The sequence below is a fragment of the Aliidiomarina sedimenti genome (assembly GCF_003986955.1).
GTDB classification, from domain to species: Bacteria; Pseudomonadota; Gammaproteobacteria; order Enterobacterales; family Alteromonadaceae; genus Aliidiomarina; species Aliidiomarina sedimenti.
Genome location: NZ_PIPN01000001.1, coordinates 1 through 230,686 on the forward strand (window position 1 = coordinate 1; position 230,686 = coordinate 230,686).

At 51.5% G+C, this 230,686-nt stretch carries 211 protein-coding genes, 5 tRNA genes and 2 pseudogenes (1 of these 218 cut by a window edge); 137 read left to right on the top strand and 81 right to left on the bottom strand.

Annotation, left to right across the window (positions count from 1 at the left end):
- Window positions 1-79, top strand: a 79-nt coding sequence (locus tag CWE12_RS00005) for an integrase core domain-containing protein (RefSeq protein ID WP_133306974.1), incomplete at its 5' end; no start/stop codon positions are given.
- Window positions 80-940: 861 nt separating this feature from the next.
- Here CWE12_RS00005 and CWE12_RS00010 read toward each other — a convergent pair.
- The 4 genes from CWE12_RS00010 to CWE12_RS00025 form a co-directional block, all read right to left on the bottom strand.
- Window positions 941-1,285, bottom strand: a complete 345-nt coding sequence (locus CWE12_RS00010) for a hypothetical protein (protein WP_126787535.1) — start codon at window positions 1,283-1,285, stop codon at window positions 941-943.
- A gap of 150 nt (window positions 1,286-1,435) precedes the next feature.
- Window positions 1,436-1,750, bottom strand: coding sequence for a YebG family protein (locus CWE12_RS00015; protein ID WP_126787536.1), 315 nt, complete (start codon window positions 1,748-1,750; stop codon window positions 1,436-1,438).
- A 147-nt stretch (window positions 1,751-1,897) separates the two neighbouring features.
- A complete protein-coding gene (locus tag CWE12_RS00020) occupies window positions 1,898-2,419 on the bottom strand; it encodes a DUF421 domain-containing protein (RefSeq protein WP_126787537.1) in 522 nt (173 codons plus the stop codon).
- On the bottom strand, window positions 2,419-2,685 hold the full coding sequence (locus CWE12_RS00025) for a DksA/TraR family C4-type zinc finger protein (protein ID WP_126787538.1): 267 nt from the start codon (window positions 2,683-2,685) through the stop codon (window positions 2,419-2,421). The genes CWE12_RS00020 and CWE12_RS00025 overlap by 1 nt, the downstream gene beginning before the upstream one ends.
- A 213-nt stretch (window positions 2,686-2,898) precedes the next feature.
- Between CWE12_RS00025 and CWE12_RS00030 the strand changes: the two genes are divergently transcribed.
- The 5 genes from CWE12_RS00030 to CWE12_RS00050 all read left to right on the top strand — a co-directional run bounded on the left by CWE12_RS00030 (window position 2,899) and on the right by CWE12_RS00050 (window position 8,813).
- On the top strand, window positions 2,899-4,305 hold the full coding sequence (locus CWE12_RS00030) for a histidine-type phosphatase (RefSeq protein WP_126787539.1): 1,407 nt from the start codon (window positions 2,899-2,901) through the stop codon (window positions 4,303-4,305).
- 155 nt (window positions 4,306-4,460) lie between these two features.
- Window positions 4,461-7,310 carry a TonB-dependent receptor gene (locus tag CWE12_RS00035; RefSeq protein ID WP_126787540.1) on the top strand — a complete coding sequence of 950 codons (2,850 nt, stop codon included), beginning with the start codon at window positions 4,461-4,463 and terminating at the stop codon, window positions 7,308-7,310.
- Between the two features lie 177 nt (window positions 7,311-7,487).
- Entirely contained in the window at window positions 7,488-8,006 is a 519-nt protein-coding gene (locus tag CWE12_RS00040; RefSeq protein WP_241984097.1) for a DUF1543 domain-containing protein, read from the top strand.
- Between the two features lie 157 nt (window positions 8,007-8,163).
- On the top strand, window positions 8,164-8,586 hold the full coding sequence (locus CWE12_RS00045; protein WP_126787541.1) for a hypothetical protein: 423 nt from the start codon (window positions 8,164-8,166) through the stop codon (window positions 8,584-8,586).
- Window positions 8,587-8,594: 8 nt separating this feature from the next.
- Window positions 8,595-8,813, top strand: a complete 219-nt coding sequence (locus tag CWE12_RS00050; protein WP_126787542.1) for a helix-turn-helix transcriptional regulator — start codon at window positions 8,595-8,597, stop codon at window positions 8,811-8,813.
- 37 nt (window positions 8,814-8,850) lie between these two features.
- Here the strand turns inward: CWE12_RS00050 and CWE12_RS00055 are convergent, their stop codons facing one another.
- Window positions 8,851-9,681, bottom strand: a complete 831-nt coding sequence (locus CWE12_RS00055; protein WP_126787543.1) for an NAD-dependent protein deacetylase — start codon at window positions 9,679-9,681, stop codon at window positions 8,851-8,853.
- Window positions 9,682-9,825: 144 nt separating this feature from the next.
- On the opposite strand from CWE12_RS00055, the gene CWE12_RS00060 reads away from it, so the two are divergent.
- Entirely contained in the window at window positions 9,826-11,331 is a 1,506-nt protein-coding gene (locus CWE12_RS00060) for a serine hydrolase domain-containing protein (protein WP_126787544.1), read from the top strand.
- A 100-nt stretch (window positions 11,332-11,431) separates the two neighbouring features.
- On the opposite strand, the gene CWE12_RS00065 is transcribed toward CWE12_RS00060, so the two are convergent.
- Together CWE12_RS00065 and CWE12_RS00070 are read right to left on the bottom strand one after the other, a co-directional pair.
- Complete coding sequence (locus CWE12_RS00065) at window positions 11,432-12,280, bottom strand: alpha/beta hydrolase (RefSeq protein ID WP_126787545.1); 849 nt, start codon at window positions 12,278-12,280, stop codon at window positions 11,432-11,434.
- A 42-nt stretch (window positions 12,281-12,322) separates the two neighbouring features.
- Window positions 12,323-14,137, bottom strand: coding sequence for a DUF885 domain-containing protein (locus CWE12_RS00070; RefSeq protein ID WP_126787546.1), 1,815 nt, complete (start codon window positions 14,135-14,137; stop codon window positions 12,323-12,325).
- A 157-nt stretch (window positions 14,138-14,294) separates the two neighbouring features.
- Between CWE12_RS00070 and CWE12_RS00075 the strand changes: the two genes are divergently transcribed.
- Window positions 14,295-14,732: a hemerythrin domain-containing protein gene (locus tag CWE12_RS00075; protein ID WP_126787547.1), complete on the top strand. Its 438-nt coding sequence runs from the start codon at window positions 14,295-14,297 to the stop codon at window positions 14,730-14,732.
- Window positions 14,733-14,744: 12 nt separating this feature from the next.
- Here CWE12_RS00075 and CWE12_RS00080 read toward each other — a convergent pair whose 3' ends face one another.
- Entirely contained in the window at window positions 14,745-15,245 is a 501-nt protein-coding gene (locus CWE12_RS00080) for a hypothetical protein (protein ID WP_126787548.1), read from the bottom strand.
- A 108-nt stretch (window positions 15,246-15,353) separates the two neighbouring features.
- The gene (locus tag CWE12_RS00085) at window positions 15,354-16,214 is read right to left on the bottom strand and encodes a hypothetical protein (protein ID WP_126787549.1); all 861 of its coding nucleotides are present in this window, start codon (window positions 16,212-16,214) and stop codon (window positions 15,354-15,356) included.
- Window positions 16,215-16,430: 216 nt separating this feature from the next.
- On the opposite strand from CWE12_RS00085, the gene yghU reads away from it, so the two are divergent.
- Window positions 16,431-17,276 (top strand): glutathione-dependent disulfide-bond oxidoreductase, encoded by an 846-nt coding sequence (gene yghU / locus CWE12_RS00090; RefSeq protein ID WP_126787550.1) that lies wholly within the window; start codon window positions 16,431-16,433, stop codon window positions 17,274-17,276.
- A gap of 444 nt (window positions 17,277-17,720) precedes the next feature.
- Complete coding sequence (locus CWE12_RS00095; RefSeq protein WP_126787551.1) at window positions 17,721-18,893, top strand: hypothetical protein; 1,173 nt, start codon at window positions 17,721-17,723, stop codon at window positions 18,891-18,893.
- A gap of 79 nt (window positions 18,894-18,972) precedes the next feature.
- On the opposite strand, the gene egtD is transcribed toward CWE12_RS00095, so the two are convergent.
- The 4 genes from egtD to CWE12_RS00115 all read right to left on the bottom strand — a co-directional run bounded on the left by egtD (window position 18,973) and on the right by CWE12_RS00115 (window position 25,426).
- On the bottom strand, window positions 18,973-19,929 hold the full coding sequence (egtD, locus tag CWE12_RS00100) for an L-histidine N(alpha)-methyltransferase (RefSeq protein WP_126787552.1): 957 nt from the start codon (window positions 19,927-19,929) through the stop codon (window positions 18,973-18,975).
- Window positions 19,930-21,186 carry an ergothioneine biosynthesis protein EgtB gene (gene egtB / locus CWE12_RS00105; RefSeq protein ID WP_126787553.1) on the bottom strand — a complete coding sequence of 419 codons (1,257 nt, stop codon included), beginning with the start codon at window positions 21,184-21,186 and terminating at the stop codon, window positions 19,930-19,932.
- Window positions 21,187-21,287: 101 nt separating this feature from the next.
- Window positions 21,288-24,392, bottom strand: coding sequence for an efflux RND transporter permease subunit (locus CWE12_RS00110; RefSeq protein ID WP_126787554.1), 3,105 nt, complete (start codon window positions 24,390-24,392; stop codon window positions 21,288-21,290).
- On the bottom strand, window positions 24,389-25,426 hold the full coding sequence (locus CWE12_RS00115) for an efflux RND transporter periplasmic adaptor subunit (protein ID WP_126787555.1): 1,038 nt from the start codon (window positions 25,424-25,426) through the stop codon (window positions 24,389-24,391). The genes CWE12_RS00110 and CWE12_RS00115 overlap by 4 nt, the downstream gene beginning before the upstream one ends.
- 204 nt (window positions 25,427-25,630) lie before the next feature.
- Between CWE12_RS00115 and CWE12_RS00120 the strand changes: the two genes are divergently transcribed.
- From CWE12_RS00120 to CWE12_RS00135, 4 genes are all read left to right on the top strand, one after another.
- Window positions 25,631-25,924, top strand: a complete 294-nt coding sequence (locus tag CWE12_RS00120) for a hypothetical protein (protein ID WP_126787556.1) — start codon at window positions 25,631-25,633, stop codon at window positions 25,922-25,924.
- A 40-nt stretch (window positions 25,925-25,964) separates the two neighbouring features.
- Complete coding sequence (locus CWE12_RS00125; protein ID WP_126787557.1) at window positions 25,965-26,549, top strand: CBS domain-containing protein; 585 nt, start codon at window positions 25,965-25,967, stop codon at window positions 26,547-26,549.
- Window positions 26,550-26,618: 69 nt separating this feature from the next.
- Window positions 26,619-27,917, top strand: coding sequence for an NAD(P)/FAD-dependent oxidoreductase (locus tag CWE12_RS00130; RefSeq protein ID WP_126787558.1), 1,299 nt, complete (start codon window positions 26,619-26,621; stop codon window positions 27,915-27,917).
- A gap of 82 nt (window positions 27,918-27,999) precedes the next feature.
- Entirely contained in the window at window positions 28,000-28,692 is a 693-nt protein-coding gene (locus CWE12_RS00135) for a SixA phosphatase family protein (protein ID WP_126787559.1), read from the top strand.
- On the opposite strand, the gene CWE12_RS00140 is transcribed toward CWE12_RS00135, so the two are convergent.
- Window positions 28,689-29,621, bottom strand: coding sequence for a GGDEF domain-containing protein (locus CWE12_RS00140; protein WP_157981894.1), 933 nt, complete (start codon window positions 29,619-29,621; stop codon window positions 28,689-28,691). The two genes, CWE12_RS00135 and CWE12_RS00140, sit on opposite strands and share 4 nt — an antisense overlap.
- 169 nt (window positions 29,622-29,790) lie before the next feature.
- Here CWE12_RS00140 and CWE12_RS00145 point away from each other — a divergent pair, with 169 nt between their 5' ends.
- Window positions 29,791-30,513, top strand: coding sequence for a glycosyltransferase family 25 protein (locus tag CWE12_RS00145; protein WP_126787561.1), 723 nt, complete (start codon window positions 29,791-29,793; stop codon window positions 30,511-30,513).
- Between the two features lie 67 nt (window positions 30,514-30,580).
- Here the strand turns inward: CWE12_RS00145 and tesB are convergent, their stop codons facing one another.
- Window positions 30,581-31,441: an acyl-CoA thioesterase II gene (gene tesB, locus CWE12_RS00150; RefSeq protein WP_126787562.1), complete on the bottom strand. Its 861-nt coding sequence runs from the start codon at window positions 31,439-31,441 to the stop codon at window positions 30,581-30,583.
- Between the two features lie 218 nt (window positions 31,442-31,659).
- On the opposite strand from tesB, the gene acnA reads away from it, so the two are divergent.
- From acnA to CWE12_RS00180, 6 genes are all read left to right on the top strand, one after another.
- Complete coding sequence (gene acnA, locus CWE12_RS00155; protein ID WP_126787563.1) at window positions 31,660-34,332, top strand: aconitate hydratase AcnA; 2,673 nt, start codon at window positions 31,660-31,662, stop codon at window positions 34,330-34,332.
- Window positions 34,333-34,452: 120 nt separating this feature from the next.
- On the top strand, window positions 34,453-34,932 hold the full coding sequence (locus CWE12_RS00160) for a hypothetical protein (protein ID WP_198675655.1): 480 nt from the start codon (window positions 34,453-34,455) through the stop codon (window positions 34,930-34,932).
- On the top strand, window positions 34,925-36,352 hold the full coding sequence (locus CWE12_RS00165; protein ID WP_126787565.1) for a sodium:solute symporter family protein: 1,428 nt from the start codon (window positions 34,925-34,927) through the stop codon (window positions 36,350-36,352). The genes CWE12_RS00160 and CWE12_RS00165 overlap by 8 nt, the downstream gene beginning before the upstream one ends.
- A gap of 120 nt (window positions 36,353-36,472) precedes the next feature.
- The gene (locus tag CWE12_RS00170) at window positions 36,473-37,543 is read left to right on the top strand and encodes an aspartate/ornithine carbamoyltransferase family protein (protein ID WP_126787566.1); all 1,071 of its coding nucleotides are present in this window, start codon (window positions 36,473-36,475) and stop codon (window positions 37,541-37,543) included.
- A gap of 17 nt (window positions 37,544-37,560) precedes the next feature.
- Window positions 37,561-39,576, top strand: coding sequence for an asparagine synthase (glutamine-hydrolyzing) (gene asnB / locus CWE12_RS00175; protein WP_126787567.1), 2,016 nt, complete (start codon window positions 37,561-37,563; stop codon window positions 39,574-39,576).
- Between the two features lie 236 nt (window positions 39,577-39,812).
- Window positions 39,813-41,129: a PQQ-binding-like beta-propeller repeat protein gene (locus tag CWE12_RS00180; RefSeq protein ID WP_126787568.1), complete on the top strand. Its 1,317-nt coding sequence runs from the start codon at window positions 39,813-39,815 to the stop codon at window positions 41,127-41,129.
- 71 nt (window positions 41,130-41,200) lie between these two features.
- Here CWE12_RS00180 and CWE12_RS00185 read toward each other — a convergent pair whose 3' ends face one another.
- From CWE12_RS00185 to CWE12_RS00195, 3 genes are read right to left on the bottom strand one after another with little or no spacing between them, the layout of a single operon-like run.
- The gene (locus CWE12_RS00185) at window positions 41,201-42,427 is read right to left on the bottom strand and encodes a CsiV family protein (protein ID WP_157981895.1); all 1,227 of its coding nucleotides are present in this window, start codon (window positions 42,425-42,427) and stop codon (window positions 41,201-41,203) included.
- Between the two features lie 56 nt (window positions 42,428-42,483).
- Window positions 42,484-45,957, bottom strand: coding sequence for a transcription-repair coupling factor (gene mfd / locus CWE12_RS00190; RefSeq protein WP_126787570.1), 3,474 nt, complete (start codon window positions 45,955-45,957; stop codon window positions 42,484-42,486).
- A 60-nt stretch (window positions 45,958-46,017) separates the two neighbouring features.
- Window positions 46,018-46,623 (bottom strand): PilZ domain-containing protein, encoded by a 606-nt coding sequence (locus tag CWE12_RS00195; RefSeq protein ID WP_126787571.1) that lies wholly within the window; start codon window positions 46,621-46,623, stop codon window positions 46,018-46,020.
- A gap of 92 nt (window positions 46,624-46,715) precedes the next feature.
- Here CWE12_RS00195 and CWE12_RS00200 point away from each other — a divergent pair, with 92 nt between their 5' ends.
- From CWE12_RS00200 to CWE12_RS00210, 3 genes are read left to right on the top strand one after another with little or no spacing between them, the layout of a single operon-like run.
- The gene (locus tag CWE12_RS00200) at window positions 46,716-47,951 is read left to right on the top strand and encodes a lipoprotein-releasing ABC transporter permease subunit (protein WP_126787572.1); all 1,236 of its coding nucleotides are present in this window, start codon (window positions 46,716-46,718) and stop codon (window positions 47,949-47,951) included.
- A gap of 3 nt (window positions 47,952-47,954) precedes the next feature.
- Window positions 47,955-48,641, top strand: coding sequence for a lipoprotein-releasing ABC transporter ATP-binding protein LolD (gene lolD, locus CWE12_RS00205; RefSeq protein ID WP_198675656.1), 687 nt, complete (start codon window positions 47,955-47,957; stop codon window positions 48,639-48,641).
- Window positions 48,638-49,885, top strand: a complete 1,248-nt coding sequence (locus CWE12_RS00210; protein ID WP_126787573.1) for a lipoprotein-releasing ABC transporter permease subunit — start codon at window positions 48,638-48,640, stop codon at window positions 49,883-49,885. The genes lolD and CWE12_RS00210 overlap by 4 nt, the downstream gene beginning before the upstream one ends.
- 24 nt (window positions 49,886-49,909) lie before the next feature.
- On the opposite strand, the gene CWE12_RS00215 is transcribed toward CWE12_RS00210, so the two are convergent.
- Window positions 49,910-50,452, bottom strand: coding sequence for a DUF2062 domain-containing protein (locus tag CWE12_RS00215; RefSeq protein WP_126787574.1), 543 nt, complete (start codon window positions 50,450-50,452; stop codon window positions 49,910-49,912).
- Window positions 50,453-50,482: 30 nt separating this feature from the next.
- Between CWE12_RS00215 and CWE12_RS00220 the strand changes: the two genes are divergently transcribed.
- The 5 genes from CWE12_RS00220 to kdsB all read left to right on the top strand — a co-directional run bounded on the left by CWE12_RS00220 (window position 50,483) and on the right by kdsB (window position 56,677).
- Window positions 50,483-52,876 (top strand): DNA internalization-related competence protein ComEC/Rec2, encoded by a 2,394-nt coding sequence (locus CWE12_RS00220; protein WP_126787575.1) that lies wholly within the window; start codon window positions 50,483-50,485, stop codon window positions 52,874-52,876.
- A 73-nt stretch (window positions 52,877-52,949) separates the two neighbouring features.
- Window positions 52,950-54,701 (top strand): lipid A export permease/ATP-binding protein MsbA, encoded by a 1,752-nt coding sequence (gene msbA / locus CWE12_RS00225; RefSeq protein ID WP_126787576.1) that lies wholly within the window; start codon window positions 52,950-52,952, stop codon window positions 54,699-54,701.
- On the top strand, window positions 54,698-55,729 hold the full coding sequence (lpxK, locus tag CWE12_RS00230; protein ID WP_126787577.1) for a tetraacyldisaccharide 4'-kinase: 1,032 nt from the start codon (window positions 54,698-54,700) through the stop codon (window positions 55,727-55,729). The genes msbA and lpxK overlap by 4 nt, the downstream gene beginning before the upstream one ends.
- Window positions 55,719-55,919, top strand: coding sequence for a Trm112 family protein (locus tag CWE12_RS00235; protein ID WP_126787578.1), 201 nt, complete (start codon window positions 55,719-55,721; stop codon window positions 55,917-55,919). Before lpxK ends, CWE12_RS00235 begins: the two co-directional genes overlap by 11 nt.
- Complete coding sequence (gene kdsB / locus CWE12_RS00240; protein ID WP_126787579.1) at window positions 55,916-56,677, top strand: 3-deoxy-manno-octulosonate cytidylyltransferase; 762 nt, start codon at window positions 55,916-55,918, stop codon at window positions 56,675-56,677. Before CWE12_RS00235 ends, kdsB begins: the two co-directional genes overlap by 4 nt.
- 96 nt (window positions 56,678-56,773) lie before the next feature.
- On the opposite strand, the gene CWE12_RS00245 is transcribed toward kdsB, so the two are convergent.
- The 4 genes from CWE12_RS00245 to CWE12_RS00260 form a co-directional block, all read right to left on the bottom strand.
- The gene (locus CWE12_RS00245) at window positions 56,774-58,114 is read right to left on the bottom strand and encodes a KamA family radical SAM protein (RefSeq protein WP_126787580.1); all 1,341 of its coding nucleotides are present in this window, start codon (window positions 58,112-58,114) and stop codon (window positions 56,774-56,776) included.
- Between the two features lie 89 nt (window positions 58,115-58,203).
- Window positions 58,204-61,245 (bottom strand): efflux RND transporter permease subunit, encoded by a 3,042-nt coding sequence (locus CWE12_RS00250; RefSeq protein ID WP_126787581.1) that lies wholly within the window; start codon window positions 61,243-61,245, stop codon window positions 58,204-58,206.
- Complete coding sequence (locus tag CWE12_RS00255) at window positions 61,232-64,486, bottom strand: efflux RND transporter permease subunit (protein ID WP_126787582.1); 3,255 nt, start codon at window positions 64,484-64,486, stop codon at window positions 61,232-61,234. Before CWE12_RS00255 ends, CWE12_RS00250 begins: the two co-directional genes overlap by 14 nt.
- Complete coding sequence (locus CWE12_RS00260) at window positions 64,483-65,541, bottom strand: efflux RND transporter periplasmic adaptor subunit (RefSeq protein WP_126787583.1); 1,059 nt, start codon at window positions 65,539-65,541, stop codon at window positions 64,483-64,485. Before CWE12_RS00260 ends, CWE12_RS00255 begins: the two co-directional genes overlap by 4 nt.
- A gap of 268 nt (window positions 65,542-65,809) precedes the next feature.
- On the opposite strand from CWE12_RS00260, the gene CWE12_RS00265 reads away from it, so the two are divergent.
- Window positions 65,810-67,081, top strand: a complete 1,272-nt coding sequence (locus tag CWE12_RS00265; protein ID WP_126787584.1) for an O-acetylhomoserine aminocarboxypropyltransferase/cysteine synthase family protein — start codon at window positions 65,810-65,812, stop codon at window positions 67,079-67,081.
- Here the strand turns inward: CWE12_RS00265 and CWE12_RS00270 are convergent.
- Entirely contained in the window at window positions 67,044-67,937 is an 894-nt protein-coding gene (locus CWE12_RS00270) for a homoserine O-acetyltransferase/O-succinyltransferase family protein (protein ID WP_157981896.1), read from the bottom strand. The genes CWE12_RS00265 and CWE12_RS00270 overlap by 38 nt on opposite strands.
- A gap of 86 nt (window positions 67,938-68,023) precedes the next feature.
- Here CWE12_RS00270 and CWE12_RS00275 point away from each other — a divergent pair, with 86 nt between their 5' ends.
- Window positions 68,024-69,517 (top strand): sensor domain-containing diguanylate cyclase, encoded by a 1,494-nt coding sequence (locus CWE12_RS00275; RefSeq protein ID WP_126787586.1) that lies wholly within the window; start codon window positions 68,024-68,026, stop codon window positions 69,515-69,517.
- On the opposite strand, the gene CWE12_RS00280 is transcribed toward CWE12_RS00275, so the two are convergent.
- The gene (locus tag CWE12_RS00280; RefSeq protein WP_126787587.1) at window positions 69,514-69,984 is read right to left on the bottom strand and encodes a hotdog fold domain-containing protein; all 471 of its coding nucleotides are present in this window, start codon (window positions 69,982-69,984) and stop codon (window positions 69,514-69,516) included. The genes CWE12_RS00275 and CWE12_RS00280 overlap by 4 nt on opposite strands.
- 195 nt (window positions 69,985-70,179) lie before the next feature.
- On the opposite strand from CWE12_RS00280, the gene CWE12_RS00285 reads away from it, so the two are divergent.
- Complete coding sequence (locus CWE12_RS00285; protein WP_126787588.1) at window positions 70,180-70,641, top strand: CopD family protein; 462 nt, start codon at window positions 70,180-70,182, stop codon at window positions 70,639-70,641.
- 8 nt (window positions 70,642-70,649) lie between these two features.
- Here CWE12_RS00285 and CWE12_RS00290 read toward each other — a convergent pair whose 3' ends face one another.
- Window positions 70,650-71,132 (bottom strand): DUF2231 domain-containing protein, encoded by a 483-nt coding sequence (locus tag CWE12_RS00290; RefSeq protein WP_126787589.1) that lies wholly within the window; start codon window positions 71,130-71,132, stop codon window positions 70,650-70,652.
- 71 nt (window positions 71,133-71,203) lie between these two features.
- Here CWE12_RS00290 and coxB point away from each other — a divergent pair, with 71 nt between their 5' ends.
- The 7 genes from coxB (at window position 71,204) to murI (ending at window position 77,630) form a co-directional block, all read left to right on the top strand.
- Entirely contained in the window at window positions 71,204-71,911 is a 708-nt protein-coding gene (coxB, locus tag CWE12_RS00295) for a cytochrome c oxidase subunit II (RefSeq protein WP_126787590.1), read from the top strand.
- On the top strand, window positions 71,908-74,406 hold the full coding sequence (ctaD, locus tag CWE12_RS00300) for a cytochrome c oxidase subunit I (RefSeq protein ID WP_126787591.1): 2,499 nt from the start codon (window positions 71,908-71,910) through the stop codon (window positions 74,404-74,406). Before coxB ends, ctaD begins: the two co-directional genes overlap by 4 nt.
- Window positions 74,403-74,741, top strand: a complete 339-nt coding sequence (locus CWE12_RS00305; RefSeq protein ID WP_126787592.1) for a hypothetical protein — start codon at window positions 74,403-74,405, stop codon at window positions 74,739-74,741. The genes ctaD and CWE12_RS00305 overlap by 4 nt, the downstream gene beginning before the upstream one ends.
- Window positions 74,732-75,544, top strand: coding sequence for a cytochrome c oxidase assembly protein (locus CWE12_RS00310; RefSeq protein ID WP_241984098.1), 813 nt, complete (start codon window positions 74,732-74,734; stop codon window positions 75,542-75,544). Before CWE12_RS00305 ends, CWE12_RS00310 begins: the two co-directional genes overlap by 10 nt.
- Window positions 75,545-75,698: 154 nt before the next feature.
- On the top strand, window positions 75,699-76,397 hold the full coding sequence (locus tag CWE12_RS00315; RefSeq protein ID WP_126787593.1) for an OmpW/AlkL family protein: 699 nt from the start codon (window positions 75,699-75,701) through the stop codon (window positions 76,395-76,397).
- Between the two features lie 105 nt (window positions 76,398-76,502).
- Complete coding sequence (locus CWE12_RS00320; protein WP_126787594.1) at window positions 76,503-76,802, top strand: Rho termination factor N-terminal domain-containing protein; 300 nt, start codon at window positions 76,503-76,505, stop codon at window positions 76,800-76,802.
- A 51-nt stretch (window positions 76,803-76,853) separates the two neighbouring features.
- Window positions 76,854-77,630 (top strand): glutamate racemase, encoded by a 777-nt coding sequence (gene murI / locus CWE12_RS00325; protein ID WP_126787595.1) that lies wholly within the window; start codon window positions 76,854-76,856, stop codon window positions 77,628-77,630.
- On the opposite strand, the gene CWE12_RS00330 is transcribed toward murI, so the two are convergent.
- The gene (locus tag CWE12_RS00330; protein WP_126787596.1) at window positions 77,610-78,851 is read right to left on the bottom strand and encodes a DEAD/DEAH box helicase; all 1,242 of its coding nucleotides are present in this window, start codon (window positions 78,849-78,851) and stop codon (window positions 77,610-77,612) included. The two genes, murI and CWE12_RS00330, sit on opposite strands and share 21 nt — an antisense overlap.
- 142 nt (window positions 78,852-78,993) lie before the next feature.
- Here CWE12_RS00330 and CWE12_RS00335 point away from each other — a divergent pair, with 142 nt between their 5' ends.
- The 3 genes from CWE12_RS00335 (at window position 78,994) to CWE12_RS00345 (ending at window position 80,561) form a co-directional block, all read left to right on the top strand.
- Window positions 78,994-79,392, top strand: coding sequence for a nuclear transport factor 2 family protein (locus tag CWE12_RS00335; RefSeq protein WP_126787597.1), 399 nt, complete (start codon window positions 78,994-78,996; stop codon window positions 79,390-79,392).
- Window positions 79,392-79,985, top strand: a complete 594-nt coding sequence (locus tag CWE12_RS00340; protein ID WP_126787598.1) for a uracil-DNA glycosylase family protein — start codon at window positions 79,392-79,394, stop codon at window positions 79,983-79,985. The genes CWE12_RS00335 and CWE12_RS00340 overlap by 1 nt, the downstream gene beginning before the upstream one ends.
- A gap of 105 nt (window positions 79,986-80,090) precedes the next feature.
- Entirely contained in the window at window positions 80,091-80,561 is a 471-nt protein-coding gene (locus tag CWE12_RS00345) for a hypothetical protein (RefSeq protein ID WP_126787599.1), read from the top strand.
- A gap of 136 nt (window positions 80,562-80,697) precedes the next feature.
- Here CWE12_RS00345 and CWE12_RS00350 read toward each other — a convergent pair whose 3' ends face one another.
- Window positions 80,698-81,978 (bottom strand): citrate synthase, encoded by a 1,281-nt coding sequence (locus CWE12_RS00350; RefSeq protein ID WP_126787600.1) that lies wholly within the window; start codon window positions 81,976-81,978, stop codon window positions 80,698-80,700.
- A 364-nt stretch (window positions 81,979-82,342) separates the two neighbouring features.
- Between CWE12_RS00350 and sdhC the strand changes: the two genes are divergently transcribed.
- The 9 genes from sdhC to CWE12_RS00395 all read left to right on the top strand — a co-directional run bounded on the left by sdhC (window position 82,343) and on the right by CWE12_RS00395 (window position 93,022).
- Window positions 82,343-82,717 (top strand): succinate dehydrogenase cytochrome b556 subunit, encoded by a 375-nt coding sequence (gene sdhC / locus CWE12_RS00355; protein WP_126787601.1) that lies wholly within the window; start codon window positions 82,343-82,345, stop codon window positions 82,715-82,717.
- A complete protein-coding gene (gene sdhD / locus CWE12_RS00360; RefSeq protein ID WP_126787602.1) occupies window positions 82,711-83,058 on the top strand; it encodes a succinate dehydrogenase, hydrophobic membrane anchor protein in 348 nt (115 codons plus the stop codon). The genes sdhC and sdhD overlap by 7 nt, the downstream gene beginning before the upstream one ends.
- Before the next feature lie 2 nt (window positions 83,059-83,060).
- Window positions 83,061-84,821, top strand: a complete 1,761-nt coding sequence (gene sdhA / locus CWE12_RS00365; RefSeq protein WP_420836621.1) for a succinate dehydrogenase flavoprotein subunit — start codon at window positions 83,061-83,063, stop codon at window positions 84,819-84,821.
- 15 nt (window positions 84,822-84,836) lie between these two features.
- On the top strand, window positions 84,837-85,550 hold the full coding sequence (locus tag CWE12_RS00370) for a succinate dehydrogenase iron-sulfur subunit (RefSeq protein WP_126787603.1): 714 nt from the start codon (window positions 84,837-84,839) through the stop codon (window positions 85,548-85,550).
- A 43-nt stretch (window positions 85,551-85,593) separates the two neighbouring features.
- Window positions 85,594-88,398 carry a 2-oxoglutarate dehydrogenase E1 component gene (locus tag CWE12_RS00375; RefSeq protein WP_126787604.1) on the top strand — a complete coding sequence of 935 codons (2,805 nt, stop codon included), beginning with the start codon at window positions 85,594-85,596 and terminating at the stop codon, window positions 88,396-88,398.
- Window positions 88,399-88,411: 13 nt separating this feature from the next.
- Window positions 88,412-90,010 (top strand): 2-oxoglutarate dehydrogenase complex dihydrolipoyllysine-residue succinyltransferase, encoded by a 1,599-nt coding sequence (gene odhB, locus CWE12_RS00380; protein WP_126787605.1) that lies wholly within the window; start codon window positions 88,412-88,414, stop codon window positions 90,008-90,010.
- Window positions 90,011-90,140: 130 nt separating this feature from the next.
- Window positions 90,141-91,310 (top strand): ADP-forming succinate--CoA ligase subunit beta, encoded by a 1,170-nt coding sequence (gene sucC / locus CWE12_RS00385; RefSeq protein ID WP_126787606.1) that lies wholly within the window; start codon window positions 90,141-90,143, stop codon window positions 91,308-91,310.
- The gene (sucD, locus tag CWE12_RS00390) at window positions 91,307-92,179 is read left to right on the top strand and encodes a succinate--CoA ligase subunit alpha (protein WP_126787607.1); all 873 of its coding nucleotides are present in this window, start codon (window positions 91,307-91,309) and stop codon (window positions 92,177-92,179) included. Before sucC ends, sucD begins: the two co-directional genes overlap by 4 nt.
- Window positions 92,180-92,290: 111 nt before the next feature.
- Window positions 92,291-93,022: a DUF481 domain-containing protein gene (locus CWE12_RS00395; RefSeq protein WP_157981897.1), complete on the top strand. Its 732-nt coding sequence runs from the start codon at window positions 92,291-92,293 to the stop codon at window positions 93,020-93,022.
- An 11-nt stretch (window positions 93,023-93,033) separates the two neighbouring features.
- Here CWE12_RS00395 and CWE12_RS00400 read toward each other — a convergent pair whose 3' ends face one another.
- Both CWE12_RS00400 and CWE12_RS00405 read right to left on the bottom strand, forming a co-directional pair.
- Window positions 93,034-93,963 carry a tetratricopeptide repeat protein gene (locus tag CWE12_RS00400; protein WP_126787609.1) on the bottom strand — a complete coding sequence of 310 codons (930 nt, stop codon included), beginning with the start codon at window positions 93,961-93,963 and terminating at the stop codon, window positions 93,034-93,036.
- 36 nt (window positions 93,964-93,999) lie between these two features.
- Window positions 94,000-94,923 (bottom strand): LysR family transcriptional regulator, encoded by a 924-nt coding sequence (locus CWE12_RS00405; RefSeq protein WP_126787610.1) that lies wholly within the window; start codon window positions 94,921-94,923, stop codon window positions 94,000-94,002.
- A 126-nt stretch (window positions 94,924-95,049) separates the two neighbouring features.
- Between CWE12_RS00405 and CWE12_RS00410 the strand changes: the two genes are divergently transcribed.
- The 10 genes from CWE12_RS00410 to katG all read left to right on the top strand — a co-directional run bounded on the left by CWE12_RS00410 (window position 95,050) and on the right by katG (window position 106,008).
- Window positions 95,050-96,282, top strand: a complete 1,233-nt coding sequence (locus tag CWE12_RS00410) for an acyl-CoA dehydrogenase family protein (RefSeq protein WP_126787611.1) — start codon at window positions 95,050-95,052, stop codon at window positions 96,280-96,282.
- Entirely contained in the window at window positions 96,279-97,355 is a 1,077-nt protein-coding gene (locus CWE12_RS00415; RefSeq protein ID WP_126787612.1) for a phosphotransferase family protein, read from the top strand. Before CWE12_RS00410 ends, CWE12_RS00415 begins: the two co-directional genes overlap by 4 nt.
- A 4-nt stretch (window positions 97,356-97,359) precedes the next feature.
- Window positions 97,360-98,061 (top strand): histidine phosphatase family protein, encoded by a 702-nt coding sequence (locus CWE12_RS00420; protein ID WP_126787613.1) that lies wholly within the window; start codon window positions 97,360-97,362, stop codon window positions 98,059-98,061.
- Between the two features lie 47 nt (window positions 98,062-98,108).
- Complete coding sequence (locus CWE12_RS00425) at window positions 98,109-98,855, top strand: SDR family oxidoreductase (RefSeq protein WP_126787614.1); 747 nt, start codon at window positions 98,109-98,111, stop codon at window positions 98,853-98,855.
- 79 nt (window positions 98,856-98,934) lie between these two features.
- A complete protein-coding gene (locus CWE12_RS00430; protein WP_126787615.1) occupies window positions 98,935-99,363 on the top strand; it encodes a hypothetical protein in 429 nt (142 codons plus the stop codon).
- Window positions 99,364-99,377: 14 nt separating this feature from the next.
- Complete coding sequence (locus CWE12_RS00435) at window positions 99,378-100,124, top strand: 5-oxoprolinase subunit PxpA (protein WP_126787616.1); 747 nt, start codon at window positions 99,378-99,380, stop codon at window positions 100,122-100,124.
- Between the two features lie 66 nt (window positions 100,125-100,190).
- The gene (pxpB, locus tag CWE12_RS00440; RefSeq protein ID WP_126787617.1) at window positions 100,191-100,898 is read left to right on the top strand and encodes a 5-oxoprolinase subunit PxpB; all 708 of its coding nucleotides are present in this window, start codon (window positions 100,191-100,193) and stop codon (window positions 100,896-100,898) included.
- Complete coding sequence (locus tag CWE12_RS00445) at window positions 100,895-101,833, top strand: 5-oxoprolinase subunit C family protein (RefSeq protein ID WP_126787618.1); 939 nt, start codon at window positions 100,895-100,897, stop codon at window positions 101,831-101,833. Before pxpB ends, CWE12_RS00445 begins: the two co-directional genes overlap by 4 nt.
- A gap of 67 nt (window positions 101,834-101,900) precedes the next feature.
- The gene (glnS, locus tag CWE12_RS00450) at window positions 101,901-103,580 is read left to right on the top strand and encodes a glutamine--tRNA ligase (protein ID WP_126787619.1); all 1,680 of its coding nucleotides are present in this window, start codon (window positions 101,901-101,903) and stop codon (window positions 103,578-103,580) included.
- A gap of 232 nt (window positions 103,581-103,812) precedes the next feature.
- Entirely contained in the window at window positions 103,813-106,008 is a 2,196-nt protein-coding gene (gene katG, locus CWE12_RS00455; protein WP_126787620.1) for a catalase/peroxidase HPI, read from the top strand.
- Between the two features lie 88 nt (window positions 106,009-106,096).
- Here the strand turns inward: katG and CWE12_RS00460 are convergent, their stop codons facing one another.
- The 6 genes from CWE12_RS00460 to CWE12_RS00485 all read right to left on the bottom strand — a co-directional run bounded on the left by CWE12_RS00460 (window position 106,097) and on the right by CWE12_RS00485 (window position 109,578).
- Complete coding sequence (locus CWE12_RS00460; protein WP_126787621.1) at window positions 106,097-107,128, bottom strand: saccharopine dehydrogenase family protein; 1,032 nt, start codon at window positions 107,126-107,128, stop codon at window positions 106,097-106,099.
- 2 nt (window positions 107,129-107,130) lie between these two features.
- Window positions 107,131-107,592, bottom strand: coding sequence for a ferric iron uptake transcriptional regulator (fur, locus tag CWE12_RS00465; RefSeq protein WP_126787622.1), 462 nt, complete (start codon window positions 107,590-107,592; stop codon window positions 107,131-107,133).
- Window positions 107,593-107,711: 119 nt separating this feature from the next.
- Complete coding sequence (gene fldA, locus CWE12_RS00470) at window positions 107,712-108,239, bottom strand: flavodoxin FldA (RefSeq protein ID WP_126787623.1); 528 nt, start codon at window positions 108,237-108,239, stop codon at window positions 107,712-107,714.
- A 26-nt stretch (window positions 108,240-108,265) separates the two neighbouring features.
- Window positions 108,266-108,553: a LexA regulated protein gene (ybfE, locus tag CWE12_RS00475; protein ID WP_126787624.1), complete on the bottom strand. Its 288-nt coding sequence runs from the start codon at window positions 108,551-108,553 to the stop codon at window positions 108,266-108,268.
- Between the two features lie 3 nt (window positions 108,554-108,556).
- A complete protein-coding gene (locus tag CWE12_RS00480) occupies window positions 108,557-108,775 on the bottom strand; it encodes a DUF2788 domain-containing protein (RefSeq protein ID WP_126787625.1) in 219 nt (72 codons plus the stop codon).
- 38 nt (window positions 108,776-108,813) lie between these two features.
- The gene (locus CWE12_RS00485) at window positions 108,814-109,578 is read right to left on the bottom strand and encodes an alpha/beta fold hydrolase (protein WP_126787626.1); all 765 of its coding nucleotides are present in this window, start codon (window positions 109,576-109,578) and stop codon (window positions 108,814-108,816) included.
- Between the two features lie 143 nt (window positions 109,579-109,721).
- Between CWE12_RS00485 and seqA the strand changes: the two genes are divergently transcribed.
- Together seqA and pgm are read left to right on the top strand one after the other, a co-directional pair.
- The gene (seqA, locus tag CWE12_RS00490; RefSeq protein ID WP_126787627.1) at window positions 109,722-110,237 is read left to right on the top strand and encodes a replication initiation negative regulator SeqA; all 516 of its coding nucleotides are present in this window, start codon (window positions 109,722-109,724) and stop codon (window positions 110,235-110,237) included.
- A complete protein-coding gene (pgm, locus tag CWE12_RS00495) occupies window positions 110,238-111,878 on the top strand; it encodes a phosphoglucomutase (alpha-D-glucose-1,6-bisphosphate-dependent) (protein WP_126787628.1) in 1,641 nt (546 codons plus the stop codon). It abuts the gene before it with no gap.
- 19 nt (window positions 111,879-111,897) lie between these two features.
- On the opposite strand, the gene CWE12_RS00500 is transcribed toward pgm, so the two are convergent.
- Window positions 111,898-113,220 carry an MFS transporter gene (locus CWE12_RS00500; protein WP_126787629.1) on the bottom strand — a complete coding sequence of 441 codons (1,323 nt, stop codon included), beginning with the start codon at window positions 113,218-113,220 and terminating at the stop codon, window positions 111,898-111,900.
- Between the two features lie 164 nt (window positions 113,221-113,384).
- On the opposite strand from CWE12_RS00500, the gene CWE12_RS00505 reads away from it, so the two are divergent.
- Both CWE12_RS00505 and hda read left to right on the top strand, forming a co-directional pair.
- Window positions 113,385-114,497: a DUF2066 domain-containing protein gene (locus CWE12_RS00505; RefSeq protein WP_157981898.1), complete on the top strand. Its 1,113-nt coding sequence runs from the start codon at window positions 113,385-113,387 to the stop codon at window positions 114,495-114,497.
- A complete protein-coding gene (gene hda, locus CWE12_RS00510; protein ID WP_126787631.1) occupies window positions 114,485-115,204 on the top strand; it encodes a DnaA regulatory inactivator Hda in 720 nt (239 codons plus the stop codon). Before CWE12_RS00505 ends, hda begins: the two co-directional genes overlap by 13 nt.
- Here hda and CWE12_RS00515 read toward each other — a convergent pair.
- From CWE12_RS00515 to CWE12_RS13580, 4 genes are all read right to left on the bottom strand, one after another.
- Window positions 115,196-115,609, bottom strand: coding sequence for a DUF2069 domain-containing protein (locus CWE12_RS00515; protein ID WP_126787632.1), 414 nt, complete (start codon window positions 115,607-115,609; stop codon window positions 115,196-115,198). The genes hda and CWE12_RS00515 overlap by 9 nt on opposite strands.
- A complete protein-coding gene (gene arsC / locus CWE12_RS00520; RefSeq protein ID WP_126787633.1) occupies window positions 115,610-115,960 on the bottom strand; it encodes an arsenate reductase (glutaredoxin) in 351 nt (116 codons plus the stop codon).
- 67 nt (window positions 115,961-116,027) lie between these two features.
- Window positions 116,028-117,341, bottom strand: a complete 1,314-nt coding sequence (locus CWE12_RS00525) for a beta-barrel assembly-enhancing protease (RefSeq protein WP_126787634.1) — start codon at window positions 117,339-117,341, stop codon at window positions 116,028-116,030.
- Window positions 117,342-117,355: 14 nt separating this feature from the next.
- Window positions 117,356-117,508, bottom strand: a complete 153-nt coding sequence (locus CWE12_RS13580) for a hypothetical protein (RefSeq protein WP_157981899.1) — start codon at window positions 117,506-117,508, stop codon at window positions 117,356-117,358.
- 156 nt (window positions 117,509-117,664) lie between these two features.
- Between CWE12_RS13580 and CWE12_RS00530 the strand changes: the two genes are divergently transcribed.
- Window positions 117,665-118,747 carry an AI-2E family transporter gene (locus CWE12_RS00530; RefSeq protein WP_126787635.1) on the top strand — a complete coding sequence of 361 codons (1,083 nt, stop codon included), beginning with the start codon at window positions 117,665-117,667 and terminating at the stop codon, window positions 118,745-118,747.
- Here CWE12_RS00530 and CWE12_RS00535 read toward each other — a convergent pair.
- The 3 genes from CWE12_RS00535 to CWE12_RS00545 all read right to left on the bottom strand — a co-directional run bounded on the left by CWE12_RS00535 (window position 118,744) and on the right by CWE12_RS00545 (window position 121,556).
- Window positions 118,744-119,169 carry a hypothetical protein gene (locus tag CWE12_RS00535; RefSeq protein WP_126787636.1) on the bottom strand — a complete coding sequence of 142 codons (426 nt, stop codon included), beginning with the start codon at window positions 119,167-119,169 and terminating at the stop codon, window positions 118,744-118,746. The genes CWE12_RS00530 and CWE12_RS00535 overlap by 4 nt on opposite strands.
- Window positions 119,170-119,246: 77 nt before the next feature.
- Window positions 119,247-119,939, bottom strand: coding sequence for a YoaK family protein (locus CWE12_RS00540; RefSeq protein WP_126787637.1), 693 nt, complete (start codon window positions 119,937-119,939; stop codon window positions 119,247-119,249).
- 93 nt (window positions 119,940-120,032) lie between these two features.
- Entirely contained in the window at window positions 120,033-121,556 is a 1,524-nt protein-coding gene (locus tag CWE12_RS00545; RefSeq protein ID WP_126787638.1) for a hypothetical protein, read from the bottom strand.
- A 150-nt stretch (window positions 121,557-121,706) separates the two neighbouring features.
- Between CWE12_RS00545 and CWE12_RS00550 the strand changes: the two genes are divergently transcribed.
- Together CWE12_RS00550 and CWE12_RS00555 are read left to right on the top strand one after the other, a co-directional pair.
- Window positions 121,707-122,057 carry a hypothetical protein gene (locus CWE12_RS00550; protein ID WP_126787639.1) on the top strand — a complete coding sequence of 117 codons (351 nt, stop codon included), beginning with the start codon at window positions 121,707-121,709 and terminating at the stop codon, window positions 122,055-122,057.
- Window positions 122,054-123,955, top strand: a complete 1,902-nt coding sequence (locus CWE12_RS00555; RefSeq protein ID WP_126787640.1) for a pyrroloquinoline quinone-dependent dehydrogenase — start codon at window positions 122,054-122,056, stop codon at window positions 123,953-123,955. The genes CWE12_RS00550 and CWE12_RS00555 overlap by 4 nt, the downstream gene beginning before the upstream one ends.
- Before the next feature lie 81 nt (window positions 123,956-124,036).
- Here CWE12_RS00555 and CWE12_RS00560 read toward each other — a convergent pair.
- The 3 genes from CWE12_RS00560 to CWE12_RS00570 all read right to left on the bottom strand — a co-directional run bounded on the left by CWE12_RS00560 (window position 124,037) and on the right by CWE12_RS00570 (window position 126,096).
- Window positions 124,037-124,113: transfer RNA gene (locus tag CWE12_RS00560), tRNA-Pro, on the bottom strand.
- Between the two features lie 99 nt (window positions 124,114-124,212).
- Window positions 124,213-125,859: a DUF3413 domain-containing protein gene (locus CWE12_RS00565; protein WP_126787641.1), complete on the bottom strand. Its 1,647-nt coding sequence runs from the start codon at window positions 125,857-125,859 to the stop codon at window positions 124,213-124,215.
- Between the two features lie 12 nt (window positions 125,860-125,871).
- On the bottom strand, window positions 125,872-126,096 hold the full coding sequence (locus CWE12_RS00570; protein WP_126787642.1) for a YejL family protein: 225 nt from the start codon (window positions 126,094-126,096) through the stop codon (window positions 125,872-125,874).
- Window positions 126,097-126,168: 72 nt separating this feature from the next.
- On the opposite strand from CWE12_RS00570, the gene yejK reads away from it, so the two are divergent.
- The gene (gene yejK, locus CWE12_RS00575) at window positions 126,169-127,227 is read left to right on the top strand and encodes a nucleoid-associated protein YejK (RefSeq protein ID WP_126787643.1); all 1,059 of its coding nucleotides are present in this window, start codon (window positions 126,169-126,171) and stop codon (window positions 127,225-127,227) included.
- 87 nt (window positions 127,228-127,314) lie between these two features.
- Here yejK and cspD read toward each other — a convergent pair whose 3' ends face one another.
- Window positions 127,315-127,536 (bottom strand): cold shock domain-containing protein CspD, encoded by a 222-nt coding sequence (gene cspD, locus CWE12_RS00580; protein WP_126787644.1) that lies wholly within the window; start codon window positions 127,534-127,536, stop codon window positions 127,315-127,317.
- 338 nt (window positions 127,537-127,874) lie between these two features.
- Here cspD and clpS point away from each other — a divergent pair, with 338 nt between their 5' ends.
- Together clpS and clpA are read left to right on the top strand one after the other, a co-directional pair.
- A complete protein-coding gene (clpS, locus tag CWE12_RS00585) occupies window positions 127,875-128,192 on the top strand; it encodes an ATP-dependent Clp protease adapter ClpS (protein WP_126787645.1) in 318 nt (105 codons plus the stop codon).
- Window positions 128,193-128,216: 24 nt separating this feature from the next.
- Window positions 128,217-130,496, top strand: a complete 2,280-nt coding sequence (clpA, locus tag CWE12_RS00590) for an ATP-dependent Clp protease ATP-binding subunit ClpA (RefSeq protein WP_126787646.1) — start codon at window positions 128,217-128,219, stop codon at window positions 130,494-130,496.
- Between the two features lie 111 nt (window positions 130,497-130,607).
- Here clpA and infA read toward each other — a convergent pair whose 3' ends face one another.
- From infA to ald, 4 genes are all read right to left on the bottom strand, one after another.
- Window positions 130,608-130,826, bottom strand: a complete 219-nt coding sequence (gene infA, locus CWE12_RS00595; RefSeq protein ID WP_111569627.1) for a translation initiation factor IF-1 — start codon at window positions 130,824-130,826, stop codon at window positions 130,608-130,610.
- A 77-nt stretch (window positions 130,827-130,903) separates the two neighbouring features.
- A complete protein-coding gene (aat, locus tag CWE12_RS00600; RefSeq protein WP_241984099.1) occupies window positions 130,904-131,611 on the bottom strand; it encodes a leucyl/phenylalanyl-tRNA--protein transferase in 708 nt (235 codons plus the stop codon).
- A 10-nt stretch (window positions 131,612-131,621) separates the two neighbouring features.
- A complete protein-coding gene (gene trxB, locus CWE12_RS00605) occupies window positions 131,622-132,587 on the bottom strand; it encodes a thioredoxin-disulfide reductase (protein WP_126787648.1) in 966 nt (321 codons plus the stop codon).
- Between the two features lie 157 nt (window positions 132,588-132,744).
- Window positions 132,745-133,872: an alanine dehydrogenase gene (ald, locus tag CWE12_RS00610; protein WP_126787649.1), complete on the bottom strand. Its 1,128-nt coding sequence runs from the start codon at window positions 133,870-133,872 to the stop codon at window positions 132,745-132,747.
- A gap of 150 nt (window positions 133,873-134,022) precedes the next feature.
- On the opposite strand from ald, the gene lrp reads away from it, so the two are divergent.
- From lrp to serS, 7 genes are all read left to right on the top strand, one after another.
- On the top strand, window positions 134,023-134,496 hold the full coding sequence (gene lrp / locus CWE12_RS00615) for a leucine-responsive transcriptional regulator Lrp (protein ID WP_126787650.1): 474 nt from the start codon (window positions 134,023-134,025) through the stop codon (window positions 134,494-134,496).
- A 68-nt stretch (window positions 134,497-134,564) separates the two neighbouring features.
- A complete protein-coding gene (locus CWE12_RS00620) occupies window positions 134,565-137,144 on the top strand; it encodes a DNA translocase FtsK (RefSeq protein WP_126787651.1) in 2,580 nt (859 codons plus the stop codon).
- An 11-nt stretch (window positions 137,145-137,155) separates the two neighbouring features.
- Complete coding sequence (gene lolA, locus CWE12_RS00625; RefSeq protein WP_126787652.1) at window positions 137,156-137,788, top strand: outer membrane lipoprotein periplasmic chaperone LolA; 633 nt, start codon at window positions 137,156-137,158, stop codon at window positions 137,786-137,788.
- Window positions 137,789-137,938: 150 nt separating this feature from the next.
- Window positions 137,939-139,219, top strand: coding sequence for a replication-associated recombination protein A (locus CWE12_RS00630; RefSeq protein ID WP_126788469.1), 1,281 nt, complete (start codon window positions 137,939-137,941; stop codon window positions 139,217-139,219).
- Window positions 139,212-139,607: a fluoride efflux transporter FluC gene (locus CWE12_RS00635; RefSeq protein WP_157981900.1), complete on the top strand. Its 396-nt coding sequence runs from the start codon at window positions 139,212-139,214 to the stop codon at window positions 139,605-139,607. The genes CWE12_RS00630 and CWE12_RS00635 overlap by 8 nt, the downstream gene beginning before the upstream one ends.
- A complete protein-coding gene (locus CWE12_RS00640; RefSeq protein WP_126787654.1) occupies window positions 139,604-140,029 on the top strand; it encodes a fluoride efflux transporter FluC in 426 nt (141 codons plus the stop codon). Before CWE12_RS00635 ends, CWE12_RS00640 begins: the two co-directional genes overlap by 4 nt.
- Window positions 140,030-140,084: 55 nt before the next feature.
- Window positions 140,085-141,380 carry a serine--tRNA ligase gene (gene serS / locus CWE12_RS00645; protein ID WP_126787655.1) on the top strand — a complete coding sequence of 432 codons (1,296 nt, stop codon included), beginning with the start codon at window positions 140,085-140,087 and terminating at the stop codon, window positions 141,378-141,380.
- Between the two features lie 4 nt (window positions 141,381-141,384).
- On the opposite strand, the gene CWE12_RS00650 is transcribed toward serS, so the two are convergent.
- The 6 genes from CWE12_RS00650 to CWE12_RS00675 all read right to left on the bottom strand — a co-directional run bounded on the left by CWE12_RS00650 (window position 141,385) and on the right by CWE12_RS00675 (window position 143,822).
- Entirely contained in the window at window positions 141,385-141,714 is a 330-nt protein-coding gene (locus CWE12_RS00650) for a TusE/DsrC/DsvC family sulfur relay protein (RefSeq protein ID WP_126787656.1), read from the bottom strand.
- A 4-nt stretch (window positions 141,715-141,718) separates the two neighbouring features.
- Entirely contained in the window at window positions 141,719-141,991 is a 273-nt protein-coding gene (locus CWE12_RS00655; protein WP_126787657.1) for a DsrH/TusB family sulfur metabolism protein, read from the bottom strand.
- Entirely contained in the window at window positions 141,991-142,341 is a 351-nt protein-coding gene (tusC, locus tag CWE12_RS00660) for a sulfurtransferase complex subunit TusC (RefSeq protein ID WP_126787658.1), read from the bottom strand. Before tusC ends, CWE12_RS00655 begins: the two co-directional genes overlap by 1 nt.
- A gap of 9 nt (window positions 142,342-142,350) precedes the next feature.
- Complete coding sequence (gene tusD, locus CWE12_RS00665; protein ID WP_126787659.1) at window positions 142,351-142,734, bottom strand: sulfurtransferase complex subunit TusD; 384 nt, start codon at window positions 142,732-142,734, stop codon at window positions 142,351-142,353.
- A gap of 140 nt (window positions 142,735-142,874) precedes the next feature.
- Window positions 142,875-143,537 carry a Bax inhibitor-1/YccA family protein gene (locus tag CWE12_RS00670; RefSeq protein ID WP_126787660.1) on the bottom strand — a complete coding sequence of 221 codons (663 nt, stop codon included), beginning with the start codon at window positions 143,535-143,537 and terminating at the stop codon, window positions 142,875-142,877.
- 195 nt (window positions 143,538-143,732) lie between these two features.
- A tRNA-Ser gene (locus CWE12_RS00675) sits at window positions 143,733-143,822 on the bottom strand.
- A 343-nt stretch (window positions 143,823-144,165) separates the two neighbouring features.
- Here CWE12_RS00675 and CWE12_RS00680 point away from each other — a divergent pair.
- The 16 genes from CWE12_RS00680 to CWE12_RS00755 all read left to right on the top strand — a co-directional run bounded on the left by CWE12_RS00680 (window position 144,166) and on the right by CWE12_RS00755 (window position 158,570).
- Complete coding sequence (locus CWE12_RS00680) at window positions 144,166-144,840, top strand: LuxR C-terminal-related transcriptional regulator (RefSeq protein WP_126787661.1); 675 nt, start codon at window positions 144,166-144,168, stop codon at window positions 144,838-144,840.
- A gap of 42 nt (window positions 144,841-144,882) precedes the next feature.
- Entirely contained in the window at window positions 144,883-146,721 is a 1,839-nt protein-coding gene (gene uvrC, locus CWE12_RS00685) for an excinuclease ABC subunit UvrC (RefSeq protein ID WP_126787662.1), read from the top strand.
- A 27-nt stretch (window positions 146,722-146,748) separates the two neighbouring features.
- Entirely contained in the window at window positions 146,749-147,306 is a 558-nt protein-coding gene (gene pgsA, locus CWE12_RS00690; protein ID WP_126787663.1) for a CDP-diacylglycerol--glycerol-3-phosphate 3-phosphatidyltransferase, read from the top strand.
- Window positions 147,307-147,399: 93 nt separating this feature from the next.
- Window positions 147,400-147,475, top strand: a tRNA-Gly gene (locus tag CWE12_RS00695).
- Between the two features lie 117 nt (window positions 147,476-147,592).
- On the top strand, window positions 147,593-149,539 hold the full coding sequence (locus CWE12_RS00700) for a methyl-accepting chemotaxis protein (protein ID WP_198675657.1): 1,947 nt from the start codon (window positions 147,593-147,595) through the stop codon (window positions 149,537-149,539).
- Window positions 149,536-149,868 carry a putative signal transducing protein gene (locus tag CWE12_RS00705; protein ID WP_126787664.1) on the top strand — a complete coding sequence of 111 codons (333 nt, stop codon included), beginning with the start codon at window positions 149,536-149,538 and terminating at the stop codon, window positions 149,866-149,868. Before CWE12_RS00700 ends, CWE12_RS00705 begins: the two co-directional genes overlap by 4 nt.
- A gap of 170 nt (window positions 149,869-150,038) precedes the next feature.
- Window positions 150,039-151,568, top strand: coding sequence for a DUF1538 domain-containing protein (locus tag CWE12_RS13730; RefSeq protein WP_126787665.1), 1,530 nt, complete (start codon window positions 150,039-150,041; stop codon window positions 151,566-151,568).
- Window positions 151,565-151,918 carry a transcriptional regulator gene (locus tag CWE12_RS00715; protein ID WP_126787666.1) on the top strand — a complete coding sequence of 118 codons (354 nt, stop codon included), beginning with the start codon at window positions 151,565-151,567 and terminating at the stop codon, window positions 151,916-151,918. Before CWE12_RS13730 ends, CWE12_RS00715 begins: the two co-directional genes overlap by 4 nt.
- A 60-nt stretch (window positions 151,919-151,978) precedes the next feature.
- Window positions 151,979-152,365: a CBS domain-containing protein gene (locus CWE12_RS00720; protein ID WP_126787667.1), complete on the top strand. Its 387-nt coding sequence runs from the start codon at window positions 151,979-151,981 to the stop codon at window positions 152,363-152,365.
- A gap of 212 nt (window positions 152,366-152,577) precedes the next feature.
- A tRNA-Cys gene (locus CWE12_RS00725) sits at window positions 152,578-152,651 on the top strand.
- Window positions 152,652-152,706: 55 nt separating this feature from the next.
- A tRNA-Leu gene (locus CWE12_RS00730) sits at window positions 152,707-152,793 on the top strand.
- A gap of 573 nt (window positions 152,794-153,366) precedes the next feature.
- The gene (locus tag CWE12_RS00735; RefSeq protein ID WP_126787668.1) at window positions 153,367-154,560 is read left to right on the top strand and encodes an AIPR family protein; all 1,194 of its coding nucleotides are present in this window, start codon (window positions 153,367-153,369) and stop codon (window positions 154,558-154,560) included.
- Window positions 154,561-155,425: 865 nt separating this feature from the next.
- Window positions 155,426-156,472 (top strand): hypothetical protein, encoded by a 1,047-nt coding sequence (locus CWE12_RS00740; protein ID WP_126787669.1) that lies wholly within the window; start codon window positions 155,426-155,428, stop codon window positions 156,470-156,472.
- A 134-nt stretch (window positions 156,473-156,606) separates the two neighbouring features.
- Window positions 156,607-157,476, top strand: a complete 870-nt coding sequence (locus CWE12_RS00745; RefSeq protein WP_126787670.1) for a BrxR family transcriptional regulator — start codon at window positions 156,607-156,609, stop codon at window positions 157,474-157,476.
- Between the two features lie 101 nt (window positions 157,477-157,577).
- A complete protein-coding gene (locus tag CWE12_RS00750; RefSeq protein WP_126787671.1) occupies window positions 157,578-158,009 on the top strand; it encodes a nuclear transport factor 2 family protein in 432 nt (143 codons plus the stop codon).
- Window positions 158,010-158,099: 90 nt separating this feature from the next.
- Window positions 158,100-158,570, top strand: coding sequence for an MgtC/SapB family protein (locus CWE12_RS00755; RefSeq protein ID WP_126787672.1), 471 nt, complete (start codon window positions 158,100-158,102; stop codon window positions 158,568-158,570).
- Here the strand turns inward: CWE12_RS00755 and CWE12_RS00760 are convergent.
- Window positions 158,567-159,070 (bottom strand): DUF6436 domain-containing protein, encoded by a 504-nt coding sequence (locus CWE12_RS00760; protein WP_126787673.1) that lies wholly within the window; start codon window positions 159,068-159,070, stop codon window positions 158,567-158,569. The two genes, CWE12_RS00755 and CWE12_RS00760, sit on opposite strands and share 4 nt — an antisense overlap.
- Before the next feature lie 168 nt (window positions 159,071-159,238).
- On the opposite strand from CWE12_RS00760, the gene CWE12_RS00765 reads away from it, so the two are divergent.
- Window positions 159,239-160,474 (top strand): MFS transporter, encoded by a 1,236-nt coding sequence (locus tag CWE12_RS00765; RefSeq protein ID WP_126787674.1) that lies wholly within the window; start codon window positions 159,239-159,241, stop codon window positions 160,472-160,474.
- A 113-nt stretch (window positions 160,475-160,587) separates the two neighbouring features.
- Window positions 160,588-161,646 (top strand): hypothetical protein, encoded by a 1,059-nt coding sequence (locus CWE12_RS00770; RefSeq protein ID WP_126787675.1) that lies wholly within the window; start codon window positions 160,588-160,590, stop codon window positions 161,644-161,646.
- A 76-nt stretch (window positions 161,647-161,722) separates the two neighbouring features.
- Here the strand turns inward: CWE12_RS00770 and CWE12_RS00775 are convergent, their stop codons facing one another.
- Entirely contained in the window at window positions 161,723-162,301 is a 579-nt protein-coding gene (locus CWE12_RS00775) for a porin family protein (protein ID WP_126787676.1), read from the bottom strand.
- Between the two features lie 159 nt (window positions 162,302-162,460).
- On the opposite strand from CWE12_RS00775, the gene CWE12_RS00780 reads away from it, so the two are divergent.
- Window positions 162,461-163,675 (top strand): GAF domain-containing sensor histidine kinase, encoded by a 1,215-nt coding sequence (locus CWE12_RS00780; RefSeq protein ID WP_126787677.1) that lies wholly within the window; start codon window positions 162,461-162,463, stop codon window positions 163,673-163,675.
- Window positions 163,676-163,693: 18 nt separating this feature from the next.
- On the opposite strand, the gene CWE12_RS00785 is transcribed toward CWE12_RS00780, so the two are convergent.
- Complete coding sequence (locus tag CWE12_RS00785) at window positions 163,694-164,263, bottom strand: YbhB/YbcL family Raf kinase inhibitor-like protein (RefSeq protein ID WP_241984100.1); 570 nt, start codon at window positions 164,261-164,263, stop codon at window positions 163,694-163,696.
- Window positions 164,264-164,440: 177 nt separating this feature from the next.
- Here CWE12_RS00785 and pgi point away from each other — a divergent pair, with 177 nt between their 5' ends.
- Both pgi and CWE12_RS00795 read left to right on the top strand, forming a co-directional pair.
- Window positions 164,441-165,940: a glucose-6-phosphate isomerase gene (gene pgi / locus CWE12_RS00790; RefSeq protein ID WP_126787678.1), complete on the top strand. Its 1,500-nt coding sequence runs from the start codon at window positions 164,441-164,443 to the stop codon at window positions 165,938-165,940.
- A complete protein-coding gene (locus CWE12_RS00795) occupies window positions 165,937-167,088 on the top strand; it encodes a murein transglycosylase domain-containing protein (protein WP_126787679.1) in 1,152 nt (383 codons plus the stop codon). Before pgi ends, CWE12_RS00795 begins: the two co-directional genes overlap by 4 nt.
- A 17-nt stretch (window positions 167,089-167,105) precedes the next feature.
- On the opposite strand, the gene CWE12_RS00800 is transcribed toward CWE12_RS00795, so the two are convergent.
- Window positions 167,106-167,615 (bottom strand): DUF6436 domain-containing protein, encoded by a 510-nt coding sequence (locus tag CWE12_RS00800; protein WP_126787680.1) that lies wholly within the window; start codon window positions 167,613-167,615, stop codon window positions 167,106-167,108.
- Window positions 167,616-167,619: 4 nt separating this feature from the next.
- Entirely contained in the window at window positions 167,620-169,128 is a 1,509-nt protein-coding gene (locus CWE12_RS00805) for a methyl-accepting chemotaxis protein (RefSeq protein ID WP_126787681.1), read from the bottom strand.
- A 299-nt stretch (window positions 169,129-169,427) separates the two neighbouring features.
- Between CWE12_RS00805 and CWE12_RS00810 the strand changes: the two genes are divergently transcribed.
- Both CWE12_RS00810 and CWE12_RS00815 read left to right on the top strand, forming a co-directional pair.
- The gene (locus CWE12_RS00810; RefSeq protein ID WP_126787682.1) at window positions 169,428-170,708 is read left to right on the top strand and encodes a flavohemoglobin expression-modulating QEGLA motif protein; all 1,281 of its coding nucleotides are present in this window, start codon (window positions 169,428-169,430) and stop codon (window positions 170,706-170,708) included.
- A 79-nt stretch (window positions 170,709-170,787) separates the two neighbouring features.
- Entirely contained in the window at window positions 170,788-171,918 is a 1,131-nt protein-coding gene (locus CWE12_RS00815) for an endonuclease/exonuclease/phosphatase family protein (RefSeq protein ID WP_126788472.1), read from the top strand.
- On the opposite strand, the gene CWE12_RS00820 is transcribed toward CWE12_RS00815, so the two are convergent.
- The 6 genes from CWE12_RS00820 to trxC form a co-directional block, all read right to left on the bottom strand.
- Window positions 171,910-172,827 carry a histone deacetylase family protein gene (locus tag CWE12_RS00820; protein WP_126787683.1) on the bottom strand — a complete coding sequence of 306 codons (918 nt, stop codon included), beginning with the start codon at window positions 172,825-172,827 and terminating at the stop codon, window positions 171,910-171,912. The two genes, CWE12_RS00815 and CWE12_RS00820, sit on opposite strands and share 9 nt — an antisense overlap.
- 2 nt (window positions 172,828-172,829) lie before the next feature.
- Window positions 172,830-174,719, bottom strand: a complete 1,890-nt coding sequence (locus tag CWE12_RS00825) for a GNAT family N-acetyltransferase (RefSeq protein WP_198675658.1) — start codon at window positions 174,717-174,719, stop codon at window positions 172,830-172,832.
- 108 nt (window positions 174,720-174,827) lie between these two features.
- A complete protein-coding gene (locus CWE12_RS00830) occupies window positions 174,828-176,312 on the bottom strand; it encodes a class I adenylate-forming enzyme family protein (RefSeq protein ID WP_126787684.1) in 1,485 nt (494 codons plus the stop codon).
- 38 nt (window positions 176,313-176,350) lie between these two features.
- Complete coding sequence (locus tag CWE12_RS00835) at window positions 176,351-178,075, bottom strand: isovaleryl-CoA dehydrogenase (protein ID WP_126787685.1); 1,725 nt, start codon at window positions 178,073-178,075, stop codon at window positions 176,351-176,353.
- Window positions 178,072-178,704 carry a TetR/AcrR family transcriptional regulator gene (locus tag CWE12_RS00840; protein WP_126787686.1) on the bottom strand — a complete coding sequence of 211 codons (633 nt, stop codon included), beginning with the start codon at window positions 178,702-178,704 and terminating at the stop codon, window positions 178,072-178,074. The genes CWE12_RS00835 and CWE12_RS00840 overlap by 4 nt, the downstream gene beginning before the upstream one ends.
- 73 nt (window positions 178,705-178,777) lie before the next feature.
- Window positions 178,778-179,230, bottom strand: coding sequence for a thioredoxin TrxC (trxC, locus tag CWE12_RS00845; RefSeq protein WP_126787687.1), 453 nt, complete (start codon window positions 179,228-179,230; stop codon window positions 178,778-178,780).
- A gap of 101 nt (window positions 179,231-179,331) precedes the next feature.
- On the opposite strand from trxC, the gene CWE12_RS00850 reads away from it, so the two are divergent.
- Both CWE12_RS00850 and CWE12_RS00855 read left to right on the top strand, forming a co-directional pair.
- The gene (locus tag CWE12_RS00850; protein WP_126787688.1) at window positions 179,332-181,509 is read left to right on the top strand and encodes a prolyl oligopeptidase family serine peptidase; all 2,178 of its coding nucleotides are present in this window, start codon (window positions 179,332-179,334) and stop codon (window positions 181,507-181,509) included.
- Complete coding sequence (locus CWE12_RS00855) at window positions 181,493-182,587, top strand: alpha/beta fold hydrolase (RefSeq protein ID WP_126787689.1); 1,095 nt, start codon at window positions 181,493-181,495, stop codon at window positions 182,585-182,587. Before CWE12_RS00850 ends, CWE12_RS00855 begins: the two co-directional genes overlap by 17 nt.
- A 9-nt stretch (window positions 182,588-182,596) precedes the next feature.
- On the opposite strand, the gene CWE12_RS00860 is transcribed toward CWE12_RS00855, so the two are convergent.
- A complete protein-coding gene (locus CWE12_RS00860) occupies window positions 182,597-183,478 on the bottom strand; it encodes a diacylglycerol/lipid kinase family protein (RefSeq protein ID WP_126787690.1) in 882 nt (293 codons plus the stop codon).
- Window positions 183,479-183,790: 312 nt separating this feature from the next.
- Here CWE12_RS00860 and CWE12_RS00865 point away from each other — a divergent pair, with 312 nt between their 5' ends.
- The 3 genes from CWE12_RS00865 to CWE12_RS00875 all read left to right on the top strand — a co-directional run bounded on the left by CWE12_RS00865 (window position 183,791) and on the right by CWE12_RS00875 (window position 187,090).
- Window positions 183,791-186,013, top strand: a complete 2,223-nt coding sequence (locus CWE12_RS00865) for an NADP-dependent isocitrate dehydrogenase (protein ID WP_126787691.1) — start codon at window positions 183,791-183,793, stop codon at window positions 186,011-186,013.
- Window positions 186,014-186,326: 313 nt separating this feature from the next.
- Complete coding sequence (locus CWE12_RS00870) at window positions 186,327-186,530, top strand: hypothetical protein (protein ID WP_126787692.1); 204 nt, start codon at window positions 186,327-186,329, stop codon at window positions 186,528-186,530.
- 104 nt (window positions 186,531-186,634) lie between these two features.
- Entirely contained in the window at window positions 186,635-187,090 is a 456-nt protein-coding gene (locus CWE12_RS00875) for a hypothetical protein (RefSeq protein WP_126787693.1), read from the top strand.
- Window positions 187,091-187,192: 102 nt separating this feature from the next.
- On the opposite strand, the gene CWE12_RS00880 is transcribed toward CWE12_RS00875, so the two are convergent.
- Window positions 187,193-188,242, bottom strand: coding sequence for an AI-2E family transporter (locus CWE12_RS00880; protein WP_126787694.1), 1,050 nt, complete (start codon window positions 188,240-188,242; stop codon window positions 187,193-187,195).
- A 110-nt stretch (window positions 188,243-188,352) separates the two neighbouring features.
- On the opposite strand from CWE12_RS00880, the gene CWE12_RS00885 reads away from it, so the two are divergent.
- Window positions 188,353-189,627 carry an iron-containing alcohol dehydrogenase gene (locus tag CWE12_RS00885; protein WP_126787695.1) on the top strand — a complete coding sequence of 425 codons (1,275 nt, stop codon included), beginning with the start codon at window positions 188,353-188,355 and terminating at the stop codon, window positions 189,625-189,627.
- On the opposite strand, the gene CWE12_RS00890 is transcribed toward CWE12_RS00885, so the two are convergent.
- Window positions 189,619-190,005, bottom strand: coding sequence for a YchJ family protein (locus CWE12_RS00890; RefSeq protein ID WP_126787696.1), 387 nt, complete (start codon window positions 190,003-190,005; stop codon window positions 189,619-189,621). The two genes, CWE12_RS00885 and CWE12_RS00890, sit on opposite strands and share 9 nt — an antisense overlap.
- A gap of 118 nt (window positions 190,006-190,123) precedes the next feature.
- Here CWE12_RS00890 and CWE12_RS00895 point away from each other — a divergent pair, with 118 nt between their 5' ends.
- Complete coding sequence (locus CWE12_RS00895) at window positions 190,124-190,549, top strand: DUF3010 family protein (protein ID WP_126787697.1); 426 nt, start codon at window positions 190,124-190,126, stop codon at window positions 190,547-190,549.
- Window positions 190,550-190,570: 21 nt separating this feature from the next.
- On the opposite strand, the gene CWE12_RS00900 is transcribed toward CWE12_RS00895, so the two are convergent.
- A complete protein-coding gene (locus CWE12_RS00900) occupies window positions 190,571-191,164 on the bottom strand; it encodes a DUF938 domain-containing protein (protein WP_126787698.1) in 594 nt (197 codons plus the stop codon).
- 279 nt (window positions 191,165-191,443) lie between these two features.
- Between CWE12_RS00900 and CWE12_RS00905 the strand changes: the two genes are divergently transcribed.
- The 3 genes from CWE12_RS00905 to CWE12_RS00915 all read left to right on the top strand — a co-directional run bounded on the left by CWE12_RS00905 (window position 191,444) and on the right by CWE12_RS00915 (window position 195,616).
- Entirely contained in the window at window positions 191,444-192,574 is a 1,131-nt protein-coding gene (locus CWE12_RS00905; RefSeq protein WP_126787699.1) for a hypothetical protein, read from the top strand.
- Between the two features lie 12 nt (window positions 192,575-192,586).
- The gene (locus tag CWE12_RS00910; protein WP_126787700.1) at window positions 192,587-192,988 is read left to right on the top strand and encodes a type 2 periplasmic-binding domain-containing protein; all 402 of its coding nucleotides are present in this window, start codon (window positions 192,587-192,589) and stop codon (window positions 192,986-192,988) included.
- 168 nt (window positions 192,989-193,156) lie between these two features.
- The gene (locus CWE12_RS00915) at window positions 193,157-195,616 is read left to right on the top strand and encodes a mechanosensitive ion channel domain-containing protein (RefSeq protein ID WP_126787701.1); all 2,460 of its coding nucleotides are present in this window, start codon (window positions 193,157-193,159) and stop codon (window positions 195,614-195,616) included.
- A 35-nt stretch (window positions 195,617-195,651) separates the two neighbouring features.
- Here the strand turns inward: CWE12_RS00915 and CWE12_RS00920 are convergent, their stop codons facing one another.
- Both CWE12_RS00920 and CWE12_RS00925 read right to left on the bottom strand, forming a co-directional pair.
- Window positions 195,652-196,710, bottom strand: coding sequence for a DUF3083 family protein (locus CWE12_RS00920; protein ID WP_126787702.1), 1,059 nt, complete (start codon window positions 196,708-196,710; stop codon window positions 195,652-195,654).
- 141 nt (window positions 196,711-196,851) lie between these two features.
- The gene (locus tag CWE12_RS00925) at window positions 196,852-197,271 is read right to left on the bottom strand and encodes a VOC family protein (RefSeq protein WP_126787703.1); all 420 of its coding nucleotides are present in this window, start codon (window positions 197,269-197,271) and stop codon (window positions 196,852-196,854) included.
- A 115-nt stretch (window positions 197,272-197,386) separates the two neighbouring features.
- On the opposite strand from CWE12_RS00925, the gene CWE12_RS00930 reads away from it, so the two are divergent.
- The 6 genes and pseudogenes from CWE12_RS00930 (at window position 197,387) to prpF (ending at window position 206,231) form a co-directional block, all read left to right on the top strand.
- Window positions 197,387-199,351, top strand: a complete 1,965-nt coding sequence (locus tag CWE12_RS00930) for an alkaline phosphatase family protein (RefSeq protein WP_198675659.1) — start codon at window positions 197,387-197,389, stop codon at window positions 199,349-199,351.
- A 182-nt stretch (window positions 199,352-199,533) separates the two neighbouring features.
- Window positions 199,534-200,217: a GntR family transcriptional regulator gene (locus tag CWE12_RS00935; RefSeq protein WP_126787705.1), complete on the top strand. Its 684-nt coding sequence runs from the start codon at window positions 199,534-199,536 to the stop codon at window positions 200,215-200,217.
- 13 nt (window positions 200,218-200,230) lie between these two features.
- Window positions 200,231-201,100, top strand: a complete 870-nt coding sequence (gene prpB / locus CWE12_RS00940; protein ID WP_420836626.1) for a methylisocitrate lyase — start codon at window positions 200,231-200,233, stop codon at window positions 201,098-201,100.
- A 14-nt stretch (window positions 201,101-201,114) separates the two neighbouring features.
- A pseudogene (gene prpC / locus CWE12_RS00945) lies at window positions 201,115-202,240 on the top strand (bifunctional 2-methylcitrate synthase/citrate synthase).
- Between the two features lie 101 nt (window positions 202,241-202,341).
- Window positions 202,342-204,933, top strand: coding sequence for a Fe/S-dependent 2-methylisocitrate dehydratase AcnD (gene acnD, locus CWE12_RS00950; RefSeq protein WP_126787707.1), 2,592 nt, complete (start codon window positions 202,342-202,344; stop codon window positions 204,931-204,933).
- 104 nt (window positions 204,934-205,037) lie between these two features.
- Window positions 205,038-206,231 (top strand): 2-methylaconitate cis-trans isomerase PrpF, encoded by a 1,194-nt coding sequence (gene prpF, locus CWE12_RS00955; RefSeq protein ID WP_126787708.1) that lies wholly within the window; start codon window positions 205,038-205,040, stop codon window positions 206,229-206,231.
- Window positions 206,232-206,313: 82 nt separating this feature from the next.
- Here the strand turns inward: prpF and CWE12_RS00960 are convergent, their stop codons facing one another.
- The 3 genes from CWE12_RS00960 to CWE12_RS00970 all read right to left on the bottom strand — a co-directional run bounded on the left by CWE12_RS00960 (window position 206,314) and on the right by CWE12_RS00970 (window position 208,178).
- A complete protein-coding gene (locus CWE12_RS00960) occupies window positions 206,314-206,958 on the bottom strand; it encodes an SDR family oxidoreductase (protein ID WP_126787709.1) in 645 nt (214 codons plus the stop codon).
- A 111-nt stretch (window positions 206,959-207,069) separates the two neighbouring features.
- Entirely contained in the window at window positions 207,070-207,567 is a 498-nt protein-coding gene (locus CWE12_RS00965) for a hypothetical protein (RefSeq protein WP_126787710.1), read from the bottom strand.
- A 74-nt stretch (window positions 207,568-207,641) separates the two neighbouring features.
- On the bottom strand, window positions 207,642-208,178 hold the full coding sequence (locus tag CWE12_RS00970) for a TetR/AcrR family transcriptional regulator (RefSeq protein ID WP_126787711.1): 537 nt from the start codon (window positions 208,176-208,178) through the stop codon (window positions 207,642-207,644).
- Window positions 208,179-208,326: 148 nt separating this feature from the next.
- Here CWE12_RS00970 and CWE12_RS00975 point away from each other — a divergent pair, with 148 nt between their 5' ends.
- The 5 genes from CWE12_RS00975 (at window position 208,327) to minE (ending at window position 212,292) form a co-directional block, all read left to right on the top strand.
- The gene (locus CWE12_RS00975) at window positions 208,327-209,034 is read left to right on the top strand and encodes a response regulator transcription factor (RefSeq protein ID WP_126787712.1); all 708 of its coding nucleotides are present in this window, start codon (window positions 208,327-208,329) and stop codon (window positions 209,032-209,034) included.
- Between the two features lie 509 nt (window positions 209,035-209,543).
- Window positions 209,544-210,386 carry a HAMP domain-containing sensor histidine kinase gene (locus CWE12_RS13775; RefSeq protein WP_476723721.1) on the top strand — a complete coding sequence of 281 codons (843 nt, stop codon included), beginning with the start codon at window positions 209,544-209,546 and terminating at the stop codon, window positions 210,384-210,386.
- A gap of 111 nt (window positions 210,387-210,497) precedes the next feature.
- Window positions 210,498-211,178, top strand: a complete 681-nt coding sequence (gene minC / locus CWE12_RS00985; protein WP_126787714.1) for a septum site-determining protein MinC — start codon at window positions 210,498-210,500, stop codon at window positions 211,176-211,178.
- 29 nt (window positions 211,179-211,207) lie between these two features.
- Complete coding sequence (minD, locus tag CWE12_RS00990) at window positions 211,208-212,020, top strand: septum site-determining protein MinD (protein ID WP_126787715.1); 813 nt, start codon at window positions 211,208-211,210, stop codon at window positions 212,018-212,020.
- Between the two features lie 2 nt (window positions 212,021-212,022).
- On the top strand, window positions 212,023-212,292 hold the full coding sequence (minE, locus tag CWE12_RS00995; protein WP_126787716.1) for a cell division topological specificity factor MinE: 270 nt from the start codon (window positions 212,023-212,025) through the stop codon (window positions 212,290-212,292).
- On the opposite strand, the gene CWE12_RS01000 is transcribed toward minE, so the two are convergent.
- The 3 genes from CWE12_RS01000 to dbpA all read right to left on the bottom strand — a co-directional run bounded on the left by CWE12_RS01000 (window position 212,289) and on the right by dbpA (window position 216,638).
- Entirely contained in the window at window positions 212,289-213,155 is an 867-nt protein-coding gene (locus CWE12_RS01000; RefSeq protein ID WP_126787717.1) for an alpha/beta hydrolase, read from the bottom strand. The genes minE and CWE12_RS01000 overlap by 4 nt on opposite strands.
- Window positions 213,156-213,315: 160 nt before the next feature.
- A complete protein-coding gene (locus tag CWE12_RS01005; protein ID WP_126787718.1) occupies window positions 213,316-215,046 on the bottom strand; it encodes a Na/Pi cotransporter family protein in 1,731 nt (576 codons plus the stop codon).
- A 167-nt stretch (window positions 215,047-215,213) separates the two neighbouring features.
- Window positions 215,214-216,638, bottom strand: a complete 1,425-nt coding sequence (dbpA, locus tag CWE12_RS01010) for an ATP-dependent RNA helicase DbpA (RefSeq protein WP_126787719.1) — start codon at window positions 216,636-216,638, stop codon at window positions 215,214-215,216.
- Between the two features lie 171 nt (window positions 216,639-216,809).
- On the opposite strand from dbpA, the gene CWE12_RS01015 reads away from it, so the two are divergent.
- From CWE12_RS01015 to CWE12_RS01090, 15 genes and pseudogenes are all read left to right on the top strand, one after another.
- Window positions 216,810-218,900 (top strand): TonB-dependent receptor family protein, encoded by a 2,091-nt coding sequence (locus CWE12_RS01015; RefSeq protein ID WP_126787720.1) that lies wholly within the window; start codon window positions 216,810-216,812, stop codon window positions 218,898-218,900.
- Window positions 218,901-219,268: 368 nt separating this feature from the next.
- On the top strand, window positions 219,269-220,657 hold the full coding sequence (locus CWE12_RS01020; RefSeq protein WP_126787721.1) for a M28 family metallopeptidase: 1,389 nt from the start codon (window positions 219,269-219,271) through the stop codon (window positions 220,655-220,657).
- 337 nt (window positions 220,658-220,994) lie between these two features.
- Window positions 220,995-222,005, top strand: a complete 1,011-nt coding sequence (locus CWE12_RS01025) for a Swt1 family HEPN domain-containing protein (protein WP_126787722.1) — start codon at window positions 220,995-220,997, stop codon at window positions 222,003-222,005.
- 76 nt (window positions 222,006-222,081) lie between these two features.
- Window positions 222,082-222,759, top strand: a complete 678-nt coding sequence (locus tag CWE12_RS01030) for a DUF6610 family protein (RefSeq protein WP_126787723.1) — start codon at window positions 222,082-222,084, stop codon at window positions 222,757-222,759.
- A complete protein-coding gene (locus tag CWE12_RS01035; protein WP_126787724.1) occupies window positions 222,756-223,376 on the top strand; it encodes a hypothetical protein in 621 nt (206 codons plus the stop codon). Before CWE12_RS01030 ends, CWE12_RS01035 begins: the two co-directional genes overlap by 4 nt.
- A gap of 79 nt (window positions 223,377-223,455) precedes the next feature.
- Window positions 223,456-223,977, top strand: a complete 522-nt coding sequence (locus CWE12_RS01040) for a hypothetical protein (protein ID WP_126787725.1) — start codon at window positions 223,456-223,458, stop codon at window positions 223,975-223,977.
- Window positions 223,978-224,075: 98 nt separating this feature from the next.
- On the top strand, window positions 224,076-224,522 hold the full coding sequence (locus tag CWE12_RS01045) for a hypothetical protein (RefSeq protein ID WP_126787726.1): 447 nt from the start codon (window positions 224,076-224,078) through the stop codon (window positions 224,520-224,522).
- Window positions 224,523-224,610: 88 nt separating this feature from the next.
- Window positions 224,611-225,186: a DUF2971 domain-containing protein gene (locus tag CWE12_RS01050; protein ID WP_126787727.1), complete on the top strand. Its 576-nt coding sequence runs from the start codon at window positions 224,611-224,613 to the stop codon at window positions 225,184-225,186.
- Window positions 225,187-225,269: 83 nt separating this feature from the next.
- Window positions 225,270-226,169, top strand: coding sequence for a hypothetical protein (locus CWE12_RS01055; protein WP_126787728.1), 900 nt, complete (start codon window positions 225,270-225,272; stop codon window positions 226,167-226,169).
- 108 nt (window positions 226,170-226,277) lie between these two features.
- Window positions 226,278-226,535 carry an Imm40 family immunity protein gene (gene imm40 / locus CWE12_RS01060; RefSeq protein ID WP_157981901.1) on the top strand — a complete coding sequence of 86 codons (258 nt, stop codon included), beginning with the start codon at window positions 226,278-226,280 and terminating at the stop codon, window positions 226,533-226,535.
- Window positions 226,536-226,603: 68 nt separating this feature from the next.
- Window positions 226,604-227,527: a S1 family peptidase gene (locus tag CWE12_RS01065; protein WP_126787730.1), complete on the top strand. Its 924-nt coding sequence runs from the start codon at window positions 226,604-226,606 to the stop codon at window positions 227,525-227,527.
- A gap of 99 nt (window positions 227,528-227,626) precedes the next feature.
- Window positions 227,627-229,108 (top strand): nucleoside phosphorylase-I family protein, encoded by a 1,482-nt coding sequence (locus CWE12_RS01070; RefSeq protein ID WP_126787731.1) that lies wholly within the window; start codon window positions 227,627-227,629, stop codon window positions 229,106-229,108.
- Window positions 229,109-229,733: 625 nt separating this feature from the next.
- A pseudogene (locus CWE12_RS13735) lies at window positions 229,734-230,081 on the top strand (FMN-binding negative transcriptional regulator).
- Window positions 230,082-230,159: 78 nt separating this feature from the next.
- A complete protein-coding gene (locus CWE12_RS01085; protein ID WP_126787733.1) occupies window positions 230,160-230,414 on the top strand; it encodes a type II toxin-antitoxin system ParD family antitoxin in 255 nt (84 codons plus the stop codon).
- Window positions 230,414-230,686 carry the 5' portion of a type II toxin-antitoxin system RelE/ParE family toxin gene (locus CWE12_RS01090; RefSeq protein WP_126787734.1) on the top strand. 24 nt of this gene lie beyond the right edge of the window, so 273 of the gene's 297 nt are visible here — the first part of the coding sequence; it begins with the start codon at window positions 230,414-230,416; its stop codon lies beyond the right edge, outside the window. The genes CWE12_RS01085 and CWE12_RS01090 overlap by 1 nt, the downstream gene beginning before the upstream one ends.

A 230,686-nucleotide genomic window follows, 5' to 3' on the forward strand; every position in this document is an offset into this window, starting at 1 on the left:
GCGTCATTACAACGAGGAAAGACCTCACAGTTCACTGAATTATTTACCGCCAGCTGAGTACGCAAAACAGGTGGCATAAAAACTGAAATCTCATTGAAAATGTGGTGTTATTTCAGGGGAAAGGTCATATGGGGTTGCGTCATATCCAGATGTCTACGATGATTTATTTATTAAATTTTTAGTGTCAGTTATTTCGGCACCTTTTGCTTTTTTATATTTAATTATAAATTTTTTTAATTATTTTGTAGCTCCGAAGCATTGCACGCTGGACATTGAAAACGGGGTGTTATCTTTTGACCGGAAACAGATGAAATTGACTCCTTCTCAAATCGTAAAAGTGACTTATATTTTCAGGCGATTTTCATTAGCTATTGTAGAGGGTAATAATAAGCTGATAAGAACGGGGGCAGTTTACACCGCTGATTTGAGTGTAGATGATATTGGTAGCTATTGTTGTGAATCTGATAGATTCCTTTTTTCAGAATATCATTAATGAATTGATCGTAAAGTTACTAGATTAATAAGGTTAATTGAAAACATGGGATGCTTTCAGGAAGAGTAGGGTTAGTGGCCCTGCGTTGCGGGGTCTCAAATGATAAGCAGTTATCTTAAAATGCCCAATTCAATGGAGTTTGTTATCCCTGTTGTAGCGGACGACCCTCGGTCTTAGGCAGCTTACGCATCAGCATCAGGAAAAATAACGCATAGACATTCACCAATGGTATGACGCACAAGATGATAACGCTGATGCTTAAGCGGTTTTTTATTTTAGCGGTAAGGACCGCCAGAGGTGAAATTATAACCAGGCACGTCATCAGCAATACCAGAAGAGGTGAAAGATCACCGGTTCTCATTAGCTCTATAATCATCATTACCTTGTTACTCCGGCTCAATGTGGAGATGTGATTGCATCTTCCGGTTGTACATGGTCGCCTTTCAGTTACCCGCCCAGGCTAACTGCAATAATCCCATAGAGGATAAGGCCGATCAGTAATAAATAGACGACACTAAGCAATAGGTTTGCAGTGAACACGGTTAACCATAGTGGTTGGGTAAAGCCATGCTCGCGTCGTTGTTCTGCCTTTAATAACTTGAATGTTGAAGGCAGTGTCAGGATCATGCTCGCTATGGTCAGGGGAACACAAATCACCACGTAGATCAGTCCAACAAAAAGGGCGGTGTAGGTATTGTTCACAACCTCTGGGCTAAACTGACTGCCGACAAGATTAAAGCATAGAACTGCTGAGAGTGCTGTAATTACACCCCAAACCTGACGTTTTTTCATGGTTGCCTATGCCTTTATGGTCTTATAGATACTTATCCTACCTTCTTTTTATAAAATGTTCAGGTAGAAATTGACCAGGCTGGCAGCAATTGCAGGAGGTGTTGTGCCCTCCACTTTTCGGAAGAGGAGGGCACCAAGTTTATAGATTTATTAGGCCGCTTTAGATTCTTTCTTTTTCGCGGCATCGTCGCCGGCGTCAGCGCTGGCATCGGCTTTCGGGGTTTTCTTTTTAGCTGGCTTTTTCGCGCCAAGGGCGATTAGCAATTGCTCGCGTTCGCGGGCGAGGAAAAATGCCATGTCCTCTACTTGCTTTTCATCGGTGAGGGTTTCACTGCGCTCAAGCAGGGGGAATAGTTCTTCCACCATGTCCAGCATTTTGTCGTGTGCGTCGGCTTCCGACTTACTGTTAAATGTCATCTTTTGTTCTCCGTCTCGCACTACTACATATTGCGTAATAACAGCCATGGGCATTCCTCGTGGTGTGCTATGTATGGATTAAATTTGTTAGCACGGTGGTGCTCTTAATGTACTGTTTATTTATACAGTTATTTACATTGAGAGGCAACCCTAACTGGTACGCATATTTAAAATTCCCCTGTGGGTGCAACGATGTCAATCGTTGATAAAGCTCCTGTCAATTTCTTTCAAACTTGCTGCGGCGCCTTTACAGATAACATTGAACGAGCCGTCGGTGCCAAGAACGACGGCACCGACATCTTCGACGGATGCCTGACCCGCTGTGCGAACGGCGGCCATCACGTCGTCTTTGGTAACGCGTTCGCGGTGCATGGTTTTTTCTAAGTAGTTGCCCTGGTACACCAGCAGGCTGGGTTCGGCGGCAATGACTTTGCGTACCCAGCGAGCGCGTACACTCGACCAGGTGACTATAAATTGCAATGCTATTAACAAGGCCAGGGCGAGGGCACCCTGTGCCAGCGAGACATCTTTACTCAACAAAATGGTGGCCAGAGTAGAGCCGAGGGCGACGGTCACAACCCAGTCGAAGGCATTCATTTTGGATAAGGTGCGTTTGCCGGCGATTCGCAGAAACAGCACCAGCGCGCAATAGGCGAGTACACCCACCACGAGTGTACGGAGTAAACTTTCCCAGCCGTCAAAAAACATCGCACTCATCAGCGCAACTGACTATCTTTACTACCGCGGCGGTTAAACGACGATGAGGTTTTATTGTCTTTGTCGAGCGCGGTCTGGCATTCAATGCATAACCGCACACCGGGCAACGCCTCGCGCCGGGCCTGAGGAATAGGCTCATCGCATTCAGCACAAAAGTGCAGGCTCTCGCCCGCCGGTATCTGACTACGTGCCTGCTTTACACTGTCTTCCGTGCTTGCATCAATTTGATCCTGTACTGCCCCATCTCGGGACCATCCGCCAGCCATGTTAAACCTCCACTTACTTAAGGCGCGTTATGACTGTAAGTGTAGCTTAATTAGCTACCGAGAGGGGTAACCCCTGCCTATGGACGGAGCACTGCAGGAATATCAACTCGGGCATGGGGGAAAGTGGGGTATTCGTGGTCACTAAAATGTCATGTTACTGACATAAATGATGCGTAGCCTACTTGGCTTTATTAATAGCGATACGAGTAAACTATGCATTTACGCCCTTTATCTTTGATGTTGATTGCGCTGTGTACCACTTCAGTTGGTATTGTCGCGTGTTCGGGCTCTAACCAGCAGGCTGCGCATGACGACACAGTACTGACCAGTAAAACCCCGTATCAGCCGCGTCAGGATGTGTCAGCCTACACGCCTGTTCCAGCTGGGTACCAGATTGTAATGTTGCAGCATGTAGCACGTCATGGCTCGCGTGGATTGTCCAGCGCGGATGACGACGACTTGATGCTGCAGTTGTGGCAGCAGGCAGAGGCGGAAGATGCGTTGACCAGCTTAGGTGAGCAACTTAAGTCGGCCTTAGATGCGATGCTGAATGTACATAAGCGCTTAGGGTACGGTGAAATCAGCACCTTAGGCCGGCAGGAACATGCACAAATGGCGAGCCGCATCGTACAGCGACATGAGGACCTTTTCAGTGCTGAGGTTGATCCTGACCGTTCGATTCTGGTAACTCATTCAGGCCGCTCCCGCGCCGCGCAAAGTGGCGAAGCCTTTGTTGCGCAACTAGTCGCCGAGCAACCCCATTTGGCAGCACGTATTCAGCCTGCCTATGCGAGCCCTGAGACGGTATATTTTCACAAAGCAGAGGGCTCAGAGGGGTATGACGACTATCGTGACAACGACCCTCGACTGGTCGCGGCAATGGCGCAGATAGAAGCCGGCGACAAAACTCGCCGGGTCGCCGAAGAGGCCCTTAGCCGTTTATTCACTGATGACTTTGTCGCACGGTTGCAAGCCGGGCAATACAGTTTTAGCGCTCACGCGGATGATGAAGATCAGATTAATGACGAGCTGGATGCGTTATTTGCTCTGCATGGTTTGTACAGCATCGCCCCTAATTTGACGGCGGATGCTGATATCGATATGACCCCGTTTTTGCTGCCTGAGCATGCAAGTTGGCTTGCGTATGTTGACGATGCAGATTCGTTTTATGGGCGAGGTCCGGGCTTTGTGGGTGAGGATATTACATATCGTGCCGCGGATGCTTTGTTTATGGAAATGTTTGCACAAATAGACGAATTCCAACGGGCATCATCGTCAGCGCCTCTGGCAAGTCTGCGATTTACTCATGCCCAGGTAACTATGCCCATCGCGACCTGGTTGCAGCTGGCTGATACAGAGAACTCTGTGGAGCCGGACACGCTTTATACCTACGAAACAAACCCGTGGCGGGCAGCAGTCATCTCGCCGATGTCAGCCAATGTGCAATGGGAAATATACGCCACTGACATGGACTCCGAGTTACTGGTGCGGATGCTGCACAACGAGGCCGAAGTTCCTTTTCCTGCTGAGTGTTCGGCGCTTGAATCAGGTTCCTATTTTTACCCATACAGCGAAATAAAGCGTTGTTTGGGCGAAATTCATAATTTAGAGTTTAACTAACCATCAAGTCAGGGTGACTCCCACGGAGTCACCCTGTTTATTTCATAAATATGGCTAAAACGTCACAATATCGTCATTGAATTTAGCCCTGATTGTCATATTTCCTGCCTACCATGACCTCCCATCTGTAACTAAATCAACCAGATGGAAAATCCATGTTGTTACACACTAAAACAAGAAAAAATATTCTCGCGCTAACCATCGCTGCAATTATCGCAGCAGGCAACGGTGTTGCTTTTGCAGGGCAAAGCGCTGGCAACTTCACTCTGATCTCAGCGTCGGCCAAGGACATAAGCAGTCAGGCTATTCGCGGCGAAATTTCAAACCCAGGTGGTCAGTTCGTAGCGGGTGCAATTGTTCGTCTGCAAGGCACTAACCGTGAAGTAACCACTGACCGACAGGGGCGTTTCCGCTTTGATGGTCTTGAAGTTGGTCATTACCAGTTAGTGGTCGATTATCTGGGGTACGAAAACCAGCTTATCGATGCACAGGTCAGCGCGCAGGGTGGTCAGTTTCTTAGTGTGATACTTGATCAACAGGAGCCGGCGCAACAGGCAGAAGGGATTGAACGTATTCAGGTGATTGGAGGTCGGGGTGGCCAGGCGCGTGCACTGAATGCGCAACGCTCTGCTGACAATATCAAATCTGTGGTGTCATCTGACTATTTAGGCCGCTTCCCGGACAATAACGTCGCTGAGTCGATGCAACGCCTGCCAGGCGCTTCTATTCAGCGCGACCAGGGCGAGGGCCGTTACGTCAACGTGCGTGGTGCCCCGCTCGAGTTTGCTAACGTCTCCGTCAATGGCGTTGTATTGCCTTCCCCAGATGGCGGCACTCGTGCAATTGATTTAGATACTATTCCCGCGGACGTCATATCTGCACTGGAGCTAACCAAAGCAATCACCCCAGATATGGATGCTGATGCTATTGCCGGGAATATCAATATTGTTACTCAAGGTGCTCTGGACAGTCGCGGTCGGGTCTTGCGTGGTCACTTAGGGCTGGGTCAGAACGAAAAGGGCAGCGGCGATGCTTACCGGGGCGGGATTACCTTTGGTGATCGTATCGGCAACCAGGACAACCTGGGTGTGTTGTTCTCACTCAATCACAGTGAAACCAACCGGGTCACTGATAATATCGAACATAGCTGGGTGTTGCAGGATAATGGTGCCTACATACCGGAAACGACCGAGTTCAAGGACTATGAAGTGCAGCGAATTCGCAGCGGTGCAACCGGGCGTGTAGATTTCCGGCCGACTGATAATACGCATTTATACGTATCTCATACCTACTCACGTTTCGAAGACAGTGAATACCGTGACACGATCGAAATTTCATGGGATGAGTTTACTCCGGATTCGGATTCGCTGTCTGGGGTATCGGGACGTACAACTTTTGATAACGAACTGCGTAATCGTACCGTTGTAAACACCATTAATAGCACCGTGCTTGGCGGACGTCACCACTTTGACCGGGCAACTCTGGAGTTTTCTGCGGCCTATTCTACTGGCGAGCAGAGATACCCGGATCGGAACTATCTGGTTTACCGCGAAACATCACGACCTGCGATGGCCTATGATTTCAGCAACCCGGATTTACCGACTTTTGAAATTCTTGATGGTGAAAATAACGTAGTGCAGGACAACTTTGATTTTCCGTTGGAAGATTATGAGTTTCGTCGCTATGAGCGCCGCTTTGGTGATGCCGAGGAAACCGAGCAGGCCTATAACATCGATTTAAGCCTGCCAACCACATGGGGCAGTGCGTATGTGGTTAATAAGGTCGGTGCCAAGATACGTCTAAAAGATAAAATGAATGATGAATCCAGACGACGTAACGGCGAAGGTGCTGGCGCCCCTGATTACTCTGAACTGGTGATTGACTCTCGTTCACAGCCTTTTGGCGGCTACTACAACAACGGCTTTAAGATGGTCCGTGACTTTGTCGGTGAGTACGGGTCATTGTTTGAAACTGACGATTACCAGTTGCTTACAGCGGCTTCAGTAACCGCAAACTATGACGCAGAAGAAGACACCTACGCAGCCTATGCAATGAGCACCATGGAGTGGGAACAAACTACCCTGTTACTGGGTATGCGTGCCGAACGGACTGAAACCTCTGGCCAGGCGAATGAATTTGATGAGGATACGGAGCAGGCTGAAGCTGTTTTTGCCAGCAATTCTTACACCAAATTATTCCCCAGCGCACATCTGCGTCATGAACTGGATAGTGGCGTTATTCTGCGGGCAGCCTATAGCACCGGTCTGAGCCGGCCAAACTTTGCTGATCTGGTGCCATACTTTATTGTTGAAGACCGTGCGTCGGGCCAGGGAACGCTGGACATTGGTAATACCGATCTCGACCCAACCTATGCGCACAATTTTGACTTAATGGCTGAATATTACATCGAGCCGCTGGGTTTAATTTCCACCGGAGTGTTCTACAAAGACCTCACTGACCCAATTTTCAAAGCGCGTTCAACCGTAGCGGACGGTGAATTTGCAGGCTTTGATCTGGTCCGCCCGGAGAACGGCGAGTCCGGTAAACTATATGGTTTTGAAGTGAACTGGCAGCAGTCACTCAACTTCTTACCTGGTGCCTGGTCGGGGCTGGGCTTTATCGCTAACTACACCTACACCGATTCGGAAGCGGATTTACCATTTGGAATTGGTACGACTCAGCTCGCCGGCACCAGTAAGCATAGCTATAACGTTGGTTTGCAATACGATACTCAGCGCTTTAGTTCGCAACTGGCATACAACTACCGTTCTGAGTATGTTGATTCTTTTGACACTGCAGACCCGTCGTTGAACATATTCTGGGATGGTCGTGGCACGCTCGACTTTAGCGCCAACTTTGTAGTCACCGACAATTTCTCGGTGTTCGCTGAAGCAACAAACCTGACTGACAGCAAGGCCATCCGCTTTCAGGGCGAACGCAGCCGGGTCTATGAACACGAGCAGTTCGGTCGTGCCTACATGGTAGGTCTGCGCGCTAACTTCTAATAGCTGGCGAGAGCGTACAGGCAGTTGAGTACACGCTGCATTTAAGTTCGAATGAGAGTAGCAGCAGTAAAACAGGCTCCAGGTTCTGCATGACCTGGAGCCTGTTCCTTGTTTATAGGCCTCTGCATACAGTAGGCTATAGGTATCTTAGGATATGAAGTGTGCCAACAAAATAATATGACACAGAAACTTTTTATGGTCTACCTGGGTGGCAGCACGCCGGGAGCGAATATCGAACTGCATGATATTCGATTTGTGATTGCGACTACAATTGAACAGTCTTACCCGCAATTAAAACGGCAATGGTTCGGCGACAAAAAAAGCGTTCATATGGACAGCTATCTACACGTGCACCATGTGGATGGTTATCGCATTGAACTGTCCGAACAGCCTGTAGCCCAGTCTCACCGACTTTACTTCGTCAATTTTGGTGGTTATTTCCCCGCGCAGATGGCCGAGCTTCATGACTTTACTCTGGTGGTTGCAGGTTCGCCTGCTGAGGCTAAAGAGCTGGCTAGAGCAAAAGTCGTAAACGCAGGGCTGGCAGGCGCGGAGCAACTGCATAAAGACGATTTACTGGCTGTCGATGACTGTCTGGCACTGGATTTAATTGATGGCTACTATCTCGACTTACAGCGTGATGGGGAAAGCCAGCCTTTAGAACCTGACTGGATGGGCTACCAACCGTTACCCTGATGCCGTCTGCCGGCCTCCCACGAACTAAGTTAAGCAAAAGTCATGTTAAAAATATTTGACATGGCTTTTAACGAGGCTATGCTATTCATGTTAAGTATTTTTAACATTAAGGGCATGTTTGCTTATCAGCGCTAACGAATGAATGGAGAGCACAAAGATGGCATTTCAAGAGAAATCAGCCTGGATTATGCTGGGCATACTGCTGGTGTTGGCGGCCGGCTACTTTATTCAGGTAGGGCAACTTTCAGCGGCTGCGGGTGAAGTTATAAATCCGCAATTGGCAGCGGTGGTTAAATTTACTGTCGCGATTATTGTCTGGTCAGTCATTAGCCATGTCGCCTTAGCGCTGTTTTGGCCGAAAGATGCACAGCAAAAACTGGATGAACGCGAGCGCCGTATTCATGACAGAGCAGGGCATTTGTCGGGCCTGGTGCTGGGCTTTGGTCTGGTCACAGCACTCGGCTACTTCCTTGTTATAGGAAATGCCAACGTGTTGTTCTACATGGGGTTTGCGTCGCTTATTCTGAGTCAGCTTAGCGAGTATGTGTTCCGTATTTTCAATTATCGACGTTCATTTTAGGGAGCATGATGGCTACTACTCTGCCGATACGAAACCAGGTTAAGGCAATGCGCGAAGCGCACGGCAACATGACTCAGGCTGAGCTTGGCGATGCCGTCGGCGTGACCCGCCAGACAGTGGCCGCGATTGAGCAGCGCCGCTACTCTCCGTCACTGGAAACTGCGTTTCGGATGGCCAGTGTATTTGGTTGCCGGCTGGACGATCTATTTGAATACGAAGGCGATTAACGCTACACGACGCTCACTGAACCATCAGACAACGACGTCATCGTTCAATGAGGTGGCGCAGCGTCGGTTCGATATGCACCTGAAGGCGTAAGTCGGCAATATCATCGGCGCGGGTCTTGCCAATATTAAGCAGTGCCAGCGGTTGTTGTGCCTGATGGGCCTGACGTGCAAAGCGAAAACCGGAAAAGACCATCAGCGACGAACCAATCACCAACAGACCGCGGCTGTTAGCCAGCGCCTGCTGCGCTTGTTCGACCCGGGCACGGGGTACATTGTCGCCAAAATAGACCACATCAGGCTTAAGAATACCGCCACATGCCGTGCAATCAGGCACCAGAAAGTCACTGAAGTCCCCTTCAAGATGTGAATCACCGTCAGCCCCTACCTCCGGGGTCATGTCCGCATAGTGGGTGTTGAGCGCCAGGCAGCGTTCGTGCATGTGCAGACGCGGGCTTCTCTGGCCGCATTCCATACACAGCATAGCGTTGGCGTCACCATGTAAGTCAATCACCTGGCTCCCGCCCGCGCGTTGATGCAGGCCATCGACGTTTTGCGTGATAATGGTTCCGACGAGCCCCTGTTGTTGCCAGGTCGCCAACGCTGTATGCGCTGAATTTGGTTTGGCCCGGTATAAAGTCGGCCAGCCATGCAGGCTGCGCGCCCAGTATCGTTGCCGCGCTGGGGCACTGCTCATAAATTCCTGGTGCTGCATCGGTGGTGCTTTTTTCCACGCGCCCTGGCTGTCGCGATAATCCGGAATACCGGAATCAGTGCTGATCCCAGCGCCGGTGAGTACGGTCAACGGCTCTTGCTGGCGCAGTAAATGGAACAGTTCGTCCGCCGCCTCGGCGATAGTGTTTATATGCATACCATCTCACTTCATGCTGGCTCTGAGTTTTTTTCATAGTGCCAAGCATAGGCGTAAGTTTGAAGCTTTTTGCCTGGTTTGGTTGCCAGACCGGTGTAAACGACTGCATGATAGAGCAATTATTTGACAACATTGAGTCAGGCCATGAACTTTTCAAAGATAAAATTTCCGGCAGTTGCTGCATTCGCTTTGAGCGTTGGAGCTACTGCCAGCGCTGGTATAGCGAATGCCAGTGAGGATAAAACCGATGCCACGTTGGATGCATACGCAGCCGGTTATATTAGTAATTTTGTCTGTAGTGCAGTGTTTAACTCCGCTAGCAATAGTGCAGACAATGGCCCCAGCGTTAATAAAACACTGGAGCAGATAACCGAACATGAGTTAACCGGTATCTATGACGTCGTGGAAACGAGAATCCATGATTTGTTAGAGCGAGGGGCGTTGACCATTGACGACGACACCCGCTCGGTGTCTGTCGCTTATGCGTCGGATTCGGCCGCACAAGGCATGCCACCGCGGTTAAGTGTCTGGCGCCCGGCGCTCGGCTGTGTCGACTTGCCGGTCGGCGCAGAGGCGGAGGCGGCAGCTCATGTCGACGGCCTGATGGGGGACTTAGCCACAACCCAACACCCGGCAACGGACTCCGGCGAACCCTGGCAAACGCATGCGGATCTGAATGGCACATCGGGTAATGCTGAGCTTGATCAGGTGGTCGAGTTGGCCTTTAGTGATCACTATGGGTCTGGTGCGCGAACCTCTGCGGTCCTTATTGCAAGCCCGGATGACATCCTTAGCGAGCATTACCTTGATGGCTTTACCCCAACGACATCCCAACGCACCTGGTCGGTGGCCAAAAGTATCGGAGCGAGTGTGGTCGGGGCTGCCGTGCAGCAGGATCTTGTCGATGTTAACGACGAAGCAGGCCTTGCCGCCTGGTCGCATCCGGCTGACCCACGCCAGCGAATTACTCTTCAGCATTTGCTTCATATGAGCTCTGGCCTGGACAGTAATCAGGCAGGCAACCGCACTGACCGTATTTACATTGGTGGCGGCACAGTGGCTGACCAGGCGGTTGGTAACTCGCTGGAAAGCATTCCCGGTCAGCGCTGGAAGTATGCCAACAACGACACCATGCTGGCGTTACGGTCACTGCGCGAACGTTTTGAATCAGTTCAGGATTACCTGGCGTTTCCGTTCACAGCAGTGCTGCATAAAATAGGTATGCGACATACGTATCTGGAAGCCGACTGGCAGGGCGATTTCATTTTGTCGTCTCAGGTATGGACCACGTCACGTGACTTAGCGCGTCTGGGAGTTTTGCATTTACAGCAGGGGCAATGGAATGGTGAGCAAATCCTGCCGCAGGACTGGCTGCAGTATGTTTCGACCCCGTCACCAGCACAGCCTCCCACTCCAAATAGTCGCGGCGATGTGGTGCCTGGTTATGGAGCCCAGTGGTGGCTGTTCAATGACCGTATAAGCGGCATACCGGATGACACCATCGCCGCACGCGGTAACCGTGGACAATTCCTGATTATCGTCCCAGGCGAGGATCTGGTTATCGTGCGCCGCGGCTACGACATTGCCGGTGAACCAGGCTTCGATGAGATTCAGTTTACCCGGGACGTACTGGCGGCGTTGGGCAAATAACTCAGAAAAAGAAGTGCAACTTCTGTTAAGCGTGGACAGTCGGCAAAGCTTACAGAAGTTGCTCTTCGAGCTTCATTTATTACTTTAACCAGCAGGCTTTCTAATTGTAGCTGCTAAGGCTGGCTATAAACTTGCTGAGCTCACGTTGAAAACGCTCGGGAGCAACGTGGAAGGTGTCGGCGTGGGTGCCATCTTCAACAATGTATAGCTGGGACCCCGGGTGATTTGAAGCCGCGTAAAGCTGCTCACCCATCGACACCGGTATATTGCTGTCGTTCTCTCCATGAATAACCAGAAGTGGCTTGTTCAGCAAACTGACAGCACTGGTGTTGTCGAAACTGATAGCCTGGTCGACATCAACGCTGGCGAGCCTGCCTAGAGTATTACGCTGGCGAAAAACCTCAATCATTTCACTGTCCGTGGTCACTGCACCCTCAAGAACAATACCCTGAACCCGTGGCTCCTGGCTAATGTCCATTGCCATCACAGAGCCAAGCGAGAGCCCGTAGACAATAACATCGGACTCGGCAGGCAGCGCATTGATAATGCTGCTGGCATCGTCACGCATGGCACTAAAGCTGGCGTCGCCGCTACTCAGGCCGAAACCCTGGTAATCAATCGCGATGATGTTGTAATTTAATTCGGCGAGACTTTGCAGTAGCCCAAACCAGGGCTGCAGGGTCATGTTCAGTGCATTACCATGCAGCACCAGTATGGTTGGCTGGTTTGGCTCACGCTCCAGGGTCAGTGTATGCAGCTGTTCGCCGCTCTCGGTTGCTGTAAAAGACTCCTGATACCCCGATTGCCCGGTAAGCAGGGCTAAATTGTCCGGGTCAATGTCGCTGCTGGGTGAAACTATCATCTGTTCGGTGACGGTAACTGAGCAGGCGGACAGCAACATAGCAGCGACAGCCAGTGCCGCCGCTTTACTACCAGATATGTATGCCATTGATTAAGTTCCTTTTACTGGGTTGTATGCATAACGATTGCTTTATTCGGCTAACTCACTGTCTATCCATTGCTGCACTTTACGCTCGAGCATCGGCAGCGGCATAGCGCCACCTCCGAGTACCGCGTCATGAAAGCCGCGAATATCGAAGTCGTCGCCCAATGCGGCTTCTGCCTCACGGCGTAACTGCTGGATTTTTATCATGCCAATTTTAAATGACGTCGCCTGACCCGGCAGAGTCATGTAGCGTTCGATTTCGGTTTGGATGGCGCCTGCTGAGACCGGGGTCGTGGTAGCGAAGTAGTCGATTGCTTGCTGGCGGGTCCAGCCTTTGCTGTGCAAGCCGGTATCGACCACTAAGCGTACCGCTCGCCAGAGTTCGGTGACCAGTTGTCCAAATTCAGAATAAGGGTCCTGATAGCCGCCCATTTCTTTGGCTAGCCATTCGGCATACAATGCCCATCCTTCGGTATAGACAGTAAACCGAGCCTGAGTACGAAAGTTAGCAATATCAGAGGCCTGCTGAGCCACCGAGATTTGTTGATGATGGCCAGGAACCCCCTCATGGTAGGCAATTGCTTCCAGCTCATTCTTTGCCATGGCCTGCATATCAATCAGGTGGGCGTAAAAAATTCCCGGACGTCCATTGTGTGGTGACCCGCGCATGTAATGCTGTGGAGCGCCGGCCTGTTCGCGGTAGGCTTCGACCCGGCGAACTTCTAACTCTATTTCAGGCAACAAACCAAAAAACTCTGGCATTTGCTCGTTCATCGTTGCCAGGTAGTCACGCGCCTGCTGCAGATAGGCTTCACGACCCTGGTCCGTATTTGGATAAAAAAACTGCTCGTCTTCGCGGAAGAACTGAAAGAAAGCGTCCAGATCACCCTCAAATCCAACTCGTTTACGGACATCCTCCATTTCAGCGGTAAGGCGGGCGACTTCGTCGAGGCCGATCTGATGGATCTGGTCGGCATTCAGATCCGTGGTGGTATAAAACCACAACAGGTATTCATAGTAGGCATCACCGCCCTGATGGCGGCTAATGCCTTCGGGGTTCTCAAGCGTATTCGGCAAATCGTCCTGTAACCAGCTAATTAAATTTTGATACGCAGGATAGAGTGCGTCGGTCAGGGCCGCTTGGGTATCTTCAAGCAATAAATCGGCACCACGCTCGTTGACACTATTCGTCTCGAGCAAATTAGCGACCTTAGTTTGCGCATCCTGCCAAATCGGCGAGTCAGAACCTTCCTCAAATGGCACACCTGTTATCACGCCTTCGGCCTGTCGAATGACTTCATTGTAGGCAAAACGGGGAGGGCGTAATCCTTGCTCGGCTCGTTGCTGTGCTATTTCAACCAGCTCGTTGATACGCCCGGCAATAGCGCGAATACGTTTATTGTAGTCGCCCATATCCTGCATCGAGCGCACCTCGTGACTGCCAATTAAGACCTGCGGCAAGGTCGACTGTGGGCCTATCATTTGCTCAAACACATATTCTAACTGACGGAATTCCGCGCCACGCTGCATTTGTTCATACTGGTATGCCCACAGATCATATGAGAGTTTCTCGTCGTCACTGAGCTGGTCGTAATCGAACATCCGCTGCATTTGTTCGACGCTGGAACCTTTCCATTCCAGCTGCTCGACAAATGCCGCATCAGAAACTTCGTCTATCTCGCCATGACGCGAGTGATCGCCACTACGTGACAATTGCACCGGGCTAAATTCAAGTTGACGCGCATATTGCTGATCCAGCCATTCGGTCAGCGTTATTTCATCGCTGGCAGATTCCGGGGTGCCGCACGCTGATACAAACACAGCGACTAGCGCGATGCCAATTGAGCTCAGGTAACGCATTGTTTTTACCTTATTTTAATAACCTGATCCCATACTGCCGAGAAAGTCACGTGTTGTAAATCAGAGCCTGCTATGAAGGGTGGCAACTTGCGTGATCGGCAATTGATAACCATAGTTAGAGGACAAATTCGTTGAACTTCCGTAACTAAGGTGGACTATGACCATTTTTGAAGAACTGAGACTCGACCACGATAAACAACGCCATTTGCTGGATAAGTTAATGCAGACCTCAGGCGACGAAGAAGAACGTAAGGAAGGTTTTATTCAGTTAAAACGTCAGTTGGAGCAGCATGCGCTGGCGGAGGAACGGTTTTTCTATAAGCCACTGATTGATCATGACAGCACCGTCGAATTGTCGCGGCATGGCATGGCCGAACATCACGAAATCGATGAACTGGTTGAAGAACTGGAAGCGACCGATATGTCGTCGTCGGCCTGGATAGCGACCCTGAAGAAACTCGATCATAAAGTTCGCCATCACTTAGAAGACGAGGAGCAGGGCTTTTTCCAACAGGCTGGCAAGGTGTTAGCTGAGAGGGACAAAACACATTTGGCTAAAGCGTATCGCCAAAATATGGAAAATGAAGGAATTTAACCAGTTAGTGGATTATTCCATCGCTTCCAGATAGCTCTCAATTGCCGACTGTAAATCACCCACGATTGGAATGAAAGTTTGCCGTGTGGCGACATCCTGCAGGGTTTTTGATTCAGATTGCAGTTTCTTAACCAGGGTTAACTGACGTTCACGCATACTAAGTAGCTCGCGAGCGCCATGCAGTGCTCGCGGCTCTATTTGCGCTACTACCAGCAATGCATGGACTTCGGCCTGGAGGTCGAGAACGCTTTTATGACCACGCTGGAATTCAGAGTAGGTCGTTTTTAACTGAGTGAGATTAAGTACCGGCTCGTTCAGTAGTTCTTCTAATTTTTGTGAATTACTGAGTAAGTTACGAATATCGCCGTTTTTTTGCAGCATACGAACGGTCGCCTGGTAGCGAGCGTATGGCCGCATGTCGTGCTTCGAACCATGCGAATTTCGCCAGTGCAGACCAGCAAAAACAGCTGCTGTGGTGGCCGCTATTGCAATATAAAACGTAAGAAACAGCATAGAAACGACATGTCCTTATTTTCTGGTGCCGTGTAGGAATTCCATTCTGCCAGTAAGACTCTGAAATTTCATTTATTTTTTCAGCCTGGCCGCGGAGCCGAGAAGGAACTAGCGCTGAGTTATGATGGCTATATTCCCCCGCCCAGTCTGCTGAACACGGATGATGCTATCAGAACTTTGCTGGTATCCGTGGATCTGATTGAAGCTTCCGCTTTGAATTAAACTGACGTTGCCATTCATTCCCGTCATTTGAAAGGCGGTCTCCCCTCCGATACCGCCGATCAGGTTTGCACTGCCACGCTGTTGCACTTCAAGGTAGTTATTTTCCCCTAACATCAGCAATGCCAGACTATTGAGTTCCCCCTGCTGTTGCAGCGACACCTGATTGGTTGACTGAGATTGCTGCAAGGTTAGCGCGCTGGTCGCAGGCGCTGGCAAGGTGCTGTTGAGCAGGCTTTGCTCGAGTTGGTAGCCTTGCAAGGTTTGTGAACTCATGCTCTCTACCAGCTCCATTAAAGCCGAGGGGGCGGCTCGCTCACTGGGCGTTGGTTGTGGCGGTTCGATGGTCGCCAGTTGGCTGATTTCGTTGTCATCAAGAATACGAACTTGATGTGCTGCGGGTACTTCAGGGGGAGCGGGTTCACTGGCGACCAGACTTTGGTCCGACGTTACCGGTTCATGCCATAGAAAAGCAGGCACCTGGTGGCCTGGTGAGCTGGGCTGATCCAGTGGCACTAATGGTGCGTATCCCTGAGGACGGCGACGTGGCCAGCGGCCGAGAAACGGACGCACGCCAGCCAGCGCCAGAGGCGGACGGTTAAACGGATAACGGATAGACGACACAGGCACGTTGTCTGCAAGCTCGGCAGTTGGTTGTGTATTCTGGCGAGCTGAGTAAACAAGCAACCCGACAACTAAAATGCTTAGGGCTGCCGCTGTCGCGCCCAGTATTTTTATAGTAAATTTCATTGTGTTGCTACGTCCCTGAATCGTATGCAGGCCAACTATGTATGTGGCGTTAACTGGTATAGTAATTGGCTTATGCGCATACCGATATGGCCATTTCATCCTAATTATGGACTGAAATTTTCAGCTCAAACTCGATAAATCAGATAGTTAGTTGAGTTCTATATGAAATGCTGTAGGGCATCAGGGTTATAACTTACTTAAAGAGGAAGAACGCAAATGGCAGAATCTACCTATGTACCGCCGAAAGTCTGGCAACAGGACAGTGAAAGCGGGGGTAAATTTGCCTCCATTAACCGGCCAAAGGCTGGCGCAACTCACGACAAGACGTTGCCGCAGGGAAAGCATCCATTGCAACTCTATTCGCTGGCGACTCCAAATGGGGTCAAGGTGACGGTAATGCTTGAAGAGCTTCTGGAAGCGGGTATTGCTGAGGCTGAATACGATGCGTATTTGATCAATATTATGGAAGGTGAGCAGTTTAGTAGCGGCTTTGTCGACGTAAATCCGAACTCTAAAATTCCGGCATTAATGGACCATAGCACGCAGCCGCCGACCCGGTTATTTGAATCCGGCTCAATTCTGTTGTACCTGGCAGAGAAGTTTAATGCATTTCTCCCAGCGGAGCAGGCGCAGCGAACCGAGTGTTTAAACTGGCTGTTCTGGCAAATGGGCAGTGCGCCGCTGTTAGGCGGTGGTTTCGGTCATTTTTACGCATACGCGCCGGAGAAGTACGAGTACCCGATAAACCGCTACACCATGGAAGTGAAACGGCAACTGGATGTACTTGATCGTCAGTTGGCTGAACAAACTTACATAGCCGGTGATACATACAGCATTGCTGATATCGCTATCTGGCCGTGGTATGGCGCTCTGGTGATGAATGAAGTATACGAGGCGGCTGAATTCCTGGATGCAAAGTCGTATCCAAATGTGTTGCGCTGGGCCAGAATGATAGCCGAACGCCCGGCGGTTCAGCGCGGGCGGAAGGTAAACCGGACCTGGGGTGAAGCAGAGGAGCAGGTGCATGAACGTCACAGTGCTGAGGACTTTCAACGCGGCTGATTAAATAGCCGACGAGAGCCGGTCAATACAGACCCGAATTTAATACCCTTACCCAGAGCGAGTTTCGGGTGAGGGTATTTAAATTAAAAACTCTTATAAATCAGAAGAATAGCCTTATGAGCTGTTTTTTACTGCTTGATCTATAGGGCATTAACAGTCCATTTGGGTTAGACAATTGCAAGTAAACCTCCTCTGGTTCTACTTCTAACCTATTAAAAACTAATACCTTTCTTGAGCATGCGTTACTCTCCTGTAAATATCATGTCGCCCTAAATTACGATTGTCGCAGGCAGTGGTGAGCCTACACTGAGTCAGTGAACGACGATGCTGGTAAGTATCTGAATTCAGGTCTGACATTCAATGGTTGAGTGTCAGGAATAGGTTGATACGCATACTAATAATAAAACGTCGGTCAGCCTGATTTTAATAAAGAAGGCTCTTATCATGTCTACTCTAACAATCAAAAAATCAGTATTAGCGTTAGCCGTTTCAGTTGCAATTTGCGGTGTCGCTTCAGCAAACCAGACAGACTTAACACAGGACGGATCGCAAAATACGGCGCTGATTACTCAGATCGGTGCCGCCCAGTCTGTTGTGGCATCTCAAATCGGTGTGATGAATGATTTGGATTTTACTCAGGCAGGTATTGGAAGCTCGCTTGACGCGTTACAGGACGGGTACGATAACCAGGCAGTTACCTGGCAGGAAGGTGACGACAACAGTCTTGACCTGACTCAGCTAGGCGCCGGTGCTGGTAACCGTATTGATTACTTTGCTCAAGGAAGTAATAACTACGGGTCGCTGTTCCAGTCGGGTTCGAACGATATCCAGGCTGAGGTGTATGGCGATTATAACGGCGTTAGTGCAGAGCAGCACGGCAGTAATAACCAGGTTGAAACCTTGCTTGAAAACAGCAATAACAGCCTGAACGCCTATCAAAGTGGTGATGGCAACCAAAGCCTGAGCTACGTTAGCGTCGCTAACGACACCGCGATTGATACCTGGCAAAGCGGTCAGAATAACTATGCCAGTGTTGATGTCTACACCCGTTTAAACGGCTCAAACTCAACCTTCAATACCTTCTATATTGAACAGGATGGTAATCAGAACATCGCTGAAGTGGTCCTTCGCGGCGATGACAATTTCATCAGTGCGGCACAGTATGGTTCGGACAACGAAACCTATGTTGATCAGATCTATCACCACAGCACCTATATTGACAGTGTGCAGGAAGGTACCAGCAACTATCTGGATATTTCCGTTGCTGGCAATGACAACCAGTACATAGGGTCTCAGTGGGGTGACGAAAATAGCGCTGAAGTTGAGTTTTCATCACGCCACAACGATGTTCAGGCCGAGCAATTTGGTGAACTGAACAGCCTCACCTTGCTGGTTTCTAATATTCGCAATACGGCCAGCTTTGGCCAGTATGGTTCCAGCAATACCATTCAGGGTATCGGTGGTGGCGCCTTTGAAGTGGGCGGCGAATGGGGTGACGTTGACCTGGTGCAGGTGGGTAGCAATAACCTGATCCAGGGCCACCAGCTGTCGGATAACAGCAGCATGAGCATTGCCCAGCTGGGTACTGCTAACTATGCGCAGGTGACTCAGAACTAGTCTGACTACCTGAAAGAAAAACCCCGGAACCTGAGTCCCGGGGTTTTTTATTTTTTTCGCGCCTCCGGGTCAGGAGGGACTAATTTTGAGCCAGCACCACCGAAAACATCCTGTCAGGTGCATGCCACCATTCCACGGCTTGCCAGCCAGCCTTTTCAAGCAAGCTTTCGAATTCGTTCTGGTGGTACTTGTAGGAGTTCTCGGTATGAATCGTTTCTCCGTCTGCAAAGTGAATTTCACGCCCCGCGACGTCGACACGTTGTTCCCGGGTGGCCACCAGGTGCATCTCAACGCGGCCTAAATCAGAATTGTAAAAAGCACGGTGTGCAAAATGGTCGGGTTGGAAATTCGCATCCAGTTCACGGTTTATACGTACCAGCAGATTCTTATTAAATGCAGCGGTAACCCCTTTGCTGTCGTTGTACGCCATTTGCAGTACATCATTTGGTTTTTTGGTATCGACCCCTAACAGCATATATTGGCCCTGGCCAAGGGTCTGTCCGGCGTTCTGCAGAAAGTGGGTCGCATCGGCGGGGGAGAAGTTGCCGATCGTTGAACCCGGGAAAAAGCCCATGCGCTTGTCGTCACTGGCTGGTAACCGCAGTGCTTCTGTGAAATCACCTTCCACCGCGGTGACCTCGAGATGCGGATAGCGTGCTTTTAAATTAGTACTGGCCAGAGCAAGGTGGTCGCCAGATATGTCAATCGCGATGAAGCGGCTGATTGCGCTAATGTTGTCCAGCAGGGGTTTCACTTTATGCAACGACCCAGCGCCGAATTCAATCACTTCTAACGGATGACGAAAGCGCTGAGCGAGCGATTCGGCGACCGCAGGGAGCATGGTCATCTCACATGCGTAGGGGTAGTACTCATCCAGCTGGCAAATTTGATCGAAGAGGTGAGATCCGCGCGCATCATAGAAATACTTTGGGGATAGTTGCTTTTGCGGCTGGCTCAGTCCGGCTAAAACATCGGTTAAAAATGTGTCGGCCTGAGGCACTGCGGGGTCATTGCTTTGGGTCGGTAAACTGCTCATCTATACCTCGTTATCGAGAGTCATTGCCAGCCGTACACCACTAAATTGCCAGCGTTGATAAGGGTGGAAAAAGTTACGATAGCTACTGCGGATTTGCGCAGCCGGGGTCGCGCAGGAACCTCCTCGCAGAACCATTTGGTTGATCATGAATTTACTATTGTATTCGGCGAGCGCGCCTTGCGCCGGGGTAAAACCGGGGTAGGGAAGGAAAGCGCTATGAGTCCATTCCCAAAGGGTCCCAAAGAGCTGTTGCAAACCGCTCTGCGCTGGCATAGCAGGATGGTGCGCAGTGTCCACAGTCAGAAACTGTCCCTGCGCCTTCGTGTTAGCGGGTTGCGCTGTTGCCGCCTGTTCCCATTCGGCTTCAGTTGGCAGGCGCGCACCGGCATAACGCGCATAGGCGTCTGCCTCGAAATAGCTGACATGGCAAACCGGCTCATCCAGGGCCACCGGGTGGCGACCGCGAAAGCTGAACTGATACCACTGGTTATCCTTTTTGAACCAATACAGGGGCGCCTGCCATTGCTCTTGCTGGCATAGGGCCCAGCCTTCTGACAGCCACAGTTCAGGGCGCTGATAACCGCCGTCTTTAATAAATTGCATCCACTGGCGGTTGCTCACCAGCTGGTTTGCGAGGGCGAAGGGCGCGTTATAAACCTGGTGCTGGGGGCGTTCACAATCGTAAGCAAAGCTATCATCGCTGCCATTGTCAGTGGCATGCCCAATGTGCACCAAGCCCCCGTCAAATTCCGTGTAACCGTCGTCGCTAACCTGGGGTCGCTTTACCGCAGAGTCAGCGACTAAACCGTCGGCATAGGGATTAAGCGACAGCGCGTGTTTAATATCTGTCAGAATCAATTCCTGATGCTGCATTTCATGATGTAATCCTATGGTCAGGACAGATTTAAGGCTGGCAGGGAGGGTCGCAAGCAACTCATCCATCTGCTCGTCGACGTAACGGCGGTAGTCGATGACTTCATTCAGCCCGGGTCGCGACAACAAGCCGCGTTGCGGCCTGGGGTGACGTTCACCTACGGCATCGTAATAGGAATTGAAGAGGTACCTGAAGTGCGGGTTGAATACTTGATAACCAGGTAAATGAGGCTGTAACAGAAAGGTTTCAAAGAACCAGGTTGTGTGAGCCAGATGCCATTTGGTCGGGCTGGCGTCCGCCATCGACTGTAGCATCATATCTTCGGCCGAAAGTCCCTTTGTCAGCGCCAGAGTTTGTTCCCTGACTGAACGATAATTCAACATCAGTACTGCCTGCGGTTAAGAATCACTGGAAGTTCGTTTTCAACCATAGACGGAGAAGCCAGTTTTGTCGAAACTGACTTCATCCGCCAATGCGCAACACCCTAGTCCTGAGCGGCTGTCAGTTCCTCCTGCAGACGTTTGCCTTCATCGGCACGGGGTTTGGTAAACCGGGCAATACCGAGGTAAAGCACAGGGGTCAAATAGAGGGTAAAGAGTACCGCAATGGTAAGACCGCCAAACACAACCCAGCCGATGGCGCTGCGCGCTTCAGCGCCCGCGCCAGAGGCGAGAATCAAGGGCAGGGCACCTAATAGGGTGGACACCAGGGTCATCATAATTGGCCGTAAACGAATACGGGCTGCTTCTTCGATGGCCTGGCGTACCTCGTAGCCGCGGTCGCGCAGCTGATCAGCAAACTCGACAAGTAAAATCGCATTCTTGGCGAGTAGCCCGATAAGCATGACCAGACCAATTTGTGAGTAAATATTGATGCTGTTACCGGTTATAAAGAGCGCGAACAGGGCGGCTGCCAAACCAAACGGTACGGTCAGCATGACTACGATGGCACTGTTGATACTTTCAAACTGGGCCGCCAGCACTAAAAATACGATGATCAAGGCGAGTATGTAGGTGAGGGTCACTTCCCGTGCGGTTTCTTCAAAGGTTAAGGCGTCACCAAGGAAGACCAGGCCGATTCCTTCAGGTAGTTCGGCCCGGCTCAGCTCGCGAATGCTTTCTACTGCGCGCTGAATAGGCAGTGTACTGGGCAGGTCAAAACTGACTTCAATGGCCCGCCGTTGTACGTGTCGTTCAAGCTCCGCCGCTACGCCTTCCTCGGTGATAGACGCCAGCGCTGATAAGGCAACCAATTCGCCGCTGCGGGCTCGCAGATACAGGTTGCTGAGGTCGCTGGGGTCATTAACCTGGCTACGGTTGGCCTGCAGAATAATAGGAACTGCCTGGTCGCCGATATTCAAATCGGCGAGGTCATCACCGTTTATGGCCACGCGCAGAGTTGTCGAAATATCGGATAGTTCGACCCCTAAGTCTTCTGCTCTGCGTCGGTCGATATTAACCCGTAACTGCGGCTGGGTGGGCTGATAGGAAATTTGGCCGTTGCCCAGTTCGGGGAGTTCTTCTTCGATACGTTGCGAGAAGTCGCGGGCAGCCTGATAAATTTGCTGGTAATCGTTGCCGGTCAGGGCGAACTCAATACCACCCCCACCGGGGCCACGCATATTAAGGCTGTTGGCGCCGAAAGCTCTGCCTGGAGCGCCTGGAATAGCGCCCAACGGCCCACGGATTTCGTTAATAATTTCCTGTTGCGAGCGCGGCCGCTCACTCCAGTCGGTTAGCGGAACCGTAATGAAGACCCGGTTTGGATCCCACTGACCGACCACGGTATATAAGCTTTCGATTTCGCCGTCCTCAAGATACGGCAGCAGAATTTCTTCCATCCGATCGGCCTGACGCTGCATAAAGGGCAGGCCTGCGCCGTCTGGCCCCTGCGCCATAATCCGGATCATACCGCGGTCTTCAGGGGGTAACAGTTCGTTGTCGATGACGCGATAGACACTGCCGGCACCAATGGCAAGCACCAAACAACCGAGCAGGACCCACCATGCGTGATTCAGTGCGATGTGCAAGGTGCGCCCGTAGCTGTCGATTAAGCGAGTACCAAAGCGGGCGAGAACGCTTTCTCTGCCCTTACTGAGTGGCAGGCGCGCGGTCAGTGCAGGGACTAATGACAAGGCGACAAAGGATGAAATAATCACTGCTGCCGCCAGTACGCCGCCAAACTCACGGAACAGCCGACCTGCAGTCGAAGGTAGAAAGGCAATTGGCACAAACACAGCGGCCAGTACTGCGGTTGTTGCCACCACCGCGAAGAATACTTCGCGGGTGCCAACCACGGCGGCAGCACGTGAGCCCAGACCTGACGCACGGCGACGCTGAATATTTTCGGTGACCACAATGGCGTCATCAACAATAAGGCCGGTTGCCAGCACCAACGCCAGCAACGTAAGAATATTAATCGAGAAGCCCAGTAACCAGATAGCCGCGACAGCACCAACCAAGGACACCGGAATCGCCACGGCGGGGATGACGGTGGCCCGCCAAGAACCAATAAACAGGCGTAAGGTAAAGATAACCAGCACAATGGTGAATGCCAGCGAGGTTACGACCTGCTGTACCGAGTCCTTGATAAATACCGCGTCATCAGTGGTGACCTGCATCTGCAGTTCAGGAAATCGCTCGCGCACGTCGCCAAGGACCCGAGAGACTTCATTGGAAATTTCAATCGTATTTGAACCAGCCTGACGAATGACACTGATACCAATAACAGTTCGCCCATCCAGGCGCACCATGCTGGTGGCGTCAGCCGGCGAAAAGTAAACATCAGCAACATCACCAACGCGGGTATCGCCGGTAATGACAATATCAGCGAGTTGTTCGGCAGTTACTGAGCTGGCATCGGCTCGCACAATAATTTGCTGGTCAGTATTGCGTAAGCTCCCTGCCGGCACATCAAAAGGAGCCTGGCGTAAGACATCGGCAACCTGGCTGGCGGTGAGATCATAACTATTCAGCCGCAGCGGATCTAACATCACCCGGGCGACGCGCTCGCGGGCACCATCGAGCTGGACATCAGCAACCCCGGGGATATTCAGAAACAGGGGAGCCAGATCAGTTTCAATGCGCTCAGTCATGGTTTCAAGATCGAGGCGGTCACTGGAAATCGAAATGGCGACGACCGGGCGTGAATCACTGTCGGCTTTGATAATTGACAACCGCTCCACACCATCTGGCAAGTCACGCTGTATCTGGGCAATGGCTTCACGGGTTTCATTGGCGGCGTTATCGATATTCACCCCAGCGCGGAACTGGACCACAATGCGGGTACTGTCTTCTTCACTCGAAGAGTAGATGGCATGCACACCGCTGACCCGGGCCGCGGCGCCTTCCAAGCGAGAGGTTACTTCGGTGTCCATGGTTTCCGGGGCTGCACCGGGGAAGCTGGCGCTGACGGTGAGCATCGGCATATCGACATCCGGCAACTCACGCACTTCGGTTCCGTTTAAGGCGGCAAAACCGGCGATGATAATCAGTAAATTGAGGACAATAATGAGAACAGGTCGCCGGATCGACAGGGTCGGAAGGTCAGAATGACTCGAATAGAGGGAGCTGTCGTTGTCTGCACTCATGCGTCATTTTCCATAGTCTGTGAACGCACGGCCTGGCCTTCGCGAACGTTCTGAACACCTTCGGTAATCAGGGTCTGACCTTGCTCCAGTTCACCGTCGACCAACACGCGACTCCGCGTGCGCTGTTTAATCTGCACATCGACCCGCTCTGCGCGACCGTCGGTTACGCGCCATACATAGGGACTGGTTGGCCCCCACATCAAAGCGGCTTCCGGAATGCTGGCATAGGCTTCACCCTCGGTTTGCAGGCTTACTCTGAAACTGGTGCCAGGCCGATAGCTGTCGTTGGCATTGTCAATTAAGGCACGGATGCGAATAGTGCGATTTTCAACGTCCAGCCGGGAGTCAATTTGTGCTACCTGAGCGTCGATTTCGGTGCCCTGTTGTTGCCAGGGGCTGACTCGCAATACGGCTTCTCTCTGTAGTAAATCCAGGGCGCTTTCGGGTGCCCGGAAATCGATATAAAGCTGGTCACGGTGGTCCAGGGTGGTGATCGCCGTTTGCTCGTTGATCCGATCGCCGACTTCAACATCAGTAATGCCAACCACGCCGTTAAACGGGGCTCTTACCTTGCGGTCCTCAAACTCGGTTTCTGCTTCGGTCAGCTGGACTTGCAGCAGGTCTCGCACGGTTACCGCATCGTCCAGCTCACTTTGGGGAATGGCCTGTTGCTCCCGGCTTCGGGTGAGACGGTCCACGGTACGTTCAGCATCCGCCAGTTGGATACGTGCGCGGTCCAGCGCAACCTGCTGGCGGCGGGCGTCCATCTGCACCAAAACATCACCTTTGTTGACTCTGCTTCCAGGCACAATGTTGACCTCAGTAACCCGGTCAGCAACGGCTGGATAAAGAATCACTGAGCGTAACGCCTGCGCAGTGCCGACCGCTTCGACCCGTTGCGTTTGCTGCTCAAAACGCAATGTTTCAGTCACCACCAATGCCTGGTCGTCAGACTGAGCGATTACGGGGCTGCTAAATAGCCAGCTAAGGGTAAAGCAGAAAACCAGTGCATAGCGAAATTTTGAGTAGTCCATCAGCGGTCCGTGGTTGTCTTTGTTGTGTAGGTATACGGAAGAATGTCGAAAAAGATTAGTCCGTTACTGATCTCTAGTTGATAATTATTCTCAACTAAGCCCTACGGTGTCAACCGTTAAAGGAGTCGGGAGAGACTAAAAATTACTTGTATTTTTCTAATGGTGAGCGTACTTTTATTGTAGTAGAAGTAGGGAGTTAGCTCCATGAGTCGTATCCGCACTCTGTTCATGTTTTTGTTTGTTGGCGGGCTGTTTACCAGCGTTCCGCTGCAGAGTGTTGCCTCCATTGATGGGTATCACGATGTTGCACATGAACATCTGAGTCTGCTGCAGTCGCAGGATTTTGAGGGCGACGACCCGGAGTACTTATTAGTTAGTTCCCTGCCACTAGCGCCTGTCAGCCCAGAGTCTGGGTTCTCGCGGACGTCGCCGGTTCAGGCCATCCCTGTTTATGCCCCTTACTATTCCAGAGCGCCTCCTGCTCGACTGAATTTCTAAACCATTTTTCCCGGTCTTTTGAAATTTCAGGAGGGTTCTTATGAGCCACTATACAAGTTTAAGCTGGGCTGCAATGCCAGCACAGCTGCCGTTAGCCAAATTAAATGCCCGCACTAAGTTAAGCTGGAACGAACCCGCACGGATGGTGCTGGATAATTTTTCCGACCAGGACCCGCTGCATGTGCACACGTCGACCAAACTGAAACATGCTGATGCCATTATGGACGGCGCGGGCGCTCGTTATATATGTGTCTTTGACCACCAGCAGCGACTTACCGGTGTACTAGCATTGCGCGATTTGCATGGCCGTCAGGCTGTGCGGCTGGCAAAGGAGCTGAGCATTGCCCACGATGACCTCAGCGTCGATTATTTGATGAAACCAATCAGCCAGCTACCGTTAATCACCTACCAGCAACTTGAACGGGCGCGGATAGGGGATGTGGTTGCCACCTTACAAAAGAGCGGCCAGGACTTTCTGCTGGTGCAGGAGGAAGGCCAGATCGTCGGTCTGGTGTCATCATTAAATATCGTCGAGCGTACGGGGGAATCGGTTCAGGTGCGACACCACGTGGAATCCTTCGTCGATATACTGCATGCGATAAAACACAGTGATGACATTGAGTAACACTTCGAAAAGGCCAGCATTTGCTGGCCTTTTTTCTATACTCAACAGCAAAAGGAAACAGGAGGCATTATGCAGGTACCCAAGATTGTTGTGGTCGGCGGTGGCGCAGGGGGGTTAGAGCTGGTAACCCGTTTAGGCAGCCAGCTCGGAAAGTCAGGCAAAGCAGAGATTACTTTGATTGACCGCGCCGCAACCCATGTCTGGAAACCTTTGTATCATGAACTTGCGACTGGTGTACTGAACTCGAATCTGGATGAAGTTTCGTTTCAGGGCCATGCAAAAAATCACCACTATCGTTTTGTCCGCGGCAGTTTGCAGTCCCTCGACAGAGAACGTCAGGCGGTAACGCTGGCGCCTCTATTAGACGAGGACGGGGCCGAAATACTTCCGCAACGAGAGCTGGGGTATGATTATCTGGTGCTGGCGGTCGGTAGCGTGGCCAACGACTTCTCAATTGAAGGGGTGGGGCAGCATTGTCACTTTATTGATACCGCCGAGCAGGCAGAATCCTTTCGCAAGGCGATGCTCAATACATTTTTACGCATTAATGATGCCAGTAGCAATGAACAGCGCGAGGTTTCAATCGGTATTGTCGGTGGCGGAGCGACCGGGGTGGAGCTCGCTGCAGAGTTAACCAAAGCGTCCGATATGCTGCACAATTACGGCTATACCGACCTTGAGCACAGCAGACTGAATATTCAGATTATAGAAATGGCAGAACGCATTCTGCCGCCGCTGAGTGAGAAGGTGAGTCAGCGGGTGCATAAAGAACTGGAAAAGTTAGGGGTAAGGCTGCACACCGAGACCTCAATAAAAAAAGCCACAGCCGAGGGCTTATATACCAATGATGATGACTTCATTGCCACCGATCTGAGCGTCTGGGCCGCGGGTATCAAAGCCCCGCCGTTTCTTTCTGAGCTTGGTTTAAGCTGCAACAAAAACAACACGCTGAATGTATCCGCAGCGATGCAAAGTGTCGATGACGAACGTATATTTGCCTTTGGCGACTGTGCTTATTGCCCTCAGGGCGAGGACAGCGCGGTGCCGCCCCGGGCGCAGGCGGCGCACCAACAGGCTAAGCATTTGGCGGGCAATATAAAACGCTGTTTAAATGGTGAGGCACTGACCGACTTTGTCTATCAGGACCGCGGATCATTGGTCTCTTTAGCCGATTATGACGCGGTCGGCAGTCTGATGGGGGGACTGGCGCGGCGTGGTGTGTTTATTGAAGGGATCATGGCACGGCTGGCGTATTCGTCCTTATACCGTATGCACCAAATGACCATTCACGGGGTGACCAAAACCAGCCTGACCATGGTCGCTGACAGCTTTAACTATTACCTCAAGCCGAGAATGAAGTTGCACTGATTTCATTTGTGTTACCTCAGGTTCATTTGCATCGGAAAAGCATGCATAATAGCGTCAGGTCTAATTAATTTGGGTACTGATTATGTTTGCACGAATAGGGTCGGCCGCAATGCTGACTGTTTCATTGGTATTTTCTGGCGCGTTATGGGCCTCTGGTGACGACAATGAGCAGACAGCACCTCCTGTAGTGGTTGAAGAGGCATCTGCAAACGAAGAATTGCAAAATGAAGATCTGCAAGAGACGCAGGAGCAGGATGGGGAAACGGCTGACAGCGCCGATGCCCCGGTCGTGGTAACGGAACCACCAGCGACGAAACAGAGTTTTGTAGTTTACATTATGCGTCACGCCGAGAAGGAAGACAGCGAACTTGACCCTGAATTGACCCGCGACGGCTACCGCCGTGCAGATGGTTTAGCGCAAATGCTAAGCCAGGCAGATATCGAAGCTATCTACAGCACCTATTATCGGCGCAGTGTCAGTACGGCACTGCCTTTAGCCAGAGCTTTGTCGGTGCCGATTCAGTTTTACAAGGCTGATGCCAGCGAGCAACTGCTGCAAAAAATTGAAGAGGAGGCGGTTAACGCCTTGGTGATCGGCCACAGCAACACAGTGCCGGACCTGTTACAGGGGATGGGTGCCACTGGAGACGAACTGCCTGAACAAATGAGTGAAGAACAGTACGGTGACCTGTTTCAGCTTTTTATCGATAGTGATAACGAAACACCAGTGCGCACTATTAGCCTGGTAGCCCCGTTAATTCTGGACGCTCGCTAACTGCTTTCAGCCTGTGCGACTGCCTGATTACGGCCTTTTTGCTTGGCTTCAATCAGGGCGTCATCAGCCTGGCTGTATAGGTTTTCGAAGTTATCGGCGGTCGCTGAACTAAAGGCAATGCCGAACGAGCAACGGATGCAGACGTCAAATTCTTTATCAGCCACTTCAATATGAAGTGGCTTTTTTTGTAGTGCTTTACGGATACGCGCGGTGACATCGAGTGCAGCTTTGCCTGTAGCGCCGCGCAAAAACAGAGCGAATTCGTCACCGCCTATGCGCGCTAGCGTGTCCCCAGGGCGGATATGCTGAGAGAAAATCTCAGTCAGTCGGACTAAAGACTGGTCCCCGGTGGGATGTCCAAAGTCGTCATTGATTTGCTTGAAATGGTCAATATCTATAAGGATAAGGCAGGCCGGATCGCGCTGAACCTGTTCAAAATGATTTTCGATAGCGGTAACGAACGCACGGCGGTTAAAGACACCAGTGAGTGCATCGGTATTGGCCAGGCGCCGCAATTTGCGCTGCTCCTGAGTGAGATCGTTGGTGCGATCAACCAGGTCGGTAATATCGACCCCATGCATAAAGAGATAGCCTGCGGTGTCACAGGTTTCGCTGACCATGTACCAGCGTCCGTCAGTTGTGTCGAGCTGGAAACGCCGGTGCGGGGCACTACGCCGTTTGGTCTGTGCATGTTGCAGCCAGTCGTCGACGCAGTCTGTTTCGATTAGCGGCCCGCGTTGGGCGTTGAAACAGTCACGAATAATCTCAGCAAAGCTTAGTTTACGCTGGTCACGGCTGGACAGGTTGAACAGGTTGCGCAAGCGGGCATTTGCGTAAAGTAGTATGTCGTCGGGTGAAAACCAGCCGAACAAATCGTCACTTCGCTCGAAGTAAACCTGGAGGTGTTCATGAGATGGCAGTTTATGCATGATTGTAATCTCACCAATGTTTGCATTAAGTATACGTAATAATTCGCGACGCTGCGGTAAAAAGTTCATTAGCGCGTAAAACTTCTGTAAACCAGGCTGACGGACGCGTCATAAAGACTCAGAATTCTCTTCTATCAGGATCAGGGTTAATTCATTAGATGAGAGTTGAATGCGCTACCAAATTTATGTCCTTAACCGGGCAGACGAAAAAACACGTTTAGAACATTTTCGTATCCAGGCTGGTCGACTACGCCAGTCTTTTGTTCGTATTGAAGCAATGGGTAGTCAGGATGTGCAGGAAAGCGCTGACTACGCCCGCTATGACCAGAATCTCAATACCCAGCAGTATTACCGCTCAATGACGACCAGTGAAATAGCGACGTACCTGAATCACCGTATGGCCTGGCAACGGATGGTCGATGATGACCTCGACTTCGCTATTGTGCTGGAAGACGATGTATTGCTGGCCAATAGCTTTTCCTACCTGCCACGCACCATCGCGCAACTGGAGGAGACATGGCACGTACTTAAATTAGCGGAACCTTATGCACGAGTCAAAAGTAAGGGCATTGAGCGTTGCGGGGCGTCCACTCTGGTTCGCTACCCGCATATTCCGTTAGGAACCAGCGCCTATGTAATTACCCGGGATGCCGCGGAAACCATGCTTAACTGGAGTGAAAGTTTCTTCCGGCCACTGGATGTGGATTTCCAGTGGGCCTGGCAGCCGGGCCTGAAGGTTCGCGGTATCCGGCCTTATCCAGTGCAGATTAGTCATCGCTTAGGCCGTCTTGAAAAGCCTGTGGCACTGATGAAAAAGCATCAGGTTCGGCGCCTGGTCGCATTTAAAGAAGGCCTGAAGTATCGCTGGCAACGGCGGATGCAGGACAACTAGCCATTGGCTTTAACACCTGAACTCAAGCAAAAAGCCCCGCAGTCGGGGCTTTTTTGGTTGGCACGCGTCAGGATCGTTTACGGATAACGCCTTCCTGCATGGTTGATGCAACCAGGGTACCGGCCCGGTTGAAAACCTGGCCGCGCACCAGCCCGCGGGCGTTGGACGCGCTCGGGCTATCAATGGCATACAGTAACCAGTCATCCATGCGGAAATCACGATGAAACCACATCGCATGATCGATGGTCGCCATCTGCATTTTTGGTGAGGCGAAGCTTAATCCATGCGGTTGCAACGCGGTCGGTAGAAAATTGAAATCTGAAGCATAAGCAAGCAGGTACTTGTGAATGCGCAGATCATCTGGCATGTCGCCATTTGCCTTGATCCAAACGTAGCGCTTAGCTTCTGTTTTCTGTGGGTTGAACGGATTGTAGTCAGTGACAAAACGCATCAGGATTGGTTTGTCACTGGTAAATTTAGTCCGCAACGGCTCTGGAATAAGATCGGCGTGGGCACGGTGAACGTCAAGGTCAGAGACCAACCCTTCAGGTCCCGGTACATCTGGCATCTCAGCCTGGTGTTCAATGCCGTCTTCTGCACTCTGGAAAGATGCGGTCATATAAAAAATAGGCTTACCATATTGAATGGCCTGCACTCGGCGGGTCGAAAAACTCTTACCGTCGCGAATATTTTCCACATCGTAGACAATGGGTTTATGGGCATCTCCGGGACGTAGAAAATAGCTGTGCAGTGAATGGACCTGACGGGATTCCTCAAGCGTTTTCTTTGCCGCACAGAGCGCCTGACCCATCACCTGGCCGCCAAATAGCGCAGCAAAACCTAAGTCCTGGCTCTGCCCGCGATAGAGGCCTTCTTCAATGGTTTCCAGTTCCAGTAAATTCAGTAAGTCGTTGAGTACCTGGCTCATTGTGATACGTTTCCTTGTGCACAGTTTGCGTGAATGAAAGCAGTTTATCAGAACACCTGGTCTGATGTGAGTAGCACGGAGAGTATCCATGTAAATTTCCTGAATACTCTCTATTTAGCCTGCAACTATTGAGAAAAGCAGGATTTTTTCTATAGTTAAAGAACACTGATGGTCCCGTTGGATCACAAGAACAAGAAGTAATATCTGAGGAGAGGGTTATGGCAAGTCAAGACAGTCTCGGCACATTGAGTTCGCTCGAGGTAGGGGAAGCCACTTACCATTACTACAGCCTGCCTAAAGCAGCAGAAAAGCTGGGGGATATCAAAAAATTACCAGTCTCATTAAAAGTGCTGTTAGAGAATCTATTGCGTTTCGAGGATGGAGATACCGTCACTCGCGATGACTTGCAGGCCATGGTTGACTGGCTTGGCAGCCGTTCCTCAACGCGTGAAATCGCCTACCGTCCTGCGCGGGTATTGATGCAGGACTTTACCGGGGTGCCTGCGGTAGTTGACCTCGCTGCGATGCGTGATGCAGTGGCTAAAGCGGGGTTAAATGCAGACAAGATAAACCCATTGTCGGCGGTCGATCTGGTGATCGACCATTCGGTTATGGTGGATAAATTTGGTTCGCCACAAGCCTTTGAAAAGAATGTTGAAATTGAAATGGAGCGTAATAAAGAGCGTTACCAGTTTCTTCGCTGGGGGCAGAAAGCCTTCGATAATTTCCGCGTGGTACCACCAGGCACCGGTATTTGCCATCAGGTTAACCTTGAGTACCTGGCTAAAGCCGTGTGGACTAAAGAAGAAGATGGCAAGACATTTGCCTACCCGGACACGCTGGTTGGAACTGATTCGCATACCACAATGATCAACGGCCTCGGCGTGCTCGGTTGGGGCGTGGGCGGCATTGAAGCAGAAGCCGCCATGCTTGGTCAGCCGGTCTCAATGCTGATCCCTGAAGTGGTCGGGTTCCGCCTTAGCGGTAAATTAAGCGAGGGCGTAACGGCGACTGACCTGGTCCTGACTGTAACCCAGATGCTTCGTGCGCAAGGGGTGGTGGGCAAGTTCGTTGAATTTTACGGTCCTGGTTTAGCGGATTTACCGCTCGCTGACCGTGCCACCATCGCCAATATGGCACCTGAATATGGCGCTACCTGTGGCTTCTTCCCGGTCGATGAAGAAACCCTGACCTACATGCGCCTGACCGGTCGTGACGAAGAGCAGATTGATCTGGTGAAAGCTTACTCACAGGCGCAGGGCACCTGGCGCGACGATTCGGTAGAACCGGAATTTACCGAAACTCTTGAATTGAATATGGCCGATGTCGAGCCGTCGTTAGCGGGGCCGAAGCGTCCGCAGGACCGTGTCTCGCTAAGTGGCCTCAACGATGCGTTTGAATTGCTGATGGAATCGTCCGGGGTCAGTACCTCAGATGAAACTAAGGTGCCGATTGAAGGCAGCGACCAGACATTAACTCATGGTGACGTGGTTATTGCTGCGATAACCTCCTGTACCAATACTTCAAACCCCAGTGTAATGATGGCCGCAGGACTGGTCGCGAAGAAAGCGCTGGAAAAAGGCCTGCAAAGTAAGCCCTGGGTAAAAACATCGTTGGCACCCGGCTCGAAAGTGGTGACTGATTACCTTGCGGCAGCAGGTTTGGACCAGTACCTGGATGAACTGGGTTTTGACCTGGTTGGCTACGGCTGCACTACCTGTATTGGTAACTCAGGCCCGTTACCGGATGAAATCAGTAAAGCGGTTGATGAGGGCGACTTGATCGTGTCGTCGGTGTTGTCAGGTAACCGTAACTTTGAAGGCCGTATTCACCCGCAAGTGAAAGCCAACTGGCTGGCGTCACCACCGCTGGTGGTGGCATACGCGCTGGCTGGATCGACGCGTCTTGATTTGAGTAAAGATCCACTGGGTGAAGATAAAGACGGCAATCCAGTCTATCTGAAAGATGTCTGGCCGACTGAGGCAGAAATTGCCGAGCAGGTGAAACTGGTCGCCAGTGATATGTTCCGTAAAGAATACGGTGCGACGCTATTTGAAGGGGATGAACACTGGCAGAGCCTGAATATCCCGGATAGCCTTACCTACGAGTGGCAGGATGACTCCACCTATGTCGCCAACCCACCATTCTTCGAAGGCATCGACAAGCCACTCAAGGCACAGGAAGATGTGACAGACGCCTATGTGCTGGCACGTTTTGGCGACTCGATCACCACCGACCATATTTCGCCGGCCGGCGCCATCAAACCAAGTGCTCCGGCAGGTGAGTACCTGCAAAGCAAAGGGGTTGCAATTAAAGACTTCAACTCCTACGGGTCGCGTCGCGGTAATCACGAAGTGATGATGCGCGGTACCTTTGCCAACATCCGGATTCGTAACCTGATGGTCGAAGGCAGTGAAGGTGGGGTCACACGCCATGTGCCCAGTGGTGATGAAATGTCGATCTATGACGCAGCCATGCGCTATCAGGAAGAGAAAACACCACTGGTGATTTTAGCGGGCAAAGAGTACGGCACCGGGTCCAGTCGCGACTGGGCAGCGAAAGGTACGCGCTTACTTGGCGTACGAGCCGTGATTGCACGAAGCTTTGAACGTATTCACCGCTCCAACCTGGTTGGCATGGGCGTACTGCCGCTGCAATTTAAGGACGGCGAAAGTGCAGATAGCCTTGGCTTAACCGGCGAAGAGAAAATTTCGCTGAGCGGCACCCGGGACATTAAAGCGGGTCAAAGCGTGCAGGCAACAGCCAAGCGCAGCAATGGTGAAGAGATTTCTTTTGAGCTGCTTTGCCGCATAGATACTGCCAATGAAGTTGAGTACTACAAGAACGGTGGTATTTTGCACTATGTGTTGCGTCAGCTAATCGCAGCGTAAACTTAAACGAACAGCAAGGCAGGCTTCGACCTGCCTTGCGTCGTTTTCAGGCTGCACGATTTGTTGAACAAATGTAACCAGCTTGATAGCCTGAAGGCTTTTATTCGCGAGCGGTATGCCATGCAAAAACTGCTATTTGGAATCCTCGTCGTGATGAGCACTTTGGGCTCAGGCCTTCTGCTATCCGGCGCCGCGCTCGCTGACACCGCTCAATCCGGGTTAACATTGCAGGGGCCGGATAAGGTTCGCGAGGGGTACTTTCAGCTCCGTGTGGATGGCGTTGCGGAGGAGGATACCTTTGTTATTGAGCTTGCGTCCTCCGCGCAGTTTGCAACGGTTGAAAACACCTTTGCTCCCTTAGGCGCCTTTCGCCAGCTATCCCTTAGCGGTTTCGATGATGGCCGTTATTACTTCCGTGCCGTCCATTCCGGGACGGGTGAATACAGCAATATTCACCAACTGGATGTGGTTCATTACCCGCTGTGGCAGGCATTAAGTCTGTTTGTCCTTGGGGCACTGCTCTTTATCAGCCTGCTTGTGACCATGCTGATACTGACCCGGCGAGCCGCTCGCAATCACAAGGAGCCTCGTCATGGATGAATTTGCCCTCGATGCCCGGGTCGGGTTTGCCATCATTGTCGTATTCGGACTAGCCTGGATAACCTTTGGCTGGTTTCTCGGGCGCAAGACCACTACCCATGAAGAATTCGCTTTGGCGGGACGCAACGTTGGGTTTGCATTTGCCTCCGCTACGGCGATGGCAACCTGGGTTACCAGCAACACCACTCTGGTTGCGCCGGAACTGACATTCCAGTTCGGTTTGTGGGGGATGGTGGGGTATTCGTTCGCCGCCCTCGGACTTATTTTGTTTGCGCCGATTTCAGCCCGAATTAAAACCTTGCTGCCAAATGGATATACCAGTGGGGATTTTATCCGTCTGCGCTTTGGTTTTACCGCCTGGTGTTTCTTCATGGTGATTTCGTTTGTCTATGCGCTGGGTTGGTTAGTGAGCCTGGGAATGGCCGGGGGGATTTTGCTGCAGGCGCTGAGCGGCCTTGATTATCACATCGGAATGTCGGCGATTTTATTTATTTGCGTACTCTACACCCTGTTTGGCGGGTTACGCGCTGTGATTGCCACCGACTTTATTCAGGCACTGATTATTATCACCGGTGTGGTTCTGGTCGCGGTGTTATTGCTGACCAATGTCGGCATGCCTGAGATCCACCAGAACCTTGCAGATCACCATCCGCGACTGCTCGACCTGCTATTCCCGGCCGCCATTATGTTTTTATTTAATAATATCTTTTTTGGGTTAGGGGAAATCTTCCATTCCAACGTGTGGTGGTCAAGAGCCCTCGCATTTAAACAGAAAGTTGCGTTCAGAGCCTTTTTAACCGGTGGCCTGTTATGGCTCCCCATCCCGATTGTGACTGGTTTCGTCGCTTTGGCGGCACCGCAGTTGGGAATTTTTCCCTCCAGTCCGGATATGGTCGGGCCGACGGTGGCCGCTGCGGTACTCGGCACCGCGGGCGCCGTGGTGGTTTTTATTGTGGTTTTTTCGGCGCTGGCATCGAGCCTGGATTCACTGCTTGCTGCGACCTCAGACTTGTTAACCCGCGATATTTATCACAAACACCTTAACCGAAAAGCCAACGATAAAACCTTGTTTCGTGCCAATCGCATCGCCATTGCCGGACTCGGCGTCGTGACCTGGATTCTGTGTTTGCCACAAATTACCACGCTGGCCGCGTTGTTGAATTTCACCGGTGCCTTTGTCGCCAGCACGATCTGGCCCATTGTAGTCGGTCTTTATCAGCCACGGCTGGAAGGCAAATATGCGGCCGGGGCAATGGCGGCGGGCACGTTATGCGGCCTGGCTGGTTACTTTTTGATTGGTTTTTACGTCGCCGCGCTGACTGCATGTCTGGTCTCAGCGGTGATAACAGCGATTGGCGTCTATATGAGTAAAAACCATTTTGACTGGGATCTGTTAAATGAGAAGGAGCACACAGAATGATCTCCTTAACGGCATTAACCCTGATGGTATGGGCAGCAACCATTGCAGGTGCTTTAGTACCTGTGGTGCTGCTGGCGCTATTTTTTATTGACTACAAAGCAAAGACGATCTGGTGACTATATGAATGTAAGTGATGCCTCGTTTGACCGCGAGAGGCCTGATGTATACGGAGATGCACATCCTAAAGCGCTACTGCGAAGCGTCCAGGAAGATGGCGACTATCTGGTAAAACTGTCCAACCAGCATATTGTGTCGTCGGATCAGTTTTCGCGGGATACCCTGATCCAGCTGTTCCGCCTGGCGGCCAAGTATGAGAGCAATCCGACCCGGTTCCGTTCGCCGCTGCAGGGAAAGATCCTCATCAGCGCCTTCTATGAACCAAGCACCCGCACCCGGCTGTCGTTTGAAAGCGCCTGGCACCGCTTGGGCGGCGATATTATGTCAATTACCGACCGTTCCACCACCGGGATCGCAAAAGGTGAGTGTCTGGATGATGTCGCGGAAATGTTCAACAACTATGGCGACTGCGTGGTGCTGCGCGATAATAACGGCGAGTCATTGGAAAAAATGATGGATACACTGCGTATTCCGATCGTCAACGCGGGGAATGGACGCGATGAACATCCGACTCAGGCGATGGCGGATCTGTATGCGATCTTCAAATGGCGTCCTGAGCTGCTCGCGGCAGAGGTGCCTGAAGAGCGCAGAATTCGTATTGGGGTGATAGGTATACCGGGGCGCATGCGCACGGTGCGAAGCTTGTTAAAGAGCCTTGCGGTGTTTCATACCAGCATCAAAGAAGTGGTCATTATCCATGATGGCAGTGATGACGAGGGGCTGTTTGACCCCGGGCAGCGTGAAGAGCTTGAGGAGCGCGGGTTAACTATACGCCTGGCGAATGAGCTCGACGAGGTGCTACCGACGCTGGATGTAACCTATATCAACGCCATTGCCTGGGAAGGCGACGGTTTTGAAACCTATGGGAAGAAATTCATTTTGAATGCCGACTCGCCGCTTAAGCAGGACGGTATCATTTTGCATCCTTTGGCGCGTGGCGAAGAGCTGGCCAAGGATCTCGATAATACGTCGCACAACTGGTACTTCAGCCAGGCGCGTGGGGCGGTATTTTTACGCATGGCACTGTTAACCTGCATGGTAGAGCGTGCAGAACGTGTCATTGATGTAGTTTGACAGAGGACTGAACCCGTATGTGCGGAATTGCAGGTGTTTTTTACAACCAACCTAAACACATGATTGAGCCACAAGTCTTAGTCAATATGGCGGCCATTATGCACCACCGTGGCCCTGATGGATTCGGTTATAAAACCATAGCCGGGCAGGGCGTTGGTTTTTCCCATGCTCGTTTGTCCATTATCGATTTGGTCGGTGACCGCGGTCGGCAACCGTTTTTATCGGACGACAAACGTTTGATGCTGGCCCATAACGGCGAGTTCTATGACTTTAAACGTATCCGGGCGCAGTTAACGGCTGAAGGAGCCCGCTTTAATACCAAGAGTGATTCTGAAATTATCATGCAGCTGTATCCGCGGTTTGGCATGCAAGGCATGTTGCCCCATTTACGGGGTGAGTTTGCGTTCTCTCTGTATGATCAGGAAGAAGATACCCTGTTTCTGGTGCGCGACCGCTTTGGGGTTAAGCCGTTGTACTACACCCAAACTGAAAAAGGCATTGTGTTCGGTTCTGAGCTGAAAACCATTTTTGCCCATCCGGAAGTGCCACGCAAATTCTCAGATGAGGGTGTTTACCATCAGCTGATTCAGACCATGGTGCCCGGTACCACTGCGTTTGAAGGCATTCGTCAGGTGATGCCCGGGCATGTGGTCAGTGTTAAACGGGTCAACGGTAAGTTACATATCGAAGAGAGCAAATACTGGGACATGGAGTTTCCCCTTGAACATGAACATGACAAAGACGACAAACGTGCTGACGAGTACGTTGAAGGGGTTCGCCGGGAGTTGTTAGAAGCGGTTCAACACCGTCTGACTGCTGATGTACCTGTGGGGTGCTATTTGTCGGGGGGCATTGATTCGTGCTCGATACTTGGGCTATCGGCTGCAGCCAGTCAGGAGCCGGTGAAAGCCTTCACCATTGGTTTCGATTCAGCAGCCTATGATGAAACGCCAATAGCCCGCGAAATGGCCGAGGCCACGGACGCTGACCATCATGTGATGACGCTTGATTCGAATGACCTTTATGATCACTTTGAAACTACGCTCTGGCATACCGAGCGCACCATCTATAACACCCTGGGTGTGGCAAAATACCTGATGAGCCAGCAGGTTCGTGATGTTGGCTACAAGGTGGTGATGACTGGCGAAGGTGCTGATGAATTATTCGCTGGTTATCCGTCATTCCGCAAAGATCTGTTTATGTACGGACTGGACCATCTGCCACCGGAAGAGCGTGCTAACTGGCAGGCGATGCTGGAAAAGAACAACAAGCTATTCAAAGGTGCCATGCTGGCACGGGAAGAATTTGTCAGCGATGCTTTCGTAGCTAAAATGGGCTTTACCCCCAGTTGCTTGCAACCCTGGCTGTCCTGCAGCGGTTTTGCAGATAAGCTGCTGGCAAAAGATCGGCGCCAACGGATGCAGGGCTATGACGCTGGTAAGGCGATTGCTGATACCCTGGATGCGGACATGCTGGCAGAACGGCATCCGCTCGATAAAGCCCAGTATGTGTGGACTAAAACCATGCTCGAAGGGCAGATCCTGACCTGGGGTGGTGACCGGGTTGATATGGCAAACTCGATGGAAGCGCGGCCAGCATTTTTGGACCATAAACTGGCCGAATACGCATTTAAGATCCCGCCTCATTTACGCATTCGCGAGAACAAAGAGAAGTGGGTCTTGCGTGAGGCAATGAAAGGGCTGTTGCCGGAAACTCTGTATAAACGCGAGAAATTCGCGTTTATGGCACCTCCGGCACATACCGATCCAAAAAAATGGGCTGCTATGCGAGCCTTAGCGAAAAAATACCTCAACAAAGAGTCTGTTGAAGAGGCGGGTTTGCTCGATCACGATGAAGTCAATGCGCTGTTTGCATTGCATGATGCGGATGATGCGCCGGCAGAGCTGCAGGTGCAACTGGACGCGGTGATTAACCATATGCTGGGGGTTCAGATCCTGCACAAGCAGTTTGTCGCAACGGATCTGCCAGCAAAAGCCGCAGCACGGGCTGACGAACTTGGTTGGCACGCTTAACCGCTGCAAGACATCTGTTCGAAATAGTCGTTGAAAACATTTGTCGAACACATGGAAAAAGCCCCGCGAGGGGCTTTTTTTGTGCCTTTAGAGCGCTATTCATGGATCGACTTTTCTTTTTAAGTGTTACGGTATAACATACCAAGTGAAATGTTATATCATAACCAATCAGCAAGTCTGTGTGCTCCGATTGTTTGGTATGACCCGTTCACCAACTACAAAAAGAGATAACCTCAATGATAACGACTATTTCCTTTCATCCCGCGAAGCTGGCTGTGGCAATCAGTGCGGTTCTGCTGCTGGCGGCCTGTGAAGAAACCAGTATTCAGCCAATCGAGCATGATGAAGACCATGACCATGCGGATGACCACGAGCATGAGGACAGTGCCACTGGCCGTCTGATTTTCATGGAATACGGTGAGGATGCAACGCGTGCTTTTGTCTATGACCTCGAGGCCAATGAATTACTGGAATCGTTTGATCTGCAAAGCCCAGGGCGTTTGCTTGCAAGTCCGGATTATCGCTATGCAGTTGCCATTCAGCGCGATGCCGGGGTAACCCGCTTTGTAGACAGCGGCTATGAAACTGAACCTCATGGCGATCATGCACATTACAATGAGCTGGCTCCGGCATTATCTGGTTTCACTTTGGCAGGAGAGCGCCCGACTCATTACGATTTTTATCATCACCGGGGAGCGCTTTTTTATGATGGAGCTGAGGGGATCGCCTCTAAAATTGAGGTTTTTTCGGACCAGAGTATTGTCGAGGAACAAGTACTGGCGGAGCTGGAGTTAAGCAGTTCGATGCATGGTGCTGCTGAAATCCGTGAAGATTATTTGTTCACCGCCAATCGCAGCGACGCAACCGCGACAGGTTTGCCCGATTCGGTTGAAGTCTACGAGCGTCATTCTGATCACTTCGATTTCGTCCAGGGGTTTGAAAATGAGTGTGTAGATTTACATGGCAGCGCGCTGAATGAACAGCATGTAGCCTTTGGCTGCGGTGATGGCGTGTTGCTGCTGTCTGAAGCTGAAGATGGCAGCTTCGTGAGTGAGAAACTAAGCATGCCGGAAACGCTCGGAGGTCGTGTCGGATCACTGTGGGGACATGAAGAGAGCCCGTATTTTATCGGCAGTGCAGGGCAGAACATGGTATTGATCGACACGTCGACTGGGGAAAGCTGGCAGCTTGACTGGAAAGTTGACGAGGCGCGGGAATTTGGCTCTGTTGCGTTTAACTATACAGGCGATCGCTTTGCTGTTCTCGACACTGCAGGCGACATGACTATTTTCCGTTTACGCGAGCAGGGCCATGAGAGTTATCCGTTTGAGTTGCAAAGTCAGTTCACGGTGGTGTCTGATACTCATGAAATGGCGCTTGCTATGACAGTGAACCAGGTTAACCACCAGGCGTATATTGCTGACCCGGGGCATCAGCGAATTACTGTGGTTGATTTACATGATGGCGAAGTGGTAGAGCAGCGTGACTTAGATGTGGAGCCGGGTAGCTTAATTTGGACTGGGTTTACCTCTGAAGAATCTCACGATCATTAAGCGTTGAGCTAGCTAAATTCTGACACCTTTAATAAAAAAGCCCCGCAAGGGGCTTTTTTGTTTTGAAGTGACTAGCGTCTGGACGATAAGTCGGTGCGGCGTATCTGCACCAGGATGCCAAAGTTGGGGTGGTCGAAGTAGTGCGTTTCGTGGCTGATAACCCGACGCAGTTGATTAAAGTAATAGCCACGTAAGAAGCTTGCGGCGGCTTCTTCCTGACGTAAAGCTGCATTGGCTTGTGCTTCCAGCGAGGTAGCCTGCAACGGAACCTGGACTTCCTCGCGCAGATTGAATTCGCCGTCAATGTGTAAGTAATTGCCAACCAGATAGATGTGCATCAGCCCGTCGAACTCCCACACGTCCTGCGGCAGATTAGCAGAAGGATTAGCTGGTCGTTCTGGTAATCCCGCCGTTTGTCGGTCGGGGCGGCTAAACGGTGTCTGACCTTGTTCAATCAGGTTCAATAAACTTTGAATCCGTTCTAACGGAGCATTTTGTTGTTGTAACAAATAGTTGGGGTTGTCGCTACGGTCGGCGACGACGCGATCAAAATCATGGGCAAATCCAAGGTAATCGTACTCGCTGGTGTAGTTTTGGCCGCCAAATAAGCGGATCTTACGGCCCTGGTTGCGGCTGTAAACGGGCTGGCGCCAACTGGTGTGAAGCAAGGTAGACTTACCTCGTTGGCGCTCCAGTTGTTGGCGTAGTGAGTTTAGCTCAAAGCTCTCAGTTGGCATCAGGAAAGGCGACTCTGTGCTGTAGATGTCGCCACCTTCACCATTGATTTGCTGCGCGGCCACTTCGCGTATTTCAGCGCGTGGCGAGCCCGCCGCTCCGCTAATACCGAATGCGCCGGTGATCAGAGCCTCTTCAATCGAGTCTCTGCACAGTGACATCTTCTGGCGCTGGCCAGTAATGAATGCAGGTTCGCTGAGAATGCGTAAACGCTGGACAACTTCAAACCAGTGATTTTCGTCGTCTTCTGTACAGGTGGGAATGATTTCCAGCGCGGGTGCCAGTTGGTCACGGCGATAGTCGTTGAGCAGGTCGAGGTGATTCTGTAAAGGAACAGGCCGGATTTGCAGCGGAAAGTATTCCTCATCGGCATGGCGCTGTGGATCCTGCTTAAAAACCAGCACCTCAACCTCAAACCAGCGTAAATCAGCGCCAGGCTGATCATCCGCATGTGCTGTAGCGCTGATTAACAGAGCACTGGCACAGAGAGTTGTTAAGCATGTGCTGAAGCCGCGCTTGGCGAAACCAAAAGAAAGCCAGCTGCGGCGAACTGACCTGGTCAAAGAAGATGCTGTACGTCGCTGTGCGTTCAATCCTGTTTCCTCGTACCTGGTGGTTATTAAGCGGCGGTTAACTGCTGAAGTACTGACTGTATCAGCTTTACCCGTGAATGAGTATCTTCCACACCCTGCTTGACTTTAAGCCGGGTCGGACCGTCCATGGCAAAGGTCGCCGGGTCTTGCTGCAGCATTTGAATAATGACCGCTGGGTCGACCTTAGCGTCCTGATTAAATTCAATATGCCCGCCCTGGGGACCGATCTCAATTTTACGTACGCCGATGGGTTCTGCACGCAGCCGGATCTCGCTGACCCGAATGAGATTTTTAGCCGCGTCAGGAAGCAGGCCAAAGCGGTCAATCATTTCAATCTGCAAATCCTCCAGTTCAGCCTCTGAGCGTGCTCCGGCGATGCGTTTATACAGGCTAAGGCGCGTGTTGACATCGGCAATGTAATCGCTCGGCAGCAGGGCCGGGATGCGCAGTTCAATTTCCGTTTGTTGTTTAAGCAGCAGGTCAATACTAGGTTCTTTACCTGCCTTGAGCGCTTCAACCGCTTCTTCCAGCATATCCATGTAGAGTGTAAAACCAATACTTTCAATCTGACCGCTCTGGTCATCGCCAAGTAATTCTCCGGCACCGCGAATTTCCAGGTCGTGGGTCGCAAGCACAAAGCCGGCACCGAGGTCTTCCAGTTGCGCGATCGCTTCTAGCCGTTTCACTGCGTCTTTGGTCATCCGCTTCGGATGCGGTGTCAGCAGGTAGGCATAGGCTTGATGATGTGAACGACCGACACGACCACGCAGCTGATGTAGCTGGGCCAGGCCAAGGTGGTCAGCACGGTCCATAATGATGGTATTGGCGCTTGGAATGTCGATACCTGTTTCAATAATGGTCGTACATACCAGTACGTTAAAGCGTTGATGATAGAAGTCAGCCATGATGCGTTCAAGTTCACGCTCGTTCATTTGACCGTGCGCCGTGGTAACGCGCGCTTCAGGAACCAGCTCGGTGAGCATTTCTGCCGTACGCTGAATACTTTCCACGTTGTTATGGAGAAAATAGACCTGACCGCCGCGCAGAACTTCACGCAGAATCGCCTCGCGCACGGTTGCCTTGTCAAATTCGCGGACAAATGTCTTCACTGCCAGCCGCTTGGCTGGCGGTGTTGAGATAATAGACAAGTCACGAATACCGTTCATCGCCATGTTGAGTGTGCGAGGAATTGGGGTCGCGGTCAGGGTAAGAATGTCCACTTCTGCACGCAGACGCTTAACCTGCTCCTTTTGACGCACGCCGAAACGGTGTTCTTCGTCTACCACCAACAGGCCTAAGTCATGAAACTTAATGTCTTTCTGGAGTAATTTATGAGTGCCGATAACGATATCGACTTTGCCAGCCTCGAGGTCAGCCAGCACATCGAGGGTTTGTTTGGCAGTTCTAAAGCGGGACAGTACCTCGACCCGCACCGGCCAGTCGGCAAAACGGTCGCGGAAGTTCTCATAATGTTGCTGCGCCAACAGGGTGGTGGGCACTAACACGGCCACCTGTTTGTTGTCGTTGATGGCGGTAAATGCTGCGCGCATGGCAACTTCTGTTTTACCGAAACCAACATCACCACAGACCAGTCTGTCCATAGCCCGCGGCGCCTGCATGTCGGCGAGAACAGCGTGAATTGCCTGCAGCTGATCATCGGTTTCGGTAAATGGAAAGCCATCGGCAAAGCGTGCATGGTCGCTGTCACTAACCTGAAAGGCATAGCCTGGTTTGGATTCGCGTTTTGCGTACACCGCGAGCAGCTCGGCGGCAACATCGCGGACACGCTCTGCGGCTCGGCGTTTGGCTTTCTCCCAGGTATCGTTGCCCAGTTTGTTCAGTGGTGCGCTTGATTCTTCGCCGCCACTGTAACGGCTGATGAGGTGCAGTGCTGCGACTGGCACGAATAACTTGGATTGCTGGGCGTATTCGATACACAAAAATTCGGTGGCGGTGCCACCTGCATCCAGCGTCGTCAGACCCTGGTAGCGACCAACGCCGTGGTCGAGGTGAACCACCGGCTGTCCAATCGACAGCTCAGCCAGATTTTTAATTAAGGCATCGGCAGATCCCGCCTGGCGGCTGTCCTGACGGCGGCGTTGCGCGATCTTGGCGCCGAGTAATTCACTTTCAGTAATAAACCACAGGCTTTGTTCGGGGTCGCGGGCATAAAATGAATGTGCGACCGAACTAACCACAATGCCAGAATCGATATCTGCGTGGATAAAGTCGCTAAAATTTTTGACCACCTGGGGATGAATACCAGCCCGTCCTAGCAGTTCGAGCAAACTCTCGCGCCGGCCTGCCGATTCGACGGCAAAAAGAACACGTTCGCCTTTTTCCTGTGCTTTTTTATACAGGCTGCGGATCCGCGCCAGAGGGTCGTCGGCTTTATGCTCAATTTGAATCTCGGTCACTGCCTTGGTGGCAAACTGAACAGGCCCTGGTTGGCGGGTCCCTTCCGGCACGCCAAGGCGGATACGCGGGCGGCGTTTAAACTCAGCGTTTAGCTCTTCGCTGCGGATAAATAGCTGGCCAGGCGGAAGCAAGGGCCGGTTTTTATCCCAGCGACGGTCGTCATAGCGGTAATCAATATCCCGCCAGAGTTGCTCCATCTGCTTTTGCAAATCACCTTGGGTAACCAACAGGATATCGTCCGGAAGGTAGTCAAATAAGGTCGCAGTAGAGTCAAAGAATAAAGGCAGGTAGTATTCAATACCGGCAGGCAAACTGCCCTGGCTGACCTGCTGATAGACCGATTCTCGCGCTGTGGAAGCGTCAAATTGCTCACGGTACTGACGCCGGAAAGTTTCGATACCGGCGTCTGCAGTTGGGAATTCATGTGCTGGCAGCAAATGGATGCGTTCAACCGGGGCTGCGGAGCGTTGGCTGTCGACATCGAACGGGCGGATGCTATCAATGTCATCATCAAAATAATCAATTCGAAAAGGCTCGGTCGCGCCCATCGGGAATAAATCAATAATCGACCCACGCACACTGTACTCGCCATGTTCCATCACCTGGTTTACAAAGCGATAGCCAGCCTGTTCAAGTTGTGCGCGAAATTTCTCCAGCGGCTTGTTATCACCGGGTTGCAGAATAAAGGCCTGGCCTTGCACGTAGGACGGCGGGGCGATGCGGTGGAGCAGGGTATTTAAGGAAACAATCAGAATACCCTGTTCGCTCTCGGGCAATGTTGCCAGCACCCGTAAACGTTCGGAAATAATATCCTGGTGTGGCGAGAAGGTGTCGTAGGGTAAAGTTTCCCAGTCTGGAAATACGCTGATATACGGCGCCAGGCGGGGCGTGAAGAAGCGAATTTCCTGTTCCAGCCGATACGCAGCAGGGGCGTCAGCAGTGACCAGTAAGATCCGGCGCGGTTCCCGCTCTGCCAGAGAAGCCAGGGCGAGTGCGCTGCTACTGCCTTCTAACTGGCGCCAGGTTTTATCTTGCTCGTTGGCCGGCACTGCGTCGGCCTGAAATACAGAAATTGCTGCCATGAATGATAATGCACACGATCAATGCTGGAAAAGTCGCTAGTGTAGCAAAAAGCGTTCTGTTTAGGGCTTATTTGCACGCTCGCTTGCACGTTTTTTTAATAGCCGGGTTTGGGCATGCAATGCGGCACGTACCATCAGCTCCTGGTCTTCCTCGCGTAAACGGCGAAACAGGACAGTCACCTGGTAACCATCTTCATTCTGCTCGCAGTCGATAATCTCGCCGTAACCGAAAATGGCAGCCGATTCTGCACTCAGAAATAGTTTTAGCTGAACAAGCTGCCCTGGTTCAAATGGCTCGCTGGAATAGAAACCAATGCCGGCGCCACCGTATTCGTACGCCTGATAGCGGCACTCGGGGTCGTCTTCATAACGTAGCAGGTAGCCGAGCAGCGCATTCAGTTTTTGATTCTGCTGGGTGAGTATATTCAGAATCGCCTGGCCAGGTTCGCCGAGCGAACGGATTTGTTGCCAGGCAGTCTGATCCCTTTGCTGCAGTTCAGCTGCCATGCGAAAGACCAGGGGCAACTCACTAAGGAATACCTCTTCATCTGGCAGACCTGTCCGGTCGTCCAATGGAATTACATTGATATCGAGTGCTTCTTTAATCGCGAAGTACTCGGCGTATTCGTCACGCGCCTGTTGCAGATGGTCAGTCGAAGTTGTCATTTGTTACTCGTTTGCCAGTTGTGCCATGGGCTTATTGTCTTTATGCTTTCACACTTTACTTTAGCAAACCAGACTTGAACAGGCGCAATCATATGTTTCAGCCCGCTCCGTTGTTTTTAGGCGTGCGCTACAGCCGCAGTAGTCAGGGCTCCGCGTTTACCCGCTTCATTAACCGTTTCTCTTTGCTCGGGATTATGATTGGAGTAGCGGCGCTTATTGTGGTGACATCGGTTATGAACGGCTTTGAAAATGAGCTGAAAAATCGCATTCTCGGTGTCGTCCCTCAGGTCACTGTCAGTGCTACAGCCAGCACAGGTATGGCCGACTGGCAGGCCCAGCGGGCAGCGCTGGAATTGCCTGAATCGGTTTTACACAGCAGTCCTTATGTGCAGATTGAAGGTCTGGTACAGGGGCGGGGTCAGTTGAATGCCGTTATGTTGCAAGGGCTTTACCCGGAATTTGAAGGCGACCACAATGTCGTGACGCGACATATGGTGCGCGGTAGCTTAGACAATCTTGAAGCGGGCGAATACGGCATTATTCTGGGGCGTCCGCTGGCCAATCGGCTGGATGTTCAGGTTGGTGAGCAGGTCCGCATTGTCGCCGCTGCAGGCGGCCAGTTTACCCCAGTCGGGGTAATGCCGGCTCAGCGTATGTTCCGCGTCGTCGGCCAATTTGAGTTAGGGGCAGAGATAGATCGCCAGCTGGTACTGATGCACGGCGATGATCTGGCGCGCTTATTGCGCTTCTCTGAAGGGCATGTCAGTGGAATACGACTTTACCTTGATGATGCATTCCGAGCTGAACAGGTTGCTGCCGAGCTCGCGCCACAGGTGAATGAGGAAAGTCGCATCGGACAGTGGACCGAGCGCTACGGGCGGTTATTTGCTGCGGTACGCATGGAGAAAGGGATGATGCTCTTTATGCTGACGCTGGTGGTGGCGGTTGCGGCTTTTAACGTGGTCTCCGCGCTGGTTATGGTGATTCACGATAAACGCTATGACATTGCCATTTTACAGACTCAGGGGCTGTCGCGTCCTGCGGTCTTTGCCATGTTGCTGGTGCAGGGGGCTTACAACGGGATCATAGGAACCCTGCTTGGGGTGTTGATTGGTCTCTTGCTTTGTCTGCTGCTGAACCCGCTGTTGGATGCCTTTGGCGTCGGTATCATGGCCTACACCGACGGTGCTGGCTTACCCATAGTGATTGAACCATGGCAGGTCACCGGCATTGCGCTACTGGCGCTTGTATTAACCCTTTTCGCTACTATTTACCCAGCCTGGCGCGCTGCGGCTATTAAGCCCGCGCAGGCCCTTCGTTACGAGTAACCGATGATGACTAATTTGCTTCAATGTAACCATATCAGTAAAACCTTTACCGACGGTGAGCAACAGGTCAATGTGCTGCAGGACGTCAGTTTTTCACTTGCTGCTGGCGATATGATGGCAATTGTCGGGTCCTCGGGCTCAGGAAAAAGCACGCTGCTGCATATTCTCGGCAGTCTGGATACCGCGACAGCGGGCGAAGTGGTGATGCAGGGCCAGCCGTTGAGCAGTTTGAAAGAGCGTCAGCGAGCCAAATGGCGCAACCAGAAGCTCGGTTTTATTTACCAGTTTCATCATCTTCTCGGTGAATTTTCGGCGCTGGAAAATGTGGCGATGCCGTTGTTGATTGGTGGCATGAATCCAGCAAAGGCCAAACAACAGGCGGCTGAGCTGCTTGATCGCGTCGGCTTGGCGCATCGTATGACGCACGCGCCGGCAAAGCTATCCGGCGGCGAGCGACAGCGGGTTGCGATCGCCCGCGCCTTGGTCAATCAGCCGGCCCTGGTACTTGCGGATGAACCGACCGGAAATCTTGATGAAACCACCGCGGAAACCATTTACAGCCTGATGCTGGAACTCAATGAACAACTGAATACCGCATTCATTGTGGTCACCCATGACCAGCACCTGGCAAACCGGTTGCCGCGTCGCGCCATGCTGCATAACGGTCAGCTTGAGGAAACCCCACGATGAAGTTCGCTTTGCCCTGGTTGCTGGCACGGCGATTTCGTCGTAGCAAGCATAAAAACCGATTCGTAAATTTCATTTCGGCGTCCTCTACTGCAGGCATTGCGCTCGGCTGCGCCGCCCTGATTGTATTGCTTTCGGTCATGAATGGTTTTCAGAAAGCATTGGAAGAACAATTACTTAGCCTGGTGCCCCATGTTCAGTATGAAGCCGTGCGAGATGGCTTGCGTGACTGGCGCCAGGTGGTCGCAACCGCGGAAGAGCATCCGCGGGTGATTGCGGCCGCGCCGCGGGTACTGATTAATGGCATGATCCAACAGGGGCGGGGCTTCAAAGGGGTTACTGCGCAGGCTATCGACCCTGAGCTTGAGCCCCGTGTATCCGGGCTGACGGACTATATCAGCAGTGAGGACTGGCAACGATTTATCAGTCAACCGCAGGGCATTTTACTGGGCTACGGACTTGCTGAATCGTTGGACCTGAAAGTGGGAGACCGGGTTAATTTACTGGTCCCGCAAATTGATAGTGATCGTCAGAGTTTACGTGCTCCACGACGGCTTAGCCTGGAGCTTGCCGGAACCTACCGCCTGGGAGGCGAGCTCGATTACCAGCAAGCGTATTTGCATTTAGAAGAAGGGCGCAAAGCTATGGGCCTGAGTAGCGAAGCGAATAGCGTACGGTTGCGCCTCGACGATGTCTATCAGGCTCCGGTGGTGGCCAGTCAAATTGCTGCTCAATTGTCCGAATATGCGTATATCAACGACTGGACACGCACAGAGGGACATCTCTACCGTGACATCCAGCTGGTGCGTAGCGTAATGTATCTGGTACTGGTCCTGGTATTGGCAGTCGCCAGTTTTAACATCGTTTCGACCCTGGTGATGGTAGTTCAGGAAAAACGCTCGCAGATAGCCATTCTCAAGACCATGGGTGCAAATGACCAGATGATTATGCGCACGTTTGTCTTGCAGGGAACCTTAAATGGACTGATTGGGATCCTGATTGGTGCAGTGAGCGGCGTGCTCTTAGCATGGCAGTTGCCGACAATTTTAAAGATGCTGGAAAGCTGGTTCGCGTTTTCGCTGCTGGCGGACGATATTTACTTTGTCAGTTCTATTCCTATCGATGTGCAGTGGCTTGATGTGCTGCTGGTGGTAGGAGTCGCTCTGTTAACCAGTATGCTGGCAACCTTGTATCCGGCGTGGAAGGCGACCAAAGTAAATCCGGCACGAGCACTGGTAGGCGATTAACCTCTGCTGGGTCAGCTCTGCTTACTACTGCTCATTGCGCTGTTGCCGCTTACTGGCACGCAGGCGCTGGCGTTCGCGCCACGCTTTTATTGCCGCCTGGCGCCATAAAATCCGGATAGTAATAAACGCCGATAAACTGGCCAACCCGCCTAATAACAAGCAGCCGAGCAGGAAGGGTGGGACTACGGTACCCAGGCTGGCAGCGAACCAGGCGAGAGAGGGCTCAAACAGGAACGGCTCGGACGGACGGCCAAGAATGAGCGCCCCAAGCTGATACGACGCATAAAATAAGGGGGGCATGGTAATGGGATTAGATATCCAGACCAATGCCACCGACAGTGGAATGTTGGCGGAAAAGAAAATGGCCATTGCGGCGGCGATGATCATCTGAGCCGGGACAGGCAAAAAGGCGACGAACAAGCCGATGGCAAAAGCACGTGATGCCGAGCGTCGGTTAAGGTGCCATAAATTCGAGCGCTGTGCGACGCTACCAAACATGCGCACGGCTTTACTGCTGGCTATTTTCCTTGGGTCCGGCAAAAAGCGCTGAATTGTCTTTTTTGGCATGGATGCTGACACCTACAACAGGTAACTACTATGGATTGGTGGTTCACTGGCGTGCTGTTAGGCACGCTTTCATCAGCCTGGTTACAACCGGACTGGGCGCTATGGCCCTGGACCCTGCTTTCTATCGCTTTGTTCTGCTGGCTGAAATCACCACTGGTAGCAGTTTCCGGTAGCGAAACGCGTTACCCGGCTTGGTTACGTTCGCTTTTGATTGTGACACTCGGCCTATTGTGCGGTATCCAGTGGTCCTTAATCAATGGCAAAGCGGCGCAAAGCTGGAATTTACCTGTTAAAGATTATCGACAGCCACTTCCCATTGCCCTTCGTGTAGACAGCATAGTCGAAGAGAACGAGTTACGCTGGCGCTTTACGGGCCGTTTGCTACAAGGGCCCGCAGACTGGCCTCAGGCGCAACCGGGACCGCAGCCGAGGATACAACTCGACTGGTACGAGCCGCAGGGGCCTGTACCTCGGCTGGGTGAACTATGGCGCTTTGAGGTCCGCCTTCGACCGGCGGTCAGCAGCCTGAATCAGGGCGCTTTTAACTACCAGGCTTACCTTCTGCGACACGGCGTGCGGGCGACTGGTTATATTACCGCGGGTAACAGATTATCTGCCGCGAGTTCGATCAATGCACGTGCTCGTCAGTCTCTGTATGATCAGTTTTCAGCGCGTCGGAGTGAGCTTAACCATGCCGATATCCTGATGGCGCTGGTGCTCGCCGAGCGGCAATGGATTAGTCAACAGAAATGGCAGTTGCTGCAACAGACCGGCGTTGCGCATCTGATGGCGATCTCAGGTTTACACCTTAGCATGGTTTTTGGCTTCACCTTGTTACTGTCGCGCGGGATTCTGGGGTTTTGCCTCTACCGGCTACCGGGAGCTTTCTCAGCGCGGTTAAATATACTGTATCTGGCTTTGCTGACCGCGTGGTTGGCGGCGCTTGGCTATGCCATGTTGGCGGGATTTGCGGTCGCCACCTTACGAGCCTTATTGTTAATCAGCCTGATGATTGCGTTGCGACTTGGGGCCAAACGCCTCAGTAGCCTGAGGCTCTTGCTGCGTGCGGTGGTTCTACTGCTGATTTTTGACCCGCTGGCGTTTCTTGATGCGGGTTTCTGGCTGTCGGTGGGGGCGGTGGCCGCTATCTTTAGCTGGCTCTGGCGGCTGCCAGTTGCGCCTGTGCATGGCAGCCTGATTAGTCGATGGCGGCAGGGTCTGTTCCAGCTTAGTCGGCTTGAAGTGATGCTAACGCTTATGCTACTGCCGCTCTCGGTGGTGTTTTTTCAGGGGTTTTCCTGGCTGGCACCGCTGACCAATCTTCTAGTAGTGCCGGTTTTCAGTGTTGCTGTGCTGCCATTAACCTTACTTGCGGCACTGTTGTTTCCTCTGGCACCGACAATAGCGACGCTGTGCCTTCAGGTAAGCGATTGCATACTCCAGTTCGTATGGTCGCTGTTGACCTGGATACAACCCGCGGCGTGGTGGCCTTTGGCAATGCCGGGGCTGGCCACGTTGTTCCTTGCGGGGATACTCTGCCGCTACAGCCTGTGGTCTGGGCAATTACAACAACTTGTACTTGCTGCATGCCTGGCCAGTTTGCTGTTGCTATATGGGCGGTATAGCTGGTGGCGAGAGAGTGACCCCAGGTTATGGTTGCATATGCTGGATGTCGGGCAGGGCAGTGCGCTGGTCATTGAACGAGCGGGTCGGGCGATGCTGGTTGATAGTGGTCCCGGGTTTGGCATTGACGGGCATCTCAGCGACCGGGTTATTATTCCTTTCCTGCGTCGACGCGGTTTAACCCCTGATGTACTGGTACTAACCCACCGGCATCGCGATCATACTGGGGGTGCGCACGCATTGTTAGCCGCCTACCCGAAGATGACGGTGCTGGATACCGAAGGAGCATACTGGCCTTGCCAGTGGGGTCAGCAATGGCTTTGGCAAGATGTGCGTTTCATTGCGTTAGCGCCTCTGCCCGCGGCACCGGCTGATTTTTCCTACGGAGTTAACAACGAAAGCTGCGTTATTCAGCTTAGTTACCGGGGCACAAAGGTACTGTTACCCGGCGATATTGAACGAGTTGCCGAGTTTCGTCTGGTTCAGCGCTATGCTGACCGCTTACAAAGCGATGTGTTGTTGGTGCCTCATCATGGCTCAAACACCTCCAGTCATCATTTGTTTCTCGACGCGGTGAAACCACAGTGGGCATTGCTCAGTAGCGGTTATCTGAGTCGTTTTAATATGCCCCATGCGGACGTGCTTGAACGTTTTAATAACGCCGGGGTGGCGCTGTATAGCAGTGCTGAAGAGGGACAGGTCTCAATGCTTTGGCGGCCATCAGAAGGTCAGCCAGCGCAGTGGAAGGTCTACACATACCGTCAGCATTATGGACGTTTTTGGTTCAATCAATTACCTTGAGGTCCCTGGCGCTGGTCACATGGCCTACCTTTCAGGTAAAATGCCGCAGTCTTTTTTTATATATGGCAAATGCATGGATTCAAAAAAAGCAGTTCGACAACAAACATTCCGTCGCTTAGTAAAGTACCTGAGGCCGTACCGCCTGGCTTTTGCCGCAGCAGTTATCGGAATGATTGGGTATGCTGGCGTCGATACATTTTTCTTTTATCACATTGAAACCCTGATAGACGACGGTCTTGGTCAGAGTAACCCGACCATTCTTCTCTATGGTGCGTTATTTGTGCCTTTTGTGTTCCTGTTGCGGGGCTTCTTTAACTTTATTTCGACTTACTTTTTAAGTTATGTCGGCTTTCGTATTGTGACGGTTATGCGGCAGCAGCTGTTTGAACATCTGATGCGGGTACCGGTGTCCTATCACGATAAGGTCTCGACCGGCGAACTGATTTCAAAGATCACCTACGACACCCAGCAATTGGCTGAAGCATGCAGCAAAGCGTTATTGACGTTAATACGTGAAGGAGCCTTTGTCATTGGCCTGCTAGGCCTGATGATTTATCACAGCTGGCAGTTGTCGATTGTATTTCTGTTGATTGGGCCGCTAATTGGCAAAGTCGTGTCTGTGGTTTCACGTCGTTTCCGTCAGGTGAGTAGCCGTATTCAGACCGCGATGGGTAATGTAACCACTACTGCCGAACAGATGATCAACGGGCATCAGGTAGTGGTGATGTTCGAAGGGCAGAAGCGTGAAGCTGAGCGTTTCGATGAGATAAATAATGACACCCGTCAGCAGAATATGAAGCTGGTCAGCACCCGTGCTGTCAGTACCTCTGTTATTCAGCTAATTGCGTCGCTGAGCCTGTCGATGGTTCTGGTTATCGCCAGCTTACCCACCATGCTGGATGACCTCACGCCGGGTGCATTTACCGCCTTGCTGACCGCCATGATCATGTTGCTGCGTCCGCTTAAACAGCTGACCAACGTGAATGCAGATTTCCAGCGTGGTCTGGCGGCTGCGGCGAGTATTTTTGCGGTGCTCGATCAGAAAAAAGAAGTCGACACTGGCAAGCGGGTGCTGGACCGTGCGCAGGGTGAGATCCATTTCAAAGACGTCACCTTTAGCTACCCTGATACCGAAGAGCCAGCACTTAAGAATGTCAGCTTTTCGGTCAAGGCGGGCCATAGCGTGGCTTTGGTAGGGCGATCCGGCAGCGGTAAGTCGACCATTTCTTCATTGCTGACGCGTTTTTATGACTATGAGACAGGCAGTATTGAACTGGATGGCCATGATATCCGCGAGTACACCTTAAAATCACTGCGTCGCCAGTTCGCCGTGGTGTCGCAAAGTGTCACCCTGTTTAACGATACCATTGCCAATAATATTGCCTACGGGGCTGCTGGCAATGTCAGTAAAGAGCGTATCGAAGAAGCCGTGCGCCTGGCCTATGTCAACGAATTTACCGATAGTCTGCCGAACGGACTGGATACCATGGCGGGTGAGAATGGTGTCATGCTGTCCGGTGGACAACGGCAGCGTATTGCCATTGCCCGGGCGTTATTGCGGGATGCGCCAGTACTTATTCTGGATGAGGCAACCTCGGCGCTGGATACCGAATCAGAACGCCATATCCAACAGGCGCTGGACAACTTGCAGCAAAACAGAACCTCGCTGGTGATTGCGCATCGCCTGTCGACCATTGAGAATGCGGATGAAATACTAGTGATGGAACATGGCCGGGTGATCGAACGTGGTACCCATGATGATCTTGTGAGTCAGGGCGGCGCCTACGCTCAACTCCACAATATGCAGTTTGGTGGTTTGGAGTGAGTGAGAAGGTAAACCGGCTTTGGTATAAGCGACATTTAAGTCCGTGGTTGTGGTGGTGTATCCCGCTAACCTGGTTTTTTATCCTGGTAAGTGGATTACGCCGTTTGCTGTTCCGTTTGCGTCTCAGAAAGACGTATCAGGCCGATGTGCCGGTGATTGTGATTGGCAATATCAGCGTGGGGGGGACAGGTAAGACGCCCCTGACGATGGCTCTGGTGGAACTACTACAGGCGAATGGTTTCAAGCCTGGCATCGTGTCCCGCGGATATCGCGGCGAAGGACCCTTTCCGCAGCAGGTTAACGCTGACTCGAATCCGGCACAGGTGGGTGATGAACCTTATATGATGGCGGTTGTTACCGGGGTGCCGGTCGTGGTGGCGCCAAAACGTGCTGAGGCGGTAAAGATATTAACCGAGCAAAATGATGTCGATGTCGTTTTAAGTGATGACGGTTTACAACATTATCGTCTGGGCCGGGACATTGAGTTGGCTGTGGTTGACGCGGCACGCGGGCTGGGGAATGGATGGCGAATGCCATGCGGGCCTTTACGCGAAGGCTGGCGACGGCTGAAACGAGCCGACCATGTGCTGATTAACGGAGCAAAAGACACTGAGCATGCGGCTAAGGTGTTGCCTAAGCTGGCTAAACATAAGCCGCCAGTCGCTATGCAAATTGCCGCGCAGGGCTGGCGACGGGTCACTGATGGCAGTGAAATAGAAACCCCGGACGGTGAATCAGTGGTTGCTGTGGCAGGCATTGGTAATCCAAAGCGCTTTTTTAATTTGCTCAGTGGCGAAGGGCTGGACATCATGGAAACGCGGGTGTTTGATGATCACCATCATTTTAGTGCCAGTGATTTTTTCAATGTCAGTAACCTTTATCCGGTGGTAATGACCGAAAAAGACGCAGTGAAATGCCGCAGTTTTGCCCGACCGCATTGGTATTATCTGAAAGTGGCTGCGCAATTGCCTGAATCTTTTAATGCTGCGCTTATTCAACAGATACGAGGCCTTAACAATGACCATTAATGCGAATCTACTGGCTATTCTTGCCTGCCCATCCTGCAAAGGTAAACTGGTGTGGAATGCAGAGAAAACTGAGCTGGTGTGTCGTGGTGAGCAACTGGCGTACCCGGTGAACGAAGGGATCCCAGCCTTACTTGCCGACGCGGCGCGTTCACTGAACAGCGAAGAAATGAAGAAGGTAGATAGTTTATGAGTTTTACCGTAGTTATCCCGGCACGCTACGACTCGTCCAGGTTACCTGGCAAGCCGCTGGCTGAGATAGCAGGCAAGCCGATGATCCAGCATGTCTATGAACGGGCACTGGAAAGTGGTGCCGCGGAAGTGGTGGTCGCCACAGACGACCAGCGGATTAAAGAGGCGGTAAAAAGTTTCGGTGGTCACGCTATGATGACCTCCACCGAGCATCGCTCAGGGACCGAAAGACTGGCTGAAGTAATTGAGTTACTGGCGCTGGCCGATGACGAAGTGGTGGTCAATGTGCAGGGCGATGAGCCCCAGATCCCGCCTGAGATTATCCGGCAGGTGGCCGAGAACCTGGCTTCGCAGCGCAATGCGCCGATGGCGACACTGGCGGTACCGATGGAGTCGGTGGAAGATGTGTTTAACCCGAATACGGTCAAGGTAGTCCTCGATGGCAGTGGCTATGCGCTGTACTTTAGTCGTGCGCCTATCCCCTATGACCGTGAGCAGTTTATGGCGAAGCCGGACAGCAAGATTGAATTAGCGGACCATTACCTGCGCCATATTGGTATTTATGCCTATCGCGCTGGGTTTATTCATCGCTATGCGGAATGGGACGCAAGCCCGGTCGAGCAGCTTGAGTCACTGGAGCAATTGCGGGTGCTTTGGTACGGTGAACGTATTCATGTGGCCCAGGCGATCATTGAGCCACCGGCCGGGATCGATACCCCGGATGATCTTGAGCGTATCAGACAGACCTTCAGCAAATAGCCTCTTGGTCATAACGATTGCAATATGAAGCATAAAAAATGCCGCGCTCCATTGGAGTGCGGCATTTTTGTAGGGGTACCTTGCTAAATGGGCAGGCTAGCCCTGCATCGAATTATACTCGTCCTGCCAGAAAAACTTCTCTTCGCCGAATGCCGGTTTTAGATCGTTAAGCCAGGTCGCAGTTTCATCGAACTTAGCAAAGAACGGGCGTTGGACCCAGTCCGGATTGCGCGCCTGAATAAAACGCAGGACGAAGACTTTTTCGCCGTGAATTTCACTCACACCCTGAATTTCCACTTTGCCGGGGCCTGCCGACATGGATGGACCACGTACAGTGCGGGCAAGGCCTGAAACCTGTTTATACGCATCACGGAAAATTTCCCAGGTGCGATACAACGGCACTTCAAAATAGCGCTTAGCACCGGTGTCACGTTCAATGAACATGTAATAAGGAACCATTCCCAGACGAACCTGTTCCTGCCACATTTGCGCCCAGGCACCCGGGTCGTTATTCAGGTTATTAAGCAATGGCGCCTGGCAACGGATTTGCACACCGGTCGCACGCAGACGACGAATGGCTTCATGGCAGATTTCAGTCCCCATTTCCTGCGGGTGATTAAAATGCGCCATAAACGACACATGCTTGCCAGCTTTCACCAGTTTTTCCAGCAGTGCCAGCAGTTCTTCCGCATCGGGGTCAGTGACAAACCGGTATGGCCAGAAGGTCAGCGATTTACTACCAATACGGACCGTCTGCACATGATCGAAGCGTGATTCAGTGAGTGGCTCAAGGTATTCACGTAACTTTTTAGTCCGCATTACCATAGGGTCGCCGCCAGTCATCAGCAGGTCAGTGACTTCGTCGTGGGCAGCCAGGTAATTGTGCAACGACTCGGCGTCATTTGAATTCATCCGCATTGATTTGCCGACAAATTGCGCCCAGCGGAAGCAGAAGGTGCAGTAGGAATGACAGTACTGGCCCTGAGATGGGAAAAAGAGTACCGTTTCACGGTATTTGTGCTGCATACCGCGCAACGGTTCGCCGTCTATGGTCGGCACGTTCATTTCAACCTGACCAGCCGGGTGCGGATTCATTTCCGCGCGCAACTGTTCAGCCAGTTCGAAAATTTCCTGCGTGCTGCCGCCTTGTTTCATGAGATCCGCCATGCGGTCGTAGGCGCTTGGGTCGATCATTTCACGCTGCGGAAAAACCAGCTGAAAGACTGGGTCATTTGGAACTTTATCCCAGTCAATCAGTTCGTTGAACACGTATTCGTTGACCCGAAAAGGCAATACGTTGGCAACCACTTTCATTTCAAACAGCATCTCTTTTGGAATGTGCTGCAATGCCTCGATCTTGTCGAGCTGGCGATGCTGGTACACCTTAAATTTGCGCGGCAGAAATTGTGGCGGTTGGACGTTAACTACTTGCTGCATAAATGCTTATCTTCCCCGTTTTTCGTTCGCGTAAGCGAAAGGATGATCCCGATAAAGGCGGCATAGTATACAGCAAACCGACCAGCATATCAGCCTTTGGCCGAAGCCCGTGCTCGCATTGAGCTAGCGCTGTATCGGACTACATTAATCCAGTGCGCGCGCCAGACTAAAAGTCGATGATAGGCGTGTGGCACGAAGTACAGACTGGTGAAGGTCGAAAACAGTAAGCCACTGATAATCGCGATGGCCATCGGCGCATAGGGTGGTCCGTCGCCACCGATTTGGGTAGTGCCCAGAGCCAGCGGCAGTAACCCTAACACCGTGGTACTGACCGTCATCATGATCGGGCGCACCCGCTGGTCTGCCGCAGCCATGATTGCATCTTCCAGTGCCAATTCAGGATAGAGCTGATTGATCCGGTCGACCAGCACAATACCGTTGTTAACCACCACACCCATTAAGATCAGCATGCCGATCATGACCATCATGTCGAGGGATGTCGAGGTTATCCATAGCCCCCAGAATACTCCCGCTATGGCCAGCAACAACGAGCCAATCACCGCGTTGGGCAGCAGCAATGATTCAAACAAGGCCGCCATCACCAAATAAATCAGGCACAGCGCGAGTAGCATATTGACCTGCATAACACTGCTGGTTTCTTCGAAATTACGAAATCCACCGTCCAGACTCCAGCGATAGCCATCTGGCAGGTGTACCTGTTCCAGCACCTCCGTTAACGCAACACTCGCCTCCTGCATAGTCATCTCATTGAGGTTGGCACCAATGCGGACTGCCGTTTCCCGGTTCACCCGTCGGATGTCGGTAAGCCTGGGTTGCAGTTCGATGTCGGCGACCTGTTGCAGGGTAATCGGCTGGCCCTGGTATTGATGCACCACCAGTTCGCGAATGGCGCTGAGTGAGGTCTCAAGTTCGCGGTCATAGGTGAGGCGGATCCGCAGCTCACCGCTGGGGTCGTGACGAAACGAGCGCAACTGATCGCCTCTCAGTGCTGTGCTTAAAATGGCAGCCACCTCCTGGCTGGTAAGCCCCAGGCGGTGTAGCTGCGCGGCCTGTAATCTGATTTGCAGTTCCTGCTGAGTACTTTCAGCCTCGGAGCGCACGTCGGTAAGCCCCTCGATGCCGGCCAGTAAAGGAATCAGCTCGTCCGCCAGCGTTTGCAGTGTTGAAGTCGACGCTCCGGTCAGGGTGACACGGACTCCCTGATTGTTACCTTGCCAGCCAAACTGCGGTTCGCTGCGGACCAATAGCGGCCAGTTTTCGCGCACCCGATTTTGGATCTCAGCCACTGACTGGCTTCGCTCCGGGTTTAGTAACAGCATCGAAAACGCATGGTTGGTCGCGAAGTAGGAATAAACATGGTCGATTTCAAATGCCTCTTTATGCTCGTATAGATAGGCCTCCATGCGCGCAACTTCCTGGCGGATTTCGTCAAGCCGGTACTGCCCGTTGAGATGGTAGTTGAGAATAAGGCGGTCATTGTAGGCGACATCTGCCTGGTCACTACTGGTCTGGCTGAAAGGAAACAGGCTGGCAAGCAGAACGAGCAGCATTGCGAGGCTGGTTACTTTTGGATGACGCTGACTCCAGCGCAGGGTCGACAAATAAAATGCCTTGATCCGGGCTTTACGGGGCTTTTCCTGCATAAGTCGCGAAGGAAGGCGACTAATTAGTAAAGGAATTAATGTCTGCGAAACCAGGAGTGATGCCAGCAATGATATGCAAATGGCCACTGCAACATGTTCAAGAAGTACGGTGATTTCTATTTTGGCACCGAATACAGTGGGTAAAAAGACAATAGCAGTGGTCAGGGTGCCCGCAATCACGGCCAGGGCAACTTTGCTGATGCCACGCTCGGCGTCACCTTCCTGTTGAATACTTTCAGTGACCACCACGGCGTTGTCGACCAGCATACCAACCGCCAGCATCAGTCCCATCATCGACAGGATATTCAGGCTATAGCCAAGCAAGTACATCGCGGCGAGGGTTAGAAAGATGGCGACCGGCACAGAGACCACAACGATCAGGGTGGTAATGGCATGACGCAGATAGGCGTAGAGTACGATAATTGACAACAAAGCGCCGAGCAATCCGGCCCACAGCAAATCATTGAGTGACGATTTAACGCTCGCGGCGGTGTCATCCATCAGCATCAGGTCAATATTGGCAAACTCAGGGTGCTGGCGCGCGGCTTCAACGACTTCCAGAGCGCGTGCAGACACGTCCACCAGATTCGCGGTCGATTCCTTGTACACGTTCATGCCAATTGCATAGGACTGATTAAAATGGCGGCCATCGCGACGACGGGGTAACTCGTAGTCGACATCGGCGACATCACTCAGGCGCAACTGAGAGGTTAACTGCAGTGCTCCAATGTCGTCGAGAGACTCGAACTGGCCAACCGGATTGACCAGTATCCGCTGCTGATCGTCGTCAAGATAGCCAGCGGTCAGAGTGAAATTGGCTTGTTGCAGGCGCTGGCGCAGCAACGCGGGGTCCACGTTCAAAGCCGCCATGTCGTCCCGGCGCAGACGGATAACAATATCCCGTTTGTCGACACCATAGAGCTCAACCCGGGAGACGCCAGCAACTCGCTCCATCGGTCGCTTCAGTGTGCGCTCGAGCAGATCCCAGGCGTACTGCAGGTCGATCTCGCTGCTGATGCGGAGCTGAAACACCGGCATGTCGTCGGTACTGAACTGAAAGACAAACACGCGCTCGACGTCAGCAGGTAACAGGTGACGCACACTGTCAATCTGCTCCCGGACTTCAATATTGCGGGCATTAATATTTTCGTCCCAACGGAAGTCGAGCACGATATCGGTGCCGTTTTCGCGCGAAAAGGAGCGCATTTCGACAATACCGCTCATGCCAGCCAGGGCTTCTTCGAGGGGGCGGGTAATGAGTCGTTCAACCTCCGCCGGGGAGGCATCCGGGTAGGGCACCTGAACCATAATCTGCGGAATGTCGACACCAGGAAATTTTTCCAATGGCAGCAGCCGGGTTGCCAGCATTCCGAGCACCAGCATGCTGAAAAACACCATGCAAACGGTGACCGGGCGACGTAGTGCCCAACGGGTTAAGGCTGCTGACGCTGAGTTAGTGGATGACATCGTATTGCTCCCCGGTAGAGAATGACTTGCGGTCAAAAATCGCATAGAGCACCGGAATAAAAACCAGGGTCAGGATGCTGGCGAAGAGCAACCCAAAAATAACAGTAACAGCCATGGGACTGCGCATTTCCGACCCCTCACCGGCACCGAGTGCGAGTGGTAACAAACCCAGAATGGTGGTTAAGGTGGTCATCATGATCGGGCGTAATCGTTGTTCCCCCGCTTGCTGGATAGCGGCCAGCCGGGCCACCCCCTGAGCACGCAACTGATTAATGCGGTCCACCAGGACGATGGCGTTGTTAACTACAATGCCGGCCAGCATGATCAAGCCAATAAAGACCACCACACTCAGATAGGTCCCGGTGAGCCATAAGCCCAGCACGGAGCCTGCCGCGGCTAAAGGCACACTGAACATGATTAACAGGGGGTGAGCAAAACTTTCAAACTGAGAAGCCATGACCAGATACACCAGAAACACAGCCAGAGCCAAGGCCAGCATCAGGGATTTGTAAGCCTGTTGCTGACTTTCACTCTGTCCGCCTAAACGAGCGTCAACACCAGCAGGTAAGGTCAGCTCGCTCAGTATCTGTTGAATGCGCTCACTGGCCTGGCCTAAATCGCCACTGCTCAGGCTAGCGCTGATCAGGGCAACGCGTTGCTGGGCAACCCGGGTGATTTCGCCCGGCCCTGTGCTTTGGGTAATATCGGCCACCGCGCGCAGGGGTAACTCGCGCTCAGCACCGGGGTTAATAATTAAGTTCTCGATAGCCTCGAGGCTGGTTCTGTCCTGTTCGGCCAGCCGCACCCGGATATCAATCTGGCGGTCATCCAGGTTGTATTGGGTGGCAACCCGGCCGCCTACTTGTAGCGCTAGCAATTCTGCGACCTGCGCGGCAGTCAATCCAACCTGACTGAGTCGGGCATGGTCAAAGTGGACTTCCAGCTCGGGCTGACCCGGGCGCAGGGTGGTTTGAATATCGCTGAACTGGGCATGGCTGCTCAGTGCCTCGCGCACCTGGTCGCTGGCTTGTGCCAGTTGTGACAGATTGTAACCGGACAATTCAATCACCAGCGGCTGTTCAATAGTAAAGAGTTCCGGTTGTGCAATGCGTCCGCTGACCCCGGGGTGGCGTTGCAGCGCCTCGCGCAGTTGCTGCTGAATATGCTGCTGCGCATCAGCCGCGGCGTCAGCTTGCAGGACCACTTGCAAACGACCCCAGTAGTCGCCACCCTGACTTGCATCAGGGTTCAGCAGACTGCCGATCCCGGCAATGCTATAGCTGTAGGCGATAGCGGGATCTGTGAGTTGCTCTTGCAAACTGGTCAGCACCGCATCTGTTTGGCTGATATGGCTACCGTGAGGAAGCTCGATATCAAAGTAGAATTCATGTTGTGCCATGTCGGGCATCAGTTCACTACCCAGTCTTGGCGTTAAAGCCAGGCAAAGACCAGCAACCAGTGCAATCAGGGCGGCAACCGACTTTGGTCGGTTCAGGCTCGAACGTAGAATTGATTGGTAGCGGCTACTGCAAGCGTTAAACAGGTAATTGAAAGCCGCTAACAGGGGCTTGACCAATGCCTGGCTCAGGGCTGTTATGCCGCGACCAATAAAGCGCAGCGCTGCAATACAATAGACTGGCAACCAGAAACTAACTAGTCGCCATGGCAGGGTCAGCAACAGATAAGGTAGCCAGCGCCAGCCTCGTGGCCGTTTCACTGAAGCAGGGTCTGAGAAGCCAGCAGTCCCGGTGCTGCCTGGCTGGCGTGATGCAAGCATGGGAATCAGCGTGAGGGCTACCAATAATGAAGCGGCAAGGGCAAATGTAACCGTTAACGCCTGATCACGGAACAACTGGCCAGCAAGACCGACAACAAAAATTAACGGCACAAATACAGCCAGGGTGGTTAGTGTCGAGGCGGTAATGGCGGCGCTTACTTCGCGGGTGCCCTGATCAGCGGCCTGCTCGACACCGTCGCCGGCATCGCGGCGACGGGCAATATTTTCAAGTACCACAATGGCGTTGTCGACCAGAAGTCCAACCGCCAGTGCTATCCCCCCGAGCGACATAATATTGAGACTGACACTGGCCGCATGCATAAGCATAAACGCGGCAATAACCGACACCGGAATAGCCAGCGAGACAATTATAGTCGGCCATAGCCGTTGCAGGAAAAAGTAGATAACCAGCATCGCCAGAACGCCGCCAATCAGGGCATTATTCTTCACTTCGCTGACCGCACTTTCAATGAATGTTGACTGATCACTCACCAGTGTGAGCTGGTAGCCACGGGGTAACTCCTGATTGATCAGGTCGAGACGCTGGCGCACAGAGCTTGCCACCGCAACAGTATTGGCATCGCCTTCTTTGTAGAGTGATACTTCAACCGATTCGACTCCGTTAAGCCGGGTGATCGAGGTGCGATCTTTCGCCCCTGCGCTAACACTGGCGATATCTTTTAGTTGTATCAGACGGCCGTTGCGTGATGCGATATAGAGCGATTCAATTTCTTCCAGACTACGGAACTGATTGAGTGTCCGCACCAGATAGTCATAGCGTTCAGTTTCGACCCGTCCACCAGCCTGATTCAGGTTCTCTTCGCGCAAGCGGCGAACCAGCGTATTCATATCGATATCCAGGCGGGCCATCGCAGCCTGATCAACCTGGACCTGAATCTCGTCCTCAAGACCACCGCCAAAACGCACGGACGCCACGCCAGGAGTCGATTCGAGCAAGCGTTTGAGATCGTCGTCAGCAAAGGTGCGTAACGCGCGAAGTTGCTCGTTGGACGCGTTTTCCTGCTGCGCCGGGGGTAGGGATAAGGCCAGCCTCATGATCGGGTCCATAGCCGGGTTAAGGCGCAGAATAATGGGACTGGGGGCGTCCAGCGGCAACTGCACCATGTCCAGTTTCTCGCGCACATCAAGACCTGCCATATCCATGTCAGTGCCCCAGGCAAACTGCAGAACGACGTCGGACTGGCCGGCGCGGGCGATGGACGTTATGTCACTGATGCCACGAACGGTGCCGAGACTTTCTTCAATAGGGCGGTTGATTAGCTGTTCAATTTCGGCGGGTGCGGCGCCAGGGTAGTCAGTGCGTACGGTCAGGGTCGGGTAACTTAAATCGGGTAGTAACGTCACCGCCAGCCGTGACAGACTAACCATTCCAAAAAGCACTACTGCAACCGTAAACATGGCGATAGTGACAGGTCGCTTCACTGCGACGGATACCAGGCTCATAGATTTACACTCACGATGCGGCTGTTGTCAGTTAAGTTGGTTTGGCCGGTGACTACCACCTGGCTGCCGGCGGCGAGACCATCTGTAATTTCGACCCATTCGCCGTCACGTAACCCCGGGGTTACCTGACGACGTTTGGCAAGGCCGTCTTCCATAACATAGACGTAGCTTTGACTGTCGAGCCGCAGCAGAGCGTAATGAGGGATGCGCAAGGTGTCGTCGTGCTGTGCATAGTTGATTTGCGCCCGCGCGAACATACCGCTTTTTAACTGATGCTCAGGGTTATTAATTTGTACCGTAACGCGAAATGTTCCGGCGACACTGTCCACCGCGGGGCTGATCCGGGCGACTTCACCAGTCACAGTGTCAGCGATACCCTGAAGCTGCAGTTCCACCCGCTGGCCACTACGGACCTTGGCCAGGTCGCGTTCAGGTACATGCAAAGTAGTTTCAAGCAGATCTAAATCAATAATATTGAACAGGCTGTGACGTTCATGCTGCTGAATCAGGTTCCCTGTTTTCGCATACCGGTTTGCGATATAGCCACTAATGGGCGCGCGAATGGTGGCAGATTCGAGATCAATTTCGGTCAGTCGCAGGCGAGCTTTCAATGTATCCCGATTGGCCTGCAAACGTTCTACCGCATCGGCACTGGCCAATTGCTGTTGCGCCATCTGCTGCAATCGCGCTAATTCCTGCTCTACTCCACGTAGCTCGGCTGCAGCCTGCAGTCGAGCCTGTTCAAAGCGTTCGCTTTCCAGCGTCGCCAGGATCTGGCCACGTTCTACAAAGTCACCTTCTTCGACCAGAATCTCTTCAATCACACCATTTACCCGTGCAACCACATCGGCTTCTTCGCGGGCTTCAAGTACCCCCGTTGTTGAAAAGCGGGCATACAGGGTTGCGCGGTCAACTTCATGGGTTTCGACTGGCAGTGCGGGGGTCTGCTGTTCGCTGTCGACGTCGGCCGCGGTAGACGCATCAGAATTCTGACAGGCGCTGAGAAGGGGCAGGCAAAACGCCAGTAATAGGGTTGGTAGTGGATAAGCTCGCATGGGAGGCTCCTGATAATCGGTTGTTGTTGACTTATTAACAACAAGAGCAAACCTTATGCCAGCCCGTAAATTTAAATTTTTTACTTATAAAACAAACAGATATATCACGTCATCAGGAGTGGGGCGACTACATGGCTAACGAAATTTTAGCGAGAATAACCAACAATTAGTCAGCCAGTAACTACTTGTTTTTGGTATATTAAATTTACTTGGACATTTAGACGTCTAGATGTTTATATAGTTAAAAACAAAATACGGAGAAAATCTTATGCGCCTTGAATCACTCGCTTTACACCACGGTTATCGACCTGAGGCACCGCAGCGTGCGGCCGCTGTACCGATTTACCAAAGCACGTCATTTACCTTTGACAATACTCAGCATGGCGCGGATTTATTTGATCTGAAGGTCGAAGGCAACATTTACTCGCGCATTATGAACCCAACGAATGCAGTCCTTGAGGAGCGGCTTGCCGCGATTGAAGGCGGCATCGCGGCACTCGCGCTGGGCTCCGGGATGGCGGCGATTACCTATACCATTCAGACCCTGGCCCGCGCGGGCGACAATATTGTGAGCATCAGTCAACTGTATGGTGGCACCTACAACCTGTTTGCGCATTCATTACCACAGCAGGGGATTGATGTGCGGTTCGCCAGCCATGATGACTACGCCGGTCTTGAGGCGTTAATCGACGAACGCACCAAGCTGGTGTTTTGTGAGTCGCTCGGCAACCCGGCGGGTAATATCGTTGATTTACAGCGACTGGCAGATATAGCACACGCCCATGGCGTACCTCTGGTGGTTGACAATACGGTACCGACCCCGGTGCTTTGCCGGCCATTCGAGCATGGTGCTGACATTGTTATTCATTCACTGACCAAGTATATCGGCGGTCATGGCACCACCGTCGGTGGCGCGATTGTCGACGGTGGCCGGTTTGACTGGGCAGCCCACCCACAACGTTTTCCCCAACTGAATGAACCCGATCCTTCCTACCACGGCGTGGTCTACACCGAGGCACTGGGTGAGGCCGCATTTATCGGACGCGCCCGGGTCGTTCCGTTACGCAATACCGGGGCGGCATTGGCGGCGCAAAGTGCGTTCAATATTATGCAGGGACTGGAAACTCTTGCCTTACGCATGGAACGTCATTGCCAGAATGCATTGGCGTTAGCGGGCTACCTGCAGGCTCACCCGAAGGTGAGTTGGGTCAACTATGCAGGATTGCCCGATAATCGTTACCATAGTCTGGCTCAGCGCTATTGTCAGGGGCAGGGATCAGGCATTCTTACCTTTGGTGTGGAAGGCGGGCGCGAAGCAGGGGCCCGGTTTATTGATGCCTTGCAGATGATTCTGCGTCTGGTCAATATTGGTGATGCGAAATCACTTGCGTGCCACCCCGCGAGTACTACCCACCGTCAACTTGGGCCTGATGAACTGGCCCGGGCAAGTGTCAGCGAGGATCTGGTGCGGCTTTCAGTGGGTATTGAACACATCGACGACATTATAGCGGACGTTGAGCAGGCGTTAAGTCAGGTCTGAGTCGCCGGCTAAGCATGCTTAACCAGTTTCCCAGCAATTGCGCGCCGGCTTGCTGCCAGTCGGCCTGCGGCAATTGCGTGGGGTCATTATTAACGAAATACCCTTCAGGCATGGCAACCGTCATGCCTTTTTGCTGATCGCGCTGATATTCCCTGGCCAGGGTGTCGGCCTCGTATTCGACATGACCGAGTAGAAAAACATCCAGCCGACGCTCGTCGATAAACAGGGTGGGGCCCGTTTCTTCGGCGCTGAGCAGTGTTTTTAAGGCGGGCATGGGCAGGCTGGTGTCAGGCTTCGAGTAACGGGACTGTGGCAGGCGTACTGGATCAGCCAGCGAGCGGGTGAGTGGGTGGACTTCGACCCGTTGCGGGAACAGCCCGCTCAATTTGTCGGCACTACGCAGGGTGGCAACCTTATGCAGATGATGAAGAGCAGCATTGGCTGCCCAGCACGAATAAAAGCCGGGGATACCGCGCAGATGCAGATCACAGGTTAAGTGGGTGAAATCGGCCCAGTAACCGACCTGATTGTAATCAACTTGCCCTAACGGTGCGCCGGTGATGATCACTGCATCTAACTGGCGTGCGGCCAGCACTGCTTCGACATTCTGGTAATACTGCGCCATATACAGTGCGCTGGTATTTTGCGGCTGCCAGTTGGTGAATTTTAATAGTGAAATATGCAGCGACAAGGGGCTGTTTGCCTGCTGCAACAACCGCAGCCATTGCACTTCGGTTTCAGCTTTGTTTGGCATCAGGTTGAGCAAGCCAATTTTTAGCTGCGCGCCGCTAATCGGGTGCGGGCTGACAAAAGGTTTGCAATGCGGTGGTGTCGGAAAGAGGGATAATACGGCCATAATCAACATTCATGGGTGGCAAAGCTTGCTCATTTGGATACCCTATGCTGCTATAAGAAAGAAGGCAACAGCAAAGGTGACTTTTAATGGACAACGATTTACGACAACTGGCCCGCACCCTCGCACATGGCGATGACTTTGAGAGTGTGGTGCGTCCGTTATTAGCACTGATTAAGCGTGTCAGCGGATTGCCTTCAGTTTATCTGACATTTATCGACAAGAGCGCCGAAGAACAACGGGTATTATTTGCGGATAATGATTCGGCAATGGTCATCGGCGAGGGCTTGAGCGTTCCGTGGAAAGACACGCTTTGTAAGCGCGCACTTGAAGAAGGGCGCTATGTGACCAATGACGTTCCCGGCTGCTGGGGCGCGGTGGAGGCGGCCCGGGAACTGGGCATACAAACTTACGCCAGTGTTCCGGTGCACCGGGTAGATCGCGAATTGTTTGGGACATTGTGTGGGGCCAGCTCCGTTGATGTCCATGTCGATGAAAGTGTGGTCGAACTGTTGCACTTGTGTTCTGAACTGATAGCGCTGAACCTTGAACGTCACAGCCGTACCCTGCAAGCTGAGAAACGGGCGACTGTCGCTGAACAACGTTTAAACAAGGTCGACCTGGCCAGCCGTATCACCAGTGCCTGCCTTGCTGCATCTTCACTACGGGTTGCTGTGCGCGAAGTCAGCCAGTTGCTTGAGCAGGACACCGCCTGGTCTAAGGTGGATGCCTTTCGTGTCAGTGGCGATGCGCTGGATAATCTTTCAGACGCCAATGACCATAGCCAGTTTCTCGCCCAGCAAGTGCTGGACGGTGATCAGGGCGCCCTGCAGTTGATTATTAAACAGCAGGAACAGCCGATGCTATGGGCAGATGCGGAAGAGCAGACCCAGGCGCTGGTGATCTGTTCAGGCTCACAGGTTGAAGCGCTGATTTTAATTTTCCTGCAAGCCGATATAACAGACTGCGGAGACAGCCTGTATTTATTGAGTAGCGCAGTGAATTCGTTGTCGTTGCTGGCGGCGAAATTAGATGATCATGCGCGTCTGGAAGCGGCAAACCAGGTGCTTCAGCAGCATGCACTGCATGATGTGTTAACAGGGCTGCCAAACCGTCGTTATCTGATCGAAGCGCTGGACGACAAAATGAGTGAGGCTGAACGGCTCGAAACGCCGCTGTATATTGCCTTTATTGACTTGGACGGCTTTAAACAACTGAATGACGACTACGGACACGATGCCGGCGATATCTTTTTGCAGCGCTTCACGGAACGTCTGGTTGGGGTTTTACGCGGGCATGATTTGGTCGCTCGCTACGGCGGCGATGAATTTGTGTTTGTTGGTTTGGGTAGCCCCGATGACGATTTCAGCGTTGTTAGTGCACAATTGGTGAAACGGATTCGGGAGGCGACCAGCGGCAACTTCGAACTACCGGAGGCCGATTTATTTTACCGCGGGCCAAGTATTGGGGTAATCGAATGGCAGCCTGGCGACATGCACGATGCCGATGTCACCTTAAGTCACGCCGATGCCGCAATGTACCAGGACAAGCGGCGCCGCCGCGCTACCCCCGACGCGAACTAACGTGCGGGCTTCTCAGAAATATAGATAGTAATAGTCCCCCGAATGACTGCCTGGCCATCAGCCCGGTAGCCAATCACATCGACATCGAGGTCGCCAGCCTGCCATGCATCCTCTGCGGTGTGTGCTTCGATACGAATATCAGAGTCCGCTTTAGCGGTGTAATTCACCTGCATCCCTTTCGGAATCCAGCGCAAATGCTTGGGTATACTTGCTTCTGCGACCGCACCCATGGCCATCTCAAGGCCATTGCATAAGGCGATGGCATGTACGGTACCAATATGGTTTTGCACTGCTTTGCGCTTTTTAATATGCAGGCGGCAGAAGTTAGGCTGCAGCTCACTAATATAAGGTTTGATAGAGCGAAAGTAAGGTGCTTTGCGCGCAAACATGGCCGAAAAGACGCGCTTGCCGGCTGGAAATTTCTGACATTTTTCATAGAGTGCTAAAAGGTAATTGGATGATGCCATGGCAACGCGTCCCGTAGTCGATATGCGAGTGAATAAAGGTCACAGTATGCGGTTTTGCAACTGGTATGACAAGATGACCGGCGCCCATTCAGACGCCAAAAACTTGAAAAGGCAAAACTTTCTGCAAAGCTGAAGGGGATAACAATGACAATATAGCAGACGGGCTTAGCCTGAGAAGCTGATCAAGGGGGTTGGGTGCTCTGGGTTTTATCACTTCATATTATGACGCTGCTAATTTGGGTCGCCGCTGCTGTGTATATTCCGCTGGTCCTTTTACAAGTGGTGAGGGCTGGCCAGTCGGGTGACCTCGATGGCTTTGCGCGAACGCCTTCCGCCGTCGATTCCATTGCCCGCTTCGTCTTCACCCATATTGCGACGCCTGCGGCTGTGCTTAGTATTAGTGCCGGGTCTGCCGTTTTTCTTATTAATCAAAGCATACATTTTTGGCTGCTGGTTAAACTAACACTGGTGACCTTACTTTGTGCGCTTCAGGCTGGCTTGGGTCTGTTAATTATTCGCGCGGAAAGAGAGCAGTTTCGCGGTTTAAAAGCCTGCTCTGTGGTGGTGTTATCATTGTTTTGTCTGTTGATGCTGTCCATTGTCTGGATCGTATTGGCGAAGCCGGTTGAACCGGAGTGGTTTCCATGGACGCTGTAATCAGGAATTCAGGGTTTAACGTCGCGGCCGGTGGCTTCGTCGATATCGACGCCAACTCCGTATTCATAGACCAGGTGACCGCCAAGCACGCCTGTTGCGTTGATCAGCAAGGCCGTCAGGCCACTGATGTAAAGCCCCCACGGCATAATCAAAGCACTCGGATCGTCCCCCCAACGCAGCATCAGATTGAAGGCCGCCAGGCTGAGCAACATCACTGCGAGAATGCCGTGAGCCCAGGCGGTCACCAGGCGCCGAATAGGGCCCACGGTAAACAAATCAATCGCACCTGCGACGCCGGAAAGAGCACCAAAACCGGTGCCAATAGCAGCCAGCCAGAGACCCGCCCGGGCCCAGAAATAATCCTCGGTCCAGACATAGGCAATATCGGTTCCCAGCAACATTACCAATGCCGCAATTGGGAAGTGGATCAGCACCGGATGCACCGGATGACCGCGCAATGTGGCACGACTTTCGATTTTGGCAGTTGGCATAAAGGTGGTCACCCCGGGTTGAAGGTTAGCTTGTTGTTCAGGCCCATCTACTTGAGAAAAAAGGATTCTATATGCAAAAAAGGGTAGCAGAGAGCGGCCTGCTCGCCAGTTTTATGCTGACGGGGTGCAGTGGGCCGCTTTCAACACTCAGTCCGGCTGGTCCGCACGCGGCGGAGGTCGCCTGGCTGTGGTGGGGGATGCTGGCGTTTTCAGTGGTGGTTATGCTGGGCGTCTATGTTTTGTGGTGGCGAGCGATGCGCCGCTCGGGCGAGCATCATAGCGATGCAGTTGCGCAAAGGCTGCAAAACAGATGGGTTATTGCGGGTGGTGTGGCATTGCCGACGATCGCCATTAGCGTCCTCCTGCTATTTGGAATCCCGGTCGGTCATCGCATGCTTCCCATTGCCACAGACGGGGCCATGTCAATTGAGATTGAAGCACGGCAGTGGTATTGGCAGGTGCATTACCCCGATCTTGATGTGACCTTAATCGATGAAATTCATATTCCGGTCGATACCCCGGTCAATTTTCAGATCCGCAGTGAGGACGTCATCCATTCGTTTTGGGTCCCACGCCTGGGTGGCAAAGTGGATGCGATCCCGGGACGGGTTAATCAGCTGCGTTTACAGGCGAGCGAAACTGGTAGTTTTCAGGGACAGTGTGCGGAATATTGCGGTACTGGCCATGCATTCATGAAGTTTGTTATTCATGCGCATGACGCCGACGCCTACCGCACGTGGCAACAACAGGTTTCAGAAAGCAGGGACGACAGTCAATGAGTAAACATCAGCAGTTCGAAAAGGTGTGGGGAAATCTCCCGGGGTGGGGGCAGCTGGCGGCGGTAAACCATACCTCCATCGGTCGACGTTTTATGCTGACCGGAGCCGCTTTCTTTATTGTCGGCGGCGTGCTGGCCATGCTGATTCGCTCGCAGCTTGCCTTGCCTGCGCAGGAGCTACTGAGCCCGGACGTCTATGCACAGGTTTTTACGATGCATGGCACTGTGATGATGTTCCTGTTCGCTATTCCGATCCTTGAGGGAATGGCGATTTATCTGATCCCCAAATTAATCGGCACCCGGGATCTGGTGTTCCCGCGGATAAGTTCGCTTGGCTATTACTGCTATTTATTCGGTGGGCTTATTATTATGTCGAGTCTGGTACTGGGGATTGCCCCGGATTCCGGCTGGTTTATGTACACACCATTGAGCAGTTCGGAGTTTTCCTCCGGCCCAGGCTCGGATTTTTGGTTGCTCGGAATTACCTTCGTTGAAATCTCGGCGATGAGCGCAGGGGTTGAACTGACGGTTTCAATATTGCGCACCCGTGCACCGGGGATGAGCCTGAGCAAAATGCCGATCATGGCCTGGTACATTCTCGCCATGGCGTTGATGATTGTGTTCGGTTTTCCACCGTTAATTCTTGCCAGTATCATGCTCGAGCTGGAACGCGCGGCAGGCATGCCTTTCTTTGATGTGAGTGCCGGTGGCGATCCGATCCTGTGGCAACACCTGTTCTGGCTATTCGGACACCCCGAGGTTTACATTATATTTCTCCCGGCGGCCGGGATTATTTCGACCCTGATCCCGGTATTTGCCGGGCGGCCCTTACTTGGTTATCGCTGGATTGTGCTGGCGATTATTATGACCGGCTTTATCAGCTTTGGGTTGTGGGTCCACCATATGTTCACCATCGGCATTCCCGCTTTAGCTCAGGCCTTTTTCTCGATGGCCAGCATGCTGGTGGCGATTCCCACCGCGATTCAAATTTTTGCCTGGCTGGCTACACTGTGGGCGGGTCGGGTGACCTACAATTTGCCGATGTTATGGGTGTTCGGGTTTCTGATTGTCTTTGTTTGCGGCGGCTTAACCGGTGTCATGCTGGCGTTAGTTCCGTTTAACTGGCAGGTGCATGACACCCACTTTGTGGTCGCCCACCTGCATTATGTGCTGGTCGGCGGGATGTTCTTTCCGCTTATTGCCGGGTTGTATTACTGGCTGCCGCAGCTGTCGGGTCGGATGCCCTCGGAACGGCTGGGTCGCTGGGCATTCTGGTTAACCTTTATCGGCTTCAATGCGACCTTCCTGCTGATGCATCTGACGGGCTTGCTTGGAATGCCACGTCGTGTGTATAGCTATTCGGGCGGACTGGGCTGGGACTGGCTGAATCTGCTGTCGTCGGTGGGCGGCTTTGTGATGGCCGCCGGAATCGGCATGATTCTGCTCGATGTGGTGCTGCATTTTCGTTATGGCCGTAAAGCGCCATTTAACCCGTGGAATGCCGACTCACTGGAGTGGGCGACGGGCACACCTCCGACCCCCTACAACTTTGCCAGTATTGCAACCGTTGATAGTCGTCACCCATTGTGGAAAAACCCACAACTGGCAGACGAGATGGCTCAGGGTCAGCATGGTCTCAACGACATTGACCATGGGCGACGGGAAATTTATGGCACCGACGCCATTACCGGGAAACTGAAAGAAGTAATTCACCTGCCAACCAACTCCTGGTGGCCACTGATAAGTGCCGCCTTCCTTGCGGTGGTCTGCGTTTGCCTGTTAATCCGGGTGTATCCGGGGGCGATACTGGCAGCACTGCTCGCTGCAGGGAGTCTGTTGCGCTGGAGCTGGGAAAACGGCGGACACCCGGTGATGGCCCCCCTCAGCAAAGAGGAAAACCAGCGCGGAGAACCGCCTTTGAATTCGAGAACTCTCGACGGGCCCGGGCTCTGGGGAATGAATATCACCTTGCTGGCGGATGCTGCATTATATCTTTCGCTGTTGTTTGGCTGGTTTTATTTGTGGACCGTGTCACCGAACTGGGTGGTGCCTGAGACCTCAGCGATTTCCTTACCCGGGCTATTAGTGTCTGGCCTTTTACTTAGCGCGGGAATGCTCTGTTACCAACGCCTGGCGAAAAAGTTACGGGCAGGTCAGGACCAGGGATTACAAGCCATGCTCGCGCTCAGTGCTGGCCTTGCGCTGGCCCACCTGGCTGTGTTGCTGTGGTGTACGCTACAGGCGGAGCTTAATTTTCGTCAGACTGCGCATGATGCGGTCCTGCTGCTGATGCTATCGGTACAGATTTTTCACAGTGGGTTGGTCGTTGTGGTAACGGCGCTGCAGAGCTGGCGAGTCCGCTATGGCTATGTCAGCAAAACGTTACCCTATGAACCTATCGTGGTGCAGCCGCTATGGTGGTATACCTGCGCTATTTTCTGGTGTAGCTATGCAACTTTCCTGCTGTTCCCCCTGGCCTGGGGAGTGTCAGCATGAGAGTAAGCGCGCATCCGTTTCATTTCGTGGCCGGGCTGACCCTCTGGGCTGGCTACTTTGTGCTGCTCTACGGGGGAGTGTCAGTCGCCTGTACGCTGTTCCCGCAGGATCCCGTCCTTGGTCCCTGGACCTGGATTAACCTGTTTGTACTACTGCTTACTGTATTAGTCGCGCTGCCCCTGGCCGGGCTGGCCTGGGCCTGTCATCGCCAGACCGGCGAACACGCTACGCAGGAGCGTTTTATGCTGCGCCTTAGCGCGTTGCTGTATCTGGTCGCCGCCATTGCCACCCTGGTGGTGGGGCTACCGGGAGTGATCTATCCGCCATGCGTGTAACATGCTTAATCCTGCTGCTCTGTTTCGCGATGACGGCTCAGGCTTCATCTTCAGGCGATATCGTGTTTGGCGGTGAACTGCAACAATACCTGGCGAGCGCATTGACGCTTGGCGCGATCATTGGAGTTTGCCTGCTTTATCTGCGTGGCGCCAAACGAACGCCGGTAAAGCGAGGGCAGTTCTGGCTCTTCCAGGCGACCCTGGTGGTGACGATTATTACCATATTGGGGCCACTGGATGATTGGGCGGCACGCAGTTCGGCGTTGCATATGACCCAGCACATGATGCTGATGGTGGTCATTGCACCTATGTTTGCGCTTAGCAAGCCGCTGGCGCAGTTTTATGTGGCCTTTGCTAAGTGGGGCAAGCCGCTGTGGGACGAGTTATTTAAAGTCACCCGATACCCGATGGTCTGCGCCTATTTACATGGGTTCATGATCTGGTTCTGGCATATCCCTGTGTTCTATATGCTGGCGCTGGATAACCCGTGGATTCACGGACTGGAGCACCTTTGCTTTTTAGTCACCGCGGTCTGGTTCTGGTGGGCGTGTCTCTATGCATCACCGCGCAAGACGCCGTTTGCCTTGTTAGCCTTGCTGCTGACTCTTATGCACACTGGCTTTTTGGGGGCACTGTTGACCTTTGCCGGTAGTCCTTTATATGGCGAAGCCCGACACCTTGGGGATCAGCAACTGGCAGGATTGCTAATGTGGGTTTTAGGCGGTATCCCTTATATTGCTGCGTCGCTATGGGCTGGCAACCGTTGGTACAAGCATTTGCAACGCCGTATAGCGAATGCCTGAAGCAAAAAAGGACAACTATTGACGTAGCACAAAGTTTCGCTGCACTCGCCAGCAGCTGGGCTCTCAAGCTTGATCTTCCACAATATTTTCTTGCTGCATAGGTTCAGACTAGCTCCAGTACCTTGTTAGTTAGTTGTCCTTATGGAGAGAGAATATGAAAGCTTCTGTGTTAGCAGTATCCGCCATTGTCGCAATGAGTTCCTTTGCCGCCGAGGCTCAATGGGGTTTGAATGTAGGGCCTGTGTATGTGGGGCCGCAGGAATCCAGTTCCAACCTCAATGTGATTGAAGAGGTGGCGGGGCTGACGCCTGGTTCAACAGAGCTGGCGGTCAATGGTAATACTCAGTTAGGCATTACCCTGGACTACAAATTCAATCCTAACTGGGCCGTTCAGCTTATCGCTGCCACCCCATTTAGTCATGACATTGAGGTCAGCGGTTCAGCCATCGATGGCTTGCATGTAGGTAAAACCAAGCATCTGCCACCAACGCTGCTGGCCCAGTACCACGTGACCCGGTTTTCTGACCGCTGGCAGCCCTTTATCGGGGTAGGTCTGAACTACACCACCTTCTTTGATGAACAGGTAGATGGGCAGTTGAGCGGTGCTCTGGACAGTTTAGGGGTGACCCAGAGTACTGATGATGTTTCTTTGACGTTATCAGATTCCTGGGGGCTGGCGCTGCAGGCTGGGGTTAATGTTCAGTTGACAGAAAACCTTGGCATCCACGCGATGGTCAGTCAAATGAATATAGCGACCACGGGGCGGGTGCGGGTGAACGGCACCACGGTTCAACGCGTGGCGGTGGATATTGATCCGCTGGTCACCATGGTCGGGGTTCGCTGGCTGTTTTAATTGGCTGTAAAGAAACTTGCGAAGCAGGGCGATTACGCTATAGCTAAGAATGAGCTGATTGCCCTTAATCTATGTCGTTAAGCCCTGCTACTAAGGAGGTTTCTGATGCCACAGGCCTGGAGTGATAAAGACGAACGCCAGTACCAGCATGTTAAAAGTAGTGAACGTAAACGTGGGAAAAGTAACGCCGATGCTGAAGAAATTGCAGCGCGGACGGTAAACCAGCAGCGCCAGCAGGAAGGGCGTAGCGAGAGCAAGCATACTAAAGGCACTGGCAACCCGAATACGCCGCTTGAAGAGCGAACTAAGCAGCAGTTGTATAACCGTGCGACGGAGCTGTCGATTAAAGGGCGAAGTTCAATGAACAAAGATAAACTTATCGCAGCGATTCGACAGCGTCAGTGATCATGCGGCAAAGTATGTATAATACCCCGGTCTGAGTACTGGGGTTTTTTTATGCGGATTGCGTTCTTTGATTCAGGAATTGGCGGTTTGACTGTGCTTGCCGAAGCGCAGCGACAACAACCGGCGCACGAGTATCTGTACTATGCAGATTCTGAGCATGCACCCTATGGGGCTAAACCTGCGGCAGAGGTGCGTGACCGTGTCCTGCAGGCAGCTGACTTTCTTGCCGGGCAGCAGCTTGATGCGCTGGTGATTGCCTGCAATACCGCCACCTCGGTTTGCATTAAAGAGTTGCGTTCGCGCTTTTCTTTTCCGGTGATTGGCATGGAGCCGGCGGTTAAACCAGCGTTGCAGCGGGCGAGTAAGAAACGGGTGATGGTGATGGCTACCTCGTTAACGCTGCAGGAAAGTAAATTAAGTCAATTATTGCAACGCTTAGATGGCAGTGAACAAACAGACAAGCTGGCGATGGATATGCTGGTTACTTTCGCTGAGCAGCAGACATTTGATTCACCCGAGGTTACCCGGTATTTGCAGCATCAGTTGAGCCACTACCGCTTAGCGGACTATTCAGCAGTGGTTCTTGGCTGTACCCATTTTATTTATTTTCGGAATGCATTGCAGACGATGGTAGGGGACAGCGTAAGCCTGATTGATGGCAATCAGGGGACGGTTAAACAGTTATTCGCGCTGTTGCAACAGACCAACGATGAGCACTCGCAGCACAGCAAGCTGAGACGAGAGGGAGCGGCGCCACTGCGTGTGTTCCGTTCAGGAATTGAGCAGCCGTTGGCGCCTTATCTTGAATTACTTCGCCGCTGTATGTGACTTTCTGCCAGCAGGGCGACGTGAGCGGTTTGCCTGATTTGGCTTTGGCTCTGGTTTCTTACCCGGGCCAGCTAATGAAACCGCGGTAAATTCAGTTTTGTACGGGGTCATATCAGCCAGTTCAAGCGTCTGGTCACTGAATTTCTCAATCGCCCGTAACTGGCGGATTTCATCTTCCATCACCAATGACAGAGCATGCCCGGTTGCGCCGGCGCGACCCGTACGACCAATGCGGTGAACATAGTCTTCTGCAATTTGCGGTAGCTCGTAATTAATGACGTAAGGTAGCTGGTCAATATCAAGGCCGCGAGCGGCAATATCGGTTGCGACCAGGACCTGGACGCCGCCAGCTTTAAAGTCAGCCAGTGCTTTGGTACGTGCACCCTGGCTTTTATTGCCGTGAATAGCTGCGGCCAGAATACCGTCGTTTTCAAGTTGACGGGTAAGCCGGTTGGCACCGTGTTTGGTACGGGTAAAGACCAGTACCTGAGGCAGATTCAGTTCACGCAGCAGGGTAATAAGCAGTTTGCTTTTCTGGCTTTTGGTGACTGGGTAAACACGTTGTTCGATACGCTCTACGGTTGTATTAGGCGGTGTGACTGATACCTCAACCGGATCGTTGACTAAGCCTTTGCCAAGGGCCCGGATGGACTCTGAAAAAGTGGCCGAGAACAACAGGTTCTGACGTTTTTTCGGCAGCAGCTTAAAAATGCGTTTAATGTCATTAATGAAGCCCATGTCCAGCATGCGATCCGCTTCATCCAGCACCAGCATCTCCAATTGCTCAAACTTAACCGCGTTTTGCTGATGAAGATCCAGCAAGCGGCCAGGCGTGGCAACCAGGATATCGACCCCTTTGCGTAAAGCGATCATTTGTGGATTAATTTTGACCCCACCAAATACCACCGTCGAGCGAATTCCGAGGTTTTGGCTGTACAGACGAACGCTTTCACCAACCTGAGCAGCCAGCTCGCGCGTCGGGGTAAGAATAAGTACCCGCGTATGATTGCTTTTAGCTGACTTGCCATCTTTTAGTTTCTGCAGGATGGGAAGGGTGAACCCCGCCGTCTTGCCTGTTCCGGTTTGTGCTGCCGCCATGACATCGCGCCCTGCCAGAATAGGGGGAATAGCTTGTTGCTGAATTGGCGTGGGCTGAGTGTAACCCTGGGCGTCTAGCGCTTGCAGAATTTCCGGGCAAAGGCCGAGGTTTTTAAAAGTCATAGTGTCCTTGGTGTCGGTGGGGTGTTGCGCCGCGAAGCATACAGCAGGCACGCACAGCGCGCAAGTCGCAGGCAGATAAGCGCCGAGGGTCTATACTCGTTGCAGAGTCATTCACATACCCAGGATCAGGCAGGAGACTGTTATGGACAATCTTGCTAGGGTCAAGGCGGTGTATCAGGCGTTTACCCGAGGCGCCTTGACTGAGGTCGTTGAACAATTGCACCATTCGGTGCACTGGTATGAAGCGGAAAGCTCGCCATACGCGGACGGAAACCCTTATGTGGGCCCGGACGAAGTCGCTGGAGGCGTATTTCAGCGCTTGCAGAAAGATTATCCTGATTTGCAGATTTTAGCGGAACGATATTATGAGATGGACAATAAAGTAGTGGTTGAGGGCCGATATAAAGGGCTTCATCATGTCACTAAAAAGCCTCTAGATGCGCAGTTTGTTCACGTTTGGCAATTGAAAGATGGCCGTGTCAGCCAGTTTCGCCAGTTTACCGATACCCTTAAGTGGCGTCTTAACGCCTTTAGTCTGTAATGGATTCACTGGACGAATTACTGCACGCGATTCGGCGTTGTGAACTATGCCGGGCTCATCTGCCTTTGGGACCACGGCCGGTGATTCAGGCAACGCGGGAGGCGCCAATATTACTGGTTGGGCAGGCACCCGGGCGCAAAGTCCACGCCTCTGGTAAACCTTTTGATGACGCCAGTGGTGAACGCCTGCGCAATTGGTTGGGCGTGGATCGCGAGCAGTTTTACAATGCCCGACTCTTTTCTATAGCGCCGATGGGGTTTTGTTACCCGGGCACGGGCGGTCAGGGGGACCTGCCGCCGCGACCAGAATGTGCAGCGACCTGGCGAGACCCCCTAATGGCAGAGCTGACCAACAGAAAGATGACGCTGCTAATTGGTCAGTACGCTATCAACTGGCATCTGGCCGGCAGCTATAAAACGGTAACGGCGGCGGTTGCGGATTATCAGCGATTGTGGCCCGAGGTACTGGCTTTGCCACACCCGAGCCCGCGGAATAATCGATGGTTGAAACGAAACCCATGGTTTGAGTCAGAGATTGTGCCGCAATTGAGAGCACGGGTGACACACTTACTGGCTAGTACTAGCGGCATGTGAACCTGTGTTAATGCTCGGTAAAAGTTACTTCTGCTACTTGTTTGCAACTAGCCAGACTGCTAATTTAAGCCGCTTACAATAGTTTTTTCAGGAAGGAAAACGGTAATGAAATCAGTAAAAAAAGCCTTTTTACCGATGATGCTGCTGCTCAGCCTCAGTGCTGGTAGTACTGTGCTTGCTCAGCCAGTAGAGTCCACAGATTTTGAATTTACGCCTCCGAGCTTTCCACGTGAAGTGGGCGGGCAGGTTTTTCAGTATTTTTTACCCGCTGCGGATGGCTTTGCAGCGAATGTGAATCTGCAAATTCAGCCCTATGAAGGCAGCCTGGAAGACTACGAAGCATTAAGTGTGCAGCAGTTTGAGCAACTTGATTTTGAAATGATCGACCTGGCTCGTGGTGATAATGAGCTGGTATTTGAATATACCGGCAGTATGCAAGGGACTGAGTTTCACTGGTTTTCGCGGGTGTTGAAGGAAGGTAACTATTTTTATGTAGTCACTGCTACTGCGCTGGCGGAGCGTTGGGATACTGAGCGCGAGGCCCTGGTGGAGTCAGTTGACTCGTTTCGTCTGTAACTGAGGCGATGCATTCGGCACAGTGGTTAACGTTGTCCGCTAAGCCAGATTAAAGCCGATAAAATTAAAACCAAAAAAAAAGCCGACATCATGTCGGCTTTTTTTATTGGCGAAGGTTCGCCCGCTTAATGCGCGTTTAACGCTTCAGCGGTTTAAATTCGCGCTTGGTTTCGCCTGTGTACAGCTGACGAGGACGACCGATCTTCTGACCTTTCTCACCGAGCATCTCGTGCCAGTGTGAAATCCAGCCAACCGTGCGTGACAGCGCGAAAATAACGGTGAACATGCTGGTTGGGATACCAATTGCTTTAAGGATGATACCAGAGTAGAAATCTACGTTCGGGTAAAGTTTCTTCTCTACGAAGTACTCATCTTCAAGGGCAATTCGTTCAAGTTCCATTGCAACGTCTAATAATGGATCTTCAACTTTCAGCTCTTTCAGAACCTCATGACAGCTATCGCGCATTACCGTGGCACGCGGGTCAAAGTTTTTATAAACACGGTGACCAAAACCCATCAGACGGAACGGGTCATTTTTATCTTTTGCGCGCTCAATGAATTCTGGAATACGGTCAACTGAACCGATTTCAGCCAGCATTTTCAGACAGGCTTCATTGGCACCACCATGAGCGGGACCCCACAACGAGGCAACACCAGCTGCAATACAGGCGTACGGGTTGGCGCCTGAAGAACCTGCTAAACGAACGGTCGAGGTTGACGCGTTCTGTTCGTGGTCAGCATGCAGAGTGAAAATACGGTCCATGGCTTTGGAGATAACCGGGCTGATTTCGTAGTCTTCAGCGGGTACCGAGAACATCATGTTAAGGAAGTTCTCTGAGTAGCTCAGCTCATTTTTAGGATATACGAAAGGCTGACCGATACTGTGCTTGTAGCACATTGCAGCGATAGTCGGCATTTTCGCGATCAGGCGATAGGCGCTACGGATGCGCTGTTCAGAGTCTGAGATATCCAAATCATCATGGTAGAAAGAAGAGAGCGCCCCAACAATTGCGCAAAGCATCGCCATTGGATGAGAGTCACGACGGAAGCCATTGAAAAAGTTATGAATTCCCTGATGTACCATGGTGTGGTGGGTAATCGTCTTTTCGAATTCGTCAAACTGCTCTTTGGTTGGCGCTTCGCCGTGAATGAGCATGTAGCAAACTTCAAGGTAATCGGCCTGCGTTGCTAATTCATCAATAGGGTAGCCGCGGTGCAACAAGACACCTTTATCACCATCAATGTAGGTGATTTTAGATTCACATGAGCCAGTCGCTAAAAAGCCTGGGTCGAATGTGAAGTAGCCGTGTTTGCCAAGTGTACGTACGTCAACAACATCGTAGCCTGCAGTTGGGGACAGTACGGGTAGCTCAATGCTCTTACCGTCGATTTGCAGGGTGGCTTTACGGTCAGCCATAAGGAAATCTCCTTGCTTTTGTTAGGGTCCGAAATGATTTCGAATCAAAAAAGTGCGCTAGTTTTACTCGATCCGGGGGGCATTTGTCAATTTAGGGTAAACGCCCGTTTAGAATGTTTTCGCCAGTTTGGGCGTCGGATATGCCGTTTTCATCCTTTAGTAGCGGGTATATACGTATGGTATGAATTTTTTGGATTGTAATGATCGACTTTAGTCGTAGATAGCAGCAAAAACCAGGAGCAGCCCCCCTAAAAACTGTACGCCGAGGATTAAAAAACTGATGGGATAGGGGAATTGTAATTGTAAGCGCTGCTGGATATACTTTGCGGACCTTCATTTATGTGCTTTTAATAAGGCAACAATCGTGAAAAAACAAAGACCTGTTAATTTAGAACTTAACACAATAAGTTTTCCGCCTTCAGCGATTGCATCGATCCTGCACCGAGTCTCCGGCGTTATCATGCTGGTTACCCTGGGTTTTCTGGTGTGGTTGTTGGCAATTTCGCTGTCCTCTCCTGAAGGATTCGAACAAGCTCGTACGGTGTTGGCAAACCCGTTGCTGAAATTTGTGGTCTGGGGGATTCTGACCGCACTTGGCTACCACATTCTGTCGGGTCTGCGCCACATGGTGATGGACCTGGGTTACTGGGAAGAATTGGGCTCTGGCAATCTGAGTGCTAAAGCCGCTATTGTTCTGGCCATTGTATTATCCGTGCTTGCTGGAGTTTGGTTATGGTAAATGTTGCATCTACTTTTGGTCGTAGCGGTACGCACGACTATATCTTATTGCGCGCGAGTGCGCTTATTCTGGCGACTTACGCGATATTCATGGTTTGCTTTTTAGTCGCAACCCCGAATTTAACATTCGAAGCCTGGACAGGTTTGTTCGGTACTCTTTGGATGAAAGTTTACACCTTACTGGCGTTAACCGCAGTACTGGTGCACGGCTGGATTGGTATCTGGCAAGTGCTGACTGACTATGTGAAAAATTCATTTGGTCGTGGTGTATTGCAGTTCATTGTGAGCCTGGCATTGATTGTCTACTGGCTGACCGGCTTATTCGTGTTGTGGGGTGTATAAACATGAAAGAACTAGAATTTGATGCCGTCGTAATCGGCGCTGGCGGTGCGGGCATGCGTGCAGCACTGCAAATTTCGCAAAACGGCATGACCTGTGCCCTGATGTCGAAAGTATTTCCAACCCGTTCACATACGGTCTCTGCGCAAGGCGGAATCACAGTTGCACTGGGTAATGCCCATGAAGACAACTGGGAATGGCACATGTTTGATACCGTGAAAGGGTCTGATTACATCGGTGACCAGGACGCGATCGAGTACATGTGTAAGACAGGTCCGGAAGCGATTCTGGAAATGGAGAACATGGGCTTACCATTCTCGCGTTTCGAAAACGGCACTGTGTACCAGCGTCCATTTGGCGGCCAGTCGAAAGAATTTGGTGGCGAGCAGGCAGCTCGTACTGCGGCGGCAGCTGACCGTACTGGTCATGCGTTGTTGCACTTGCTTTATCAGCAGAACGTAAAAAATAAAACCACGGTATTTTCTGAGTGGTATGCACTGGATTTAGTTAAGAACCAGGACGGCGCAGTGGTGGGTGTAACCACCCTGAATATCGAGACTGGCGAAACCGTCTTCGTAAAAGCTAAAGCTGTCGTGCTAGCCACTGGTGGTGCAGGGCGTATCTTTGCCTCGACCACCAATGCGCATATTAATACCGGCGACGGTGTGGGTATGGCGCTGCGTGCTGGCGTGCCGATGCAGGATATGGAAATGTGGCAGTTCCACCCAACGGGCATCGCAGGTGCCGGTACACTGGTGACGGAAGGCTGTCGCGGTGAAGGTGGTTACCTGCTGAACAAAGACGGCGAGCGTTTCATGGAACGCTATGCACCGAACGCGAAAGATCTGGCTGGTCGCGACGTGGTCGCACGTTCGATGATGACCGAAATTCGTGAAGGGCGTGGCTGTGAAGGTCCGTACGGCCCGCACCTCAAGCTGAAGCTTGACCACCTTGGCCGTGATGTACTTGAATCACGCTTACCAGGTGTTTGTGATTTGGCGAAAACCTTTGCTCACGTTGATCCGGCAGAAGAGCCAATTCCGGTTATTCCAACCTGTCACTACATGATGGGTGGTATTCCAACGGACGTTAATGGTCAGGCATTGCAAGTCGATGCGAATGGTAAAACGACCCCGATTCAGGGTCTATTTGCCTGTGGCGAAATTGCCTGCGTATCTGTCCACGGCGCTAACCGCCTGGGTGGTAACTCGCTACTTGATTTGGTTGTATTCGGTCGCGCAACAGGCTTGCACCTGGCAGATGCACTGGCGGCCAACGTCGAAGCACGCCCAGCGTCGCAGAGCGATCTGGAAACTGCTATGGCTCGCACTGAGCGCTGGAATAATACCCAGAAAGGCGAAGACCCGGCACAAATCAAGAAAGACCTGCAAAACTGCATGCAGATGAATTTCTCCGTGTTCCGTGAAGGCGACGCGATGGAAGAAGGCTTGAAAGAGCTGAAAGAAATTCGTGAGCGTCTGAAGTTTGCTCGTCTGGATGATACCAGTGCCGAATTTAACACCGCTCGTATCGAAGCGCTTGAGCTGGATAACCTGATGGAAACCGCGTTCTCAACTGCGGTTGCAGCGAACTTCCGGAAGGAAAGCCGTGGTGCGCATAGCCGTGCTGACTTCCCTGACCGTGATGACGAAAACTGGTTGGTTCACACCGTGTACCGCCCAGAAAATGAATCGATGACGACGCGCGAAGTCAACATGGCGCCGAAGACTCGAGAAGCATTCCCGCCGAAAGCGCGTACTTATTAATAGGGGCTGAAGACGATGAAAAAATTGCAGTTTTCAATCTATCGTTATAACCCGGATGTCGATGCTAAGCCTCGCATGCAGGAATACACCTTAGAAGTAGACGAAAAGCAGGACATGATGGTGTTGGACGCGTTGATTATGCTCAAAGAGCAGGATCCAAGTCTGGCATTTCGTCGCTCTTGCCGTGAAGGTGTCTGTGGCTCAGACGGCCTGAATATGAATGGTAAGAATGGCCTGGCCTGTATTACGCCGGTGTCATCGCTGAAAGGCAAGAAAGTCGTGGTTCGTCCGCTGCCTGGTTTGCCTGTCATTCGTGACCTGATTGTCGACATGGAACAGTTCTATACGCAGTACGAGCGGGTGAAGCCTTATCTGATCAATGAAGATAAAACACCACCTGCGCGTGAACGCCTGCAGTCACCAGAAGAGCGTGCTAAGCTGGATGGTCTGTACGAGTGTATTTTGTGCGCATGCTGTTCAACGTCGTGCCCTTCGTTCTGGTGGAATCCAGATAAGTTCGTTGGCCCAGCTGGTTTGTTGCACGCGTACCGTTTCCTGGCAGACAGCCGGGATACCGCGACGGAACAACGTCTGGACGAGCTGGACGATGCCTTCAGTGTCTTCCGTTGTCACGGTATCATGAACTGTGTCAGCGTATGTCCTAAGGGTCTGAACCCGACCAAAGCAATTGGTCACATTAAATCGATGCTGTTGAGCCGCGCGGTCTAACTCACCGCCGCTTTTTAGTGGTAACAGATTGAAAGGAAAAGCAATGCAAAATGGTGCAATGCAAGCCTGGATAGAGTCTTCACACTTAGCCGGTGGCAACATCGGCTATATCGAAGAACTTTTCGAGCTGTATTTGGATGACCCGAGCGCTGTCGGGGATGAATGGCGCGATTTTTTCGATAGCATGCCAACTGGCAGTGTTGATATTAAGCACAGTGAAGTGCGTGATCAGTTTCGTGAAATGGCGAAAAACAAGCTGAAACTTGCCGGGACTCAGGGTGGTAACTCTGAAATGTCGGAAAAGCAGGTCAAGGTATTGCAGTTGATCAACGCCTTTCGCTTCCGTGGTCACCAGCATGCTAATCTGGATCCGCTCGAGTTATGGAAACAGGAACAGGTTCCTGATCTGCGGCTTGAGCACCACTCACTAAGCAAAGATGATTATGACACCGAGTTTAATGTAGGGTCTCTTGCGATTGGCAAGGACACTGCAACACTCGGTGAAATTCATTCTGCGCTGGAAAAAATCTACTGCGGTCCGATCGGTGCAGAGTACATGCACATTGTCTCGACCGAAGAGAAACGCTGGATCCAGCAACGGTTCGAATCTGAATTAGGTCAGCCGAAGTTTTCTGAGCAGCAACGTAAGCGTCTGTTGCAGGAACTGACCGCGGCCGACGGCCTGGAAAAATACCTGGGCTCAAAATTCCCGGGCGCAAAACGTTTCTCACTGGAAGGTGGTGACAGCCTGGTTCCGTTGCTCAAGGCCTTGATCCATCGTGGTGGTGAAAGCGGCGCGAAAGAAGTCGTTGTCGGCATGGCCCACCGTGGCCGTCTGAATGTGCTGATCAACGTGCTTGGCAAGCACCCGCAGGAACTATTCAACGAATTTGCCGGTAAAGGCGTTCAGTATGACCGCTCAGGTGACGTAAAATACCATATGGGCTTCTCGTCAGACTTTAAGACTGAAGGCGGTAACGTCCATTTGGCATTGGCTTTTAACCCGTCGCACCTGGAAATTGTGAACCCGGTTGTGATGGGCTCAGTCCGTGCTCGTATGGAGCGTCGGGGCTGTGCTGATGGCAGCAAGGCTTTGCCAATTACCATTCATGGTGATGCGGCAATCGCGGGTCAGGGCGTGGTTCAGGAAACCTTCAACCTGTCTCGTACGCGTGCGTTCGGGGTTGGTGGCAGCATCCGTATCGTGGTCAACAACCAGGTTGGCTTTACCACCTCGAAACAGGAAGATGCGCGGTCTACGCAGTACTGCACTGATATTGCGAAAATGGTCCAGGCACCAATTTTCCATGTCAACGCCGACGACCCTGAAGCGGTGCTGTTTGTGGCGCAGATGGCGGTTGATTATCGCAATGCGTTTAAGCGTGATGTGGTTATCGATCTGGTTTGTTACCGTCGTCATGGGCATAACGAAGCAGATGAGCCAAACGCAACTCAGCCGCTGATGTACCAGAAAATTAAAAAGCATCCAGTGACTCGTGAACTGTATGCAAAACGCTTGCTCGATGACAAATTAGTGAGCGAAAAAGAGGTCAAGAAACTGGTTGCTGACTATCGCGACGCTTTAGATAAAGGCGATTGCGTAGTGGAAGAATGGCAGCCGATGAAAGCGCATTCTGTGGACTGGTCACCGTTTATTGATAACGACTGGGACGTTGAATACGACTCACGTTTGAGCCTCGAAGAACTGACCGATTTAGCCAACAAAGTAAGTGATGTTCCGGAAGACTTTAAGCTCAACTCGCGGGTTGCTAAAGTGTATGAAGAACGTCGCAAAATGGCCAAGGGTGAGCGTAAGCTTGACTGGGGTATGGCGGAAACGCTGGCCTATGCAAGTTTAGTCAAACACGGTCATGCGATCCGTATGGTAGGTCAGGACAGCGGGCGCGGAACCTTCTTCCATCGCCATGCGGTGCTGCACAATCAGAAAGACGCTAAAACTCATATGCCATTGCAGCACATTGCTGAGAACCAGGCGAAAATTGAGATTTACGACTCGGTGCTGTCTGAAGAAGCGGTGATGGCCTTTGAATACGGCTTCGCCACAGCTGAGCCCAATACGCTGACCATTTGGGAAGCGCAGTTTGGTGACTTTGCGAATGGCGCTCAGGTAGTCATTGACCAGTTCCTCAGTTCGGGTGAGCAAAAATGGGGACGCCTGTGTGGCTTAACCCTGCTGTTACCTCATGGCTACGAGGGGCAGGGTCCGGAACATAGCTCAGCGCGCTTAGAGCGGTTCCTGCAGCTGTCAGCGGACCATAACTGGTCAGTCTGTACGCCGACAACCCCAGCACAGGTTTACAATATGCTGCGTCGTCAGCAAATTCGTCCGGTACGTCGTCCATTGATTGTGATGACACCAAAATCGCTGTTACGTCACCCGGATGCTGTGTCGGACCTGGAAGAACTGACCGATGGCGTGTTCCAGAACGTGATTGGTGAAATTGATCAGCAACAAGCGAAGAAAGTGAAACGTGTTGTTTTCTGTGGCGGTAAAGTGTATTACGAACTGTTAAAACAACGCCGTGAACGAGAAATCGATGACGTTGCAATTGTTCGTATCGAGCAGCTATACCCATTCCCGCATCAGGAAATGGCCGAAACTCTGAAAGACTATCAGCACGTGAAAGATTTTGTCTGGTGTCAGGAAGAACCGCAAAACCAGGGAGCCTGGTACTGTTCGCAGCACCACTTCCGTGAAGCGATTCCTGAGGGAGCTAAGCTGACGTATGCAGGGCGCGCCGCGTCGGCGTCTCCGGCTGTAGGCTACGCCTCAGTGCATAAAGAACAGCAAGATAAATTAGTCAACGATGCGCTAACCATTAAATAGGTGAAATTTAACGATGGCGATTGAAATAAAAGTACCTGAATTACCTGAATCCGTTGCTGACGGAACTATTGCAACATGGCACGTTAAGAAAGGCGACAAAGTAAGCCGTGACCAGAACCTGGTAGACATCGAGACTGATAAAGTCGTTCTGGAAGTGGTTGCTGAAGCTGATGGCGTGATTGCTGAAATTACCGCCGAAGAAGGCGATACCGTGGAAAGCAAAGCTGTGATTGGCAAAATCGAAGAAGGCGAAGGCTCAGGCGAAGGCTCAGGCGATGCTGATAGCGACGCTGATGCTGAAAGCGACGACAGCGATGATGACAACGATAGCGATACTGACGACAGCTCAGATGACGCTGATGACGGCGACAACGAAGAGCAGGGCAGCGGCGAGAGCATCGACGTTAAAGTGCCTGAATTGCCTGAGTCTGTCACCGACGCAACGATTGCTACCTGGCATGTGAAAGCAGGCGAAAGCGTTAGCCGTGACCAGAACCTGGTTGATATCGAAACCGATAAAGTGGTTCTTGAAGTGGTTGCCGAAGCCGATGGTGTGCTGGAAGAAATTATCCACGACGAAGGCGCAACCGTTGGCGCGAAAGACGTCATTGGTAAAATTGTTGCCGGTGGTTCAGCCAAGAAAGGGTCCGCTAAGAAAGCTGCGAAATCGTCTGATAAGGCAGAAACCTCAAGCGCCTCAGATAGCGACAAAGACAGCTCAGATGCAGTCAGCCCGTCGGTACGCCGTCTGCTGAAAGAACATGACCTGGACGCTTCAGATGTGAAAGGCAGTGGCAAGAATGGCCGCCTGACTAAAGAAGATGTTGAGAAGCACGTCAAGAACGCCAAAGAGTCTGGCTCGGCGAAGAAAGAAACTAAGCAGGAATCTGCACCAGCAGCAGGCGCGGGCGATCGTACGCAAAAACGTGTACCTATGACCCGTTTACGCAAGCGTATTGCTGAGCGTCTGTTAGGTGCGAAGAATGATACCGCAATGTTGACCACGTTTAACGAGATCAACATGAAGCCAATCATGGACCTGCGCAAAAAGTACCAGAAAGAATTTGAAGAGCGTCACGACACCCGTTTAGGCTTCATGTCTTTCTACGTGAAAGCTGTGGTTGAAGCGCTCAAGCGTTTCCCTGAAGTGAATGCGTCGATTGACGGTGATGAGATTGTTTATCACAACTACTTCGACGTTAGCATTGCCGTGTCGACGCCACGTGGCCTCGTAACACCGGTACTGCGTGATTGCGATAAGATGGGGCTGGCTGATATTGAAAAGAATATCAAAGACCTGGCAATCAAAGGTCGTGACGGCAAACTAACTCTGGACGAGATGCAGGGCGGTAACTTTACCATCACCAACGGTGGTGTATTTGGTTCGCTGTTATCAACTCCAATTCTGAATCCACCGCAAAGTGCCATCCTGGGCATGCACAAAATCCAGGATCGTCCAATGGCGGTAGATGGCAAGGTCGAAATCCTGCCAATGATGTACCTGGCGTTATCTTACGACCACCGCATTGTTGACGGGAAAGAATCGGTAGGCTTCCTGGTTACCGTGAAGAACTTGCTAGAAGACCCGCAGCGTCTGCTTCTGGACGTGTAAAGGGGAATACCGCAGCCGCAGTGTAAACTGCGGCTGTCATTTTTGCGTCTAAAAGCTTATAATCCGACGCGAAATTCGGGTAAGCAGCTAAGGCTGCTTTCATTTTGAATGAACAGATGGAAAAAGCATCATGAATTTGCATGAGTATCAAGCAAAGCAGTTGTTCCGTGAGTTCGGTTTACCAGTATCAAACGGTGAAGCGGCAGACTCGGCGGATGCAGCTGTTGAAGCGGCCAAACGAATTGGCGGCGACAAATGGGTAGTTAAGTGTCAGGTTCACGCTGGTGGCCGCGGTAAAGCGGGCGGTGTGAAACTGGTATCAAGCTTGGACGAAGTTCGTGGCTTTGCAGACAAGTGGCTGGGTCAAAACCTGGTAACTTATCAAACAGACGAAAATGGCCAGCCGGTAAACAAAATTTCTGTTGAAGATCTGACTGAGATCGAACAGGAGCTTTACCTGGGCGCCGTTATCGATCGCTCAACGCGTAAAATCGTATTCATGGCCTCGACTGAAGGTGGCGTGGACATCGAAACCGTTGCAGAAGAAACTCCAGAGAAAATTCTTAAAGCAACCATCGACCCGACGGTTGGCGCACTGCCATACCAGGGCCGTGAACTTGGCTTTAAACTGGGTCTGAACCCGGAGCAGGTTAAGCAGTTCACTAAGATTTTCTTAGGCCTGGCGAAGATGTTCGAACAGTACGATTTCGCGCTGCTTGAAATCAACCCGCTGGTTATCACTGACAAAGGTGATTTGCACTGCCTTGACGGTAAAATCAACATCGACAGCAATGCGATGTACCGTCAGCCAAAAATCAAAGAATTCCACGATCCTTCACAGGAAGATGCGCGCGAAGCGCACGCGGCTAGCTTTGAACTGAACTATGTAGCACTTGATGGCAACATCGGTTGCATGGTTAACGGCGCTGGCCTGGCGATGGGTACCATGGACATCGTTAAGTTAAGCGGCGGCGAGCCGGCTAACTTCCTTGACGTTGGTGGCGGCGCGACCAAAGAGCGTGTTTCTGAAGCGTTCAAAATCATCCTGTCTGACGACAGTGTTAAAGCCGTTCTGGTCAACATCTTCGGTGGTATCGTACGTTGCGACATGATCGCAGAAGGTATCATTGGCGCAGTTGAAGAAGTAGGCGTTAAAGTACCAGTAGTTGTTCGCCTTGAAGGTAACAACGCTGAGCTGGGTACTGAGAAGCTGAAAGAAAGCGGCCTGAACATTATCGCTGCTACCAGTCTGACTGACGCAGCACAGAAAGTGGTTGAAGCTGCAGGAGGCCAGGCATGAGCGTATTAATTAATAAAGACACCAAAGTAATCTGTCAGGGTTTCACTGGCGGCCAGGGTACTTTCCACTCTGAGCAAGCGATTGCTTATGGTACACAGATGGTTGGCGGTGTAACGCCAGGTAAAGGCGGCCAGACGCATTTGGGTCTGCCTGTATTTAACACAGTGCGTGAAGCGGTTGAACAAACCGGTGCTACGGCGTCTGTTATCTACGTACCAGCACCTTTCTGTAAGGACTCTATCATTGAAGCAGCAGACGCTGGCATCGAGCTGATCGTTTGTATTACCGAAGGTATTCCAACCATCGATATGCTGTACGTGAAAGAGTACCTGGATATTAAAGGCGTGCGTATGATTGGTCCTAACTGCCCAGGTGTTATCACCCCCGGTGAGTGTAAGATCGGGATCATGCCAGGTCACATCCACAAGCCAGGTAAAGTAGGCATCGTATCGCGTTCAGGTACCTTGACTTACGAAGCCGTTAAGCAGACGACTGACGAAGGTTTCGGCCAGTCTACCTGTGTTGGTATTGGTGGTGACCCAATTCCTGGTTCAAACTTCATCGACATCCTTGAGATGTTCGAGAAGGATCCACAGACTGAAGCGATCGTAATGATCGGCGAAATCGGTGGTACTGCAGAAGAAGAAGCCGCTGAGTACATCAAAGAGAATGTAACTAAGCCTGTGGTTTCTTACATCGCTGGTGTTACTGCGCCTCCAGGTAAGCGTATGGGCCATGCTGGTGCCATTATCGCTGGTGGTAAAGGTACTGCAGATGAGAAATTTGCTGCGCTTGAAGCAGCAGGTGTTAAGACCGTTCGCAGCCTGGCTGAAATCGGTAAAGCACTACGCGAGAAAACTGGCTGGTAAGTTTTGGTTTGATTGCTGAAAAGGCGCCTTAGGGCGCCTTTTTTGTCTGTGTAATTAATTAAATAGAGAGGTCGTATGCGCTCTTTGTGGTTAAGGTGTTTGCTCATAGCCGTGGCGCTGTTTTCAGCCCCGGCGCTGTCTATCGTTAATATCGAAGATATGCGTATGGATGAGTCAAAACCCGGCTGGATGTTGAGTAGTACATTAAGTTTAAGTGGTAAACGGGGAAACCTTGAAGAGGATAAATTATCGCTCAACGGTGGTACCCAGTGGATAAGCGATGATCTCAAGGTGCGCAATCTGCTGCTGTTCACGGTGGCGAATGACAGGGCTGAGGGTGAGACCTACTCGGAAGAGTACTTTGCCCATTTACGCCACACCCGTCAGGTGGTCAATGGCATTGCCTGGGAACTGTTCGGCCAGCATCAAAGTGAGCCGCTGAACCAGGATTACAAACGGCAGTTGATCGGCAGCAATGCCCGTTTTCGTATTGAAACCGCGCTGGTGGACGGCTATGGCGGCGCTGGACTGATGTATGAGGAACGCTCGGTTGAGCCACCTTTAGCGGAGCAGATTGAGCGCAACGACTGGCGACTGAATTTTTATCTTAATTCAAGCTATCCCTTGAGCGACAATGCTGAGCTGGCGGTGAATTTTTACGTTCAACCAGCCATTGAGGACTTCTCTGACGTACGCAGTGTGGTCAATGCCGGTATCACCAGTCGACTGAACCGAGTCTTTTCACTGACTCTGGATGTAAGTTACAGCAATGAAAGCGAGCCTTTGGTCGGCCAGGCACATGATGAGTGGACCTATGCCATGGGGCTCAACTTTCGTTTTTGATCTCGCCTGATTTAACTCTTCGCATCCAGCGCTTGTCGCAGTTGTTCAATTTCAGACTGCAGACGCTCGTCGCTGCGGTCAGCCAGCTCGATAACCTGCTGCAGCCGCGTGTGGGCTTGCTCATGCAAGGTTAGCTTTGTTTCGACCTGTGCCAGGCGTAATTGCAACCAGGCCGGGTCGTGGCTAAGTGATTGCGGAGCGTTTTCGAGCATTTCGATACCCTGTTGATATGCCTGTTGGCGGAACGCCGGGGTCACGTCGCTATCCGCAACGGCCGCTAAGCGAACCTGTTGGTAGAGTACGTCAGAGCGAACTGAGTCAGCAGCGAGTTCCAGGCTTCGCTGCAACTGTTGCTGTGCTGCCTGGTATCGTTGCAGAGCGATAAGACGGAGGCTAAACTCGAAGTGGGCATCAAAGCTATCCGGTGTATGCTCAAGCCAGGCCTGGTAAAGCGCGATTTCGTCCTGCTCATTATCTTCCATTTGAGCGCGCGGTATCTCAGCCGGAAACTGCAAAGGGCTATCCAGCTCAACCAGTCGTTGCTTATGAAAACTAAGTTTTTCAGCACTACCGCCAAGTAAACCTGGCGCAAACCGATGAAACTGAACCAAACCAAAGTGAGCAAGGGCATGATCGGGGTCTGTTTCCAGTGCATTTTCAAGGTCACGCCGCAGGCCACGTGCGAGCATGGCAGAACGCAGTGCTCCCGCATCTTGCAACTGGGTCATTTTAATCAACCCCTGTAAATAATGGTAATCGCCTGTGTTGCCGTGCTCGTCCGACAATGCGTCAAGCGTGTCTTTCGCGGCATCAAGATCCTGCGCGCGAAGCTGCTCGACCACCTCCTCATAAGGTTCGGCAGTATCGACAATGAAGCTTTGCGCCTGCGCAGGTGCGGCGGCCAGTCCGGTAAACAAAACAATAGTGAGTAGTCGCAGCATGGTAATCAGCTCGCCAGTTGTGAGTTTTTTGTTAGTTTACGCACAAATACGCTTGCCGGCATCTCCCAGTTGTATCAAATTGTGTCGAAGCCAACGGTTGGCCTGATCATCATTGTCCTGCTGGTGCCAGTAAACACGCAATTGAATCTCGGTGCTGGTAAGGGGCAGGGGGGCCTGGTGCAGTGGATACTGCTGAGCCAGTGGCGCGCCAATTAAATCGGGCACCGTTAGTAACAGCTCACTGCCGGCGGCAATTTGAGCAGCGCTCTGGTAACTCTGGCAACGAAGCTCAATGGTTCGTTCAAAGCCGGCTTTAAGCAGTGGCATATCCTCAAGCACAATGCCCTGAGGTCGCCCGGATACAGCGATATGGGGGTGACTAAGGTACTGCTGCATGGTTTCGAGCTGCACTGGTTTGCGGCTTAAGACGACAAAATGGTCCTGCATAAAAGGCGCATGACAAACCGGCCGTGGAATTGCCATCTCAACGTCTACAATCAAATCCAGCGTGCGTCTGGTCAGGCTATCAGTTAAGTGGTCGCGCATATAGGGCACACTGCGTAAACGACAGTGTGGCGCCAGTTGCTGGACAAGGTGATGCAGACGCGGCAGCAGACTGCTTTCCATCGCTTCAGGCATGCCTATGGTAAAGGTCAGCTGCGCCGTTTGTGGGTCGAATAATTGCGGGGTGGCTATTAGTTGCTGCAGCGCCAGTAAGTGTTGAATCACAACGGGTGCCAGATGCTCGCAGTAGGGCGTGGGTACCAGCTGCCGTCCGTGCCGTTCAAACAGCGGGTCCTGAAAGTGGTCACGCAGTCTGCGCAGGGCATGGCTAAGGGCAGATGGCGACAATGCCAGTTGGTCGGCTGCAAGATTGAGCTGACGTTGCAGGTAGATTTCGCGCAGGACCCGTAACAGGTTGAGGTCCAGATGATTGAAACGCTGTTGATTAAAATCCATTGCGGCTTAGCTCTCGTATGATTAGATATAAGATGAATGTAATTCATTTTAATGTCTTAATAAAATTCACTTCATTCATTTTATTCTGACGGTTAGGATGAGCGAAACAATTTTTGAGGTCTGACCATGCATTTTGAACATGACGCGAGCAGTAAAAGTTACCTTGCCCGTTTAAACGATTTTATGATCAGCCATGTCCAGCCCGTCGAGGCTGAGTGCATGCAGGCGCTGGCAGAGCAGGACCATGCGGATTTCAAACGCTGGCAGCAATTGCCGCAAATTACAGCGTTGCAACAGCAGGCCCGTGATGCAGGTTTGTGGAATCTGTTTTTGCCTGATGCCGAACTGGGTCAGGGCCTGACCACCCTGCAGTATGCGCCACTTGCCGAGCGTATGGGGCGTAGTCTGATTGCCCCCGAGATATTTAACTGCAATGCGCCGGACACCGGCAATATGGAAGTCTTGTATCACTTTGGCAGTGACCAGCAGAAGCAGCGCTGGTTAGCGCCCCTGCTGGCTGGTGATATCCGTTCTGTGTTCTGTATGACAGAACCCGATGTCGCCTCGTCTGATGCGACCAATATGGCTGCCACTATCGAAGAAGACGGCGACCATGTGCTGGTTAACGGGCGTAAATGGTGGTCGACCGGTTTAGGTCATCCGCATGCTAAATTCGCCATCGTAATGGGGGTTTCGCGGCCTCAGGCAGACAAGCACCAGCGTCATTCTATGGTGATTGTGCCGCTCGACGTTGAAGGGGTTGAAATCGAACGGATGTTGCCAGCCTTTAACAGTTTCGATCCACCTTATGGGCATGGCGAAGTAAATTTTAATCAGGTGCGTGTCCCACGTGGCAACGTGATTGGCGACCTGGGGGCCGGTTTCGCCATTGCTCAGGGCCGTTTAGGGCCTGGCCGCATTCACCATTGTATGCGTGCGCTGGGCGCTGCAGAGCATGCGCTGCAACTTCTGATTGAACGGGCCGCGTCACGTCAGGCGTTTGGTCAGCCATTGCTGAAGCTGGGGGGGAATGCAGAACGAATTGCAGAACATCGAATGGCGATTGACCAGGCTCGTTTGTATACCCTCAGCGCGGCTGACAAGATTGACCGCCTGGGTGTTAAGCACGCAATGAGCGAGATCTCGGGGATTAAAGTGGTGGTGCCCAATGTATTGCAGCGCGTAGTCGACGATGCAATTCAGATTTATGGTGGTGCAGGAATGAGCAATGACGTGCCCTTAGCAGCGCTGTGGACCACGGCGAGGGCATTGCGTATTGCCGATGGTCCGGATGAGGTTCATAAAGCTATGGTTACCCGCACTGAACTTAAAAAATATCGGCAGGGGGACAAGTCATGAGTAATCCGGCACTGATAGACACCGGCAGTAGCGTGCGCGACGAAGAGACCTTCGACGTCAGCGCAGTCAGCCAATGGCTGGCGAGCAAGGTCGATGGCTTGTCTGGCGAGCCTGAGGTGACTCAGTTTACCGGGGGGGCTTCAAACTGGACCTATCGGTTGTTCTTTAGCCAGCAGCATGACTTTATTTTACGCCGCGGACCAGCCGGAACCAAAGCGCGTTCTGCGCACGACATGGGGCGTGAATACAAATTACAAAGCGCGCTAAAGAGTGAGTTTTCGTGGGTCCCTGAGATGATTGGTTATTGCGCAGATACCTCGCTGATTGGCAGCGATTTTTATGTTATGCGTCGCATTGCAGGCATTATTCCGCGCAAAAACATGCCGCGCGGCCTGTCCTTGAGTGAGCAACAGGCGTCCAGTTTGTGTCGCACTATGCTGGATAAATTAGTCGCCTTGCATAGCATCGATATTGAAACCTCCGGGCTGCATGAGCTGGGCAAAGGGGCTGGCTATGCTGAGCGTCAGGTAAGTGGCTGGAGCAAACGATACCGCCAGGCGAAAACCTGGAATGTTCCGTCTGGCAACAAAATTATGAAATGGTTAGCGGCCAATCTCCCGAAAGAGGAGCGGCTGTGTATGACCCACAATGACTATCGGCTGGATAACCTGATCCTGAACCCTTCAGATCCGACCGATATCCTGGCGGTGTTGGACTGGGAACTGGCTACCATTGGTGACCCCTTGATGGATGTCGGTAATATGCTGGCGTACTGGATTGAAGCCGATGACGACGCTATTGCCCGCTCGACCCGCCGCCAGCCAACCCATTTACCGGGTATGTTTACCCGTCGTCAAATCATCGACTACTACTGTGAAAAGATGGGCATTGATGCGGAGGACTTCGTTTTTTATGAAGTCTACGGACTGTTTCGGTTGTCCGCGATTGCGCAGCAAATTTATTATCGTTACTACCATAAACAAACCAGCAATAAAGCGTTCAAGCGCTTTTGGTTTTTAGTCCATTATCTGCATTGGCGCTGCCGCAAACTCATTCGTCAGCAGGGACGTTAATAGCATGGCTAGTATCTATCTAATGCGCCATGGGCAGGCGTCTTTTGGCAGCGAAAATTACGATCAACTGAGCGATACAGGCTATGCTCAGGCCTGTTTTAACGGTGAGTTTCTGGCTCGCCAGGAGGTGCTGCCGGATCGGATCATAAGTGGCACCTTGCAACGTCAGCGGCAAACCGTTGAGGGGCTCGTGCAAGGGATAAAGCAATCAGGTGTAGAGAACGTACCGCTATGGCAGGAAAATCCAGCCTGGAATGAATTTAACCATAACGAGGTGCTTGATGTTCACGGCCGTGAGGCCGGGGCGTTGCGCGAACAAATCGCCGGCCAGTCTGATCAGGAGCGTTACTTTCAGGAGTATTTTGTTGCCGCTATGAAACGTTGGGTGGGCGGCGCCCAGGCAAGCGATTACAACGAAAGCTTTACTGACTTTGAACAGCGTATTGCCGAGGCCAGTACAGAGCTCTTTGGCAGTCTGAAACTCGGTGAACGAGTGCTGGTGGTAACCTCGGGCGGCCCCATTTCGCTGGTGGTGCGTGAACTGCTGGGAATGAATGTTGAGCAGGCGTTGCGGCTAAACTGGCGTCTGGTTAACGGCGGCATTACCAAGGTGTCTGTGTCCAATCGTCACGGTGCTCAACTGATTAGTCTAAATGAACATATGCACTTTAACGGTCCTGAAAGGACATTATTAAGCGCCCGTTAAGATGAAATTAGCCTGCTTCAATCAAGCAGTAATAAAAGGAATCCAGTATGCGACAAACTATTATAATTACCGGCGCGAGTTCAGGCCTTGGCGAAGAGATGGCTCGCCAGTTCGCAGCTATGGGACGCAACCTTGGTCTGTGCGCGCGGCGCACCGACCGTTTAGAGGCGTTAAAAGCCGAGCTGCTGGCGGCAAATCCCGCCATTCGCATTGAAGTGAAAGCACTGGATGTGAATGACCATGACCGTGTCTTCGCTGTGGTCAGAGAGTTTAAGCAGGAGTTTGGTAAGATTGACCGCTTCATTGTGAACGCGGGCATGGGCAAAGGCGTTGGTATCGGTAAAGGCAATTTCGACGCTAATAAGCAAACGGCGATGACCAATTACATTGCCGCGATGGCGCAGTGTGAAGCGGCAATGGAAGTGTTCCGTGAACAGAATGACGGTCACCTGGTCACCATTTCTTCAATGAGCGCGGTTCGTGGTATGCCGGGTGCGATGACTGCGTATGCGTCCAGTAAGGCGGCACTGGAGTCATTGACCGAAGGGATCCGCTCCGACGTGCTGCGAAAACCGATCAAGGTGAGTTGTATTATGCCCGGTTATATCCGCTCTGAGCTGAACGAGAAGGTCAAGGAAACACCATTTATGGTGGATACCGTGCCCGGGGTTAAAGCCATGGTGAAGCAAATTGAAAAAGAAGTCGCTACGGCATATGTACCCTGGTGGCCCTGGGCTCCGTTAGGTTTTATTATGAAACGCATTCCACTGAGCTGGATGCGCAAGCTTTTTTAACAATGCGACCAAGGTCTGGTTTGTTAATAGCGCCAAGTTTGGCATTATAGGCGTCACTATATGTAATAAGAGCGGCACTATGAATATTCAAAAAGCGATTGCCCTGGTCACAGCCCCTGTTGGATTGATTTTCCTGCTTAGTGACCCGAGTGACCTGCTTCAGGTCATTACCAGCACTGGCCTGAACTGGCATGCTGTATTTCTGCCTATAGCGCTGGGCATTGTGTTTGGCTGCCTGGCTGGTCTGTTACGCTTTGATCAGGTGCAGAAGTTGCAGCTACCGGCACTTTATGTGACCACGGCGCTATTCACGTTTGGCGTCATCAGCTCAATCGCGATTAAATTCGAGCACGGTTATTGGTTTTTGGCGCAACCAACTTTCTGGCTGGCGTCAGTCGGGCTCGCTTTGCATGCCTTTATGCGCACGCAGCTGCGCTTTTCTGAAAAGCAACACGAGGCCGCTGAAGCCAGTAGCAAGAAGAGCGACAAAAAAGAGCCCAAGGGCTAGTTAACAGGCTATCTATGCTTAAGTTAAATTGTGATCTCGGTGAAAGTTTTGGTGCCTGGTCGATGGGCCAGGACGAACTGGTGATGCCGTTAATTGATCAGGCGAATATAGCCTGCGGCGTTCATGCATCGGACCCGTCGACCCTGTACAAAACGGTGCAACTGGCGATTCAGCATCAGGTGGAAATCGGTGCGCACCCGGGGTATCCCGACAAAGAAGGGTTTGGCCGCCGTGCCATGGCGCTGAGTGAAGAAGACGTCTATGCGCTGGTGCTGTATCAGTTGGCTGCGTTAGATGGCGTTGCACGAAGCCAGGGGGCAGAGGTCGGGTATGTTAAACCCCATGGGGCACTGTACCATGCGATGATGCAAGATGAGTCAACCCGGCGTGGTATCCTGCGCGCTGTAGCAGCGTATCGTTCTGATCTGCCAGTGGTTATGCTGGCAACGGCTGCACATCAGCAATTACGTGATGAGGCTGCCCAGCATCGGATTACACTTCGCTTTGAGGCCTTTGCTGACCGCGCGTATGACGATAGCGGTGCACTGGTTGCGCGGGGTGACCCGCACGCGGTACATCATGAACTTGCCAAAGTGCTTGAGCAGGCACGCTCAATTGCAACCCACGGCAGCGTACGTACCATTTCGGGTAATCAGATTAAAATGCCAGCAGAAACCTTGTGTGTGCATGGCGATAACCAGGCAGCGCTGCATGCTGTTAAAGCCATTCGCTCGATGTTAACTGAACTGGCAAAAGGCTGACTCATCATCCACTTAACGTAATGCAACGCGGTGCAATTGCAGCGTTGCGCAATCAAGGATAACAGGATGAGCTTTAAGCGTCCCGACGCGACATTCGAACTGGCTGGTGTCAACGCCATACTGGTGCGGTTTGGTAACCAGCTCAACAGTGCACTGCCCGCTTATCTGAGCGCGCTACGCGACCACTTGCTAACCCGGCACCCCTCTATTATCAGCCAGGTTGTACCGGCCTATACCACGATTCTGGTTGAGTATGATCCCCGCCAGTGCCGGATGTATGACCTGCAGTTACTGCTGGAACGGGAACTGGAGATGGTTGCCTTTGAAAACACCGCCCAGTGCGGCAAGCTGGTTGAGTTACCGGTGGTGTATGGCGGTGAACACGGGCCTGATTTAACCGCTGTGGCGGACGCCTGTGGGTTGTCAGAGCAGGCGGTGATTGAACTGCACAGTGGTCAGGACTATCAGGTTTACGCTCAGGGCTTTGCGCCGGGTTTTTCATACCTGGCAGAGTTGCCTGAACAATTACGCCTGCCGCGGCTGTCGACACCGCGGCAAAAGGTTGCGGCAGGCAGTGTTGCCATAGCAGAGCAACAGACTGCCGTGTATCCGTACGAATCCCCGGGCGGCTGGCATATTCTCGGTTACACCCCGATCACCTGGTTTGACCCACAGGCCTCGCCGATGACACCCGTTGAAGTGGGTGATCGGGTCCGTTTTAAAGCGGTCACTGTGCAGCAGCTAGACGCCTGGGTTAAGGAGCAAGCGCGATGAGTCAGTCAGCAACAGGATTTCAGGTTATTCGCAAAGGCTTCTTTAGCTTAGTGCAGGATGCGGGGCGTTTCGGTTATGAGCATCTCGGGGTGACCAACGGGGGACCGATGGATGCCATGGCAGCCAGTTGGGCCAACCGTTTGCTCGATAATTCCGCCGATGCCAGTCTGATTGAGGTGACCGCCGGTGGACTGGAACTGGAAGTGCGTACTCAAACCATGATTGCAGTCACCGGCGGCGATCTGAACCTGACTGTCAATGGAAAGCCTCAGGCCCCCTGGCGCAGTTTCTGGGTTAGCACCGGCGATCGCCTTCGCTTCGGCACACCGCGTCTGGGTTTTCGTGCCTACCTTGGGGTGCAGGGCGGATTCCAGGTACCTGAGGTACTGGGCAGTATGGCCACGGTTAAACGCGATAAGCTCGGCGGCGTCTGCGGACGAGGTGAGGCGCTGCAGGATGGCGACTTCCTTGCGAGCGGGATATTGCCGGAAGAGGGCATCGCAAGACAGATCCCGGAACGCTTTATGCCGGATTATAGCGGCCCGCTGACATTGCATATTATTCCCGGCTATCAACAGCATGCGTTTAGTAAGTCGACCTGGCAACAGCTTATGCAGCAGCCGTTTGAGCTCGACACGCGCAGTGACCGGATGGGTGCACGTTTGTCTGGTAGCCCGCTGCAAAGCCCTACATTGGGGATGTACTCGGAGCCATTAAGTTACGCCGCAGTGCAGGTGCCAGCAGATGGCCAGCCTATTATTATGCTGAATGACCGGCAGACCCTGGGGGGCTATCCTAAGCTGGGTAATATCCTCCCTCTGGATTGTTTTGCGCTGGCGCAGCGACAACCCGGTACCAGGATCCGCTTCGCGCCGATTGGGTTAATGACAGCACAGCAACAAATGCGTCGCTATCTGCGCTTTTTCGGCTTGTAAGCGCGGCGTTTTGTTGCGATCATACGCTTCATTTTAATCACATACCTGTAGTCGGAGACGAGCTTCCATGGCCGAAGATGCACCACGTGCAAATAACTTTATTCGTAAAATAATCGATCAGGATCTGGCATCGGGTAAGCACCAAAGTGTGCATACCCGTTTTCCGCCAGAGCCGAACGGCTACCTGCATATCGGTCATGCTAAGTCGATAGTGCTTAACTTTGGCATCGCTGAAGATTACGACGGTCAGTGCAATTTACGTTTTGATGACACCAATCCGCTTAAAGAAAGTGTTGAGTACATCAACTCGATTAAGCGCGATGTGCAGTGGCTCGGCTATGAATGGCAGGGTAAGCCGCGCTTTTCGTCGGATTATTTTGCAGCCTTGCACGGCTTTGCCATTGAATTGATTGAAAAAGGCCTGGCCTACGTTGATTTCTCCGATCAGGACAGTATGCGCACAATGCGTGGCACGCTGACCGAAAAAGGCACCAATAGCCCTTATCGTGATACCCCGGTAGCAGAAAACCTGCAGCATTTTTCCGACATGACAGCGGGTAAATACAAAGAAGGCGAGTGTAGCCTGCGGGCCAAAATCGATATGGCGTCGCCGTTCATGTGCATGCGCGACCCTGTTATCTATCGGGTACGTCACGTGCATCACCATCAAACCGGTGATACCTGGTGTGTCTATCCGATGTACGATTTTACGCACTGTATTTCGGATGCGCTTGAAGGCATTACCCATTCATTATGTACCCTTGAGTTCCAGGACAACCGACGCCTGTATGACTGGGTGCTGGATAATATCAGCATCGATTGTCATCCACAGCAGATCGAGTTTTCCCGTTTGAACCTTGAATACACGGTCATGAGTAAGCGTAAGCTGAATGAACTGGTGACCGAAGGGCATGTGGAAGGGTGGAACGATCCGAGGATGCCAACCATTGCCGGATTGCGTCGTCGTGGCTACACGCCGACCTCGATCCGTGAGTTTGCGCATCGCATTGGCGTGACTAAAATGGATAATCAGGTCGAAATGGGCATTCTGGAAGCCTGTATTCGTGATGACCTGAACGACAATGCGCCACGGGCCATGGCCGTACTGGACCCGATAAAAGTCGTGATTGAGAACTTTGCAGAGGGCAGTAGCGAAACGCTGCAGGCGCCTAACCATCCAAATAATCCGGAGATGGGAACGCGTGAGGTGCCGTTCACTCGTGAGCTCTATATCGAGCGAGAAGACTTCCGTGAATCGGCGAATAAGAAATTTAAGCGTTTGGTGCTGGGCAAAGAAGTACGTTTGCGTAATGCATACGTGATCAAAGCGGAACGTTTTGATACCGATGCCGACGGCAATGTTACTACCGTCTATTGCAGCTACGATGCCGATACCCTGGGTAAAGACCCGGCAGATGGGCGTAAAGTGAAAGGGGTTATTCACTGGGTTTCGGCTGAACATGGCGTGCCTGCCGAAATTCGTTTATATGACCGTCTGTTCCAGGTCGCGAACCCGGCTGCGGAAGATGTTTTTGCTGATGCATTAAACCCTGATTCGCTGCAAATCGTGCAGGGCGTAGTTGAACCATCTATTGCCAGGGCCGAAGCTGAAACTGGCTTTCAGTTTGAGCGAACAGGCTATTTCTGTGTCGACAGCGAATTCGCTGCGCAGGGTAAGCTGGTATTCAACCGCACCGTAGGCCTGCGTGACAGCTGGGCTAAAATGGAACAAGCAGGAGACGCTTGAACCGCGGCCTTTGTTTCCCGCCGTTATTGACGTTGCAAACCCCAGTGCTTTGGCACTGGGGTTTTTTATTTTGTGCGACTCATTCAAAAAACCTATTTGCCTGTTCGGAACAAGTCATTGTACAGCGGGCTTTATTTTCGTTAGTTTAATTAGTGAAACTTGATATTAGATACTGAAACACGCCGGGCAACGGTGTTTGTCGTAGCTCAGTGTCACCAACAGGAGACAATATATGTCGGCCGAGTTAAAAAAAACAAATAGCGGCGGTAAGTGCCCGATTATGCACGGTGGCAATACCGCGAGTACCAAAGACAATATGTCCTGGTGGCCAAATGCATTGAATCTGGATATTTTACATCAGCATGATCGCAAGGTGAATCCACTGGGCGATGCCTTCGACTATAGCAAAGCGTTCAATAGCCTCGATCTGCAGGCAGTGAAAGATGATGTCAAAGCACTGATGACTGATAGTCAGGACTGGTGGCCAGCCGACTGGGGTCACTATGGTGGGTTGATGATCCGCATGGCCTGGCACGCAGCAGGTTCTTATCGGGTATCCGATGGTCGTGGTGGCGCCAACACCGGCAATCAGCGTTTTGCTCCGCTAAACAGCTGGCCAGATAACGTCAATCTGGACAAAGCACGTCGCCTGTTATGGCCAATCAAAAAGAAATACGGCAATAAACTATCCTGGGCTGATTTGATGATCCTGGCCGGGACTATGGCCTATGAGTCAATGGGCCTTGAAGTGTATGGCTTTGCTGGTGGACGTGAGGATATCTGGCATCCGGAGAAAGACGTGTACTGGGGATCTGAAACCGAGTGGTTAGCGGCGACCGAGAATCGCTACAGCAGCGACGACAAGCGTGATTCACTGGAGAACCCGCTGGCAGCAGTGCAAATGGGTCTTATCTATGTAAACCCTGAAGGGGTGGACGGTAATCCTGATCCGTTGCGCACGGCGAAAGACGTTCGTGAAACCTTTAAACGGATGGCGATGAATGACGAGGAAACCGTCGCCCTGACCGCTGGTGGTCATACGGTCGGTAAATGTCATGGTAACGGCGATGCCGCTGCACTTGGCAAAGAGCCGGAAGCCGCAGGTATTGAAGAGCAGGGATTTGGCTGGCACAACCCGAAAGGTACAGGCAACGCCGGTGATACGGTGAGCAGTGGACTGGAAGGGGCCTGGACTACCAACCCGGACCGTTGGGACAATGGTTATTTCTACCTGTTGTTTACCTACGACTGGGAACTGAAGAAAAGCCCGGCTGGCGCGTGGCAGTGGGAACCGATTGATATTAAAGAAGAAGACAAGCCAATTGATGCGCATGATCCGGGTAAACGCAATAATCCGATTATGACCGATGCGGATATGGCGATGATAAAAGACCCTGAGTATCGCAAAATATCTGAGCGCTTTTATAACGACCCAGCGTATTTCTCTGCTGTGTTCGCCCGCGCCTGGTACAAACTGACGCACCGCGACCTTGGCCCCAGAGACCGCTATTTAGGTCCGGACGTGCCGGCTGAGGAGCTGCTTTGGCAGGATCCGGTACCTAAGGTTGATTACACCCTGGATGAGACTGAAATTGCAGAGTTGAAGAAACGTACGCTGGAGACTGGGATTGCCCCGGCAGATCTGATTGCGACAGCCTGGGACAGTGCACGCACCTTCCGTGGCTCTGATTATCGCGGAGGAGCCAATGGCGCACGGATCCGCTTAGCACCAATGAAAGACTGGCAGGGTAATGAACCGGACCGTTTACAGCGCGTTCTGGCTGCGTTAACTCAGTTGCAAAGCGAACTGGATAAGAATATCAGCCTGGCTGATTTAATTGTCCTCGCAGGTAGTGCCGCGGTGGAGCAGGCAGCCCTGAAAGCAGGGGTTACTATCACTGTGCCGTTTGCACCGGGACGCGGCGACGCCAGCGCTGAGATGACTGATATTGAGTCTTTTGAACCGCTGGAGCCAATTCATGACGGGTTCAGAAACTGGCTGAAAAATGACTACAGTGTCTCTGCCGAAGAATTGCTGGTTGATCGTAGTCAGTTACTCGGCTTAACAGCGCCGGAGATGACGGTTTTGTTGGGTGGTATGCGGGTTCTCGGCACGAACTACGGTGGCACTAAACATGGTGTCTTTACGGCAAACGAAGGCGCATTAAGCAATGACTTCTTCGTCAACCTGACCGACATGAGTACGGTTTGGAAACCTGTCGATGAGAACCTGTATGAACTGCGTGACCGCGCGACCGGTGAGGTCAAATGGACAGCAACACGGGTCGACCTGGTCTTTGGCTCAAATTCAATTTTGCGCTCATATGCAGAAGTGTATGCGCAGGACGATGCCAAAGAGAAGTTCGTGCAGGATTTCGTAACCACCTGGACTAAGGTGATGAATGCGGACCGTTTCGATCTGAACTGAATGGTTTAATGGCAGCAGCCAGCCATGTAGCAAAAGGGCGCCTGATTAGGCGCCCTTTATTTTTAAGCGAACGGCTCAATGTCAGTGCTTAATCAACCAGGAAACGGTCAATCAGTTTGGCGCCATAAAGCCGCGACGGCGTGTAAAAGCCGGGACTTAGTTTATTGCGCATAATATACACAGCCAGCTCAATCGAGCCGCGACTGGTCAGGGTGTACCCATTCAGTACTTTCTGTCGGATTGTAATGACATCGCCGGCGGCATTACGTGCTTCACCCCAAACCCAGGTGTAGGCCCGTTCACGCTCTTTCACATCGGGGCCTGCAGGGCCTTGGGCAACCTTCTTTTCTAACCGGGCCCGCAATGCCTTAAAGGCAAACGCCCAGCGGATCCAGTTCATCCGCTTCATCCGCGTAATCAGTTTAGGGCTGGCGGGTACGTAGACTTCCACATTTTCAATGCCGGTGCTGTAGTAGGCCGTAGCGACATCCCCCCAGGGAATCGTCATCGCCATTTTCTCGCCATCACCAAAATTGATCCGGCGGGTCTTGTAGGCTAAAGGTACATTTTTAATTTCACCGCTTTCGCGAACAGCGCCGCCCTTGTGCAGGCGACGGATGCTGGTCAACGCTGTACCGCGGCTCATCCGCGAGCTGGAATCAAAGCCAAGTGCGAGGTGAGTGGCATTGGGCATTTGCGCATTCAGGCGAGCCGCCACACAGTCAGTCGGGATGACATCGAAACCGACACCCGGGCAGATAATAATGCCAGCGTCGTCGGCTTCTTTGCGCAGGCTGTGTGCCAGTTCAAAGACGCTGATTTCGCCAGTGATATCGAGATAATGAGTTTTTGCTTTGAGGCATGCGTGGAGCATAGGCTCTGCTGTTTCTTCAAACGGTCCGGCACAGTGAATAACCAGATCGACGTCTTCAAGTTGACTGGCGATGGTATCTACTGATTCCAGGTTGAAGGCGCGCCAGGGCATCTCCATGTGGGTGGCCAGGGTTTCAATTTTTTGTTTATTGCGACCCGCCAGGATAGGGCGGTACCCAAGCCGTTTGGCCTGGTGCACAATTAATTCTCCGGTATAACCGGTGGCGCCGTAAATCATCCATTTCATGGCTAAACTCCGAAGCGTCCTGGGTTGGCATCTTCGTTGTTGTATTCACAAGTGTCTGGTTTCTGGCACTCGCCATACAGGTACAGGCTGTGGTTGGTTAGCTTAATATTATTCGCTTCCGCCACTTCAAGCTGGCGCTGTTCAATCACATTGTCTTCGAATTCAATAACCCGGCCACAGGTAAGACAGACGAGGTGGTCATGATGCTGTTTGGCGCTAAGTTCGAACACCGACCGACCGCCTTCAAAATGGTGACGGGTAACAATACCTGCGTCGTCAAACTGGTTTAGCACGCGATACACAGTCGCCAGACCCACTTCATGTTCCTGTTCGAGGAGAAGGCGATAAACATCTTCTGCACTGACATGCTGATGGTCAGGGTTTTTCAGCATCTCCAGAATCTTGATCCGCGGCGATGTGACCTTTAAGCCTGCTTTTTTTAACTCTGCATCTGTACTCGGCATAATTTACTCTGTTCCGTGCATGGTGAATTGATTATAGCTAGATTAACCGGCGGATGAAACGAAAAAAGCCGACCCTTCAGGTCGGCTGTTTATCTGAATACGGGTTTCTAAGATCTTGTTTAGTCAGCCAGTTCTGCAAGATACATTTCATCTTGCAACTGCTTGCACCATTGTTGAACCCGTTCTTTGGTTAATTCCGGCTGACGGTCTTCGTCAATCCCCAGACCGACGAAGTGCTCGTTGTCGGCGAGGCCTTTTGACGCCTCGAAATTATAGCCGGCTGTTGGCCAATGGCCGACAATGATGCCACCTTTGGCTTCAACGATATCACGAACCATCCCCATCGCATCGAGGAAATATTCGGCGTAATCTTCCTGGTCACCACAACCAAAAATAGCTACCAGCTTGTCGTTGAAGTCGATTTCCTCTAACTCGGGGAAGAAATCGTCCCAGTCACACTGAGCTTCGCCATAATACCAGGTCGGGATGCCAAACAGCAGCAGGTCGTACTCTGCGATGTCTTCTTTGCTTGATTTCGCAATGTCTTTGACGTCGATTAGATTCTTACCCAGCTCTTTTTGAATCATCTGAGCAACAGCTTCAGTGTTGCCGGTGTCACTTCCGAAGAAAAGTCCAACGGTTGCCATAATTCGAAGTTACCTGCGTTGATTAGTTAAACATCTTTCTCTGTGTGGCTGAGAGCGTCCTGCAGCAGTTTTTCAATTAGCTGACTGCGGCTAAGCCCGGCTTTCTCTGCACGTTTGTTCAGTGCATCGTACACAGAGTCCTCAACTTTCAGTTCAATCCGTCGTAAGCCTCGTGCTTTATCACGTTGTAGCTGACGACGTTTATTCTGTTTCATTTGTTCCGAGCGCGACAACGGGTTCGTCCGGGGACGACCGGGGCGACGCTGGTGTTGGAACAGGTCGATAGTGACGGTATCCGTCGTTTCTTTGGCCATGGGTTATTGTAAATTGGATTCGATAATGAACTGGATGATGCCTTTGGCAACGAATCCTGCCATGCCCAGAAATAGTACCAGCCAGACCGCCCAGCGGCCAAATTTTGGAACATCACCGCGTTTCAGGACGTCCTGAATGGCGAGGCCAATAAGTAAAAAAAGCCCAGCTATTGCGAGGTTTGTCAGGAGGCTTTCAATTTGTTCAAAATTTTCAGAAAACATGGTACTACCTCAACCAAATCGGCGCGCATTCTAGCACATTAGTGTTGCTCGAGAAAGTCACTCACCAGCTGATTAAATTTCGCTGGTTGTTCTGCGTGCAGCCAGTGACCTGTCCCGGCTATAGTTTGCGGACGGGCATTTGGAAAACGGCTGCCAATAGCATCACTATGGGACTGCTGGACATAGTCCGACAGTTCGCCGCGGATAAACAGTACCGGCCCGGTGTACTGGCCGTCGCGTGTGGGCTCACCAATGAGTGTCTGGTAGTTGTCCTGCAGCGCTTTTAGATTAAAGCGCCAGTACCAGCGGTCATCTTCTTTACGCAGGTTTTTCAGCAGGAACTGGCGTACGCCTTTGCTTTCTATCGATTTGGCAAGTTCACTGTCCGCTTGCTGGCGACTGCTCAATGCGTCCACATCGATGGCACAGAGTGCATCCAGAATCGAGCTGTGACGAGCATCATAGGCGACTGGGGCAATGTCTGCGACTATTAGCGAGCGGACCCGGCTCGGATAGCGCAGGGCAATTTCCATTGCTATTTTACCGCCCATTGAGTGGCCGAGCAGATGAAACTGATCCAGGCCTTCGGCATCGGCAATTGCAATAACGTCCTCAGCCATGTCAGCGTAGCTCATCGCTGAGGTATGCGGTGACTGGCCATGGTTACGCACATCCAGGTTTATCACGCTGTAATGCTCAGTCAGGCTGCGGCTAATACTTTTCAGGTTATCCAGGTCGCCAAATAATCCGTGAATGAGGATGACAGGTTCTCCGGAACCGCTACGCTCATAATTTAACTGCATGAAATCTCCCGATTACCAGCTATTCAGTAGAGAAAGTGCCACTATTGTCGCCCAGCTTAATCAACGGTGCAATCAAAGAGCGCCTTGGGTATAATTGCGCGCATTAATGGTCAAGCGTACAACAGAAAGCGACGGGTAATCAGATGAAGCGTATTGAGATCGATGACGACATATACACCTACATTGCAGCGAATACTGAACACATCGGTGAAAGTGCATCAGATATTTTGCGTCGCCTGTTGCAGTTGCAGGAGACCGCGACCGTTGCAGACCCAGTAAAACCTGCAGCAGCCAAGGTTGCCACGGCCGGAACGTCGGCCCAGCGCACTGTCTTTGATGTCATCACCAGTGCCGATTTCGCCGGTGAGAAAAGCGTGGTAGGACGCTTCCTGCATATTCTGTCGATGCTGTATCGTTGTCACGGCGATGCGTTTCAGGTGGTTCTGGACATTAAGGGCCGCGACCGCATTTACTTTGCAACCAGCGAACAAGCCCTACTGGAGAGCGGTAACAGCACCAATCCTAAGCAAATTCCACAGTCGCCGTATTGGGTGATTACCAACAGCAACACGACCAAAAAGAAATCGATGTTGACCCAGGTCGCAACCGGACTAGGGTATACCCCGGCAGACGCGGAAAAAATCAGGGACTTTCTATAAATGAGTATTCATCCTCGAGCAGGTCAGCCAGCGCAAACCAGTGATCTGGTTAACCTTGCCCAGCTAATGACCCAGTATTATGTGCGTGAACCAAATATGCGCCTGCCAGCACAGCAGGTTAGTTTTGGCACCTCAGGCCACCGTGGCAGTGCATTGCTGGGGTCTTTCAACGAAACCCATATTCTTGCCATTAGCCAGGCTATTGTTGCCTATCGCAAAGAGCAGGGCATCGATGGGCCGCTGATGCTCGGTAAAGACACCCATGCGTTGTCGGAAGCCGCCTTTGCTACCGCACTCGAAGTATTTATTGGCAACGGCCTGGAAGTGCATGTACAGGACGATCTTGGGTATACGCCAACCCCGGTTATCAGCCAGCAGATTGTTAAGTACAATCGCGGCCGTAGCAGTGGTTTAGCGGATGGGGTGGTGATCACGCCGTCGCACAATCCACCGCAGGATGGTGGTTTTAAATACAACCCGAGCCATGGTGGCCCGGCGGACGGTGAGGTAACCAAAACCATTCAGGAATATGCCAACGCACTGATTGTCAGTGAGTTGATGGGTGTTGAAGTGGTCAGTTACGAGCAAGCGTTAGGTTCAAAGCGTTTGCTCAAGCAGAACTGGATTGCTGATTATGTGGCGGGCCTGGCCAACGTGGTCGATATGGCTGCGATTAAAGACGCCAGGGTACGCATAGCGGTGGATGCGCTTGGCGGTTCAGGTGCCGACTACTGGCGTGCTGTGCGCGATCATTATGGGCTGGATATTACCCTGTTTAATGACCACGTGGACCCGTCGTTCTCGTTTATGACCCTGGATAAAGACGGCAAAATCCGCATGGATTGTTCGTCGCCGTATGCGATGGCTGGCCTGGTTGCGCGCAAAGGCGATTTTGATGTCGCCGTGGGCAACGATCCGGACTTTGATCGCCACGGCATTGTGACTCAGGCAGGCTTAATGAACCCGAATCATTATCTGGCTGTCGCGATTGATTATTTGTGCCGCAACCGTAATTGGAAACAGGACTCAGCGGTGGGTAAGACCCTGGTCTCCAGTGGCGTGATTGATCGGGTTGTCGCCGGGCTTGAGCGTCCGCTGATGGAAGTACCAGTGGGCTTTAAATGGTTTGCCGAAGGGCTCAATCATGGCAATCTGGTTTTTGCGGGTGAAGAAAGTGCCGGCGCCAGCTTCCTGGATATGGATGGTCAGGCCTGGAGTACCGACAAGGACGGCATCATCATGTGTCTGCTGGCAGCTGAAATTCAGGCTCGCAGCGGTAAATCGGCAAGTGATTACTATCAGGATCTGGAAAGTAAATATGGTCGCTCGTATTACCAGCGTGTCGATACCAGCGCCGATGACGATATGATGGACGCCTTTAAGCAGTTGCCTCAGAAATCTATTAAGCTGACTGAATTTGCTGGTGAAAGGGTGACCTCGGTGCTGACCAAAGCGCCGGGCAACAAAGCTCTGTTCGGTGGCCTGAAAGTAGTCACTGAGAATGGCTGGTTTGCTGTGCGCCCCTCAGGTACCGAACCGGTTTATAAGGTCTATGCAGAAAGCCTGAAAAGTGCTGAGCACCTGGCTCTTATTCACCAACAAGCCGCTGAGCTACTGACCACTTTGTTAAAGGCAGACTAATCTACCCCCTGCGGCAGCGTTATTGGTTATCCTGACGCTGCTGCGGGACGGTGATTTCCGGTAGATCGTCGAGAGGAACATGTGGTGCTTCGCTCTCATCTTCCTCTTCGGCTTCACTTTCCACCAGTGAACTGAGCAATTCTTCAGACGGTGTTGAATGCCCCAGGCTGGTCAACACAGTATGACCCTGGTCGGCAGCTTTCGGACGGCGTGTGGTGCGGTAGACTGCATACAAACAGATGATCGCCGTCAGGCAGGCCATCAGCAAAAAGAAAAACTCGACAGCACCAAACTGCATCAGGGCAGCGACTGAAGGTGCACCGATAATAGCGCCAATGCCACCAACTTTAATAATTGAACCCGTGGCGCCGACCATTTGTTCGGTTTCCAGATAATCACTGGTATGAGCCATGGCCAGTGAATACACCGGCAGCAGACACCCGCCGAGTATCGCCATGAAGGTAAATATCAGATAGGGCGTATCGCCATCCAGACGCGACAATACCACCGCGGTCAGGGTGCCGACGGCGGCAACGCCGGCCAGCACTAACCGGCGATCAACGCGGTCAGAGAGCAGCCCAATCGGGGTTTGCAGCACCAGGCCGCCAAATATAAAAGCAGCCATAAAAATGGTGACCTGGGCTACGCTGAGCCCAATGTAAGTGGCATACACCGGACCAATGCCATAAAACATGGCATAACAGGCCTGAATAATAAACGCCGCAGCAATACCAAGCGGGGCCTGTTTAAGCAGAAAGCGGATTGGCACTTTACCGCTTGAGCCGCTATTCGGTTCGGATGATATAGTGGCCAGAATCGGAATCAGCGATAAATTGATTAACAGCGCAATAATGACAAAAGGAACAAAGGTCCCGGGATCGGCAATCCCCAGAATAAGCTGGCCGGTAATCAGTCCCGCATAAATTAGCACCAGATAAACCGATAGCATGGCGCCGCGATTGCGATTGTCAGCCATGGTGTTAAGCCAGCTTTCGGCAATCACGAACATCGCCGAAATAGCAAAGCCGCTGACGAACCGGGCGAGGAACCAGACCACAGGGTCAACCCAGACGGACTGCAGCAGCACCGCCGCAGAAGCAAGCGCGGCGAGACCGCCAAAGGCTCGGATGTAGCCTACCCGACGAATATCCTTGGGCGCGCGGGTAGTACCAAACAGAAAGCCAATGAAGTAGGCTGACATGATAATACCCGTGGTCATGGTCGAGAAACCTTCAATGGTCGCCCGTAAACTGAGCAGGGTACTGGTCATGCCGACACAGAGGCCGATCAGCGTCATGGTCGTTAAGAGTGAGCTGACAGCGCGCAACTGTTGTCTAAGCATGATTAAAGCCTTAAAAATTCAACAAAATGTTCAGTAATAGCGGTACTTTAGCAGGACTACGACAGTGAAGCCAGTTTGCTCAGTGGTTATCCACAGGTTGTCACTTGCTGGAATCGCTTTGGCTGTTTATTATCCCCTTACACCACTTAAGACAGGCAGGTAACGTGCATTTTCTTTTAGTTAGCCTTAACTGGGCCAAAAGCTGGGTTAAACCCAGTCAGGTTACGCTGTTCAGCTATCCGCTGCGGGTCAGCTCGCTGACCGTCCTGTTGTTGCTGAGCGGGACCGTTCAGAGCAATGAAATCACAGATTTATATGAGAGTCGTCTGGCGGTTGAGTCACAGTCCCGTGACGAACGTCAGGATGCCCTGCGCAACGCGTTCGAGCAGGTGTTGGTGAAAGTGTCCGGGCATCAGGCGGTGCTGGAAAAAGACGCGGTGCGCTCAGAGCTGGCACGTCATACTAATTACCTGGTGCAATACAGTTATGCGACTGAAGGGCGGCAACTTTTATTGCGCGCCCAGTTTGACGAACGACGGATAGAAGAATTATTGCGCCGTGCGGATGCGACGTACTGGAGCGCAAGACGACCAAACGTGATGTTGTGGATCGCCACTGATGAGGATCGCGGTGTGCAATTGCTGGGCCGTGAACGCAATAGCAGGCTGATTGAGGCTCTGCGAGAGCAGGCACAGTGGCGTGGAATGCCAATTAGTTTCCCGCTGCTTGATCTCACCGATCGCATGCTGGTTAGCCCAAGTGATGTATGGGGACGATTTGATGTGCCTGTATTAGAAGCGACTAAACGCTACCCGGCTGATGGCGTTGTGATGCTGCGAGTACAGCAGGTCGATGACCAGCGGTGGCGTGGGCAGTGGACCCTGGTGGTGGGCAACACAAGACGCAACGGGCAAAGTTATGCGGCAGATCTGGAAGCGCTCGGTAAGGACGTTATGAATGAGGTAACCGAGCGGGTGGCTGCTGAATACGCGGTCACCTATGGTGAGGCCTCGGAAGGAGACCTCACCATCCGGGTTACCAATTTGCTGGATTTGGAGCGGGTACTTGAAGCCGAAACTATGCTTGGTCGCCTTGGCGCCGTCGAGCGAGTTACCCTAACCCGTTATCATCAGGGTACTGCCGAATTTAAACTGCGTCTGCTGGGCGATGTGGGGCGGGCCTTGCAGGCGCTTGAGCTGGAGAACCGAATGGAGCCAGTGGTGGACCCATGGAGTGGTACGGCAACGCCGGTCATGGAGTATAGATGGCTGCGGTAGCAACAGTTGGAACGCAACTGGCGTTACCTGTCTTGTTGCCGGATGACGCCCTATTTAAAACCTTTGAAAGTGGACCTAACCAGGAACTACTGAGTGCCCTGACTGCATTAACCGGTGAGTCGGTGGCCCAAACCTCGGTCTACTTCTGGGGTGGCCGTGGACGTGGTAAAACACATCTGCTGCATGCGGTTTGTGCGGCAGCTGGTCACACCCATCTGCAGGTGATGTATATTCCGCTGGCAGACTTTAGCGATCCGATGCACATCAGTCTGTTACAGGGGCTGGATGAGTATGATCTGATTTGTCTTGATGATATTGATGCAGTCACGCAGTCACGCGAATGGTGTGTTGCATTATTTGAGTTATACAACCGTGTGTCAGATTCAGGCAAAGGCCGCCTGGTCATTTCGGCGTCGGTGTCGCCACTGGCACTTCCTTGTGCTTTGCCTGATCTGCGTTCGCGGCTGCAGGCAACCACCAGTTTTCAGTTGCACAAGCTGGATGATGAAGGTCGGATGCGTGCGCTGCAAACCCATGCAGCGCAACGAGGACTGCAACTGGAACCCGAGGTCGCTCAATTTATTGTGCAGCGGGTGAGCCGCGATATGCATCAGTTGATGGCTATTCTCAATCAGCTGGATAAAGCGTCGATGGCTCAGCAACGACGCTTAACGGTTCCGTTCGCCAAACAAACCCTGTCAATCTGACGACGGCGCCTTGCCTGCGTTACTCACTTGCCCTTTCTTTTTCAGTCCCAGGCCTTGCTCACGTCCTGCATAGCGCGCGTAGAAGGTCGCACCAATAAAGGCCAGAGTGGTTAATAGCAGTTCAATGCCGGCATACAGACGTTCATCCGGATGGGTGTACAAGGTGGTCAGGCTGTGCAAAAAATACAGCATCAGGACAAAGTTAGCCCAGGCGTGAGTGTACGGATTGCCTTGCAGAATACCTTTCAGCGGAAATAATAGTGGAATGCCCCACATGGCTAACTTAAGCCACACAGAGAGGGTTTCACTAGGGGCTATCCAGGCATGCCAAAGAATGACCCATAACAGCAATAACGGGTAGCTGAATAAGGTAAGGCGACGGTAAAAAAGAGGGTTAGTTGGCATCTACAGCAGCTCCAGCACAGTTTCAGGGGGACGGCCAATCCGCGCAGCATTACCATTGATAACGATGGGTCGTTCAATCAATTTGGGGTGTTTTGTCAATAGCTGGGCCCACTCAGTTGCCGAAGGGGTCTGCTCAGATAACCCAAGCTCTTTATACAACGGCTCCTTGCGGCGCACCATAGACTCAACACCCTCAGCCAGTTTGCTGGCAATGGACTCGATCTCTGCTGCTGTCAGTGGCTCTTTTAAATACTCAATAATAGTAGGCTCGATGCCGTTCTCCTGCAGCAGCGCCAGGGTTTGACGGCTTTTTGAACAGCGTGGGTTATGTACAATCTGGTATTCGCTCATGATTTTCGTTCCTCGAACCGCTATCGCCTGGTAACAGGCTTAAGAAAGGCTGCATGATAGCGAATTTTTACATATTCATCACCCGTTCACGGTCATTATTGAGGTGACGGACCTGATCAATCCGGCCCTGTACCCGTTGTCTGGCCAGTGTACGGTTATCGGGCAACTTGCTGTAGGCATGGTGGAGTTCCTCAATTGCCATGTCGAAGATCCCGCGCAGAATGAGCACTTCAGCCTGCGCTTCATGCATAGCGACTGCGTCACCGGATTGTTGGTGCGCTGCAAAGAGCAGCTCGTAGGCTACCCGGTCCTCACGGTTATGCAGAATATAATCGTTGAGTATCTTAACCGACAGCTCATAGTTGCCACCCTGGTTTGCGGCGTACGCCAGGTTGAGGGTGATGACCTGATTATTGGGGCGGCGAATGTAGGCGTCTGTCAAAAACTCTATCGCCTCATCGAAGCGTTGCTGGCCCAGCCAGATATCGGTGGTGGTATCAATATAGAAAAGGTTTAACGGGTCTTTCTCCCGTAATGCGGCCACGATCTCTGCGGCTTCAGCGTAGCGTTCCAGTTCGTATAAGGCTAATGCCTGACCATAGCGAGCGGCATCTTTCTTGTGCTCATGGTCGTGCTCGGCGCGGCGCTCGTTGGCTTGCATAGTTGTCAGCATGTCACGCGCGTTGGTGGATCCGTAGCGCACGGCAACCCGGGTTTTAGCCAGTTCAAATTGAAGCGACGGTGATACCCGGCGATCAGGTAACTGATCGGCCCGCGCTCTGGTATCGGAAATCCGTGATTCGGGCAGGGGGTGGGTTACCAGATACTGAGGCACCTGAGTAGAATATCGATACTGTGCCGCCAGGCGACTAAAAAAACGAGGTGCACCCTGTGCATCAAAACCCGCTTCCGCCAGTGTGGTCATGCCAAATCGATCCGCCTCAAGTTCAAACTGACGGGTATAGTTAATTTGTCGTTGCTGGATACCGGCCATGCTTCCGGTCATAACCGCCATGCCTAACTGAGGATTGGCCATTGCCAGGATCAGCCCACCGATGACCTGGGCAATACTGACCGGGGCCGCGGCAGACATCCGTTCCATATTACGCGCAATATGGCGTTGCGTCACATGAGCGATTTCATGCGCCACCACAGAGGCCAGCTCTGACTCGTCTTCAGCCTGTTCAATGAGCCCGGTATGAATACCGATGTAGCCGCCTAGAAAAGCAAACGCGTTGATATTGGGGTCACGGATCCAGAAGAAGGTAAACGGGAAGCGGACATTGTCTGAATGGCGCACCAGACGGTTGCCGAGGTCGCTTAAGTACTCTTTAAGCACCGGGTCTTCAACCATCGGCGCCTGAGCTCGCATTTGGCGCATATAATAGTCGCCGATCAGGCGTTCGCGATCGACATAGTACCGCCAGCAGCGGTGCCGATGGTTGGCAGATCGGGCCGTTGCTGTGCATGCGCGCTACTAAGCGTGAGCGTGGCAGTCAGCAGCCAGGCTGCAGTCAATGCCAGCCAGCGAATTCCCCAAAATGACATACAATTACCACCCATTGGCGTTTTAATTCCTGTTAACTAAGGTTAAAAGTCTACGGTGCTACCTGGCTGTTGTCGATAGTGCAGTGGTATCATGCCTATCGAACTGCAATGCAGCTATGCAAAGTTACAAACATAAGCAAGGGAAACAGGTACCTTATGTTCAATTACCTACGCAATTGGTTCCAAACACGATTTTCTGATCCCAATGCAGTGACTCTGACGATTTTATTGGTAATTGGTTTCAGCGTTATTATCTTTTGGGGTCGTATTCTCGCGCCTTTTCTTGTTGCTATTGTTTTTGCATATCTGCTCGATGGCCCGGTTACTCTGTTGCAACGGATTGGAATTGGTCGCTTCTTCGCCTCCGTACTGGTCTTCGTGACCTTCATTCTCTTTATGCTGCTGTTTACGATATTTCTGGTTCCGGTGGTATGGGAGCAGAGTTTTAATCTGCTCAGAGAGTTACCTAAGATAGCGCAGGCCTGGGACCAATTGATGGAACAGGCGCAGGAATATGCTCCCGCGTTTGTGGAACCGCAACAGGTCAGAACTTTTAACGAAAACATGACCACACGACTGCTAACCTTTGGCGAAACGGTGCTGGCGCAATCGTTAACCTCTATTGTGAATGCGTTTACGCTGATGATTTACCTGGTTATTGTGCCGCTGTTGATCTTTTTCATGTTGAAAGATAAGGATACCCTGGTAGGGCATTTTAACCGTATTCTGCCAAAGCAACGGCGGATGATCTCTCAGGTGGGTATCGAGATGAACCTGCAGATCCGAAATTACATTCGCGGTAAAGCGCTTGAAATTATTATCGTCGGTGTCGTCACCTACATCGTTTTTACCTTCTTTGATTTACGCTATGCGGCCTTACTAGCGACCCTGGTCGGCTTTTCAGTACTCATCCCGTACATTGGTGCGGCCGTGGTAACGGCGCCAGTGGCGTTGGTTGGGCTGTTTCAGTTCGGTGTTTCAGCCACCCTGGTGTGGTTAATCGTGGCTTACCTGATTATTCAGGCTCTGGATGGCAACGTTCTGGTCCCCTTGCTGTTTTCAGAGGCGGTCAGTCTGCATCCGATCTATATCATTGCGTCGGTGCTGGTGTTTGGTGCCTGGTGGGGCTTCTGGGGCGTTTTCTTTGCCATTCCGCTGGCCAGCCTGGTCAAAGCGGTAATTAGTGCCTTCTCCGAGCAGCGGCGTCTGCAGGAAGAAGCGGAAGGGGCTGAACCCTAACCCGACTCACTGACAGTAAAGGTAAAGCTGATATCCGCGCTATCATCCTCATCGCTCCGATTATCGCTGACGGTAATCGTTTGTGACTGGCCAAGCACGGCCTGCAGTGAGGGCTGCATCAGCGTTTTCCAGCCTGAGTCGCCTTCCTGTTCGATCAAAAATCGAGCATTGACCAGGTTGCCTCCCGCCTCGCTGATACTATAGGTAAGGCGGATAGTGGGATAGCTCTCTGATTGAGTGATCACGTATTGCTCTTCGTTTGTGCGAATACGTTGTTGCGGACGAGCAACGGTGTGGCCATCAATTTCCAGTCGTCCATCAAACTGATACGTTGTATCTTCCTCCGCAGCCAGAGTAAACGGCATGGCGAAGTACGTTGCTGCAAGCAACAACGGTGAAATAACGAGTCGGGTAATCTGCATGACGCTTCTCCTGTGTAAATGGTACTTATAGGATACCAGCAGGGCGCATTTAGTTGCGTAAATATTAGGCAAACCTTTTATTTTTCTTTGCCTGGAATAAATCCGGCTATTACCGCGAGAAGAGCGGCTACCACTGCAGCCGGGAGCAGAACCACCAGCCCGGCAGCATACACAGCGAAGGCACCGAGAATACCACCAGTGAAAAACGCCAGCAAAATAATCAGCAGCAAGAGCAATTTCCAGGTTTTCACTTTGCGTCCGCGCAGCCGGCTGCCAAGCAAAGCGCCGAGGTCGGTGACCACACCGGTCACGTGGGTGGTACGGATGGTCAGGCCGCGGAAACTTCCGGCCATGGCGTTTTGCAAACCACAGGCGGCCGCAGCAAGGGCGACCGCATAACTAATGTCGTTCAGGGCAAAGACGGCGGCCAGGCAGAGGAGTAGCGCTTCGAGCGCCAAAGCGGATACATAGCTCTTGCTAAGCCGCAGACTGACATGGCTGATCAAGAGCCCGGCGCTGAATGCTCCGAGCCAGAAACCGATAAGTATTGACCCAATAGGCAGCAGATCGGCCGTATTCCCGCTCATGATATCAATGCCGAGGTGAGCAACCGCGCCGCTCATATGACTGACCGGCACAGCGAAGAAGCCCAGCATAACGACATTGATATAGCCCGCTAACGCCGCCAACACCGCTGCACCAATAAAGACAGGAGCTCTATGCTGAAGCATGAACACATCCTGCTCAGTTTCTAAGCGTTCCCAGGGCATGGTCGGCCGCCTTGCTGTGGATAGGAGCTTCTTTTATAACAGGTTTATGCTGGCTGGAAAACGGATTGAAGTGAATGGTCAGCTGTTTGCTACTCAGAACTGGTACAAAAGCCGCAAGCGATTATTGTAGAAACGCTTAGATCCGTCAAAGTCGGTAATACCTAGTATGTTCTGAAGCCTGAACCCCTCAAGATGCGCCGAGAATACGCCAAGATCGACAGTGATACCGGTATCCCAGCCCCAGCTATTCTGGCCCTCAACGATAGGAATACCGGCGGCAAAGCCGCGATCGCCATCGACGTTATAGAACGCATGACTCTGGCCGCGTTTAGCTTGGTAGTAAACGTAACGTGTGGAGATGTCCACGTTGTCAGAAAACCTGATATCCAGACGGCCGCCGATGCCGTAGCCCGGGCCAAGTCCATCGACGCCATTGTTCATCGTATCGGTATAGAACACACCACTGAGATCGCTATAGGGATGCACAAGCTGACCATCGCGAAAACTGCCTTCATTTAACGGCGAGTAGTGCGCAACCAGTGCGGCGCTACTATGTCGTGATTGCACGCCGAATTTGAGTCCGTAGATTTGAGCATCGACCTCGCCCAGGGCTGCACGTCCGGTTTCCTCCGCCTGTGCGAACTGGACACGGATGTAGGGCTCGAAACCACCCCAGTCAGCGGCGCCCATCACCACTGGCATCTGATACCCAAGTTCGGCATATTGCAGGCGGGCCGTATCAAAGAAGGTGTAGTGCCAGATCTGTGCAAGATAGTCGCCACCAGCGGTGTTACGGCGGACAGTAGTACCGACAGTGAACAGACCCGGGGTATCCTCGACATAGCGGTTATTATGGGTAAACTCATCGTTAAATCGGCTCTGGTAGCTGGTCATACGCGCTATAAAGATCTGCCAGGTGGGTTGGCTAGTCACCGACGCATCAAATTCAAACGGCATATACTGGTTGTTCGTATAATCAGGCGGCATAATTCGTTCATAGCCATTCTCTTCGTCGCGGATATAACCGCTAGGACGATTCCACTGCAATGGTCGGATAGCAGCGGAGAAACCGGAAAACGAGCGTGGTATCAGGGTAAACTGATCAGTGTTAGCAAACGGCGTATTAAGTAGCTGGCGCCCGCCACGAAGCCGCAATCCCGGCCTGTTGTACTGAACATAGCCTTTAGTAATCGCGTACAGTCCCTCATCCGGGCCGACGAGATTCAGGTTGGGGTTATCGTAGTGGACGATCGGCTCGGCGAAGGAAATACCGAATTCTGCGGAGACACCATAGATCATCCCTGTGCGGGTACTTAAGCTGCCGCCAAACGCATTGGAACGGGTGTTGAAATCGTTTTCGGGATCGTCGACATTGGGATAGGGTCGATTGGTATCATGGAACCTGCGGAAGTCGAAAATCCCGAGTTCCCCGGTAAGCTCGGCGTCTTGAACCACCTGCTGTACAAACTTGTCTCTGAACGTAAGCGGTTTATCAGCGTCTTCCTGAGCGACAACAGTACTGGCGGCTAGTGCGCCTATCATCCCGAACAACAGCGACTGCGGGCAGTGCCGGCATGCAGCTGAATGCCGTGAGCTGAAAGATGCGTTCTGTGCCATAGCCCTCTCCTCTGATTCATGCTTTTAGCAAACGGGCATTCCTGCATCTGTTCGCGGGCACTGGCCTTCAGGTGCCATGATCAGGCGTCACCTTGACGCTGGACCTACTCAAAACTATATAACTAGTAAAGATAGGACAGGAGATTCACCTTGCCAACTCACACCACATCTACCGGCGCTATGCTGCTGATTCTCGCATCGCTGCTCGGAGTCGGAATCTCGCTATACTATTACCTTGTGCCTATGACTGGCGTCACCGGAACAGCGGGTGCACTACTAGTCGTTGTCTCCTCCCTGGTCCTAACACTCTGCGGCATCATCCTGCTTAAAGTGGGCAGGGGAACGCTGGCTATCACGGTGCGGGTCGTCGTTTTACTGGGGGCATTGGGCACTATTGCGGCCGCCTGGTTTTTGCATGAATTCTGGTTGGTGGCCGTCATGGTGGTTGCCCTTGTTGGCGTGATCATTGATGTAGTACCGTTAAAGGAAGCCCGCAAATGAACAGAATAACCACGCACTTCCTTTTTCCGATGGCGCTCTGCATGTCTGTTTCCAGCCAGGCGCAGGAAGCCGTCTGGGATACTTTTCACGGTCAGTTGAACGCGCAGAAGTACTCACCGCTGACGCAAATCAACCTCTCAAATGTGGATCAACTGGAACTGGCCTGGGAGTATCATACCGGCGATGTATCTGATGGGAGCGGCGATTTGCCAGCAACGGTGTGGTCTGCGACGCCTGTTTACGCGAACGACACTTTGTATATAGGCACGCCTTTTTATCGCATCATAGCGCTTGACCCCGCCACTGGCGACGAAAAATGGACGTTTAACAGTCACTCCGTATTAGAGGCATTGACCCAGCCCGCACTGAAAAATCGCGGGGTTGCCTATTGGGAGGCCGACGACCCGGTGAGTGGCGAAGCCTGTCAAAAGATAGTGTATCTGGGAACGATGGATGCCCGCCTGTTCGCAGTCGATGCGGACACCGGCAGTCTCTGTGACGATTTCGCCAATAATGGCGTGTTGGATGTCAATCAGTGGAACGACACCAATGACCGCTGGCCGCTGTCGTTACTGCAGCCGCCGACGGTTACCGGTGACCACCTCATTCTGGGCTGGGCCGGCAAGGACTGGGCTTCGGCCGAGGCACCTCCGGGGACGGTGTTCTCTCTCAATGCCCGCACGGGTGAGTTGCAATGGACACTGAACTTTATTCCCGAGGAGATACGCCAGCGCACCGGTACCGCGAACGTCTGGACCGCTATGTCGGTGGATGAGGAGCTTGGACTTGTTTATCTGCCCGTATCGTCACCGTCTCCTAATTTCTGGGGTGGAAACCGCACGGAGGAGATTCCGTTGGCTACCTCGACAACGGCAGTGGATATTGAAACCGGCGAGGTTGTTTGGTCGCGTCAGTGGGTTCACCACGATCTCTGGGATTACGATCCCACGTCCGCACCGACGCTGATGGATATCACGGTCGATGGCGAAAGCATTCCGGCACTGATGCAAGCGACCAAGATGGGCTTCCTGTTCGTGGTCAATCGCGAGACCGGAGAGGACGTTTGGCCAATCGAAGAGCGACCAGTTCCAGCCGGAAATGTTGAGGGTGAAGTTTACGCAGAGACCCAGCCATTCCCGACCAAGCCCGAACCCCTGCTCGACCAGGCCAGTAAACCAGAGATTTGGTGGGCCGCGGATGTGCTTGGGTTTGGTGAATGTTCACGTCTGTTTGACAGTCTTAGTTACGACGGCATGTATTCGCCTCCAACCACTGAAGGCGAGGGCGTTCTTGCTTACCCGGCCAGCGCGGGCGGCGTGCAGTGGGGCGGGGTTGCCTTTGATCCGGTAAGCCAGACCGCTATCGTCAACACCTCGCATATTACTCAGTACCTCAAGCTCTGGGCACGGGACGAGTATGAACAGATTGCTGGTGATTCCGGTAACGAAGTAGGCTTTTACCCGCAGGAAGGCGCTCCATTTGGGATGTCCTTGCACAATGCGGTTAACTGGCTCGGTATGCCGTGCTGGGAACCGCCTTATGGCGAGTTAGTATCAATTGACATGCATACAGGCGAGGTCAACTGGCGCCGTCCGATAGGGGTGTCACAGCGATTCGGATTTTACATGCCGGAACGAATGGGCTCTCCCACCATTGGTGGACCTGCAGTAACCGCTGGTGGCTTGATTTTTATTGGTGCGTCGATGGATGCTAAGGTACGCGCCTACTCGTTAGAAAGCGGCGAAGAGCTTTGGTCCGATCTGGTCCAGGCCCCGGTAGTGGCTAACCCTGCGGTCTATGAGCATGACGGTAAGCAGTATGTGGCGTTTATCGCTGGGGGTAACACCATCATCAAAGATCAGGTGGGCGATCAGATAGCGGTGTATGCGTTACCATAGAATTCAGAAAATGCTAAAAATAAAGCGTTTGAGGATAGTAACTGATTGATTGCTAAAGGGAGTAATTGGAGGGTTGGTAATTGGTCGGCGTGAGAGGATTTGAACCTCCGACCCCTGACACCCCATGACAGTGCGCTACCAAGCTGCGCCACACGCCGACCGTGCGATGTATCTTACTGAAATCGAGTAAAAAGACAAGCGCTATAGCACTCAGGTTAGGCTAACTGCTCAGATTGTCACCATTTTAGCAGGCTGTGCTAGCGTCGCGCCCGGCCGAAGCGCTGGAGCTCCTGCAGACTGTCAATCAATACCGGCGTTGGTGGGGTTGCGCCGGGGCGCAGCTCACCTTCATGGTTATAGACACTCAGGTCACCATTACGCTCCAGAATTGTGGTCTGTTCATCTTCAAAAATGTAGAACCGCGAGTTCACACTATGGACCCGGGGCAGGCTTTCACTGCCCTTGCTAAGGTCACGTCCAACTGCAAAGGTGTCGAAGTCCTCAGCACAGGACATGAAGCCACTGAGGGCGGTCGGCATGACGTCGCTTATTTGCGCAAACTGGTTACTGATAGCATCACCGCGACTATTAATATTGGCGCCCCAAAGGGGCACCGCAAACTGTTGCCAGATAGTTGGCAGATTGCGGGTGCGTAGATTCCATGAGGGGGATTCCTGTCCTGCTGCGGGGGTCAGTGCCGTCACAATGATTCTATGATTGGCTCGTTCAGCCGCTATGATTGCGGTGATCATCGCCGCGAGATCCTGGTTAGCCGCAAAGACAATACTCATCGGCTGACTGGCACTATGCTGATTAGGCCACATCACCAGTTGCGAACGGACACTTCCTGGTGCGTTATCGAGAGACCAGTTCAGCGTGTGGTAAAAGTTCACATCGTGACCATAGTCTTGCATGGTCGACTGATAGGCCGGCTGTATCTGATCGCGCTCAATATGGTGTTGGTAGATATCTGGCAGGCTATACACCATTTCAAAGGCGCTGCTTTGCACACTGGTATGGCCGATAGCAGTCTCGGCCAGGGGTTGCAGGTTATTGACACGGCTTTCAATAACACGCTGTTGCTCCTGGTTGAGGCTGTCAAAAGCGACAATCAGGGTGGGCCGGGTTAATGGGGCTTTAGAACACAACAGGTTGCTTAGCGGGTATTGCAGTTCAAGGCGGTCTGCCTCGGTTAGCTGATCGCGCTGGCTTTGATAGGTTTCTGCAGAAATCCAGCCATGCCGGGCCATTAATGTTTTGGCGGTGGATGGATAGGACAGGGGAAGCAGATCGTCCTGCTGGGTAATGGGCGTATACAGATTGGCGTCGGCCCAGATATGAATCATGTGGCTTGCCAGAAAACAGGCCACAAAAGCGGCGCTGATTTGTTGGCCGATACGATGGCCGCGCAGCCGGTCAAGACGCTTCCAGGTCAGGTTGGCCAGGGTTACTTGCATCGAAAGAATGAGCAGGAAGGTAAATATTACACCGACCAGGCCAACGAAGCTGGCGCCGGCAAAAATATCTTCTGCGTCGCCGGCCATTTGGGCCAGCGAATAGGTATTTAAATGAAAACCGTACTGACGAAAAAAGAGCGCATCAAAGAGTAAAATAAACAAACCAAAGGAGGCGATAAGCGCACCTAGCCCGCGTAAAATACGCGAGTAGGGCAGTACCATGCAGAACGGGAACAGCAGCAGGATAAAAAAGACAAACGGCAGGAAGGCAAAATGCCCGAGCCAGTTGACGACCAGATAGAGATTGCCGAGGGCAGACCCGGTTCCACCGATGGTTTCCACATACAAAATACCAATAAAGAGACACAGCAGAATATTGGTAAACGTAAACCAATGGCCCCAGCTGATTAGTCGTGCAATGCGGTCTCGTTTTTGGTATTTGCCCATAGTGACGTCAGCTTATGCTTTGTGTGCGTGCACTGATTGTAGCAGGACGCGTGAAAACTGTTCGGCCATTGCTTCTTGCCTGGCGGCAGGGACTCCGCGGGAAATAACATTGCTCACAGCGTTACCCAGTGTCATCAGGCATAAGTCGACAGGTATCTGTTGGTCTTCAAAAACTGCCATCACATCATCTAATAGCTGTTCTTGTTGCTCTGCAGAATATTTTGAAACAATCGGCATAAAAGGCTGGCTTCGCTCATGTTAGAATAGTCGAATGATAACACAACCAATTTTTCAGGACAGACCCGGATTATGAATTTAAGCTTAGAAAATAGTGTCGTACACCATGTCTTTCAGGACCCGGATGGGAACATTGGCTTGCGCCTGGCACCGGAGCCGTTGCTACTAAAAGAAGAAGTGGAAGTATTATTAGAAGAGCTTAATAAGGTTTATAACGCCAAGCCCGCGAAAGGCTATGCCAGCTTTGTGTCGCCCGATGATCCGCGTTTTCAGGAAGCTGAAGGCGGTGAGTCTGTCCCGTTACCGGAATTTCCGAAGTTGCTCGACAGCCGCCTGCAAAACGGTATCGCCTTTGTTGACTTCTCGCAGCAAGTTGCGCGCCTGTTACGCAATGAGCTCGAGCATTATCAGTTTTTAGAGTCTGGTTTTTTATTGCTGGCTGAGTATCAGCAAACCGGCGACAGTTTTCTGCTGGTGGCGTTTTTGCCGGTTAAAGACGGCGTGACGGTCTCCGCTGACTTATCGGTCGACCGGTCGTCGCAGTTAGATATCAGTAAAGTTCAGCTGGCAGCGCGGGTTAATCTGAGTGATTACCAGACTGGGATCAGCGACAGCCACTATATATCGTTTATCAAAGGCCGGGCGGGGCGCAAAGTGGCTGAGTTTTTTCTCGATTTTCTTGGTTGTGCTGAGCGGGTTAATGCCAAGAAAGAGACTGACCAACTGGTGCAAAGTGTCCAGGAACTGGTTCGTCAGGACGACTTGTCGCCGGAGGTGGCGTCTGAAATCCGCAAAGACGTGTATGACTACTGTGGTGAGCAATGGAGCCAGGGCGAACAGATCCGGTTGAGTGATATCGACACCCGTTTAGCTGAAAAAGGGGCCGGTTCGCTGAAAGCCTATTCCGAGCAGCAAGGGGTCAGCATGGCAGACGAGTTCCCGGCAGACCGCAGCAGTTTGCGTAAGCTGATGAAGTTTCAGGGCCAGGGTGGCGGTATGAGTGTCGCGTTCGAGCAGGACATGCTCGGTGAGCGGGTGCAGTATGATCCAAAAACAGACACCTTAACCATAGTCGGTACGCCACCTAACCTGCGCGATCAATTGCGTCGTTTTTATGGTCAGGATAGTTAACCGTCAGATAAAACAATGCCAGCACGGAGGCTGGCATTGGCTTTGTCATTGACGCTGGAAAGCGATGCAATGTAAAGTTGTGCTTAATTAGGATTTAATGTCAGTGGAGTGAGGCGTAATATGCACTGCATGCAGACCTTTTGGACCTTCCTGAAGTTCAAACTGAACTTCCTGGCCTGCTTTAAGTGTACGGTAGCCTTCCATTTCGATGGTCGAGTAGTGAGCAAAAATGTCGCCACTCTTTTCTTCACTTTCAATAAACCCGAAGCCCTTGGAGTTATTGAACCATTTGACCTTGCCCGTTGCCATACTTCTACATCCTTCTTGTTCGACACAAGTTGTTGTTACTAAAAGCCAAACTGCTTTATTGTTGTTATTAATTGTCAATTTTAATGATTACATGCACTTATCTTATTTATCAGTTTGCGATAAGTTGGTGTAAGCATTCAGCTGGTAAGAGGCTTTCGTTATAGAAAGCGAGTGTTCCAGCAGGAGGCATTGAAAATACTTTCATTTGCCACCATGTCTACAATAGATAAGTGCAAAAATTAGTCAAGAAAGTTTAACCAAAAAAGAAACATTTTTTTAACCTTTTATTATCAACTACGCTCTCAACAGTGTAAAAATTTCGGTCTATAGTTAGTGCTATGAGCAGATTTAGTGATTCGATCCCCCAGCACCACCTTGATGAAGACGTCGAACATAAGTTGTCGCCGCCGTCGATGTACCAGGTATTGCTGAATAATGATGATTACACCCCAATGGATTTTGTCATTGAGGTGTTAATGCGCTTTTTTAAGCTTGATACGGAAGCGGCAACTGATGTTATGTTGAAGGTGCATTACCAGGGTAAAGCAGTTTGCGGTGTTTATTCTGCAGAGATTGCCGAAACAAAGGTGGTGCAGGTAAACCAATATGCTCGTGAAAACCAGCACCCACTGCTCTGTACGATGGAGCAGGCTTAACACCCATGAAGTAAGGAGTGGCCCATGCTGAACAAAGCACTAGAACTGACCCTGAACGATGCCTTTCGTCTGGCACGTGAGCGTCGTCATGAATTGATGACCGTTGAGCATCTGTTGGTTGCGCTGCTCGATAACCCGGATGCGTCGGACGCCTTGCGGTCTTGCGGACTGAACTTTGAGCAGCTTAAAGAAGAGCTGCTTAGCTATATTGACCGCAGTACACCCAAGTTCTCGGATGATGATGAAGCGATGGATACGCAGCCTACGCTGGGTTTTCAGCGTGTCTTACAGCGCGCTGTGTTCCATGTACAAAGCTCTGGTAACGCTGAGGTAACGGGTGCCAACGTGCTGGTTGCTATTTTTAGTGAGCAGGAATCGCAGGCCGTGTACTTGCTGAATAAGCAGGACATCAGCCGACTGGATGTGGTCAATTTTATTTCCCATGGTTTTTCGCGCATTGAAGACGAAGGCCCGATGGATGATCCTGAAGCAGAAGCGGGTGCGCAAGAAAAAGGCGACGAAGAGCAAAGCTATTTGCAGCGCTTTTGCAGCAACCTTAACGTGCAGTCAAAAGCCGGTAAAATCGACCCGCTGATTGGCCGCGAGCAGGAAGTCGAGCGGACCATTCAGGTTCTCTGTCGTCGGCGCAAGAATAACCCGTTACTGGTGGGTGAAGCTGGCGTGGGTAAAACAGCCATAGCTGAAGGCCTTGCCTACCGTATCGTCAACGAGGATGTACCGGAAGTTATCGCCGACGCGGTTATTTACAGCCTGGATATGGGTGGCCTGCTGGCCGGTACCAAGTATCGCGGTGATTTCGAGAAACGCTTCAAAGCCTTGCTCAAAGAGCTTGGCAACCATGACAACGCGATCCTGTTTATCGATGAGATCCACACCATTATCGGTGCTGGTTCTGCCTCGGGTGGCGTCATGGATGCATCCAACTTACTCAAACCTTTGCTGACCACGGGTGAGCTGAAATGCATCGGTTCGACCACTTATCAGGAATATAAGAACATCTTTGAGAAAGATCGGGCGCTGGTGCGCCGGTTCCAGAAAATCGATGTCAATGAGCCGTCGGTGGAAGATACCACCAAGATTTTGCAAGGTCTTAAAGACCGTTACGAATCGCATCATGGCATTCGTTATACCCAGCCAGCCCTGCGTGCGGCCGCTGAACTGTCGGCCAAGTACATTAACGAACGTCACCTGCCGGATAAAGCGATTGATGTGCTGGATGAAGCAGGCGCCAGTCAGCGTTTGCTGCCAGCCTCAAAACGCAAGAAAACCATTGGTGTGTCGGATATTGAGCTGATTGTTTCAAAAATTGCCCGAATTCCTGAGCAGTCTGTCTCGCGCAATGACCAAACCATGCTTTCTCAGTTAGATCGCAATCTGAAAATGGTGGTGTTTGGTCAGGACCAGGCCATTGACGAACTAACCGCGGCTATACGTCTGGCTCGTTCCGGGTTAGGCAATGAACACCGCCCGGTAGGCTCGTTTATGTTTGCCGGCCCGACCGGGGTTGGTAAAACCGAAGTCACGCAGCAACTGGCGAAGGCCATGGGCGTGGAGCTCTTACGCTTTGATATGTCCGAGTATATGGAACGCCATGCGGTTAGCCGTCTGATCGGTGCGCCTCCGGGCTATGTCGGCTACGAGCAGGGTGGTCTGCTAACGGATGCTGTGATCAAGCATCCTTACAGCGTGGTGTTGTTAGATGAAATTGAAAAAGCACACAGCGATATATTCAATATCCTGTTGCAGGTAATGGATAACGGCACCCTGACTGATAACAACGGGCGTAAGGCAGATTTCCGTAACGTTATCCTGGTTATGACCACCAACGCCGGCGTGCGTGAAACCGAGCGTAAGAGTATTGGTTTCCAACAGCAGGATTCGTCGGTGAATGCGATGGCGGAAATTAATCGCCTGTTCACTCCTGAGTTCCGAAACCGTCTGGATGGCACTGTCTGGTTTAATCACCTTGATACCAGTGTTATCGAGCGAGTGGTGGATAAATTTATCTGCGAATTGCAGGCTCAGCTTGATAAGAAAGGTGTCTCGCTTGAAGTCGATACCACCGCCCGTACCTGGTTAACGGAGAAAGGCTACGATAAAGCGATGGGCGCACGGCCGATGAGTCGAGTGATCCAGGAGCATATCAAGAAGCCATTGGCCAATGAGATTCTGTTTGGCTCGTTGACCAAAGGTGGCAATGTGCTTATCAGTGTCGAGAACAGCGATGCTGACACGCTGACCTTCACCTATGACAGTAAGAATGAAGAGGCCGTGGTGTCATAGCCCGGCGCTTGTCAGCTGAATCGCAGACAGTAAAAAACCCGGCATGTGCCGGGTTTTTTTGTGCTATCTGACAGCTGTCGTTGATGTTTTCCGTATATAGACAGCGCTCGATTAACGAGAACGGAAAACAATACGCCCTTTAGTCAGATCGTAAGGGGTCAACTGCACGGTTACTTTGTCACCGGTCAGGATACGAATGTAGTTTTTGCGCATCTTTCCAGAGATGTGCGCTGTTACCACGTGGCCGTTTTCCAGCTCGACGCGGAACATGGTATTTGGCAGGGTATCCAGGATCACGCCCTGCATCTCAATGCTGTCTTCTTTCGCCATTAAACCCTCTGTTTCGTGTAAATTCGCTTGGTATTGAACTATCGCGCTAAAAAAAGTGTGGGGGATTCTAACGCTTTTTACGCACAAATGCCACTAATTGGCTGTGCTAACAGGAAGTCCGTGTCAATTTGCGCTTCGCCGAACCTTTTCAACTGCTTAAGAAATTCGCTACGGCTCAGGCTGGTTGCGCCCAGCGACTCCAGGTGTGGGGTCGGCATCTGACAGTCTATCAGTTTTAATCCGGCAGGCTGAAGATGGTGACATAACGCAACCAGAGCTATTTTAGACGCATTGGTGACCTTATGAAACATACTTTCGCCGCAAAAAACACTCCCATTTAGGACCCCATAGAGCCCACCGACCAGGCGCTCGTTGTCCCACACTTCAATCGAGTGTGCATGACCCGCCTGGTGCAGGTCACAATAGGCTTCATACATATCATCGGTGATCCAGGTGCCTTCAAGCTCTGCCCGTTGCTCTGAACAGGCGCTGATAACTTCCTCGAACGCATTGTTAATGGTGCAGTGCAGGTGAGACTTGCGCATAGCTTTGCGCAGACTACGTCCGATATGAAGCTGTTCAGGGTAGATTACGGCACGCGGATCAGGGCTCCACCAAAGCAGCGGGTCGCCGTCACTGAACCAGGGGAAAATACCGTGCCGGTAAGCTTCCACCAGGCGTGGCACGGATAAGTCGCCGCCCACAGCAAGCAGCCCATTGGGCTCATGCAGCGCTTGTTGTGGGTCGGGGAACTCGTACGAGTCCGGATGTAAGCCGACTAACACGGCTTCAACCTTACTTTTTCGCCTGATCCAGCTGATCGAGGAAACGTTCCGCATCCAGAGCTGCCATACAGCCGGTGCCAGCCGAGGTAATGGCCTGGCGGTAGACGTGGTCACTGACGTCACCTGCCGCAAATACGCCTTCAATACTGGTTTGCGTGGCATTGCCGTGGCTACCGGTTTGCACTTTGATGTAGCCATTTTCCATATCCAGCTGACCCTGGAACATATCAGTATTTGGCGAGTGGCCAATGGCGATAAAGGCGCCCTGAACGGCAAGCTCTTCAGTGCTGCCATCACGGCTGTCTTTAATCCGTACCCCGGTGACACCCATGTCATCACCCAGTACTTCATCCAGGTTCTTATGCAGGTGCAGGGTTACGTTGCCGTTCTCAGCTTTATCCATCAGACGGTCGATAAGGATTTTCTCAGCCCGGAAGGTATCGCGGCGGTGGATCAGGTGCACTTCGCTGGCGATGTTGGACAGGTAAAGTGCTTCTTCGATCGCAGTGTTACCACCGCCAACGACGCAAACTTTTTGGTTACGGTAGAAAAAGCCGTCACAGGTGGCACAGGCGCTGACGCCTTTGCCTTTAAAGGCTTCTTCTGATGGCAGCCCTAAGTATTTGGCTGAAGCACCCGTGGCGATGATAAGGCCATCGCAGGTGTACTCGGCGTTGTCGCCGCGCAGACGGAACGGACGCTCGTTGAGGGTAACTTCATTAATGTGGTCAAAAATAATTTCGGTATTGAAACGCTCAGCATGCTGCTGCATACGAACCATCAGATCCGGTCCGGTAAGGCCTTCCGGGTCGCCTGGCCAGTTCTCTACGTCAGTGGTGGTGGTCAATTGGCCACCTTGCTGCATGCCTGTTACCAGCACCGGGTTGAGGTTAGCGCGGGCAGCATACACAGCTGCGGTATAACCGGCAGGGCCTGAGCCCAGAATAAGAAGTTTGCAATGCTTTACGTCAGCCATGAAGACTTAACTCCGTTCTCGTTGCGAGATGTGTCAGAAAAAATGTGAAAATATTGTATGGCCTAAGCCCTTAAGCGTAAAGAGCCAGGACACCCTGTGCCTGGCTCTTTTTTAAATTGCCGCTATCGGGCAAACCGAATAAAACAGATACGCTCGACTACAGATCCAGCGCTTGCAGCGGATCAATATAATCCAGTGCCAGTTCCTGACCGAGGTCATCATGCACTGCTTTATAGGTGATTTTACCCTTGTGCATGTTAAGGCCGTCGAGCAGGTTTTTGTTGTTACGCATCGCTTCAATGCCTTTGTTCGCCAGCATAATACCGTACGGCAAGGTTGCATTGTTGAGCGCAATGGTCGACGTGCGGGCAACGCCGCCCGGCATGTTGGCCACACAGTAGTGGACTACATCTTCAACCACATAGGTTGGGTCCTGGTGGGTGGTTGCTTTCGAGGTTTCAAAACAGCCACCCTGGTCAATCGCGACGTCAACCACCACAGAGCCTGGCTTCATGTTCTTAAGGTGCTCACGGGTCAGCAGCTTCGGTGCTGCCGCGCCTGGAATTAATACCGCACCGATGACCAGATCCGCTGTTTTTGAATAATGGTCAATCGCATCAACCGTGGAGTAGATGGTTTTAACCCGGCCAGCGAAAATATCGTCCAGCTCTCGCAGACGTGGCAACGAACGATCCAGAATAGTGACATCCGCACCCATCCCAATTGCCATCTTAGCAGCGTTGATACCAACCACACCGCCACCAATGACCAGAACTTCGGCCGGGGCTACACCTGGTACGCCGCCAAGCAGAGTACCGCTACCGCCATGGGCTTTTTCCAGGTGATGCGCGCCTGCCTGGATTGACATCCGGCCTGCGACTTCAGACATTGGTGCCAGCAGTGGCAAGCCATTGCGGTTATCCGTTACGGTTTCATAGGCAATGGCAGTTACACCAGCTTCCGCCAGCAGTTTAGTCTGCGTAGGATCTGGTGCCAGGTGCAGATAGGTATACAGAATCTGACCTTCGCGCAGCATTTTGCATTCGTTAGGCTGAGGCTCTTTCACTTTAACGATCATCTCTGCCTTGGCAAAGATTTCGTCAGGGGTTTCAACAATGCTGGCACCGGCCTGAATGTAATCTTCGTTGGTGAAACCAATCGCCGTACCGCCATTGTTTTCGACCATCACCTGGTGGCCATTGGCGATATACTCGCGCACGGCTGCTGGCGATAAACCAATACGGTACTCGTGGTTTTTGATTTCCTTAGGAACACCAATCAACATAACTAACTGCCTCAATTCGACGTGTAAAAAGTTGGCAAAAGTATAACGTAAGGCTAGTTGAACTTACTCACTTTTTTTGTGGTTAAAATTAGGTAAAAATGCTGCCGTTTTGCTAAAATGAAGCGTATCGTTCTGAATTAAGGCTTAAAATTGGAAAAATTCACTATTGACCGCATTGACCGTAAGATTTTGCGCATTCTGCAAGACGATGGCAGACTCTCCAATGTGGCTTTGGCTAAAGCGGTGGGCCTTAGCCCCACACCTTGTCTGGAGCGGGTTCGTAAGCTCGAACGGCACGGCGTCATTGAAGGTTATTATGCACGGGTGAACCCGGACAAACTGGGGTCGCCGTTGCTGATATTCGTTGAAATCACTCTGACCCGGACTTCAGCCGATTCCTTTGCTGAGTTCAGTGAGGCGGCGCGGCGCACGGATGAGATTTTAGAGTGCCATTTAGTGTCGGGGAACTTCGACTTTCTGATTAAGGCCAGAGTGGCGGACATGGCTTCTTATCGGCGGCTATTGGGCGAGACGATTCTGAACATGCCCGGGGTCAACGAGTCACGTACCTATGTGGTAATGGAAGCCATCAAGCAGGAAAATAAAGTCCTGATCAGGGGCTGATCTGCAGGTGGTTTGGGTTACAATCGCAGCAGGAATTTATAAACGCACGAATGACAAATGGAAAGACTATGACAGGTGTGCAAAGGTTACTTGAAGTCGGCTTATTGCTAGCTGGCGCGTTAGCCGTTTTTCTTTTGATTGCTTTGCTCACATTCCATCCCGCCGATCCGGGTTGGTCCCAGGCAGGTAGCAGCGACCAGATATACAATGCAGCGGGCGTGATTGGTGCGTGGTGTGCCGATGTGCTGTTGTTTACGCTGGGTTTTGTGGCCTATTTTATTCCCTTTGTGGTGATGGGCTTTGGTTACATGCTGTTTCATCGGCCCCATCATCTGCTTAGCCTCGATTATTTAGGCGTAAGCCTGCGTATCATTGGTGCCATCTTATTGCTGACCGGCGCCTCGGCACTGGCGAGCCTGAATTTTTCTGATATTTATTACTTTTCCTCCGGTGGTGTGCTCGGCGATGTGGTAAGCAGCGCTATGCTGCCGCATTTCAATTTACTTGGCACCACCTTATTGCTACTGACCTTTGTGATGACCGGTTTTACCCTGGTGAGCGGTATTTCCTGGCTCAACATTGCTGATCGGATCGGGTATGCGGTCATTGCCGGCTGCGTGTGGATAATAAATAAAGCCCGTAACTCGGCTCCGGATGCAGATATCGATGAGGACGACTCGGCAGAGCCCAGAAAGCAGCTTAAGAACAGTCGTAATAACCACCAGCCGCTGGTACTGGAGCATGTCGCAGCGGACCATGCAGACCCTTATGAGGGCGAAGCCTACGAGGAAGCTTACGAGCTTGAGCATGGGGACACGCCGCCCTGGTATAAACGAGTTTTACAAAAGTTTGGCAAAGGCGATAAGGCGTCCGCAGAGGATGCTGAGCTGAGCGATGACGCGGACTCATTTAATGAGCGTGCCGAACCGCAATTGTCAGCATTAGATGATGACGATTTCTCGATTGACTGGGGCGATGACGCCCCGCAAAGCCAGTCGCGGGACAAACAGAGCTACCAGGCGGCGAAGGCGCAATCGGCGGATGATGCGGATGACGACCTGTTCGCCACTACGCCTGACTTAAATCCAACTGCAGCCCCGGCAGCAGCGCGCAAAAGCAGTCCGCCAGTGGCGCAAAAACCATTAGATCCGGCGACCTTGTTACCGACCATTGAGTTGCTGGACCGACCTAATAAAACAACTAATCCGCTGAGTCAGCAAGAGCTGGATCAGATTAGCAGTACCGTCGAAGCGGTGTTGAAAGACTTCGGGGTCGACGTTCAGGTGGCCGGTGTGCAGCCGGGACCGGTGATCACCCGCTTTGAGCTTGACCTGGCGCCAGGGGTCAAAGTCAGCAAAATATCCAATCTGTCGAAAGACATTGCACGCAGTTTGTCGGCATTGGCGGTGCGTGTGGTTGAAGTTATTCCGGGTAAATCATACGTCGGGCTTGAGTTGCCGAATAAAGAACGGGAAATTGTCTGGTTGCGCGAAGTCATTAGCTGCGACAACTTTCAGAAGTCAGCCTCACCGTTAACCATGGTGCTGGGTAAAGATATCTCCGGCAAGCCGGTGGTGGTCGATCTGGCCAAAATGCCGCACTTACTGGTCGCTGGTACCACTGGCTCGGGGAAATCGGTGGGCGTCAACGTGATGATATTAAGCCTGCTGTATAAATCACAGCCGGAAGACGTTCGCCTGATTATGATCGACCCGAAAATGCTCGAGCTGTCGGTCTATGAAGGGATCCCGCACTTGCTAACTGAAGTAGTGACGGATATGAAAGATGCCGCCAATGCGCTGCGCTGGTGTGTTGGCGAAATGGAACGTCGCTACAAGTTGATGTCAGCAGTCGGCGTGCGCAACCTGAAAGGTTACAACGCCAAGGTAACCGAAGCCATTGCCAGAGGTGAGCCGCTAAAAGACCCAACCTGGAAACCAGGTGACAGCATGCACGAGACGGTGCCGGAGCTAGAGAAGCTGCCGCATATTGTGGTGGTGGTCGATGAGTTCGCTGACATGATGATGATTGTCGGTAAGAAGGTCGAAGAGCTGATAGCGCGTATTGCCCAGAAAGCTCGGGCGGCAGGTATTCATCTGATCCTGGCGACCCAGCGACCGTCAGTGGATGTTATTACTGGCTTGATTAAAGCCAATATTCCAACCCGCATTGCCTTTCAGGTCTCATCGAAAATTGATTCGCGCACCATTCTCGACCAGGGCGGGGCTGAACAGCTGTTAGGGCAGGGCGATATGCTTTACCTGCCGCCTGGAAGTGGCGTGCCGACGCGGGTTCATGGTGCCTTTGTGGATGACCATGAAGTGCATAAAGTAGTGGCTGACTGGAAAGCGCGGCAGAAGCCTAATTATCTGGATGAAATTCTGACCGGAGACAGTGGCGATGACGGTTTGTTGCCGGGTGAGCAGCCCAGTATTGATGGCGAAGAACTGGATCCACTGTTTGATGAGGCCGTCGCTTTTGTTACCGAAACCCGGCGGGTCTCGGTGTCCAGCGTGCAGCGCAAATTCCGTATCGGGTATAACCGGGCTGCGCGCGTTGTCGAACAAATGGAAATGTCTGGTGTCGTAAGCAACGCCGGGCATAATGGTGCCCGTGAAGTATTGGCGCCACCGCCGCCAAGGGATTAAAAGGATAACCTATGAAAATTGCTACCTATGGTGTTGCCAGTGTGCTGCTTGCTATGTCAACGCTGGCTTTTGTTTCGAACGCAGCTGAGGTTGATGACCTGCGCAGTAAGCTGGACCAGATTGACACCCTGCATGCCAGTTTTGAACAGCAGGTATTCGATGAGCGTGGAGAGCTTCAGGAAGAGCTGGAAGGTGACCTGATCCTCAAACGCCCGCACTTTTTGCGTTGGGAAACGACGTTTCCGGATGAGTCAATCATGGTCGCAGACGGAGAGGCAGTCTGGTATTTGAACGCCTTTGTTGAGCAACTGAGTATCTTTGATCAGGCGCAGAACCTTGAGCAAAATCCGATGCTGGTGCTACTAAGCGACGACGATGCGGCCTGGAACGAATTTACCATTGAGCGCGATGGTGAATTCTGGGTTATTCGCGAAGAGGAAACCGGGTATTCGCAGGTGAGCCTGGCGATTGCCTTTGATGCCGATGACGCCATCCAGACCATGCGCATCGACGATGGGCAGGGCCAAATCAGTGTCTTCGCCCTGAGCAATACGGAATTAAACCGTGGCGCTGATGCGCATGAGTTCGAAATTGACGTGCCCGAAGGCGTTGAGATAGATGACCAGCGTGGACAGAGCTTTTAAGGAGCCTTTGTGGCCGACAATTTGAATCTTGATTTAGACGATGATGCAAATCGCGACGGATCTGGTTCAGATTCCGCTAATCAGCAGAAGCCTGAGAACACTGCGTCTCAGGCTTCCTCATTTGATCCATCCGCGCCCTTAGCGGCGCGGATGCGGCCCCGTAGTATCGCCGACTATGCAGGGCAGGCGCATATACTGGCGCCAGGCAAACCGCTGCGTAGCGCGATTGAGCAGGGGCACCTGCATTCGATGATTTTCTGGGGCCCCCCGGGCACCGGCAAAACGACCCTTGCAGAGCTTATAGCCCAGGCGGCAAATGCTCGCGTGGCGCGGTTGTCTGCAGTGACCTCCGGGGTCAAAGACATTCGTAAGGCGATTGAAGAAGCACAGCTATACCGGCAACGCGGTACTCGTACGCTGGTCTTTGTCGACGAAGTGCACCGTTTTAATAAAAGCCAGCAAGATGCATTTTTGCCGTTTATTGAAGATGGCACCATTGTGTTTGTCGGTGCGACCACCGAAAACCCCGGTTTTGAATTAAACAATGCTCTGTTGTCGCGGGCCCGGGTCTACCGTCTGCAGTCGCTTAACAAAGAGGCATTGCACGACGTTTTGCTGGAAGCGCTGAAGGACAAAGAGCGTGGGTTAGGGCAGCTGTCGCTGCAACTCGATGATGATGCAGTCAATTACCTGTTGCAGGTCGCCAATGGCGACGCCCGGCGGCTGTTAAATTACCTGGAAGTGGCAGTCGACTTTGCTGAACCCGCTGCGGATGGCCTGCGTCTGAGTCAGGCCACCATACGCGAGGCGATTGGAGAGAAGCAGACCCAGTTCGACAACCAGGGTGAACTCTATTATGACCTGCTCTCGGCGTTTCATAAGTCGGTACGCGGCTCGTCGGCTGACGGTGCGTTGTACTGGTATTGCCGTATTCTGGCGGGCGGTGGTGATGCGTTAATTGTCGCCCGGCGATTACTGGCAATTGCCTCCGAAGACATTGGCAATGCCGACCCGCGAGCCTTGCAGATTGCGTTAAATGCCTGGGACACCTACACCCGGGTAGGCCCGGCAGAAGGCGAACGGGCGATTGCCCAGGCCGTGATCTATTGCGCCAGTGCGGCGAAAAGTAACGCGGTGTATAAAGCATTTAATGCCATGCTCAAAGAAGCCAAAGAGGGGCCTGATTATCCGGTGCCGGACCATTTGCGCAATGCGCCAACCAGCGTCCATAAAGCCGAAGGCTTTGGCGCTGATTATCGCTATGCCCATGATGAACCTCATGCCTATGCCGCCGGTGAGCGCTATTTGCCGCAGGAGCTGAATGACCGTGACTGGTACCAGCCGTCTGAGCGGGGTTTAGAAAAACAAATCAGCGAGAAACTGCGTCGTTTACGTACCCTCGATCAGCAAAGTGACCGTCGCCGTGACTGAGATCCACCAGTACTTAACGTTTTGGCATGTGCTGTGGATTGGCCTCGGCGGCGGCTTTGGTGCCGCGCTGCGCTATAGCCTGAGCCAGGTTGTGTCACGCAAAGGTCGTCACTGGCCATGGCCGACCTGGCTGGTGAATGTCAGTGGCGCACTGGTGTTGGGCGCTATAGCAGCTTACTTCAATGATTTCGGCTATGAACCGGCATTCTTTTTCTGGGAGTTGGGTATCCTCGGCGGGTATACCACCATGTCGACCTTTGCTGTAGAAACTGTGACACTGGCTCATCAGCGTCGTATCGGACTGGCCCTGGGGTACGCGCTCAGCAGTGTATTAGCCACGCTGGCGGCGCTTATGCTTGGGTTTACGCTGGCGGGTTTGCTATCATGAGCCCGGTCAGCCGCGCGATACTTTTAGTCTTTGTGGGTGGCACCCTTGGCAGCATGGCTCGTTTAACGGTTAGTTTGCTGTTGTACCAGCATTACCTGGGGGCAGGCAATCATTACACTGTGGCAATGGCGGCGACGCTTGCGGTCAATGTCATAGGGTCGTTGGCACTGGGCGCTTTAGCGGCGTTACGTCAGCATAAACGTATTCCCGCAATGCTGTGGCTCTTGCTAGGCGTCGGCGGACTCGGTGCGTTTACTACCTTTTCTGCCATGGCGCTGGACACCTTTATCGCCATTCAGCTGGCACACTGGTCGCTGGCTGGTTTGTATGTGGTTGCAACCATTGCTGGCTCTGTCAGTGCGGCCGCATTAAGTTATGTTTGGACACTTTATTTAACTCGTTCGCCACGCGTTAGCGCGTAGCTTTGAGTGAGTTTGGGCTTGATACCAGTACGTTATTAATCAATATGGAACTTTCATGTTAGACGCAAAATTTTTTCGAGACGAACTAGAACAAACGGCAGAACGCCTGAAAACTCGTGGTTTTGAACTGGATGTTGCCAGTATCGCCGCTCTGGAAGCGAAACGTAAGTCGCTGCAGGTGAAAACCGAAGAGCTGCAAAGTGAACGCAACAACCGCTCGAAAGCGATTGGTCAGGCGAAAGCGAAGGGCGAAGACATTCAGCCGCTGCTGGATGCGGTGGGCGACCTTGGCGACCAGCTGGACAGCGCTAAAACAGAACTGACCGAGCTGCAGGCAGAACTGCAGAGCATTATTCAGGGCGTCCCAAACCTGCCGGACAGCAGCGTGCCGGTGGGTGCTGATGAGGACAATAACGAAGAAATTAGTCGCAGCGGTGAGCCGCGTCAGTTCGACTTCGAGATCAAAGATCACGTCGATGTCGGGCAGGATCTGAGTAACGGGCTGGACTTCGAAGCTGGTGTGAAACTGACCGGTGCCCGCTTTGTGGTAATGAAAGGCGGCGTGGCCCGTTTAAACCGGGCACTGACTCAGTTCATGCTCGACCTGCATACCGAGCAGCACGGGTATGCGGAAACCAGCGTGCCTTATATTGTCAATCATGACAGCCTGTTTGGTACCGGCCAGTTGCCCAAGTTCGGTGAGGATCTGTTCCATGTTGAAGGCGAAAGTCAGGATAAAGTGGCGCTGTCACTGATCCCGACCGCCGAAGTACCACTGACTAACCTGGCACGTGACGAAATTATTGATGAAACGGCGTTGCCGCTGAAACTGACCGCGCATACACCATGTTTTCGCTCAGAAGCCGGTTCACATGGCCGTGACACCCGCGGTCTGATCCGCCAGCATCAGTTTGATAAAGTTGAGCTGGTGCAGATGGTGAAGCCGGAGCATTCGATGGCGGCACTGGAAGAGCTGACTCAGCATGCGGAGAAAGTGTTGCAGTTACTTGAGTTACCGTACCGTAAAATGTTGCTTTGCACCGGTGATATGGGCTTCGGGGCCTGCAAAACCTATGACCTTGAGGTCTGGTTGCCGGCCCAGAACGCATACCGTGAAATCAGCTCATGCTCAAATATGGGTGACTTTCAGGCGCGTCGGATGCAGGCACGCTTCCGTCGTCAGGGCGCGAAGAAGCCGGAATTACTGCACACACTGAATGGCTCAGGACTGGCGATTGGCCGTACTCTGGTAGCGGTGCTCGAAAATTACCAGCAAGCTGATGGCTCTGTCGTAGTACCAGAGGTATTACGCCCGTATATGGGCGGTGTTGACGTGCTGACTGCGGGCTAGCGCCTCAGATGCATTTTGCCGGTTTAGGCAGGCCCGCGATCCGCGTGGCCTGCTTGGCGGGTCCTTTCGGAAACAAAGTGTACAGGTAACGACTGCTGCCTTTGTCTTCTCCCATACTTTGTTTGACCGCTTTGACCAGTACCCGCATCGCCGGGCTGGTCTCATATTCTTTGTAAAACGCCTGCACAAAATTGACCACTTCCCAGTGCGCCGGCGTCATTTCAATGTTCTCAAGGCTGGCAATATACTCCGCCAACTCCGGTGACCAGTCGTCCAGGTTTGCGAGGTACTCGTGCTTATCGGTGGGGTAGCTTTTCCCGTTAAATTCAATCATAGGCTTACCAGTCAATTGACGATTGATGCTGTATCACCAGCTCAACCCAGTCGTCATAATCAATCCACTCGATGTGGGGAAATTGCACAGGGTCGAGACCCCGTGCGAGCGCATCAGCGGCCACCGCATAACTGCCACTGGCGAAGCCAGTCTCACTGAGAAGCTGATAGAGCGCATCGGCGCGCAACAGTACGCTGTCGTCGGCAGTTAACTCTGCGAGCACGTTACGGCCGCGCTGGAAGCTCTGAAAGGATGAGAAAACGTGAAGTATAGCCATCAGCAGCGCACCACCTTGCTGCTGTTCTGCAGCAGTGCATAGAGCTCGCTGTCACTGACCGGGGTCGCCTCAATAGCCAGCTGCGTGGCCTCCAGCTGTCGTTCCGCTAATGCAGTGGCAGACACATAGAGGTGCTCAAGTTCGAATACATCACTCAAAATACGGTATTTAACCAGCGGATTTTTACTTTCGATGGCATGGGTTTGCTGGTTAATAAGCTGAAACACACCATCATGCTGAAAGATAACCTGCACCGGCTGGTCCAGACTGACTGCCATCATAATCATATCCAGCGCATTGCGTGCAGCGTCACCGTCATGCGGCGGCAGGCTATTAATAAAGGTTAACATACGAGCTCCTTAAAACTGCACCAGCCGATCGCTGGTGGCAACCGCTTCCATGTATTCCGCGAGGCCACCGGCGTGATAACCGGGCGCCAGGTTTCCAGCACTGAAGTCCTTCAAATCACCGGCAGCGACGATGCCATGACGGGCCGCGACGGTGGCACAGATCACCAATGGAAATTGATGGTTACTGGCCAGCGACTGCCACAGCTGACGGACATCCTGTTCATCTGCGCTTTGATGGGCGAGGGCGTTGCCATGGTGGACAGCGTCGCCATAAAAGAAAACTTGCTTGATTTGATGGCCTTTCGCTACTGCTGCCTGACAAAATTTGTAGGCACTGTAGCTGTGGTGCCCTTGTTCCGGGCTGTGTTGAATCAGACAGGTAATAGATGCCATGGTGCGCTCTAGGGTTCAGAAAGTCAGTCAGGTGGCCAGTATAACGGATCTGACGCTAATAAAAACGCCCCGTGGCGCTGACCACGGGGCGTTGTATGCTAAATAAGCGTGTTCTGAATAGACGTGCTAGCTAGTCGCGATTATTCGCGGCCAAACGCCATCAGAATGTTCAACAGGCTGACGAAGATGTTGTACAGCGAGACGAACAGGGTCACGGTTGCAAGAATGTAGTTACGCTCGCCACCTTTGATGATAGCGCTGGTTTGCATCAGAATCGCACCCGCTGAGAACAAAATAAACAAGGCGCTCAAGGCCAGACCCAGCGCCGGCATTTTCAGGAACAGATTAGCAATAAAGCCAACCACGATAACCACAAAACCAGCAACCATCATGCCGCCAAGGAACGACATATCTTTCTTCGTGGTCAGCACATAGGCAGACAGCGAGAAGAAAATCAGAGCCGTGCCACCAAGCGCCATCATGACAATTTCAATGCCGCCGCTGCCAATCGCGTAGTTTAACATCGGACCCAGGGTGTACCCCATAAAGCCGGTTAACGCGAACACAGATAATAGGCCCGCAGAACTGTTAGCGGTTTTATGAACCAAAAATAGTAAGCCGTAAAAACCGACCAGGGTAATAATAAGACCTGGGTGAGGCAGGCCCATTGCCATACTAATACCTGCCACTGCAGCAGAGAAGGCTAAAGTCATCGCCAGCAGGGTGTAGGTATTGCGCAGTACTTTGTTCGTCTCAATGCTTGCAGCACTTGAGCGAGTTGTATGCACTGTAGGATTATTCATCGTGGTAGTACTCCAGTTTCCTTGCAAATTTAGGCTTTTATGCGATGGTAAATGAGAACGTAAACATTGACCTCATTAAGCCTGACTGGTTCCCATCTTAGCGCACTTCGGGGGGGGGATTCTACAGTTTTAGCAGGGGCGTCATGGTAAAAGAAAAGGCCCTGCGCTTTCGCGTAGGGCCTTTTCTTTTTTATGTGGCGGAGAGAGAGGGATTCGAACCCCCGGTGGGTTGCCCCACGCCTGATTTCAAGTCAGGTGCATTAAACCGAGCTCTGCCATCTCTCCGGGGCCTGCCTCAGCAGGACGAGGCGAATATTAAAGAGCTTGCGGCAGCTTGTAAAGCCCAAACTTAAAAAAAAGTGCTGACTGTTGCGTTTTTGTGCAGCTTGCATTGTTTTTCGCCGATTTGTCCGCTTTGTCTTCAAATGAGGTCAATTTGCCACCAATTGCGTGTCGCTCGCTGTGATAGCAGTTGAATTAGCCAATATCGTACTTTTGGCGTATTGCGGTGCTAGGTAATGCTACCTAGAACAAAAAGTGTACAGGCAGGTAATAAAAACAATAAAACCGGCCCGACGACAACACAATCAAGAGGCATAACACCAACACAAAACAAGGATGTATTATTATGCGACAACTTATTATCGCCGTCAGCGGGGACGTCTGCCGGGCGGGTTTGCAGGCAACCTTTGAACACGAGCACTGGCGTTGTACTGCCAATGTTCAGAACCGCCATCAGTTACTGCACGAGCTACGCGGGCCCGCAGAGCGGATCGTCATACTCGACTCGAATTTCTGCGCCCAGGGGTCAAAGTCGTTAATCCGTGCGATCAAACGGCAGGCACCACTAACGCGGATCATTTTCTGGTGCTTTAAGGTGGGCAGTGCGATTGACCACTATATTGCGGATGAAGAAATTGATGCGTACATGTACCAGTACACAGAGGCCGAAGAGTGGTTGAAGGCCTGTATGCAGGTTCACCTCGGCTACAAGTACTTCACGCCGTATCTGACCGGCATTTTTCGCCGCATCAAGCAAAACGGTGATGAGCAGCCGCTGCTCAGTGGCTTAAGCAAGCGCGAACGGCTGGTATTACAGCTGCTCTGCAGCGGTGATACGGTCAATGACATTGCGTCACGTTTGTTTATCTCGCGCAAGACAGTCAACACCTTCCGCTATCGCCTGTTTAAAAAGACCAATACGCAAAGTGATGTGCAGTTGGTCCATTTGGCGATTAGTACAGGTTTAGTGCCGTTGACGCCGAATCCATATGAGCACGGACGGTTACCTGTTCGCGAGTAAATTTGCTATGATATGGGCACTTTGAAGTATCCACGAGTGCCCATGAATTCTAGCTTTGACGCCCAGGCTTTCATTAATAACCTAACCCATCAGCCCGGTGTTTACCGGATGTATGACGCTGATGGGGTAGTTATTTATGTCGGTAAAGCAAAAGACCTGCGCAAGCGGGTGAGTAGTTACTTTCGTAAGCAGGTCGATGCAGTTAAAACCAAGGCATTGGTCAAAAATATTGCGACCATGGATGTCACGGTTACCAACTCAGAAACCGAAGCGCTGATCCTGGAAAACAGTTTCATCAAAAAGTTTCGTCCCCGCTACAACGTGCTGCTGCGCGACGATAAGTCGTACCCATATATTTTCATCTCTGCCCATGAACATCCCCGGATCGCCTTTCATCGTGGCACCAAACGTGAAAAAGGGGAGTATTTCGGGCCCTTTCCGAATGGTTCAGCGGTGCGTGAAAGCCTGCGCTTGCTGCAGAAACTGTTTCCGGTACGCCAGTGCGACGACAGTTATTATCGCGCGCGCAGTCGGCCCTGCCTGCAGCACCAGCTTAAGCGTTGCCTGGCACCCTGTGTGGGTCTGCCGACCGAAGCCGAGTATCAACAGCAGGTGGATTTAGCCAAGCTATTCTTACGCGGTAAGAATCAACAGGTAGTGGACAGCCTGATGCAACGCATGGAAGAAGCCAGTGCCCAGCTGGAGTTTGAAAAGGCGGCCCGCTTTCGTGATCAGATAGGCGCCTTGCGTCAGGTTCAGGATAAGAACGCGGTGAGCGGCAGCCAGTCGATGCTGGATGTGATTGGCTTGCATCGTGAAAGCGGCTTTAGTTGTATTCAGGTACTCTTTATTCGCGATGGTCAGGTTCAGGGCAGTCGCAGCTATTTTCCTAAAGTTCCGGCGAATACCGATAACAGTGAATTGTTAGAATCGTTTCTGCTCCAGTTTTACTTGAATCAACAGCGGGCAGGGCAGATCCCGGCGGAAGTCATTTTGCCGCATGGTGAGACTATTAGTAGTGATGTTCAAACGGCGCTGAGCGATGCGCTTGAGAAGCCTCTGAAAATCAATGCCACCAGCCGTGGTGAGCGGGCCCGTTATCAGTCGCTGGCGAATAAAAACGCGATGAATTCGGTGAGTAGCAAGCTCAGCTCACAAACCACTATGGCAAATCGCTTGTCGGCACTGAAAAAGGCGCTGGAGAAGGCGCGGGTATGGGATGTTGATAAACCGGTTGAACGGATGGAATGCTTTGATATTTCCCATACCATGGGTGATCAGACTGTCGCCTCCTGCGTGGTTTTCGATCAGCAGGGGCCATTAAAGTCTGATTACCGACGGTTCAACATCAAAGACATTACCGGTGGTGATGACTATGCGGCCATGGCGCAGGTGATGGAACGCCGCTACAAACACGCGATTGAACAGGATAATGTGCCGGATATCCTGTTTATTGACGGTGGTAAGGGGCAGCTAAAACAGGCCGAAGAGTATTTCGCCGACTGGCCGCAACCGCCGTTGCTAATTGGTGTCGCCAAAGGTGAAAGCCGTAAACCCGGGCTGGAAACCCTCTTTCTCGGGTTTGGTCAGGGGGCTATTCAGTTAAATGAAGATGACCCGGGGTTGCACTTGATCCAGTACATTCGCGATGAGTCCCACCGTTTTGCCATTACCGGGCATCGTCAGCGTCGTGCAAAAGTGAAAAAAACCTCTACATTAGAGGAAATTGAAGGCGTTGGGCCGAAGCGGCGAAAAACTTTATTACATAACTTGGGTGGATTACAACAGGTAAAAAGCGCTAGTATAGAGCAACTTGCACAGGTCCCTGGGATTAGCCGTGCTATGGCTGAAACCATTTACCATGCCTTCCGGGACGAATAGCAACCAATTACGAGAGAAGCCTACTTCATGTGGAATATTCCTAATTTATTGACATCATTCAGGATTTTTCTGATCCCCGTATTTCTGGTGGTGTTTTACTTACCCGTTGAGAATGCGCATTTTCTGGCGGCACTTATTTTTGTTCTGGCCGCTATTACCGATGCTCTCGATGGCTGGGTAGCGCGCAAATTCGATCAAATGACCAAGTTCGGCGCATTTTTTGATCCTGTGGCCGATAAGATCATGGTTGCAGCGGCTTTGATTGTGGTGGTGGAAGACTACGGAAGTCTATGGATTACCGTCCCGGGGCTGATTATTATCAGTCGTGAACTGATTGTTTCTGCGCTACGTGAATGGATGGCTGAAATCGGTAAGCGGTCAGCTGTTGCTGTGTCCAGTCTTGGAAAAGTGAAGACCATCGCGCAAATGGTCGCTCTGACAGGTTTACTCTGGCAGGCGAATAAAGGCATTGAAGTGATTGCGACCATGGCGCTTTATGTGTCTGCGGTACTGACCATTTGGTCGATGTACATATATCTGGATAACGCCTGGAAAGACCTGACTGACGAATCGAACGCTAAGTAGTCAAATCAGTTAAAAATTACGCAAACAGTCAGCTTAAAGCAAATAAAGTGTTGACTGTGGCGTATCTGGCAGTAAAATGCAAAGCATCGAAACGCGAGTATAGCTCAGCTGGTAGAGCGCGACCTTGCCAAGGTCGAGGTCACGAGTTCGAACCTCGTTACTCGCTCCAAATTTCGCACAAAACGCCACCCTCGGGTGGCGTTTTGCGTTTTAGGTTCATTTTTTAAATCAGACCCGCTAGGATACCGGTACACATATCAGACAATCCTTTGCTGTTGGGGGTCTAATGGACTTGAACAAGCTACCGATCCGAACGCTGCTGGTTATCTTTATGGCCATCGCGCTGACTGTTGTCACGCTCGCTGCAGCATTTGTAAACATCTCACAATTCTCCCGTTTCTATTATTCTCAGACCGAAACCGAACTGTTGCCAAACGCGTTAGGGCGCCTGGGTGAAGAAGTACGCTCTGAAATTAACCGCCCGATCCTGTTATCGACGGCGCTGGCGCAGAATAGTTTTTTGCATGAATGGACACGGCAGGCAGATACCAGCAGTTCACTGCATCAACAGTCGGTGGATTTTCTAGCCAGCTATGGTGCGCAGAATGAAGCAGATGCTGTGTTCTGGGTCAGCGCGCTGGATCAGCGTTACTACACGCAGAATGGCTTTTTCAAAGAGATGTCTGATCAGGACCCTCGTGATAGCTGGTTCTTCGACTTTATGAACAGTGATGAAAGCGTGCAGCTGAATCTTGACCCCGATGAACAAAGTGGCGCGCTAACGCTGTTTGTAAACACTCGGGTCGAGGACCCTGAAACGGGCCAGGCGCTGGCTGCTGCAGGCCTGGGTTTTGATGTCACAGAGATTTCGCAGATGGTCGCCCAGCGTCAGCTTGGTGAGCGTGGCTATATCTTTCTGGTGGATCAGCAGAACCATGTTATAGCCCACAGCGACAATGGATTCATTGGTCGCGCGTTGGCTGATATTAGTGATTACCAGCCACTGGCAGAGTTTGTCGGACAGCAGGCTCAGGGGTTTCGCCAGCAACGGGTCACCATTGATGGCGAAGAAGTCTACGTCGGGGTCACCGATGTCGATGGTACCGGATTAAACGTGATCGGGATCTTCCCGGTCAGTGAAGTATCCTCTGAGATCAATGCGGTGTCCGCCTGGGCATTACTGGTCAGCCTGTTACTGGCAGTTGGTTTTGTTATTGCCAGCGTCTTTTTTGCCAATAACCTGAGTAAAAAAATTCGTCGGGTGGGAGACCAGTTGTTATCAATGTCAGGTGACGGTGGCGACTTAACGGTACGGCTGGATGACTCAGCAAATAACGAGCTGGGTCACCTGGCGAAAGGGTTTAATGCGATTATCGGTACCATCGGAAACATGGTGGAGAACATCAAAGAGTCGCAGGCGCTGATGAAAAAAGACATTGATACCATTGGTGACTTAACCGGCCGTACCGCCGATGCGACCAATGAGCAAGGTGAGCAAACCGATCAGGTGGCCACGGCAATCAACGAAATGGGTCAGACCGTGGCCGATATCTCGTCGATTGCAAATCGCACCGCGGACAATTCAGAATCGGCGTTAACTGAGGTTACCCAAACCAGTCAGAGCATGTCTGAGACCTCGACCGCCATGCACTCACTGAATGAGTTAATTAATAACACCCAGCAAACCATTGCAGAATTTGCCGCGCAAGCCGAGGCGATTGACGGTGTGGTTGAAGTTATCAATAACATTTCTGAGCAGACCAATTTACTTGCGTTGAATGCTGCCATCGAAGCCGCACGAGCCGGTGAGCAGGGCAGAGGCTTCTCTGTGGTGGCGGATGAAGTCCGCACCCTGGCGCAACGCACCAAGACCTCCACCGCTGAAATTCAGGAACAGGTCGCGCAACTGCAGGCACTGGCGGCGAAATCGACCAAAGCGATACAGCAAGGCAGTGAAGATACCGAGACGGTGACTCAGCTGACCGAGCGCTCGGCGCAATCGCTGAAACAGGTAGAGGCTGCTTTCCAGCAAATAAGTGATGGTAACCATCAGGTGGCGACGGCCACCGAAGAGCAGAGCAGTGTGGTTGAGCATGTCAATCAGTCTGCCCACGCCATTCGTGAAAGCGCACTGGAAATTAACGACAACCTGAAACAGCAGCGTGCATCAATGCGCCATCTTAGCGAGTTGGCGGACCATATGAACGCTCTGGTCAGTCAGTTTAAAGTATGATGAAAGTCCAGAGTCACTGGGTGAAAGCCTATAGCGCGGGCAATCCCATGGAAGCCGAGCTCCTGGTGGGGTTGCTGCATCGCCAGGGGATCCGCGCAGGCTTGCGTAGCCAGGGACTGATGGGCGGCATTGGCGAGTTGCCGATGGATGCGTTGTACACCCCAGTCTGGGTGCCTGCTGAGTCGCTCGTGGCGGCCAAGCAGGTACTCACTGCCTATGAAGCGCAAAGCGGTGATGAATGGCGGTGCCAGAACTGTGCTGAAGTGAATGGCAGCAGCTTTGAACTATGCTGGCAATGCGGCGAGCCGCCAGCTGAACCGACTGGATAGGAGTCCTCTTATTCTCTGCATATGATTCATTTGACCAAGCGCAAGATCCAGAAAGAGTGCGTCCGCTAGAATAGCTTTTCATCCTATCAGGCGAGTTGTCATCAGTGTGTCGTCAACGTACTCTAGGCTACTGAACAGGGTATTAAAATTAGAACTACGAGGGATCTTGTTTGCCTTTTCTTAAGGACTTTTATCACGCTGTCGTCCACGCGTTACGCAACCTGTTACCTATTGTCATCGTGGTGGCTGTATTCCAGGCGCTGGTGCTGCAACAGATGCCGGATGGGCTGGCAAGTATGGCGCTTGGTTTGCTTATTGTTGCCTTTGGCGTTGCGCTCTTTTTGCAGGGACTTGAGCTCAGTATCTTCCCGGTGGGAAAAAGCCTCTCTAACCAGTTTGCGCGGCGTGGCTCGCTGCCAATTTTACTGCTGTTTGGGTTTGCCATTGGTTTTTCAGCGGTAATTGCAGAACCCGCATTAATTGCAGTCGCAGAACAGGCCCAGACCATTAGCGAAGGACGCATCGATGCATTGACGCTGCGTTTACTGGTCGCTACCTCGGTCGGCCTGGTGGTCGCACTCGGTGTGTTACGCACCCTGATGGGCTGGCCCATTCACTGGATCATGATCACCGGCTATATGCTGGTGGTGGCGGTGACCTATTTTGCCCCGGAAGAGATTGTCGGCTTAGCCTATGACTCTGGTGGCGTAACCACGAATATTGTCACGGTTCCGCTGATAGCGGCGTTGGGTATTGGCCTGGCGGCATCGATCCGGGGTCGTAACCCGTTAATGGATGGTTTTGGTCTGGTCGCGATGGCGGTGATGGTGCCGATGATCAGCGTGCAGGTGTACGGGATCCTGGTCTACGCTGGTGGCGCGGAAACTGCCGAACTGGTTATTAAGCAGGAAAGCGGGAAAACTGGTGGTGCGGTGCAAATGCTACTGGACCTGGCATATATGGTTCGTGACGTCTTGCCGATTATTCTGACCGTACTGTTTTTCCAGTACATCGTGCTCAAGCGAAAGCTGAATAATCCGCGCGTGGTTGCACTTGGCTTTGGGCTGGTTATCCTTGGTTTGTATGCCTTTGTGGTCGGCCTCAAACTGGGCCTGTTTCCAATTGGAACCAGCATGGCTGAGCAGCTGATAGGACTCGGGGCGATCCACTTTGTGTACCTGTTTGCCTTTGCTATCGGTTTCGCCACAACCATGGCTGAACCCGCCTTAATCGCGATAGGGCAACAGGCAGAGGAAGCCGCGCAAGGCCGGGTCAATGGCAACGCGATTCGAATTCTGGTGGCGATAGGAGTGGCTATCGGTATCACTATTGGTGTGCACCGGATCATCAGCGGTGATTCGATTCATTACTACATTATGGGCGGCTACTCGCTGGTGATTGTGCTGACGCTGCTCGCTCCGCGCTACATTGTAGCCCTGGCCTACGACCTCGGCGGCGTCACCACCTCGGAAGTCACAGTGCCACTGGTCACCGCGCTTGGCATCGGTCTGGCGACCCATATCGAAGGGCGTAATATACTGATTGATGGCTTTGGCTTAATTGCCTTCGCCTCAATTTTTCCAATTGTAACCGTGATGACGTACGCCATCGTGGCAGACTTTATCGCGCGCCGAAAAGACATAGCTCGAAACGACGCAGTTGAATCAACAAACGACCAAACGAAAGAGGGAAGCGCATGAAGTTTTCAGTATTGGTGGCTATCGTGCCGGAAGAACTAGAACAGGAATCCATTGATGCCGCGCGTGAACATGGCGCAGGCGGCATCACCGTGATGTCGGCCAGAGGCATCAGCAATACGGTTAAGAAAACGTTTTTTGGCCTGACCTATGACGGCAGCCAGAGTGTGCTGGTGATGGTACTGGAGAAAAGCCTCTCCCTTGATGTGCTGAAGTCGTTGCAGAGCATCGTCAACCCGCCGGATAAAGACGACTCCAAAGGGCTGGTGTTCACGCTTGGCCTTGAGCACCTGGCGGGCATTGATATGACGCAGGTCGAGAAATTTGAACAACACGTAAAACAAACACTGTAACTTTAATTCGCAGGGTACAAACTAGTGAACGATTCCAACGAAACCAGAAAGGCAATTGCAATGCAAGTACGTGACGTAATGGTAAAAGACGTGGTCTGTGTCTCGCCTTTCGCCACCATCCGCGAGGCGCTGAGCCTGATGAAACGGCATGACCTTAAGTCATTGGTGGTCGACAAGCGAGCTGATCATGATGCCTTTGGACTGATTACTTACACCAACATCATGAAAACCATCATCGCCGAAGAAGGCGATATCGACTTGCTCAACGTCTACGATGTCTGCGCCAAACCTGCGCTGTCAGTCGGCAAAAGCCTTGCCGTTAAGCATGTTGCCGCGATGATGACTGAGCATCGGGTTAAACGCCTGGTGGTTCTTGACGACAACGACCTCGTCGGCTTTATCGCCATGGACGATATTATGGATATTCTGCTCGCCAGCATAGATTAAACTATGCGACCCGTTGCTTAATAGTTAACCTGTTGAAAAATAGGCTTATTTGCTTAAGCCTAGGACAGAAACTACGAATAATTAGGCACTTGTCGCAAAAGCGTCTGAAAAACGCGCAATCAGTTCGTTTTATTGCAAAAGACTGTTTACAGGCCAGCAAGATGGTGGCAGAATTGCGCCCAGCACTGGCACAGAGCCAGTCGAGCTTAACTGGCGGGTTGGCAGAATGGCTATGCAGCGGATTGCAAATCCGTGGATCTCGGTTCGACTCCGGGACCCGCCTCCATTAAGTTGTTGGCTTTTCTCAGGCAAGCAACAAAGCTCTATTCCACAAAAGTGTCGCCCGGGTGGTGAAATTGGTAGACACAAGGGATTTAAAATCCCTCGCTCGTAAGAGCGTGCCGGTTCAAGTCCGGCCCCGGGCACCAATTTTTTATATTTTAAATCAATATTTTATATGGCCATATAAAATATAGAGTTGTTTGAATTCACTAAAAAAGCAACTGTTTAAGTCCGTTTTAATTTTGTTTGATGTTTAAGTTTCTGCTCCCCTCTAGCGTGTCTAAATCCACTGCTATTTTCATAGTTATATCGTTTTAGCCAGAGCACGATTTTTGCTCGATTTCATATGCATTCTGTTCGGTGCCCCCTTGCTTTTTCGATGCCTACTGTTTAAGTTTTCCTTTATAAGCCGCATTCCGTAAAAATCTTATCTCATTTTTCAATACTCGAAACACCTAAGCTCTTCGGTTAATTCATAGAGATTTCTTCAAAAATTTCAAAGATCTAACACTTTAAACTGATGGTTATCAACACCACGATACTTTATCTGTGAAATGGCCTGGACAGGTTTGTATAACTTGCCGCTATAATAAAAAGTCTAAATTAGAGGTTGCATTTCGCGTAATATCGCACTACTTTGTAAAAACCTTTGCACCCGCACATCTCTAGGTTGGGATCGTGTTGAAACGGTGGAAGGAGAGACAAAAGAGAATTTTACTATGAGCAGACTAAGTCTGAACAAGGCCGTTGCGCCTGCAAGCAACAAAACCAAAGTTCAATTCCATTCACTGCGCAATATTTCTAGCCCAGATGATCTATCAAATGATCGGAAAGTATTAACAGGGCATATGAAAGCGTCAGAAATTCTACAAATCAGCACTAATGACAACGTACGAGACTACCTTCTGGCTGTCGATGGTAAGAAGAAAGTTCCTACAGCTGTCCATCGAGCTATTACAGCGACCCTTGAAAACTCACCTGAGAAATTTTCAGTGTTGAACGGTGGAATTACCATCGTAGCTGAAGCTTATGATGTCGATGAGAAAGTTAGAGAATTGACGCTAATCAACGCGAGCATTATTAATGGTGCTCAAACGCAAGGAATTCTGAGGGACTATATTAACACGCTAGAAGATCCTAAGGATTTTCCAGATATTCATATCACTTTCGAATTGATAATTTGCACTGATGAGCCTTTGATAGCAGAAATATCGATAGCGCGAAACTTTCAGAATGACGTTAAGATGTTGTCAATATCTGGAAAGCTTGGCTCATTTGATGATTTAGCTAAGTCTATAGAGAAGCATTTTGATGGGTTGAAGCTAAGACTATCGGAAACAGACTCTCCTGACGATACACTTGATACCGAGAAGCTATTGCAAGTTATAACAGCTCTGACTCCTGAGGAAATTTGGACTAAGTTAGGGCGAGGTGATTTAGCTAACAAGAATTACGCATACAACCAGAAAACGAAATGCTTAAAGCAGTTTACAGAAATGGCCAAAAGCGTCAAAGACGGCACTGCAAATGCAGATACTAAAGACGCGTATGAGTTCTTCGTAGAGATAGCACCGTCAGCATGGGAGCTATATCAAAAATGGAAAACACATGAGGGCTTCATCGGAACAGGTATCAGGTCTATTCATAGAGACGGCAAAAAAATCCTGGACGTTCCAGATGGTATTGTTTTTCCAGCATTAGCTGCTCTCGCAGAATTTGTAACAAAGTCTGAAGATGATAATTGGCTTCTAACGATACCAGATATATTTGATGACAGAGACCTAATCAGCGCTATCAAATCAACTTACCAAAACGTTGCTGACCACAAGCCATATGTAATGGGCAGGTCGAAAGCTGCTTATTCATCGTTAATCCAAGTTACCGCTATTTATAAGCGATTACTGAATAAGTAAGTACGTATCGTCTGGGAGAGGTGGTCTTCTCCCAGACTTTAATAATTTATTAGCTCAACAAAAGAGCAGTTAACATTTTCATTATGAAGTGAGTTAGATCTTGCAGTCAGATCAACACCAAAGTCGGACATTGGCTTAGGTAAATCCCCCTTGAAGCTCTACTGTCTGTAGAAAATTCTTAAGGTTTCTAAAAGAGGCAATATCTTCGTGTGCTTCGATACGGTAGACCTTTTATATTTCATTGGCGTTGCGATACTTATCAGAAGGCATTTATTGGGGAAGAGGTCAGAGGTTACAAACTGTGAAATCGGAATCATGTGTTTAAGTTTCTAGTGTGCTGTATAAGCTATTGATTTTAAAGTGTTTGTTTTAATGACATGGCATTTAAAATCCCTCGCTCGTAAGAGCGTGCCGGTTCAAGTCCGGCCCCGGGCACCATTTCTTAGTTTCTCTAGTTCTCCTGATGTCTTTAAATCTTTTTAAAACAAGCTAATTGGCCACTTCTTTGTGCTGCCCCGTTGGTTGTTCATAGACCTTCCTGTATTCAAATAACAGTCAGAAACTATCTATGACTCTCGGCCCACTCCAATGATCTGGTCAAATCGCCGCTTACCTGCATGTTTGGATACCTAGTCTGCTTCATTACACCTTTAACTTGTGCGGGGTAGACCCTAAGCGATGAAGTTCTGGGTAGTTGTCGGTACCCAACTAACTCAACCGACATCACGAAATAAAAAGCTAGGCGGGCATTTTTGCTTGATATATACAAAGTCTTGTGGTAATGAAATTTAGATTGGCGAAGAATCTACAACACGCTTGTCGCGATTTTTTAGCAAGTTAAAGGCAAAAATACTGAGGGAAATGTATGAAAGTCAGATTATTAGCGTTGTCTGGTCTATTTTTCTCCAGTATTACTTTTGCTGAAACCGCGGTGATATGTGAAAGCTGTAGTACGGAATCTGCTGCAGAAGCTTTCGCAAAGTCGAACGCGAACACCCTTCAATGCTCGTCGGAATTTGGACCCGATATAACATGCCAATCTATCAACAAAGTAATTACCTTTGTTGATTCCAATTCAGGGCAGGCGTATAAATACAACGTGTTCCACGAAAGAGATTTCCCATGGAGTGTGCAAGCTGAAAGAATACCTCTTTCGTCAGATAGAGAAGAGTCATTTCGAATATTAATGAAGTTTGTCAGGGATTCAAATAGTGCGATAACGGAAGCCTCTGCTGATAGTCATGAAATATTGGGCTCGTTTAATATCAGTTCATCTAGTGCCAACAGATCTTCAAATTCTGACGGTGCTTGTCCGACAGACACGGCTTTAAGTGCTCTTACCAATCCAAACACTCTTGATTCCATTCAAAATAGAGCCGCGATCGAAATCGGGACAAAATTGATAAGTAGAAATAACGACCTGAATTTAAACCCAGTAAAAATCGACAGAAGCTATTCATTAAGTTTTTTGGGTTTAACCAGCTCAATCTTGGCAGACAGCGCCTCAAGAGACCCGTCTTTTATCGTGACGTTTGATGAGTCGGAAAGACCGGGGTCGAGGAAAGATTTCTTCGCTTATCAAGTAAGCATACTAGGGTTTGATGAACAAAATCTTCCAATTATGAATTTCAATCTTTTGGGCGCTTCGCAAGTCGCCGGATACAGACTAGAAAATCTATCAGGTAGCAGCGGGTCCTTGGCAATTGAGAATGAATGTGTCAAGGAGAGGCTCGAAGAGGCGGTAAATAACGGCGTCCTAACGCCAGCTGTAAACCTGGGTGGCTCAGCAGGTGGCGAGCCAGCTCCTGCTCCCCCAGGCCCTGGTTGGACGTTCCCTACGAGCGGTGGATGCCAGATCGTTGACTTTTATCAAGGTGGGACGTTGTTGTACACATTTAGGGTTTGTAGTTAGGTTATTCCCGAATGAAGTTTGCCACTACAGGTTTGAGGCAAAATGTTTCATGCCCTCTATGAGGGCTTTACACCCCACCCAAAATCACCCACACTAGGTTCATAATAATTTGAATTCAGGAATAGTAGTGGACCATGCTGGACGATCTTTCTTACGCTCAAAAACAGCGCCTCGCGTACATTGATTTTTGCTTATTGTTTAAAGGCTCACTGTGCCGCATTGATTTGGTAGAAAAGTTTGCGGTGGGGCTATCCGCGGGCTCGCGTGACTTTAATCTCTATAAAGAGCTGGCCCCTGACAATCTCAGCTATGACGTCAAGTTGAAACGCTATTTCCAGACTGCAGAATTCCAACCGCTTTTTGAGCATGACGCGCAGCGCACCCTCGCGAAACTGGCGAATAACATTTCGGATGGGTTTGATGCTATCGGCGATGTGACATACCCGGTTGAGCCTGCGTCGAATTTAAATGTGCCGAACATCTTTTTAGTGGCCAAAGTGGTGCAGGCCACCCTGAATAAATTCGCAGTGGAGATTGAATACACGTCGCTGACTAGCGGCAACGACAAACGCGTTATTGTCCCGCATTCGATTGTCGATAACGGGCTGCGCTGGCATGTTCGTGCGTTTGATCGGAAATCAGAAAGCTTTCGCGATTTTGTTTTAACCCGAATTCATAAAGTAAATCGTGCCACCGAGGCGAAGCCGTTTGAAAGCCCTGAGGCTGACCATGAATGGAATCGCATCATTACCTTGCAGTTTGAGCCACACCCCAACAACATCAAATACCCGGCCGCGATAGAACTCGATTATGGGATGCAAAATGGCATGTCCGAAGTCAATGTGCGCGCGGCGATGGTCGGGTATCTGCTCAGGCGCTGGAATGTCGATTGCACCGAAAACGCAGAGCTAACTGGCCCGGAATTTCAGCTCTGGTTACGCAACCGTCATAGCTTAATGAATACCAGCAACCTGGCGATAGCGCCGGGGTATAAGGTGGCTTGATAGCGTAAGGAATATTGGTGGTCTAACGCAGCGTGGTTCAGGGAAGGGGGAGATGATGACTAAACAGCAGATTAAGTTATTTACCTAATAAAAGGTTTTCAATGCGTCATTTCATTTTTGTAATTGCTAGCTGTCTGCTACTGACTGTAATGTCAGGTACGGCACAGGCTGAAGACTCGGCTAATGCGCAGCGGGTGCGAGATTTTGTGGCGGCATTCAATGCCCATGACACTAGTGAGATGGCGGAATTTGTTACGGAGGATGTGCAATGGTTTGCGGTGAACGGCGCGTCACTCTCGGTTGAGACGGATGGTAAAAGCGCCTTGCTGGCAGCGATGGATGGCTATTTTCAGTCCTGTGCGTCGTGCTCATCTCAGCTTGTTGAGGTGATGCAGTCGGGCAATCAGGTCATTACCATCGAAGAGGCTAGCTGGCGCGGCCAAAGCGGTATGCAATCGCGGCGAAGCACGGCTGTGTATGAGTTTGCTGGTGATCTGATTCAGCGCGTGTATTACTTCCCCGCCCAACGATAAAACGCGTTTCCTGTGCTACTTTTTTCTTAGTTACGTTCTTAATTACCGTCTTAACTACCGGCTTAACTACTAAAAAAGAGAAAACACTGCATGGAAACTGAAATCCCGATTCTTGATATGTTGACCCGCTTGTCTGTGGCAGCCGGGCTTGCTTTATTTTTGGGCCTGGAACGCGAGCTGCACGGCAAACCGGCCGGTTTGCGGTCGCACATGCTGGTGTCATTGGGTTCGGCGACTTTTATTATCATTGGGATGAGTATTTTGTTTGCGACCGCCGAAGGCGACCCGTCGGCGCGGATTGATCCGAGTCGGGTGGTAGAAGGAGTGATTGGCGGTATTGGCTTTCTTGGTGCCGGCAGCATTATTCGTAGTGGCGGACATATTCAGGGCATTACCACGGGGGCGTCTATATGGCTGGCGGGCGCTATTGGTGTGTCTGCGGGTATCAATAATTTTCCGCTGGCGGTTATGGTGACCGTGATTGCGCTGATTATCATGGTCGGTCTGGGTCAGTTTGAGCGCGAAGTGATTAACGAGAAGAAAAATAAAAAGCAAAGCTAGCTCAAGCAGCGGCATGCTTTGACCAGTCCATTTAAAAACGGGCCGGCGAGGCGTTGCTGACCAACTAAAATATCCTCGATCAGGCTGTTTTCAACGGAGCAGAGAGCGCCGCTGGCGTAGGGGCCGGCGTAAATAAGCTCATCGCCATCAAAAATAAGCGCGGCGGGGGACGCGGGCATACTGAAACCGGCCGCTTCAACCCTGGTGATATCAAGCTGGTGTTGTTCGACCTGGTCAGGAACGCTGTCGCGGTGATTGTCGGCCAGAGGGTTGCAGCTGCAGAAAGAGCGACGAACATGAACCAGAGTCAGGCCTTGCTGCGGTGGTAAGTCGAGTGCTGACAAGGTTAACGAGGGTTGCGCGTCAAGCCAGCGTTGCTGTGGGTCGAACTCGCCGTAATTGCCAAATGTGAAATGGTAGAGTAAAGCTGCCGTGGCAACTACCCATACAGCGCAGAACACTCGCCAGCTCAGCGCGCGAAAAGAATGTCGTGTTGTCATTAAATTGCCATTTCAGGATCTGACTATAGTGTAGAACAAAACGGCTCGCAGGGTCCAACAAGCGGCCGGGTTGGTGTAATATAGCGGCGGTTTTTGATGATTCATTGCTGAATCATCCTATCAGGGGCAAGGCTGCCTCGTTGTCGATAGTTTTTTCAGGATTAACTAATGTCACTTCACTCTTCATTATCAGCTGGCGCTGCGTTGTCGCGTCGCCAGTGGCTTGTTGCGGTTGCTCTTGTGGTACTGGCGCTCAATCTGCGCCCGGCACTGGCGGCTATAGGCCCGCTGTTACAGTCTATTCAGAGCGATCTTGCACTGAGTTTTAGCACCGCTTCCTTACTCACCTCGTTACCCGTGCTGGCCATGGGCTTGTTGAGCTTTGTCGGCTTCCGCCTGGCGCAGCCGCTCGGTGTTGAACGCACGGTAGCCGCCTCGATTCTGCTGTTAGCCGTTGCCACGGCCATGCGATTTTGGGTGCCAGGGGCTGGCTGGATGATCCTAACTGCGGTTCTGGCTGGTATTTCCATTGCCATGATCCAGACCTTAGTGCCCGCCATTATTAAAGCGCGCTTCGCGACCCGAGCACCTTTGATTATGGGCTTCTATGTCACGGCGATTATGGCTGGAGCGGCGATTGCCGCAATCAGCACACCGCTACTCGCTACCCAACTTAGCTGGCGGGAGAGCCTTGGTCACTGGGTCTGGCTGGCGTTGTTTGCACTGATAGTATGGGTCTGCTGGGTTAGTCGTTCCCAGGAAGAACCGGTGCATCAGAGGGCAACGCCAGGCCCGGGCTTGTCGCATTGGCGTAATCCACGCAGCTGGCAACTGGCGGTATTCTTTGCGTTGGGAACCAGCTGTTATGTCAGCGTATTGGCGTGGCTGGCTCCCTATGCGCAGGAGCTTGGCTATTCGTCTAAACAAGCCGGGTTGTTGCTCGGGTTCCTGACCGCGTGCGAAGTAGTTGCCGGGATCTTGTTCCCCTGGTGGGCTTCACGTCGCAACGACAAACGTGTAGTGATAGCGGTGTTGTGTATGTTGCAACTGGTTGGGTTCAGCGCCCTGGCGCTGATACCACACAGCGCCTTACTGCTTTGGATTGGATTAATCGGGCTCGGTATTGGTGGGATCTTTCCACTGGCGATGATTATTACCATGGATCATATCGAAAGTCCGTTGCAGGCAGGCCGACTGACAGCCTTTGTTCAGGGGGTCGGTTACCTGATTGCAGCACTGGCTCCGTGGGCCGCTGGTGTGCTGCGCGACTACCTGCAAAGTTTTACCCTGGCCTGGTTCCTGCTTGCGTCGACAAGCCTGATTGCACTTTGGTTAGGGATGAAATTCAGTGCGCTCAGTTACCGTCGTCACTATCCATCGGACGCGGTTGAAGTGGCTGGTTAAGCACTTTGTAAAGACTCTTAACACTTTGATTTGGAAAACCTTACTCATTTTAGAGTAGAATTCGTTGCGAGGCCGTTCAAGAAGATCGGCCGACAATTCATGGAGAAGAAAAAATGAAAACAAGTAAGTTAGCGATTGTAGTAAGTTTCATTCTCGGCGGTGTCGCCGGGGCGGTCGCCTATAACTATCTCGGGGCTTTCTCCGACGGTAGTTCAGCTTTCCGTAGCGCAGACCGTTTCCCAACGTTAAGTATGAGTGAAACCACACGTGGCGAGTTGACTCAGGCAAGTTCAATTAACCTTAAAGATGGTTCACGCTATCAGGCGTTTATCCTGCGCCCAGATCAGACTGGCCTGTTGCGGATCGAGCAAGAAGGTGCCCTGGATGCTCAGATGGTGCTGTTGAATGAAGATCGGGAAGTGGTTCAGACCAGCTCTGAAGGCGAACTTTTCAGTTACTTTGAAAGTACCCCTGAGCAGACGTTAACCTTAATTGTCAGCGGTCTCGATTTCAGTTCATACGGTCCGTTTCGGCTTAACACTGAGTGGCTGGAAGTGATCAATGAAGGTGAGCTTACCTTTGAAGACAGTATTCAGGGATACCTGAGTGGGGCACCTAACCAGTATCAGTTGGTGGTCGAAGAAGCAGGTATGTATCAGATTGATATGTCGACTTCACTGTTTGACAGTTACTTGCGGATCGAAGGCAATGGCGTCAATGCCACAGACGATGACAGCGGAAGCAGTCTTAATGCACGCCTGTCGGTGATGCTGGAACCAGGCGAGTACACAGTGACGGCGACCACGCCTTACGGCGATGCCAGCGATACCTTTGGCACGTTTAATTTGCAGGCCACTAAGCTCAATGGCATGGATGACTATCAGCAAGGCGGTAGTGTGGAACTTGGCCAACGGGTTATGGGCTTCCTGCAAAATGGCTCTATGAACTACACATTAACGGTCGAAGAAGACAGCCAGGTGCGTATTGCGCTGAATTCAGATGCATTTGATACAGTACTGGAAGTGCAGGGGGGCGATGTCACTCTGTACGATGACGATGGTGGCACTGGCACGAACTCGTTGATTAGCGAGCAACTGCCAGCTGGTGAATACAGTATTCTGGTACGTGGATTTTCCTCCGGACAGGGTGCATTCACACTCGACATACAGTAACGCTCACTGGCGAGACAGGTACTGGGTCGTTCACCACGGCCCAGTGCTCGTTTGCTGCTAACCAGAGTGGTTGTACTTAAAAGCGATAGCCGACCGATACTCTCAGACTTGCGTACTCAGATCCCGTGGTCTGGTATTCAGTACTGACAAAAATCGAGGGCGTCACCTGATAACCAACTCCTAAACCATAAGTTAAGTCCGTTTCGGAATAATCAGGTAAGTCAGCATGGGTTTCGATTTCGGTTCGAGCGACACCAAAGCTGGCAAAGCCAATCAGATTGGTGGTGAAAGCAAATTCAGGGATCGCGGTGATGCTGTAATGGTTTAGCGACCCACTATGCAGGCGTGTTTGCGGAGTACAGATATCCGGGCAACTGGGCTGGCCTGCACTATTATAACCTGACCCACGTTCATACGTGGTGCGTAGCGATAGTCCCGGCCACAGCCGGTAATTCAACCCCAGGCCCCAGTTCGTCCCATCGTCGTCGATTATCACGTAGCCGCCATCCTGCCAACGTTCAGTCGTGTCTATCGAACTATTGGCGATATGGGCACTTAGCATCCAGCCCGGTTCCTGTGCCTGCGCATTAACGGCAGAAGAGAAGAATGCTGAAGCGATGATCATGGGCGTCAGCCCGAGTGTTAGTTTTAGCATCACGAGTTCCTTAGTTGTGCTTATTCTAAATTTTTATAGTTCAACTGCAGCTGCCCGGCTATAGCTTTGCGCTATTTTTAATACTAGTTTTGAAGATGGCTCAGAAGGGCGGGATTTTTCTTATAGTGAATGTATCGAGTGACGTAATCAGGTGGCTGCATGCAAAAACCATTAGTGCCGGACAATGAACCCGCGCGAGTTAAAATCCTGCGGGATCTGTGTATTCTTGATACCAGCCTGGAAAGCCCGTATCAGGAGCTGACAGAGCTTGCCTGCGATCTGTTTGGGGTCGCGGTGAGTCTGGTGACACTGGTAGACGAACAGCGCCAGTGGTTTAAAGCCAATACGGGCCTGGATGTCAGTGAAACCAGTCGGGACGTATCGTTCTGCGCTCATGCAATTGTCGATGGTCAGCCCTTGCTGGTGGAAGATGCACTCAAAGACGAACGTTTTTACGACAATCCATTGGTGACTGGTAAACCCAACATTCGCTTCTATGCGGGTATTCCCTTAACTCTGGACGGCGAGCATCTGTTAGGCACTTTTTGTCTGATTGACACTCAACCACGCCGCCTTAATGAGCGTGACTATAAGCGTTTGCAGGCGCTGGCAAAGCAAGCGGAAGCATTGTTACGTCTGCACCAGGCGCGCAACGAGGCGCAACAGGCGAATGCGGCAAAAAGTGAATTCCTGTCGTCCATGAGCCATGAATTACGCACGCCGTTGAATGCAATTATGGGCTTTTCACAATTGCTGCAGGCCTCTGCTGCTGAACCCCTGAGTGTGAAACAATCGCAACAGGTGGAGCAAATTTATCGCAGTGGTGAGCACCTTCTGGCGTTGATAAATGATGTCCTGGATCTGGCAAAGGTCGAGGCCGGAGAAGTCAGCATGCAACGCGAGCAGGTGGAACTGGCGACCTGCATCCGTCAGGTTATTGCCCTGCTTAAGCCGATGGCGGACAAATATAAAGTGTCTGTCATAGCGGATGATTTACCCTCGCTGACGGCATGTGTCGACCCGCTGCGGTTAAGGCAAGTGCTGGTCAACCTGATTTCGAATGCACTTAAATACAATCGGCCACAGGGATCTGTCTGGATTGAAGTGGAGCAGGGCACTGAGCTCTGTATTCAGGTTAAAGACAACGGTGTAGGTATTGCGCCTGAGAAGCAGGCTGAAATTTTTACTGCATTCAACCGTGGTGGTTTTGAACAGTCAGCAATTGAAGGTAGTGGCGTTGGTCTGGCCGTGAGTCAGAATCTGGTCGAGCAAATGGGCGGCTGGCTGCGCGTGCACAGCGAACCAGGCAACGGCAGTACCTTTAGTCTGTGTTTGCCAGCGAAGGTACTGGTTGCACCTTCGACTGGCAGTTAACTCCGCTTATGCAGTGAGTTAGTCCTCTTCGCGGGCGTAGGTTGCGATAAATCCGGCTCGCGAAATTTCATGCTGATGGATCATAAAACCAGCCAGTGCCGGGGACGCGTCTTCGGGTAATTCCAGTTGCTCAGTGTTCAGCGCATGCACGGTGAATGTATAGCGGTGCGGGGAATCACCTGCTGGTGGGCACATACCGCCCCAACCTTTATCGCCGTAGTCATTGCGCAGTTGCACCGCTCCATCTGGCAGATTATCACCATCGACAGCACCGGCATTACCCGCCAGTTCCGTGGTATCCGCTGGCAGATTCACCACGCGCCAGTGCCACCAGCCTGAACCTGTGGGGGCGTCAGGGTCGTGAACACTGACCGCAAAGCTGCGCGTTCCGGCGGGTGCGTTTTCCCAGCGTAGGGTGGGTGACTGATTGTCGCCGGCGCAACCAAAGCCGTTGTATTCAAATGACGCATCAATCTCGCCATCGGTTTCTACGTCCGGGCTATATAAATGAAAACCGGCCTCATTATCCTGTGCCATTAAGCCAGCTGAAGCGGTCAATAAACACGCGGCAATACAAGTTCTTCGCATCGTTTACTCCTTAGATTGCAGTGTCATAGTTACTGTTTCAAAAAATCGGCTCAACTAAAAGCATGAAATGCATATAGATTGTCAGTCTTTGTATAGTGTAGACCAGATCTAAAATATGCTAACTTAAGCGTTAATACAGACCTTTTCTACGAACGATCACAGGAAGCACGCCAAACTATGAGTACGGACTCCTCACATGCGCTGCAACGCGCCAGTTTAGAAGGACTTAAGCTGGACTGGAGCTATCAGTTTTTGACCCCAAAGCAACTGACTGATTACGCCAGTAAACGCTTACCTGAAAATTTTTCTGAGTTGCGTGAGCAACTGATCAAAGGCTGTTTTGAGAATAAATCGGAAGGGCGGCAGGTTACCCATACACTGAGTCGTTCGACTGAGTCGGTGGTAAAAGATCCGAAAACCTCTAAGTTTGCCGGCATTGTGCGCAGGTTGCGCAGCGGAAACTGGCTCGGTGCCACCGGTAAACCGATCACCGATATCGTCAATGTTGGCGTGGGTGGCTCTGATCTGGGCCCGTTAATGACCAGTTTTGCCCTTGGCGAGTTCGCCTCGGATGTGCAGCAACACAAGGTTACTACCCATTTTGTGTCATCCATGGATGGTGGTCAGTTGTACGCGGTGTTGCCAGTCGTTAACCCGGAAACCACGTTGTTTATTATTGCCTCCAAGTCGTTCGGCACCATTGATACCTTTGCCAATATTGATACCGTCCGTGAATGGATCAAACCAGCTTTTTATAAAGCGGGAAAAACAGAGCAGGACTGGGTTAAAGACCATATCGTCGGCTTGTCTGCGAACCCGAAAGCCATGACTGACTATGGTATTCCTGCGGCACATCAGCTGACATTCAGTCAGTCGGTAGGGGGGCGTTTTTCGATGTGGTCGGCGATTGGTCTGTCTATTGCTACCACCTGTGGTGTCCGCGTATTTGAGCGCTTGTTAGCCGGCGCGCGCAAGATGGATGAACATTTTGCCACTGCGTCTGTGGAGCAGAACATTCCTTTGCTGATGGCTCTGACCGGGTTATATAACCGCGAAGAGCGGGGTATCAACAACCTCGCTATTCTGCCTTACGACGGGCGTTTTCGCCATTTACCAAGCTATCTGCAACAGCTGGATATGGAAAGCAACGGCAAACAGTGCAACCACAATGACGAGGCCATTGATTATCCGACCGGGCCTATTATCTGGGGCGGTTTTGGTCCGAATGGCCAGCATGCGTTTTTTCAGCATTTGCATCAGGGATACGATAGTTTTAGCGCTGACTTTGTGCTGGTGCGTCGCCGCGAAGGGCCGCAGTTTACCGAGTCAGTGCAGGAGAGCCTGGCCGAGCAACAGGAGCTTGCAGTTGCCAACTGCCTGGCGCACCGTCGCCTGATGGCCTTTGGCCACAAGGGGGACAGCGCGCGTGACTACTACCCGGGTGGTCACCCTTCGAATCTATTGGTTATTGACGAGCTGACGCCGGAAACTTTTGGCGCCTTGATTGCAGCCTATGAACATAAAGTCTTTGTGCAGGGGGTAGCCTGGGAACTGAATTCCTTTGATCAGCCAGGCGTTGAACGCGGTAAAAAAATTGCGGTGGATGTACTCAAGCGTATGCAGGGTGAAACAGACACCCGCTTTGACCCTTCAACAGAAGCTGTCTTAAAAGGGTGAAGCGTTCTCCTGTCTTAGTCAGTGCCGTCGCTATTGGCTGCGTACTGATCCTGAATAGCTGCAGTTTGTCACACCAGCAATGGCGAACCATTGCGCAGCAAAGCGGGCTGCAGCAGCAGGCTGAAATTCTGCTGCGTGAAAAGCTTGAATCTATAAGCAGCGACGGTGACCTGGCTAACCTACCCGAGATTTTGCAGGCGCTGGGCAAGCTGCTGGAGAGCATTTGGGGTCAACGTGAAGACGAGGTTCCTTCTGATAAACGGCTGGTTAAATACAGCAACGACTATCAGGCGCGGGCGATTGTCGATTTTGAACGCGGTTATCTGCGGGTCGAAACTGTGGCTGAAGAGAATCCACTGGAGCAACTGCGCCAGGCCACTGTACTGGCACTGCTAACGCCGGACAACCTGACCCTGGACGATATTTTTTCCGACAGCGAGCCACAGCTTGGTGAGGTCCCATTTTTATACCCGCAAGTGCTGGATCAGGACGACGAACCGATCCGGTACCAGTGGCGGGCCGGGCGCTACGCCGATTATCTGATTGCGAATCACCTGCAGACCCGGCGCAGCGAAGGTAGAACCATTCGTTACGTGCAAACCGATCTGGTTGAAGAGCATTTGCACCTGCGCAGCCTGGATTACGCTGATTCGGTACTGCGTTATGCCCGTCAGTACAATATTGCACCTGATTTGGTGTATGCCGTGATCGAAGTTGAAAGTGCGTTTAATCCCTATGCTGTGAGTCATGCGAACGCACTCGGGTTGATGCAGATTGTGCCGTCAACGGCTGGACGGGATGTGTTTGAACGGATTAAGAAACTACCGGGTGAGCCGACCCGTCAGCAGCTCTTCGTGGCTGATTTTAATATTGAAATTGGCACCGCCTATCTGCATTTGCTGGATGATCTCTACCTCAATCGTATTCTGCACCCGCAATCGCGCACCTACGCTAAAATCAGCGCCTACAATGGTGGCGCAGGCAATGTCTTCCGGGCATTCTCCAGTAATCGGGAGCAGGCGGTGGCCCGGATTAATAGTATGACGCCGCAGCAGGTGTATCAGCAGTTGGTCAGCACGCATCCGTTCGCGGAAACCCGTAATTATTTACGCAAAGTACAGCAGGCAACGGCAGGGTATCAGGGCTAACAGGCTTGTTGTGGTCGTTAGTCATTGAGGCAACGGCAAGCTTTAACCAGTCCATTCAGGTAACTGCCGGCGAGTCGTGTTTGACGCTTCAGAATATCCCGGATCAGGCTATTCTCGCTGGCGCAAAAGGGGCCAGTTGCAAAAGGGCCCGCATACACCAGCGAGTCGCCGTCATAAAGTAGCGCCATTGGCGTCGCAGGAACGCTTAGTCCACTCGCTTCGACCTCTGCAATCGAGCGTTCCACTACCTCAAGGGGTTGTTCAAGGCCGCTGTGGAGGTCGGCCAGGTGGCTTGCCAGATACGAATTGCAGCTGCATGATGCAGAGCTTACCTTGATCAGGGTGAAACCAGTTGCAGGTTGAATAGCAAGTTGAGTCAGCGACGGCTCAGACTGGTTGCCTAACCACTGTTGCCCGGGGTCGAACTCGCCATAGTCAGCAAAGACAAACCGATACATGAAGAAAGTACTCAGACCAAGCCATCCAATCAGGATGGCCCAGCCAAGACGTTGTTTTAGGTTTGTCATTCGGTTACAGCTGAAAGCGTGAAGCTTCCTGATCGAGATCGGCACTGACCTGATCAACTGAACCAGCGCTTTGCGCGATTTGCACAGCCTGTGCAGCCTGCTGGCGCTCCATTGTGCTAAGTTCCTGTGCGCTGCCGGCAATTTCGTTGCTTGAATTGGCCTGCTGTTGCAGTGCCCCGGCAATCGTCAGCAGGGCTTCGCGTACCTGATTTGCATTGCTATCAATGGTTTGTAACAGATGCTCGCTGTGGCTGATCGAGCTGACACTACTGTCAGCCTGCTCCAGGCAGCGTGCAACCGAATGCACGGACCGCTCGCTGGCATTCACCAGGCGTTCAATATTGGCCTGGATCTGCTCCGTTGAACCTTGAGTCTGTGACGCCAGCTTACGTACTTCATCGGCGACGACCGCAAAACCACGTCCATGTTCGCCAGCGCGAGCCGCTTCAATCGCCGCATTTAACGCCAGTAAGTTGGTCTGTTCAGCAACTTTATCAATCACTTCAAGCACACTGCGGATATCACCCACTGAGGCTGACATCTCATCCACATTGCTGCGCGCCTGCTGCAACTCATCGGCCAGCTGACTCATAGTCTGACGGCTGTTGGCCATTTGTGTGGTGCCTTCACTGACGCTGTCAGAGGCTTGCTCAGCGGCATCGGTCGCTTGCTGTGCCAGATCGGAGGTCTGCTCAATACTGACCGACATTTGTTCCGTGGCAGCGGCAATCCGCTCTACCTCCTCAAGTTTTTGCTGCATACCTTCCGATAGCATTTCGCCTTCGCGAAGCATGCTTTGCGCCTCCTGTTTCACCGTAGCGGCAGAACGCTCAATGGTTTGCATTGTGCGCTGAATTCCATCGAGTACCTGATTAAACTGTCGAGTCAGTGCGGAGTTTAGCGACGGACAGCGTTTATTAAGGACGATATGCCCATCGTCGGTTAGCATGTCACGGGTCACATTGAAGAATGCCTGGCTTACCTGGGCTTCTTTCAGGCTGGTGCGGCAAATAATGATTAAGACTATCGCTTCCACCACAACATAGGCGGCGTGAATCATCACGATGGTCAAGGTAGCGTCGCTTTGTGGTACCAGGAACACGCCCGCCCCATTGCTTTGCAAATACATAAACAGCAGGTGATGAACCGCAATGACCGCGGCGGCTGCGGCTACAACCAGCCAGTCACGGAAGGCTATCAGAATGGCAAGCAGAACAAAGATACCGAAATGGATCTCAGTCATGCCCATGCCCTGATGAATATGCAGTGCAGCAAACAGCATAAAGCTGATACCGTAGGAAATTCGTGCAATAGCGTGATCACCGAGCATACGGGTGAGTAGAAACGGAACTGCCAGCGCCGGAACGCCTATCAATAGCAATGCGCCCCAGGTTTGGTGCCAGCTAGCCAGCGCCAGTGCTAAGAACAACAAAAGCAGGTTTATACTATTACCGATCCGAAAAGCAAGCGGGCGAAAGTTATAATGTGCAGCAGTTGATAAGTTTTTACTCAAAGCAGTTCCTTCAATGTATCGCTATGCGAAATGGTGGTATCAGTCAGGTTACAATTACGGGCTGAAACCTGATTTGGTTTAAATCAAAAATTATTAATATTTCATTTTTCCGGTCGCGCATTATTGGTTAAAAAGTGGGCATTGCAAGCGTTATTGCTATGGTTATTGCATTTGACATGGTTAATTGTTAATTGACTGTTTGGTCGCAAAGCAGCAATGAAATAGTGGTGTACGTAAGGGCAGGCTTAAGTTAAAAGAGTATGCGTAAACCACTAGGGAATGGCACTTAAGGGGTAGTCATGGTTGAACAACATTTGCTGGAAAGTGCGCGAACCTTGTCTGAACGGCTGGTTCAGTTGCAAGCACCGATCCGTGTGCTGGACGCAATTAACTGGGATCGAAGCGTACGTGAAGAGTTCTTTAAATATAAAGCGGAGCGGTTACCGGCAATTAACCAGGACACCTACGCCAGTCGCGCGCTAGGGTTTGATCCGAAAGAGTTACGCCACGCGTTCTCTCAGCTGCAGCGTGATATTGTGCGCCAGTTGGGCCAGCTGAGTCCGATTACCCAGCTAATGAGTCGTGCCTGTCGTGAATATAAAGACGTGTTGCGGATGCTGGAAAGCCGGGGCAGCAGTGACTTTCATGAATTGTCTGTAGAGCTGTACGGCCATCCGGACGATGTCTTTCACGCCGGTGAACCTAGCCTCACCGAACTGGCACGGATGTTACGCCAGCCGTTAAGCGGCTTGTTAAGTACCGATGCCTTGCCTGAAGAAGCGAAAGACATTGAGGCGCCGGAAGCTGTCAATCGATTGCAGCGACAACTTGATACCAGCATGCACGAATTGCAGGTGCAGGTCATGCTATCCGATGGTATTGTCAGCGACGCATCGGCAGGCAGCGACCGGATCAAACTGAACCAGGGGGTGAAATTCTCCCAGCGTGAACTGGATATTCTCGAGGTGCATGAAGGCTGGATCCATGTGGGTACCACCCAGAACGGCCTGTCGCAGCCGTATCTTACCTGTCTGAGTAAAGGCATACCGAGCGCGACGGTTACCCAGGAAGGCCTGGCCGTGCTCACCGAAATTATTACGCTGCGCTCTACGCCACGGCGACTGGATAAACTGGTGCGGCGCATTGACGCCGTAGCCATGGCGACTCAGGGCGCGGATTTCATTGAAGTGTACCGGCAGAATATAGGTCATGGGATGACAGCCGATGAAGCTTTTACCTTAACCCAGCGCGTTTTCCGCGGTAGTACACCGGACGGTTTACCCTTTACTAAAGATCTGGCCTATATCAAAGGTTTTGTGTTGGTCTACAACCTGATACAGGTGGCGATTCAGCGCGGCAAAATTGACCGTTTGCCATTGCTGCTGTGCGGCAAGATTGCGATTGACGACTTTGCCACGCTCTGCGAGCTGCATGATATCGGCGTAGTCGCGGATCCCGCTTATGTACCACCCCATTTTAAAGACTTACGCGGGTTAGCAACCTGGTTAAGTCTGAATCGTTTTCTCGGAGGCTTTTCCTTCGACCAGCTGGAACATGATTATCGCGGTTTAATTACCTGAGTTTTGCTATGCTAACGGCGTTTTTTGGGTCAGCAGAGGATTTACAGTGAAGGTCTCAATTTTAGGTTTGGTGTCGCTTATGGTAGCAGGGGTTTGGGCAGGACAGGCAAGTGCAACGATTCGTGTTGCGACCTTTAATGTCAGCATGGAAGCCGATAATTATCTGCCCCGGGGTGAACAGGGCGATCAGCAGGTACTTATTGAACGTCTGGCAAGTGGCGATGAAGCACAGATTCAAAACGTGGCTGAAATTATTCAGCGCACCCGGCCGGATATTCTTTTTTTGACCGAGTTTGATTACATTGCGGATCCTGGCAAGGGTGTTGAAGCCTTTTCAACCAATTACCTGCAGGTGGCTCAGGGTGGTCAGCAGCCCATCGACTACCCATATTATTATTACGCCCCGGTAAATACCGGTCAGCCCAGCCCGTACGATCTGGATCGCGATGGTGTTGCCAGCGGGACAGGCGCCGATGCCTGGGGTTTTGGCAGTTACCCGGGTCAGTATGGCATGCTGGTGTTATCCAAATACCCGATCAATAAAGATCAGGTACGCACCTTTCAACAGTTTAAATGGAAAGACATGCCGGACTATTTGCCAACCCGCACAGCGGACGGCGATGACTGGTACAGTGAAGAAGCCTGGCAGGACTTTCCGCTTAGCTCAAAATCGCACTGGGACCTGCCGATTGAGGTCGATGGCGAGACCCTGCACCTGCTTGCAAGTCATCCCACGCCACCCGTTTTTGACGGGCCAGAGAACCGCAATGGCATTCGTAACCATGACGAAATCCGATTCTGGCGTGATTACATCCACAATGCTGAGTACATCTATGATGATCGCAATCAGTCAGGCGGTTTAGCGGCTCAACAGCGCTTTTTTATTGTCGGGGATTTGAATGCCTCTGCCGATGAAGGCGATGGTATTCGTAGCGCGATTGCCGGGTTACTTAACGATGAACTGGTGCAGGGGGCTGCCGAACCAGTCAGCTCCGGGGCCGCTGCGCACTCTGAGAGTGCTTATGCAGCAAGCCATACCGCGGCATGGGGCATGCGCGCGGATTATGTGATTCCCTCGGTCTACGGCGTGACAGTGGTTGATAGTGGGGTCTTCTGGCCCGCAGCAGGGGAGCCAGGTCATGGCCTGGTCAGTTCCCGCGGGGCAAGCTCTGATCACCGTCTGGTCTGGCTCGATGTCCGCTTAAAGTAGTCCTTTTAAGTGCGCGACGACACTGCGTCCAAGCGCACTTAAATTATAACCGCCCTCAAGCACCGAGACGACACGGCCTTCTGCATGCTGCTCGGCAATCCCCTTAAGCTTTTCAGTGATCCAGAAATAGTCATCCTCAACCAGAAAAAAATGCGCCATCTCTTCTTCGGCATGGCCATCAAAGCCTGCTGATATAAGAATTAACTGGGGCTTAAATGCTTCCAGAGCGGGCAACCAACCATGGTACACCGCCTCGCGCCAGGCCAGGCTTTTGGTTCCAGCGGGCAGGGGAATATTGACGATGTGTGCGTTGTCGGTGTCGTCGCCGGTAAACGGGTAAAGCTGACTTTGAAAGGATGAGCACAACAACACGCGTTCATCGTTTTCAAAAATGTTTTCGGTGCCATTGCCGTGGTGAACGTCAAAATCAATGATAGCCACGCGTTCAATCGGGTACTCATGCAACGCATGACAGGCGGCGATGGCCACGTTGTTGAGCAGGCAGAATCCCATCCCCTGATCATAGGTAGCATGGTGGCCGGGAGGTCGAATTGCACAGAATGCCTGTTGTTCCTTTCCTTGCATGACCTCGTCAACCGCATTAATGGCAGCGCCTGCTGCTGCTAATGCGGCGCGAAAACTGTCACCGGTTATTGGCGTATCCGGGTCCAGCCAGACATGGCCATCGGCTGGCAGCATACGTTGCAGTTCATCGACATAAGCCTTGCTATGAGCGCGGTAGACGGCTTCAAGCGGCGCGGCAGTGGCCTCTTTCTGGCGCAATACATAATCCAGTCCTGAGCGGATTAATTGGTCCTGGATCGCAGCAATACGCTCAGGGCACTCCGGGTGCTCAGGGTCGGGGTTATGCAGCTCACAGTCAGGGTGGGAGAAAATGGTAATCGACATGGTTAAGGTTCACCGCTATGAGGGTCGTCGGAGCCGTGATCTGTGGGTTCCTGCAACGACAGAATAAGAGAGATTTCGCCAGGTTCGTCCGCCGGAACCCGTTTAAAGCCTGAACGTTCAAAGACATTTAGCATCGGGGTATTGCCGCTGCGTACCACCGCCTGCATGCTTTTGAGACCACGGATTTTAGCAATCCGGATCATTTCCTGTAATAGCAGAGTGGCCATGCCGTGGCCCTGATAATTTTCGCGGGTGACGAAGGCGACTTCGCAGCTATTCTGAGATTCGATCAGGTAATAGCGACCGACCGCCTGAATTTGAGCCGCCGAGCCTTTCTGCCGCACAATGCACAAGGCGAGGTCTTTGGACTGATCAACACTGACCAGGGTGCAGGATTTTTCCCGGCTCATATGAGTTGGCACGGCATTGTAGCGGAGCTGCAGGGTTTCTTTGGTATGCGAGTAAAAGAACTCCTGCAGACGACGTTCATCGGACGGATACAACGGGCGCAAGTCGAAACGTTCACCGTGGATGGTCAGTTCTTTAAAGCCAACGTCGCCAAGCTCGGGTACATCAACCGGGCTTTGTTGCTGATAGTCAGGAACCCAGACGTGTTTGCGAACTTCTTTGAGCAGGCTTTCGCGGAACCTGGGGTGGGCCACCCGGATCAGTTCCAGCGCTCGTTCACGAATGCTCTTGCCGCGCAGCGAGGCCACCCCAAATTCGGTGATCACGTAGTGAACATGGCCGCGCGAAGTCACCACCCCGGCGCCTTCCCGCAGGTTCGGTACTATCCGTGAAATACTGCCATCTTTCGCCGTCGAAGGCAGTGCGATAATGGGTTTGCCGCCAATGCTCATGCTGGCGCCGCGGCTGAAATCGACCTGACCACCAATACCACTGTAAAACTGATGACCAATTGAGTCGGAGACGACCTGACCGGATAAGTCGACTTCAATGGCGCTGTTGATGCTGATCATGTTGTCGTTGCGCGCGATGTTGGCCGGCGAATTAACATATTCACTGGGGTAGAAACCAATGTGCGGATTATGCGCGACAAAGTCATATAAGGCCTGGCTGCCGACACAGAAACTGGTCACTATTTTATTCGGGTGAAAGGTTTTGCGACGATTGTTGATCACCCCTTCCAGCATCAGGTTCATGATGTCGTCGGTGATCATTTCGCTGTGCACGCCAAGGTCTTTATGGTTACGCAGGTAGCGTAAGGTGGCCGAACTTATCTTACCTGAGCCGATTTGCAAGGTGGCGCCATCTTCGACCAGTAGGGCGATGTACTGGCCAATACGTTCAATAATCTTGCTGCCTTCCGGCTCAGCGGTCTGCATGGTCGGCAAATCACTGGGATGTTCCCACAGATAATCTATCTGATTACGGTGCAAAAAAGACTGGCCGTAAGTCACCGGCATATTGGGGTTCACCTGGGCTACGACGGTCGTGGCTGCTTTGGCGGCTGCCGAGACGATATCGACTGATACACCCATCGAGTGATAGCCATATTTATCCCCCGGCGCAAGCATAATTAAGGCCACATCCAGCGGCAAAATGTCACTGTTAAAAAGGTTAGGGATGTCGGAGGTAAAGGCCGGCGTATAGTCCGCCCGGCCTTCGTTCACCGCCTGGCGAACCGTGTCACCACCGATAAAAAAGGTATTCACTTTAAACAGATTTTTATGTTCAGGTGAGGCCCAGTGATTGTCTGAAAGGGTATACAACTGCACGATTTCGATGTCGTGCAGCTTGCTCGCGTGCGCAATCAGATCATCAATCAATGCTGTGGGCACCGCTGCATGGCTGCCAATAAATATGCGCTGACCCGATTTAATAATTTTTGACCAGTCGAGCTGACTGGTCACCACGGGGGTTTTTGCCATTCTCTCTCCCGGATAAGTTCCGGATAAGCCCCGTAGAGGGGCATCCTATGGTTCGCTACAGTGTGCCTGAGCAAGCAGACCGTTGCTATTCGACTTTAGCATACGACGTTAGTCGCGCAGCTCGTGCTTTAGCACCTTACCGTTGGCGTTGTGAGGCAACTCATCCATAACCATGAACTGGCGTGGTATTTTGTAATCAGCCAGTAAGGGTTTAAGGTGTTCTTTTAAGGTCGCTTCCGGGTCACTCAGTTCCCGGTTAAGGACCACACAGGCACGCACCGTCTCGCCCCATTCCGGATGCTCAACGCCAATTACCGCAGACTCAAGCACGGCAGGGTGCTCCGCTAACGCGTCTTCTATTTCGCGAGGGTAGATGTTAACGCCGCCACTGATAATAATGTCTTTCTGCCGATCTTTGACCCAGTAGTAGCCATCCTCGTCCTGAATGGCGATATCGCCGGTTTTTAGCCAGCCATCACTGGTCAGGGTGTCGTCAGTCGCGTCCGGATTTTGCCAGTAGCCGAGCATGATCCCTTCACCGGTCAGTTGCAGCTCGCCAGGTTCACCCGCTTTCACTGGCTCGTTGTTTTCATCCACCAGACGAACTTCGGTGTTGTACGCCGCTCGCTTGCCAATGGACCCTGCTTTTGCGCCGTGTTCCTCAGGCAGCAGGACACAGCCGGTCGGGCCAGCTTCCGTTAAGCCGTAAACGCAATAGAACTTATCACTGCGAAACGCTTTGCGGGCCAGGTTGGCATGTTCGCTTGCCAGCGGGCCGCCGCCATATATCCAGTGGGTCATGGAGGATAAGTCACGGTTGCCGATGTCCGAATGTTGTGCCGTCAACAGGTAAGCTACCGGGGCACCAAAGAAGTGAGTGGTGCGTTCTTTTTCCACCAGATCAAGCAGCAAATCCGGCGTGAACGTGGGGGCGACTACGTGGGTGGCTCCTACCATAGTGCCACCGACCAGGCATAAATTGAGCGGTGCGGAATGGGTAAATGGCATCAGACTCAGAATGCGGCTGGTTGGCTTATATTCCATTTCAACGGCGAACATGGTGCCCACAGCACTCAATGCGTTGTGGTTAAATAGTACCCCTTTGGGTTTTCCGGTGGTTCCTGATGTGTAGAGCAGGGCACAGGCGTCATCCTGATCCACATTGAGTTCAAATTCGTCGCTGTCGAGGCCGCTTAGTAAGTCATCAATGTTGTCCATCCAGATAACATTGGTGCCGTCGTCAGCCAGAGGCTTGATCGCCGCGTCGGTCAGTTCGCAGGTAATGACTAAATCTGAACCACTGTCTTCGATAATGTACTCAAGTTCCGGCGTCGCTAAGCGAACATTGATCGGTACCACCACGGCGCCGAGCCGCTGCACCGCAAAGTAGCTGACAATAAATGCGAAATTATTCGGTAACAGCAGCGCGACGCGGTGGCCAAAGTCAACCCCGTGCTCGTCATGCAGATAGTTCGCCAGCTGGTTTACGCGCTGGTTCAGTTCTGCCCAGGTGTGACGGCCATTGGGTTCGACCACCGCTTCCTGCTGGGGGTATTTACGCGCATTGCGAGCTACATAACTGGGTATATTCATTCTTGTTCTCCTTTAGTTCAGCTTGCGTCCTTGCAACTTTACTGGTTGCTAGAAAATTGGCTGCCAGGAAAGTGGCTGCCAGGAAAGCGCTCAGTGCCTGCCCGTTTAATAATAGCGGCACAATCGAGTCCCGTGGGTAAATTACCGTAGTTCAATCCGCTATGGCCGTCGAGTCGACCTGCACAGAAGGCATCCGCCACATACGCTGGTGCATGTTGCAATAACAAGGCGCCTTGTAATGCCAGCGCCATGCGGTCGGCCAGGTTACGGGCGCGGAACTGAGTGTCCGCCGGATCCGCAAAAGCACTATGCAACTGAGAGACGAAACGGTCAAAGCGACGGTCAGCGCCTTTGCCTTTTTCGACTTCACTGATAAATGCATCGAGTACCTCGGGTTGTTTTTCAATGGCACGCAAAATATCCAGGCACTGCACGTTGCCAGACCCTTCCCAGATAGCATTGACTGGTGATTCACGGAACAGCCGGGCCATAATATGGGTTTCCATCACGCCGCTACCGCCGATCACTTCCATCGCTTCGTAGGCATGATTCGGTGTCCGTTTACATATCCAGTACTTGCCGACCGGGGTCGCAATCCGGGTGAGCAGCTGCTCATGTTCGTTCTCCTGATTATCCATTGCCCGCGCCATACGCATGGTCAGCGTCATTGCGGCTTCGCTTTCCAGCGCCAGATCGGCGAGCACGTTTTGCATCAAAGGTTGCTCACTCAGCCGGGCGCCGAACGCCTCGCGCTGACTGGCATGATGAATTGCCTGCACCGTTGCCTGACGCATCCCGGACGAGGAACCGATCATGCAGTCGTAGCGAGTTGTGGCGACCATTTCAATGATGGTGCGCACACCGCGTCCTTCTTCACCTACCATCCAGGCAAAGGCACCACGCAGCTCGGTTTCACTGGAGGCATTGGCAACGTTGCCCATCTTGTTTTTTAACTGCTGAATTTGCAGCGGGTTTTTGCTGCCGTCGGGACGCCAGCGGGGTAACAGAAAGCAGCTCAGGCCTTTGTCGGTTTGCGCTAGCACTAAAAAGGCGTCGCACATTGGCGCGGAAACGAACCATTTATGACCGACAAGTTCGTAGGCCTGACCGGCACCAGCTTTACCAATCGGGTAGGCGCGGGTGCTGTTGCGCCGTACATCCGAGCCGCCTTGTTTTTCGGTCATCGCCATGCCAATGGTCAGGCCTTGCTTTTGATCGTGCGGCACATTCCGCGGGTCATAATGGGGCGCCATGATTTTATCGGCCCATTGTTTGTAGAGATCAGGTTGATGACGTAGCGCCGGAATGGCGGCAAAGGTCATGGTAATGGGGCAGCCGTGAGCGGCTTCGACCTGAGTATGCAAATAGTACTTCGCAGCGCGGGCCACATGAGCACCTGCTTTGGGATCGCGCCAGGGGCTGGCATGCAGGCCGTGTTCGATGGCCGTGCGCATAAGCTGGTGGTAGGCCGGGTGAAAATCAATCAGGTCAACGCGGTGGCCATAGCGGTCATGGGTGATCAGGGTTGGTTTATGGGCATGTGCATTGGCCTGAAAACCAAGTTCAATGCTACTGGCCGCCCCGGCGAGCTGACCGAATTCGCTTAATTCTGTGAGCGCGTCGCCGGCGCCTTCTCGCTTGACTGCTTCCTGCAGGGCGCTGTCACTGCTAAAACTATTGTAATCCTGTAAGTAGTCAGGCTGGTTTTCAACCTGATGAGTTGTGGCCTGCAGACGCTCGGCCATCGGGTAGGTTGTACTCATAATGACGCTCCTGTAACGGAATAACGAAAGGGCGCCAAACCTCGCACACAAAACTGTGTAATGGTGTGAGTAATGGCGTGTGTAGGATCCTGAGCCTGCTGGGCAAGCGGGCCAATCAGGGCCTCGGCGATGGCGCCGACCATGGCGGTGCTGCTTAGCATGGGGTCCTGTTCGGGGATAAGTTGGTCGTCAATGGCCTGTTGCACTGCGCTGGCAAACAAGTTGGCGTATTGCAGACGATAATGCAGCCGCTGCTGATCAACTGCGGGGTCGACGGGTTCGGCAATCAGCGCCCAGGCTAGTTTAGGTGCTTTTAGTGCGCGTTCGGCGAAGGTTTGTAAGGCGTACTCAAGGCGGCTTAAAGCACATGAGTCTGCTTGTTGCAAACACCGCCGGACATGGTCGACTTCGGTTTCAGTCGCCTGACGAAAGACTTCTGCTGCCAGTGTTTCTTTATTGGCAAAGTAGCGATAGAGGCTGCCGGTGGCAATCCCGGCACGCTGCGCAACCTGGTTCATTTGCAAGGCGGCAAAGCCTGCTTCTGCGACCAGCTCATGGCTCGCCTGTAGAATACGCTGTTCAGTCAGTGCTTTTCGGTCACGGACTTTGGCGGTTTCCCGATAGGCCATACTTCACTCGATGCGATGCGACATTATACAAAGAGTGAATCACGGTTCACTTTTTCATTCAAGCGAAATGTGTTTATTCTTTAAACGCTGTCGCTGCAAGTGTTTCGTTCAGCCAGGCATGCAACTGCTGCGGGGGCAGAGCGCCCGAAGTACGTGCAAGTTCCTGCCCCTTGTAGAACACCACCGTGGTCGGCAGACTGCGTATCGCATAGGTCTGAGCCAGACTTGGCTGGCTCTCCGTGCTCAGGCTGGCAAAGCGGGCTCGTTCTGCGAAAGGCGCAGCCACCATTTCAAACACTTTTGAGAACTGGCGGCAGGGGCCACACCAGGAGGCCCAGAAGTCGACTACCAGCGGCATATCTGCATTGGCATGAGCGCGGAAGTTGTCGACCGTCAATTCAAAAGGGATGCCGTGAATAAGTCGAGCTTTGCAGGACCCGCAGAGCGGGTGCTCTTTCAGACGCTGAAAGGGGATCCGGTTGGGCTTGTTGCATTGGGTACAGGAAATAATTACTGATTCAGTCATAACGCACTCGTCACCGTGGTTGTCATTACAGATTGCTCGCTATAGTATTTGTAAGATAGCTGAACCCAATGATAACAATGTATTTATAAGCAGGGATACCAATGAAAAAACCTTTACTCACCCTAATTGCAGCCGCGGTGCTCAGCGCCTGTTCGCCGGCCAGTGACAATGCGAGCGAAAATGCGACTGAAAGTGGCGCTGAAACCAGTGCAACACAACAACAGGATCAAGCTTTGGACTACCCGCAAACCCGTCGTGATGACACCGTTGATACCTATTTTGGTCAGGACGTTGCTGACCCTTTTCGTTGGCTCGAAGACGATCGCAGCGACGAAACTGCAGCCTGGGTCGAAGCTCAGAATGAACTGACGTTTGATTACCTGGGGCAGATTGACTTCCGTGACCAGGTTCGCGAGCGTCTGGCCGATGCCTGGAACTATGAGCGTTTAGGCGCGCCGTTTGAAGAAGGCGATTACACCTATTTTTATCGCAACGACGGCCTGCAGAACCATTTTGTTGTCTATCGTCAGCAAGGCGATGGTGAACCGGAAGTATTCCTTGATCCGAATGAATTCAGCGAAGACGGCACTACCTCTCTGGCCGGGCTGAGCTTTTCACCGGACGGCTCGCTGGCGGCCTACGCTACCTCTGCTGGTGGCAGCGACTGGCGCACTATTTATATTATTGATGCCGAGACTAAAGAGCCTATCGGCGAGCCTTTGGTCGATGTGAAGTTCAGTGGGATCAGCTGGCGCGAGAATGACGGAATTTACTATTCGAAGTACGACAGCCCGGATGGCAGCCGTTTGTCCCAGCTGACGGATCAGCACAAGCTTTACTACCATGAACTGAATACCTCGCAAGCGGATGACCCGGTTATCTTTGGTGGCAGCGACGAGCAGAAACATCGCTATGTCGGTGGTCGTGTGACAGACGACGGACGTTTTCTGGCGATTACCGCTGCCAACACAACCTCAGGCAATAAGCTGTTCGTCATGGACTTGCAAGCCGATGAGCCAGAGCTTGTGACCGTGGTGGGTCATGAAGACAGCAACACCGGGCTGCTCACCAACGATGGTGATTACCTGTTGTTGCAAACCAATCTGGATGCACCGAACAACCGTTTAGTGCGGGTTAATGCGAGCGAGCCGGATTCGGCTAACTGGCAGGATCTGATTGCAGAAGAAGACGAAGTACTCAGTGTCAGCCGCGGTGCCGGTTATATTTTTGCCAGCTACATGGTTGATGCTGTCTCCAAGGTTAAGCAATTTTCGATGGACGGCGAAGAGATCCGTGAAATCGACCTGCCAGGTGTTGGTTCAGCAGGTGGCTTCAGCGGTAAAGACGACGCTGATAAAATCTACTTCTCGTTTACCAATTACATTACGCCGCCCAGTACCTTCTCGCTGGACCCGGAAAGCGGCGACGCCGAGTTGTATTTTGCTGCGGAAACCACTTTTGACCCTGAGAACTATGTCAGCGAGCAGGTATTCTATACCTCCAAAGACGGCACCCGCATCCCAATGATCATCAGCTACCGCAAAGATCTGCAGCGAGATGGCAGCAACCCGACCATGTTATACGGGTATGGCGGCTTTAACGTTAGCCTGACGCCTTCGTTCAGTGTGACTAACGCGGTGTGGATGGACCTAGGGGGTATCTACGCGGTGCCGAACATCCGTGGTGGTGGTGAATACGGTCAGGCCTGGCATCAGGCTGGTATTCGCACCAGCAAGCAAAATGTCTTTGATGACTTTATTGCGGCGGCTGAGTACCTGGTTGAGGAAGACTATACCTCTGCGGACAAGCTTGCCTTACGCGGTGGTTCGAACGGTGGTTTGCTGGTTGGTGCGGTGATGACACAACGTCCGGATCTGGCCAAAGTAGCACTGCCGGCGGTGGGTGTGCTGGATATGCTGCGTTACCATACTTTCACTGCGGGTGCTGGCTGGGCATATGACTACGGCACCGCTGAGCAAAGCGAAGAAATGTTCCAGTATCTGCATGGCTACTCGCCACTGCACAATGTGGAAGAGGGGGTGAATTACCCGGCCACCATGATCACAACTGCGGATCATGACGACCGTGTAGTACCGGCTCATTCATTTAAATTTGCCGCAGAACTGCAGTCAAAAGACGGTGGTGAGAATCCGCAGTTGATTCGCATTGACGTCAATGCCGGACATGGTGCAGGCATGCCAACCTCGATGATTATCGACCAGGCAGCTGACGTACTGAGCTTCACCCTGTATAATATGGGGTATGAAAAACTCGATTAACCATCTGGGTGAGTACGCTGAGACACTGACGACGGCGTACCAGTCTCCATTTAAACGACGCCGCCGGTTTGCTTATGCAGCTGGCGGCGCGTTGCTTGGCGGCGTGGGAGCGGCGTTATCAGCTCCAGCGGTTTTTGCGGCTGGCGCAGCAGGCGTGGCGGGCAAAGTGAGTGCGGCTCTGCTTGCTTCAAAGGGGCTATCCGCAGCGCTTGGTAGCTACAACGGTTATCGCCTTGCCAATAATTACCTCGGTGAGCTCAAGTCGTTCGAATTCGTCTCCTTGACCGACGCTGTCGATACCGACGCAACCCATCAATACATCTTCATTAATGGCTTTCTCAGTCAGGACGATGCTGAACTGGCTGACTGGCGTAGCGCATTGGAGACGTTGCGAGAGCAACAGCTGAACACGACCAGGCAAGCCAACTTGTTTCCTGATATTACCCAGGCCCCGTGCTGGCATCTCAATTGGGAGTCAAAACGCTTAGCTGAGCTCAATCATTCGTTTGCCGGTCCTGGTGTGAAAAGCCTGCTAACCCGGCAGTGGCGCAGTGCGCCGCTTGGAGTCATCACGCAACTGGCGGACAATGCCTGGCACCACGCGTTGCTTAACGCGAAAAAAAGTGGTCGCTTACTGGCAGATGCGATCATGCAAAGTCCTCCGCATCAGCAATTTACCATCGTCGGACATTCACTCGGGGCGCGGGTGGCATTCTATGCACTGCAAACCTTAGCCACTGAAGCGTCACAACGGGTGCGTGATGTTGTGCTGTTGGGGGCTGCCCAGGGGCGGCGTAACCGTGACCTGTGGTTAAAAGCTGAGTCGGCCTGTAGCGGTCAGCTGTATAATTGTTTCTCGACTGAGGATTCCGTGCTGCGCTGGGCCTATCAAAGTATTAACGTTGGCATGTCGAGACCGGCTGGTCTTGGTCCCGCGCCGTTACCGGTAGCCAACATCGATTGCTCAGCGCTGGTCAATTCACACTCACGCTGGAAAGAGAACCTGCCAGCGATTTTAGCGGCCATTACAGCCTCCACCGCAGACAATATTACTCCACAGCCATTGGTTGCAGAGTAACCCGTCTGTTTACAGCTTATTGATGCGAAGGGCGGCCGGGCAGACTTCAATTCGAACCGGGCTGCTGCCAAAGTATTCACCGTCGACCTGGACCGCTAAACCACTGCTCTTAACGGTGATTTCTGTGAGCTGCCCCGATTGCACCTGTTTGGCCTGAAGATGTTTTTGTAGCAGCATTCGGAAAAGACATCGCACCGTCGCCGGGCGACGCTTTTCTTTAAGATGGGTGTAGGCAAGTAAGCCATCATTTAACCGTGCGTGTGGGGTAATCGGGATCCCTGCGCCGAAGTAACGGCCGTTGCCAATACTAAGCATAAAGGAATTTGGCTGTAGCCCGCCGTTGACCTTCTGACTGGCGTCTTCGAGCACAATAGGGCGGGCCTGATAAGCGGGAAGCAGCTGCAGCGCACGACTGATATAGGTTAACTTGCGTGGCCAGGTGCGGTGTTTAAGACGCTTGACCAACTCGCCGTCAAAGCCAACACCTGCATTATTGAGAAAGTATCGGTCGTTGACCTTACCCAAATCAATGTTGATGGTTTCACCGCTTAACGCCGCATTGATAATTTCTTCAGCTGACATACCAGCGACCCAGACCCGGGCGAAATCATTACCCGAACCGGCGGGTACCACACCCAGTATGGTGTTGGTATGCGCCACCGCGTTGACGGCCAGATTAAGGGTACCGTCACCGCCGACCGCAATCAGCAAATCGGCATCATGACAGGCCGCCTTCAATGCTTTCAAATCGGCTGCAAAGTTACCTGTGCTGGCAAACATGTAGGTATCGGCCGGTAGCTTTGGCTGCAGGCGTTTGAATAGCATGTGCCGTCGCACATGCAGCGCCGGGTTATGCAAAACAACGATGTTGCGGTGTGTCTGTGTACTCATTGATTTCAGCTATGGTTAGGTGAGCGTTAAGAGTAATGGTCATAATTGCATGGCGCCATAGGCTTTACAATATCCGCTGCGGGCCTTGAATTAATGCCAGTCAGCCCCACCTACTTTCGTAGTATACGGCAAAAATGCTTTACGTGACGGGCTGTTGCACCTGAGCTGGACGCTAGGCTTGGGGCGGGCTTGATGCTATAATTTGCGCCGTTTTAATGCTCAACTTTCATGAGAGACGCGACAGTTGCTGGTGAAGATTCAGGTGCTGGCACCATTATTCGCGTTAACGTGGTTTGATAAATAGGAATGACTATGTCTGATAAATCAAAGATCATCTACACCGAAACTGACGAAGCGCCACGCCTGGCGACCTATTCATTGCTGCCGATTATCCAGGCATTCACCAAAGCAGCGGGCGTTTCGGTTGAAACCCGTGACATCTCTCTGGCTGGTCGTGTCATCGCGCTCTTCCCTGAGTACCTGAAAGAAGATCAACGCATTGCAGATGCACTGGCTGAACTTGGCGAACTGGCCAAGACCCCGGAAGCCAACATCATCAAATTGCCGAACATCAGCGCATCCATTCCACAGCTGACAGCAACCATCAAAGAGCTGCAGGCACAGGGCTATGCACTGCCGGATTACCCGTTTGAACCGCAAAACGACGAAGAACGTGACGTTAAAGCACGTTATGACAAAGTGAAAGGCTCTGCGGTAAACCCAGTGCTGCGTGAAGGTAACTCGGATCGTCGCGCACCAGCGGCGGTGAAAAACTTCGTGAAAAAACACCCGCATAAAATGGGTGCATGGGCGAAAGACTCAAAAACCCACGTTGCCCATATGAGCGACGGTGACTTCTACTCCAGCGAGCAGTCGAAAACCTTCGGCGGTGCAGACCAGCTGAAAATTGTCCTTAACCACGACGGCAAGCAAACCGTACTGAAAGAGTCAGTTAAAGTACTGGCCGGTGAAGTGGTGGATGCCGCAGTGATGAACAAGAACAAGCTGCAGCAGTTCTTCGAGCAATCGACTCAAGCAGCGAAAGAGGAAGACGTACTGCTGTCATTGCACCTCAAAGCGACCATGATGAAAGTCTCTGACCCGATCATGTTTGGTCACGCGGTGAAAGTGTATTACAAAGATGTACTGACCAAGTACGCCGACGAAATGAAGCAAATCAGCTTTGATGCCACCAATGGTATCGGCGATCTCTACGCCAAACTGGATAAACTGCCAGCCGATAAGGCACAGGCCATCGAAGCCGATATGAAAGCCGTGTATGGCAGCAACCCGGCTCTGGCAATGGTAAATTCTGACAAAGGTATTACCAACCTGCACGTACCGAGTGACATCATTGTTGATGCGTCAATGCCAGCGATGATCCGTGACTCAGGCAAAATGTGGACGCCAGATAATACTCAGGCCGACACCAAAGCGATGATCCCGGATCGCTGCTACGCAGGCGTTTACCAGGCCACTATCGACTTCTGTAAAGAACACGGTGCCTTTGACCCGGCGACGATGGGCACAGTGCCAAACGTTGGCCTGATGGCACAAAAAGCTGAAGAATATGGTTCGCATGACAAAACCTTTGAAATCCCGGCTGACGGTGTGGTTGAAGTACAGAACCAGGGCGGCGACGTGGTGTTCAAACATAACGTCGAGCAGGGCGATATCTGGCGCATGTGTCAGGTTAAAGACGCGCCTATCCGTGACTGGGTCAAGCTGGCGGTCAACCGTTCACGTTTAAGTGGGATGCCGGCAATCTTCTGGCTCGACGAAAACCGTGCCCATGACCGTGAACTGATTGTTAAAGTAAACGAGTATCTGAAAGATCACGATACAGACGGTCTGGATATCCAGATTATGAACCCGGTCGATGCGACTAAGCATTCACTGCAACGGATGAAAGACGGCAAAGACACCATTTCAGTAACAGGTAACGTATTACGTGACTACCTGACTGATTTGTTCCCAATTCTGGAACTGAATACATCAGCGAAAATGCTTTCAATCGTGCCATTGATGAACGGTGGTGGCTTGTTTGAAACCGGCGCTGGTGGTTCTGCACCTAAGCACGTACAGCAGTTTGTTGAAGAGAACCACCTGCGTTGGGATTCACTGGGTGAGTTCCTGGCCCTGGCTGCGTCCCTTGAGCACCTAAGCCGTGCCACAGACAACGCGCGCGCCAAAGTTCTGGCCGATACGCTGGACTCAGCCACTGCCAAGTTCCTGGAGAACAATAAGTCGCCATCACGTAAAGCGGGTGAAATTGATAACCGCGGCAGCCATTTCTACCTGGCGATGTACTGGGCAGAAGCACTGGCCAAGCAAACGGATGACGCGGAACTGAAAGAGCGTTTCAGCAAGCTTTCAGAGCAGTTGTCAGGCAATGAGCAGGCAATCATTGACGAACTGAACACGATTCAGGGCGGCAAAGTCGATATCGGCGGGTATTACCAGCCAGATGCAGACAAAGTTGCAACGGCGATGCGTCCTTGTAAGCTACTGAACGACGCACTTGCATCACTGTAATCTGACAGAGCATGCGCTGCATGCTATCTAAAGATTCGATTCGAAGCCCGGCATATGCCGGGCTTTTTATTGCGCGAAAACTTATTTATAATAATTTTTCAACATATCAACGGCACGCGTTATGGATAACAGGCAAACTTCTCAATTCCCTTCGGATCAGGCAAGTTTTTGGCATGGCAATCGCTATGTCTTCAGTTACCAAAACCACAGCATTGAACTTTGGACTTCAAGCTTTACTGTCGATTTAGATATACCCATGAGCTGAGCAGAATGATTAACTCAGAACGTTAGAGAAGACAGAAGAGGACGTATCATGCAAACAAATTCGGTAACAGTAAACGTCATGTTTTGGCTCTTACGGGTAGCGGTCTATGTGGCGATAGCCTACGGGCTGGGGTTCCTAATGGGATCTTTTACCGATGTTCCGGCAGTCATAACTGGGGTGGTCATTGGTGCGATATTTGTGAGCGTATGGTTGTGGCGCGAACGGCGGTCTGTTGCACGGGCGGAGGCTTAAGGCAACTTGCGGGAATAACATCGGCCGCCAGTCGAAATGACTTTTATCTTCAACGAAATTATGGTTTCATTAACTTTCAATAATAAAAACAAGGAACTAGCAACATGTCTCAATTCGAAGGAAAATTTGGTCCAGCCGTTGTTCAGGCGTTGATCCTTTGTGTAGTGCGCTTTTTTACCATTCCATGGAAAATCTGGAAAGGGGCGGTATTTCGTTTAGCTGCATTGCGCAATATGAGCGACGAAGACAAAAGCGTGGCCGAAACGTCTGAGTTCCCGGTGTTTGACTGGTTCAGAACCGCATGGGACGGGATTATTTTCCTATCGTGGCCGGTCGCGATCATTATTGCTGTGTTAGCGTTTCTGGGGGGGCTGTTTAACGGGTATGGTTCGTATGCGTTAGGTGGTGCCGTAGCAACCTTAGTCTATGCCTATTTCGCTGTGATTCTGATGTCACTGATGAAAGAGAGCCTGATCTTAATTCTGACGATCGCGCTGAATGTCGAACGCATTAATGCGAAGACTCCAGGCGTGAAAACTGCAAATTCAGAGAGTGAATAAACGGGTTGCAGAAAGACTGAGTGTTGCTCGGACTTTCTGAATCCAGTTAAAAATACCCGCCTGTATGGCGGGTATTTTTTTGTCTGGCAAAAGCTAAACCGGTTAGCGGTCGTCGCTCTCGAAGTCGTTTGAAAAGATGTTCCATAAGGTAACGAAAAGAGCGGTCAGGATAGGGCCAATAATAAAGCCATGGATGCCGAAAATGCTCAACCCGCCGAGAATCGACAGCAGGATTAACCAGTCTGGAAGGCGAATATCGCGCCCGACCAAAAGTGGACGCAATATATTGTCGACCAGCCCGATAATGACAGCACCAAAAATGAGCAGAATGACGCCCTGCATGATCTCGCCGCTAAACAGCAGGTAGGCCGCTATTGGACCCCATACCAGAAACGAGCCCAATGCGGGAACCAGTGACAGGATACCTATTAACACACCCAGGAACAGCGCCCCCGGAATACCCAGGATAGCCAGAATAGCCCAGCCTAAAATGCCTTCGACCGCCGCTACAATAAAAGTGCTTTTAAAGGTGGCCCGGGTTACTTTTACGAAGCGATCTGACAATTTATCTTCACGCCCTTCACCTAGCGGAATGGCATTGCGTACGGCCTGAGTGATTTTCTCGCCGTCGCGGAAAAAGAAAAACGTCAGATACAGCATAACGCCCATGCTGACCAGAAAATGAAAGGTACTTCGACCCAGCTTAAATGCCTCCTGGGCGATGTACTGACTGGAGGATGAAAGCGTGTCACTGAGACGTTGCCCGAGATCGCTGGCATTGAGGTCATACCGATTCATGAGCTCAGGTACGATAGGCAGATTTTCTTCGATATATTGCTGAATCACCTCACCATCAATGTCGCCCTGATCAAAACTCTGATAGATATCGTTGGCCTGGCTTACAATCTGGAAGGTAATCAGGGTCAGCGGTACGACCACGATTAACACCGCAAGGGACAGCGTTAGCACAGCCGCCAACGAGCGTTTCTCCTTAAGCTTTTGACACAGCCAGTGGTAAATTGGGTAGAAAAGCACAGCGAGGGCGATGGCCCAGAAAATCGCGCCCCAGAAAGGGCCAAGCATAAGGAAAAAGGCACCTGTTACGACACCCAGTAACAGTAAAAAGAAACGTTTTTCTAGCGGTCGTTGCATTCTGTCCTAGCCTGTTGAAATGACGAATAAAACATAGCATAGCAGTTGATCGCGAAAAGGTTGTAAAACTGATACTGTCGTAGTTATCGAGTTTTTCCGGGGACACACAGATGAAGGCTGCATTCAGGCAATGGCCATTGCGCGCATATATGCAGGTATTCAAGGGCGTTATTAAGATCCTGCCATTTCGCTGGCCAACGGTTCATGAAGGGGAAAATGCCACCAGCACGCTGATTGATGAAATAGCGAATGCGGGGTATCAACGGATTCTGCTGGTGACTGATCAGGCCGTGCAGGGACTTGGGTTGACCACTTTGGTCCTTGAGGCCGCTGCGGCGCGCAATTTGCAGCTAACCGTGTATGCGAACGTCACCTCAGATCCCACTATTGAACTTATCACGGCGGCGGTGGATGAAGTTCGTGAACTGAAGGCAGAGGCGATTATTGCGGTAGGCGGCGGTTCGGTGCTGGATGCGGCTAAGATGATTGGCGCACTGTTGAAAACCAAACAGCCAATTACCAAACTGGTTGGTTTATTCAAAGTTCGCAAGGGTATGTTGCCGCTGTATGCGGTGCCCACAACGGCAGGCACAGGCTCGGAAGCAACCGTTGCCGCCGTTGTGTCAGACCCGCGCAAAATGCGCAAGTTATCGATTCTTGACCTTAAGCTGATGCCAACGGCGGTCGCTCTGGACCCGGCAATGACGATTGGTTTGCCACCAGCAATCACGGCTGCCACAGGGCTGGATGCGTTGACCCATGCGATTGAGGCCTATTTGTCGCGTAATGCGTTACTGCGCACAGACGAACTGGCGCTTCAGGCAGCACGCCTGATTAACAGCTGGCTGCCGAAGGCTTACGCAAAAGGAGACAACCTGGAAGCGCGGCAACAGATGGCAAAAGCCGCCATGTACGCGGGTCAGGCCTTTACTCAGGCCGGTGTCGGCTATGTGCATGCGATCGCCCATAATCTGGGTGCGCGATACCACATCCCGCATGGGCTGGCGAATGCGATGCTGTTACCAACCGTGCTGGAGTTTTCGAAACCGGCTTGCAGCAGGCGTATGGCAGATCTTAGCAGGGCGATGGGGTTAAATAGCGCAGACGGGCGCACTGATGATGATGCACTGGCAGATGCGCTGATAGAACGGGTACGCCAGCTCAATCAGCGGTTCGCTATTCCCGGTTACATTGAGCAGTTACGCGAACAGGATATTGCGTCCATTATCCGCGCCGCACGCAGTGAAGCTCGTTTTACCTACGCAGTGCCGCGTTACATTAATCAACAGCAAGGCGAGGCGCTGTTGCGTTCGTTGCTGCCGGGTTCTGCAAGCAACGATGCGGCTAATACTGCAACTGAGGATGCTACGACGGATTCAGCTTAAACGGTGGTAGTCGGTGTCGCCGTCGAGATACAACCATTGCCCGTTTACCTGGCTAAAACGCGAGACTTCTTCGAGCATGGCAAGACTACCATCGGCTTCTTTGCAAAAGGCACGGAAGTGAACGGTTCCACTATTGCCGGTTGGCTTTGGGGCACTGATAATTTCCAGTTTTAGCCATTGCGTGTTGTCAGCCGCCTGGATGGCGCTGGGCCGGGTCGACGGATGCCAGCTATGTTGCAGATAGGCGTCGTCACCGATGGCAAAAGCACTGTAGCGTGAGCGCATCAGTAGTTCCGGGGTCGCGGCCGGCTGGCCCTGGTGCACGGGTTGGCAGCATTCAGCGTAGCTGCGTTCGCTACCACAATAGCAAGCTGTCATAATAAAACCTGAATAAAGGGAGTGAAATTGCAAGCGAGCTGGCGAGTCTAGCATGCTATACTCGCGCCGCCGAATTTTAAGGCTCACTCAAGACTCAATCAAAAAAGGGACCCTGACCATGCGTGTATGTGGCGTTGAAATAAAAAGCAACGAAGCGATTATTTGCCTTTTAAACAAAGAGGACGGCCTGTTTGATATTCCTGACTGCCGCCAGGTGCGCTTTCAGTTGGTAAAAGATCAGGAGGCTGACAATATTCGTCACTTTCAGTTTACCTTTGCCAAGTTTCTGCAGGACTACAAAGTTGAGCAGGTCGTTATCCGCGAGCGCGCCCAGAAAGGTAAGTTTGCCGGTGCCGCGGTAGGGTTCAAAATTGAAGCGGCCATTCAGCTGATTGAAAACATCGATGTGAGTCTGCTTAAGGCAACTGAGCAGAAAGAAAAACTGAAACGTAATCCGATACCGGTTGATTTCGCCGATACCGGCCTTAAAAAGTTTCAGGAAACTGCGTTCGAAGTGGCCTACGCCTCTCTGGCTTACCCATAGGGCAAGCCTCAGGTACGGGCTTTAGCCTTTATAGAAGCGTAATAAGCGATTGTTAGCTGGCATCTGGTAATCCTGCAGATGGGTGAAGCCCTGGCTATGGGCGAGCTGCTGAACTTTCTCAATATCCCGAATCCCCATGCTTGCATCGCGGCTTTTCAGTGACTGGTCGAACAGCTCGTTGCTGCCGCTGGTGTACAGACCGCCATAATTAAACGGGCCGTAGATCCAGACAGAGCCGTGCTCGTTGAGAAGCGCAGGCAGGGTCTTAAAGAAACGAACCACCGTTGGCCAGCTCATAATATGCAGGGTATTTGCACTATAAACCAGATCAAAGCGACCGCTTATGATTTGCTGGCGATTGACGTCAAATGCCAAAGCAGCGGGCAGGTTTTCCAGCTGAGCTTCGCCAATACGAGCCTGTAAACCAGGCAGATTGGTTTCGACGTCGCTGCATTGCCAACGAATATGCGGCAGCTGCTGGGCAAAAAACTCGGCATGTTGGCCGCTGCCACTGCCCACTTCAAGCACCGATCCCGGCTCAGACAACGCCTTGCTAAGTATTTCAAAAATGGGGCGCTTGTTGTTTTCACAGGCTTGTGAAAAGGGCAATGACATAGGAATCCTCGATAAAAACAGCAAACTTTTATAGGTATTTTCATACTACAGAGGTGGCTTCAGATAACAAGCCGTTAACCACAGAATTGCGCTGGATTAAGCTATGTAACAGTTCTGCAATATTTGCCTGATGGATTTCTGCACACCGTGTTTGGCCTGGGTTAAAAGCTCATCGCTCAACAACAAATTAGCGTTATATGATATAGCAAATAGATTCTGTTCTCCCCGTCGTCCAGTCTATAAACTGCGCGCAAATCACACATATAAAGGGAGCGCAGTATGCAACGCGTATTCAAACTAGGATTGTTGAGTGGCCTTATGCTGGCAGGCTCGGCGGCACATGCAAATATCGAGTGGAGTGGCTTTGCCAATATTGGCGCCGGTTTCACCAGCGGAAGCGACGAGCAGGCATTTGGTTACGAAGACTCAGTGGACTTCAAACCAGATACTCTGTTTGCACTGCAGGGCCGTGCTGAACTGGCCGACGACCTGAGCATCACCACTCAGTTGATGTCACGTGGGGAAGATAACTTCGACCTTGGTGTGGAATGGGCGTATCTGCAGTATCAAGTGAATGACGCCTGGACGGTCAACGCCGGTAAGCTTCGCTTACCCCTCTATAACTATTCGGATTCACTCGATGTAGCCTATAGCTACCATTGGCTGCGCACGCCGCAGGCAGTGTACCGGGTACCCTTTGATAATTTCACCGGGGCGAGCGTCCAACACAATGCTTTTTTAGGCGACAGCATGCTGTCGACGCAGTTTATTGTCGGTAACTTCAATGACAGTGTCGAGGTGGCGGACTCGCAAGCGGAAACGGATCTTGAAAATCTGGTTGGGCTAAGTTCAAGTCTGAATTACCACAGCTGGACAGTGCGCGGCGGCTTCTTTTATAGCAGCGACGTGTCTGTCGAACTGCAGACACCGGAGTTTAACGGGTTGATGATGCAATTGAGCGGAGCTGGTTTCGCCTCACTGGCTGATGATCTGCGCGTTGACGAGCGTGAAGGAACCTTTGCCAGTATCGGTCTCAACTTTGATAACTTTGACTGGGTATTTGCAAGTGAATACACCGAGCTTGAGGTACAGGACAGTTTCCTGGCGAAACAACGCTCGTTTTACGCCAGTTTAGGAAAGCGTTTTGGAAGCTGGATGCCTCACGTTACCTATGCAGGCACCCGCGATCAGCAGGCGGATTTTGCTCTAGCCACGCTGCCAGCACCATTGGCGCAAGGCGTTCAGCAATTAACGAGTAGCACCACTCAGCGTTCGAACATGACCTCGTTAGGTGTGCGCTATGACGTACGAGCGGGTGTTGCCTTTAAATTCGACGTAACACACGTTGATGATAAAGCACTGGATACCCGTTCCAATGTGGTGTCTTTTTCTGTCCAGACCGTATTTTAAGGAGCGACTACTATGTTGAAGTTAATTAAAGTCACCTTGCTTGGTACTGCACTGGCGTGGGCAATCACAAGTTTTCCTGCTATGGCACAAGGCGGTGCGGTTATCAGCCAAAGCGAAATCGATTCAGCCCGGGTCACCCGTATTTACATGGGGCAGTCGCGGGAACTGATTGCTGTTAATCAGCAAGAGGGTTCAGCGGTACGTCAGGCTTTTGAAGCCAACGTCATTGGGCGTTCTGCAGAGCAGATCAAAGCGCACTGGTCACGTTTAGTCTTTACCGGCCGCGCTGCAGAGCTGCGCCAGGTCGAATCTGATGAGGCTGTGCTGGAATATGTTCGCTCGAATCCCGGCACCATTGGCTATATCAGCGATGCCAGCAAGGCGGACGATTTAAATATTCTGCTCGAATTCTAAGCCCGTTGCTACGTTTATGAAAAGCCCGGTTGCGCTGCAGCCGGGCTTTTTTTATGCGCCGCTTCGTCTGGCCGGTCATGACATGGACAAAGCGACGCTGAAAAACTGTTATTTTTGCGCTGGATGAGTACACTGATCGGTCTGTAACCACTAAGGATTCTGTTGCTCATGCGTTTCTGCTACCTGTTCGCTATTTGTGCCTTGCTATTCGTCGGAGCGCCATCGTCTGCGCTCGCTCAGTCGACTGCGGACCTGGAGTCTCAGCTCGCTGACCTGCAAGCCTATTATGAGGAACTGAGTCAGGACCGGGTTGATTTAGAGGCGCAATACGAGGTGTTGCAGGGAAGCCGCATGCTTCACCAAATTCTACAAGAGCAGCGAGCCAGCGTACGTGACGTCAGGACTCAGGACTTTGAAGAGTTGCTGGCCCAGCTCCGGCTCGACTTGTTTCACGTCCAGCGCGAACTGAGGGAGCCGGATCTGGAACAAATCCAGCGCGACGAATTAGAAGCAAGCCTGACTGAGCTGGAAAGCGATATCCGTTTACTGGTCGACTTTATGCAGGTGCAGGGGCGTTTAACGACCGAGTTAACCGCGTTTGAAAATACGCTCGCTGATTACCTGTTTTGGACCCCCAGCAACCGGGCGATGGAGTGGCAGTGGTTTAGTCAGTTTCCGGCCCATGTTTCGGCTCAGGCTGTGCGAATCTACCAGGCGCTGAGTCAGTTAGTGACCCAGTTAAGCGTACAGATCACTCTGCTGATGGTTGCTTTTATTGTCCTCCTGTTGATTTTAGTGCTCAAACGACGCGCTATTTTGCTGCGCTTATCGCTATACAATAAGGATGTGGCGTCGAATTCAGTATCTTCACCTTGGTTGGTGCCCAGCGCGCTGTTGTTACATGGGTTACTGGTTGCCCCGTTATCCTTAGTGGTTTTAATTGCGGGGCAGTTTATCAATGCGCCTGTCGGCGATGATATATATCTGGATAAAGCGCTGAATGCCGTCGCCGGCTCACTGTTTATGATTAGTTTTCTCAGCAGAATACTGCGGCGTAATGGCTTTGCGAGTCTGTATTTTCGCTGGCAGGACGAGCAGTGCGCGGTCTTGCGCCGATTTATACTCGCCCTGGGCTGGGTTCTGGTGCCGTTAAGCTTCATTCTTGCTGTGGCCAGCCAGCAGACTACGCAACTAAGCCAGGACGTCATCGGTCAGCTGGTGCTATTTATAACCAGCTTGTATCTGATCGCAATCCTGCTCTCCCTATTTGCTAAGCTGCCCCCGCTGTATGGTTCTAAACTGACCCATCGTACGGTTGCATCGGCCTTGTTGGTATTGCCAGTCATGTTGCTGATTATGGTATCCAGCGGGTATTACTACACAGCGCTGATGTTAAGTGGTTACTATCTGGCGACGTTCTATGTCATCAGCGTATGGATGCTTACTGCGGCGGGTGTCCAACGGGCCCTGGATTTTGCTTATGACCGGATGCAGGAACGTCAGTTGGCTCAGCAGGCCGTGGAGCGCGAGGTTGAGGCGGTACTAAAAGATCACGAAAATGCGGATGAAAAGCCGTTGCAGGCGCGCGCAAAAGACGAGGCACCACCGCTTGCCCGCTCAGAAGCAGATGCTCAGGGCGCGAAACAGCAGTCGCAGCGGCTGGCGCGCTTCGGCCTGATGGCACTATTTGCGTTTATTTTATACCAGGTATGGTCAGAAGCGACGATGGCACTGGATTATCTGGATACGCAGGTATTGTGGGAAGATGCAGACACTGGCGATAGCGCACTCAGTCTGGGTGGCTTGGTCAGTGCGGTGGTGATTGCGTTGGTCGGCCTGGTGCTAGTGCGCAACTTGCCTGGCTTACTTGAGATGACGGTATTATCTCGCCTGCAATTGCAGATGGGGACTGCGTATGCGGTCACCTCGCTGGTCAATTACGTGGTCATCAGCATTGCGGTCGTCACCTTCCTGGCTTCACTCGGGGTACGCTGGGATCAATTGCAGTGGTTAGCAGCGGGGCTGACGGTGGGCCTTGGGTTTGGATTGCAGGAAATTTTCGGTAATTTCATCTCCGGTTTGATTTTATTTTTCGAACGCCCGTTGCGGGTAGGCGATATTGTTACCCTGGACACCTTGTCTGGCCGCGTGAGCCAGATTCGAATACGGGCGACCGTGATAACCGACTTTGATCGCCGCGACATTGTGGTACCAAACCGACAGTTCATCACCGGCCAGTTTGTAAACTGGTCGCTGAGCAACACCATTACCCGCTTAACCATTAAAGTAGGTGTGGCGTATGGCTCAGATCTGGATAAAACCCGGGAGATCTTACTGGCGATAGGGCAAGACGAAGAGCGCGTACTTGATGACCCCGAACCTACGGTGTTGTTCATGCAATTTGGCGCTTCAACGCTCGATCACGAGTTGCGGGTGCATGTCGAGGATTTAGCCGAGCGGATGCCGACCATTGATGCTCTGAACCGGGAAATTGATCGTCGCTTTAAAGCCGCTGGCATAGAGGTCGCGTTTAATCAGATTGACGTCCATTTTCGCAATGAACTCGGTATCGAGCGACAGGTTGGAGCGGTCGACAGTAGCCCGAAAGACGAGGACCAAGCGAAGTAAGCCGGCACTCGTTGCGGACTACCGGCTTCCGGCGATTAAAGAATATAGCTGATGTGCTGATAAAAACGTACGATCAGGTCATCATGTTCGGGGCGCAGTTTTATATCCGCTGCTAAGTCCTTAAGCGCTTCATGAACCCGGTTCATAAAGCGGCCGTAGCCACGCTCGTGGCAGTCGTGCTGACCCGCTACAAAGATGAAGTTCACGGCTTCAACCAGATTGTCGTCCTCGTAAAAACTGAGTTGCTGAGCGTCATCGCTTGTGGTGTCGAAACTCATTTTCTGCAATTCAGAATTCTGTTCGGAAATATCGACCTGGCTGTTGCGAACCAGCGGCGTCTTGCCGTTTGCAACAAAAGCGCGGTGGGCAATACCGTGCTTCTCACAGACATCGGTGAATAGCGTTTCAATTCGCTTATACATGGCACCATAGTCATGGTCATGCAGTTTGAGGTTTTGCTTCAGGCGGCGCGAGAGGGGCAGTGCAACCGTGGCATAGGTAAGCTCGCTGCGCGGTTGCGGCAGGTCGCAGTTGCGTTTCTCATAACGGGCATAGAGTGAACGCAGTTTATAGGCGTAGGTTTCTTTATGCCCTTTATCGCGCGCGAACAAGTCATAGGACAGATGCTGATGGTCACGTACTTTGAGTTCCATCGGAAGGTCTGGTAACTCGGCTTTAAAATGCTTAATCAAGCGGTGTACGCGGCGGTGGAACTGGGCAGAATTGGCGCGGATATCGCTGCCTGTAGCAAGAAACAGGAGACGGATTTTACGCGCTTTGTAGTCAGGCTTAATAAAGACATTCTGTGCTTCGTGATATTTTGGATTGTAGAAAAACAGCATCTGCTTTTGGGTCTGGAAGCAGTAGTACTCGCTGTGGTAACGCACCACCGGCAGTTTATCATTGGCGATGAAATGCACATTGCTCAGGCTCTCATCTTCGGCTAAGCGAAAAAATAAGCGGCTCAGCTTGTCGTAACATGCCTCTGGACTGTTAAACGTCTGATAAAACTCATCACTGGGCTTTAATTCTACCAGTACATACTGATTGGAATGGGCGTTTGTTGGAATATAAGCGCGGTGAGCGGTACTCATCTGAGGGTCTCCTGTCTGACGTTGAGGGTCAGGTAACGTGTAATAATCTATACACAGACTTTAGACGATTTCGGCTGAACTTTTATTGTTTCAGAATAAAAACTCAACCGAGTTCACACCGCTTAACATGACACCCTTTGATTACCAGCTACCCTGGTTGGCCATAGAAAGCCACGGCTCTTTGGCTGGCTGTGCATCGCCGCGTTGCAAAAGCTCAATGGAAATACCATCCGGTGAGCGGACAAACGCCATGCGGCCGTCACGGGGCGGACGATTAATGGTAATACCCATGCCCTGCAAGTGATGGCAGGTGGCGTAAATGTCATCGACCTCGAACGCCAGATGACCAAAGTTGCGGCCGCCGGAATAGGTTTCCGGATCCCAGTTGTAGGTCAGTTCCAATTCGGCTTCCGGGCTCTCTTTGGCGGCTAAAAAGAGCAGGGTGAAACGGCCTTCGGGTACCTCTTTACGACGCACTTCATGTAACCCAAGTCCTTCACAGTAGAAACGCAGTGACGCCTCCAAATCATGAACGCGGACCATGGTATGCAAGTATTTCATCAACGAACTCCAGGTTGAATGCTATAGATACTGCGGCGCACGAACTTCGGCTTGTCATAAAACTCTGCTAAAGTGGCGCCAATAGATGGGAAACGTTTTATCAGGTATCAAAACGATGTACAAATCTGCTTTTTTTCTTACCACAGTCTCGGCTGCTGTGGTGTTGTCCGCATGTTCAATAAATCCTCAGCCATCCGGTGAACGCGCAATACTGGTGAGTATTGATGCATTAAACGAACGGCTACTGCGCGATAATTTATCAGCGCAACAGGCACCCGCATTGTATCGGGTTTTTGATGGCGGCGCCTGCACTGAGTATGCGCAACCTATGTTTCCGTCCGTGACTGCCGCAGGCCACGCCTCGATCTGGACCGGGGCTTATGGTGATGTGCACAATATTGCAGCCAACGCAGTTCACGTCTTACCACGCGATCAAAATACCGCGATGGCAACAATTTCAGGGTTTGATTCAGCCAACCTAAGCGCCGAACCTATCTGGATCAGTGCCGGTTACGCGCAACGGCGCGTTGGTGGGCACCACTCAACCCAGGCGCCTGGTGAAGCAGGGTTCCCGGCCCGCAGTGGCGAGCGTAGCGCTCAGCAACAGGCTGATTTCGAGCGCGTTCAGGCGGGTTACGAGTTAAGTAATGTGCAGGTGATGAATGGCTATAACCAGCAGGTCACAGGACATGCGGTCATTCGCGCTGAAGACGTCAGCTGGACTGAGGTTAGCGAATGGCGCAATTTAGGCCAGCTAGGGGTGACCCTCGAGCCAAAAGCTTTTACTTTTAGCAACGCGGCTGGCACCTTCCACGGGTTGCTGTTTGGTTCATCGCGCTATGACAGCATGGCAATTAGCCTGACGCCCGATATCAATCAGGCAGTGATAGCCCAGTCCAACCCAGTGGAGACGGAGGGCTTTGCCGACCGCGAGCTGGCACGTCATTTTTCAGAGCCGTTAAAAGTAGAAACGGAACGTGGTAATACCTTCCTCCGCATTCGCCTTTTTGAAGTGAGCAACAATGGTGAAGACTTTATGCTTTACCACCCGTCAATGCATGTCATGGATACCAATCATGAGTCTGTCCAGGCAGGGTATGACGAGTATGTCCAGGGCTGGTTTGGTAATTCAGCGTCGCGCATGTACACGGCGGGTGAATTTGGCCCAACGCGCTTTCAGGGCGGTGACGGAACCGCTGAAGCGCGGTACCTGGAAACGGCAGAATTATTTACCCGGGTGTTTAACAAAGGCAGCAGTTGGTTCTGGCAGGAGCAACAGGTTGATTTGCTGGTCGACTACTTCCCGTTAGGCGACTCCATTGATCACAGTTTACTGACTTATATGGACCCGACCTGGCCCGGCTACGACGAGGCTGTGGGCGAGGCCATGACGGAATTGCGTAACAAGACCTGGCAACTGGTCGATTTGCGTCTGGAGCATCTGTTACAGCTTGCTGCTGACGCCGATGCAGCGACCTTTGTGGTCGGTGACCATGGGATGCGCAGCAGTTGGATGGAATTTAAACCGAATGTGTTGTTGCAGCAGGCCGGGTTACAGGTACTGGATGAAAACGGCATGGTGGATTTAAGCCGGAGTAAGGCGGTGGCACCAAGTGGCCATTGGGTCACCGTTAACACCACAGAGTGGCGTGGTGGGATTGTTGAGCCAGATCAGAAAGAGGCGGTCATTGCCGAGGTGGTACAAGCCCTGCAAGGCGCAGCAGACAGTGAGGGCGGTGCGGTCATCGAACGGGTGTATATCGCCAGCGAACATCCGGAGCTGGGGATTGGAGGCGCCGCGGGGGGCGATGTTTACTGGTCTGAAGCGGATAACTATCGCAGCAGCCGCAGTACCCGTGGTGATCAGTATGTGGCAGAAACCGGCCCGTTAGGCTGGCATTCGCGAGCCTCGACCGACCCTTATATGCAAACCGTTACCTGTGCCTATGGTGGTGGATTCAGCAGCAAACGAATACCCGCCTCAAAATTGATTGATGTGGCGCCGACGGTGTCCGACTATCTGCGTATGCCTGCGCCACGGCACGCTCAGGGTCGTAGCCTGTTACCGGATTTGCGCTAACACCATAGTGGGCAGAACGCTGTCACAGGGAAGGCCAGCTAAGAATGACTTAGCTGGCCTTTTTTATCCTCAACCCTGTCAGGGATTCGCTACACAATTGTCGACAATTCTTGAGTAATGGCTATTGAAGCTTTGAATAAAAGGTATAAAATGGTCAGATATTCAAAAGCTGTCGACAATTCATGCATATTGAAAACGTTTTACTACGACCTCCAGTGACCGCATCTGATCGCGTCCTGCTTGAAATTCAGAAAGCCATTGTGGAAGGCAGCATAGCCCCGGGCAGCAAAATGAGCGAGCCGGAGCTGGCAAAACGCTTTGAGGTCAGCCGCGCGCCGTTGCGAGAGGCAATGGCAAGGCTGGAGCGCTGTCATCTGATTGAACGGACCCCGAATGCGGGAGCCCGGGTGGTGACTTTAACCCCGCAAGGGTTGTTGTCGCTTTATCAGTTGCGCGAGGAGCTGGAAGGACTGGCCTGTCGGCTGGCGGCCGAAAACATGGCAGAAGACGAAATAACTGAATTACGCGACTTGCTGAATGCGCATCTGCAGACGCAGCGGGTACGCGAAGGCGAAAGCTACTATCAGGAAGCGGGTGACCTCGACTTTCATTACCGGATTATCCTCGGCAGTAAAAATCCGTATTTAATCAACATTTTGTGTGACGAGCTTTACTTTCTGGTGCGGATGTACCGGGTTCAGCTGGGCATGAACGGGCCACGGGTGTCCCGTGCATTTGATGAGCACAAAGCTATTATTAATGCCATTGCCAATCGCGATGGTGAACTTGCCGACTTACTGATGCGACGCCATATCGGCGCATCACGTCAGAACATCGAAATTCAACTGCAAAATAAGGGAAACTAGCATGACACAGCTTATCAGCGCAGGCGCAAAGCTACGCGACGCAATCAAATCAGAAAAACCATTGCAGGTGGTGGGTACTATTAACGCCTACACTGCAATGATGGCGGAACGCGTTGGCCATAAAGCACTCTACTTATCAGGTGCGGGTGTTGCCAATGCCTCGTTCGGCTTGCCGGACTTAGGGATGACCTCATTGAATGACGTTTGTGAAGACATTCGCCGGATTACCGCAGCCACTGATTTACCTTTGCTGGTCGATGCAGACACAGGCTGGGGCGGTGCATTTAATATTGCACGGACAGTGAAAGAAATGACCCGGGCCGGTGCGGCAGGGTTTCATATTGAAGATCAGGTAGCGCAAAAGCGCTGTGGTCATCGCCCGAACAAAGAAATCGTCTCGCAGCATGAAATGGTCGACCGGGTGAAAGCTGCGGTTGATGCACGTACTGACGAGAACTTTTTCATTATGGCGCGTACCGATGCGCTGCAACAGGAAGGTCTGGAAGCTGCGATTGAGCGTGCTCAAGCCTGTGTTGAAGCCGGTGCCGATGCGATTTTTGCCGAAGCGGTGCATACCCTTGAGCAATACGATGCCTTCAGTAAAGCACTGAATGTACCTGTGCTGGCGAATATTACCGAGTTTGGTGCGACACCATTATTTAATAAACAAGAGCTGGCTGAAGTCGGTGTCGAAATGGTGCTGTATCCGTTAAGCGCATTCCGTGCCATGAACAAGGCGGCTTTGAATGTATACAACAGCATTTTAGAGAACGGTGATCAAAAAGCAGTGGTCGATGACATGCAAACGCGTGCCGAGCTGTATGACTTTCTGAATTACCACGCGTTTGAAGAAAAGCTGGACGCACTTTTTACTAAAAAATAACGAGGAGTTTAATCATGGCAGAGAAAGCATTGAGTGGAGCAGGCCTGCGTGGCCAGGTCGCTGGCGAAACAGCACTGTGTACCGTTGGTAAAAGTGGTTCAGGCCTGACATACCGTGGTTATGATATTAAGGAACTGGCGGATAAAGTTAGCTTTGAAGAAGTAGCCTACCTGCTGGCGCATGGCGAATTGCCAACCCAGTCTGAGTTAAGCGACTACAAAACCCGTTTGAAGTCATTACGTGGTTTACCACAAGAGCTAAAAGACGTGCTTGAGCGAATTCCTGCTGAAGCGCATCCGATGGACGTGCTGCGTACCGGTTGTTCATTCCTCGGTAACCTGGAAACAGAAGAGAGCTTTGACGACGCGGATCGCCATATTGAACGTATGCTGGCGGTGTTCCCAAGCATTATGTTGTACTGGTACCGTTACAGCCACGACGGCGTGCGGATTGAAACCGAAACCAATGACGATTCAATTGGTGCGCACTTCCTGCATTTGCTGCATGACAAAGCGCCGACTGAATTGCATTCAGCAGTGATGAATACCTCATTGATTCTGTATGCAGAGCATGAATTCAACGCCTCGACCTTTACTGCTCGGGTTTGTGCTTCAACCTTGTCAGATATTCATTCCTGTGTGACTGGCGCGATCGGCTCGCTGCGTGGTCCACTGCATGGTGGCGCCAACGAAGCGGCGATGGATCTGATTGAAAACATGGAATCAGCGGACGATGCGGAAAGCACCCTGGTCGGTATGTTGGAACGCAAAGACAAGATCATGGGCTTCGGTCACGCTATTTATCGTGAATTCGATCCACGCAATGACATCATCAAAGCCTGGTCAGAAAAAATTGTCTGAAGAGTTTGGTGACAGCCGCTTGTATGACGTGTCAGTGCGCTGTGAAGAAGTGATGTGGCGGGAGAAGAAGTTGTTCCCGAATGCGGATTTCTTCCATGCGTCTGCCTATCACTACATGGGCATCCCGACCAAACTGTTCACGCCAATTTTCGTCATGTCGCGGGTTAGTGGCTGGACTGCACACGTTAAAGAACAGCGTGCGAACAACCGTATTATCCGCCCAAGTGCTGATTATACAGGCCCAGAGCCACGCCCAGTACCGGCTTTGTCTGAGCGCTAGACGCAGGATAGCTACGAGTAAACGGCAGGCTAAGCCTGCCGTTTAGCAGGGCATGCAAGGCATGGCCTACAAAGCCAGCTATAACCTTTCAGGTGACTAACATGAAGAGCGAATATCGCAATCTACCGGGCACGAATCTTTATTATTACGATACCCGTGCCGCGATAGAAGACATTAAACCCGGTAGCTACGACAAGCTGCCCTATACGTCGAAGGTTCTCGCCGAGCAACTGGTACGTCGCGGCGAAGGCCAGACCCTGACCGATGGCCTTAATCAATTCATCGAGCGCAAACGCGATCTCGACTTCCCCTGGTATCCGGCGCGTGTGGTCTGCCATGACATTCTAGGGCAAACCGCGCTGGTTGATCTGGCTGGTTTGCGTGATGCCATTGCCGATCAGGGTGGTGACCCGGCCAAGGTCAACCCGGTCGTGCCGACCCAGCTGATTGTTGACCATTCGCTGGCGGTTGAGCATGCGGGGTTTGAAAAAGACGCCTTTGAAAAGAACCGCCAGATTGAAGACCGTCGCAATGATGACCGTTTCCACTTTATTAACTGGACCAAAACGGCGTTTAAAAACGTTGATGTGATTCCGCCGGGCAATGGCATTATGCACCAGATTAATCTGGAGAAAATGTCGCCAGTGGTGCAGGTTCGTGATGGTGTGGCGTTTCCGGATACCTGTGTCGGTACCGACTCTCACACGCCCATGGTAGACGCCTTAGGCGTTATCTCGGTCGGTGTCGGTGGACTCGAAGCTGAGAGCGTGATGCTCGGTCGTGCCTCCTACATGCGTTTACCGGATATCGTGGGTGTTGAACTGACCGGCAAGCTGCAACCCGGCATTACCAGCACCGATTTGGTCCTGGCAATTACCGAGTTTTTACGTCGTGAGCGGGTGGTTGGTGCCTATCTCGAGTTTTTCGGCGAAGGGGCTAACAAGCTAAGCGTGGGTGACCGCGCAACCATCTCCAATATGACACCGGAATACGGTGCCACAGCCGCGATGTTCTACATCGACGAGCAAACCATTGATTACCTTAAACTGACTGGTCGGGCTGATGAGCAGGTTGAATTGGTTGAGCGTTATGCCAAAGAAACCGGCTTATGGGCGTCGCAAATGACAGAGGCTGAGTATGAGCGAGTGCTGACCTTTGATCTGTCGAGCGTCGGCCGCAACATGGCCGGGCCGTCTAATCCGCATGCGCTGTTACCGTCGTCAGAACTGGCCAGCCGTGGAATTGCCGGTCAGTACGAGCAGGTTGACGGCAAAATGCCGGATGGCGCGGTGATCATCGCTGCCATTACCAGCTGCACCAATACCAGCAACCCGCGCAATATGGTTGCTGCAGGCTTGATCGCCCGCAATGCCAATAAGCTCGGTCTGACCCGTAAGCCATGGGTTAAATCCTCGCTGGCGCCGGGTTCAAAAACGGTCAAGATGTACCTCGAAGAAGCGGATCTGATGGAAGAGCTGGAAACCCTGGGCTTCGGTCTGGTTGGTTTCGCCTGTACCACCTGCAACGGGATGAGTGGCTCACTTGACCCGGTGATCCAGCAGGAAATAATTGAACGCGATCTGTATTCAACCGCGGTACTGTCAGGCAATCGTAACTTTGACGGTCGTATTCACCCGCACGCGAAGCAGGCGTTTCTGGCGTCACCTCCGCTGGTTGTAGCCTATGCGATAGCAGGTAGTATTCGTTTTGACATCGAAAAAGATGCGCTTGGCTACGACAACGAGGGCAATCCGATTACGCTGAAAGATATCTGGCCATCGGATGACGAGATCGACGCCATTGTGAAACAGGCAGTTAAACCGGAGCAGTACCGTACTGTGTATGAGCCGATGTTTAACCTGTCCGTCGATTACGGGGAAAAGAACGATCCGCTGTACAAGTGGCGCCCACAAAGCACCTACATTCGTCGTCCTCCATACTGGGAAGGCGGGCTTGCAACGGCTCCGTCGTTAACCGGAATGCGGCCACTGGCAGTCTTTGGTGACAACATCACCACCGACCATTTGTCACCGTCAAATGCCATTATGGCGGACAGTGCCGCAGGTGAATACCTGGCCAGCATGGGCGTTCCGGAAGAAGACTTTAACTCGTACGCGACCCACCGTGGTGACCATTTGACCGCCCAGCGGGCCACCTTAGCCAATCCTAAAATCTTTAATGAAATGGTGACGGATAAGGACGGTAAGGTTATTCAGGGGTCGCTGGCGCGGGTTGAGCCCGAAGGCAAACAAATGCGCATGTGGGAAGCCATTGAAACCTACATGGAGCGCAAGCAGCCGCTGATTATTATCGCCGGCAATGACTACGGTCAGGGTTCATCGCGTGACTGGGCCGCCAAAGGCGTTCGCTTAGCAGGTGTAGAAGCCATTGTCGCTGAAGGCTTCGAGCGTATTCACCGCACCAACCTGATTGGGATGGGTGTTATGCCACTGGAGTTTAAACCAGGTACCACACGCACCACCCTGAACATCGACGGAACTGAAACCTTTGATGTGAAAGGTGAACCAGCGCCCGGTGCTGAACTTACTCTGGTCATCCACCGTAAAGATGGTGAGCAACTTGAAGTGCCGGTAACCTGTCGCCTGGATACGGGTGAAGAGCTTGGTGTGTATAGTGCAGGTGGTGTATTACAGCGGTTCGCCAAAGACTTCCTTGAGTCTGAAAGCGCCTGACCCTTGGTTTTGCCATTTTGATGAACACGAAGCTTAAAAAACAAAAGGGGCCCGTCGCGGCCCCTTTTTAAGCGTTCAATATTGAAATCATGCGGGAGTAAATAATGACCCATCCAGCACAAATTAAAATTGCCGCGACGTATATGCGTGGCGGTACCAGTAAAGGCGTATTCTTTCGCCTTGACGACTTACCTGAGAATGCCCGCCAACCGGGTGCGGCCCGTGACAAACTCCTGTTGCGCGTGATTGGCAGCCCGGACCCCTATGGTAAACACACCGATGGTATGGGTGGGGCGACCTCGAGCACCAGTAAAACCGTGATTGTCAGCAAAAGTAGCAAAGCGGACCATGACGTCGACTATCTGTTTGGCCAGGTGTCCATTGACAAGCCTTTTGTCGACTGGAGTGGCAACTGTGGCAATCTGTCGGCAGCGGTAGGACCTTTTGCTATCAGCAACGGCCTAATAGACGCTGACAAAGTACCTGAAAACGGCGTCTGTGAAGTACGTATCTGGCAGGCTAATATTGAAAAAACCATTATTGCGCGGGTGCCGGTCACAAATGGGCAGGTGCAGGAAACCGGCGACTTTGAGCTTGACGGGGTGACCTTCCCGGCGGCTGAAATTCCCGTCGAGTTTATCGACCCGGCGTCTGATGAAGACGGCCAGGGCGGTTCGATGTTCCCCACCGGTAACCTGGTTGATGAACTGGAAGTGCCTGGTCTGGGTGTGTTAAAAGCGACCATGATAGATGCAGGTATTCCGACTGTGTTTATCAATGCCGAGGATGTGAATTACACTGGCGTTGAATTGCAGGAAGCGATTAACAGCGACCCGGATGCACTGCTGATGTTTGAGCGTATTCGCGCCCATGGCGCCCTTAAAATGGGCGTTATTAAGGATTTGGCAGAAGCTGAAAGCCGTCAGCATACGCCAAAAGTGGCCTTTGTCGCTGGCCCCCAAAGTTATATTGCATCCAGCGGTAAGCAGGTTGCAGCTGGCGATGTCGACGTGCTGGTTCGCGCACTGTCGATGGGTAAACTGCATCACGCCATGATGGGCACAGCGGCCGTCGCTATTGGCACTGCCGCCGCGATTCCCGGTACCCTGGTTAATCTCGCTGCTGGTGGGAGTGAGCGTAAGTTTGTCACCTTCGGCCACCCGTCAGGCACGCTTAAAGTAGGTGCCGAAGCGACCCTGGTGAATGGCGAATGGCAGGTGAAAAAAGCAATTATGAGCCGCAGTGCGAGGGTGTTGATGGAAGGCTTTGTCCGCGTTCCTGGTGACTACATGAAGTAAGGTGTAGAAAAGCAGTGAGGCCGCAAACAAAATTTGCGGCCTCACTCTGTTATTAAAGAATCTGTTACTAAAGAATCTGCTGTTAAAGCTGACTTGCCACAGATTCAACCGACTGATTGCCTTTTACCATATCAAAGGCTTTACCCACTGCGTTTGGTTTATCCAGCACTTCAATCAGCATTGCGGCTACATCAGCGCGGGGAATTTCCCCCTCAGTGATGCTGCTTTCAGCCCTTACCTGACCAGTCGGCTTGTCGTCGGTAAGTAAACCCGGACGGACAATGGTGTATTCCAGATCAGAGCGCATCAGCTCGCGATCAGCGTAATGCTTGGCCACATAGTAAGGGGTGATATCAGGGTGCCAGAACTCACGGTTGTGAGCTTGCAGCGCGCTGACAATCACAAAGCGTTTTACGCCTGCCAGTTCTGCTGCTTCCATCGATTTCACTGCACCGTCAAGGTCAATGCGCAGCGTCATGTCATCCTCTGTCGAACCACCTGACCCGGCAGTAAAGATAATCGCATCGGCACCCTCTAAGCTTTCTTTCAGCGTTTCAACCTTGTCAGTCAGATCAAACGCACGTGCCTCAATGTCCTGTGCCTGCAGCGCTTTAATCTGCTCATCTTTGCGGACCAGGGCAACGGGCTGGTGAGTCGGGTGCTGTTGCAGCTGCTTAACCACGTGCTGTCCAATTTTGCCGTTGGCACCAATTACATATACTCGCATACGTCCTCCCACTGAAATGATTCGTCTTATTTAAATATGGGCATAAGCCTAGATGAACAGTGGCGGTTCGTCAGCCCGGGATTGACGCAGAAAGTAGATTACGGCGATCGTTTAAAAGCGAAAGCGCACACCCAGACCCATTTCATTATCGACATCGTCGGTATTAAGTTTGTAGCTTGCTTCGATGGCAAGGTTACGGCCCAGTGGTACGTAGGCAAAGACACCAAACGAATAGTACCCGTCACCAACGGTATCCTTCACCCCTTTAACCGCCATAGGAACGTCGCCTGCTGCGAATTTATAGCCTAAACCAAGAATAGTGCCGGTATCGTCGCTGGATGAGTAATCGTAGTGACTAAAGCCAGCGATGGCGGAGAAACCGTTGGCCAGATAGATATCTGCCGTTCCCCGAAAAACGAATTCGTAGGCGTCGATATACTGTGCGTGCAGCGAGACGCGCTGACTAACGTCAGTACCTGCAGCCAGATAAATGCTGCTATCGCTGTAATCGTAGGCACCGCCGGCCAGGTAAGTTTCGGCGGAGGCAGGAACCAGGGCACTGAGCCCTAATAATGAGAGGCTTAACAAGGTGGTTTGTCTGGCTGGCATGGATGATTCGCTCATTTAATAAGATAAACAAGCCACCTAGTTTAAAGGCCACAGCAAAATTGTAAATCCTTGATTTAGAATACAGCAGCGGGTTGGGGCGTAACCGACATGGCGGGTTGCTCAGTTTTCTTCTGAGTCTGGCTAGCGGCAGCCGGAGCCCCATATATGCGACTCATGCGCTCACCGAACGCGGCAAACAACGCGAGCCGCTGGCTATCATTCATATCTCCAATAATGCCTTGCAGGCTCTGCCGTTTCTGTTGGTTCAAAGGAGCCTCCGCATAGGTTTTCATAAACAGCATTTCCAGGTTAGGTTCAGTAGGCAGTGTTTGCAGCAGTTCAATCATTGAATCAACCGGCAGTGATTCCCAGTTTGCATACTGTGGCTTATGGCGTTGCAGGACCTGCTTCAGATGAAGCGTCAGCATTTCTGAAACCAGGGTGTAGACGCACGAGAAATGATATAAGATTCCACCTTTGGAAATACTGGCGAATTCACACAGGGCGTCCAGGGTGAAACCCTGAGGACCTTGTTGGCGCGCCAACTCCAGCGCATTATTGAGAATATATGCCCGCTTGCTGGGGCGACCGCCTCGATTCGAGATCGTCATGGATGAGCTCCTGAATAAATTATTGTTAGTTGTTCGGGATATAGGTCTGCTTATTAGTCGAACCGAGTATAAGAAATTGAACGTAGAGAAACGTTAAGTTATGCAAAACCACTGTTGCTAACGTCAGGAACCGTTACTATTCGCTGCGATGACTAAACTATTACTGGTTGAAGATGATAAGGAACTGGCTGAACTGGTGCGTGAGTACCTGGTTCTGAACCAGTTTGAAGTAGATGTCGCACGTAACGGCCGCGATGCGCTTGGGCGTTTGTCGAAGAAAGCGTATGCAGCCGTGTTACTGGATATCATGCTACCCGGTATAGACGGTCTGGAAGTGCTCAGGCAGGTGCGTCGAAGCAGCTCAACCCCGGTTATTATTATTTCCGCGCGCGGAGCAGATATTGATAAAATTGTTGGCCTTGAACTAGGTGCCGATGATTACCTTGAAAAGCCGTTTAATCACCGCGAACTGCTGGCCAGAGTGAAGGCGCTGCTGCGTCGGGCTAAGCTTCCGGCAGGGCAGCCGGCGGACGTTTTAGCGGCTGAGGGGCCTGAGCCAAACCTTTTAAAGATAGGTGACCTGAGATTCAATCTGCTGTCACGCACTCTTTACTACGATGATATTCCGGTTGGCCTGACGGGCATGGAGTATGCGTTGTTACTTAAACTGGCACAGCAGCTGGGCGAAGTGATCAGCAAAGAAACACTGTCGATGGAATGCCTGGGGCGGCGGCTTACGCCGTTTGATCGCAGCATTGATACCCACATGAGTAAAATCAGAAAGAAATTAGCATTGATCGGCAGCGTGGTTGAAATTAAAGCCATGCGAGGGCGGGGGTACTGTCTGGCATGTTAGCGACCTTGAAGCCTCGTTCTCTGGGCGTGAAAATTCTGGGCTGGTTCTGGTTGACGTTATTGCTGTCCTACCTGGCCGCGTCTGTGCCAACATTCTTCCTGCCTGCCAGCGTTAAAGAGCGGGTAATTCCAGCTGAAGATTTAACCGGAATGCAGGCCTTAGGGCAGCTTATTGTCAAGAACGTGGTCGAAAACACGGACGCCGAACTTAACAAGCGTGACGACCGCTTTGTCCATTGGGCGGTATTGTCCAGCGACGGCAGCCTGATGATGAGTACCGAGTCCGTGCCAGCACAGGCACAGCGACTTATTGAACAGGCAGAGCGCGATAGCCAACCGGTTGAGCTGCTGTTGCGGGACATGGTAATTAGCGGGCCGCAGTACGTAGAGCTCGAATCTGAACAGTACATGTTGATGTTCTGGCGCGATCGTTATCCGCGCTTTTTAGATAAAATCAGAGAAATCCCGGGCTGGTTGAAGCTGGCTTTGGTAATGCTCACGACCTTGGGCATGAGTTTTCTGTTCTACCGGTCTATTGTGTGTCCGCTACAGCGTTTATCACGTGGCTTTAACGAGTTAAGTCAGGGCAACTTTGACTACCGCCTGGGCAACGAAATTTGTCTGGATGATGAATTTGATAAGTTGTATGCCAACTTTGACCGCATGGCGAACCAGTTGCAGGAAATGGTCAGCATGCACAATCGGCTGATCGCCGATATTTCACATGAGTTAAAAACCCCCTTAAGTCGACTGCAGATGTCAGTCGCGCTGGCCAGAACAGCGCCGCCGGAACAGTTAGGTGCCTACTTTGACCGGGCGGAAAGTGAAGGCGAAAAGCTCGATGAAATGATTAAGCAACTGCTGCAGCTGGCTGAGTGTATCACTCGTTCGCTTGAGTTTACCTGCCAGCAGGAAGAGGTGCCGGCTCTGTTAGAGCCGTTGCTCGACGATGCCCAGTTTGAGGCTGATGCGCTGAATGTTGAGTTTTCAGTGCAGGCGCCCGACAATATCTCGCTCCTTCTACACAAACGCCTGTTTACCATGGCGCTGGAAAACCTGATTCGAAACGCGTTCAAGTATGCGCAACGTCTGGTCAGCCTGAAAGTGTATTTTAAACAGGACCATTGCGTGTTCGAAGTCTGTGACGATGGCCCCGGGGTCAACGCGGATGACTTGCCACGTTTACGTACTCCATTCTACCGTGCTGATCAGGCTCGAAGTCGCCAGACTGGTGGCGTCGGGCTGGGTCTGTCGATCGCCCACGAAGCCATGGTTGTGCATGGTGGGCGTCTGGGACTGCGTAATCGAAAGCGCGGCGGTTTCAGTGCCAGCCTCCACATTCCTCTTCGTTAACCCCGTTGTTTACCAAAGCTTTGCATTCGTGGACTAGGCAAAGTTTACCCTTTTCGCCAACATAAAGAGCACTTTGTCTTCAGACTGAAATTATGTGGAGCGACGAGTCCAATGAGCAATGCTCCTGTCCTCAAGGGAAGCAGTTTTACCCTGTCTATTTTGCAACTGTTTGATTCAGATACCGACCGGGCGCTTGCCTATCTTGCTGGCAAGGTTTCCCAGGCGCCGGCGTTTTTCGCACAGGCGCCACTGATCTTAAATGTCGAACAGGTTGAAGGGGATCTGGCGTTTGCCCGCTTGAAAAACGGCATTGAAAAGCTTGGTCTGCATGTGGTGGGCGTGGTGGGTTGTGAACGCACTGCTCAACAAGAGCAGGCGTTCGCTGCCGGCATTCCGCGCTTGCGACCGGGCAGCCAGGGCAGTGAACTTGATATTCCAAAAGGGCCTGCGCGCACGGCCAAAGCGAGTAAGGTGGTACGCACGCCGGTGCGCTCCGGTCAGCAAATATATGCCAAAGGGCGTGATTTAGTGGTTCTGGGTCATGTAAGCCATGGCGCCGAAGTCATCGCAGATGGCTCAATTCAAATTTATGGCACCTTGCGCGGCCGTGCTCTTGCAGGTGCGGCCGGAAACGGGGATTGCCATGTATTGTGTGGCAATCAACAGGCCGAACTTATTTCTATTGCTGGCAATTATTGGCTTAGTGAGCAGATTGATAAGCAATTCTGGCAGCAACAGGTATTGGTCACGCAGCGCGATGATGCGCTGCAGATGGAAACTATTCGCCTCTAACTATTGATCCATATATAAGGATAACAACTATGGCTCGTATTATCGTGGTAACGTCCGGTAAAGGTGGCGTGGGTAAGACAACGTCCAGCGCCGCTATCGCTTCAGGCTTAGCCTTGGCTGGGCATAAAACCGCAGTCATTGATTTTGATATTGGACTGCGCAATCTGGATCTGATCCTTGGTTGCGAACGTCGTGTGGTCTATGACTTCGTTAATGTGTTGAATGGCGAAGCCTCTTTGCAGCAGGCATTAATTAAGGATAAACGAAGCGAGAATTTGTTTATATTGCCAGCTTCGCAGACCCGCGATAAAGACGCTTTAACCATGGAGGGCGTGCAGCAGGTGCTGAGCGAGTTAGATCAGCTTGGTTTCGAATTTGTCATCTGTGACTCGCCCGCCGGGATTGAACATGGCGCAATGATGGCGCTCTATTTTGCCGATGAGGCCATTATAACGACCAACCCGGAAGTCTCTTCGGTACGTGACTCGGATCGCATTCTGGGTATTCTCGATGCCAAATCGAAGCGTGCTGAAAAAGGGTTGGAACCGGTAAAACAGCATTTACTGATCACCCGTTACAACCCATCACGGGTCGACGCCGGGGAAATGCTAAGCGTGGACGATATTCTGGAGATACTGAATATTCCGCTGCTCGGTGTTATTCCAGAGAGTCAGTCGGTGCTCAACGCCTCGAACAAAGGCGTGCCTGTGGTCTTCGAAGAACAGGCCGACGCCGGCCAGGCGTATCAGGATGCCGTGGCCCGTTTAGTGGGCGAAGACAAACCCATGCGCTACGTGAAAGCTGAAAAGAAAAGCTTACTAAAACGGATATTTGGAGGCTAACGATGTCGTTATTAGATTTTTTTCGTACCACCAAGCCATCCACTGCATCGGCGGCCAAAGAGCGCCTGCAGATTATTGTTGCCGAGCGTCGCCAGCAAGGCGAAGCGTTGCCAGCCTATTTGCCGCAGTTAAAGAAGGATATCCTTGAGGTGCTGGCCAAATATGTCAATGCCGACCCAAATATGGTTAAAATTTCGCTCGAACACAGCGATGACAACCTTTCGGTTCTGGAACTGAACGTCACGCTGCCAGACGACGATGAATCGGCTTAATCGCACCAGCCATCAAGGTGCTGCTCGCTGAGAAAACGCTGAATGTCGTCATAGGCAGGAGTCAAAAAGCGCAGTGGACTGCCCAGGCTGGCTATCAGGTCTACATGCCGGGTACGCGGGTAGATATGCAGTTGTGAGGGCACCCCGAGTTCTGACAAACGCTGCTCAAAGCGCTCGGAATGCTCAGCGTTGGCGACGCTGTCTGCGCGCCCATGCAACAGTAAGGTGGGTGGCATGCCTTCTCCGGCAAGGGCGACGGGGTTTGCCTGATTACCATTTGCCTGGCTGAATTTATCGGCGACCCGCGAGTGATCGAGGGGTAAATCGTAAGGCCCGGACATAAGAATCGCGCCGTCGATTTGACCTGAGTATCTCTGCGCCTGCAAGTACTGCGGGTCGGCGGCAATTAAAGCAGCGCTATGGGCACCGGCAGAGTGTCCGGCGAGGATAACCGACTGTGCGCTGGGGCAGCTTGCACTGATAGCGCCCTCAAGTTCGCTGACGGCTTTTGCGACATCATCGATAAACGCCGGAAATTCCACCTCTGGATAAAGACGATAATCGGGAATTACGGTGATATAGCCGAGCCGGGCAAACGCCTGGCCAATAAATTCAAAATCGGCTTTGTCACCACGTTCCCATGCGCCGCCATAGACAAACACAATCACCTTTTGTCGCTGTTGCGGCTGATCCGGGTAATAGATATCCATTTGCTGCCGTGTGTGCTCGCCATAGGACACGGATTCAAGGGTATAACTGCCGTCAGGGGTCAGCGCGTTGAGCACGGCTGACCCGCTGCAGCCGGTGAGCAGGCTACAGAAGAGTACAACAAAGAGACGAAATAGAGAGCAGTTGTGGCGCATGTCACCTGTGGTCCCGGGCAAAGGTATGGGTAGTCTCTATACCCCGACCAGCGGGAATAGGATCAGTTGTTGTGCCGGAATGATAGCAACAAAAAAGCCCGGGGTGCTAGCACGCCGGGCCTTTTGAGTCAGGTTCACAGGTTACCTGTTATTCGTCCTGTTACTCGTCGTCAATTCGCATGGCTCGCAGACGACGTCCGGCAGCCGCTTCATTGACGTTCAGAATGTGATCACCTATGCGCTCCAGACGGTTCAGCATGTCCATGAAGATCACGCCGGCACGGGCAGGGTAGTTACCACTTTCGAGGCGAACGTAATGGGTGTCACGGAACTTGTCGCGCGTTTGATCCACCAGGTTTTCCAACTCAATAGCTTTGTCCAGCGACACATCTTCTGGGTTTTTAGCTACATTGCGATGCATTTCACCAATAGCTTCACGGACTGAATTCATCATTTGCAGCATTTCTTCCGCTGCGTCGTCCGGCCAGCTGGCTTTTGATTCAGTCATCCGTTCAGTCAATTTAGCAATCTGGAAATAGATATCGGCAATCCGTTCCAGATCATTGATCATCGTCTGCATGAAGCGAATGCGTTCAGTCATCGAGTGTTCCAGGTTGGTATGCTCGCTGATACGCACCAGGTAATCTGAGATCTCTATCTCCAGCACGTCGGTCACGTCTTCAAACTTACTGACCTTCTCGATGATCTTGTCGTGTTTAACCTCAGGGTCAAACAGCAGTTCATGAACCGAATCGTGCATCTTTTCGATGATGTCGGTGAATTGCATAATCTCTTTATTGGCCTGCTCGACAGAGAAGCCCGGAGACGTCATCGGCCCGCCGCTGATATGGCGCAGGTGAAACTCATCGACGCCGCCACGATCCGGCTGAATGTACTGCACAAAGCGCACTAAGTAGGGCACAAAGGCAAACAGAAGAACCACGTTGAGAACGTTAAACGAGGTATGGAACAGTGACAACGCCAGGGTCGAGTTTTCCCGTGCCGTGCTTGCAGGGTCCATTACCGACGCAGGGCTGCCGGTAAAGTACTGCACAATGTTGTCCATCATATGCAGGAACGGGAAGATCAGCGCCAGCATCCACAGCACGCCAATGACGTTAAAGAAGAAGTGGAACCTCGCCGCCCTTTTCGCATGCACATTGCCGACCAGAGCCGCTATGTTGGCGGTCACCGTGGTCCCGATGTTTTCGCCAAGAACCATGGCGGCGGCAATCGGGAAGGTAACCCATCCTTCAAACAGCATCACCAGGGTAATAGCGGTTGCCGCGGAGGACGACTGCGTGAGCAGAGTAAGAATGGTCCCCACCAGCACAAACGCCAGCATCGAAAGGAAACCATAGTCGGTAAAACTATCCAGAAATGCGAACATCTCCGGGTTTGAATTGATATCTGGCACCGCACCTTTTATGAACTCAAGGCCGATAAAGATAATCCCAAACCCAACCATTGCTTCCGCAATATTGCGCAAACGGTTATTTTTCGAGAACAGGAAGGCAAAGAAAATACCAATAACCGCAAGGGCTATGGGCGTAATCTGAAACTTAAAGCCGAATAAAGACACCATCCAGGCAGTAATGGTGGTACCAATGTTCGCCCCCATGATAACGCCGGTCGACTGCACAAAGGTGAGCAATCCTGCGTTTACAAAACTCACCGCCATAACAGTGGTCGTGGTGGAGGACTGGGTAATGGCCGTGGTGCCAAACCCTGTTACCACACCCGTCAAACGGTTGCGGGTCATGCCACTTAAGATACCTTTTAAGCGACTGCCTGCCATTTTTTGCAGACCTTCACTGAATATTTTCATGCCGAAGATGAAAATACCCAAAGAACCAATCAGTTGCAGGAAATCAAATAGTGAGTATGTCATGCGCTATGCCTTACGTATGGGTGAGGGTTGTGCAAAAAGCGCACATTGGTAACCTCAGGCCTTGTACTTGGGTGCGTAGAAGCGCGCATTATATCTGTCATCGTTTTGCAATGAAACGACTTTTCGGCTGCGGTTTTGTTAAATTTTCAGCTCAGTGCGGGGAGTGTTCACAAAACCCGCGCACGGAAACGTTTGCCTTTGATTTTATCGCCATTAATTAGCTGCAATGCGCGATCCGCAATACGGCGGTTGACGGCAATATAGCCCCAGTTGGCCTGCAGCTTAATTTTACCGATATCTTCCATCTTTAATGCATTGTCGCGGGTCAGTGCCCCAACGATATCACCGGGGCGCAATTTGTCTTTTTTACCACCGTTAATTTGCAGCGTGATCATCGTCGCCTGCAGCGGCTTGCTGTTACCTTGCTCAATCGGGATCGCACGCATCTGAATAGGTTCAGGCAAGGTATCTTCAAGCAGACGAACCTTGTAGTCATCTTCCGGCCCGACCAGGGTAATTGCCAGACCTTTTGCGCCCGCACGTCCGGTGCGGCCAATGCGGTGGGTATGGGTGTCGGTGTCGTGGGCCATGTGTACGCACAGCACTAAATCGAGTTCGCTGATATCCAGCCCGCGCGCCGCGACATCGGTAGCCACCAGAATACGCGTACTGCCATTGCTGAACTGAACCATGGTCTGGTCACGGTCACGTTGTTCAAGGTCACCATGCAGAGCTAATGCGCTGTAACCGTTGGCGCGTAAACTATCGTTCAGTTGCTGTACTTCACGTTTGGTATTGCAAAAGACAATGCAATTGTCAGGCTGATGCGCCTGCAACAGGTGCATCACGGCCAATGTCGCCGGCATAGTGGCGAGACTATAAAAGCGCTGTTCAATATCGGCTACCACCTGCTCGGTGGCGATCGTCAGCTTGACCGGTTCACGGGTGACACGGCCAATCAGTTTATCCATCCCTTTAGGGTAGGTGGCGCTGAAAAGCAAAGTCTGGCGTGCAGCTGGGGTCGCCTCAATGATTTTTAGAATGTCATCCTGAAAGCCCATGTCGAGCATGCGATCGGCTTCGTCTAAAACCAGCGTATTGATTCTGGAGCAGTCGAGTTGCTGCTGACTTAAATGGTCCAAGACTCGACCAGGCGTGCCCACCAGCACATGAGCACCATGCTGTAACGAAGTCGCCTGCGCTCGGGCTGGTACCCCGCCGCACAGGGTAAGCAGCTTAAGGTTCGCCACGTTTTTCGCCAGCTTGCGGATTTCAGTAGCCACCTGTTCAGCAAGTTCGCGGGTAGGGCAGAGAACCAGTGCTTGCGGTGAGAAAATGTTTATATCGACATTGTTCAGTACACCCAGTGCAAAGGCAACAGTTTTACCGGTGCCTGTGGCCGCCTGCACAATGACATCACTACCGCGCAAAATGACAGGCAGACTGGCCGCTTGTACTGCAGTCAGTTGCGTATAGCCAGCATCACTCAGACCGGCCGCCAGAGCGGCAGGTAAATTGAGCTGTGAAATGTCTGCAGCGTCTGCTGATTGCGAATCTGTCGAAGCGGAGCTGGTCTGGCTAAAGTCTGTCATGGCGGGCATTCATTGCAAATTATCGGGCGCATATAGTAACAGAATTCGCCGGGGAACGAGGGGAATTGAGACAGATTAAATCCGGGGGACTAAAATTACCTATATAGTGTTGACAATCATTCTCATTATCATGTAACTTCACCGCCAGTTAAGAATGGAACCGGAGAACTCATGTTACCTCACTTTTTATCTCGTCCCTCGAAAGTCGCTACTGCTGTTCTGTTAGCGACTCTGCCGTTAACCGCTGTCGCTGAAACTTCAGACGATTCGGATCAGCCCAATGGTGAGGCTCGCGCTGTGATGCCGACCATTGAAGTGATCCGGGTTTCGGGTTTTTATGCACCACACCGCTCAGACGAGACCGGTACGGTGGTTCTGATTGATCGTGAAGATATCGAACGTATTCAGCCATTGTCGACTGAAGATATTCTGCGTCGCGTCCCGGGCATTAACGTGAAGAGTGAAGAAGAGACCTCCATCGTTGCTAACTTTGGTATTCGTGGCCTGTCTGCCAGCGAATCGAAGTCGCTGGTGCTTGAAGACGGAGTGCCAGTGGCGCCAGGTTTGTTTATCGGTAACGACCGCTATTTTAATCCGCGTATTCAGCGTATTGAGGGTGTTGAAATCCTCAAAGGCTCAGCGTCACTGCGCTACGGGCCGTCCACCATTGGTGGGGTGGTGAACTACCAGACCCGCACACCGGATGACGGGGTTCAGGTGAACGCCCGCACAGGCTCGTTCAATATGCAGGAAATGACCGTCGAAGCGGGCAGCCGCACTACGTCAGGCGACGCCTACGCTGGTGTTGTTGCGACCCACTCCAGCAGCGACGGTTTTATGGACAAAGGCTATGACATGACCGACCTGATGTTTAAGTCAGGTGCAGTGCTTTCTCCGAATCAACGGGTGGGGATGAAGTTCTCCTACCATGAAAACGATGCCAATATTTCCTATCGCGGCTTGTTGCTCGATGACTACCGTTCGGGTGCTACCTATAACCCGGCGCCCGATGATTATTACCTGACTGACCGGATCGCCTTTGATGCCAATCACGAATTACTCTTAGGCAACAGCGCGAGCCTGAAAACACTGGTCTACTGGAGCGATGTGTCACGTGACTACTGGCGTTATGGGGTGGACACGGATGCCTCGGATCTGGCGGGTCGCTGGGTCTACAATGACGACGTTACCGGTAACAACCGTTCGTTCGAGCGCTTCGGCATCGAAACCCGTCTGCGTTTCGACGCTACCATTTTGAGCTTGCCTGCACAGAATGAACTGGGTCTTCGTTATATGAACGAAGAGTCTGATGACCGTCGCATTCGTGCGACCCGTGAACAAGACCGCACCGGGCCAAATGACCGTCATCGGGTGGACTCAGCAGACAGCTACGCAGCCTATGCGCAAACCAGAATTGAACTAAGCGAAAGACTGGCTGTTACCCCTGGTATCCGCGTTGAATCGTACCAGCAGGAACGTTTGATTCTGACTGAGAACAATGCCACAGCCAAAACCACCAACACTGAGTATTTGCCAGGCATTGGGGTTACCTTTGACGCCACTCCATCGGCGCAGGTCTATGGTGGTGTTTATCGCGCATTTTCACCGGCGACCAACGGCGTTGCACTGGACGGCCTGACCGATCAGGATTTGGACGGTGAACGTTCGAACAACTTTGAACTTGGTCTGCGCGGTGCACTGGAACAGCTTGATTATGAATTTGCCGCTTTTTATATGGACTTCAGTAATCAGGTCGTGACCGGTAACACCAACCCGAACCTGTCGCAGTCAAATGCAGGTGAAACCGAGCACTATGGTATTGAAGCTATGCTTGGCTACGATCTGGGTAGTGGCTTCCGCATTGACAGCAATGCAACCTGGGTTCCAACATCGGAATTCAAATCAGGTGATTTCAGTGGCAACCGGCTGCCTTATGCACCAGAAGTCGTGGCGAACCTGGCGGTAAACTACAACTACAACAGCCTTGATGTCACCTTGAACATGCATCATCGCGGCGAGCAATATGGTGACCCAACCAACCAGGTTGAATTGCCAGAGGGCGCGGGTGGCGGTATTTGGGGTGGTTTGATGCCAGCTTACACTGTGTATGACTTCACCTCGCTATATACCGTGAATGACCAGCTTACCCTGTTTGGTTCAATTAAGAACCTGACTGACAAGCGTTATATCTCAGGCCTTCGCCAGGGTATTTACGTAGGTCCTGAACGTTCATTTGAACTGGGTCTTCGTTACAGCTTCTAAGACCCCAATGACCAAACCGAAAAACGCCGCTGATATCAGCGGCGTTTTTTTTGGGAGCAAAACGTTCAGGCAAAAAAAACCGGGATACCAGCCTGTAAGTAGTATCCCGGCAAACTTCCCGCACCTTGAGTGCGCCCTTCATTTATGTGAGCAGGCTCCAGGGAGAGTACTGGGCTGCGAACACATGACTACGATAACCTACTCACAAATGATAATCAATATCATTTGCATTTTTATTTATGCTTTCTTGTCTGAACAAGGAGTGGCTTAAACTCAGTCATCCTTGTGTTGGTCGCATCAACTGATCATTGTTACGCCTTTATGCGTTAAGCTAGCAGGCGAAAATAAGAAATCAGAGAGGAATCAGCATGAAAAAAACAGCAACCATGAAGGCTGTGGCGGTATTGCTTAGTGCCACCGCAGCGGTGAGTCTGACTGCGCAGGCGGACGTTACTTATGCAGATCAGGAAAAACTGCATGAGATCGCAACAGCGACATCGGCCGAACGTATCGAACAGGACATCGAAACCTTAGTCAGTTTTGGGACCCGCCATACACTGTCGGAAACCGAGTCAGATACCCAGGGAATCGGCGCGGCCCGGCGCTGGATTTTTGAAGAGTTTGAACGTATTTCAGAAGCATGCGGAGGCTGTCTCGAAGTCTATTACAGCCGTGATGTAATATCGGACACCCCTCGTATTGAAGACCCTGCAGAGGTGGTCAGTGTGGTCGCGATTCAGCGCGGAACGACGGACCCGGACCGCTACGTGATGATGTCCGGTGATATTGATTCGCGTGCCAGTGACGTTATGGACTCCACCTCGGACGCACCGGGCGCAAACGACAATGCATCAGGCGTCGCCGGTACCATTGAAGCGGCACGTGTGCTTAGCCAGCATCAGTTTAATGGCTCTATTGTCTATGCTGCACTAGCGGGTGAAGAGCAGGGCCTGTTTGGTGGCCAGATCCTGGCGCAACAGGCAAAAGACGACGGCTGGCTGCTTCATGCGGTACTTAATAACGACATGATCGGCAACATTTCGGGTATTAACGGGGTCACCGACAATACCACAGCGCGTGTGTTTGCTGAGGGCACACGCATGAACGAAACCGCGGAAGAAGCGCGGATGCGCCGTTTTACCGGCGGTGAAGTAGACTCACCGAGCCGCAACCTGGCCCGTTACATTGACTGGATTGCGGACCGCTATATTCCTAATCTGGATACCATGGTGGTTTACCGCCTGGACCGTTTCGGCCGCGGCGGACACCACCGCCCGTTTAATGACTTAGGCTACCCCGGTGTGCGTATTATGGAGACCAACGAGCACTATGATCGCCAGCACCAGGATTTGCGCAATGAAGACGGACGTCATTTTGGTGATACCATCGATTACGTTGACTTCGATTACGCAGCCAAACTTACCGCATTGAATGCAGTCACTCTGGCCAGCATGGCCTGGGCGCCGGCGCCTCCGACGGGCGTTGAAATTTCAGGCGCCGTCAGTGCCAACACCACGCTGAAATGGAACCAGCCTCGCTCTGCAGAGGATGCCAATATCAAAGGTTACAAGATTTACTGGCGCTACACCGACCAGCCACAGTGGCAGTTCAGCCGTGAAGTAGGCAAGGTGACTGAATTCACACTAGAGAACGTGGTCATTGATAATTACTTCTTTGGCGTTGCCAGCGTCAACAACGAAGGCATCGAAAGTCCGGTGGTATTTCCGGGCGCTGCCGGTACCTTCGAAATCGAGTAGGGCAGAAAGGCAGGGGCAGGTGCTATTGCCTGCTCCCGCTAATGACCAGATACCGCGGTAGATATTCAATTAGCCGCGCTGAGTGCACGTTTTGTCATTGCAGTCAGAATTTATCTTTAGTAAGGTCAATAACATACTAATAACGTGCGCCAGGGATATCAGGCATAGCGACACAGCAAAACGAGCACGCTCAGTTTGTTTTCCAAGGGAAAGAGCCTCCTCACAGTATAACCTTCGCTATATCAACCACCTGACTCGTTACTTGCTCGCAAACCCGAGCTAGCAAAGTGTGCGTGCTCAATATACAAATGTTAGCTGCCAATCAAGGTGAGGAGCTATGTTCTCAGAATTGGAAAAAATTTCAGAGGTTGATGAAAGCGCCCTCATTTTATACGCACGCCTTCGGCAACTTGAAAAGTGGCTGAGGGAAATGGTCTATGTTGAATTAAAAACGAAGAAAGGTAGAAACTGGTTCAATTTTAATAAGACTAAAAAAACCTATGAGTCAGATAAAGCCGTTACTCATATACCAACAGCCGATGATAATCCGTTAAGTTTTACCACATTTGATGAGCTCGTTAAACTAATTCAAAATAATTGGGATCTATTCTCGGAATACTTGCCTCCGAAGATCACATGGGAAGTTAAGCTAGATGAGATTGTACACATAAGGAACCGAGTTGCTCATTTCAGAAGTGGCCACACGGATGACATTGAACGATTATTACAACTCATGAGGGATATTGATAACGGATTCTGGAGGTTTTGTACTGATTATAATGATTTGCAGCCAATACTACCTCCTGACAGGGATGCAGTTGCAAAAAAATATGTAGATCTGGATCCATTTTCGTTCAAAGAAGTTGCTCCTAACGAATGGGCACAAATCGGATCGGCTCCCCGCGACTTGAGATACATTGTATCTATCTCTTCACTGAGAAGGAGATGGATCGAAAAGTCGGTAGTGATTGATGGAACATCAGGCTATATATACAATGTTAACATTCATTTACGAGATAGCAGGCAGTTCGATTACTCCAAGTTTTTAGCGACAGCAAGTAAATATAAAGCAGAATTAATTCATATCTGCCTGGATACATTTTCAAGCACGGTTCGAGTAACTATTCCTGCGATATTTGGTAGTGATAAAGTTTGTGAAATAATTGATGGCCTGATCATTATCGTTGAAAATTCAATGACACTTCATCGACCTATCGATAGTGATGATCAAACGGTACAAAAATTGTCTGAGGAGTGGCCTGAATATGTACTTGGTCCCAAAAATCCTCTAACTTTCCTGGGGCCTGACATGCCATGCTCTTTTTTCAACGTAATAAAAAGCAGCTAACAAGACGCTGCTACGGAAAATTTACTCGCTAGCGCTCCTCAATTTCCGCAGAGCGAGGCGTTAGCTGGAAGGATAAATGGAAGTATTCAAGTTTATTGCGCACAGTAAAAAGGCTATTTTCATTGCAGCGCAACATGGTTGGTATCCTGGGGCGAGATATACCAACCTTAGAGATGTAAAAACCTTTGATTTTGAGGGCGTGGGTTTTCTAGATATTGACTGGAAAAATTACGATTTTTCGCGCCATATCGACGCTGCCGCTCAAAAAAAGCCAAAGATGACGATTGCGCGAGACGTGGAATGTATATTTAAGCTTGATCATATCTTACGTGAAGCTGAGCAGTTAGCGTTGTATTCTGATTATGTTGCTATTGTTCCCAAAGACCCCTTGCTAAACGGTCGGCTAAGTGAATTGATCCCAAGTGATTATATATTGGGATATAGTGTCCCCACACGATATGGTGGCACGGAGGTCAGTTTGCAGAGTTTCGACAGACCGGTTCACTTATTGGGTGGGCGTCCAGATGTTCAGAGACAACTTGCAGAAAAGCTGAAAGTCATTTCTTTGGACTGCAACCGGTTTACCTTTGATGCGCGTTTTGGCGATTACTTTGATGGTCAGACATTTAGACCACATCCAGAAGGCGGCTATGAAAACTGTTTATTTGAATCTCTGAGAAATATAAACAAGCTATGGGATGACTATATAGTACATGAGGATGTAAAAAATTTGGCCAAGTTGGTGACCTTATGAGTAATCGAGAAGAATTTTTACTAAAAATGTATGATCAAATGTTCAATGATATAAATAGACATATCATGGTCGTCTGGCAGAGCATTGGCGTATTGGTAGGTGCATTCGCAATATTTGCTCTGGTAGAGAAAAATATTATTTCCCTAGATATAGCTACAAGTATCATTTTACTTCTAAGCGCTTGGTTGGTTGCTCATCTATTTGATGCGGCGTACTGGTATAACAGGAATCTGGCGGTTATCGCAAATATAGAAAGGCAGTTTTTATTAAAATCTGATCTTAAGGAGATCCATTATTATTTCGGCTCTCACCGGCAAAAAAATAAAATGATTGAGCATCTGCGTATACAGCTGTCTTTAGGGGGCGCACTTGCCGGTCTCGTTTTGCTTTATCATTTTTTTGACAGGGTGGTGCCAGGCTTCTCTTCTCCAATTAGTAATTTTGAGCCTGCTCGGTCATTACCCTATATTGTCGTAGTGGCGGCAATTATTTATTTATGGAAGCTTAAGGTGGATGCGGCTGAAAAATATAAGGAATTTATAGCTAACTCGCCTGGGATAGAGGTTGATACAACCGGAGTGAACTATGGCAAAGGTCACGGCCATACTCCCAGCTAATAACGTGCTGCACACGGATAAATTATTCGCTGCGCTCATAATTTACCGGTGAGCGCGGCGTTAGGTGATTAGGTTGAGCATGCGTCGAACTAAAAAGGTAGCGATACAGAACTTCGAAGAGTTGTATCACTATGCTGCAGGCCCCCAAGAAAGGCTCGGGCAAGTATTGACTGGCCACCTAGCTATTGAATTTCTACTAAGGCAACTTATCCTCTTGTATGATCAGAACTTGGTATCACTTTCTAACGAATTGTCTTTCGCAAGATTAGTTTCTCTAGTGCGTGATCTTGGAATAGTGTCGGATCAAAGATCCAATGTCCTAGCTGAGATTAATAGGTTGATAAACCGCTATGCGCACGAAATAAGTTACGAACCGGAGATATCTGATATTTTGCCTATTTTTAAAGCAGCAAAAGGTGCATTTACAGATTATTCGGATGGCTTGAAGAATGGTATAGAGGAGATATCTTCCGTGGAAAGCATTTACAGGCTTGAATACAAATACCACCTTTCAGAACTATTTTTGGCCGTGATTTATGATTTACATCAAGAGCTTGTTGCTCGTGGTGGTGACGATGAAGTTCCGCACACACTCACCTAACAAACGGCTGTTGTCGCCCCTGCGGGGCTGGGACGGCCTTTCCGCCGCTACGCGGCTACAAGTCCGCCCCAAAGCCGGGCGTTAGGTATCTACATTAGATGATGAGCTATTATCAAGAGCTACACGAAATTGCAAAAGACATAGCTTCTGGTACAGAGGGCTTTTTAGATATTAAGGGGCCTGGCGCGGGCAATCATGCCACAAACGAGTTTATTTCTGAGCTTGGACGATTGTCGAGTGAGAGGTTTGGGAAGGACTTCAGTGAGAAAAAAATATGTGGCTCGAACTCTTTGGCTGTGGACTTCTACTTTCCTGATGACGGTGTGATTGTAGAAGTCGCGCTGGGGCTCAGGAATCCAAATACGGAATATGAAAAAGATATTCTAAAAGCAATGATGGCTAAAGAGCTTGGCAATAGAGTGGATAAATTGGTTTTTATAACAAAGCCTGGTGGTATTAAAAAATGTAATCAACCGGGTAGAAAGGCCGTTAAAGACTGGCTCCGTGGTAGCAATCAAATCGAGATAGAAGTTCTGGAGCTATGATACCTAACAAGTCAATTAACTACGTGCCTGCGGCGCCGGACGCGCTAAAGCGCGCCGGTTATTTCGGGCGTTATACGAAAAGATAGCCATGCATTATAAATACAGATCACTAGATAATTTTAAGAATTTCGTAGATATAATCCTAAACAGTAGGATATACGCTGCCCCCTATTTTGATCTAAATGATCCAATGGAAGGCCTTTATACATATGCCGAAGGCTCCATAAATCGTGACATGGTGAACAAAATAAAGGGTGAAAAGACACGGCTAAGGATATGCTCTCTTTCGCGACGCGCGGACAGCACATTAATGTGGTCGCATTACGCAGATAGTCACAAAGGTGTCGCAATCGGCGTTGAAGTTAATCAAAAACACGAGATAAGACCTGTAACATATGAAGGGCTTTCTTATGTTGAAAATGCAACACGGTTAGGCAGTCATGAAACTGCTAAAAATGTCTTATCATGCAAACTAGAACTTTGGCGTTACGAAGAGGAAGAAAGAGCTTTTGTGACAGAATCAAACTATATTGAGGTTTCCATTAAGAGCATCGCTCTTGGATCAAAAATGGACTCTCGGACTAAGAGTTTAGTTAAAAAACTAGTTTCAAAAATAAATCCAAGTGTCGTAATCACTGAAGCAAATGTCGCTGAAATCGTATAACAAGGCAAATCACGCGGATGTTAAAATCGCCGCTTCGCTCTGGTTTTACCACCAGTGTTTGCGGCGTTAGGAGCTAATCGAGTATGTCTCACGAATGGAAGCTTTCTGATATGGAGCAAGAGTTCTATATCTATATAGCTAGAGTCGGAAGCGGTGATGCTTTGTATCCACTTAAGGTGCTTGAGCTAACAGTAGAAGGTTGTCAAGGAATTCTCGATGAGTTTTTGTCTAATTTTAAAAACATTCTTGAGGCTGTAAGCGTTCCTTTTCATGTTGGCTTGTTCACAGCGTCAATGAGTCAGGTCAGGTTAACAGAAAAACTTTTGCATAAAGCTAGAGATGAAGGTTGCAGGGACTCCTTTTCTGTTGCTACCTATCTCATGAACAATAAGTCTTATACCGCTGGTATTGAGTCCGTAATTCCGTCTTTTCAAAAATTAGAGAGTCATGGAATTCTATCTGCTCAATTTGAAACTCTATATAAGATTGCCGCAATTCGTTTCTACGGATGTCTAGAGGAGTTTAGCAAGCAAGTTTTAAAGCTGATTGTTGCAAATGATATTTCTTGTCTTGATACTCTTTCGGCCAAAGATATAAGAATAGGAAAATCAAAGTGTGAAACTTTGAAAGCAAGAATCTTGCAATCCCAACAGGAACTATCAATGACTATTGACCAAGCATATGATGAAGAGGTGCTTAATAAAGGGTACTCGCTAGAACAGTACTCAAACATATTTAATGAACTTATAGGTGCCAACTTTGCGGGCGCAAGTATAGACAGCATAAAGAAACTCGAGTCGAGCCGACATCTATTTGTTCACAGAAGTTCTCTTATTGATAAAAAATATATTGATGAAACGGGCTGTAATCAAAGTTTGGGAGAATCTTTAAAGCTCCCAGCCAACTATATGTATGAATGGCAAAACAGTTTGATCTCATATGTAAAAGAATTAATTCTAAAAACGAGCGTAAAATTCTCCTAACAAACGTGTTAATCAGGAGGCTCGCAAGCTCGCGCCTATTACGCGGGCGTTAACTGCCTTAAGGTAATTAAGTATATCCCTGAAGAATTACAAGGCAGAGAAATCACATTGGAACACTTAAACTTAAGTGAAATTGCTTGGCGAAAAAATGATGCTCTTAAATTAGTTGGTCATCTTCAATCCAAGGGGGCCTTTATTCTTGGTGGCGATGTACTAAAGAAAGAGATTGATGGTTACCGGCACAATTACGATAGTTGGTATCTTAACCCAGAAAACGGTGATGCTATACAGAGTGCTGAGCATGCTCGAAGCTGTATAAATAAGTATCCAGATGGAGATTATGCCTTTGTATTTGTTGTCGCATAGTCAGCAGTTAACAAGCAAAGGCAGCCGACGCGTACCGCGCAGCTGCTTTGAGCGTTATGTGAGATGAAATGACCGACTTCATTAATCCCATTGATCAGTTGATCCATAGCACTGTCCGCATTATTTGTGAGGACGGGCAAGGCAAATCTTCATCCGGAACCGGCTATATATTTTTGTTTTGTCAGAAAGACGATGGCATGGCCTTCCCTTGTGTCGTAACAAATCGACACGTAGTTAACCTTGCGAGGAGAGGACTTTTTCATCTGACACTAAAGAATAAGGATGGCGGTCCGTCGCTCGGAGATCACGAACAGGTCGTTCTTGAAGACATACAGCACTTCTGCATTGGCCATCCTGATGCAGCAATTGACCTGGTTGCCATCCCCATAGGGGCAATATTGAATAGCGCCGCTAAGAACGGAAAGGACTATTACTTCGTTCCCCTTGGGAAAGAGGCCATCGCGACCGAGGAATTTCTTGAGAGCTTGTCACCTATGGAAGAGATAGTCATGATTGGCTATCCAAACGGAATATGGGATGAGAAGCATAATCTTCCTGTCATCAGGAGAGGGATCACCGCCACGCATTCCAAGCTCTCGCTAAACGGAAAGCCTGAGTTCCTTATTGATGCGGCTTGTTTCCCCGGCTCCTCAGGGTCTCCCGTGTTCTTGGCGAATCTCGGTAGCTTCTTAGACTCTAAAGGAGCTCTGTGCGCTGGAACAAGAATCGCGCTCTTGGGCACTCTGTACGCGGGGCCTCAGCACACTACGACCGGCAATATAGTCGTTGTCGAGGTCCCCACGGACACAAAGCCCGTAGCTGTAGGTCAGATTCCGAATAATTTGGGGCTGGTTATTCAGGCCGCAGAACTCGCCAAATTGGAAGAAGCGGTGGCGCAGGCTTTGGAGGATAAGCCTGTCGTCGCGCGGAATGCACCATGTCCATGTGGTAGTGGCAATAGGTACAAAAGATGCTGCGGATTAATCACATAACAAGCGGCAGCAGCGGATCAACTTTCCGCTAGCGCTACAAGTTGCCCGCTGTGCCGAGCGTTATGCAATCGACAGAAAGTAGTAGCCAAGGGGCTTAATTTGAACATTGATATACAGAACTATTGTGATGCTTTGAATGAGAACTATCTACTTATTGTTACTTCAAATAGCAAAGAGAAGGAAGCCGTCAATAGATTTATTTCCAGTAGAAAGAATATTACTGTTCACCTGTCAACGGGTGGATGCAGTATAGGTTTGTTAGATGGTATGTTTGTAATCCATTTAACGGGAACTAGTGGTATATCGACTGAGCGTTCAGCGAGTAGATTGGTAGTAGAATTTGTTAGTCGAAGTAATATACCCACTCCTGGAATAGTATATTTAGTAGGGTTTTGCTGGGGCAATCCAGCAACAACAAAAGTCGGCGATATTGTAATTGCTAGTACAATTGACTCTCTAAACTCTAGATCAATTATCGGTGAGGAAACTGTTTATAAAGCAATACAATATAGAAGTTCGATCGATCTAGAGTTTATAGCTCAAAAAATAAATCAAGAAATTCCAAATTCAAAACTAGGAGAACTAGCAAGTTTAGAGACTTTGCTATCTAGTACTTCTGAAAGAGATAGGCTGCTTCAACTACGTCCACATCTTATTGGCGGGGAGATGGAGGCTTTCGGTTTCGTACCATCCTTAAGGGAGATCCCTTGGATAGTTATTAAGTCAGTATCAGATTTTGGATGTGATAACTTTGAGCGTTCAAATCAAGCAAGCTCAGCTGCTTCCTCTGCTTTAGCGCTGCCAGCGCTAAATAAATTATTGAAAGATAATGAGTTAATTAGTTTTAGTATATCTAAGCCCGATGAGCTTATTCTTCTTGATTGTTTATTTGGTAATGAAATCAGAGTGTTGAAAAGTAGAGTTAACTCAGATGAGTTGAATGATCATCTGAATGATGAAGTTGGGGTAGTCATAGAGAGGAAGCTCGAGTATTACCTAAACGATAATGGTTATAACCGAAGTTTTCTGCGTTACTTTGGTGATTTAATTCTAGAAGTTATTCAAAACTCCCTAAAACACAGCGGTGCATCTTTCGCCAGTGTTAAGTTTTATCCAAACAAAATAGTCATTAATGATGATGGTGACGAGTATCCTCTGCAAAATCTTGAAGGGGATAAAGGTGGGGCTTCATCGTGGAGACGTATCAAGACATACGGCTTGGATACTAATTTGGTCAGTTATACCTTCAAAAAGAAAAGCCACTACTTTGAAATGACTGCTTCCAGTAAAGAATTAATGGATGCAGTTAAAAACTGCACAGCTTCAATTATTCCATCAACAATAGGGTCTGGGTACGGTCGCCAGGTCGCCTTATCTTATAATAACGAGTGCGAAATTATCTATTTGGAAGATGGTAATGTTCGCATGACCTCTAGAAGAATAACATTGATTGGTGAAGTAAAAAGGTTGCTGGATGAAGGTAAAAAAGTATACGTAAAAGTATCTGATATTGCGTATGCTGAAGAATACAGGATTGCGTTAAAAGAATATTCCGATAACTTAAGAATATTAACCGAGTAGCCAAATGCATAACAAGTTGCTGCACTCGGAAAGATTACTCGCTGTGCTCCCAATTTTCCGGTGAGCAAGGCTTTATGTGTACTGAATGACCAGGAAAAATTATGGCTGCAAGTAACGAATGGGAAGTAAGATATCTGACCGAATCCGGGTGGGTAACGGGTGGCTATAAGCTAGACTGTGGAGATCGGAAAGACGATGTGAGGCCTGAGGGGGCTGTCCTATGGGCCCGCAGGCACGTCACCGTTGGCAAGCTTGGTGCTCCATCTTCCATGAACGTGGATGAATATCGAGGGAACCTTATTCGAGATACCGGAAAGATCAACGCGTTGCTAGCGAAATATGGCGAGCCACAGTTCGGTGTTTAAGCATACACATAACCAAGCGTACCAGTACGCCGCCGCAAGGGGCGGCAGGAGGCTCGCAAGCTCGCGCCTCTGTACGCGGCGTTGTCTACGGCAGGGCAATGACATTGTGCTCATACGGAGTCTGGCGAAGTGAGAGACAGCTTGAATTGCCAGAAAGCGAAACATAACCGGTTGCTACTTGGCTTGAGCGCTCGTCACGCACCTGCGGTGCTACGTGTGTGTCGCTCTGCGCGGTAACAGGCTTCAGCTGAAAGGAAAATATGTATATACCGAATAACATAGAAATGGCTGAAGACCACGCAATCAAAACGTTTATTACTGATTATGGTTTTGGCGTTTTGGTTTCTGCTGATTTAACTGCAACGCATTTGCCTGTCATATACGAATCAAAGGAAGGCAAGCTAGGGTGTCTTTACGGGCATTTCGGCACAGGGCGAACTCACATTGGTAAGTAGCAGAAAATCAGCGTGTCGTGGTTATATTACGGGCCGCATTCGTATGTATCGCCTACATGGTATAGCGCCAGGCCAGCCGTTCCGACATGGAACTACGCAGCCTTGGAATTGGCAGTTAAAAAACGCAGTTTGTTGTCCGGGGTCTTGCGTTAGGGCAACCAAGATTAGGCATTGATTCAGCTCCCGAAAAGAGTGTGATATTGTCATACTATGCTTTGAGAGGCACCAATTATGACTATGCACCGGAAAACCATAACGCTTACTGAGCAGCAGGATAACTGGGTGAAAACTCAGATTGAAGGCGGCCACTTCGGCAATGATAGTGAGTATATCCGTGACCTTATTCGAAAAGACCAGCAGGCCAAGGAACGGGTTGCCGCCCTGCGGCAGGCACTTGCTGATGGAGAATCAAGCGGTAAACCGAAACCGCTTGATATATCCTCTATCAAAGCGGCTGGCCGCAAACAAAGGAAGGCGGCTAGTTAGTGTTAGAGCTAACCATTACCCAGAAAGCGGAAACTGATCTGACCGGGATTTGGTTGTTTACTTGTGACGAATGGGGAGCAGATCAGGTTGATAAATACCTGGATCAGCTTGAGGCGGGTATGAAACAACTGCTTAGCCATCCGCTGCTCGGCATTGACTATGCTCACGTGCTTACCGGCTATCGTAGATTGCAGGTAGAGCGTCATGCTGTTTTCTATCAGGTGTTGGAGACTCAGGTACTTGTAGTCCGTGTTCTGCACGAGGACATGGAT

Coding starts and splice junctions, on each gene's coding strand:
- CWE12_RS00010 (WP_126787535.1), bottom strand. CDS start 1,285: ATGAAAAAACGTCAGGTTTGGGGTGTAATTACAGCACTCTCAGCAGTT.
- CWE12_RS00015 (WP_126787536.1), bottom strand. CDS start 1,750: ATGGCTGTTATTACGCAATATGTAGTAGTGCGAGACGGAGAACAAAAG.
- CWE12_RS00020 (WP_126787537.1), bottom strand. CDS start 2,419: ATGAGTGCGATGTTTTTTGACGGCTGGGAAAGTTTACTCCGTACACTC.
- CWE12_RS00025 (WP_126787538.1), bottom strand. CDS start 2,685: ATGGCTGGCGGATGGTCCCGAGATGGGGCAGTACAGGATCAAATTGAT.
- CWE12_RS00030 (WP_126787539.1), top strand. CDS start 2,899: ATGCATTTACGCCCTTTATCTTTGATGTTGATTGCGCTGTGTACCACT.
- CWE12_RS00035 (WP_126787540.1), top strand. CDS start 4,461: ATGTTGTTACACACTAAAACAAGAAAAAATATTCTCGCGCTAACCATC.
- CWE12_RS00040 (WP_241984097.1), top strand. CDS start 7,488: ATGACACAGAAACTTTTTATGGTCTACCTGGGTGGCAGCACGCCGGGA.
- CWE12_RS00045 (WP_126787541.1), top strand. CDS start 8,164: ATGGCATTTCAAGAGAAATCAGCCTGGATTATGCTGGGCATACTGCTG.
- CWE12_RS00050 (WP_126787542.1), top strand. CDS start 8,595: ATGGCTACTACTCTGCCGATACGAAACCAGGTTAAGGCAATGCGCGAA.
- CWE12_RS00055 (WP_126787543.1), bottom strand. CDS start 9,681: ATGCATATAAACACTATCGCCGAGGCGGCGGACGAACTGTTCCATTTA.
- CWE12_RS00060 (WP_126787544.1), top strand. CDS start 9,826: ATGAACTTTTCAAAGATAAAATTTCCGGCAGTTGCTGCATTCGCTTTG.
- CWE12_RS00065 (WP_126787545.1), bottom strand. CDS start 12,280: ATGGCATACATATCTGGTAGTAAAGCGGCGGCACTGGCTGTCGCTGCT.
- CWE12_RS00070 (WP_126787546.1), bottom strand. CDS start 14,137: ATGCGTTACCTGAGCTCAATTGGCATCGCGCTAGTCGCTGTGTTTGTA.
- CWE12_RS00075 (WP_126787547.1), top strand. CDS start 14,295: ATGACCATTTTTGAAGAACTGAGACTCGACCACGATAAACAACGCCAT.
- CWE12_RS00080 (WP_126787548.1), bottom strand. CDS start 15,245: ATGCTGTTTCTTACGTTTTATATTGCAATAGCGGCCACCACAGCAGCT.
- CWE12_RS00085 (WP_126787549.1), bottom strand. CDS start 16,214: ATGAAATTTACTATAAAAATACTGGGCGCGACAGCGGCAGCCCTAAGC.
- yghU (WP_126787550.1), top strand. CDS start 16,431: ATGGCAGAATCTACCTATGTACCGCCGAAAGTCTGGCAACAGGACAGT.
- CWE12_RS00095 (WP_126787551.1), top strand. CDS start 17,721: ATGTCTACTCTAACAATCAAAAAATCAGTATTAGCGTTAGCCGTTTCA.
- egtD (WP_126787552.1), bottom strand. CDS start 19,929: ATGAGCAGTTTACCGACCCAAAGCAATGACCCCGCAGTGCCTCAGGCC.
- egtB (WP_126787553.1), bottom strand. CDS start 21,186: ATGTTGAATTATCGTTCAGTCAGGGAACAAACTCTGGCGCTGACAAAG.
- CWE12_RS00110 (WP_126787554.1), bottom strand. CDS start 24,392: ATGAGTGCAGACAACGACAGCTCCCTCTATTCGAGTCATTCTGACCTT.
- CWE12_RS00115 (WP_126787555.1), bottom strand. CDS start 25,426: ATGGACTACTCAAAATTTCGCTATGCACTGGTTTTCTGCTTTACCCTT.
- CWE12_RS00120 (WP_126787556.1), top strand. CDS start 25,631: ATGAGTCGTATCCGCACTCTGTTCATGTTTTTGTTTGTTGGCGGGCTG.
- CWE12_RS00125 (WP_126787557.1), top strand. CDS start 25,965: ATGAGCCACTATACAAGTTTAAGCTGGGCTGCAATGCCAGCACAGCTG.
- CWE12_RS00130 (WP_126787558.1), top strand. CDS start 26,619: ATGCAGGTACCCAAGATTGTTGTGGTCGGCGGTGGCGCAGGGGGGTTA.
- CWE12_RS00135 (WP_126787559.1), top strand. CDS start 28,000: ATGTTTGCACGAATAGGGTCGGCCGCAATGCTGACTGTTTCATTGGTA.
- CWE12_RS00140 (WP_157981894.1), bottom strand. CDS start 29,621: ATGCATAAACTGCCATCTCATGAACACCTCCAGGTTTACTTCGAGCGA.
- CWE12_RS00145 (WP_126787561.1), top strand. CDS start 29,791: ATGCGCTACCAAATTTATGTCCTTAACCGGGCAGACGAAAAAACACGT.
- tesB (WP_126787562.1), bottom strand. CDS start 31,441: ATGAGCCAGGTACTCAACGACTTACTGAATTTACTGGAACTGGAAACC.
- acnA (WP_126787563.1), top strand. CDS start 31,660: ATGGCAAGTCAAGACAGTCTCGGCACATTGAGTTCGCTCGAGGTAGGG.
- CWE12_RS00160 (WP_198675655.1), top strand. CDS start 34,453: ATGCAAAAACTGCTATTTGGAATCCTCGTCGTGATGAGCACTTTGGGC.
- CWE12_RS00165 (WP_126787565.1), top strand. CDS start 34,925: ATGGATGAATTTGCCCTCGATGCCCGGGTCGGGTTTGCCATCATTGTC.
- CWE12_RS00170 (WP_126787566.1), top strand. CDS start 36,473: ATGAATGTAAGTGATGCCTCGTTTGACCGCGAGAGGCCTGATGTATAC.
- asnB (WP_126787567.1), top strand. CDS start 37,561: ATGTGCGGAATTGCAGGTGTTTTTTACAACCAACCTAAACACATGATT.
- CWE12_RS00180 (WP_126787568.1), top strand. CDS start 39,813: ATGATAACGACTATTTCCTTTCATCCCGCGAAGCTGGCTGTGGCAATC.
- mfd (WP_126787570.1), bottom strand. CDS start 45,957: ATGGCAGCAATTTCTGTATTTCAGGCCGACGCAGTGCCGGCCAACGAG.
- CWE12_RS00195 (WP_126787571.1), bottom strand. CDS start 46,623: ATGACAACTTCGACTGACCATCTGCAACAGGCGCGTGACGAATACGCC.
- CWE12_RS00200 (WP_126787572.1), top strand. CDS start 46,716: ATGTTTCAGCCCGCTCCGTTGTTTTTAGGCGTGCGCTACAGCCGCAGT.
- lolD (WP_198675656.1), top strand. CDS start 47,955: ATGATGACTAATTTGCTTCAATGTAACCATATCAGTAAAACCTTTACC.
- CWE12_RS00210 (WP_126787573.1), top strand. CDS start 48,638: ATGAAGTTCGCTTTGCCCTGGTTGCTGGCACGGCGATTTCGTCGTAGC.
- CWE12_RS00215 (WP_126787574.1), bottom strand. CDS start 50,452: ATGCCAAAAAAGACAATTCAGCGCTTTTTGCCGGACCCAAGGAAAATA.
- CWE12_RS00220 (WP_126787575.1), top strand. CDS start 50,483: ATGGATTGGTGGTTCACTGGCGTGCTGTTAGGCACGCTTTCATCAGCC.
- msbA (WP_126787576.1), top strand. CDS start 52,950: ATGGATTCAAAAAAAGCAGTTCGACAACAAACATTCCGTCGCTTAGTA.
- CWE12_RS00235 (WP_126787578.1), top strand. CDS start 55,719: ATGACCATTAATGCGAATCTACTGGCTATTCTTGCCTGCCCATCCTGC.
- kdsB (WP_126787579.1), top strand. CDS start 55,916: ATGAGTTTTACCGTAGTTATCCCGGCACGCTACGACTCGTCCAGGTTA.
- CWE12_RS00245 (WP_126787580.1), bottom strand. CDS start 58,114: ATGCAGCAAGTAGTTAACGTCCAACCGCCACAATTTCTGCCGCGCAAA.
- CWE12_RS00250 (WP_126787581.1), bottom strand. CDS start 61,245: ATGTCATCCACTAACTCAGCGTCAGCAGCCTTAACCCGTTGGGCACTA.
- CWE12_RS00255 (WP_126787582.1), bottom strand. CDS start 64,486: ATGAGCCTGGTATCCGTCGCAGTGAAGCGACCTGTCACTATCGCCATG.
- CWE12_RS00260 (WP_126787583.1), bottom strand. CDS start 65,541: ATGCGAGCTTATCCACTACCAACCCTATTACTGGCGTTTTGCCTGCCC.
- CWE12_RS00265 (WP_126787584.1), top strand. CDS start 65,810: ATGCGCCTTGAATCACTCGCTTTACACCACGGTTATCGACCTGAGGCA.
- CWE12_RS00270 (WP_157981896.1), bottom strand. CDS start 67,937: ATGGCCGTATTATCCCTCTTTCCGACACCACCGCATTGCAAACCTTTT.
- CWE12_RS00275 (WP_126787586.1), top strand. CDS start 68,024: ATGGACAACGATTTACGACAACTGGCCCGCACCCTCGCACATGGCGAT.
- CWE12_RS00280 (WP_126787587.1), bottom strand. CDS start 69,984: ATGGCATCATCCAATTACCTTTTAGCACTCTATGAAAAATGTCAGAAA.
- CWE12_RS00290 (WP_126787589.1), bottom strand. CDS start 71,132: ATGCCAACTGCCAAAATCGAAAGTCGTGCCACATTGCGCGGTCATCCG.
- coxB (WP_126787590.1), top strand. CDS start 71,204: ATGCAAAAAAGGGTAGCAGAGAGCGGCCTGCTCGCCAGTTTTATGCTG.
- ctaD (WP_126787591.1), top strand. CDS start 71,908: ATGAGTAAACATCAGCAGTTCGAAAAGGTGTGGGGAAATCTCCCGGGG.
- CWE12_RS00305 (WP_126787592.1), top strand. CDS start 74,403: ATGAGAGTAAGCGCGCATCCGTTTCATTTCGTGGCCGGGCTGACCCTC.
- CWE12_RS00310 (WP_241984098.1), top strand. CDS start 74,732: ATGCGTGTAACATGCTTAATCCTGCTGCTCTGTTTCGCGATGACGGCT.
- CWE12_RS00315 (WP_126787593.1), top strand. CDS start 75,699: ATGAAAGCTTCTGTGTTAGCAGTATCCGCCATTGTCGCAATGAGTTCC.
- CWE12_RS00320 (WP_126787594.1), top strand. CDS start 76,503: ATGCCACAGGCCTGGAGTGATAAAGACGAACGCCAGTACCAGCATGTT.
- murI (WP_126787595.1), top strand. CDS start 76,854: ATGCGGATTGCGTTCTTTGATTCAGGAATTGGCGGTTTGACTGTGCTT.
- CWE12_RS00330 (WP_126787596.1), bottom strand. CDS start 78,851: ATGACTTTTAAAAACCTCGGCCTTTGCCCGGAAATTCTGCAAGCGCTA.
- CWE12_RS00335 (WP_126787597.1), top strand. CDS start 78,994: ATGGACAATCTTGCTAGGGTCAAGGCGGTGTATCAGGCGTTTACCCGA.
- CWE12_RS00340 (WP_126787598.1), top strand. CDS start 79,392: ATGGATTCACTGGACGAATTACTGCACGCGATTCGGCGTTGTGAACTA.
- CWE12_RS00345 (WP_126787599.1), top strand. CDS start 80,091: ATGAAATCAGTAAAAAAAGCCTTTTTACCGATGATGCTGCTGCTCAGC.
- CWE12_RS00350 (WP_126787600.1), bottom strand. CDS start 81,978: ATGGCTGACCGTAAAGCCACCCTGCAAATCGACGGTAAGAGCATTGAG.
- sdhD (WP_126787602.1), top strand. CDS start 82,711: ATGGTAAATGTTGCATCTACTTTTGGTCGTAGCGGTACGCACGACTAT.
- sdhA (WP_420836621.1), top strand. CDS start 83,061: ATGAAAGAACTAGAATTTGATGCCGTCGTAATCGGCGCTGGCGGTGCG.
- CWE12_RS00370 (WP_126787603.1), top strand. CDS start 84,837: ATGAAAAAATTGCAGTTTTCAATCTATCGTTATAACCCGGATGTCGAT.
- CWE12_RS00375 (WP_126787604.1), top strand. CDS start 85,594: ATGCAAAATGGTGCAATGCAAGCCTGGATAGAGTCTTCACACTTAGCC.
- odhB (WP_126787605.1), top strand. CDS start 88,412: ATGGCGATTGAAATAAAAGTACCTGAATTACCTGAATCCGTTGCTGAC.
- sucC (WP_126787606.1), top strand. CDS start 90,141: ATGAATTTGCATGAGTATCAAGCAAAGCAGTTGTTCCGTGAGTTCGGT.
- sucD (WP_126787607.1), top strand. CDS start 91,307: ATGAGCGTATTAATTAATAAAGACACCAAAGTAATCTGTCAGGGTTTC.
- CWE12_RS00400 (WP_126787609.1), bottom strand. CDS start 93,963: ATGCTGCGACTACTCACTATTGTTTTGTTTACCGGACTGGCCGCCGCA.
- CWE12_RS00405 (WP_126787610.1), bottom strand. CDS start 94,923: ATGGATTTTAATCAACAGCGTTTCAATCATCTGGACCTCAACCTGTTA.
- CWE12_RS00410 (WP_126787611.1), top strand. CDS start 95,050: ATGCATTTTGAACATGACGCGAGCAGTAAAAGTTACCTTGCCCGTTTA.
- CWE12_RS00415 (WP_126787612.1), top strand. CDS start 96,279: ATGAGTAATCCGGCACTGATAGACACCGGCAGTAGCGTGCGCGACGAA.
- CWE12_RS00420 (WP_126787613.1), top strand. CDS start 97,360: ATGGCTAGTATCTATCTAATGCGCCATGGGCAGGCGTCTTTTGGCAGC.
- CWE12_RS00425 (WP_126787614.1), top strand. CDS start 98,109: ATGCGACAAACTATTATAATTACCGGCGCGAGTTCAGGCCTTGGCGAA.
- CWE12_RS00430 (WP_126787615.1), top strand. CDS start 98,935: ATGAATATTCAAAAAGCGATTGCCCTGGTCACAGCCCCTGTTGGATTG.
- CWE12_RS00435 (WP_126787616.1), top strand. CDS start 99,378: ATGCTTAAGTTAAATTGTGATCTCGGTGAAAGTTTTGGTGCCTGGTCG.
- pxpB (WP_126787617.1), top strand. CDS start 100,191: ATGAGCTTTAAGCGTCCCGACGCGACATTCGAACTGGCTGGTGTCAAC.
- CWE12_RS00445 (WP_126787618.1), top strand. CDS start 100,895: ATGAGTCAGTCAGCAACAGGATTTCAGGTTATTCGCAAAGGCTTCTTT.
- glnS (WP_126787619.1), top strand. CDS start 101,901: ATGGCCGAAGATGCACCACGTGCAAATAACTTTATTCGTAAAATAATC.
- katG (WP_126787620.1), top strand. CDS start 103,813: ATGTCGGCCGAGTTAAAAAAAACAAATAGCGGCGGTAAGTGCCCGATT.
- CWE12_RS00460 (WP_126787621.1), bottom strand. CDS start 107,128: ATGAAATGGATGATTTACGGCGCCACCGGTTATACCGGAGAATTAATT.
- fur (WP_126787622.1), bottom strand. CDS start 107,592: ATGCCGAGTACAGATGCAGAGTTAAAAAAAGCAGGCTTAAAGGTCACA.
- fldA (WP_126787623.1), bottom strand. CDS start 108,239: ATGGCAACCGTTGGACTTTTCTTCGGAAGTGACACCGGCAACACTGAA.
- ybfE (WP_126787624.1), bottom strand. CDS start 108,553: ATGGCCAAAGAAACGACGGATACCGTCACTATCGACCTGTTCCAACAC.
- CWE12_RS00480 (WP_126787625.1), bottom strand. CDS start 108,775: ATGTTTTCTGAAAATTTTGAACAAATTGAAAGCCTCCTGACAAACCTC.
- CWE12_RS00485 (WP_126787626.1), bottom strand. CDS start 109,578: ATGCAGTTAAATTATGAGCGTAGCGGTTCCGGAGAACCTGTCATCCTC.
- seqA (WP_126787627.1), top strand. CDS start 109,722: ATGAAGCGTATTGAGATCGATGACGACATATACACCTACATTGCAGCG.
- pgm (WP_126787628.1), top strand. CDS start 110,238: ATGAGTATTCATCCTCGAGCAGGTCAGCCAGCGCAAACCAGTGATCTG.
- CWE12_RS00500 (WP_126787629.1), bottom strand. CDS start 113,220: ATGCTTAGACAACAGTTGCGCGCTGTCAGCTCACTCTTAACGACCATG.
- hda (WP_126787631.1), top strand. CDS start 114,485: ATGGCTGCGGTAGCAACAGTTGGAACGCAACTGGCGTTACCTGTCTTG.
- CWE12_RS00515 (WP_126787632.1), bottom strand. CDS start 115,609: ATGCCAACTAACCCTCTTTTTTACCGTCGCCTTACCTTATTCAGCTAC.
- arsC (WP_126787633.1), bottom strand. CDS start 115,960: ATGAGCGAATACCAGATTGTACATAACCCACGCTGTTCAAAAAGCCGT.
- CWE12_RS00525 (WP_126787634.1), bottom strand. CDS start 117,341: ATGCGCCAAATGCGAGCTCAGGCGCCGATGGTTGAAGACCCGGTGCTT.
- CWE12_RS13580 (WP_157981899.1), bottom strand. CDS start 117,508: ATGTCATTTTGGGGAATTCGCTGGCTGGCATTGACTGCAGCCTGGCTG.
- CWE12_RS00530 (WP_126787635.1), top strand. CDS start 117,665: ATGTTCAATTACCTACGCAATTGGTTCCAAACACGATTTTCTGATCCC.
- CWE12_RS00535 (WP_126787636.1), bottom strand. CDS start 119,169: ATGCAGATTACCCGACTCGTTATTTCACCGTTGTTGCTTGCAGCAACG.
- CWE12_RS00540 (WP_126787637.1), bottom strand. CDS start 119,939: ATGCCCTGGGAACGCTTAGAAACTGAGCAGGATGTGTTCATGCTTCAG.
- CWE12_RS00545 (WP_126787638.1), bottom strand. CDS start 121,556: ATGGCACAGAACGCATCTTTCAGCTCACGGCATTCAGCTGCATGCCGG.
- CWE12_RS00555 (WP_126787640.1), top strand. CDS start 122,054: ATGAACAGAATAACCACGCACTTCCTTTTTCCGATGGCGCTCTGCATG.
- CWE12_RS00565 (WP_126787641.1), bottom strand. CDS start 125,859: ATGGGCAAATACCAAAAACGAGACCGCATTGCACGACTAATCAGCTGG.
- CWE12_RS00570 (WP_126787642.1), bottom strand. CDS start 126,096: ATGCCGATTGTTTCAAAATATTCTGCAGAGCAACAAGAACAGCTATTA.
- yejK (WP_126787643.1), top strand. CDS start 126,169: ATGAATTTAAGCTTAGAAAATAGTGTCGTACACCATGTCTTTCAGGAC.
- cspD (WP_126787644.1), bottom strand. CDS start 127,536: ATGGCAACGGGCAAGGTCAAATGGTTCAATAACTCCAAGGGCTTCGGG.
- clpS (WP_126787645.1), top strand. CDS start 127,875: ATGAGCAGATTTAGTGATTCGATCCCCCAGCACCACCTTGATGAAGAC.
- clpA (WP_126787646.1), top strand. CDS start 128,217: ATGCTGAACAAAGCACTAGAACTGACCCTGAACGATGCCTTTCGTCTG.
- infA (WP_111569627.1), bottom strand. CDS start 130,826: ATGGCGAAAGAAGACAGCATTGAGATGCAGGGCGTGATCCTGGATACC.
- trxB (WP_126787648.1), bottom strand. CDS start 132,587: ATGGCTGACGTAAAGCATTGCAAACTTCTTATTCTGGGCTCAGGCCCT.
- ald (WP_126787649.1), bottom strand. CDS start 133,872: ATGTTGATTGGTGTTCCTAAGGAAATCAAAAACCACGAGTACCGTATT.
- CWE12_RS00620 (WP_126787651.1), top strand. CDS start 134,565: ATGACAGGTGTGCAAAGGTTACTTGAAGTCGGCTTATTGCTAGCTGGC.
- lolA (WP_126787652.1), top strand. CDS start 137,156: ATGAAAATTGCTACCTATGGTGTTGCCAGTGTGCTGCTTGCTATGTCA.
- CWE12_RS00630 (WP_126788469.1), top strand. CDS start 137,939: ATGCGGCCCCGTAGTATCGCCGACTATGCAGGGCAGGCGCATATACTG.
- CWE12_RS00640 (WP_126787654.1), top strand. CDS start 139,604: ATGAGCCCGGTCAGCCGCGCGATACTTTTAGTCTTTGTGGGTGGCACC.
- serS (WP_126787655.1), top strand. CDS start 140,085: ATGTTAGACGCAAAATTTTTTCGAGACGAACTAGAACAAACGGCAGAA.
- CWE12_RS00650 (WP_126787656.1), bottom strand. CDS start 141,714: ATGATTGAATTTAACGGGAAAAGCTACCCCACCGATAAGCACGAGTAC.
- CWE12_RS00655 (WP_126787657.1), bottom strand. CDS start 141,991: ATGGCTATACTTCACGTTTTCTCATCCTTTCAGAGCTTCCAGCGCGGC.
- tusC (WP_126787658.1), bottom strand. CDS start 142,341: ATGTTAACCTTTATTAATAGCCTGCCGCCGCATGACGGTGACGCTGCA.
- tusD (WP_126787659.1), bottom strand. CDS start 142,734: ATGGCATCTATTACCTGTCTGATTCAACACAGCCCGGAACAAGGGCAC.
- CWE12_RS00670 (WP_126787660.1), bottom strand. CDS start 143,537: ATGAATAATCCTACAGTGCATACAACTCGCTCAAGTGCTGCAAGCATT.
- CWE12_RS00680 (WP_126787661.1), top strand. CDS start 144,166: ATGCGACAACTTATTATCGCCGTCAGCGGGGACGTCTGCCGGGCGGGT.
- uvrC (WP_126787662.1), top strand. CDS start 144,883: ATGAATTCTAGCTTTGACGCCCAGGCTTTCATTAATAACCTAACCCAT.
- pgsA (WP_126787663.1), top strand. CDS start 146,749: ATGTGGAATATTCCTAATTTATTGACATCATTCAGGATTTTTCTGATC.
- CWE12_RS00700 (WP_198675657.1), top strand. CDS start 147,593: ATGGACTTGAACAAGCTACCGATCCGAACGCTGCTGGTTATCTTTATG.
- CWE12_RS00705 (WP_126787664.1), top strand. CDS start 149,536: ATGATGAAAGTCCAGAGTCACTGGGTGAAAGCCTATAGCGCGGGCAAT.
- CWE12_RS00715 (WP_126787666.1), top strand. CDS start 151,565: ATGAAGTTTTCAGTATTGGTGGCTATCGTGCCGGAAGAACTAGAACAG.
- CWE12_RS00720 (WP_126787667.1), top strand. CDS start 151,979: ATGCAAGTACGTGACGTAATGGTAAAAGACGTGGTCTGTGTCTCGCCT.
- CWE12_RS00735 (WP_126787668.1), top strand. CDS start 153,367: ATGAGCAGACTAAGTCTGAACAAGGCCGTTGCGCCTGCAAGCAACAAA.
- CWE12_RS00740 (WP_126787669.1), top strand. CDS start 155,426: ATGAAAGTCAGATTATTAGCGTTGTCTGGTCTATTTTTCTCCAGTATT.
- CWE12_RS00745 (WP_126787670.1), top strand. CDS start 156,607: ATGCTGGACGATCTTTCTTACGCTCAAAAACAGCGCCTCGCGTACATT.
- CWE12_RS00750 (WP_126787671.1), top strand. CDS start 157,578: ATGCGTCATTTCATTTTTGTAATTGCTAGCTGTCTGCTACTGACTGTA.
- CWE12_RS00755 (WP_126787672.1), top strand. CDS start 158,100: ATGGAAACTGAAATCCCGATTCTTGATATGTTGACCCGCTTGTCTGTG.
- CWE12_RS00760 (WP_126787673.1), bottom strand. CDS start 159,070: ATGACAACACGACATTCTTTTCGCGCGCTGAGCTGGCGAGTGTTCTGC.
- CWE12_RS00765 (WP_126787674.1), top strand. CDS start 159,239: ATGTCACTTCACTCTTCATTATCAGCTGGCGCTGCGTTGTCGCGTCGC.
- CWE12_RS00770 (WP_126787675.1), top strand. CDS start 160,588: ATGAAAACAAGTAAGTTAGCGATTGTAGTAAGTTTCATTCTCGGCGGT.
- CWE12_RS00775 (WP_126787676.1), bottom strand. CDS start 162,301: ATGCTAAAACTAACACTCGGGCTGACGCCCATGATCATCGCTTCAGCA.
- CWE12_RS00780 (WP_126787677.1), top strand. CDS start 162,461: ATGCAAAAACCATTAGTGCCGGACAATGAACCCGCGCGAGTTAAAATC.
- CWE12_RS00785 (WP_241984100.1), bottom strand. CDS start 164,263: ATGCGAAGAACTTGTATTGCCGCGTGTTTATTGACCGCTTCAGCTGGC.
- pgi (WP_126787678.1), top strand. CDS start 164,441: ATGAGTACGGACTCCTCACATGCGCTGCAACGCGCCAGTTTAGAAGGA.
- CWE12_RS00800 (WP_126787680.1), bottom strand. CDS start 167,615: ATGACAAACCTAAAACAACGTCTTGGCTGGGCCATCCTGATTGGATGG.
- CWE12_RS00810 (WP_126787682.1), top strand. CDS start 169,428: ATGGTTGAACAACATTTGCTGGAAAGTGCGCGAACCTTGTCTGAACGG.
- CWE12_RS00815 (WP_126788472.1), top strand. CDS start 170,788: ATGGTAGCAGGGGTTTGGGCAGGACAGGCAAGTGCAACGATTCGTGTT.
- CWE12_RS00820 (WP_126787683.1), bottom strand. CDS start 172,827: ATGTCGATTACCATTTTCTCCCACCCTGACTGTGAGCTGCATAACCCC.
- CWE12_RS00825 (WP_198675658.1), bottom strand. CDS start 174,719: ATGGCAAAAACCCCCGTGGTGACCAGTCAGCTCGACTGGTCAAAAATT.
- CWE12_RS00830 (WP_126787684.1), bottom strand. CDS start 176,312: ATGAATATACCCAGTTATGTAGCTCGCAATGCGCGTAAATACCCCCAG.
- CWE12_RS00835 (WP_126787685.1), bottom strand. CDS start 178,075: ATGAGTACAACCTACCCGATGGCCGAGCGTCTGCAGGCCACAACTCAT.
- CWE12_RS00840 (WP_126787686.1), bottom strand. CDS start 178,704: ATGGCCTATCGGGAAACCGCCAAAGTCCGTGACCGAAAAGCACTGACT.
- trxC (WP_126787687.1), bottom strand. CDS start 179,230: ATGACTGAATCAGTAATTATTTCCTGTACCCAATGCAACAAGCCCAAC.
- CWE12_RS00850 (WP_126787688.1), top strand. CDS start 179,332: ATGAAAAAACCTTTACTCACCCTAATTGCAGCCGCGGTGCTCAGCGCC.
- CWE12_RS00855 (WP_126787689.1), top strand. CDS start 181,493: ATGAAAAACTCGATTAACCATCTGGGTGAGTACGCTGAGACACTGACG.
- CWE12_RS00860 (WP_126787690.1), bottom strand. CDS start 183,478: ATGAGTACACAGACACACCGCAACATCGTTGTTTTGCATAACCCGGCG.
- CWE12_RS00865 (WP_126787691.1), top strand. CDS start 183,791: ATGTCTGATAAATCAAAGATCATCTACACCGAAACTGACGAAGCGCCA.
- CWE12_RS00870 (WP_126787692.1), top strand. CDS start 186,327: ATGCAAACAAATTCGGTAACAGTAAACGTCATGTTTTGGCTCTTACGG.
- CWE12_RS00875 (WP_126787693.1), top strand. CDS start 186,635: ATGTCTCAATTCGAAGGAAAATTTGGTCCAGCCGTTGTTCAGGCGTTG.
- CWE12_RS00880 (WP_126787694.1), bottom strand. CDS start 188,242: ATGCAACGACCGCTAGAAAAACGTTTCTTTTTACTGTTACTGGGTGTC.
- CWE12_RS00885 (WP_126787695.1), top strand. CDS start 188,353: ATGAAGGCTGCATTCAGGCAATGGCCATTGCGCGCATATATGCAGGTA.
- CWE12_RS00890 (WP_126787696.1), bottom strand. CDS start 190,005: ATGACAGCTTGCTATTGTGGTAGCGAACGCAGCTACGCTGAATGCTGC.
- CWE12_RS00895 (WP_126787697.1), top strand. CDS start 190,124: ATGCGTGTATGTGGCGTTGAAATAAAAAGCAACGAAGCGATTATTTGC.
- CWE12_RS00900 (WP_126787698.1), bottom strand. CDS start 191,164: ATGTCATTGCCCTTTTCACAAGCCTGTGAAAACAACAAGCGCCCCATT.
- CWE12_RS00905 (WP_126787699.1), top strand. CDS start 191,444: ATGCAACGCGTATTCAAACTAGGATTGTTGAGTGGCCTTATGCTGGCA.
- CWE12_RS00910 (WP_126787700.1), top strand. CDS start 192,587: ATGTTGAAGTTAATTAAAGTCACCTTGCTTGGTACTGCACTGGCGTGG.
- CWE12_RS00915 (WP_126787701.1), top strand. CDS start 193,157: ATGCGTTTCTGCTACCTGTTCGCTATTTGTGCCTTGCTATTCGTCGGA.
- CWE12_RS00920 (WP_126787702.1), bottom strand. CDS start 196,710: ATGAGTACCGCTCACCGCGCTTATATTCCAACAAACGCCCATTCCAAT.
- CWE12_RS00925 (WP_126787703.1), bottom strand. CDS start 197,271: ATGAAATACTTGCATACCATGGTCCGCGTTCATGATTTGGAGGCGTCA.
- CWE12_RS00930 (WP_198675659.1), top strand. CDS start 197,387: ATGTACAAATCTGCTTTTTTTCTTACCACAGTCTCGGCTGCTGTGGTG.
- CWE12_RS00935 (WP_126787705.1), top strand. CDS start 199,534: ATGCATATTGAAAACGTTTTACTACGACCTCCAGTGACCGCATCTGAT.
- acnD (WP_126787707.1), top strand. CDS start 202,342: ATGAAGAGCGAATATCGCAATCTACCGGGCACGAATCTTTATTATTAC.
- prpF (WP_126787708.1), top strand. CDS start 205,038: ATGACCCATCCAGCACAAATTAAAATTGCCGCGACGTATATGCGTGGC.
- CWE12_RS00960 (WP_126787709.1), bottom strand. CDS start 206,958: ATGCGAGTATATGTAATTGGTGCCAACGGCAAAATTGGACAGCACGTG.
- CWE12_RS00965 (WP_126787710.1), bottom strand. CDS start 207,567: ATGCCAGCCAGACAAACCACCTTGTTAAGCCTCTCATTATTAGGGCTC.
- CWE12_RS00970 (WP_126787711.1), bottom strand. CDS start 208,178: ATGACGATCTCGAATCGAGGCGGTCGCCCCAGCAAGCGGGCATATATT.
- CWE12_RS00975 (WP_126787712.1), top strand. CDS start 208,327: ATGACTAAACTATTACTGGTTGAAGATGATAAGGAACTGGCTGAACTG.
- CWE12_RS13775 (WP_476723721.1), top strand. CDS start 209,544: ATGAGTTTTCTGTTCTACCGGTCTATTGTGTGTCCGCTACAGCGTTTA.
- minC (WP_126787714.1), top strand. CDS start 210,498: ATGAGCAATGCTCCTGTCCTCAAGGGAAGCAGTTTTACCCTGTCTATT.
- minD (WP_126787715.1), top strand. CDS start 211,208: ATGGCTCGTATTATCGTGGTAACGTCCGGTAAAGGTGGCGTGGGTAAG.
- minE (WP_126787716.1), top strand. CDS start 212,023: ATGTCGTTATTAGATTTTTTTCGTACCACCAAGCCATCCACTGCATCG.
- CWE12_RS01000 (WP_126787717.1), bottom strand. CDS start 213,155: ATGCGCCACAACTGCTCTCTATTTCGTCTCTTTGTTGTACTCTTCTGT.
- CWE12_RS01005 (WP_126787718.1), bottom strand. CDS start 215,046: ATGACATACTCACTATTTGATTTCCTGCAACTGATTGGTTCTTTGGGT.
- dbpA (WP_126787719.1), bottom strand. CDS start 216,638: ATGACAGACTTTAGCCAGACCAGCTCCGCTTCGACAGATTCGCAATCA.
- CWE12_RS01015 (WP_126787720.1), top strand. CDS start 216,810: ATGTTACCTCACTTTTTATCTCGTCCCTCGAAAGTCGCTACTGCTGTT.
- CWE12_RS01020 (WP_126787721.1), top strand. CDS start 219,269: ATGAAAAAAACAGCAACCATGAAGGCTGTGGCGGTATTGCTTAGTGCC.
- CWE12_RS01025 (WP_126787722.1), top strand. CDS start 220,995: ATGTTCTCAGAATTGGAAAAAATTTCAGAGGTTGATGAAAGCGCCCTC.
- CWE12_RS01030 (WP_126787723.1), top strand. CDS start 222,082: ATGGAAGTATTCAAGTTTATTGCGCACAGTAAAAAGGCTATTTTCATT.
- CWE12_RS01035 (WP_126787724.1), top strand. CDS start 222,756: ATGAGTAATCGAGAAGAATTTTTACTAAAAATGTATGATCAAATGTTC.
- CWE12_RS01040 (WP_126787725.1), top strand. CDS start 223,456: ATGCGTCGAACTAAAAAGGTAGCGATACAGAACTTCGAAGAGTTGTAT.
- CWE12_RS01045 (WP_126787726.1), top strand. CDS start 224,076: ATGATGAGCTATTATCAAGAGCTACACGAAATTGCAAAAGACATAGCT.
- CWE12_RS01050 (WP_126787727.1), top strand. CDS start 224,611: ATGCATTATAAATACAGATCACTAGATAATTTTAAGAATTTCGTAGAT.
- CWE12_RS01055 (WP_126787728.1), top strand. CDS start 225,270: ATGTCTCACGAATGGAAGCTTTCTGATATGGAGCAAGAGTTCTATATC.
- CWE12_RS01065 (WP_126787730.1), top strand. CDS start 226,604: ATGACCGACTTCATTAATCCCATTGATCAGTTGATCCATAGCACTGTC.
- CWE12_RS01085 (WP_126787733.1), top strand. CDS start 230,160: ATGACTATGCACCGGAAAACCATAACGCTTACTGAGCAGCAGGATAAC.